Source organism: Pseudomonas sp. 14A, from assembly GCF_018132745.1.
Taxonomy (GTDB): Bacteria; Pseudomonadota; Gammaproteobacteria; order Pseudomonadales; family Pseudomonadaceae; genus Aquipseudomonas; species Aquipseudomonas mercuritolerans.
The window spans coordinates 166720-394995 of sequence record NZ_JAGRQJ010000014.1 but is presented as its reverse complement, the minus strand read 5'-3'; the positions used below and the strand labels follow the sequence as shown (position 1 = coordinate 394995).

General features: G+C 60.3%; 203 protein-coding genes, 4 tRNA genes and 1 pseudogene (2 of these 208 cut by a window edge). 98 read left to right on the top strand and 110 right to left on the bottom strand.

Translation table 11 applies throughout. The features are described 5' to 3' along the window. The 3 genes from PS14A_RS16495 to PS14A_RS16485 all read right to left on the bottom strand — a co-directional run. Window positions 1–1040, bottom strand: partial view of an undecaprenyl-phosphate glucose phosphotransferase gene (locus tag PS14A_RS16495; protein WP_212616765.1) — the 5' portion only. It extends 355 nt beyond the left edge of the window; the window shows 1040 of its 1395 coding nt (coding positions 1–1040); it begins with the start codon at window positions 1038–1040; its stop codon lies off the left edge, out of view. A gap of 391 nt (window positions 1041–1431) precedes the next feature. After that, window positions 1432–2091 (bottom strand): helix-turn-helix domain-containing protein, encoded by a 660-nt coding sequence (locus PS14A_RS16490; protein ID WP_137214683.1) that lies wholly within the window; start codon window positions 2089–2091, stop codon window positions 1432–1434. A 278-nt stretch (window positions 2092–2369) separates the two neighbouring features. Beyond that, window positions 2370–3110 (bottom strand): winged helix-turn-helix domain-containing protein, encoded by a 741-nt coding sequence (locus PS14A_RS16485; RefSeq protein WP_137214684.1) that lies wholly within the window; start codon window positions 3108–3110, stop codon window positions 2370–2372. Between the two features lie 569 nt (window positions 3111–3679). Here PS14A_RS16485 and PS14A_RS16480 point away from each other — a divergent pair. Beyond that, complete coding sequence (locus PS14A_RS16480; protein WP_212616764.1) at window positions 3680–4513, top strand: undecaprenyl-diphosphate phosphatase; 834 nt, start codon at window positions 3680–3682, stop codon at window positions 4511–4513. Here PS14A_RS16480 and PS14A_RS16475 read toward each other — a convergent pair whose 3' ends face one another. Together PS14A_RS16475 and dusA are read right to left on the bottom strand one after the other, a co-directional pair. After that, window positions 4514–4885, bottom strand: a complete 372-nt coding sequence (locus tag PS14A_RS16475; protein WP_024013605.1) for a DUF2388 domain-containing protein — start codon at window positions 4883–4885, stop codon at window positions 4514–4516. It abuts the gene before it with no gap. 75 nt (window positions 4886–4960) lie between these two features. Continuing rightward, window positions 4961–5971 (bottom strand): tRNA dihydrouridine(20/20a) synthase DusA, encoded by a 1011-nt coding sequence (gene dusA / locus PS14A_RS16470; RefSeq protein ID WP_129999660.1) that lies wholly within the window; start codon window positions 5969–5971, stop codon window positions 4961–4963. Window positions 5972–6097: 126 nt separating this feature from the next. Here dusA and PS14A_RS16465 point away from each other — a divergent pair, with 126 nt between their 5' ends. Further along, the gene (locus PS14A_RS16465; protein ID WP_130909764.1) at window positions 6098–6385 is read left to right on the top strand and encodes a hypothetical protein; all 288 of its coding nucleotides are present in this window, start codon (window positions 6098–6100) and stop codon (window positions 6383–6385) included. Between the two features lie 15 nt (window positions 6386–6400). On the opposite strand, the gene PS14A_RS16460 is transcribed toward PS14A_RS16465, so the two are convergent. The 3 genes from PS14A_RS16460 to PS14A_RS16450 form a co-directional block, all read right to left on the bottom strand. Beyond that, entirely contained in the window at window positions 6401–6814 is a 414-nt protein-coding gene (locus tag PS14A_RS16460; protein ID WP_130909763.1) for a hypothetical protein, read from the bottom strand. Between the two features lie 452 nt (window positions 6815–7266). After that, window positions 7267–7980: a peptidoglycan recognition family protein gene (locus PS14A_RS16455; RefSeq protein ID WP_212616763.1), complete on the bottom strand. Its 714-nt coding sequence runs from the start codon at window positions 7978–7980 to the stop codon at window positions 7267–7269. Between the two features lie 5 nt (window positions 7981–7985). Next, complete coding sequence (locus PS14A_RS16450) at window positions 7986–8519, bottom strand: PAAR domain-containing protein (RefSeq protein WP_130909761.1); 534 nt, start codon at window positions 8517–8519, stop codon at window positions 7986–7988. A gap of 441 nt (window positions 8520–8960) precedes the next feature. Between PS14A_RS16450 and PS14A_RS16445 the strand changes: the two are divergent. Continuing rightward, window positions 8961–9322: pseudogene (locus tag PS14A_RS16445) on the top strand (hypothetical protein). 93 nt (window positions 9323–9415) lie between these two features. Here the strand turns inward: PS14A_RS16445 and PS14A_RS16440 are convergent. From PS14A_RS16440 to PS14A_RS16415, 6 genes are all read right to left on the bottom strand, one after another. Continuing rightward, window positions 9416–10204 carry a transporter substrate-binding domain-containing protein gene (locus PS14A_RS16440; RefSeq protein ID WP_212616762.1) on the bottom strand — a complete coding sequence of 263 codons (789 nt, stop codon included), beginning with the start codon at window positions 10202–10204 and terminating at the stop codon, window positions 9416–9418. A gap of 58 nt (window positions 10205–10262) precedes the next feature. Next, on the bottom strand, window positions 10263–11132 hold the full coding sequence (gene copD, locus PS14A_RS16435) for a copper homeostasis membrane protein CopD (protein ID WP_212616761.1): 870 nt from the start codon (window positions 11130–11132) through the stop codon (window positions 10263–10265). Between the two features lie 3 nt (window positions 11133–11135). Further along, window positions 11136–11510, bottom strand: a complete 375-nt coding sequence (gene copC / locus PS14A_RS16430) for a copper homeostasis periplasmic binding protein CopC (RefSeq protein ID WP_212616760.1) — start codon at window positions 11508–11510, stop codon at window positions 11136–11138. Window positions 11511–11542: 32 nt separating this feature from the next. Beyond that, window positions 11543–12412, bottom strand: a complete 870-nt coding sequence (locus tag PS14A_RS16425; RefSeq protein ID WP_212616759.1) for a copper resistance protein B — start codon at window positions 12410–12412, stop codon at window positions 11543–11545. Window positions 12413–12423: 11 nt separating this feature from the next. After that, on the bottom strand, window positions 12424–14121 hold the full coding sequence (locus tag PS14A_RS16420; protein WP_212616758.1) for a copper resistance system multicopper oxidase: 1698 nt from the start codon (window positions 14119–14121) through the stop codon (window positions 12424–12426). Between the two features lie 102 nt (window positions 14122–14223). Continuing rightward, the gene (locus tag PS14A_RS16415; RefSeq protein ID WP_137214694.1) at window positions 14224–14694 is read right to left on the bottom strand and encodes a hypothetical protein; all 471 of its coding nucleotides are present in this window, start codon (window positions 14692–14694) and stop codon (window positions 14224–14226) included. A 164-nt stretch (window positions 14695–14858) separates the two neighbouring features. Here PS14A_RS16415 and PS14A_RS16410 point away from each other — a divergent pair, with 164 nt between their 5' ends. The 4 genes from PS14A_RS16410 to PS14A_RS16395 all read left to right on the top strand — a co-directional run bounded on the left by PS14A_RS16410 (window position 14859) and on the right by PS14A_RS16395 (window position 17417). Continuing rightward, complete coding sequence (locus PS14A_RS16410; protein WP_122508339.1) at window positions 14859–15527, top strand: ribonuclease T2; 669 nt, start codon at window positions 14859–14861, stop codon at window positions 15525–15527. A gap of 108 nt (window positions 15528–15635) precedes the next feature. Further along, window positions 15636–16163, top strand: coding sequence for a PAAR domain-containing protein (locus tag PS14A_RS16405; RefSeq protein ID WP_349251722.1), 528 nt, complete (start codon window positions 15636–15638; stop codon window positions 16161–16163). A 4-nt stretch (window positions 16164–16167) separates the two neighbouring features. After that, a complete protein-coding gene (locus PS14A_RS16400) occupies window positions 16168–16896 on the top strand; it encodes an alpha/beta hydrolase (RefSeq protein ID WP_130909818.1) in 729 nt (242 codons plus the stop codon). Beyond that, the gene (locus PS14A_RS16395; protein WP_178083624.1) at window positions 16896–17417 is read left to right on the top strand and encodes a hypothetical protein; all 522 of its coding nucleotides are present in this window, start codon (window positions 16896–16898) and stop codon (window positions 17415–17417) included. Before PS14A_RS16400 ends, PS14A_RS16395 begins: the two co-directional genes overlap by 1 nt. 15 nt (window positions 17418–17432) lie before the next feature. On the opposite strand, the gene PS14A_RS16390 is transcribed toward PS14A_RS16395, so the two are convergent. Continuing rightward, window positions 17433–18290 carry a LysR substrate-binding domain-containing protein gene (locus tag PS14A_RS16390; protein ID WP_212616757.1) on the bottom strand — a complete coding sequence of 286 codons (858 nt, stop codon included), beginning with the start codon at window positions 18288–18290 and terminating at the stop codon, window positions 17433–17435. Window positions 18291–18399: 109 nt separating this feature from the next. On the opposite strand from PS14A_RS16390, the gene PS14A_RS16385 reads away from it, so the two are divergent. The 3 genes from PS14A_RS16385 (at window position 18400) to PS14A_RS16375 (ending at window position 21635) form a co-directional block, all read left to right on the top strand. After that, window positions 18400–19107, top strand: a complete 708-nt coding sequence (locus PS14A_RS16385; RefSeq protein ID WP_212616756.1) for a haloacid dehalogenase type II — start codon at window positions 18400–18402, stop codon at window positions 19105–19107. 11 nt (window positions 19108–19118) lie between these two features. Continuing rightward, entirely contained in the window at window positions 19119–19892 is a 774-nt protein-coding gene (locus PS14A_RS16380; RefSeq protein ID WP_212616755.1) for an aldolase, read from the top strand. A gap of 174 nt (window positions 19893–20066) precedes the next feature. Further along, window positions 20067–21635, top strand: coding sequence for a sensor domain-containing diguanylate cyclase (locus tag PS14A_RS16375; protein ID WP_212616754.1), 1569 nt, complete (start codon window positions 20067–20069; stop codon window positions 21633–21635). Window positions 21636–21794: 159 nt separating this feature from the next. On the opposite strand, the gene PS14A_RS16370 is transcribed toward PS14A_RS16375, so the two are convergent. Beyond that, window positions 21795–22130, bottom strand: a complete 336-nt coding sequence (locus tag PS14A_RS16370; RefSeq protein WP_212616753.1) for a hypothetical protein — start codon at window positions 22128–22130, stop codon at window positions 21795–21797. Window positions 22131–22319: 189 nt separating this feature from the next. Here PS14A_RS16370 and PS14A_RS16365 point away from each other — a divergent pair, with 189 nt between their 5' ends. The 4 genes from PS14A_RS16365 to PS14A_RS16350 all read left to right on the top strand — a co-directional run bounded on the left by PS14A_RS16365 (window position 22320) and on the right by PS14A_RS16350 (window position 27053). Beyond that, window positions 22320–22760, top strand: coding sequence for a carboxymuconolactone decarboxylase family protein (locus tag PS14A_RS16365; RefSeq protein ID WP_212616752.1), 441 nt, complete (start codon window positions 22320–22322; stop codon window positions 22758–22760). A gap of 252 nt (window positions 22761–23012) precedes the next feature. Beyond that, window positions 23013–23504 carry a sigma-70 family RNA polymerase sigma factor gene (locus PS14A_RS16360; RefSeq protein WP_212616751.1) on the top strand — a complete coding sequence of 164 codons (492 nt, stop codon included), beginning with the start codon at window positions 23013–23015 and terminating at the stop codon, window positions 23502–23504. A gap of 40 nt (window positions 23505–23544) precedes the next feature. Further along, complete coding sequence (locus PS14A_RS16355) at window positions 23545–24528, top strand: FecR family protein (protein WP_212616750.1); 984 nt, start codon at window positions 23545–23547, stop codon at window positions 24526–24528. A 149-nt stretch (window positions 24529–24677) separates the two neighbouring features. After that, a complete protein-coding gene (locus PS14A_RS16350; RefSeq protein ID WP_212616796.1) occupies window positions 24678–27053 on the top strand; it encodes a TonB-dependent receptor in 2376 nt (791 codons plus the stop codon). 90 nt (window positions 27054–27143) lie between these two features. Here the strand turns inward: PS14A_RS16350 and PS14A_RS16345 are convergent, their stop codons facing one another. After that, window positions 27144–28295, bottom strand: a complete 1152-nt coding sequence (locus PS14A_RS16345) for an MFS transporter (RefSeq protein ID WP_042609095.1) — start codon at window positions 28293–28295, stop codon at window positions 27144–27146. A 244-nt stretch (window positions 28296–28539) separates the two neighbouring features. On the opposite strand from PS14A_RS16345, the gene PS14A_RS16340 reads away from it, so the two are divergent. Beyond that, a complete protein-coding gene (locus PS14A_RS16340; RefSeq protein ID WP_212616749.1) occupies window positions 28540–29520 on the top strand; it encodes a diaminopimelate epimerase in 981 nt (326 codons plus the stop codon). A gap of 153 nt (window positions 29521–29673) precedes the next feature. Here the strand turns inward: PS14A_RS16340 and codA are convergent, their stop codons facing one another. The 4 genes from codA to PS14A_RS16320 form a co-directional block, all read right to left on the bottom strand. Continuing rightward, window positions 29674–30909 carry a cytosine deaminase gene (gene codA, locus PS14A_RS16335; RefSeq protein ID WP_071172997.1) on the bottom strand — a complete coding sequence of 412 codons (1236 nt, stop codon included), beginning with the start codon at window positions 30907–30909 and terminating at the stop codon, window positions 29674–29676. A gap of 14 nt (window positions 30910–30923) precedes the next feature. Further along, window positions 30924–32195, bottom strand: coding sequence for a cytosine permease (codB, locus tag PS14A_RS16330; RefSeq protein WP_212616748.1), 1272 nt, complete (start codon window positions 32193–32195; stop codon window positions 30924–30926). A 303-nt stretch (window positions 32196–32498) separates the two neighbouring features. Beyond that, a complete protein-coding gene (gene queD / locus PS14A_RS16325; protein WP_007915588.1) occupies window positions 32499–32855 on the bottom strand; it encodes a 6-carboxytetrahydropterin synthase QueD in 357 nt (118 codons plus the stop codon). An 85-nt stretch (window positions 32856–32940) separates the two neighbouring features. Then, on the bottom strand, window positions 32941–34020 hold the full coding sequence (locus PS14A_RS16320) for a patatin-like phospholipase family protein (RefSeq protein ID WP_212616747.1): 1080 nt from the start codon (window positions 34018–34020) through the stop codon (window positions 32941–32943). A 291-nt stretch (window positions 34021–34311) separates the two neighbouring features. Between PS14A_RS16320 and PS14A_RS16315 the strand changes: the two genes are divergently transcribed. From PS14A_RS16315 to PS14A_RS16300, 4 genes are read left to right on the top strand one after another with little or no spacing between them, the layout of a single operon-like run. Beyond that, the gene (locus tag PS14A_RS16315; protein ID WP_016775414.1) at window positions 34312–34620 is read left to right on the top strand and encodes a PepSY domain-containing protein; all 309 of its coding nucleotides are present in this window, start codon (window positions 34312–34314) and stop codon (window positions 34618–34620) included. Next, complete coding sequence (locus PS14A_RS16310) at window positions 34620–34931, top strand: PepSY domain-containing protein (protein WP_016775413.1); 312 nt, start codon at window positions 34620–34622, stop codon at window positions 34929–34931. Before PS14A_RS16315 ends, PS14A_RS16310 begins: the two co-directional genes overlap by 1 nt. A gap of 3 nt (window positions 34932–34934) precedes the next feature. Further along, window positions 34935–35603, top strand: coding sequence for a response regulator transcription factor (locus PS14A_RS16305; protein ID WP_016775412.1), 669 nt, complete (start codon window positions 34935–34937; stop codon window positions 35601–35603). Then, the gene (locus PS14A_RS16300) at window positions 35600–36913 is read left to right on the top strand and encodes a sensor histidine kinase (protein ID WP_212616746.1); all 1314 of its coding nucleotides are present in this window, start codon (window positions 35600–35602) and stop codon (window positions 36911–36913) included. The genes PS14A_RS16305 and PS14A_RS16300 overlap by 4 nt, the downstream gene beginning before the upstream one ends. Before the next feature lie 204 nt (window positions 36914–37117). Here PS14A_RS16300 and PS14A_RS16295 read toward each other — a convergent pair whose 3' ends face one another. After that, the gene (locus PS14A_RS16295) at window positions 37118–39265 is read right to left on the bottom strand and encodes a methyl-accepting chemotaxis protein (RefSeq protein WP_212616745.1); all 2148 of its coding nucleotides are present in this window, start codon (window positions 39263–39265) and stop codon (window positions 37118–37120) included. A 414-nt stretch (window positions 39266–39679) separates the two neighbouring features. Between PS14A_RS16295 and PS14A_RS16290 the strand changes: the two genes are divergently transcribed. Then, the gene (locus PS14A_RS16290; protein ID WP_024013513.1) at window positions 39680–40996 is read left to right on the top strand and encodes a Na+/H+ antiporter NhaC family protein; all 1317 of its coding nucleotides are present in this window, start codon (window positions 39680–39682) and stop codon (window positions 40994–40996) included. A gap of 201 nt (window positions 40997–41197) precedes the next feature. Next, window positions 41198–42880, top strand: coding sequence for a methyl-accepting chemotaxis protein (locus PS14A_RS16285; RefSeq protein ID WP_016775408.1), 1683 nt, complete (start codon window positions 41198–41200; stop codon window positions 42878–42880). 134 nt (window positions 42881–43014) lie between these two features. On the opposite strand, the gene PS14A_RS16280 is transcribed toward PS14A_RS16285, so the two are convergent. Beyond that, on the bottom strand, window positions 43015–43950 hold the full coding sequence (locus PS14A_RS16280) for a LysR family transcriptional regulator (protein WP_212616744.1): 936 nt from the start codon (window positions 43948–43950) through the stop codon (window positions 43015–43017). Window positions 43951–44063: 113 nt separating this feature from the next. On the opposite strand from PS14A_RS16280, the gene PS14A_RS16275 reads away from it, so the two are divergent. The 3 genes from PS14A_RS16275 to PS14A_RS16265 all read left to right on the top strand — a co-directional run bounded on the left by PS14A_RS16275 (window position 44064) and on the right by PS14A_RS16265 (window position 45739). Continuing rightward, a complete protein-coding gene (locus PS14A_RS16275) occupies window positions 44064–44549 on the top strand; it encodes a DMT family transporter (RefSeq protein ID WP_212616743.1) in 486 nt (161 codons plus the stop codon). 3 nt (window positions 44550–44552) lie between these two features. Beyond that, window positions 44553–45005, top strand: coding sequence for a DMT family transporter (locus PS14A_RS16270; protein ID WP_212616742.1), 453 nt, complete (start codon window positions 44553–44555; stop codon window positions 45003–45005). 566 nt (window positions 45006–45571) lie between these two features. Next, on the top strand, window positions 45572–45739 hold the full coding sequence (locus PS14A_RS16265) for a metallothionein (RefSeq protein WP_016775405.1): 168 nt from the start codon (window positions 45572–45574) through the stop codon (window positions 45737–45739). A gap of 21 nt (window positions 45740–45760) precedes the next feature. Here the strand turns inward: PS14A_RS16265 and PS14A_RS16260 are convergent, their stop codons facing one another. Next, window positions 45761–46033: a hypothetical protein gene (locus tag PS14A_RS16260; protein ID WP_212616741.1), complete on the bottom strand. Its 273-nt coding sequence runs from the start codon at window positions 46031–46033 to the stop codon at window positions 45761–45763. Between the two features lie 49 nt (window positions 46034–46082). Then, window positions 46083–46310, bottom strand: coding sequence for a DUF6555 family protein (locus PS14A_RS16255; protein WP_016775403.1), 228 nt, complete (start codon window positions 46308–46310; stop codon window positions 46083–46085). Window positions 46311–46456: 146 nt separating this feature from the next. On the opposite strand from PS14A_RS16255, the gene PS14A_RS16250 reads away from it, so the two are divergent. The 10 genes from PS14A_RS16250 to mnmH all read left to right on the top strand — a co-directional run bounded on the left by PS14A_RS16250 (window position 46457) and on the right by mnmH (window position 60072). Continuing rightward, a complete protein-coding gene (locus PS14A_RS16250; RefSeq protein WP_212616740.1) occupies window positions 46457–47224 on the top strand; it encodes a helix-turn-helix transcriptional regulator in 768 nt (255 codons plus the stop codon). 211 nt (window positions 47225–47435) lie between these two features. Then, on the top strand, window positions 47436–47609 hold the full coding sequence (locus PS14A_RS16245) for a DUF1427 family protein (RefSeq protein ID WP_073471384.1): 174 nt from the start codon (window positions 47436–47438) through the stop codon (window positions 47607–47609). Window positions 47610–47640: 31 nt separating this feature from the next. Further along, window positions 47641–48597, top strand: a complete 957-nt coding sequence (locus PS14A_RS16240) for a zinc-binding alcohol dehydrogenase family protein (protein WP_212616739.1) — start codon at window positions 47641–47643, stop codon at window positions 48595–48597. A gap of 270 nt (window positions 48598–48867) precedes the next feature. Then, window positions 48868–50871, top strand: a complete 2004-nt coding sequence (gene tssI / locus PS14A_RS16235; RefSeq protein ID WP_212616738.1) for a type VI secretion system tip protein TssI/VgrG — start codon at window positions 48868–48870, stop codon at window positions 50869–50871. Further along, on the top strand, window positions 50868–51734 hold the full coding sequence (locus PS14A_RS16230) for a DUF4123 domain-containing protein (protein ID WP_212616737.1): 867 nt from the start codon (window positions 50868–50870) through the stop codon (window positions 51732–51734). The genes tssI (PS14A_RS16235) and PS14A_RS16230 overlap by 4 nt, the downstream gene beginning before the upstream one ends. Beyond that, on the top strand, window positions 51731–55315 hold the full coding sequence (locus tag PS14A_RS16225; protein ID WP_212616736.1) for a toxin VasX: 3585 nt from the start codon (window positions 51731–51733) through the stop codon (window positions 55313–55315). Before PS14A_RS16230 ends, PS14A_RS16225 begins: the two co-directional genes overlap by 4 nt. Next, window positions 55305–56420, top strand: coding sequence for a hypothetical protein (locus PS14A_RS16220; protein WP_212616735.1), 1116 nt, complete (start codon window positions 55305–55307; stop codon window positions 56418–56420). Before PS14A_RS16225 ends, PS14A_RS16220 begins: the two co-directional genes overlap by 11 nt. A gap of 231 nt (window positions 56421–56651) precedes the next feature. Next, window positions 56652–57761, top strand: a complete 1110-nt coding sequence (locus tag PS14A_RS16215; protein WP_212616734.1) for a hypothetical protein — start codon at window positions 56652–56654, stop codon at window positions 57759–57761. A gap of 173 nt (window positions 57762–57934) precedes the next feature. Next, on the top strand, window positions 57935–58969 hold the full coding sequence (gene selD, locus PS14A_RS16210) for a selenide, water dikinase SelD (protein ID WP_024013506.1): 1035 nt from the start codon (window positions 57935–57937) through the stop codon (window positions 58967–58969). After that, on the top strand, window positions 58969–60072 hold the full coding sequence (gene mnmH, locus PS14A_RS16205; protein WP_212616733.1) for a tRNA 2-selenouridine(34) synthase MnmH: 1104 nt from the start codon (window positions 58969–58971) through the stop codon (window positions 60070–60072). The genes selD and mnmH overlap by 1 nt, the downstream gene beginning before the upstream one ends. Before the next feature lie 109 nt (window positions 60073–60181). Here the strand turns inward: mnmH and PS14A_RS16200 are convergent, their stop codons facing one another. Next, window positions 60182–60856: a hypothetical protein gene (locus PS14A_RS16200; RefSeq protein ID WP_041477219.1), complete on the bottom strand. Its 675-nt coding sequence runs from the start codon at window positions 60854–60856 to the stop codon at window positions 60182–60184. A gap of 282 nt (window positions 60857–61138) precedes the next feature. Here PS14A_RS16200 and PS14A_RS16195 point away from each other — a divergent pair, with 282 nt between their 5' ends. Continuing rightward, on the top strand, window positions 61139–61837 hold the full coding sequence (locus PS14A_RS16195) for a glutathione binding-like protein (protein WP_073471373.1): 699 nt from the start codon (window positions 61139–61141) through the stop codon (window positions 61835–61837). Window positions 61838–62089: 252 nt separating this feature from the next. Next, window positions 62090–63064 carry a porphobilinogen synthase gene (hemB, locus tag PS14A_RS16190; RefSeq protein WP_212616732.1) on the top strand — a complete coding sequence of 325 codons (975 nt, stop codon included), beginning with the start codon at window positions 62090–62092 and terminating at the stop codon, window positions 63062–63064. A 124-nt stretch (window positions 63065–63188) separates the two neighbouring features. Here the strand turns inward: hemB and PS14A_RS16185 are convergent, their stop codons facing one another. Both PS14A_RS16185 and PS14A_RS16180 read right to left on the bottom strand, forming a co-directional pair. Further along, window positions 63189–64718 carry an FAD-dependent oxidoreductase gene (locus PS14A_RS16185; RefSeq protein ID WP_212616731.1) on the bottom strand — a complete coding sequence of 510 codons (1530 nt, stop codon included), beginning with the start codon at window positions 64716–64718 and terminating at the stop codon, window positions 63189–63191. A 332-nt stretch (window positions 64719–65050) separates the two neighbouring features. Continuing rightward, window positions 65051–67255: a TonB-dependent siderophore receptor gene (locus PS14A_RS16180; RefSeq protein WP_130909703.1), complete on the bottom strand. Its 2205-nt coding sequence runs from the start codon at window positions 67253–67255 to the stop codon at window positions 65051–65053. Window positions 67256–67521: 266 nt separating this feature from the next. On the opposite strand from PS14A_RS16180, the gene PS14A_RS16175 reads away from it, so the two are divergent. Beyond that, entirely contained in the window at window positions 67522–68604 is a 1083-nt protein-coding gene (locus tag PS14A_RS16175) for a DUF1615 domain-containing protein (protein ID WP_130909704.1), read from the top strand. A 70-nt stretch (window positions 68605–68674) separates the two neighbouring features. Here the strand turns inward: PS14A_RS16175 and PS14A_RS16170 are convergent, their stop codons facing one another. The 12 genes from PS14A_RS16170 to PS14A_RS16115 form a co-directional block, all read right to left on the bottom strand. After that, the gene (locus tag PS14A_RS16170; protein ID WP_137214722.1) at window positions 68675–69076 is read right to left on the bottom strand and encodes a hypothetical protein; all 402 of its coding nucleotides are present in this window, start codon (window positions 69074–69076) and stop codon (window positions 68675–68677) included. A 132-nt stretch (window positions 69077–69208) separates the two neighbouring features. Then, window positions 69209–69901, bottom strand: a complete 693-nt coding sequence (locus PS14A_RS16165) for an anti-sigma factor (RefSeq protein ID WP_016775384.1) — start codon at window positions 69899–69901, stop codon at window positions 69209–69211. After that, window positions 69898–70425 (bottom strand): sigma-70 family RNA polymerase sigma factor, encoded by a 528-nt coding sequence (locus PS14A_RS16160; RefSeq protein ID WP_212616730.1) that lies wholly within the window; start codon window positions 70423–70425, stop codon window positions 69898–69900. Before PS14A_RS16160 ends, PS14A_RS16165 begins: the two co-directional genes overlap by 4 nt. A gap of 161 nt (window positions 70426–70586) precedes the next feature. Next, a complete protein-coding gene (locus tag PS14A_RS16155) occupies window positions 70587–71108 on the bottom strand; it encodes a DUF3455 domain-containing protein (protein ID WP_016775383.1) in 522 nt (173 codons plus the stop codon). Window positions 71109–71292: 184 nt separating this feature from the next. Then, the gene (locus tag PS14A_RS16150; RefSeq protein WP_241662868.1) at window positions 71293–72927 is read right to left on the bottom strand and encodes an ABC transporter ATP-binding protein; all 1635 of its coding nucleotides are present in this window, start codon (window positions 72925–72927) and stop codon (window positions 71293–71295) included. Window position 72928: 1 nt separating this feature from the next. Continuing rightward, complete coding sequence (locus tag PS14A_RS16145; protein ID WP_212616729.1) at window positions 72929–73951, bottom strand: ABC transporter permease; 1023 nt, start codon at window positions 73949–73951, stop codon at window positions 72929–72931. After that, window positions 73951–75015 carry a microcin C ABC transporter permease YejB gene (gene yejB / locus PS14A_RS16140; RefSeq protein WP_212616728.1) on the bottom strand — a complete coding sequence of 355 codons (1065 nt, stop codon included), beginning with the start codon at window positions 75013–75015 and terminating at the stop codon, window positions 73951–73953. Before yejB ends, PS14A_RS16145 begins: the two co-directional genes overlap by 1 nt. 1 nt (window position 75016) lies before the next feature. After that, complete coding sequence (locus PS14A_RS16135; protein WP_212616727.1) at window positions 75017–76882, bottom strand: extracellular solute-binding protein; 1866 nt, start codon at window positions 76880–76882, stop codon at window positions 75017–75019. A 226-nt stretch (window positions 76883–77108) separates the two neighbouring features. Beyond that, window positions 77109–79820, bottom strand: coding sequence for a TonB-dependent receptor (locus PS14A_RS16130; protein ID WP_212616726.1), 2712 nt, complete (start codon window positions 79818–79820; stop codon window positions 77109–77111). Window positions 79821–80030: 210 nt separating this feature from the next. Next, a complete protein-coding gene (locus PS14A_RS16125; RefSeq protein ID WP_016775377.1) occupies window positions 80031–80432 on the bottom strand; it encodes a biopolymer transporter ExbD in 402 nt (133 codons plus the stop codon). Further along, the gene (locus PS14A_RS16120) at window positions 80432–81139 is read right to left on the bottom strand and encodes a MotA/TolQ/ExbB proton channel family protein (protein ID WP_212616725.1); all 708 of its coding nucleotides are present in this window, start codon (window positions 81137–81139) and stop codon (window positions 80432–80434) included. The genes PS14A_RS16125 and PS14A_RS16120 overlap by 1 nt, the downstream gene beginning before the upstream one ends. Before the next feature lie 45 nt (window positions 81140–81184). Next, window positions 81185–82009, bottom strand: a complete 825-nt coding sequence (locus tag PS14A_RS16115) for a TonB family protein (RefSeq protein ID WP_212616724.1) — start codon at window positions 82007–82009, stop codon at window positions 81185–81187. A 1072-nt stretch (window positions 82010–83081) separates the two neighbouring features. Between PS14A_RS16115 and PS14A_RS16110 the strand changes: the two genes are divergently transcribed. After that, a complete protein-coding gene (locus PS14A_RS16110; protein WP_212616723.1) occupies window positions 83082–83711 on the top strand; it encodes a glutathione S-transferase N-terminal domain-containing protein in 630 nt (209 codons plus the stop codon). Window positions 83712–83832: 121 nt separating this feature from the next. Here the strand turns inward: PS14A_RS16110 and PS14A_RS16105 are convergent, their stop codons facing one another. Then, window positions 83833–84273 (bottom strand): CBS domain-containing protein, encoded by a 441-nt coding sequence (locus PS14A_RS16105; protein ID WP_016775372.1) that lies wholly within the window; start codon window positions 84271–84273, stop codon window positions 83833–83835. A gap of 364 nt (window positions 84274–84637) precedes the next feature. On the opposite strand from PS14A_RS16105, the gene PS14A_RS16100 reads away from it, so the two are divergent. After that, window positions 84638–86998, top strand: a complete 2361-nt coding sequence (locus PS14A_RS16100) for a DNA polymerase II (protein WP_212616722.1) — start codon at window positions 84638–84640, stop codon at window positions 86996–86998. Here the strand turns inward: PS14A_RS16100 and PS14A_RS16095 are convergent. The 3 genes from PS14A_RS16095 to PS14A_RS16085 all read right to left on the bottom strand — a co-directional run bounded on the left by PS14A_RS16095 (window position 86963) and on the right by PS14A_RS16085 (window position 89709). Continuing rightward, window positions 86963–87433 carry a DUF1810 domain-containing protein gene (locus tag PS14A_RS16095; protein WP_212616721.1) on the bottom strand — a complete coding sequence of 157 codons (471 nt, stop codon included), beginning with the start codon at window positions 87431–87433 and terminating at the stop codon, window positions 86963–86965. The two genes, PS14A_RS16100 and PS14A_RS16095, sit on opposite strands and share 36 nt — an antisense overlap. A 24-nt stretch (window positions 87434–87457) precedes the next feature. Beyond that, window positions 87458–88279 carry an aldo/keto reductase gene (locus PS14A_RS16090; protein WP_212616720.1) on the bottom strand — a complete coding sequence of 274 codons (822 nt, stop codon included), beginning with the start codon at window positions 88277–88279 and terminating at the stop codon, window positions 87458–87460. Between the two features lie 281 nt (window positions 88280–88560). Then, window positions 88561–89709 carry an aldose epimerase family protein gene (locus PS14A_RS16085; protein ID WP_212616719.1) on the bottom strand — a complete coding sequence of 383 codons (1149 nt, stop codon included), beginning with the start codon at window positions 89707–89709 and terminating at the stop codon, window positions 88561–88563. A 339-nt stretch (window positions 89710–90048) separates the two neighbouring features. Here PS14A_RS16085 and PS14A_RS16080 point away from each other — a divergent pair, with 339 nt between their 5' ends. The 3 genes from PS14A_RS16080 (at window position 90049) to PS14A_RS16070 (ending at window position 92129) form a co-directional block, all read left to right on the top strand. Beyond that, a complete protein-coding gene (locus PS14A_RS16080) occupies window positions 90049–90798 on the top strand; it encodes a hypothetical protein (protein WP_212616718.1) in 750 nt (249 codons plus the stop codon). A 214-nt stretch (window positions 90799–91012) separates the two neighbouring features. Beyond that, window positions 91013–91798 carry a sulfite exporter TauE/SafE family protein gene (locus PS14A_RS16075; RefSeq protein WP_039763409.1) on the top strand — a complete coding sequence of 262 codons (786 nt, stop codon included), beginning with the start codon at window positions 91013–91015 and terminating at the stop codon, window positions 91796–91798. Between the two features lie 7 nt (window positions 91799–91805). Beyond that, entirely contained in the window at window positions 91806–92129 is a 324-nt protein-coding gene (locus PS14A_RS16070) for a hypothetical protein (RefSeq protein WP_212616717.1), read from the top strand. Between the two features lie 37 nt (window positions 92130–92166). Here the strand turns inward: PS14A_RS16070 and PS14A_RS16065 are convergent, their stop codons facing one another. Beyond that, window positions 92167–92631 (bottom strand): GNAT family N-acetyltransferase, encoded by a 465-nt coding sequence (locus PS14A_RS16065; RefSeq protein WP_212616716.1) that lies wholly within the window; start codon window positions 92629–92631, stop codon window positions 92167–92169. Between the two features lie 209 nt (window positions 92632–92840). Here PS14A_RS16065 and PS14A_RS16060 point away from each other — a divergent pair, with 209 nt between their 5' ends. Further along, entirely contained in the window at window positions 92841–93404 is a 564-nt protein-coding gene (locus PS14A_RS16060) for a DUF4174 domain-containing protein (protein WP_016775365.1), read from the top strand. Window positions 93405–93694: 290 nt separating this feature from the next. Here PS14A_RS16060 and ampC read toward each other — a convergent pair whose 3' ends face one another. Continuing rightward, window positions 93695–94861 carry a class C beta-lactamase gene (gene ampC, locus PS14A_RS16055; protein WP_212616715.1) on the bottom strand — a complete coding sequence of 389 codons (1167 nt, stop codon included), beginning with the start codon at window positions 94859–94861 and terminating at the stop codon, window positions 93695–93697. A 159-nt stretch (window positions 94862–95020) separates the two neighbouring features. On the opposite strand from ampC, the gene PS14A_RS16050 reads away from it, so the two are divergent. Continuing rightward, complete coding sequence (locus PS14A_RS16050; protein WP_137214734.1) at window positions 95021–95893, top strand: LysR family transcriptional regulator; 873 nt, start codon at window positions 95021–95023, stop codon at window positions 95891–95893. Window positions 95894–96011: 118 nt separating this feature from the next. Here PS14A_RS16050 and gudD read toward each other — a convergent pair whose 3' ends face one another. Together gudD and PS14A_RS16040 are read right to left on the bottom strand one after the other, a co-directional pair. Further along, the gene (gene gudD, locus PS14A_RS16045; protein ID WP_212616714.1) at window positions 96012–97355 is read right to left on the bottom strand and encodes a glucarate dehydratase; all 1344 of its coding nucleotides are present in this window, start codon (window positions 97353–97355) and stop codon (window positions 96012–96014) included. Window positions 97356–97380: 25 nt separating this feature from the next. Further along, on the bottom strand, window positions 97381–98727 hold the full coding sequence (locus tag PS14A_RS16040) for an MFS transporter (RefSeq protein WP_024013478.1): 1347 nt from the start codon (window positions 98725–98727) through the stop codon (window positions 97381–97383). A 354-nt stretch (window positions 98728–99081) separates the two neighbouring features. On the opposite strand from PS14A_RS16040, the gene PS14A_RS16035 reads away from it, so the two are divergent. After that, window positions 99082–99795, top strand: a complete 714-nt coding sequence (locus PS14A_RS16035; protein WP_016775357.1) for a FadR/GntR family transcriptional regulator — start codon at window positions 99082–99084, stop codon at window positions 99793–99795. A 91-nt stretch (window positions 99796–99886) separates the two neighbouring features. Then, window positions 99887–100117 (top strand): hypothetical protein, encoded by a 231-nt coding sequence (locus PS14A_RS16030; protein ID WP_071172961.1) that lies wholly within the window; start codon window positions 99887–99889, stop codon window positions 100115–100117. Window positions 100118–100285: 168 nt separating this feature from the next. Here the strand turns inward: PS14A_RS16030 and yegQ are convergent, their stop codons facing one another. Further along, a complete protein-coding gene (gene yegQ / locus PS14A_RS16025) occupies window positions 100286–101614 on the bottom strand; it encodes a tRNA 5-hydroxyuridine modification protein YegQ (RefSeq protein ID WP_212616713.1) in 1329 nt (442 codons plus the stop codon). 156 nt (window positions 101615–101770) lie between these two features. Between yegQ and PS14A_RS16020 the strand changes: the two genes are divergently transcribed. Further along, window positions 101771–102832, top strand: a complete 1062-nt coding sequence (locus PS14A_RS16020) for an AI-2E family transporter (protein WP_137214738.1) — start codon at window positions 101771–101773, stop codon at window positions 102830–102832. On the opposite strand, the gene PS14A_RS16015 is transcribed toward PS14A_RS16020, so the two are convergent. The 3 genes from PS14A_RS16015 to PS14A_RS16005 form a co-directional block, all read right to left on the bottom strand. Further along, window positions 102829–103011: a hypothetical protein gene (locus PS14A_RS16015; RefSeq protein WP_212616712.1), complete on the bottom strand. Its 183-nt coding sequence runs from the start codon at window positions 103009–103011 to the stop codon at window positions 102829–102831. The two genes, PS14A_RS16020 and PS14A_RS16015, sit on opposite strands and share 4 nt — an antisense overlap. A 103-nt stretch (window positions 103012–103114) precedes the next feature. Then, window positions 103115–103309, bottom strand: a complete 195-nt coding sequence (locus PS14A_RS16010; RefSeq protein WP_016770691.1) for a hypothetical protein — start codon at window positions 103307–103309, stop codon at window positions 103115–103117. Between the two features lie 229 nt (window positions 103310–103538). Further along, a complete protein-coding gene (locus tag PS14A_RS16005; RefSeq protein ID WP_212616711.1) occupies window positions 103539–103919 on the bottom strand; it encodes a hypothetical protein in 381 nt (126 codons plus the stop codon). A gap of 243 nt (window positions 103920–104162) precedes the next feature. On the opposite strand from PS14A_RS16005, the gene PS14A_RS16000 reads away from it, so the two are divergent. Next, on the top strand, window positions 104163–104981 hold the full coding sequence (locus PS14A_RS16000) for a shikimate 5-dehydrogenase (protein WP_137214739.1): 819 nt from the start codon (window positions 104163–104165) through the stop codon (window positions 104979–104981). A 201-nt stretch (window positions 104982–105182) separates the two neighbouring features. After that, a complete protein-coding gene (locus PS14A_RS15995) occupies window positions 105183–105701 on the top strand; it encodes a cupin domain-containing protein (RefSeq protein ID WP_137214740.1) in 519 nt (172 codons plus the stop codon). 132 nt (window positions 105702–105833) lie between these two features. Here PS14A_RS15995 and PS14A_RS15990 read toward each other — a convergent pair whose 3' ends face one another. Further along, entirely contained in the window at window positions 105834–106478 is a 645-nt protein-coding gene (locus PS14A_RS15990) for a DUF480 domain-containing protein (RefSeq protein WP_212616710.1), read from the bottom strand. Between the two features lie 125 nt (window positions 106479–106603). On the opposite strand from PS14A_RS15990, the gene PS14A_RS15985 reads away from it, so the two are divergent. Then, window positions 106604–107113, top strand: coding sequence for a DUF1993 domain-containing protein (locus PS14A_RS15985; RefSeq protein ID WP_041477165.1), 510 nt, complete (start codon window positions 106604–106606; stop codon window positions 107111–107113). Window positions 107114–107271: 158 nt separating this feature from the next. On the opposite strand, the gene sstT is transcribed toward PS14A_RS15985, so the two are convergent. Further along, window positions 107272–108504, bottom strand: coding sequence for a serine/threonine transporter SstT (gene sstT / locus PS14A_RS15980; protein WP_073471344.1), 1233 nt, complete (start codon window positions 108502–108504; stop codon window positions 107272–107274). A 307-nt stretch (window positions 108505–108811) separates the two neighbouring features. Here sstT and PS14A_RS15975 point away from each other — a divergent pair, with 307 nt between their 5' ends. Further along, window positions 108812–109969, top strand: a complete 1158-nt coding sequence (locus PS14A_RS15975) for an MFS transporter (RefSeq protein WP_076563567.1) — start codon at window positions 108812–108814, stop codon at window positions 109967–109969. Here PS14A_RS15975 and nhaR read toward each other — a convergent pair. Next, the gene (gene nhaR / locus PS14A_RS15970) at window positions 109964–110863 is read right to left on the bottom strand and encodes a transcriptional activator NhaR (protein WP_137214743.1); all 900 of its coding nucleotides are present in this window, start codon (window positions 110861–110863) and stop codon (window positions 109964–109966) included. The two genes, PS14A_RS15975 and nhaR, sit on opposite strands and share 6 nt — an antisense overlap. Window positions 110864–110996: 133 nt before the next feature. Between nhaR and PS14A_RS15965 the strand changes: the two genes are divergently transcribed. Together PS14A_RS15965 and PS14A_RS15960 are read left to right on the top strand one after the other, a co-directional pair. Then, window positions 110997–111239 (top strand): hypothetical protein, encoded by a 243-nt coding sequence (locus PS14A_RS15965; RefSeq protein ID WP_016775344.1) that lies wholly within the window; start codon window positions 110997–110999, stop codon window positions 111237–111239. A gap of 29 nt (window positions 111240–111268) precedes the next feature. Continuing rightward, entirely contained in the window at window positions 111269–112018 is a 750-nt protein-coding gene (locus PS14A_RS15960) for a TerC family protein (RefSeq protein ID WP_071172950.1), read from the top strand. Between the two features lie 258 nt (window positions 112019–112276). Here the strand turns inward: PS14A_RS15960 and PS14A_RS15955 are convergent, their stop codons facing one another. Beyond that, window positions 112277–112441 carry a hypothetical protein gene (locus PS14A_RS15955; RefSeq protein ID WP_212616709.1) on the bottom strand — a complete coding sequence of 55 codons (165 nt, stop codon included), beginning with the start codon at window positions 112439–112441 and terminating at the stop codon, window positions 112277–112279. A gap of 235 nt (window positions 112442–112676) precedes the next feature. On the opposite strand from PS14A_RS15955, the gene PS14A_RS15950 reads away from it, so the two are divergent. The 3 genes from PS14A_RS15950 (at window position 112677) to PS14A_RS15940 (ending at window position 113864) form a co-directional block, all read left to right on the top strand. Beyond that, window positions 112677–113348 (top strand): peptidase C39 family protein, encoded by a 672-nt coding sequence (locus PS14A_RS15950; RefSeq protein WP_212616708.1) that lies wholly within the window; start codon window positions 112677–112679, stop codon window positions 113346–113348. Window positions 113349–113438: 90 nt separating this feature from the next. Continuing rightward, window positions 113439–113645, top strand: coding sequence for a DUF6021 family protein (locus tag PS14A_RS15945; RefSeq protein WP_024013462.1), 207 nt, complete (start codon window positions 113439–113441; stop codon window positions 113643–113645). A gap of 12 nt (window positions 113646–113657) precedes the next feature. After that, window positions 113658–113864, top strand: coding sequence for a hypothetical protein (locus PS14A_RS15940; protein ID WP_123442089.1), 207 nt, complete (start codon window positions 113658–113660; stop codon window positions 113862–113864). Between the two features lie 54 nt (window positions 113865–113918). On the opposite strand, the gene pbpG is transcribed toward PS14A_RS15940, so the two are convergent. Together pbpG and folD are read right to left on the bottom strand one after the other, a co-directional pair. Further along, entirely contained in the window at window positions 113919–114857 is a 939-nt protein-coding gene (gene pbpG, locus PS14A_RS15935; protein ID WP_212616707.1) for a D-alanyl-D-alanine endopeptidase, read from the bottom strand. Between the two features lie 230 nt (window positions 114858–115087). Then, the gene (folD, locus tag PS14A_RS15930; protein ID WP_016775338.1) at window positions 115088–115942 is read right to left on the bottom strand and encodes a bifunctional methylenetetrahydrofolate dehydrogenase/methenyltetrahydrofolate cyclohydrolase FolD; all 855 of its coding nucleotides are present in this window, start codon (window positions 115940–115942) and stop codon (window positions 115088–115090) included. Window positions 115943–116217: 275 nt separating this feature from the next. Between folD and PS14A_RS15925 the strand changes: the two genes are divergently transcribed. The 10 genes from PS14A_RS15925 to PS14A_RS15880 all read left to right on the top strand — a co-directional run bounded on the left by PS14A_RS15925 (window position 116218) and on the right by PS14A_RS15880 (window position 125614). Continuing rightward, a tRNA-Arg gene (locus PS14A_RS15925) sits at window positions 116218–116294 on the top strand. Window positions 116295–116326: 32 nt separating this feature from the next. Further along, window positions 116327–116402: transfer RNA gene (locus tag PS14A_RS15920), tRNA-His, on the top strand. A 57-nt stretch (window positions 116403–116459) separates the two neighbouring features. Then, window positions 116460–116544, top strand: a tRNA-Leu gene (locus tag PS14A_RS15915). A gap of 77 nt (window positions 116545–116621) precedes the next feature. Next, window positions 116622–116697: transfer RNA gene (locus PS14A_RS15910), tRNA-His, on the top strand. Between the two features lie 401 nt (window positions 116698–117098). Next, window positions 117099–118409 carry a trigger factor gene (gene tig / locus PS14A_RS15905; protein WP_212616706.1) on the top strand — a complete coding sequence of 437 codons (1311 nt, stop codon included), beginning with the start codon at window positions 117099–117101 and terminating at the stop codon, window positions 118407–118409. A 92-nt stretch (window positions 118410–118501) separates the two neighbouring features. Beyond that, complete coding sequence (gene clpP / locus PS14A_RS15900) at window positions 118502–119137, top strand: ATP-dependent Clp endopeptidase proteolytic subunit ClpP (RefSeq protein WP_016775336.1); 636 nt, start codon at window positions 118502–118504, stop codon at window positions 119135–119137. A 112-nt stretch (window positions 119138–119249) separates the two neighbouring features. Next, a complete protein-coding gene (gene clpX / locus PS14A_RS15895; protein WP_016775335.1) occupies window positions 119250–120533 on the top strand; it encodes an ATP-dependent Clp protease ATP-binding subunit ClpX in 1284 nt (427 codons plus the stop codon). Window positions 120534–120696: 163 nt separating this feature from the next. Further along, the gene (gene lon / locus PS14A_RS15890) at window positions 120697–123093 is read left to right on the top strand and encodes an endopeptidase La (protein ID WP_016775334.1); all 2397 of its coding nucleotides are present in this window, start codon (window positions 120697–120699) and stop codon (window positions 123091–123093) included. 149 nt (window positions 123094–123242) lie between these two features. Then, window positions 123243–123515, top strand: a complete 273-nt coding sequence (locus PS14A_RS15885; RefSeq protein ID WP_003183171.1) for an HU family DNA-binding protein — start codon at window positions 123243–123245, stop codon at window positions 123513–123515. A 227-nt stretch (window positions 123516–123742) separates the two neighbouring features. Next, window positions 123743–125614, top strand: a complete 1872-nt coding sequence (locus PS14A_RS15880) for a SurA N-terminal domain-containing protein (protein ID WP_137214748.1) — start codon at window positions 123743–123745, stop codon at window positions 125612–125614. A gap of 721 nt (window positions 125615–126335) precedes the next feature. Here PS14A_RS15880 and PS14A_RS15875 read toward each other — a convergent pair. Then, on the bottom strand, window positions 126336–127541 hold the full coding sequence (locus PS14A_RS15875) for an MFS transporter (protein ID WP_212616705.1): 1206 nt from the start codon (window positions 127539–127541) through the stop codon (window positions 126336–126338). A gap of 118 nt (window positions 127542–127659) precedes the next feature. Between PS14A_RS15875 and PS14A_RS15870 the strand changes: the two genes are divergently transcribed. Together PS14A_RS15870 and PS14A_RS15865 are read left to right on the top strand one after the other, a co-directional pair. Next, window positions 127660–128559: a LysR family transcriptional regulator gene (locus PS14A_RS15870; protein WP_212616704.1), complete on the top strand. Its 900-nt coding sequence runs from the start codon at window positions 127660–127662 to the stop codon at window positions 128557–128559. A 92-nt stretch (window positions 128560–128651) separates the two neighbouring features. Then, on the top strand, window positions 128652–129512 hold the full coding sequence (locus PS14A_RS15865) for a DUF2242 domain-containing protein (RefSeq protein WP_212616703.1): 861 nt from the start codon (window positions 128652–128654) through the stop codon (window positions 129510–129512). Between the two features lie 389 nt (window positions 129513–129901). On the opposite strand, the gene PS14A_RS15860 is transcribed toward PS14A_RS15865, so the two are convergent. Continuing rightward, window positions 129902–130942 (bottom strand): AraC family transcriptional regulator, encoded by a 1041-nt coding sequence (locus PS14A_RS15860; RefSeq protein WP_212616702.1) that lies wholly within the window; start codon window positions 130940–130942, stop codon window positions 129902–129904. Between the two features lie 3 nt (window positions 130943–130945). Beyond that, on the bottom strand, window positions 130946–132076 hold the full coding sequence (locus PS14A_RS15855) for a carbon-nitrogen hydrolase family protein (RefSeq protein WP_212616701.1): 1131 nt from the start codon (window positions 132074–132076) through the stop codon (window positions 130946–130948). Window positions 132077–132285: 209 nt separating this feature from the next. Here PS14A_RS15855 and PS14A_RS15850 point away from each other — a divergent pair, with 209 nt between their 5' ends. Next, window positions 132286–134325, top strand: coding sequence for an NADPH-dependent 2,4-dienoyl-CoA reductase (locus PS14A_RS15850; RefSeq protein WP_212616700.1), 2040 nt, complete (start codon window positions 132286–132288; stop codon window positions 134323–134325). Between the two features lie 178 nt (window positions 134326–134503). Then, complete coding sequence (locus PS14A_RS15845) at window positions 134504–135430, top strand: pyridoxal-phosphate dependent enzyme (RefSeq protein WP_212616699.1); 927 nt, start codon at window positions 134504–134506, stop codon at window positions 135428–135430. 3 nt (window positions 135431–135433) lie between these two features. Here PS14A_RS15845 and PS14A_RS15840 read toward each other — a convergent pair whose 3' ends face one another. The 3 genes from PS14A_RS15840 to PS14A_RS15830 all read right to left on the bottom strand — a co-directional run bounded on the left by PS14A_RS15840 (window position 135434) and on the right by PS14A_RS15830 (window position 138257). Then, on the bottom strand, window positions 135434–135982 hold the full coding sequence (locus tag PS14A_RS15840; RefSeq protein ID WP_130911137.1) for a cytochrome b: 549 nt from the start codon (window positions 135980–135982) through the stop codon (window positions 135434–135436). A 196-nt stretch (window positions 135983–136178) separates the two neighbouring features. Then, on the bottom strand, window positions 136179–137006 hold the full coding sequence (phnX, locus tag PS14A_RS15835) for a phosphonoacetaldehyde hydrolase (RefSeq protein WP_212616698.1): 828 nt from the start codon (window positions 137004–137006) through the stop codon (window positions 136179–136181). 141 nt (window positions 137007–137147) lie between these two features. Next, entirely contained in the window at window positions 137148–138257 is a 1110-nt protein-coding gene (locus PS14A_RS15830; RefSeq protein ID WP_024013452.1) for a 2-aminoethylphosphonate--pyruvate transaminase, read from the bottom strand. 113 nt (window positions 138258–138370) lie between these two features. Between PS14A_RS15830 and PS14A_RS15825 the strand changes: the two genes are divergently transcribed. Then, window positions 138371–139231 carry a LysR substrate-binding domain-containing protein gene (locus tag PS14A_RS15825; RefSeq protein ID WP_212616697.1) on the top strand — a complete coding sequence of 287 codons (861 nt, stop codon included), beginning with the start codon at window positions 138371–138373 and terminating at the stop codon, window positions 139229–139231. A gap of 96 nt (window positions 139232–139327) precedes the next feature. Here the strand turns inward: PS14A_RS15825 and PS14A_RS15820 are convergent, their stop codons facing one another. Then, complete coding sequence (locus tag PS14A_RS15820; RefSeq protein WP_212616696.1) at window positions 139328–140200, bottom strand: LysR family transcriptional regulator; 873 nt, start codon at window positions 140198–140200, stop codon at window positions 139328–139330. A 271-nt stretch (window positions 140201–140471) separates the two neighbouring features. Here PS14A_RS15820 and PS14A_RS15815 point away from each other — a divergent pair, with 271 nt between their 5' ends. Both PS14A_RS15815 and PS14A_RS15810 read left to right on the top strand, forming a co-directional pair. Next, the gene (locus PS14A_RS15815; RefSeq protein ID WP_212616695.1) at window positions 140472–141797 is read left to right on the top strand and encodes an MFS transporter; all 1326 of its coding nucleotides are present in this window, start codon (window positions 140472–140474) and stop codon (window positions 141795–141797) included. A gap of 71 nt (window positions 141798–141868) precedes the next feature. Further along, on the top strand, window positions 141869–143260 hold the full coding sequence (locus PS14A_RS15810; protein ID WP_212616694.1) for an FAD-dependent oxidoreductase: 1392 nt from the start codon (window positions 141869–141871) through the stop codon (window positions 143258–143260). Window positions 143261–143268: 8 nt separating this feature from the next. Here the strand turns inward: PS14A_RS15810 and tssI (PS14A_RS15805) are convergent, their stop codons facing one another. Continuing rightward, the gene (tssI, locus tag PS14A_RS15805; RefSeq protein ID WP_212616693.1) at window positions 143269–144657 is read right to left on the bottom strand and encodes a type VI secretion system tip protein TssI/VgrG; all 1389 of its coding nucleotides are present in this window, start codon (window positions 144655–144657) and stop codon (window positions 143269–143271) included. 221 nt (window positions 144658–144878) lie between these two features. Between tssI (PS14A_RS15805) and PS14A_RS15800 the strand changes: the two genes are divergently transcribed. Beyond that, the gene (locus tag PS14A_RS15800) at window positions 144879–145583 is read left to right on the top strand and encodes a YebC/PmpR family DNA-binding transcriptional regulator (RefSeq protein ID WP_016775324.1); all 705 of its coding nucleotides are present in this window, start codon (window positions 144879–144881) and stop codon (window positions 145581–145583) included. 102 nt (window positions 145584–145685) lie between these two features. On the opposite strand, the gene PS14A_RS15795 is transcribed toward PS14A_RS15800, so the two are convergent. From PS14A_RS15795 to PS14A_RS15780, 4 genes are all read right to left on the bottom strand, one after another. Then, a complete protein-coding gene (locus PS14A_RS15795) occupies window positions 145686–146999 on the bottom strand; it encodes a protein kinase (protein WP_212616692.1) in 1314 nt (437 codons plus the stop codon). Window positions 147000–147206: 207 nt separating this feature from the next. Beyond that, the gene (gene zapE, locus PS14A_RS15790; RefSeq protein WP_212616691.1) at window positions 147207–148337 is read right to left on the bottom strand and encodes a cell division protein ZapE; all 1131 of its coding nucleotides are present in this window, start codon (window positions 148335–148337) and stop codon (window positions 147207–147209) included. A gap of 136 nt (window positions 148338–148473) precedes the next feature. Then, complete coding sequence (locus PS14A_RS15785) at window positions 148474–149229, bottom strand: anti-sigma factor (protein ID WP_212616690.1); 756 nt, start codon at window positions 149227–149229, stop codon at window positions 148474–148476. Beyond that, window positions 149226–149732 carry a sigma-70 family RNA polymerase sigma factor gene (locus tag PS14A_RS15780; RefSeq protein ID WP_212616689.1) on the bottom strand — a complete coding sequence of 169 codons (507 nt, stop codon included), beginning with the start codon at window positions 149730–149732 and terminating at the stop codon, window positions 149226–149228. Before PS14A_RS15780 ends, PS14A_RS15785 begins: the two co-directional genes overlap by 4 nt. A gap of 156 nt (window positions 149733–149888) precedes the next feature. On the opposite strand from PS14A_RS15780, the gene PS14A_RS15775 reads away from it, so the two are divergent. Further along, the gene (locus PS14A_RS15775; RefSeq protein ID WP_212616688.1) at window positions 149889–150995 is read left to right on the top strand and encodes a catalase family peroxidase; all 1107 of its coding nucleotides are present in this window, start codon (window positions 149889–149891) and stop codon (window positions 150993–150995) included. Continuing rightward, window positions 150992–151537, top strand: coding sequence for a cytochrome b (locus PS14A_RS15770; RefSeq protein ID WP_122880191.1), 546 nt, complete (start codon window positions 150992–150994; stop codon window positions 151535–151537). Before PS14A_RS15775 ends, PS14A_RS15770 begins: the two co-directional genes overlap by 4 nt. 59 nt (window positions 151538–151596) lie before the next feature. Here the strand turns inward: PS14A_RS15770 and PS14A_RS15765 are convergent, their stop codons facing one another. Together PS14A_RS15765 and PS14A_RS15760 are read right to left on the bottom strand one after the other, a co-directional pair. Continuing rightward, the gene (locus PS14A_RS15765) at window positions 151597–152748 is read right to left on the bottom strand and encodes a M14-type cytosolic carboxypeptidase (protein ID WP_212616687.1); all 1152 of its coding nucleotides are present in this window, start codon (window positions 152746–152748) and stop codon (window positions 151597–151599) included. A 417-nt stretch (window positions 152749–153165) separates the two neighbouring features. Continuing rightward, window positions 153166–153564: a DUF3077 domain-containing protein gene (locus PS14A_RS15760; protein ID WP_212616795.1), complete on the bottom strand. Its 399-nt coding sequence runs from the start codon at window positions 153562–153564 to the stop codon at window positions 153166–153168. A 130-nt stretch (window positions 153565–153694) separates the two neighbouring features. Between PS14A_RS15760 and PS14A_RS15755 the strand changes: the two genes are divergently transcribed. After that, on the top strand, window positions 153695–154354 hold the full coding sequence (locus PS14A_RS15755; RefSeq protein ID WP_212616686.1) for a S24 family peptidase: 660 nt from the start codon (window positions 153695–153697) through the stop codon (window positions 154352–154354). Between the two features lie 42 nt (window positions 154355–154396). Here the strand turns inward: PS14A_RS15755 and PS14A_RS15750 are convergent, their stop codons facing one another. From PS14A_RS15750 to PS14A_RS15735, 4 genes are all read right to left on the bottom strand, one after another. Further along, window positions 154397–156346, bottom strand: coding sequence for an acetyl/propionyl/methylcrotonyl-CoA carboxylase subunit alpha (locus tag PS14A_RS15750; RefSeq protein ID WP_212616685.1), 1950 nt, complete (start codon window positions 156344–156346; stop codon window positions 154397–154399). Then, on the bottom strand, window positions 156346–157158 hold the full coding sequence (locus PS14A_RS15745) for a gamma-carboxygeranoyl-CoA hydratase (protein WP_212616684.1): 813 nt from the start codon (window positions 157156–157158) through the stop codon (window positions 156346–156348). Before PS14A_RS15745 ends, PS14A_RS15750 begins: the two co-directional genes overlap by 1 nt. Window positions 157159–157278: 120 nt before the next feature. Further along, on the bottom strand, window positions 157279–158883 hold the full coding sequence (locus PS14A_RS15740) for a carboxyl transferase domain-containing protein (RefSeq protein ID WP_186566352.1): 1605 nt from the start codon (window positions 158881–158883) through the stop codon (window positions 157279–157281). Between the two features lie 100 nt (window positions 158884–158983). Further along, window positions 158984–160147 carry an isovaleryl-CoA dehydrogenase gene (locus PS14A_RS15735; protein ID WP_212616683.1) on the bottom strand — a complete coding sequence of 388 codons (1164 nt, stop codon included), beginning with the start codon at window positions 160145–160147 and terminating at the stop codon, window positions 158984–158986. A 300-nt stretch (window positions 160148–160447) separates the two neighbouring features. Between PS14A_RS15735 and PS14A_RS15730 the strand changes: the two genes are divergently transcribed. After that, complete coding sequence (locus PS14A_RS15730; protein ID WP_212616682.1) at window positions 160448–162145, top strand: AMP-binding protein; 1698 nt, start codon at window positions 160448–160450, stop codon at window positions 162143–162145. A gap of 655 nt (window positions 162146–162800) precedes the next feature. On the opposite strand, the gene PS14A_RS15725 is transcribed toward PS14A_RS15730, so the two are convergent. From PS14A_RS15725 to PS14A_RS15715, 3 genes are all read right to left on the bottom strand, one after another. Further along, window positions 162801–163700 carry a hydroxymethylglutaryl-CoA lyase gene (locus tag PS14A_RS15725; RefSeq protein WP_212616681.1) on the bottom strand — a complete coding sequence of 300 codons (900 nt, stop codon included), beginning with the start codon at window positions 163698–163700 and terminating at the stop codon, window positions 162801–162803. Between the two features lie 145 nt (window positions 163701–163845). Beyond that, window positions 163846–164241 carry a MerR family DNA-binding transcriptional regulator gene (locus tag PS14A_RS15720; protein ID WP_137214773.1) on the bottom strand — a complete coding sequence of 132 codons (396 nt, stop codon included), beginning with the start codon at window positions 164239–164241 and terminating at the stop codon, window positions 163846–163848. 198 nt (window positions 164242–164439) lie between these two features. Then, complete coding sequence (locus PS14A_RS15715) at window positions 164440–165369, bottom strand: LysR family transcriptional regulator (protein ID WP_212616680.1); 930 nt, start codon at window positions 165367–165369, stop codon at window positions 164440–164442. Between the two features lie 170 nt (window positions 165370–165539). On the opposite strand from PS14A_RS15715, the gene PS14A_RS15710 reads away from it, so the two are divergent. After that, window positions 165540–166769: an acyl-CoA dehydrogenase gene (locus tag PS14A_RS15710; RefSeq protein WP_024013435.1), complete on the top strand. Its 1230-nt coding sequence runs from the start codon at window positions 165540–165542 to the stop codon at window positions 166767–166769. Window positions 166770–166890: 121 nt separating this feature from the next. On the opposite strand, the gene PS14A_RS15705 is transcribed toward PS14A_RS15710, so the two are convergent. Continuing rightward, window positions 166891–168225: a phosphate ABC transporter substrate-binding/OmpA family protein gene (locus PS14A_RS15705; protein WP_212616679.1), complete on the bottom strand. Its 1335-nt coding sequence runs from the start codon at window positions 168223–168225 to the stop codon at window positions 166891–166893. A 179-nt stretch (window positions 168226–168404) separates the two neighbouring features. Beyond that, entirely contained in the window at window positions 168405–169217 is an 813-nt protein-coding gene (xthA, locus tag PS14A_RS15700; protein WP_073471316.1) for an exodeoxyribonuclease III, read from the bottom strand. 259 nt (window positions 169218–169476) lie between these two features. On the opposite strand from xthA, the gene PS14A_RS15695 reads away from it, so the two are divergent. From PS14A_RS15695 to PS14A_RS15665, 7 genes are all read left to right on the top strand, one after another. Further along, on the top strand, window positions 169477–170127 hold the full coding sequence (locus tag PS14A_RS15695; RefSeq protein WP_212616678.1) for a GNAT family N-acetyltransferase: 651 nt from the start codon (window positions 169477–169479) through the stop codon (window positions 170125–170127). 66 nt (window positions 170128–170193) lie between these two features. Beyond that, the gene (locus PS14A_RS15690) at window positions 170194–171921 is read left to right on the top strand and encodes an autotransporter assembly complex family protein (RefSeq protein WP_212616677.1); all 1728 of its coding nucleotides are present in this window, start codon (window positions 170194–170196) and stop codon (window positions 171919–171921) included. Further along, a complete protein-coding gene (locus PS14A_RS15685; RefSeq protein ID WP_212616676.1) occupies window positions 171918–175592 on the top strand; it encodes a translocation/assembly module TamB domain-containing protein in 3675 nt (1224 codons plus the stop codon). Before PS14A_RS15690 ends, PS14A_RS15685 begins: the two co-directional genes overlap by 4 nt. Window positions 175593–175827: 235 nt before the next feature. Then, entirely contained in the window at window positions 175828–176310 is a 483-nt protein-coding gene (locus PS14A_RS15680; protein WP_212616675.1) for a MarR family transcriptional regulator, read from the top strand. Then, window positions 176300–177769, top strand: coding sequence for an efflux transporter outer membrane subunit (locus tag PS14A_RS15675; RefSeq protein ID WP_212616674.1), 1470 nt, complete (start codon window positions 176300–176302; stop codon window positions 177767–177769). Before PS14A_RS15680 ends, PS14A_RS15675 begins: the two co-directional genes overlap by 11 nt. Window positions 177770–177784: 15 nt before the next feature. Further along, on the top strand, window positions 177785–178987 hold the full coding sequence (locus PS14A_RS15670; protein WP_016775298.1) for an HlyD family efflux transporter periplasmic adaptor subunit: 1203 nt from the start codon (window positions 177785–177787) through the stop codon (window positions 178985–178987). Window positions 178988–179148: 161 nt separating this feature from the next. Beyond that, the gene (locus PS14A_RS15665) at window positions 179149–180678 is read left to right on the top strand and encodes a DHA2 family efflux MFS transporter permease subunit (RefSeq protein WP_024013426.1); all 1530 of its coding nucleotides are present in this window, start codon (window positions 179149–179151) and stop codon (window positions 180676–180678) included. Window positions 180679–180800: 122 nt separating this feature from the next. Here the strand turns inward: PS14A_RS15665 and lpxH are convergent, their stop codons facing one another. Then, a complete protein-coding gene (lpxH, locus tag PS14A_RS15660; RefSeq protein WP_137214780.1) occupies window positions 180801–181553 on the bottom strand; it encodes a UDP-2,3-diacylglucosamine diphosphatase in 753 nt (250 codons plus the stop codon). Then, a complete protein-coding gene (locus PS14A_RS15655) occupies window positions 181550–182056 on the bottom strand; it encodes a peptidylprolyl isomerase (RefSeq protein ID WP_076567676.1) in 507 nt (168 codons plus the stop codon). Before PS14A_RS15655 ends, lpxH begins: the two co-directional genes overlap by 4 nt. 251 nt (window positions 182057–182307) lie before the next feature. Between PS14A_RS15655 and PS14A_RS15650 the strand changes: the two genes are divergently transcribed. Together PS14A_RS15650 and cysS are read left to right on the top strand one after the other, a co-directional pair. Beyond that, on the top strand, window positions 182308–184005 hold the full coding sequence (locus tag PS14A_RS15650; protein WP_212616673.1) for a glutamine--tRNA ligase/YqeY domain fusion protein: 1698 nt from the start codon (window positions 182308–182310) through the stop codon (window positions 184003–184005). Between the two features lie 18 nt (window positions 184006–184023). Next, on the top strand, window positions 184024–185406 hold the full coding sequence (gene cysS, locus PS14A_RS15645) for a cysteine--tRNA ligase (protein ID WP_212616672.1): 1383 nt from the start codon (window positions 184024–184026) through the stop codon (window positions 185404–185406). A 339-nt stretch (window positions 185407–185745) separates the two neighbouring features. Here cysS and PS14A_RS15640 read toward each other — a convergent pair whose 3' ends face one another. Beyond that, window positions 185746–187584: a sigma-54-dependent Fis family transcriptional regulator gene (locus PS14A_RS15640; protein ID WP_212616671.1), complete on the bottom strand. Its 1839-nt coding sequence runs from the start codon at window positions 187582–187584 to the stop codon at window positions 185746–185748. A 382-nt stretch (window positions 187585–187966) separates the two neighbouring features. Here PS14A_RS15640 and PS14A_RS15635 point away from each other — a divergent pair, with 382 nt between their 5' ends. From PS14A_RS15635 to PS14A_RS15610, 6 genes are read left to right on the top strand one after another with little or no spacing between them, the layout of a single operon-like run. Then, a complete protein-coding gene (locus tag PS14A_RS15635; RefSeq protein ID WP_016775291.1) occupies window positions 187967–189061 on the top strand; it encodes an ABC transporter ATP-binding protein in 1095 nt (364 codons plus the stop codon). Further along, window positions 189061–190173, top strand: a complete 1113-nt coding sequence (locus PS14A_RS15630; RefSeq protein ID WP_041477087.1) for an ABC transporter ATP-binding protein — start codon at window positions 189061–189063, stop codon at window positions 190171–190173. Before PS14A_RS15635 ends, PS14A_RS15630 begins: the two co-directional genes overlap by 1 nt. Then, the gene (locus PS14A_RS15625; protein WP_007912484.1) at window positions 190170–191036 is read left to right on the top strand and encodes a sugar ABC transporter permease; all 867 of its coding nucleotides are present in this window, start codon (window positions 190170–190172) and stop codon (window positions 191034–191036) included. Before PS14A_RS15630 ends, PS14A_RS15625 begins: the two co-directional genes overlap by 4 nt. A gap of 9 nt (window positions 191037–191045) precedes the next feature. After that, window positions 191046–191846 (top strand): carbohydrate ABC transporter permease, encoded by an 801-nt coding sequence (locus PS14A_RS15620; protein WP_024013421.1) that lies wholly within the window; start codon window positions 191046–191048, stop codon window positions 191844–191846. Window positions 191847–191856: 10 nt separating this feature from the next. After that, window positions 191857–192129 (top strand): DUF2160 domain-containing protein, encoded by a 273-nt coding sequence (locus PS14A_RS15615; protein ID WP_038861868.1) that lies wholly within the window; start codon window positions 191857–191859, stop codon window positions 192127–192129. Window positions 192130–192176: 47 nt separating this feature from the next. Further along, window positions 192177–193919 carry an ABC transporter substrate-binding protein gene (locus PS14A_RS15610; RefSeq protein ID WP_016775286.1) on the top strand — a complete coding sequence of 581 codons (1743 nt, stop codon included), beginning with the start codon at window positions 192177–192179 and terminating at the stop codon, window positions 193917–193919. 385 nt (window positions 193920–194304) lie between these two features. Here the strand turns inward: PS14A_RS15610 and nuoN are convergent, their stop codons facing one another. From nuoN to PS14A_RS15500, 22 genes are all read right to left on the bottom strand, one after another. Beyond that, entirely contained in the window at window positions 194305–195768 is a 1464-nt protein-coding gene (gene nuoN / locus PS14A_RS15605) for an NADH-quinone oxidoreductase subunit NuoN (protein WP_024013420.1), read from the bottom strand. Window positions 195769–195775: 7 nt separating this feature from the next. After that, window positions 195776–197308 (bottom strand): NADH-quinone oxidoreductase subunit M, encoded by a 1533-nt coding sequence (gene nuoM, locus PS14A_RS15600; protein ID WP_016775285.1) that lies wholly within the window; start codon window positions 197306–197308, stop codon window positions 195776–195778. Window positions 197309–197347: 39 nt separating this feature from the next. Next, entirely contained in the window at window positions 197348–199201 is a 1854-nt protein-coding gene (nuoL, locus tag PS14A_RS15595) for an NADH-quinone oxidoreductase subunit L (RefSeq protein WP_024013419.1), read from the bottom strand. After that, window positions 199198–199506 carry an NADH-quinone oxidoreductase subunit NuoK gene (gene nuoK / locus PS14A_RS15590; protein ID WP_003180046.1) on the bottom strand — a complete coding sequence of 103 codons (309 nt, stop codon included), beginning with the start codon at window positions 199504–199506 and terminating at the stop codon, window positions 199198–199200. The genes nuoL and nuoK overlap by 4 nt, the downstream gene beginning before the upstream one ends. Before the next feature lie 3 nt (window positions 199507–199509). Further along, window positions 199510–200010 carry an NADH-quinone oxidoreductase subunit J gene (gene nuoJ / locus PS14A_RS15585; protein WP_007951462.1) on the bottom strand — a complete coding sequence of 167 codons (501 nt, stop codon included), beginning with the start codon at window positions 200008–200010 and terminating at the stop codon, window positions 199510–199512. 9 nt (window positions 200011–200019) lie between these two features. Next, window positions 200020–200568, bottom strand: coding sequence for an NADH-quinone oxidoreductase subunit NuoI (nuoI, locus tag PS14A_RS15580; RefSeq protein WP_016775283.1), 549 nt, complete (start codon window positions 200566–200568; stop codon window positions 200020–200022). Window positions 200569–200579: 11 nt separating this feature from the next. Further along, on the bottom strand, window positions 200580–201587 hold the full coding sequence (gene nuoH / locus PS14A_RS15575; protein ID WP_016775282.1) for an NADH-quinone oxidoreductase subunit NuoH: 1008 nt from the start codon (window positions 201585–201587) through the stop codon (window positions 200580–200582). After that, entirely contained in the window at window positions 201584–204298 is a 2715-nt protein-coding gene (nuoG, locus tag PS14A_RS15570; RefSeq protein ID WP_212616670.1) for an NADH-quinone oxidoreductase subunit NuoG, read from the bottom strand. Before nuoG ends, nuoH begins: the two co-directional genes overlap by 4 nt. 136 nt (window positions 204299–204434) lie before the next feature. After that, the gene (gene nuoF, locus PS14A_RS15565) at window positions 204435–205790 is read right to left on the bottom strand and encodes an NADH-quinone oxidoreductase subunit NuoF (RefSeq protein ID WP_024013417.1); all 1356 of its coding nucleotides are present in this window, start codon (window positions 205788–205790) and stop codon (window positions 204435–204437) included. Beyond that, window positions 205787–206284, bottom strand: coding sequence for an NADH-quinone oxidoreductase subunit NuoE (gene nuoE, locus PS14A_RS15560; RefSeq protein WP_003223804.1), 498 nt, complete (start codon window positions 206282–206284; stop codon window positions 205787–205789). The genes nuoF and nuoE overlap by 4 nt, the downstream gene beginning before the upstream one ends. 2 nt (window positions 206285–206286) lie before the next feature. After that, on the bottom strand, window positions 206287–208071 hold the full coding sequence (gene nuoC / locus PS14A_RS15555; RefSeq protein ID WP_041477079.1) for an NADH-quinone oxidoreductase subunit C/D: 1785 nt from the start codon (window positions 208069–208071) through the stop codon (window positions 206287–206289). 69 nt (window positions 208072–208140) lie between these two features. Next, window positions 208141–208815, bottom strand: coding sequence for an NADH-quinone oxidoreductase subunit B (locus PS14A_RS15550; RefSeq protein ID WP_016775278.1), 675 nt, complete (start codon window positions 208813–208815; stop codon window positions 208141–208143). Between the two features lie 10 nt (window positions 208816–208825). Then, window positions 208826–209239 carry an NADH-quinone oxidoreductase subunit A gene (locus PS14A_RS15545; RefSeq protein ID WP_003223812.1) on the bottom strand — a complete coding sequence of 138 codons (414 nt, stop codon included), beginning with the start codon at window positions 209237–209239 and terminating at the stop codon, window positions 208826–208828. 645 nt (window positions 209240–209884) lie between these two features. Next, complete coding sequence (aceA, locus tag PS14A_RS15540) at window positions 209885–211210, bottom strand: isocitrate lyase (RefSeq protein ID WP_093434273.1); 1326 nt, start codon at window positions 211208–211210, stop codon at window positions 209885–209887. Between the two features lie 474 nt (window positions 211211–211684). Then, on the bottom strand, window positions 211685–212446 hold the full coding sequence (locus PS14A_RS15535) for a secretin N-terminal domain-containing protein (protein WP_212616669.1): 762 nt from the start codon (window positions 212444–212446) through the stop codon (window positions 211685–211687). Window positions 212447–212689: 243 nt separating this feature from the next. After that, window positions 212690–213115 (bottom strand): GNAT family N-acetyltransferase, encoded by a 426-nt coding sequence (locus PS14A_RS15530; protein WP_025108996.1) that lies wholly within the window; start codon window positions 213113–213115, stop codon window positions 212690–212692. After that, window positions 213108–214277: a cupin domain-containing protein gene (locus tag PS14A_RS15525; protein ID WP_016775274.1), complete on the bottom strand. Its 1170-nt coding sequence runs from the start codon at window positions 214275–214277 to the stop codon at window positions 213108–213110. Before PS14A_RS15525 ends, PS14A_RS15530 begins: the two co-directional genes overlap by 8 nt. An 86-nt stretch (window positions 214278–214363) precedes the next feature. Continuing rightward, on the bottom strand, window positions 214364–215734 hold the full coding sequence (gene purB, locus PS14A_RS15520) for an adenylosuccinate lyase (RefSeq protein ID WP_212616668.1): 1371 nt from the start codon (window positions 215732–215734) through the stop codon (window positions 214364–214366). A 126-nt stretch (window positions 215735–215860) separates the two neighbouring features. Continuing rightward, window positions 215861–216484: a high frequency lysogenization protein HflD gene (gene hflD / locus PS14A_RS15515; RefSeq protein ID WP_130912656.1), complete on the bottom strand. Its 624-nt coding sequence runs from the start codon at window positions 216482–216484 to the stop codon at window positions 215861–215863. Then, window positions 216481–217605: a tRNA 2-thiouridine(34) synthase MnmA gene (gene mnmA / locus PS14A_RS15510; RefSeq protein ID WP_212616667.1), complete on the bottom strand. Its 1125-nt coding sequence runs from the start codon at window positions 217603–217605 to the stop codon at window positions 216481–216483. The genes hflD and mnmA overlap by 4 nt, the downstream gene beginning before the upstream one ends. A gap of 59 nt (window positions 217606–217664) precedes the next feature. Beyond that, the gene (locus PS14A_RS15505; RefSeq protein WP_137214787.1) at window positions 217665–218111 is read right to left on the bottom strand and encodes an NUDIX hydrolase; all 447 of its coding nucleotides are present in this window, start codon (window positions 218109–218111) and stop codon (window positions 217665–217667) included. Between the two features lie 198 nt (window positions 218112–218309). Beyond that, window positions 218310–220535 (bottom strand): NADP-dependent isocitrate dehydrogenase, encoded by a 2226-nt coding sequence (locus PS14A_RS15500; RefSeq protein ID WP_137214788.1) that lies wholly within the window; start codon window positions 220533–220535, stop codon window positions 218310–218312. A gap of 481 nt (window positions 220536–221016) precedes the next feature. On the opposite strand from PS14A_RS15500, the gene icd reads away from it, so the two are divergent. Further along, on the top strand, window positions 221017–222273 hold the full coding sequence (gene icd, locus PS14A_RS15495) for an NADP-dependent isocitrate dehydrogenase (protein WP_024013414.1): 1257 nt from the start codon (window positions 221017–221019) through the stop codon (window positions 222271–222273). A gap of 77 nt (window positions 222274–222350) precedes the next feature. On the opposite strand, the gene PS14A_RS15490 is transcribed toward icd, so the two are convergent. Next, window positions 222351–222632 carry a cold shock domain-containing protein gene (locus tag PS14A_RS15490; protein WP_130912652.1) on the bottom strand — a complete coding sequence of 94 codons (282 nt, stop codon included), beginning with the start codon at window positions 222630–222632 and terminating at the stop codon, window positions 222351–222353. Window positions 222633–222856: 224 nt separating this feature from the next. Here PS14A_RS15490 and clpS point away from each other — a divergent pair, with 224 nt between their 5' ends. Both clpS and clpA read left to right on the top strand, forming a co-directional pair. Then, a complete protein-coding gene (gene clpS, locus PS14A_RS15485) occupies window positions 222857–223240 on the top strand; it encodes an ATP-dependent Clp protease adapter ClpS (RefSeq protein WP_212616666.1) in 384 nt (127 codons plus the stop codon). 30 nt (window positions 223241–223270) lie between these two features. Continuing rightward, the gene (clpA, locus tag PS14A_RS15480; RefSeq protein ID WP_016775266.1) at window positions 223271–225541 is read left to right on the top strand and encodes an ATP-dependent Clp protease ATP-binding subunit ClpA; all 2271 of its coding nucleotides are present in this window, start codon (window positions 223271–223273) and stop codon (window positions 225539–225541) included. Window positions 225542–226369: 828 nt separating this feature from the next. Here clpA and infA read toward each other — a convergent pair. The 3 genes from infA to aat all read right to left on the bottom strand — a co-directional run bounded on the left by infA (window position 226370) and on the right by aat (window position 228147). Then, a complete protein-coding gene (infA, locus tag PS14A_RS15475; protein ID WP_002553999.1) occupies window positions 226370–226588 on the bottom strand; it encodes a translation initiation factor IF-1 in 219 nt (72 codons plus the stop codon). A gap of 112 nt (window positions 226589–226700) precedes the next feature. Then, window positions 226701–227408, bottom strand: coding sequence for an arginyltransferase (locus PS14A_RS15470; protein ID WP_212616665.1), 708 nt, complete (start codon window positions 227406–227408; stop codon window positions 226701–226703). Between the two features lie 58 nt (window positions 227409–227466). Continuing rightward, window positions 227467–228147, bottom strand: coding sequence for a leucyl/phenylalanyl-tRNA--protein transferase (gene aat / locus PS14A_RS15465; RefSeq protein WP_130912871.1), 681 nt, complete (start codon window positions 228145–228147; stop codon window positions 227467–227469). A 91-nt stretch (window positions 228148–228238) separates the two neighbouring features. Between aat and PS14A_RS15460 the strand changes: the two genes are divergently transcribed. After that, window positions 228239–228276 carry the 5' end (the start) of a hypothetical protein gene (locus PS14A_RS15460; protein WP_212616664.1) on the top strand. The gene runs 100 nt beyond the window's last position, so only the first 38 of its 138 coding nucleotides appear in the window; it begins with the start codon at window positions 228239–228241; its stop codon lies off the right edge, out of view.

The following is a 228276-nucleotide window of genomic DNA, read 5'->3' as shown; positions in this document are numbered from 1 at the left end:
TCATTGCGGCTGGCCTGTTTAACTTCGCGGTCATCGTGGACACGCATCGAGCGGAATTTCCAGACCTTGATCACCTTGCCGTTCCAGCCATGGCGGTCCTGCTTGAAAAATACCGGGCCGGGAGAGTTGAGTTTTACCGCCAGAGCGATGATCAACAGCAGCGGACTGAGGGCGATGATTGCCAGGAATGCCACGGTTTTCTCAACCAGACTCTTGCTCAGGGCAGCGGTCGGGCGGCTGGTCAGTGGGCTTTCGTTCAGGTAAATCGCCGGCAGGCCGTCCACGACTTTCACCGAATGGTTGAGCAGGGTCAGGCTGTTCAAGTCCGGCACCCACACCACATCGACGTTGGCGCCGAGCAAATCGACATACATCGCTTCGATTTTCGCGGCTTCGCACAGCGGCAGGGTGATGTACAAACGACGGATGTCGTGGGCTTCGATCAGCTCGAGCAACTCGTCCTGAGCGCCAACGACACGCGGTGCGTCGGAAGCGAGGAGCGGTTTGTCACCGTTGCTGACCAGGCCGATCAGCGGCAGGTTTTCCAGTTGGCTGAGTTTTTTCGCCAGGCCCAACGCCAGTTCGCCGGTGCCGACAATCAGCGTGCGGTGTTCGCTTTTACGCGAACGCTGGTAGTACTTGGAAAACGCATGCAGCGGCGCGTAGAGGAACGCCTGACCGAGGAAGCCATACACCGCCCAGCTGAGAATCACCTGACGGGAAAACAGCTCATCGGCCTGGCAGACAAACGCGATGCACGCCAGCGCGGCCATGGTCATCGACCAGCCCATGAACAAACGGCCGAGGCCGGTCAGGTAGTTGTCGCGTTTGCGATAAACGCCAGTGAAGGTGTAAGCCGGCACCGAGGCCAGGACGGCGAGGGTGGCACACATTCGGTAATAGAACGCGACGGTGCCGGTGTGCTGTTCAGCGAGGATGAACAGCAGCGTCACAACGAAAGCCTGTGCCAGCGCCCATTGGCCCCAAAAGGTCAGTCCCTTGAGGCCCGTGCTTCGATTAATACTGAGAGAAAGATCCATACGATATCCCCAAAAGACGTCCATTCAGGTTTCAACAGTTGAAAGCCGAGTTGTTATGCAGACTTATTGTTTTTGTTTTGGCGAATGTCTTGAGGTAACAACATCGAGAGCCGAACTGTCGTCAGCCAATAGACTAAGTTATTGTCGGGAATGGTGTCTGACGAGTTCTAACAAGATGGCACAGTGCCAACTTTTTAATAATTAAATAAATGGCTGTTAGAAAAAGTCGTAGAGAGGGGGATGAAAAAATTAGGGCGTATTTGTTACTGTTGAAAGATGAAGGCAGGGAGGCGTTTATCAATTCAGGGAGGGGGGAATCAAACAGAGTGCTCTTCTTGTTGTTGTGGTCGCACTTTATATCTGTTTGTCTGGGTTTGAAGGTCGGCTTCGGTTACGCAACGACTTCCTGGATCAGGCAGTATCCGCGATTTCTAACGGCTCGGAACAATCGCTCGCCATTGCTTGCGCTCTTGAACTTGTCCTGCAACCGGCTCAGGCACATTTCCAGGCCACGGTATTGCTCGGGTTCCCGACCAATGCTGATGATCAAGTCATCACGACTGACCACGCGCTCTTCATGGCTCAGCATTTTCCGCACCAGGGCGGTTTCCAGGCCAGTCAGGCTGATCGCAACATTGTCCTTGAGCAACACGCCTTGTTCATCGTCGAGATGCCAAGTATCGCTGCAAGGCTCAGTGCTCTCGCTGACATTTGAGATATGAGCGCCTTCTGCACTGCGGGTCGGGAAGCTTTGAAACGGATTGTCTGTTTGCGCGGCTCGCCATTCATTTTCAAGAGTGGCCAGTATGCGTTGAGTATCATGTTCGATACTGCGCGCAACATTCTTTCGGCTGAGGCTTGGGTAACTGAACTCCATGACCATCGGGGCGGAAGAGGGCGAAGCAACACCTTCAACAAACATTTGTGCCTGCGACGTGCCAAACGAATTGAAACGTTTACTGGACAAGATGGTTTCCAGTTCACGTTGCGACGTTGTGCTGTGCGTCACAACAACAAAATATTTTCTGGGGAGGGTTGTACTCGTTTCCATGTCTCTCTCCTAAATACACACCAAAATTGGCTAAAAGATAAATCGGCAGGCGAGCAATGACTTCCTCGGAAGTAATCGTAGGCAGGGTTCGGGCCGAAAATGGCCCTCGATAAATTCCACTCGATCTGCTGCTATGTTATGGAGTTTTATTGTTATTAGGCGTGATGCCGTGCTCATTCAAGTGCTTGAGTTTTAATAAGTATGAAGCGCGATTGAAACGATATGGCTGCATCAGACGATCCTTCGTACGTATGCAAAAGGGGAAGACTGCCCGAGACTCAGGCAGTCGATATCAGGCCCCGCATCAGGCGATAGCCGTAGCCGCGGATGCTCTGAATCGCGTTTGTACCATACATGTCCTTGATTTTTCCACGCAAGCGACTGATTGATTTTTCCAGTGCCCGAGGGTCGTAGAAATTGCTGTTGAGGCCCATGATGCTGGCGATTTCATCATGGCTCAGAATGTGATTGCCGGTGTTCGCAAAGGCTTCGAGGATCTTCATCTCGGCGAAGGAGATATCGAGTTTGCGCCGACTGTCCATCAGGCAGATCCGTGTCGGATCAAGCGTTAGATTGATATCTCGCTGCCAGTCTTCGCTGTTGAAGAATTCAGTCAGCAACTCGTCGCTGTCATCGCCCAGTGTGTTGAGCTTGATACAGGCATCCGCCCCAGCAAGAAAATACTTGAGTTTGTTAACGGCGCCGCGGCCGGTGACGACTGCGCAAATAAGCGGTTTCAAGTTGTCATTGCGCAGGTTCTGCACCAGTGCCAGATTATCTTCGAGCGCCTGTGGGCTATCGATGATGAGGAAAATGGCGCGATATGAACCGATGTAACCTTGTTCTTTATACGAACTAGTGAAGGCACCTGTTTCCAGGATCATATCGGACTGCACGTGCTTTGCGATCAGCGATCTGAAATGATCAGCCACACCCAGTGTACGACCCAGCGCAAGAACACCGGATTCATCATTTGTCGGGCGCGGACTTCTCGTCGCCAAGTTCCCTGAGAGCATCATGCGTTGACTCGAATTAGGTGCTGACATCGGGATGTTAAAGCACCGGTTCTCATCTGTGACTGACAATTGGTAACATTTACGCGGATTTTAGACACGTCTCCCGAGTTTTCTAACAATAAGTAAGCTTTTCAAGCTTTTAGTTGATTTTCTCGAGGTTGTGAACTAACGCGTAGATGATGGCTATATGCAATGGTGCCACTATTTTGAGCTTGTGGCGATGGCTTTGTCTATGTCCTTTTGCCACTGATTGGCCATGTCAACAATGTGTGAAGTTGATCACACTTCATATCTGAACTGAAATATTTGTAGTAATAGATGTAAATTTTTTCAGTTTAGTTCGTCGGCCGACGATTACTAACATGACTTGAGTGTGGCTATTCGTTAGACCTATTCTTCGAAATCAAACGATCGCAGCCTTCGGCAGCTCCTACAGGGAAATGCATTCCCAATGCAGGAGCTGCCGAAGGCTGCGATCTTTGATCTTCATATGCGCCAATTATGTAACTCAGATTCTCAACCCTGAGTGTTATTGACTGGTCGCTCACCCTGAGTGCTCTGACGGAGGATTAATGGATTTCTGGACCCTTTTCCAGGTATTGATATTAGGCGCGGTAGAAGGCCTGACTGAGTTCCTGCCCATCTCGAGTACCGGCCACCAGATTATTGTCGCCGACCTGCTTGAATTCGGCGGTGAACGCGCGATGGCGTTCAACATCATAATTCAACTGGGGGCCATTCTTGCTGTGGTCTGGGAGTTTCGTCCGAAGATCTTCGAAATCGTCAAAGGCCTGCCCACCGAGCGCAACGCGCAACGTTTCACCCTTAATCTGCTGATCGCGTTTTTCCCGGCCGTTATCCTCGGCGTGTTATTCGCCGACGCGATTCATGAATACCTGTTCAACCCGATCACCGTTGCGGTGGCGCTAGTAGTCGGTGGCATCGTCATGCTGTGGGCCGAACAGCGCAGCCATGTAGTCAGCGTCGAACATGTCGACGACATGCGCTGGTCTCACGCGTTGAAAGTCGGTTTCGTACAATGCCTGGCGATGATTCCCGGCACCTCGCGTTCCGGCTCGACGATCATCGGCGGCCTGCTCTTCGGCCTCTCGCGCAAAGCCGCCACCGAGTTCTCGTTCTTCCTCGCCATGCCGACCATGGTTGGCGCCGCCGTTTATTCCGGCTACAAATACCGCGACCTGTTCCAACCCAACGACCTGCCAATCTTCGCCCTCGGCTTCGTCACCGCATTCATCTTCGCGATGATCGCCGTGCGTGGCCTGCTGAAATTCATCGCCAACCACAGCTATGCCGCGTTCGCGTGGTACCGGATCGGTTTTGGTTTGTTGATTCTGGCAACCTGGCTATTTGGCTGGGTCAACTGGACCGCCGCAGCGGCAGCCTGATCACTGCGCGCTGATCAACGCCGCCACGGCGAGATCGTTTAACGTCGAATCCGACGACTCCTGACGAAAGCGCTGCAAGGCCGATGTGAAATACGCGGCTTGCAGCATGCCGTCGCTGGCCAGATAGAGCCGCGCGTCTTCTTGCTCCTCAGCAGAGTAAACACGTTTGTGACTGTCGGTCGTTTCCTGGCTAGACGAAATAGGTGCGAGGATTAAAGACACCAAAGTGAAGCCGGAAAGCTGCGTCACCTCCCACGGCGTATCGGTACGGCCCATGCAAAAGCCATCGCAGTGCGCATAAACGTTGGAAGTGAAGCTGAACAAAGCGAGGAGGGTGAAACGCTTGAAACGTGAAAAAGTAAACGCGGGCATAAACGAAAGACATCCTGTCAGTACATCAAAACACCGGGCAACGCTCATGCGCCGCCCGCACACTCAAACCATCAATCAACGCCCTTCAAGCAACTCAGCCGCCTGATCCAGCAACGCCAACGGATCCTTGGCCTTGTGAATATCCACCGACAACAACTGACGAAACTTGCGCGCCCCGGGGAACCCTGTGCCCAGGCCCAGCACATGCCGAGTGATGTGATGCATCGCACCACCGGCCAGCAAATGCTCGGCGATATAAGGCCGCAACTGCGCCAACGCCTCAGCCCGACTGATCACCGGAGCGGTACTGCCGAACAGTTGCTGATCGACCTCCGCTAGCAGATAAGGATTGTGATAAGCCTCACGCCCCAACATCACGCCATCGAACGTCTGCAGATGCTCATGGCAGGCCTCCATGGTCTTGATCCCGCCGTTCAGCACAATCTCCAGCTCCGGAAAATCCGCCTTCAACTGCGCCGCCACGTCATAGCGCAACGGCGGAATGTCGCGATTCTCCTTCGGCGACAACCCCTCGAGGATCGCAATCCGCGCATGCACGGTAAAACTCGTGCATCCGGCATCCCGAACAGTGCCGACGAAATCGCACAGCTCGGCATAACTGTCGCGCCCGTTAATGCCGATCCGGTGCTTCACCGTCACCGGAATCGACACCGCATCACGCATCGCCTTCACACAATCGGCCACCAACTGCGGATGCCCCATCAGGCACGCGCCGATCATGTTGTTTTGCACACGATCACTCGGGCAGCCGACGTTCAGGTTCACCTCGTCGTAGCCATGTTCCTGCGCCATGCGCGCGCAGGCGGCGAGATCGAGCGGAACACTACCCCCGAGCTGCAACGCGAGCGGGTGCTCGGCTTCGTTGTGACGCAGGAAACGTTCGTGATCGCCGTTGAGCAGAGCGCCGGTGGTGACCATTTCGGTGTAGAGCAGGGCGTTCTTCGATAGGAGACGTAGGAAGAAACGGCAATGGCGGTCCGTCCAATCCATCATGGGTGCCACACTGAAGCGCCGAGACGGCTCAGGCGTTGGTTTTACTGGGCTAAAGCTCTGATTCTGGACCATTTTACTCAACGTGTTTTCGACGTGATTTCGGGCGTTTTCAAGGGTTTTCAGCATCTGTTGGTACGATGTACCCATTCGAAGCCAATACGTACCACTTTCGTTTGTGGCAGCTGTAGGACATGAAAAATGGCTGATGGAAGCACTGCGCTTCACCGCGCAGCACCGCATCTGCCGGAATGGGTTGCAAGTCTACCAAGAGAGCGAGATTTGCGCCCCGGAAACGAACTACACGAGCGCGAATCAGAGCTGGATGAGCGGGCGATCAAGTGGGCGATAACGCAGGTTCGAGTGCATCAATGGCTGCACTTACGTTCAGTCTTGGTTGCGCTGGAAAGAGTGAATGGCATTCTCGGCGTAGAGTGGGGCGCTGCCGCCCCATCTATGACGATCGATGTGGTCGACCTAATTTCATGAGGGCTCACGACTAACTCATGGTCGGAAAGGGTCAGTTTCGCCAGTGCATTGTTTCAATCGAGCAATAACGTCCGGGCCGGTTTTAGCAATATCGACCCTGCCTGTTGCATCCAAATAGATGTCAATAGTTCGGCCCCATTTGGGGCTGATGTCCACGCACCTCTGAAAACCTTTATCAGTCCACCAATCAAACATCATGAAAAAGTCGTCATCAGGGAATAGGTAGCCGAACTCAACGGCTGAGCCACCGTGCTTGATATCGCCTCTATGAATCCTGTCCTGAGTATTCCAAACGTAGTGAAATTCTTCCTCACTGTTCAGGGAAAAATTCACCGCTACAACTGGGGAGCAGAAGTACCAGAAAAAAAGGACGATGAGCGGCAGAAGGATCCACCGTACATACCGGCGTCCGACTTTATTTGCATCCATGTGGCTTGATACCTTTTTCCATCGCTAGGTTGTATTGTCAGTATCAATTCCAAGATCATTTTAATGTTAACCCCGGCGGGGGGGCAGTAAAAAGCTGGGCAGGGGCATGGAGTATTCGTTCAGAAGATCGTTCTGCCTATGATGTATATGCTGAGATGAAGGTGGAAACTATCTCTTCTTGCATAGTTCGAGCTCCTCTTGGTTATGCAGGTCAGTAGTCACCCCGAGCCGATATTTGCAGTACTGAATTACCAACTGTCGTTCCGTACCGCTTAACTCACCTACAGTTTTGTCATCTGATTCGTACGCGAAAATATTTTCAAATTTCATTTGAAATGTCGGACTTTTCTTGATGAAGAACACTTTTTCTGGATAAGCGTCCTCCATCTTTTCATAGAAGCCGACGTATAGGACAACGACACAGATAATTGTGGAGATGATAAGAAGCGATTTCATGACGAAGGCGGTCGCAAGAATTTGGTTTTGATTCGAAGGTTTTTTACCAGTTCCATGCCAATATTGCCTGGACAAATCTTCCCTTCGCCGGCCTGCATTGGGAATTCACGATGTCCTCCTAACGTTGTCACCCTGAAAACACTGGTCAGGGCCTGAATCAACTTCAGAAGAGTGTCAATCTGAATGGCAGGAATTTTCTGATCCATATTGCCATTGAAGGTTTCAAGAGCCTGACGGGCAAAAGCCACCATGTCTCCACCTTCTTCGGCAGTCGTCAGGTTCTCCAGCAAAACGATCCCAATTACACCAGTGTTGTAGTTATGTACGCTTGAGCCTTTGAATCGTATGTCACGTCCTTCAAAGACTTTCCCCGTGCAGTCGATACCATAGTGATAACCGATGTCATCAAACTTGGCTTGATGCTCACTTTGGATTGCCCGCATTTGTCCTGCCCCAGCACCGCAACCCATACTCCGGCCGGCATGGTGAAGGGCGATCATTGAGTAGTCCCAATCATCGACCATTTCGCCTTTTGCTTTATGTGCTCCCCAAGAGGATCTTTCCACAAATTCGCATTTGTTTTTGTGGAGAAGCCTGATAATCGCTTCCCTTGTTGCAGCTCTATCATTGACCGTGATAGTCGTGGGGACAATCGGCGCGCCTGGTTTGATTTCCGCTGCTTTTGCTTCAGTAGTAAATTGTTCGGCCATAGTGTTCAATCCGTGAGTTCGCTGAGCGTCCGAGCTGGTGAGGTGAAGTCGATGGTAACTGAAATAGCAGCATCTTTTGTTGGGGTCTTAACGGTCGCTGCTCCTGTACTATCGGTAACACCGGTAATCTTTTGACCATTAACGATTGCGCTGAAATTCCTTCCTGCCAAGGGCTGGCCTGTTTCGCTGTCAACGATGCTGAAGGTGTGCCCATAAGTTTTCTGCAGCAATAGGGGAAGCGGGGCAATAAATGGTGCCGGACTATGCGAGTCACCAATAATCACGGTGCCCGAGCCGCCGATGACGATGTCTCCATGGGTGCCTACCGTACCTACCAAGGCAGCATTCTTACCGTTGATAAATACAGTCGAGGACACTGCTGACGCCAAAGCGCTGCCGCAGGTGCAAGTATCGCCTTTGGTCGCGGCTGCAAGACCGTCGAAGAAAACATCGGGAGATCCGGACGCGATAGCTTTCGGACCGTGTCCAGGGATAGGGCAATTGGTGGGATCGGTAATACGAGCTGCTGGCTTTGCCATGTCTGACTTCCTGTCTACGATTTTGCCAAGTGGAACTGTATCAGACTCGATTTGAACTTTGGCTCGGGATTTTTAAACGGTTACGCTGGCGCTTGTTTAAATCTGACTAGTGAAAGTCATCCGAAGCCTACGTTGTCTTGCGCCTCCCCCTACACCTAAGACAGAATCCGCCGGCTTGTGCGTCTAGCCTGCGGGTTCTATCGTCCCTGGGTCACTGAAAGCAGTGATCGGGTTTGGTAGCCCGCCTCGTGTCTAGATGCATTGCGTCACCTGATTCAGGTCGCTTCTCAGCGCTCGAATATCATGGTGGTCATGCGTGGGGTCCATTCGTGGGCGCCGGGTTCTAGTGCGACCGGTCTACCAACCCGCGTATGGCCGCCACCCTTCGTTTGGTAGCGAGGGTGATGGCTCCTTTTGGTAATCGCGCTAGAGGATTCATCCATGTTCAAACCCACACCAAATCCCCCCGAAACCAATCCCGCATCCCCCTACAAATCCCCAGACTCAAAAAAACTCCACGACGCCGCCGAGCGTGCGCTGGATTATTACCTGCCTCCCGCCAGTCACATCAAAGCCTCCACCAACCAGCCCGAACGCATGTTCCTCGCCAACCCGGCTTACGACAGTGAGTCCCTGTTGGCCAACGCCAGCGAATCACTGGGTTCGGCCAGCACCATGCTCAACGACTTCGCCGCGTTACTGGAAAACTCGCAGCGCAAGACGTTATTGGGCATTTCCAGGTAGTGATGCTGGGAGAGATCGCAGTGAATCAGGCGTTGGACAAAGTTGAAGTGAAGGCTTGAAGCGAACCTCGCGGTGACGGAGCGGTTATCCGTCACCGCGAGGCTATATGGTTAGCTGAACAGTCGCCGTCACCCCTGCACGACGCTTAACCGTTATTGCCCCGGCACCGCAATCCACTCACTCAACCTCTGCTGATACTTGCCAGTGACCTTGCTCAAATGCAGCCACTGATCGACATACAGTTTCCAGCTGATGTCGTCGCGTGGCAGCAGGTAAGCCTTCTCGCCGTATTGCATGTATTGATGCGGGTTCACTGCGCACAAACCGGGTTTGAGTTTCTGCTGATACAGCGCTTCCGAGGCGTCGGTGATCATCACGTCGGCTTTGTTGTCGAGCAGTTGCTGGAAGATCGTCACGTTGTCGTGCAGGGCCAGTTGCGCTTTGGGCAGGAAGGCGTGGACGAAGGCTTCGTTGGTGCCGCCGGCAGGTTCCACCAGGCGCACGTTGGGCTGGTTGATCTGGTCGATGGTCTGGTATTTGGACTGGTCGGCGCAGCGCACCAGCGGGATCTTGCCGTCGGTGTCGAGGGTGTTGCTGAAGAAAGCTTTTTTCTGCCGTTCGAGGGTGACCGAGATGCCGCCCATGCCGATGTCGCATTTGTCGGCCTGCATGTCGGGCATCAGGGTTTTCCAGGTGGTCTGCACCCATTGCACCTTGACGCCGAGGCTGTCGGCCAGGGAGCGGGCCATGCTGATGTCGATGCCTTCGAAGTCGCCATCGCTGCGCTTGAAGGTGTAGGGCTTGTAGTCGCCGGTGGTGCAGACACGCAACTGGCCTTGTTGCTGGATGCTGTCGAGGTGGGACGTGGCGGGGTCGGCGTGAGCGCCAGTCGCCAGGGTCAGCAGGCCGCCGAGGATCATCGTGCTTTTTAGTGTTGTCATTGAGATCGGGCTTCTGAAAGGGAAGGTGGCCCAGTGTAGTGAAAGCCTTCCACGGGTGTCATCCCGGGTCCGGACTCAATGTGCCGAGCCACGCCACCAGCGCCACGATCAGCAGGGCAAGGGCCAGCTCCATCACCACACTGCGCCGCAGCGCTTTCGCGGCGATGAGGTACTGGCCGTCGCGCAGCGATTGTTGCAGTGACGGTCCAAGATGAAAGCGGTTCAACGCAGCCAGCACCAGCATCACGGCAAACGCTAGCACCTTGATCGTCAGCAGCTGCCCGTAGGTCCCGAACAGCACTCCGTCGAGCCTTGGGCCGACGATGAAAAGATAATTCATCACGCCGGTGACCGACACCGTCAGCACGATCAACGCGCCCACCCATTCGAAGCGTTTCACTGCATCGGCGATCAAGCGAAGGCGTGTGTCACCGATTCGCCCGCTCACCATCAACACCAGCGCCAGCAAGGCACCCAACCACGCTCCCGCCGCAAGCAAGTGCAAGATGTCGCTGAGAAAGTGCCAGAACCGCAGCCATCCTTCGTCCATCGCGCCATGCCCGCTCCACGCCAGCGAAGCGAGGGCAATGGCGCCTGCCAACGACGCTGGCCACAGACTCGGCCGGATCACCACGATGGCCAACGCTGTCATCCGCAGCGCCCACGCCAGGCCGACGTCTGTTTCCAGCAGCATCATCTGCAGGTGCGGCCACAATGCCGCGAGCTGTGTTTCGCCACTCATGGCGCGGGTCATCAGCACCAGCCCGGCCACTGACAGTAACGCGCCTGTCACTGCCATGCCCCGCAACAACGGACGGAACCGCAGCAGCGCGTTGAAGCTGTACAAGCCAAACAACGCCAGCCCGAACAACAGCAGCAAATCCACATACAAGGCGAACCGCAGGATGATGTTGAGCAGGTCCGCCATTGTTCACTTCACTTTGAACGTGACGTTACCGGTGATCGGGTGCGTGTCGGCGGACACCGCGCGCCACTGCACCTGATAGGTGCCGGCAGGCAGCGGGGCGAGCGGGGTGATCAGCATGGTTTTCGGATCGCTGCTCGCGCTGACCTTGGCTTTCATCGGCATCGGCGAGTGAGCCATGCCACCCATTTCGGTCATTACCAGTTTGGCCCCGGAGAATTGCGTGACCAGGTTCTCGGAAAAGTGCAGCTCGATCCTGCCCGGCGCGGCGCCTTCCGCGCCTTCGGCCGGTGTCGACGAGAGCAGTTTCGGATGGGCCTGGGCGAGGGTGCTCAGGAGCAATCCGCTGGCGAATATCAGGGGCAGGGTCAATGTGTGCATGCAAGGTCTCCGGTTTGTTTTTGTAGAAGAATTCAGAACCACAGCCTGACGCCGAGGACGAGGCGCGCCTCACTGCGATCCTCGTCTTCTTCGCGGGCATAGTCGGCGGTGTTGCCGTAAGTGCGATTCCACGTCACGCCGATGTAAGGCGCGAATTCGCGGCGGATTTCATAGCGCAACCGCAGGCCCGCCTCGGTATTGGACAACCCTGAGCCGATGCCTCGCTGCGGATCGTTTTTGCCATATATGTTGAGTTCTGCGGTCGGCTGCAGGATCAGTCGATTGGTCAGCAGGATGTCGTAGTCGCCCTCCAGGCGTACCGCACTCTGGCCGCCCTCGCCGAGGAAAGCCGTGGCTTCGGCCTCGAAGTTGTACAGCGCCATGCCTTGCACGCCCAACGCGGCCCAGGTTTGCGGTGCGCCGGGTTTGAAGTCCTGACGCACGCCGCCGACCACGTCCCACCATGGTGAAATCGCGTGGCCCCACAGCGCTTGAATTTCCGCGTCTTCAGTCTTGCCGTTGTTGCGCTCGCCTTCAGAGCGCAGCCACAGCCGATCGGTATCCCCGCCGATCCAGCCGGACAGGTCCCAGGCCAAAGCGCTGCCGTCATCGGCGTTCTGCCATTCGAGTTTGTCGGCAAGAAAGTAGCTGTTTATAACGCTGTCGTGCACCTGATGACCGCCGGGGCTGGTGAACACCGCAGCGCGGTCGGCGTCGGTCACGGGCGGAACCGGCGTGCGGCTTTCGCTGGGCGCGGCGGGCTGCATCATACCGTCGTCCATGCTTTGCATTGCCGAATGATCCATCCCGGGCATCTGGCTGTGGTCCATGCCGTGCATGGCGTCGGCGGCCATGGCGGAGGTGCCGGCGAGCAGCAGCGAGAACACGCTGAGTCGAGTCATGATCGGTCTCTTCATTCTTCCACCCGCACTTCGCGGAACATGCCCGTTTCCATGTGATAAAGCAGATGACAGTGATAAGCCCAGCGGCCGAGGGCGTCGGCGGTGACGCGATAGCTGCGGCGGCTGCCGGGCGGCATGTCGATGGTGTGTTTGCGCACCTGAAAGTCGCCGTTTTCGTCTTCCAGATCGCTCCACATCCCGTGCAGGTGGATCGGGTGGGTCATCATGGTGTCGTTGACCAGCACCAGGCGGATGCGCTCGCCGTATTTCAGCCGTAAAGGCTCGGCATCGGAGAATTTGATGCCGTTGAACGACCAGGCGAATTTCTCCATGTGGCCAGTCAGGTGCAGCTCTATCGTGCGGCCCGGATCGCGGCCGTCCGGGTCCTCGAAGGTGCTGCGCAGGTCGGCGTAGGTCAGCACACGGCGGCCGTTGTTGCGCAGGCCAAGGCCCGGATCGTCAAGCTTTGGCGCGGTGATCATGGCCTGCATGTCCACCAGCGGATTGTTGTTTTCACTGTCGGGATGGGCTTGCATCGGGCCCATGCTGGAGTGATCCATGGTGCTCATGTCCATGCTGCCGTGATCCATGCCGCCCATGCCCATGTCGTCCATGCTCACCAACGGACGCGGATCCAGCGCCGGCACTGCTGCCGACATGCCGGCGCGTGTGGCGAGAGTGCCACGGGCGTAACCGCTGCGATCCATCGCCTGAGCGAACAGGGTGTACGCCTCGGTTTCAGGTTCGACGATCACGTCATAAGTCTCGGCCACGGCAATGCGCAGTTCATCGACGCTGACCGGTTTGACGTGCAGGCCATCGGCAGCCACCACCGTCATTTTCAATCCCGGAATGCGCACATCGAAATAGGTCATGGCCGAGCCGTTGATCAGGCGCAGGCGCAGTTTTTCGCCGGGACGGAACAGCCAGGTGAAGTTGCTATCGGGGGCTTGGCCGTTGATCAAAAAGGTATACGTGGCGCCACTGACGTCGGCAATGTCGGTGGGGTTCATGTTCATTTGCGCCCACATCGTGCGATCGGCAACCGTGGCGCCCCAGCCTTTTTGACTGACATCGTCGATAAAATCGCCGACGGTGCGTTTGTGGAAGTTGTAGTAGTCGGACTGTTTTTTCAGCGTCTTCATCAGGCTGGCCGGGTCTTCGTCGGTCCAGTCGCTGAGCATCACCACGTAGTCGCGATCGTACTGGAACGGCTCCGGCTCTTGGGCCTCAATGACCAGCGGCCCGTAGACGCCGGCCTGCTCCTGTAAGCCGGAATGGCTGTGATACCAGTAGGTGCCATGTTGCCGAACCTTGAACTGGTAAACGTACACGCCGCCCGGTTCGATGCCGTGGAAACTCAGACCCGGCACGCCGTCCATGTTCGCCGGCAGCAGAATGCCGTGCCAGTGAATCGAGGTGTCGGCGGTGAGCCGGTTACGCACGCGCAGCGTCACGGTATCGCCTTCGCGCCAGCGCAACAGCGGGCCGGGCAGGCTGCCATTGATGGTCATCGCCGTGCGTGCAGAACCCGTGAAATTGACCGGAGTTTCGCCGATGAACAACTCGAATTCGTTACCGCTCAGTTCGTTGACGGGCGCGGCGCCGTTCAGTGCCCAGACCGGTGTACGCCAGAGCCCGAGGCCACCGAGCAAGCTACCGGCGGCCAGGCCTTTGACAAAAGTACGTCTTGTGAGAATGGATGGCATGCGCTGGAAATCCCCGTCTGACTCATGACAGAGAGACTAGCCAGCCCCGGCTTTCAGTTGGCTGAGGCAAACATTACAGTTTTGTCAGTTAACCCGGGCGGCTTACAGGCTTAACCCTTGCTGCACCACCTGCAGCAGATTGTTTTCCGTCAGCGCGATCGCATCCAGCTCCTGGCCGGTCTCGATAGTCTGCAACCACCAATGGCTTTCGCCATGCTCGTCAACCGTGCGCAGCAACGACTGATCACGCCCCGGCACCTTGATCTCGACACGTCCGCAACCGTCCTCGGTAAACCGCGCAATCGGATCGAAAATCAGACTGTGATTGTTCGCTTCGATCACCAACTGGTCGATGGCGTAGTCATGGCTTTCACCATCCGGCGAAGTTTCGCAAACGTGCGTAGGATTTCGCCGAATCTTCAGTCCTACTTCGGTGACTGGCTGTAGCCAGGCTTCGATGCGGTGGTACAAGTCGTACACCTGAGCAGGCCAGCAATCGATTTCCAGCGCCGCATCAGCCTGGGTATGCCGTGTCTGCTTGAGTCTGGCGGCGAGTTCGTCTGCTTTACTCATGTCGGTTCCCTTGTTGGATGTCTGCCTGTTCAGCGTAGACCTTCGCACGGCGCAGGGCCTTGCCTTGCGTCATGCGCTTGCAATACAAGCGTGTCGAAATCAGCACTGGCCAGGTCTGGCCAACAACGAAAACCACGGACGCAGGCGTCCCAAGGAACGGGTTAATGAAAAAGCTGTTTACAATTCTGGCGCTGATCGCGCTGACGGCCGGTAGCATCGGCATGAGTTCGGCGCGTCAGCCGGCGTCGAACAAAGCGCAGGCGGAATCGGTGGCGGGGGTGTTCGACTACTACCTGCTGGCGCTTTCCTGGTCGCCGACTTTTTGTCTGACGCACAAGGACGACGCGCAGTGCACCGGCAACGGTTACGGTTTTGTCCTGCACGGTTTGTGGCCGCAATACGCCAAGGGCGGCTGGCCAGAATCCTGCCCGCCGCTGACCAGGCTATCGGCGGCAGAAACCAGCAAGGGCCTGACGATGTACCCGACGAAAAAACTTCTTGATCACGAATGGTCCAAGCACGGTACCTGCAGCGGTCTTGGCGCGGAGGGCTATCTGGACAAGTCCGATCAGGCCCTCGGCGCGGTGAAGATTCCGCAGGCGTTACAGCCGTTCGGCTCGACGTCGTACTACTTCGAAGCGCAGGAGATTGTCGATCTGTTTCGCAAGGCCAATCCGGGTATTCCCGAAGACGGAATTGCGGTGGTTTGCAGCGGCCCGCAGCTGTCGGAAGTGCGGGTGTGCATGGACAAGGATTTGCAGTTCGGCGCGTGTGGCAAAGGGGTGAAGACGCAGTGCCGGGCGGGGGATATTCGGGTGCCGCCGGTACGGTGAACCATCCGTAATGAGCCAGGGAAAACAGGCGCTCCCGTGAGCGCCTGTTTTTTTGGCCTGAGGATTTGAAGGGGAGGGCAAATTCGCGCATGCTGCGCGCCTCAAAGGATCTGCACGACACATTGCAAGGAGCTGTTCATAAGCGGAAAACCCGCTGCCCGCGTCACCGACCCCACCGCCTGCCCGTTGCCGGGACACGGCACCAACCCGATCGTCAGCGGCTCGCCGAATGTCAATTTTGATGGACTGGCGGCTGCGCGCATGACCGACAAGTCCGCTTGCGGCAGTGCGATCAGCGGCGCTGTATCTGGCACCGTGTTCATCAATGGCTTGAACGCGGCGATGCTGGACAGCACCGGTGGCCACGGCAATGTCGTCATCGGCGGTTCAGGCACGGTGATCATTGGCGACACCGTAGTCGCGGCGCCTTTCAGTGGTCTGCTGCCGATGCCGGTGCACTTCACCGACAAGCTGAAACTGGTCAACGATGTGACCGGTGAACCGATGCCCAACCATCCCTACATGATCCAGCGCGCCGACGGACGCATGGAACATGGCGTGTCTGATGCCTCCGGATTTACCCATGAAGTCAGTTCGCACCTGCCTGAAACCATCAAGCTGTTTCTGGAGGAGTGAGGCAATGACGGCTGAGACGGTAACGTGCGCGAAGGGCAATACTTACAAGCTGCACAAGGAGCATACGCTGACCGACAAGAAGGATGTCAGCGCCAAGCCTGTGCCGGTGGAAAGTACCAAGGCGATCGTGCTTTTTATTGGAGGGGCTGGGGATAAGGAGAGTTATTACTTTTCTGGGCCTTATGGAAACATTTTGGCCGCCCGGGCTGCATTTGATAAACGCAATGAGTCGCTGAGCGCCGAAGGTAGATATCGCTCAGAGTGGCTGGGTTATAACGAAGTCAGAGGGAAGCAAGACATCCAGCGATATGTTCTTAGCCTGATTCCGTACAAGAGTTGCCCTATATACATCGTCGGACATAGCCTCGGTGGATGGAACGGTGCGCATCTGACGAAACTCATGTCGGATTGGGGATACAGAATGCAGATGCTGATTACTTTGGATCCGGTTGGCGAAGGTGCTCTTGTCTGGATCGGCTCAGACATATATCGCCAGCGACCTGACCCAGTCGCTGTCGAATGGATCAACATCAAAGCGACACCTACCAATAGAAATTCATCAGATGGCGTAGCTGACTTTGGTGAGAAGTGGATTGTTTCTTGTGGGCCTTCTTTGAACGTAAACGTCGATACCAGTCATGCAAACGCGCTAGAGCTGTTTGTTGCGCCTATTTCCGGTGGCAATTCGGCGAGCGATTTGTTGATGGCCGCGATCATGAAGGAGTTTTCTTGATGTCCAGATTGATCATCTGCGTATTGCTCATTGTTTGCTCCGGATGTGCAAAAGACCATTCAAAGCCTGCTGCAAACTTGAGTTTCGTGTCCGTGAAACGAGAGAGGACGCTTTTATATGACATCCGATACCAATCGGATGTGGATGTCCTGAACCTGTTTGATAAAGGACAGGGAGAAGGGATGATTGCAGGTTTTCTGACGTGTGCGTTGGGGGACGATCATGATTTCTCCATTGAGAAAGCGATGCAGTTTTCCGCGGTAGGTTTGATTGAGTCTGACGGGGAACCGCTAAACGGAGGGAAATTTTCTTATCTCACCAGCGCGTTTCTCGTTGAAACCTCCAGCAGCCGTAGTTCAGAACGTCACCTGTCTACAACGGAGCTAAACAACCTTCTCTCCAACAAAAGCCAGATTCCCTGCAAACTATTTGTCACTGCCTTTGGCTACAAAACCTACTACTCAAACACCATGAACATCCCCACCGCCGACCTGCTCCGGGAAATCAACAAACCCGAATAACCCCCCGCGGGGGATTCAGGCAAATCCCCCCGCATCCACCCCCAATTCCCCACGCAAAAACTCCACCAGCCCCCGCTGCAACCCGCTCAACACTCCCTCGCGGCTGACCAGCGCAAGTTCCGTCGGCGCCAACTCCGGCAGATCCGTACACACCTCATGCTCTGGCAATACCGCCGAAACCGGCAGCACCGAAACCCCCAACCCAGACGCTACCGCCGCTTGAATCCCGGTCAGGCTGTGGCTGCCGAACGCCACTCGCCACGGTCGCTGCGCTACATCGAGCAGGCGAATCGCCCGTTGTCGATACAGGCAGCCCTGCGGAAACAGCGCCAGCGGCAGCACACCGCTGGAGGTGTCCAATTCGGTGCCTTTGACCCACACCAGTCGTTCCGGCCAGGTGGCCCATGCCGGGCCGCTGTCGGGTTCGCGTTTGATCAGGGCAATGTCGATGTCGCCGGCGTCGAGGCGTTGGCGCAGGTCGAGGCTCATGCCGCTGATGGTTTCCAGGCGCGCTTGCGGATGGTTGCGGGTAAAACCGGCGAGGATCAGCGCCATGCGCCGGGCGTCGAAGTCTTCCGGCATGCCGATGCGCAGCACTTCCAGATCGACGTCGCTGGCCAGCGCTTGCGTGGCTTCGGCGGACAGCGCCAGTAACCGGCGCGCATAGTGGATCAGCAGTTCGCCGTGTTCGGTGACCGCGACGTTCACTCCGCTGCGGTCGCGCAGGAGTAGCGGGTGGCCGACCAGATCTTCGAGTTTGCGCACCTGCTGGCTGACCGTCGATTGCGTGCGATGCACACGTTCGGCAGCGCGGGTAAAGCTGCCTTCGTCGACCACGCAGACAAAGGTTTTCAGCAATTCGAGATCCAGCATGGCAGCATTCCTGATAGTTGATTTGCGAATGACTATCGAGTGTTTATTTAATTTCACACTATCACCGCGCGCTCATAAGCTGAAGTCCTCACTCTGGAGGAATCGACCGATGACCTTGAACAACACGCCACGCCCGCACTGGCTGACCTTCGATTGCTACGGCACGCTGATCCACTGGGATGAAGGCCTGAAAGCCGTGGTCGAGAAAATACTCAGCGACAAGGGCCAGCACGCAGTTGACGCCACTAAGTTGATCGAAGTCTACGACCGTCACGAGCATCGTCTCGAACAAACACCGCCGCACCGTTCCTTTCGCGAACTCGGCACCCTCGGCCTGCAACTGGCGTTGGAAGAATTGAGCTTGCCGAGCCAGCCCGAGGACATTCAACGCCTGGCGACAGCCATCCCGAACATGCCGCCATTTGCCGAAGTGGTCGACACCCTCGCGCAGCTCAAAGCCATGGGCTTCAAGCTGTGCATCGTCTCCAACACCGACGACGACATCATTGCCGGCAACGTCGCGCAACTCGGCGGCCATATCGACCGGGTGATCACCGCGCAACAGGCTGGTGCCTACAAACCGGCGCCACGGCTGTTCGACTACGCTCATGAGCAATTGGGCGTGACCCGCGATGAGGTGGTGCACATCTGCGCCAGCCCCATGCTCGATCACACGGCGGCGCGGGACATGGGCTTTCGTTGCGTGTGGATCGATCGCGGCACCGGGCGTCAGTTGTTGCCGGACTATCGGCCCGACGCGATTCTGCCCAGCCTCGACCGAGTGCTGCCGCTGTTCAAATCTCTCGGCTGGACCTAAGGAGAATTGCCATGGCTCATATCTTGAGCGGCACTGGCAAAGCCAGACCCAGCGCAACGTTGAACCTGGAAACCGAGGCGATCATCACTGCTCGCAACGAACTCGCTGCGTGCTTTCAACTGGCCGCGCTGCAGGGTCTGGAGGAGGGCATCTGCAATCATTTTTCGGCGATGCTACCGGGGCATGATGATCTGTTTCTGGTCAATCCATACGGCTACGCTTTTTCGGAAGTGACCGCGCAGAATCTGTTGGTCTGTGACTTTGCCGGCAACGTGGTCGCTGGCGAAGGCGAGCCCGAGGCGACCGCGTTCTACATCCACGCGCGCCTGCACAAACAACTGCCACGGGTAAAAGTCGCGTTCCACACGCACATGCCGCACGCCACCGCGTTGTGCCTGCTGCAAGGCCCGCCGCTGCTGTGGCTGGGGCAGACTGCGCTGAAGTTTTACGGGCGCACAGCGGTGGACGAGGATTACAACGGCCTCGCACTGGACGCATCCGAAGGCGACCGCATCGCCAGCGTCATGGGCGACGCCGACATTCTCTTTCTGAAAAACCACGGGGTGATTGTCGCTGCGCCGACCATCGCCGAAGCCTGGGACGATCTGTATTACCTGGAGCGCGCCGCGCAGGTGCAGCTGCTGGCGATGGCAACCCAACGTGAATTGAAACCGGTGCCTCATGCGATTGCGCAGCGCGCCTATGCACAAATGCGTGAAGGCGATGCGCAAAGTGCTCGCGCGCACCTGACCAGCGCGATGCGGCGGCTGGCCCTGCACAACTGATTAACCGTAAAGAAGCAGTCGTAAATAAATCGACGAAAAGCGATCATCCAAACTCGCGACGCGCCGATAACTGGGCGGGAGGCGGGCGTTTGCCCGGTACATCCCGGTGGGCTACGCTCACACATACAAGGGTTTCGGGCTCGCGCCCCTGTCGTACCTGCCCAGGACATGCTTTTGCCAATCCCCATTCACGATCCGCATCAGGCCCCCGGCACGCTCAAACGGTTGCCGCTTCGCAAAGCGGCGGTGCTGTTTATCGTTGCGGTGAGCCTGTGCCTGTGCGGTCTGCTGTACCTGCAACTGGAACAGTCGCGGCGTCAGGATCTGGCGGTGGCGAAAATGGCCTCCGGCAACCTGACCCGAGCCATGGCGCAGCAGGCCGAGGACACCGTGCGGGCGGCGGATCTGGTGATGACCAGCCTGGTCGACTGGATTCAGGACGATGGTTACGGGGCGGCGCAGCGGCCCCGGTTACAGCGGATTTTCGCCCGCCGCGCGCAGCAACTTGACCAGTTGCACGGCATCTTTCTGTTCGATCGCGAGGGACAGTGGGTCATCACCTCGTTCGCCGATCTGCCCCGTGGCAACGGCGTGGCCGATCGCGAATATTTCAGGTTCCATCAGCAGAATGCTTCCACCGTTGCGCACATCGGCCCGGCGATTCGCAGCCGCGAAAACGGCGAGTGGATTATTCCGATTTCCAGACGCGTGAACGATCAACTCGGCAACTTTCAGGGCGTGCTGATGGCCGGTATCCGCATGTCCTACTTCGATCAGTTCTTCAAAAGCTTCAGCCTCGATGACAGCGGCATCATGTTTCTGGCGCTGACCGACGGCACCTTGCTGGCGCGACGGCCCTTTGATGAGTCGCTGATCAACACCTCGGTGGCCCACGGCGAGATCTACCAAACCCTGCTGCCGAACGCTAACGCTGGCACCGCGATGCTCAATTCCGTGGTCGACGGCGTGACCCGCTTGTATGGCTATCGACAGCTCGCCTCGTATCCGCTGGTGGTCTCTGCTGCGACGTCGCAAGACACGATTCTGCAGGGCTGGTATGACCGCGCCTTTCAGTCCAGCGTGATTGTCGCGCTGGTGATCCTCGGGATTGGCCTGTTCGGCTGGGTGTTCATTCATCAGGTGCGCGACGGCGAGCGTATCGAGAAAAACCTGCGCAAGGCGCAACTGGCGCTGGAACAGATTGCCACCCACGACAGCCTTACCGGGTTGGCCAACCGGCGCTTGTTCGAGCGCTCGCTGGATATTGAGTTTGCCCGGGGCGCGCGGCAGGTCAGCCCGGTGAGCCTGATCATGCTCGATATCGATTTCTTCAAGCGCTACAACGACGCTTATGGTCATGTCGCCGGCGATCAATGCCTGGCGCAGGTGGCGCAAGTGGTGAAGACCTGCTGCCAGCGCAAGTCGGATCTGGCAGTGCGTTACGGTGGGGAAGAGTTTGCCGTGCTGCTGCCGGACACCGATATCAATGGGGCGCTGGCGATTGCCGGACAGATACGCCGCAGCGTGATCGACAAGCACATCATTCACAGCGGCTCGCCGACCGGTTATCTCACGGTGAGCCTGGGCTGTTATTCATTTATTCCCAACGGCAACGACAGCCCGCAGGTGTTTATCCAGCGCGCGGACGCGGCGTTGTATCAGGCGAAAAATGCCGGACGCAATCGCGCGGCGGTGTATGCGTCGGAAGAAGGTTTTGCCGAACTGATGCGGTCGGATCGCTGATTCTTTCAATCAACAGAAATCAGAAGTGGGAGCGAGCCTGCTCGCGAATCGGTGTGTCAGCTTGCATCAAGCTTGGCTGACAGACCGCTTTCGCGAGCAGGCTCGCTCCCACATTGGGTCCTGATGTAAGCAGGACTATCTGGGATGGCTCTTGTTCGTTCAGCCGCCGGTGCCACCGCCCGCACCACCCGTGCCGCCGCCGGCCGAGCCGGTGCCGCCACCCGCGCCGGAACCCGAGCCACTGGCGCCGCCATTGGTGCCCGTGCCGGTGCCCATCCCCGAGCCAGTACCGGTGCCGGTGCCGTTATTGGTTCCGCCAGAACCAGTGCCGCCCGATGGCGAGCCCGGGGTGTTGTCTGGCGGCATGGTCGAGCTGCTGGCGCCGCCGGACTTGGTGCCCGTCGCATCGGTGCTGTCATTGGCCGCGAAGCTGGCGGCGGATGCCGTGGCGAGCAGGCCGGCCAACAATAACGAAGTGAGTTTGCGCGTCATCATGGTACGTCTCCTGATAAAGGGGATTACCTGATATTGGTCTTGCGCACTGAAACCTTGGTGCCCGTCGAGTGACGAGCGGTCAGTCGCTGCGCCAAGTGGCCTACCGTTCTTCTGCAATATTGGCTATTTGCCGAACCACCCCCGGGGACTAACGTAGCCACACATTCAATCGCTACCCCGGAGCCCACCATGCAACCTCGTGCCGATTTCTACACCGCTTCCCCTGATGCCCTGAAAGCGATGATGGCGCTGGAAAATGCTGTCTCGAAACTGCCGCTGGAAAAGAGCCTGATCGAACTGGTCAAGCTGCGCGCATCGCAGATCAACGGCTGCGCATTCTGCATCGACATGCACACCGCCGACGCGATCAAGGACGGCGAAACGCCGCGTCGCCTGTTCGCCGTGACGGCCTGGCGCGAAGCGCCGTTCTTCAGCGAGCGTGAACGTGCAGCGCTGCTGTGGACCGAGTCGCTGACACAACTGAGCCTGACCCACGCGCCGGACGAAGACTATGAAGTCGTCGCTGCGCAATTCTCGCCAAAGGAGCTGGTTGACCTGACCGTTGCGATCAACACCATCAACGGCTGGAATCGCCTGGCGGTGGGCTTCCGTAAGCTGCCGCAGGCCTGAAACACTCACGCTATTCCCTTGTGGGAGCGAGCCTGCTCGCGAAGGCGACGTGTCAGTCACCATCATCGTTGCTGACATACCGCATTCGCGAGCAGGCTCGCTCCCACAGGGACCTGTTCAATGCCCATCGGAGCTCGGCGTCGTCGGTGGTTGCACCTTGCGCATCAAGAACACCATCACAGCGTGCATTTGCTTTGTATTAATACGAAGCATTACTATTCACGCCCCTTTCTCACACGCCGCCCATCCCCCATGCGCTCCCGCAGATCCGGCTTTTTCGAGCATTACGAAGAGTTGATCGGCACCTGGACTCGGCGCCTGCGCAATCGCGCGCACGCCGAGGATCTGGCGCACGACACCTTTGTGCGGGTGCTCGAGGCGGATTCGGCGGCGGTGCAGCAGCCGCGTGCGTATTTGCACCAGACCGCGCGCAACATCGCGGTTGATGGGTATCGGCGTGAGGATCGGCGCGGCGCCATGGAGTCGGAGGCGGTCGAGGACACTGCGTCGTCAGCGGGCGACCCGGAGCATTACATGCGCGCGATCCAGTTGGCCGACTCCATCGAACGCGCGCTTGCCGAATTGCCGCTCAACTGCCGCAAGATTTTTGTCTGGCAGAAGATCGAAGGCCTGACTCAGGCAGAAATTGCCGAACGCCTGGGGCTGTCCAGGAACATGGTCGAAAAGTATATGATCCGCACCCTGCGGCATTTGCGTGAGCGGCTGGATGGGTTGCAATCATGAGCGCTCGCGTCTTTTCATTCTCAGCCGGACAGGACATTCCATGATGGAAACGGGTGATTGCGCCTGTGGGCAAACGGCGGTGCGTGACGAAGCGGCGGCCTGGTTCGTGCGTCTGCAGGAGCCGGATGTCAGCGTCGAGCAACGCCAAGGCTTCGAGGCCTGGCTGAACGAGCATCCGCAGCACCGCGAAGAATTCCAGTTGCTGCAAGGCTTGTGGACCGCGGCTGATCTGCTGCCGACTTCTCGCCTCAAGGCGCTTGCCGAAACTCCGCCACCTCGCCGCGAACGCCGGCCGTTGCTGCGTTACGCCGTGGCCGCGAGTGTTCTGGCCGTGGCGCTGGGACTTGGCCTGTTCAGCGGGCTGAATCATCCGGGCGGTTACCGCGCCGAGTTCGCCACGGCGTTGGGCGAGCGCAAGCATGTAGCGTTGCCGGATGGTTCGGTGATCGATCTGAACAGTCGCAGCCGCTTGCAGGTGCGTTATGAGAAGGATCGACGGCTGATCGAATTGAGCGCGGGCGAGGCGATGTTCAGCGTTGAACACGACGCCTCGCGTCCGTTCGTGGTCGAGGCCGGCAGCGGCAAGGTCACAGTCACCGGTACGCGTTTCGATGTGCGCCGCGATGCCACGCAGACCCGCGTTGCGGTGGAGCAGGGCACGGTGAAGGTGCAGGGAAGTGCTGCCCCGGACAACGAATTCATCAACCTCACCGCAGGCCTCGGCACTGCGGTCGATGCCAAGGGCAAAGTCCTGCCGGCCTACGCGGTCAACCCGGCGCAGCTGACCGCATGGCGCAACGGCAAACTGGTGTTCAACAACGCCAGCCTCGGCGAAGTAGCGGCGGAAGTATCGCGCTATCGCGACAAACCGCTGACCGTATCCCAGCCGAACGTGGCCAGCCTGCGCCTGACCAGCGTGTTCAAGTCCGACGACACCGACGCCTTGCTCAAAGCCTTGCCGGGCATCCTGCCAGTGTCCATTCGCACCTTGGCCGATGGCAGTCAGGAAATAATTTCCAGATAGCATTCAGGTTTTTTTCCAGTTCATCGTCTTCCTGTTCAACTGCAACTGGTTTGCATTAACAGCTGCACACTCTTGCGATCCACAGGACTGCGTACGACGTGAACATCACCACAATCCACAATAAAAAATCCCCTTGGTTGCCACTGGCCATGGCGCTGGCGGTCAGTGCCGCGATGCCGTTGGCGTTTGCCGCTGAAGCCATTCATATCCGCGCGCAACCGCTGGGCCAGGCCTTGAGCGAGCTGGGCCAGCAAACCTCGCTGCAGGTGTTTTTCAGCCCCGAACTGGTGGCCGGCAAACAGGCGCCAGCGGTCGACGGCGACCTTTCGCCAGAGCAGGCTTTGCGGCAGCTGTTGCAGGGCAGCGGTCTCGATTATCAGATCAATGAAGGCTCGGTGACGCTCGCTCCAGCCGCCACCTCCGCAGCCAGCAACGGCCCGCTGGAGCTCGGCGTGACCGACATCAAAGTGGTCGGCGACTGGCTCGGTGACGCCGACGCGGCGGTGGTGCAGAACCACCCCGGCGCGCGCACGGTGATTCGCCGCGAAGCGATGGTCGAGCAGGGCGCGATGAACGTCAGCGACGTGCTCAAACGCGTGCCTGGCGTGCAGGTGCAGGACTCCAATGGCACCGGCGGCAGTGATATTTCCCTCAACGTCGGCGTACGCGGTCTGACTTCGCGCCTGTCGCCACGCTCGACCGTACTGATCGATGGCGTGCCAGCGGCGTTCGCGCCATACGGCCAGCCGCAGTTGTCGATGGCGCCGATCTCCTCGGGCAACCTCGACAGCATCGACGTCGTGCGCGGCGCCGGTTCCGTGCGTTACGGGCCACAGAACGTCGGCGGAGTGATCAACTTCGTGACCCGCGCGATCCCGGAGAAAACCACCGGCGAAATCGGCACCACCCTGGAAACGACGCAGTACGGCGGCTGGAAACACATCGACACCGCATTCCTCGGTGGCACCGCCGACAACGGCATGGGCGTCGCGCTGCTGTACTCCGGCGTCAACGGCCACGGCTATCGCGAGCGCAACAACGGCAACGACATCGACGACGTGCTGCTCAAGACGCACTGGGCGCCGACCGATCAGGACGACTTCAGCCTCAACTTCCACTATTACGACGCCAGTGCCGACATGCCCGGCGGCCTGACCCAGCGTCAGTACGACGACAAGCCTTACGAATCGGTGCGTGACTACGATCAGTTCACAGGCCGGCGCAAGGACGTTTCGTTCAAGTGGATTCGCCAGATCGACGAGCGCACTCAGGCGGAAATCCTCACCTACTACACCGACAGCTTTCGCGGCAGTACCATCGCTGCGCGCGATCAGCGCACCCTCAGCTCGTACCCGCGTTCCTATTACACCCTCGGCATCGAGCCACGGGTTTCGCGGGTGTTCGATGTCGGCCCGACCACGCAGGAAGTCAGCGTCGGTTATCGCTATCTGAAAGAGGCGATGCACGAAGAGTCGAGTCGTCTGGCGCTGGTCAACAACCAGCCAGTAGTCACGCCGACCTCTGACGGCCACGTATTCCAGGATCGCACCGGTGGCACCGAGGCCAATTCGGTGTATGTCGACAACAAGATCGACGTCGGCAACTGGACCATCACCCCAGGCATTCGCTTCGAACACATCAGCACCGATTGGCACGACCGCGCCGTGCTCGACACCGCTGGCCGGCCGGTACCGGAGAAAAACCGCAGCATCGAAAGCAACGAACCGCTGCCGGCGCTGAGCGTGATGTATCACCTCTCCGATGCCTGGAAACTGTTCGCCAACTACGAAACTTCGTTCGGCAGCCTGCAATATTTCCAGCTCGGCCAGGGCGGTTCGGGTGACAGCACCGCCAACGGTCTGGAGCCGGAAAAGGCCAAGACCTACGAGATCGGCACGCGTTACAACGATGATGTCTGGGGCGGCGAGGTGACGCTGTTCTACATCGACTTCGATGACGAACTGCAATACATCAGCAACGACGTCGGCTGGACCAACCTCGGCGCGACCAAACACCAGGGCATTGAAGCCTCGGCGCACTACGACATGGCGGCCCTAGATCCGCGCCTCGATGGTTTGACCGCCAATGCCGGGTTCACCTACACCCGCGCCACCTATGAAGGCGAGATCCCCGGCTTCAAGGGCCGCGATCTGCCGTTCTATTCGCGGCAGGTTGCGACGGTCGGTTTGCGTTACGAGATCAACCGCTGGACGTACAACATCGATGGCTTCGCCCAATCGAAACAGCGTTCGCCGGGCACCGGTGTGAATGCGGATGGCAGCTTCAATGGCAACTACATCACTGAAGGCACCGCGGACGGGCAGTACGGCGACATCCCGGGTTACGTGACCTGGAACGTGCGCGGCGGTTATGACTTTGGTCCGCAGGTGTCGAACCTCAAGCTCGGTGCCGGGGTGAAGAACGTCTTCGACAAGCAATACTTCACCCGCTCCAGCGACAACAACTCGGGGATGTATGTCGGCGCACCGCGCACGTTCTTCGTGCAGGCCAGCGTCGGTTTCTAAAACACAAGATCAAAAGATCGCAGCCTTCGGCAGCTCCTACAGGGGAACGCAAATCCATGTAGGAGCTGCCGAAGGCTGCGATCTTTTGCTTTAGACCTTGAGGACTTTGCCGCCAATCGCCACCGCCACCAGCAACACCGCCATCAGGCCAAAGGCAAAACTCAAGCTGCTGGCATGGGCGACAAAACCGATCACCGCCGGCCCGGCGAGAATCCCGGCATAACCCAGCGTGGTAATCGCCGGCACCGCGATGCTTTCCGGCATCACCGTCTGCTTGCCCACCGCCGTGTACAGCACCGGCACGATGTTCGAACAACCGGCGCCGACCAGCGCATACCCGACCAGCGCCGCTTGCCAGCTCGGCGCGAAGGTGGCGAGAAACAACCCCGCCGCCGCCAACAGCCCGCCGAACAGAATGATCCGTGTCGCACCGAGCTTACGCACGATGCGGTCACCGAGCAGACGGCCGACGGTCATGGTCAGGGCAAACGCTGCGTAACCCATTCCCGCGTAAGCCGTGTCGATCCCCCGTTCCTGAGCGAGGAACACAGCGCTCCAGTCCAGCGCGGCGCCTTCGGTGAGGAACACGATAAAGCACATGCCGCCGATAAACAGCACGATGCCATGGGGAATGGCGAACGCCGGGCCGGAGCTTTCGCTGCCGTACGGCAACATGTGCGGCACGCACTTGAGCAAGGCGCCGATCAGCAACACGACGACGACCAGCATCGCTGCCAGCGGTGTCAGCCCGAGGCCGAGCAGGGCACTGACGCCCGCCGCACCGACAATGCCGCCGAGGCTGAACAGGCCGTGGAAACCCGACATCATGTGCTTGCCGCTGGCGCGCTCGACGATCACTGCTTGCAGGTTCACCGTCGAATCCACCGTGCCGAGACCGGCGCCGAACATGAACAGCGTGGCGATCAGCGCCGGGATCGACGACACCGTCGCCAGCAGGGGCAATGCCGCGCAGATCAGCAAGGTGCCGCCGGTGGCCACACGTCGGCAACCAAAACGCGTGGCGAGAATCCCCGCCAGCGGCATCGCCAGAATCGAGCCGACACCCAGGCACAGCAGCAGTAATCCCAGCGTGCCCTCATCCAGCCCGGCCCGCGCCTTGGCATACGGCACCAGCGGCGCCCAGGCGGCGATGCCGAGGCCGGCAATGAAAAAGGCAACGCGCGTGGACATCTGTTCCAGGCGTCCGGGGACGAAGGTGTCTTGGGGGTTGAGGCTGGTCATATCGATCCTTGGCAAAAAAACAACTGCATCCCGAGTGACATTCTGACGGCGTTGAGGTTCGATCTCAGGCCTTTCGGGGCATAACGGTGAACATCCTACCCTGTGGGAGCGAGCCTGCTCGCGAAAGCGGTGGGTCAAATATGGAAATGTCGACTGACCCACCGCCTTCGCGAGCAGGCTCGCTCCCACACTGGTTTGCGGTTTACAGTCGGATTTTCGCCAGCATGGAATACGGGAACAAGGCATGACGAAGTTCTACGACGCACGCGGCAATATCTACGGAGTGGTTTCGCCCCAAGCCTTGCGCGAGGCCGGAATCGCTTTGCCAGCGAGGGCCGCAGAGTGCGCCGTATCCAGGCAGCAATGGAGCGAGGCAGCCATCGCTTTGTGCTGTCACTGGCCCGAAGGCCAACACCCGGCCAACAGCAAACCCCACCGCAGTGACGGCCTGCTGATCGGCCCGTTCCAGGCATCTGCGCCGTTCGATGTGCTGATCGTCAACACCGACGGCAGCCTCGCCGAGCGCAGCGGTAACGGCCTGACGATTTTTTCTCAGGCATTGACCGAGCAAGGCTTGATGGCGGAGCAGGGCGCAGTGTTGCGCGTTCATTATGACAAGGGCGAAGCGCTGGAAACCGCGGTGACACCGGTCGAAGTCGAAGGCGTGCGCGGCTTCTGGCTCGACCTCGGCCAGCCCGGATTCGGCCCGGAGGCTGTGGGTGCGCAGACGGTTGAAAACGTTCAGTTCAACAATCGCGACGTCAGCCATGTCCAGCCCCTGGCGGAACTCGATCCTGACTGGGCACACAGCCAATTCGTCCGCATCGGCAATCCGCATTGCGTGACGCTGCTCAGTGATGCGGCCGCTCTGCCGAGCAATGAACAGATGCGTGAACCCACCCTGAACCAACGGCTTACAGCGATCGCCTATGCCATGCCCAACGGTGCCGGCAATCCCTGCCCGACCGGCGTCAATCTGCAATGGGCCGCGCTGGTGTCGCCGCAGCAAGTCCTCGCCCGGGTATTCGAGCGCGGCGAAGGACCGACCGCATCTTCGGGCACCAGCGCCAGTGCGGTCGCGTGTGCTGCGTGGCGGGTGGGTTGGGTCGAGGCAGGGGAGGTGCGGGTGGTCATGCCGGGTGGCACCGCACCGGTTTTGCTTGAGGTTTCGGAAGGGGAGTTGCTGCGCGTCAGATTGTTTGGCACGGCGCGGTTGATCGCTTGATTCGGCCGACGCCATCGCTGGGATCTTCTGTGAGAGCGAGCCTGCTCGCGAAGAGGTCGGCACATCCAACATCGAGGCGCCTGGCATGGCGCTTTCGCGAGCAGGCTCGCTCCCACAGGTTTTGCTCTCGGCCCATCACGTTCAGCGTACTTCTCAACTGAACTCCACCACCGGCATCTGCCGCTTCATCAACACCTTGCCGCCGCGAATCGAATACAGCGGCAGGCCCTGGCTGCGGATCACTTCGTAGTCGCTGTCCGCCGATAGAATCAGCAGGTTCGCCGGGCGGCCCTGTTCCAGTCCGTAACGCTCGCCCAGGTGCATGGCTTTAGCGCTGTTGTCGGTGACCAGATCCAGCGCACTTTGCAGGTTGCGATAACCGAGCATGTGGCAGATGTGCAGGCCGGCTTCGAGCACGCGCAGGATGTTGCCATTGCCCAGCGGATACCACGGATCGACGATCGAGTCCTGACCGAAACACACGTTCATGCCAGCTTCGAGCAGTTCATTGACGCGGGTCACGCCCCGGCGTTTCGGGAAGTTGTCGAAGCGCCCTTGCAGGTGAATGCTTTCGGTCGGGCAGGAAACAAAGCTGATCCCGGAATGGCCGAGCAGGCGGAACAGTTTGGCGCAGTAGGCGTTGTCATAAGAGCCCATCGCCGTGGTGTGGCTGGCGGTGACGCGGGCGCCCATGTCGCGGCTGCGCGCTTCTTCGGCAAGCACTTCGAGGAAACGTGAATGCGGATCGTCAGTCTCGTCGCAGTGCACGTCGACCAGGCAGCCGGTGCGCTCGGCCAGGTCCATCAGAAACTTCACCGAGCTGACGCCCTGATCGCGGGTGTACTCGAAATGCGGAATGCCGCCGACCACGTCGGCGCCCATGCGGATCGCCTCTTCCATCAGCTCGCGCCCGTTGCGGAACGACTCGATGCCTTCCTGCGGGAACGCGACGATTTGCAGGTCAATCAGGTGACGGCTTTCCTCGCGCACTTCGAGCATGGCCTTGAGCGCGGTGAGTTGCGGGTCGGTGACGTCGACGTGGGTGCGCACGTGCTGAATGCCGTGGGCGGCCAAGGCCTGAATGGTCTTCTTGGCACGGGTCTTGGTGTCTTCTTCGGTGATGGTGACTTTGCGCTCGCCCCAGCATTCGATGCCCTCGAACAACGTACCGCTCATGTTCCAGCGCGGCTCGCCGGCGGTGAGGGTGGCGTCGAGGTGGATGTGCGGCTCGACGAAGGGCGGCACCACCAGATTGCCGCCGGCATCGAGGTCATCCGGGCCGAGGGTCGGCGCTTCGGTCTGACGGGCGATGCTGTGGATCAGGCCGTCTTCAAGGTGCAATTCGTGCAGGCCTTCCTGGTTGCGCAGGCGGGCGTTGATGATGTGCATCAGGCGAATCCTTTTTATAGGTCTTGTAGTGGTGCGCTGACGCGACGGGCGCCGAGCACACCGGTGACGATGACATACGTTAGCGCGGCAGCGGCGATCCCTACCAGCGGCGCGACCCAGGGCGAACTGAACGCAGCGACGGTGCCCACCCCGTAGGCCCCGAGTCCCGGCCAGTTGAACGCCGGCAACCGTGCGTCGGCCAGACGCGGATAGTGCCCGCGCCAGCGATAGAAGAAGTCAGCCATGATCACCCCGCCAATCGGCGGAATCACCGTGCCGAGCAGAATCAGATACGGCACCAGCATGTCGTACATGCCCAGCAGGGCGAGCAGGGTGCCGATTACCGCGCCACCGAGGGTCACGGTCTTGCGCCGACCGGTGCGCAGCAGGTTGCAGCCGGCCACGGCGAAGTTGTAGATGGTGTTGTCCTGCGTACTCCAGATGTTCAGCAACAGCATGGCCATCGCGGCCATGGCGAAGCCCTGCAACAGCAGCACTTCAACCACATCCGGCTGTTGATAGACGATCGCGCCATATGCGCCGATCAGCACCATCAGGCCGTTGCCGATGAAAAAACCGATCAGGCTGGCCAGCACTGCCACTTTTGCCGAGCGCGAAAATCGCGTCCAGTTGGTGGCTTGGGTCGCGCCGCTGACGAAGGTGCCGAACACCAGGGTGATCGCTGTCGACCAGTCCAGCGAACCGCTCGGCACCACGCTGAGCAAGCCTTCGAAGCCGCCAACCTTCACGGTCGCTGCCCACATCGACAGCATCAGCAGCAACATCATCGCCGGCACCGCGATGTACGAGAGAATTTCCAGTCCGCGATAGCCGATGTACGCCGTAGCGCAGAAGCCCAGACCGAACAGCACCATCAGGACCAGCACGGTGCTTTCATCGAGATTGAAATACTTGCCGATCACCACCGCTGCCGTCGCCGTGCCCCAGGCGTACCAGCCGATCTGGGTGAAGCCGAGGATCAGGTCGCTGAGCTTGCTGCCGACTTCGCCAAAACAGAAGCGGCCCATCAGCACTGAATTGAGGCCGCTCTTGAAGGCGATGTAACCCAAGCCTGCCGCGTACAGACCGAGCAGCAGGTTGCCGACAATGATCACCGCCATCATCTCGGCGAAACCGAACGCGACCCCCAGCTTGCCGCCGGCAAACATGGTCGCGGTGAAAAACGTGAAGCCCAGTAACACCATCGCCGTCGAGGCCTGGCCTTTGCGCGCGTGCATGGGGACTTCACTGAGCGGGTAATCGTTGCCGGAGGCGTTCTGCGTCATGGGGCAGTCCTTGCTGGAAGGGGAAGACGCAGAAGGGTTGCAGCGGTCGTGCCAAACGGCGCAAGTGAACGAATGTGTAGACGCGACTGAGGTTTTCAGCGCGAAAGCAGTGCACTGAATGCACCAGGAGCCCAATGTGGGAGCGAGCCTGTATGTGCATGGCAGATGATTCAAACCTGGCGCCGGACTCTTGTGGGAGCGAGCCTGCTCGCGAATACGGAGTGTCAGTCACCGAATAAATTGACTGGAACGACGCTTTCGCGAGCAGGCTCGCTCCCACAGTGGCGGGGAGATGTGTGTTGCTTATTCCCCGCGATAAATGCAGCCGCTGGTGCACGTCTCATGAATGCGGATCGCGCTGAGTTCCGGCAGCAATGGCTTCATCTCGTTCCAGATGAATTTGGCCAGCACTTCGCTGGTCGGGTTTTCCAGGCCGGGAATGTCGTTCAGGTAGTTGTGGTCGAGACGCTCATACAGCGGCTTGAAAATCGCTTTGATCTCGGAGAAATCGCGAATCCAGCCAGTGTGCGGATCGAGGTCGCCGCTCAGGTGCAGCGCGACCTTGAACGAGTGACCGTGCAGGCGTCCGCACTTGTGGCCGTCCGGGACGTGCGGCAGGCGGTGGGCGGATTCGAAAGTAAACTCTTTGAAGATTTCCACGGTATTTTCGGCTCTGTTCAGATGGCGTTCGCCGCAGCGATTCGGGCAGGCGGCGAGTTTATCAGCTTGTCTTTGGCCGTGCTGACTAAAGGGTCAGCAAGCGCTCGGCGAGGCGACCGTTGGCCGTCAGTTCGAGGAATTCGTCGCCCAGTCGGCGGCTCTCGTCCATCGCCGTGTGCCAGTATTTCTGCCGGCTCGGCGCATCGCCCATGAAGCGTTTGAAGTCGTTGCGATCGGGCAGTTTGCCGTAGGGCAGGCGCGCCAGATATTCCTTCGACGGCGCGACCAGCAGCACATCCTGCAGACGCTGCACCGAAGCGCGGCGCCAGGGCAGGGTCTTGTCGAACCAGCCGGGAATCACCCGATCGGTGAAATGCGGATAGAGCACGATACCGTCGCCGCTGTAGGGCAGGTCGAGATGGTAGTCGAGCAAACCGCCGTCGCGGAACGTACCCGCGCCGGCGCCGGGCAGGTCGCGTACGCCTTCCATGACCATCGGGATCGATCCGGAAGCGAGCAGCGCCTGGCGCAGGTTGCCGGTGTTGAGGGCAACGAAGCGTGAAGGGAAATCGCTCAAGGCATCAAGCGGCGGGGCCAGGCGCGGATCGTGGATGATCAGCCGTTCGAAGTGCCGCGACAGCCGCGCACGACCGCGCAGGTTGTCGGCGATCACCGAACCCAGCGCCAGACCGAGGCGCCCGCGATGGTCTTCAGCGAGGCGGCCCTGGCTTTTCACCACCATGATGTTCAGTCGGTAATCGGGATTTTCGAGGATGCTCGCGTCGCGGCCGTCGAGCAGGTCGTTGAGCATGCGCTGCGAGCTCTGGCTGATCTCGGCCATGGTCACGCCTTTGTTGAAATTCTGCTCGGCGTAGAGCTGGCCGAGGCGGCGAATGCCTTCGGCGGCGTCCGGCAGGCAGGTGCTGGCGAAGCGCCAGGAACCCACCGAGGCGCCGATCAGCGAACGCTCACGCGGCGCACTCGGCAGCCACTCGCCGAACAACGCCAGATCAAGCCCCTGAATCCCCAACGCCTTCGGCCCACCGGCCGCACCGGGCAGGGTGCCGACGTCAGCGGCGTGCAATCCCTGCGCACGAATGCGCGCCATGGCCCGCGGGCCGGCCTTGAGAGTGAGGGCGGGAAACTTGATGTGGATGGCGGTCATACCGGTCTCGATCGTTAGCAAGCTGGCGATTATAAGCACATGTTGCAGGCCCATGTAGGAGTGAGCCTGCCCCACAAGGGGGGCAGACGCAAACCAGTGTGGGAGCGAGCCTGCTCGCGAAAGCGGTGGGTCAGAAACATCGTTGCGGCTGACACTGCGCCTTCGCGAGCAGGCTCGCTCCCACAGGGGACCTTGCCAGCAATGGGGCACAATGATGGCCATTCAGTTTCAGTTAAGTTGACCCCGCTATGGTGCCCACCGTAAGCAACATATAAGAATTCGGAGACACCCATGAAAACCCTGACTGCCCTGACCACTGCCTCGATCCTCGGCCTTGGCGCCAACACTGCGCTGGCGCGCGATCTCGGTCCTGACGAAGCGCTTCGTTTGCGCGACGCTGGTACTATCGTCTCCTTCGAGAAGCTCAACGCCATCGCGCTGGAAAAACACCCCGGTTCGGAAATCACCGAAACCGAGCTGGAGGAAGAGTACGGCAAGTTCATTTACCAGATCGAACTGCGCGACCCGAAAGGGCTGAAGTGGGATCTGGAGTTGAACGCGGTCGATGGTGAAGTGCTCAGGGATCATCAGGATACGTAATGAAGCTGAATAGTCGCGCCACCCGCCTGACGGCGCTGGCGCTGGTGTTGTTGTGCAGCACGGCCATGGCTCGCGATCTCGATCAGGACGAGGCGCTGGCCCTGCGTCGCGATGGCGTGATCCTGCCGCTGGAGCAAGTGCTGCAGCAGGCCATGGATCGCTACCCCGGCGCCAAACTGCTGGAAGTCGAGCTGGAAGAAAAACACGACGTGTACATTTACGAAGTCGAATTGCTGACGGTCGAAGGCGTGGCGCGCGAGCTGCACTTGAAGGCCGATACCGGCGAGTTAGTCAAAGACAAGGAAGATTGATCGATGCGTTTGCTTCTGGTGGAAGACCACGTACCGCTGGCCGACGAACTGCTCGCCGGCCTGCAACGCCAAGGCTACGCAGTGGATTGGCTGGCCGATGGCCGTGACGCGGTGTATCAGGGCAGCAGCGAGCCCTATGACCTGATCATCCTCGACCTCGGCCTGCCCGGCGTACCGGGGCTGGACGTGCTGGCGCAGTGGCGCGCCGCCGGTCTGGCGATTCCGGTGCTGATCCTTACCGCGCGCGATTCCTGGGCCGAGCGCATCGAAGGGCTGAAGGCCGGCGCTGACGATTACCTGACCAAACCGTTCCACCCGGAAGAGCTGTACCTGCGCATTCAGTCTCTGTTGCGCCGCTCCAAGGGCCAGGCCAACCAGCCGACCCTGCAAGCCGCCGGCCTGCATCTGGACGAAGGTCGCCAGTGCGTGGTTCGCGACGGCGCCGACATTCAGCTGACCGCCGCTGAATTCCGTCTGCTGCGCTATTTCATGCTGCACCCGGAACAGATCCTCTCGAAAAGCCACCTCGCCGAACACCTCTACGACGGTGAGACCGAGCGTGACTCCAATGTCCTCGAAGTCCACGTCAATCACCTGCGGCGCAAGCTCGGCAAAAGCGTCATCGAAACCCGTCGCGGTCAGGGTTACCTGTTCGGCGGGCAAGCTTCATGAGATCAATCCAGCGCCGTTTGAGCCTGGGTTTGATCAGTGTGATGGTGATCGTCGGTCTGGTGCTGGCGCAAACCAGCCTGTGGTTGTTCGAAGTCGGTTTGCAGCGCTACCTCGAAGCGGGCCTGCGCAACGACAGCGAAAGCCTGCTGGTGGCGCTGGTGCGCGGCCCGCAAGGTTTGCAACTGGATGAGCGGCATCTGTCGCCGGCCTATCAGCGGCCATTTTCCGGGCATTACTTTCGCATCGATTTCTCCGACAGCCACTGGCGTTCGCGCTCGCTGTGGGATCAGGAACTGCCGCTGCTGCAACACCCGGGGCTGCACAGCAACCTGCAACTCGGCCCGGGCGGGCAACGCTTGCTGATACTGCGCTCGGACTATCGGCGCCTGGGTCAGTCGATCTCGATCAGCGTCGCCCAGGATTACACGCCGGTCAGCGACAGCTTCCAGCGCATGCGCCAGATCGGCCTCGGCCTGGGGCTGGCGGCGTTGCTGCTGATTCTGTTCCTGCAACGCCTGACCGTGCGCCGCGCGCTGAAACCGCTGGAACGCGCGCGCGAACAGATCGCTCAGTTGCAGCAGGGCCAGCGCTCGCAACTCGACGATCAGGTGCCGGTGGAACTGGAGCCGCTGGTGGCGCAGATCAACCACTTGCTCGCCCACACCGAAGACAGCCTCAAGCGCTCGCGCAATGCCTTGGGCAACCTCGGCCACGCGCTGAAAACCCCGTTGGCGGTGCTGCTTAGCCTGGCCTCCAGCGTCAAGCTCGATGACCATCCCGAGCTGCGCAGGATTCTCAAGGAGCAACTGGAGCAGGTGCAGCAGCGCCTCAATCGCGAACTCAATCGCGCGCGGTTGTCGGGGGATGCGCTGCCCGGCGCGTTGTTCGATTGCGATGCCGAGTTGCCGGGGTTGCTGGCGACGCTGAACATGATTCACGGCGAGCATCTGGCCTTGAGCTACGTCGCACCGCCGGGTTTGCAACTGCCGTGGGACCGCGAGGACTTGCTCGAACTGCTCGGCAACCTGCTCGACAACGCCTGCAAATGGGCCGACGCCGAGGTGCGCTTGAGTGTGATCGAAAGGTCTGACGGCTTTGCCCTGAGCGTGGAAGATGACGGCCCGGGGATTCCCGAAGAGCAGCGCACTCAGGTGTTCAGCCGTGGCACGCGGCTGGATGAGCAGACCCACGGGCATGGGCTCGGTCTTGGGATCGTGCGGGATATTGTCGAAACGTGGGGTGGCTTGCTGGTGCTGGGCGAAAGCGAGTGGGGCGGGTTGAAAGTGGTGATTGAACTGCCTAAGCGGTGAGCCCTTGAAAAGCCCCTCACCCTAACCCTCTCCCAGAGGGAGAGGGGACTGATTGTGTTGTTCTTGAGAGATGCACCCACTTGAAATCCGAGTCGAACTCAGGACTTGAATGGCATGAAGATCGGCTCCCTTTCCCCCTCGCCCCCCTTGGGGGGAGAGGGCTGGGGTGAGGGGGGATTGCAACTGACACCCCGCTCTCGTGCATCAAACGCGAAACTGATCCATCAACCGCTGCTGCTGATTCGCCAGGCTGTTGAGCGACTGGCTGACCCGCGCCGATTCATTCGCTTGGCCCGACAGCGACTCGGTCACATCGCGAATCGTCGCCACGTTGTTGTTGATCTCCTCAGCCACTGCGCTCTGCTCTTCGGCAGCGCTGGCGATTTGCAGGTTCATGTCGCTGATCACCGTCACCGCATCGCCGATCTGCCGCAGCGCCGTCACCGCCTGGCCAACCTGCTCGACACTGCCCTGGGCCTGACGATGGCTGTTGCCCATCGAGCCGACCACTTCCTGCGTGCCGTTCTGCAATTGCTCGATGACCTGGCGGGTTTCCTCCACCGACTCCTGAGTGCGGCGCGCAAGGTTGCGCACTTCGTCGGCGACCACGGCAAAACCGCGTCCGGCTTCACCGGCGCGGGCGGCTTCGATGGCGGCGTTGAGCGCCAGGAGGTTGGTCTGCTCGGCAATGGCGCGGATGGTTTCCAGCACCGTGCCGATTTTCTCGCTGTTGGCGGCCAGCCCTTCGACCTGGACCATCGCTGCGCTCATGTCAGCGGCGAGGGTGTCGATGCTTGCGGTGGTGCGGTCGATCACCGTCAGGCCCTGGCGGGTGGCGCGGTCGGCGTCCTTGGCAGCTTCGGCGGCCTGCGCGGCGCTGCGTGCAACGTCCTGGGCAGTGGCACTCATTTCGTGGGACGCGGTGGCGACCTGATCGACCTGGCGATATTGCTGCTCCATGCCGGCGCTGGTCTGGGTGGCGATGGCCGAGGACTGGTCGGCAGTGTTGCGCGCGTCCTGCACCGAGCGTTTTACCTCGGCGATGATCGGCTGCAACTTGTCGAGGAACTTGTTGAACCAACCGGCCAACTGGCCAAGCTCGTCCTGCTTGTCGTAGGCCAGACGCCGGGTCAGGTCGCCTTCGCCGCTGGCGATGTCTTCAAGCATGTGCGCCACACCGAGGATCGGCTTGGTCACGCTGCGCGCCATCAGCCACACCAGCAGCAGACCGATCAGCGCGGCGAGCAGGCCCAGGCTCAGTTCGATCAGCGTGCCCGAGGTATTGCTCGCATCCAGTTGCTGCTTGAGCGCTTCGGCGCGGCTGACCAGGACTTTTTCCGGCACATCGAGCAACACGCCCCACGCCGGTCCGTCGGGAATCGGCTGGAACGGCGACAGCACTTTCAACTGGCCGTTGCTGTGCAAGCTGCTCACGCCAGTGCTCGCGGCGAGCAGGCGCAGCAACTCGCTGCCGCTGGCCTGATCCACCGCATCCAGGCGCTGGCTGAGTTTTCCGGCATCCGGGCTGTAACCGGCGAGCAGGCCGGCGGGGCTGACAATACTGACGGCGGTCTGGCCGTCATACAGCTTGCGGCTGGCGTTCTGGCTGATCGCTTGCAGGCTGTTGAGATTGATGTCGACCGACAGCGAGGCGATGACTTTGCCATTGACCAGCAGCGGGAAGACGATGCTGGTCATCAGCACTTTGTGGCCGTCGATGACATAGAAGTACGGCTCGATCACACACGGTTTGAGCGTGGTGCGCGGGCAGGTGAACCAGGCGTTGGCGGCCTGACCACTAGGGCCGGTGCTGGTGTCGCTCATGTCGCTTTCCGGCAGCGCCATCGAGGTGACTTTGCCCGGGGTCGGCTGCGACCAGTACAGGGCGAAACGGCCCTTGTCGTTGCTGCCCAGTTCAGCCTGATCGGCGAACAGTTCGTCCTTGCCGTCCAGTGCATTGGCTTCGAACACCAGCGACAGGCCGAGCAGGTCCGGGTTGGCTTGCAGCGCGGATTTGACCTGACGGGTCATGTCCTCGCGCAGGTCGAAGGCATCGAGAAAGCGCTTCTCGGCCTGCTCACGCAAAAACAGCACCTGGCGCGAGAAACCGTGGCCGTACTGATAGGCGTCCATGAATTGCTGACGAATGCCGGCGGCCTGCACTTCACCTTGCGACTCGATCCGCGCCTGCGCCGACTCGGTGAGCATCTCCATGCTCGAGGCCTTGACCAGCGCCGAGCTGTGTTCCATGCGATACAGCGAAAGACCGACCAACAGGGTCACGATACCGGCCAGGCAGAGGCCGGCGAGCAGGGTGATTTTCCATTGGATGGAAAGTTGTCTGAGCGACATGGAAAACATCCTTATCCGATAAATATCTGAGACTTTGCACTGTAGCGGCCGCGTTTCCGCTTTCTTTATGCCGTGAGCGCAATATGACCGATTGCCGCATGCGGGGCCGGTGGTCCTGTCCTGTAGTCCTGTAGTCCTGTAGTCCTGTAGTCCTGTGGCGAGGGGATTTATCCCCGTTCGGCTGCGAAGCAGTCGTGACACCTGCGTATAGGGTTGATTTGAAGTTTGCCGGGGGCGGCTTCGCCACCCAACGGGGATAAATCCCCTCGCCACAGGGCTTTGACACCGCCGCCACTCTGCGGCACAGTGCGCGCCCTCTAACAAGACCCTCTGTACACATCCGCCGGCCAACCCGGGCGGACTCATCCTGTCTGGCGGTGTGTTTTCACCCGCAGTGTTTTTTGAGGTAGTGAAATGAATGCAGTCATAGCAGCCGTCGGCGTCATGCTGATCCTCAGCCTGTCGCGCGTGCATGTGGTGATCGCGCTGATCGTCGGGGCGCTGGTCGGTGGCCTGACCGGCGGTCTGGGCATCGACGCAACACTCAAGGCGTTCAACAGCGGTCTGGGCGGCGGCGCGACGGTGGCGTTGTCCTACGCCTTGCTCGGCGCTTTCGCCGTGGCGATTGCCAAATCCGGCCTGGCCCATGCGCTGGCCGACAAGGCCCTGGCCATGGTGGATCGGCAGCATGCAACCGGCGGCGGTAACGTCAAATGGCTGCTGATCGGCCTGCTCTGGGTGGTGGCGATTGCCTCGCAGAACATCCTGCCGATCCATATCGCGTTCATTCCGCTGCTGGTGCCGCCACTTCTATATGTACTGACCAAGCTGCAACTCGATCGCCGTCTGATCGCCTGCGTCATGACCTTCGGCCTGATCACCCCGTACATGTTCCTGCCGGTGGGCTTCGGCAACATTTTCCTCAACGAAATCCTGCTCGCCAACGTTGCGCGCAGCGGCGTCGACATCAGCGGCATCAATGTCACCCACGCCATGGGCATTCCGGCGCTGGGCATGGTCTTCGGTCTGGCGATGGCGTTCATCAGCTATCGCAAGAAGCGCGTGTATGACCTGGCGAAGATCGAACAGGTCGAACAGACGGCGGTGCACTACAACCCGCTGAGCCTGATGATTGCCGGTGTGGCCATCGCTTCGGCATTCGTGGTGCAGTTGCTGCTGGACTCGATGATTATCGGCGCTCTGGTCGGGTTTCTGATTTTCTCGGTGTCGGGCATCGTCAAGTGGCGCGAGACCGATGACCTGTTCACCGAGGGCATGAAAATGATGGCGATGATCGGCTTCATCATGATCGCCGCCTCAGGTTTTGCCGAGGTGATGAAGGCCACCGGGCAGGTGCAGACGCTGGTCGAATCGTCGGCGGCCTGGATCAATCACAGCAAAGGTGTCGGGGCTTTGTTGATGCTGCTGGTGGGCTTGCTGGTGACCATGGGCATCGGTTCGTCGTTCTCTACCGTGCCGATTCTCGCAGCGATCTTCGTGCCGTTGTGCGTGCAACTGGGCTTCAGCCCGATCGCCATTGTCTGCATCGTCGGCACTGCCGGTGCGCTGGGCGATGCCGGTTCACCGGCCTCGGACTCGACCCTCGGCCCGACCTCGGGTCTGAACATCGACGGCCAGCATCACCACATCTGGGACACCGTCGTACCGACCTTCCTGCACTACAACCTGCCGCTGCTGGTGTTTGGCTGGGTTGCGGCGATGGTTCTGTAAGAATCCATAATTGCCCCATGTGGGAGCGAGCCTGCTCGCGAAGGCGTCGTGTCAGTCGACACACAGGTTGCTGAGCCAACGCTTTCGCGAGCAGGCTCGCTCCCACAGGGGGGGCGGCGATGTTTCAAGACTCAACTTTTGCTCCGGCGTGCCGTTAAAGCCTTTAACCACGCCAACAAAATCAAAAGAGTGAGTCCCCCGATGCGCCTGAGTCTCAAGGCTAAAGTCCTGTCCCTTGCCGTTCTGCCGGTGCTGCTCTTTGCGCTGGTCATCAGTGTGACCACGCTGTTCATCCTCCAGGAACAGGCGCGCAAGGAGGTCGAACAGACCCGCGAGCGGCTGCTCAGCGACGCCAAGGCCACCCTGCAAAGTTACGTCGCCGTGGCCATGACCACGATCAAACCGCTGTACGACGCCGCCGCACCGGGCGACGACGCGGCGCGGGCGCAGGCGATCAAATTGCTCTCGGGCATCCGCTACGGCAAGGACGGCTACTTCTTCGGCTACGACTCCGAGACCGTGCGCCTGTTCAAGGCCAACGACCCCGACGGCGTGGGCAAAAGCTTCAAGGACAACCGTGATCCGAACGGCGTCTACGTCAACCTCGGCCTGGTCAAGGTGGCCAAGGACGGCACTCACTATCTGCAATACAGCTCGCCGCTGCCGGGTAACGCCAAGGTGCTGGTGCCGAAGCTCGGCTACACCGAATACCTGCCGAAGTGGGACATGGCGGTCGGTACTTCGGTCAACCTCGACGGCATCGAAGCGCAAGTGGCGCAGGTCGAGGCGCAAGTGCAGGAGCGCGTGCAAGGCGTGGTGCTGAGCATTGTCGGCGTTGCGGTGCTGGTGCTGCTGGTTATTGCGGCGGCGGGCATGCTGCTGGCCAACACCATTCTGCGTCCGCTGACCCTGATGAAAGCCAACCTCGACGACATCGCGGCGGGCGAGGGCGACCTGACCCGGCGCCTGAACATCACCAGCCAGGACGAACTTGGCGAACTGGCCGGCTCGTTCAACCGCTTCGTCGACAAGATCCACGGCCTGGTGCGGCAGATCACCGAGATGACCACGCAACTGACCGGGCTGGTTACTCAGGTCTCGGAACAGGCGCAGCGTTCCGATCAGGCGATGGAGCGTCAACGCCACGAAACCGATCAGGTCGCCACGGCGATCAACGAAATGTCCGCCGCCGCCCAGGAAGTGGCGAAGAGCGCGCAAAACGCCGCCGTCGCCGCGCAGCAGACCGACGAAGAAGGCCAGAGCGCCAAGCGCGTGGTGGCGGGCAGCATCAAGCAGATTCATGCGCTGGTCGACGATATCCGCAACAGCGGCGTGTCGCTGGACAGCCTGCAGCAGGACGTCAGTTCGATCGTCGGCGTGCTTGGGGTGATCCGTTCGATTGCCGAGCAGACCAACCTGCTGGCGCTTAACGCCGCGATCGAAGCGGCGCGCGCCGGTGAGGCCGGTCGTGGCTTTGCGGTGGTTGCGGACGAGGTACGCGCACTGGCCAGCCGCACGCAGATCAGCACCCAGGAAATCCAGGGCATGATCGACCGCTTGCAGGCCGGCACGCAGCAGGCGGTCGAAGCGATGCGCCGTTCCAGCGAGGCCGGCGATGGCACGTCCCAGCAAGCCAATCAGGCCGGTGCATCGCTGGACGCGATGGCGCAGTTGATCGCCACGATCAACTCGATGAACGCGCAGATCGCCAGCGCAGCGGAAGAGCAGACGGCCGTGGCCGAAGAGATCAACCGCAGCGTGCATCAGATTGCCGTGGCGGTGGACAGCGTCGCCGATGAAACGCAACTGGGCGCGCAAACGTCGCGCAGTCTGGCGGAGCTCGGGCAGCGGTTGGGCAAGCTGGTCGGGCAGTTCCGTATCTGACGCAATTCTGGAGCCCTGCATAAACCCTGTGGGAGCGAGCCTGCTCGCGAAAGCTGTGTATCAGACGCTGCTCTGATATCAGACGGACCGTATTCGCGAGCAGGCTCGCTCCCACATTTGGATTTGTGTAGGGCTTAAGATCTGTCCCAATAGGGAATCTCGCCAAAGCATTCGACAAAAAAATCAATCACCGTCCTCACCTTCACCGACAACCGCCGGCTCCCCGGCCACAGCACGGCGATCTGCTGCGGTTCCAGACTGTTCGACACCTGATATTCCCCCAGCACCGGCACCAGTGTGCCCTCGCGCACCGCTTCGCCAATCAGCCACGACGGAAACATCACCAGCCCTAAGCCTTGCTGGGCGGCCTGGGTCAGGGTGTCGGCGTGGTTGCCGGTGATCGGGCCTTTGACGGTGTACGGCGTCCAGTCCTCGCCATCACGGCGGAAAAACCAGCGCTGCTGACCGGCCGCGCCTTTGTAGGCCAGGCACTGATGTTGCGCGAGTTGGTCGGGATGCTGCGGCGTGCCGTGGCGTTTGAGATAGGCCGGGCTGGCCGCGACCTGAAAGCGGTGCGGCGCCAGAATGCGTGCCTGCATGCTCGAGTCATGCAGCGCGCCGATGCGAAACAGCAGGTCGGCGCCTTCCTGTAACGGGTCGACGTAATGGTCGGTTTGCTGGATATCCAGTTGCAGCTTCGGATAGCGCGCGCAGAGCTCACCCAGCCAGGGCGTCAGATGGCGTTGGCCGAACACCACCGGGGCGTTGATGCGCACCAGTCCGGTGGGTTCGCTTTGCTGTTCCTGCAACGCCTGTTCGGCTTCTTCCAGTTGCACCAACAGCAACCGCGCATGGTGGCCGAGCGTGCGCCCGGCTTCGGTCGGGGTGACGGCGCGGGTGTGGCGGTAGAGCAATTGCTGGTTGAGCGCCTGCTCCATCATTTGGATCTGCCGTGAAATGGAGGAGGGCGCGACCCCTTCGCGGCGAGCGACTTCGGAAAAACTGCCGTGGTCGAGGACCGCTACAAACAGCCTTAACGCTTTGAATCCGAGTTCGTTGAGCCCGTGCATGCCATGTCTCGCTGTGCGTGTTGCGCAAAAGTGTTGTCTGGATGCTCCCATTTATCGCACAGCGGCGCCAGCCGATAATCCGCGCCATTGTTTCTGAGCGTGGAAGGTTACGTATGCAGACGTTGGATGAAGGGGTGGTCGCGGCGCCGGCGAAAAGATCGGTGTTGCGTCTGTTGTTGCTGCCGCTGGTGATTCTTGCCGGCATGGGCCTGTCGGTCGAGGCTGGTTTGCTCGGGCCGCTGGGTGAGCAGGTCGGGCATTTGTGGGCGACGTTGAGCATCTTCGGGGTGGGTTCGGCGATCCTGTTTTTGCTCCTGCTGTTTGCCGGTCCGCAAAAAGGTCCGGCGCTGACCGAACTGCCGCGCTGGCAGTTGATCGGCGGTTTTCTCGGGCCGATCTACGTGGTGGTGCTGACGCTGGCGACGCCGCATATCGGCATTGCCATGACGATGATTGCGATTCTGTCCGGTCAGGTCGGCAAGAGTGTGCTGATCGACCATTTCGGCTGGTTCGGCGCGACGCGCAAGAAGGTCAACGGCGAGCGCTGGCTGGCGTTGGGCTTGATTGTGGTGGCTTTGGTTCTGATTGCGTGGGGGTGAGTGATGGGGCTGGTGATTTTGTTGGCGGTGGTGGTGTTGGCCGGTGCGGTGTTGAGTGTACAGGCTGCGATCAATGGTCGTCTGGGGGAGACGGTGGGTGTGCTGCGTTCCAGTCTGCTGACCTTTGCGGTGGGCGCGGTGGTGACCGGGTTGTTGATTCTGTTTTTCGAGCCGGCGCAGGCGGTGAGTCTGCTTCAGGTGCCGAAGTGGCAGTTGACCGGGGCGCTGTTTGGCGTGGTGTACATGTTGGTGATGGTTGGCGCGGTGCCGGTGGTCGGGACGGCTGTGGCGACGGTGGCGGTGATTGTCGGGCAGTTGGGGATGGGGATGTTGATCGATAATTTTGGCTGGTTGGGGAATCCGGCGATCGGCTTGTCTCCGAGCCGGATGCTGGCGATGGTGTGTCTGGCGGTGGCTTTGGTGTTTATGTATCGGAGTTCGAGGCAGGCGCAGTGATTTTATTTGTTTGACTGTGTACATATCCGTTGCTGCGGGTGTTGCTTCTGGCGGTTCCGCTGTGTACGACTGCGTCGTTCGGTCGCTGCGCTCGCACGTCCGGATCAATCCCTCCACTCAGCCTGCCGACGGGCTCTGAGATCAAGATCAAAAGCGGTACTCGAGCTTGCGCTCATTGTTTTGAGTGGGTTAGGAGCGGGTGGTGTCTGGCTTTGGTTTTGTGCTGGGATTCGCCCCTCACCCCAGCCCTCTCCCGGGGGAGAGGGGGCCGATTTCCGGGCTTTTCAAAATTTGCGTTCGACTCGGTATTCCACGTCGGCGGGTTTCTCGCAATCATCTCGGTCAGTTCCCTCTCCCTCCGGGAGAGGGCTAGGGTGAGGGGCTTTTGATGTCTGCGCAGGTCTGTGCTGCGCGCAGTTGTTCTGTGGGAGCGAGCCTGCTCGCGAAAGCCACTTCTGCGTCGCCCAATCTCTCAACAGTTGGCCAGCCTGCAACACCACCTTCTACACTGTCCCTTATGGCTTGCTCGCAAGCCTCAGACAACCACCACGCAAGGAGTCTGTCCCATGTCCGATAAAAAATGCGACTGCCCGGGCTGCAACTGCACGATCAAAGAAGGCGAACATTCCTACGCTGTGCACGGCAAACATTATTGCTGCGAGGCTTGCGCTCATCACCACAAACACGGCGAAGAGTGTGCGATGAAGGGCTGCGGTTGCGCTCATCCGAAATAAGCGGGGCAAAAAAAGTGGAGCCTAATCAGGCTCCACTTCCATTTTCAGACTGTCGTCTTCCTGTCGCTCAAAGTGCCTCACTGTGCCTTGCAGTGTTCGCCCTTCGACCTTGACCACCACAACCTTGGCTTGGTGGAGGTCTTCCGGTACCGGTGCCTGGACGCACAAGGTGAAGCGGTAGGGGTCATCCGCGACCGTTTCCAGTGCGACTGCGCAATCCACCGTTTTGGTGATCTGGCCGAAGAAGGTGGTCAGGCCGTAGTCCAGTCGGGCCGGGTGATAAGTGTCGGTCATCGGTCGATTCCCCCTGTCGATTGCCAAGCCTGCGATGAAGGCGGTGGGGTCAGTTGGTCTGGCGCCAGGTGACGTTTTCCAGACCGAATTTTTCTGCCATCGGTTTGCTGGTCTTTTGCACTTTCTCGCGGCCGAAGCGCGGGATGCGACCCACGCCCGCGTCGCAGCTTGCCCAATGCCAGGCTTCGGCGTTGTCCATTTTGTCCGAGCGGATAATGAACGACTTGGGGGTGCCATGCAGTGTGTAGTCGATGACGTAAAGTTTTGCGTTGTTCATAAAGCCCGAATTCCTCCCTGTGGTATTAAACGGATCGCGCTGTGCCGGGAAAATTCATTCGGATTGTCCGACGGTATCTATCGTTGGCGAGGGCGGGGCGTGCTGGTTACCATGGCGGCTTCGCCAACCCCCTGTGAACGCTCACCATGGCCCTCGCCGCGCCCCCTGATCTGACCGACACCGATGTGCCCGTGCAACCGCTGGCGCGAACCTACCCGCGTGGTTTGTTCATTGAGCCGCACGAGCATGTCTGGGGGCAGTTGCTGTATGCGATGAGCGGGGTGATGTGGGTGGAAACCCCGCACGAAGCGCTGGTGGTGCCGCCGCAGCGGGCGGTGTGGTTGCCGCCGGGAGTGCCGCACGGGATTCGTGTGGTGTCGGATTTGCAGATGCGCAATATCTACCTGCGCCCGGCGCTGGCGGCGACCCTGGATTCGACGGTGCAGGTGATCGAAGTCGGCGGGTTGCTGCGCGAGTTGATCGTCGGGCTGGTGGCGCAGGGCGATGCCGGCGAGGCCGAGTATTACGAGGCGCTGGTCGGGCTGGCGTTGCTGGAATTGCGCCGGGCCAGGCGTTCGCAACTGAAGATTCCGCTGCCGGATGAGTCCGACCGGCGTCTGATGAATCTGTGTCAGGCCGTGATGGCCGCGCCGTCGCTGGAGATCCCGTTCGAGCAGCATGCGCAGAACGCCGGGGCCAGCGTGCGTACGCTGGCGCGGTTGTTCAAGGACAGCCTCGGCATGGGCTTCGCCGAATGGCGGCGCCAGGTGCAGTTGGCGACGGCGGCGGCAGCGTTGATTCAGGGCGTGGCAGTGAGCGTCATTGCTCGCGAACTGGGTTATTCACCGAGCAGCTTCAGCGACATGTTTCGCCGGGAGCTGGGGGTGGCGCCTTCGCAATTCTCGGCAACTTGAACAGATCCATGTGGGAGCGAGCCTGCTCGCGAAAGCTTTGCACCAGGCAATGAAGTGCTGACTGGAAGACCGCATTCGCGAGCAGGCTCGCTCCCACACGGTTCTGTGGCGGCTGCAGAAGGTTTGTCCGAAATTCAGAAGTCCTTGGCCGATACCGCTCCGCCCGTTTCCCTAGACTCTGCCCATCACTTATCGCGGCGGAGTTCCTTTCATGAACTACCTCATTTCTCTGGCCATTGGCCTGGGCGTCGGCCTGCTCTATGGCGCGCTCGACTTCCGTTCTCCCGCACCACCGGCCATCGCGCTGGTCGGTCTGCTCGGCATGTTGGCCGGTGAGCAGTTGTGGCCGCTGGGCCGGCAACTGGTCGCTGGCTGGTTGTCCTGAATTTCCCTTTTTCCTTTCGGTGGATGTGCCCATGAAAGCGTTGCAATTCGATCAGACCGGCGACCTGTCTTCCCTGCGTTTCGTCGACGTTCCGACCCCGGTGCCCGGCGCCGATGAAGTGCTGGTGCAGATCAAGGCTGCCGGCCTCAATCCCAGCGATGTGAAAAACGTCCTCGGGCGTTTTCCTTACACCACGCTGCCACGGGTTCCCGGGCGGGATTTTGCCGGGGTGGTGGTCGAGGGGCCGCAAGCACTGATCGGTCAGGAAGTCTGGGGTACCGGGCGCGAGCTGGGCTTCTTCGCCGACGGCGCCCATGCGCAATTCGTCAAATTGCCGGCCAGCGGCGTGGCGCACAAACCGGCGCATTTGAGTTTTGCTCAGGCGGCCAGCCTTGGCGTGCCGTACACCACGGCGTGGGATGCGCTGGAACGCAGCCTGGTCAGCGCCGATACGCGTTTGCTGGTGATCGGCGGCGGGGCGGTGGCCACGGCGGCTTTGGCCCTGGCAAGAGTGCGCGGCGCGCAATTGCTGGCGGCGGCGCGCCGGCCCGAGCAGGTAGCCGATTTGCAGAAGCAGGGCTATCAGACGATTCAACTGGATAAGCCAGAAGACCTCGGTGCGCAGGTCAACGCGGTGTATCGCGGTGGCGCCGATGTGATCTTCGACACCACCGGTTTCTGGCTGCCGGCCTCGGTCGCCGCACTGGCGACCTTCGGCCGCATCGCCATCATCGCCGCGCCGGTCGACGGCCACGTGCAATTGCCGGCGCTGGCGCTCTATCGAAAAGGCGGCTCGGTGGTCGGGATCAACTCCTTGTTGTACGGCGTTGAGGCGTGCGCGGCGATGCTCGCGGAGTTCGGGCGGTTCTTCGATGAGGATCGCTTGCCGCTGCCGCAGGGCCTGGTGCAAGTGCCGCTGGCTGAAGGGCTGGCGCGCTATGACGAGGTCAATCAGGGCGGTGGCGACAAGATCATCTTGCTGCCCTGACTCACGCAAAACCCTATGGGAGCGAGCCTGCTCGCGATGGCGGTGGATCAGTTAAACATTCGCCGACTGACACACCGCTTTCGCGAGCAGGCTCGCTCCCACAGGGGAAAGGCATAGGATTCGGGATCATTTCCGTAGGATCCTGGCCGTTTCTCTGTGGGCCACGTCCTTTTCGCTCGCAGACCGGCAAAACAGGGAAAGGTCTGACTTCACCCATTTGAGTGCACCGTTGCACAGTCCCGTCTTTCAATCAGACACAGGGACAGGTGGATGCGCATCGCTGGCAGGCCCGTTGTTTTCACTCTCGAGATAGAAGGCGTTTCCCACGATCTTCAAGTGTTCGGTTTTCGCACCCGGGAAGTGCTCAACCAGACCTACGAACTGGATCTCGAGCTGGTCAGCGAGCGGCCCGATGTGGATCTGGAAGGCTTGCTGCATCGGCCGGCCTTTCTCTGTTTCGGTGTCGACGGTAGCGGCATGCACGGGCTGGTCTATCGGGTCGGCCAGGGTGATTGCGGTGTTCGGCTGAGCCGTTACCAGATCACCCTGGCGCCACACCTTGCCTACCTCGCGCATCGGCGCAATCAGCGGATTTTCCAGAACCTGAGCGTGCCGCAGATCATCGCCAATGTGTTGAGCGATCACGGCATGCAGGCCGATGCCTGGCATTTTCAGCTCAGCGCCGAGTACCCGGCGCGGGTGTATTGCGTGCAATACCAGGAATCCGATCTGCACTTCATCCAGAGGCTGTGCGAGGAGGAGGGCCTGCACTTTCACTTTCGCCACCGCCGTGAGGCGCACCTGTTGGTGTTCGGCGACGATCAAACGGCGTTCCTCAAACACGACGTGACGACGCGCTATTTACAGGGCAACGGCCTGGTTGCCGATGCGCCGGTTATCGACCAGTTCACTGTGCGCCTGGAGCCACGCTCCAACCTCGTCGAGCGCCGCGACTATCACTTCGAAAAGCCCGCAGTGCAGTTGGACGCCAAGGCCGGTGCAGCGCGGGTTCCGCTGCTGGAAGACTATGAGTTTCCCGGGCAGTTCACCCATCGCGAGCGCGGCAAGCACCTCAGCCAGCGTGCGCTGGAGCGCCATGGTGCCGACTATCGTCTGGCTAACGGGCGCAGCAATCAGGCGCTGATGCGCGGCGGCAGTTTCATGACCATGGCGGATTACTCGCGCGCCGACTGCAACGATTTATGGTTGCTGACCGAGGTCGAGCACATCGGTAAACAGCCGCAAGTGCTCGAGGAAGCGTTCACCGAGCAGGCTGACGCTGATGGTTTCAGCCAAGGCTACCGCAACCATTTCGTCGCCACACCGTGGGACGTGGTGTTTCGCCCGCAGCTCAAGCATGTCAAACCGCGCGTCAGCGGCAGTCAGTTGGCGGTGGTGACCGGCCCGCCCGGCGAAGAAATCTACAGCGATGCCTACGGCCGCGTGAAAGTGCAAATGCTCTGGGATCGCGACGGCCAGCGTGATGAGCAGTCAAGTTGCTGGCTGCGCGTGGCCACTGCCTGGGCACATGACCGCTACGGCAGCGTGCAGATTCCTCGCGTCGGCATGGAAGTGCTGGTGGGCTTCACCGATGGCGATCCGGACAAACCGCATGTGCTCGCCTGCCTGCCCAACGCCGAAACCCCGGTGCCACTGGACCTGCCGGCGCAACAGACGCGCAGTATCTGGCGCAGCCAGAGCAGCCCCGGCGGCGGTGGTTACAACGAACTGCGCATCGAGGACCGGCAAGGCGCGGAAGAAATCTCCATCAGGGCGCAGCGCGACTTGGTGCAGCACGTGCTCAACGACTTGCGTGTGCAGATCGACAACCTGCACAGCCAAGTGATTGGCGGCGTCTCCAGCCTTGAGTTGCGTGACGAGGAACATCACCTGACCCATGGCAATCGCCTGACTGAACTCAAGCAGGACGATCATTTGTGGGTGCAGGGCGAGCAGCATGTGCGGGTCGCCAGCCAGCGCGTCAGTGCGGCGCAGCAGCTGCATTTCGGCGCGGGCGAGCAGGTGGTTTTCAACAGCGGCCTGCAGATCACTCTGGCTGCTGGCGGGCATTGGCTGACGGTCGGCGCCGCCGGCATTTTCAGCAGTGTGCCGGTGGTGCAGGGCGGGGCGCCGACGGTGTGTCTGCCAGCGGAACCCTTGCTACCGGGCGCCGCGCCGTTGCTCCAGGCGACGTTCGATGCCGTGCAGCAACGGCATGCGCTGCTGACCACGCGGACCTCGCGTTGCCTGATCTGCGAGGCGGCCCAGGCATGAGCCTTTTGACGGATTGGCCTGAAGGTTTGCCGTGGGCTGAGCAGCAGGCGTTTGTGCTGCTCGACGGCGCGACGATCGCCGATTTACCGGCGCAACTGCGAAGGCTCGATCCCGCCGCCAACGCTTTCGCGCTGTACGACCAGCCACCGTTTTCGGCCCTGCGTGACGTCTCGCCGCTGCTGGTGGCGCTCGCTGACGCTGACGATCCGGTGGCGCGGTTTTATCGCCAGCATGCCCAACAGGAATGGGGCGTGCTGCTGTTCAGCGCCGCGCCGGCGCATGAAATCGTCGCGCACTTGCGTCAGTTGCTGATCGTCGAGTTGCCGGTCGGCTCGCCGGTGTTGTTGCGGCTGGCGGATGCCGCGGTGGCGCAGGCGCTGTTTGCCAGCGGCGATGCGAGTCTGTTCGGGCCGCTGGGTTGTGTGGTCACGGCGGATGGTGCGCGGCAAGTCTGGAACTGTCAGCGACCTCGGCACGGGCAGGGTGGGGCGCTGGTGGCGCCGTATCGGTTGAGCGCCAAGCAGGATGCCGCGCTGGATCGGGTGGATCGGCGGCGGGTGTTGCTCGACATCGATACGCACCTGCTCAAGCACTTTCCTGACTTTCATGTCGGGGACACGGCAGTTGAACGCTGGCAATTGCTGGAGCGCATCCACGCCCATGCCAGCGAGCTTGCCTTGAGCAGCCCGTCCGAGATTCTGCTGTACGCCAACGTGGTGGCATGGCTGGACGATGCAGCGTGCGGTCGGCATCCGCAGATCCATCAGCTGATGCACACACCTTCGCTGCAATCCCCCGGCGAGCGCGTTGCGATTGCCGCTGCAATGGCCTTTCGATGGGCCTCTGAGAGACATCAATCATGAATCACCCCGCCAACCTCGATGCGTTAGCCGCCTCGAAAGCGCCCATTGGTGCGCCAGCCGCCTGCCCCTTGCGCAACACCCACGTGCAACTGCTACCCCTCGCTTACGGCGTGGTGGAAAAACCCTTCGACCCCAGCAGCGAACTCACGCTGCCGTACACCCTGACCACGCGCCCCATGGGCATCCGCCGTTTGCGCGATGGTTGGCTGTACATCGTCGACAGCCTCAGCGGTGAGCTCTATGAATACCGCGTGCTTGAAGGCGTCATCAGCGCAATGCTGCATCGCGGCAAAAGCGTCAGCGAGGAGCAGCGCAGCGCCATCGAAGAACGTCCGGCGTTGATCTTTTCGCGCAAAAGCACCCTCTACGTGACCTTCGCCGACGTGCAGTTGAGCGCGGCGAAATGCCGACAGGTGCTGGACAGCGCGGAGGAGCGCGAGCACTTCATGCAGGCGGTCGATCTCGGCCCGGTGCATTGTCTGATCGGCGGCGAGCATTTGCTCACCGTGGCTCAGGCCAAACAGTGGCTGGCGGAAGTGGCCTGCACAGCGAAACCGCTGGCCGAGGCAGACGCCACGCGGATGCCGACGGTGCAGGTCAGCGATGCGCCGGAGCATGAGCGTGAACCCTATCTGTGGGAAAACCCGCGACGTTTTCGCGAGGCGCATATCGGCGAATTTCTTGGTCGGGTGCGCGGGCCTTATCAGGACGACACGCTGTTTCTGCTGGTCAACGACGACCTCGGGGTGATGCGCGATCTGGCGGATTATCAGGACCTGGTGGTCGGCTGGATCGAGCAGTGGAGCAACACCGACAACAACGAGCGCGACTATCTGCTGGCCAGTTACATCGAGTCGCTGAGCCAGCTCGGATCTCAGGACTTCGACGCTTTGGCCAAGGCCAGCGATGATCCGCGCGCCCAGGCATTGTTCGCTGAACTGGAGCAATTGCCCGAGCCGGATCGGGAAAATACCCGGCAGGCATTGCTTGAGTATTTAAACAAAGGTGGTGAGGTTGTCCCGACCGATACTCAGGCTCGACCTGAACTGCAACAACAGCGCGAAAAGGCTTTGGACGAGTCATTGGCGCTGAACCGCTTTGATGGCGTCGCCCCGGATTTCACCGCGCACGCTCGCGTCACCGGCGAGGCGGATCGGCGCTTTTATACTCGCGAATATTTTGCTGAAGTCGCCCCGGCCGATTTCGTCGAGCGCCACCTGAGCACACTGGTCGACCTCGGCAAGGATCAGAGCCGGCGCATGAAAGACGTGCTCGACGGCCCGCTGCTCAGCGGCAAACGCGGCATCAACGACCTGATCGACCGCCCGGCCATGGACGAGGTGCTCAACAGTCATCGCGACAACCTCGGACGCTGGAATCGCCTGCTCGAACGCATCACCGCCGACCGCGCGCAACTGCTGTGCGCCGGGCGTTTCCATCGCTCGGCGTGGTATTTCGACGGCCAAGTGCAGATCGATCAGGCGCTCGCCAGCGAATACGCCTGCCTCAAGGACATCGGTCGCAGCGACGCGGCCAATGAGCAAATGCTCGGCTACCTCGAACAACACCCGCAACTGACCCGCCCGCTGTTCTACACCTTGCCGCTGCGCTTGCAGACCGAACAGGCCGGGCAATATTCAACGCTGTTCAACGCCGGCATGGCGATGTTCAACAACCTGCCGGACTGGCTGGCCAAATTGCAGAGCATCGAGCAGCCGCAGCTGCCAGCACTGGACGACCTGCCCGCACACAGTCGAGTCTTGGCGGACGCGGTGCAAGACACCTACAGCCCGGCGCTGAACCTGGGCCTGAGCCGGGCGCTGGAAGGCTTTGATCTTGCCGGCGAGAAAATCCCCGACCTCGACGAACTGTTCCAGCGCTTGCCCAAGGCCCTGCGCCTGCGCGTCTTCGACGCCGCGCGAACCAGCGGCGTGACCTTCACCGTGTCCACCCCGGCGGAGCAAGCGGCGCTGCAAGCCACAATCAAGGAAGTGCTGCGCGAACGCGACTACCTGAAAACCCTCAACCGCGAACGCAACCAACTCACCCACAACAAAAACCGCCAGGGCCACAAAACCGCCCGGGCGGTGGAATTGCAGCAGGAAATCGTCCGCGTGCGCACGCAATTGGCGCTGTTCGAAGGCCGCCTTGCGGCAGCGTTAAGCCCGATTGACGAACTGCCAGATCGCTCGGCCCGACTGTATGGCGCCACCCCGGCGAAAGCGGGATTGACGGTGGTGTTTCCGCCGGCGCAGCAAGGGGAATTGCGCGGGTTGCTGGAGAATATTCGCGCGGGGGTGGCGGGGGTTTCGAAGGCGAGTCTGGTGCGGACGGAGGGGATGGGATTGTTGGTGGTGTTGGTGCAGGTGGTGAATTTGGTGGGGGCTTATCGAGAGGTGATGAAGCAGACGAGGGACAGGAAGAAACGGGCGGATTTTTTTGCGGCTCTTGCCGCGACAGGCGCTGCGGGATTTACCGCTGCGCAGGGGCTTGCTGATACAGCTTTGAAGGCTCGCAGCACGAGTCTAGTTGGGAGTTTGCAGCTTGAAGCGTTGCAACAGGTTCGTGTGCAAATGGGTAAGTTGCATGTGGGGTTGGGGATATTCACTTACACCTTCGGCCTAGTGTCATCCGTAAATAGTTTTAAAAATCACAGACGCAATTGGCAGGAAGCTGTTCGTAGCGGAGATCACTCGGCGCAAAGCGGGGCTGCACTTGCCACGATGGGCGCCGGCGGCATGGCGTCCGCCAACTCATACGGTTTAGGTGAAACCCTGTTTGCTGGCTACAAAGTAATTACTGCCCAAAACAATGCGGCGCGGACAGTCGCTTGGGCTGCCGCTGGTACACGTCTTTCTTTAATATTCTTTCGCTTCAATTTAGCCGGCGCGTTGTTCACCGTGCTGGAGTTCGTCGGGACTTGGCTGTTCAATCGGTACAACCTCTCCGCCCACGACAAGTGGTTGAAAATCACGCCCTGGAGCCGTGATGAAGAGATGCGCGGTGACCACTCCCTCGATGACTATCAAAGTTATCTCGCGTTTTTAATACACGCTCCTTATGCACAATCAGGACCTGAGTCAAGCGACACTTGGCTGAAGGCTTTGCTTTTTGGCGCGAAGCCTAGCGATATTCATTTGGTTCTGCCGAGGCTGGCGCTAAATGATCTTCTGCCGTCGTTAAACGGTAAACCGAGTCAACGGCTGGGAATCGGTGCCCATCGCCTTGTTGTACCGCTGCATGGTCGCGGTGTGCCGCAATTGCGCAAGGAAGTCATCAGTGAGGAAATATTGAGCAGTCTGCGAATCGTGAAGTCATCGCCTGATGGTTTGGTGCTTTGTCTTCAGTACCCCATCCGTCCTGAATCTGACTACACGCCTGCAAAGGAAACGCTCGAACTTGCCATATGTATCCAGACCGTCAATGGCAAAGGTGGGTCGGAGTCAAGAACGCGCGTGATTCATATTGACCCTCGGGATAGCGGTCATTTTGCTGTAGTAACTCCCGGCTCGGTTAAAGATAACCCTCCGGTTTTGCTGGTAGAAACTCAATACCTCGAATGGGCCGACCATGCCGAATAATCACAATGAGCCTGTAGTTGATGCGCAATGTGAGGTGGTCAGAAAAGCGGGCAATGTAGAGCCCTTTCCAAGCGGAAAGATCACCTATCTCGCACCGTTGCCATTGCCCACACCAATGCCACCTTATGGCCCGCATATCGGTGAGCTCAATGATGTTTACATGGACTTCGGATTAGGCCAGCCGCAAATTTTTATGTGGCAAATGACGTTGGGGGGGCCGGTTAGTTTAGCGGTTATGGTCATTTTCATATTCCCCTTGATTACGGGAATGCTGGGTGTCGTATTCGGCTATGGTCCAACACTCATTTGGGAATCAATAGTGGGTATATTCCAAGCAGGATATGAAAGCGCTTTACTGACCGAGCCTTTGATTCTACTGATCGGCCTGGGCGTCTGGCACCACGTCCACAAAAAACGTCTCTCCCTCATCCCAACCCGCTTCAACCGTCAACGCCGCGAAGTCTGCTTCATGCCCGAGGGCGCCACCGAACCAGTCTTCATCCCATGGGAATCGCTCTCCGCGTGGATCATCGAAGCCAAGGGCGCCACCCAGTTTGGCATCCACCGCCAATACGGCATGGGCATCGGTTTTCACCACGGCGAAACCCTCACCAGCCTCGAATTCCAATGCGCCGACCTGGAGCTCGCGATCAGCCATTGGGAAGCGATTCGCGGTTACATGGAGTACGAAGTCAACGACCTCAAATCGATTCAGGACCTGCAAGACCTGCAAGGCCCGGACGACCCGCCTCACGAAGGCCTGCACACTTTCCGTAACGCCCGCGCGCGGATGCACCAGCAGATTCGTGAAGGCCGCCGCTCGCGGTTGTCGGGGTTCTTTTGGTACCTGTATCACGTCATGACTTTATGGACGCTTCCCAATCGCCTGGTCGAATGGGAAGTGCGCCGTCTGGAAAGAATCGGCAAGCAGGCGCTGCCGGAAGTCATGCGTGCATGGTCCGAGCCGCTGCCCGAAGAGCAATGGGCCAAGCCCAGTGAAGAGCTGTTGCGACTGAGTGAACAAGTGCGGCGGATGCACAAGCGCCAGCCGCATCGGCCGATTACGCAGATTTTCGCTGAGGTTTGCAGGCGGGCTGAGTGCTGATGTTGAGCAGTTTTGTGGCCAGAGGGTGGGAGGTTTTTTGCCTGTCTGAGCGCCTTCGCGAGCAGGCTCGCTCCCACAGGGGATCGCATTGGATGCGGATGTTTCGGTTGATCTTGGCCGAGGTGGGAGACCCTCGGGGTGGCGGCCATTTCTCAGTTGTTGCTACCGGGTCGGTCAAGCAAAACCCGATGGTACTGCTGGTAGAAACTCAATACCTCGAATGGGCTGACCATGCTGAATAATCACAATGAGCCTCTTGTTGATGCGCAATGTGAGGTGATTAGAAGAGCGGGTGATGTAGAGCCGTTCCCAAGCGGAAAAACTACCTATCTCGCACCGTTGCCACTGCCCACACCGATGCCCCCTTATGGCCCACATATCGGTGAGCTCAATGATGTTTACATGGACTTCGGATTAGGCCAGCCGCAAGTTTTCATGTGGCAAATGACGTTGGGAGGGCCATTTGCTACGTCGTTCTCGGTGCTTTTTTTATTCCCAGTTATTACTGGGTTTTTGGGGATTATTTTCGGCTTTGGTCAAGAAGCTATTTGGGCGTCAATGCTTGCCATCTTCGAAGAGGCTTGCGAGAACACTGTATTTACCGGGCCTTTTACGCTGTTCATCGGCCTCGGCGTCTGGCACCACGTCCACAAAAAACGCCTCTCCCTCATTCCAACCCGCTTCAACCGCCAACGCCGCGAAGTCTGCTTCATGCCCGAAGGGGCCTCCGAACCAGTCTTCGTTCCATGGGAATCGCTCAGCGCGTGGATCATCGAAGCCAAGGGCGCCACCCAGTTCGGCATCCACCGCCAATACGGCATGGGCATCGGGTTTCACCAAGGCGAAACCCTCACCAGCCTCGAATTCCAATGCGCCGGCCTGGAGCTCGCGATCAGTCATTGGGAAGCGATTCGCGGTTACATGGAGTACGAAGTCAACGACCTCAAATCGATTCAAGACCTGCAAGACCTGCAAGGCCCGGACGACCCGCCTCACGAAGGCCTGCACACTTTCCGTAACGCCCGCGCGCGGATGCACCAGCAGATTCGTGAAGGCCGCCGCTCGCGGTTGTCGGGGTTCTTTTGGTACCTGTATCACGTCATGACTTTATGGACGCTTCCCAATCGCCTGGTCGAATGGGAAGTGCGACGTCTGGAAAGAATCGGCAAGCAGGCGCTGCCGGAAGTCATGCGCGAATGGTCCGAGCCGCTGCCCGAAGAGCAATGGGCCAAGCCCAGCGAAGAGTTGTTGCGACTGAGTGAACAAGTGCGGCGGATGCACAAGCGCCAGCCGCATCGGCCGATTACGCAGATTTTCGCTGAGGTTTGCAGGCGGGGCTGACTGGACGGTGCAGGCAGGTTCGATTGCTTTCGCGAGCGGGCTCGCTCCCACAGGAGACCACGCTACAAATGCGGGAGCGAGCCTGCTCGCGAAGGGGGCCGCTCGGTCAGGACAAAATTCTGCGCGCTCGCGCTCTGCTAGAATCCGCCCCATTCATTGCCAGAGACTCTCCCATGAGCGAGCCGATTCGTCTGACCCAATACAGCCATGGCGCCGGTTGTGGCTGCAAGATTTCCCCACAGGTGCTGGAAGTGATCCTCGCCGGTAGCGGCGCACAGAACCTCGATCCAAAACTCTGGGTCGGCAACGCATCGCGTGATGACGCGGCGGTGTATGCGATCGATGCCGAGCGCGGGGTGGTGTCGACCACCGATTTTTTCATGCCGATTGTCGATGACCCGTTCGACTTCGGCCGCATCGCCGCAACCAACGCGATCAGCGACATCTACGCGATGGGCGGCGATCCGTTGATGGCGATCGCGATTCTCGGCTGGCCGGTGAATGTGCTGGCGCCGGAAGTGGCGCGGGAAGTGATTCGTGGTGGTCGCTCGGTGTGTGACGCGGCGGGCATCCCGTTGGCGGGGGGGCATTCGATCGATGCGCCGGAGCCGATCTTCGGCCTCGCCGTCACCGGGCTTGTGGAAAAGCGCCACATGAAACGCAACGACACCGCTACCGCCGGTTGCCTGTTGTACCTGACCAAACCGTTGGGCATCGGCATCCTCACCACTGCGGAAAAGAAGGGCAAGTTGCGCGCCGCCGACGTCGGTGTCGCCCGCGACTGGATGTGCACCCTGAACAAGCCCGGCAGCCGTTTCGGCAAACTCGCCGGCGTCACCGCGATGACCGATGTCACCGGTTTCGGCCTGCTCGGGCATCTGGTGGAAATGGCCGACGGCAGCCAGTTGACCGCGCGCATCGCCTACGACCGCGTGCCGCGTCTGGACAGCGTCGAGTACTACCTCGATCAGGGCTGCGTGCCGGGCGGTACGCTGCGCAACTTCGACAGCTATTCGAGCAAGGTTGGCCGCGTGCAGGAGTTGCACAAACGCGTGCTGTGCGATCCGCAGACCAGCGGCGGTCTGCTGATTGCGGTCACGCCTGAAGGCAATGACGAGTTCCTCGGCGTTGCCGCCGAACTGGGCCTGAACCTTGCGCCGATCGGCGAACTGGTTGAGCGACAGACGAACGCGGTCGAGGTGATTTGATGCTCCGCGACTGCACCGACTACCGCGACATTTTCCTCAACGACCGGCCGATGATGGATGCCCGCGCGCCGGTCGAGTTTCACAAAGGCGCGTTCCCCGGCGTGGTTAATCTGCCGCTGATGAATGATCTGGAACGGCAGAAGATCGGTACCTGCTACAAGCAGCATGGCCAACAGGCGGCGATCGAGCTGGGCCACCAACTGGTGTCCGGCTCGGTCAAGGCCGAGCGCATCCAGGCCTGGGCCGACTTCGCCCGGGCTCATCCCGATGGTTATTTGTATTGTTTCCGTGGTGGCTTGCGCTCGCAGATCACCCAGCAGTGGTTGCGCGACGAGGCGGGCATCGACTATCCGCGCGTCGGCGGCGGCTACAAGGCGATGCGCAGTTTTTTGATCGACACCCTTGAGCAGGCCATCGCGCAGTGTGATTTTGTTTTGCTCGGCGGCATGACCGGCACCGGCAAGACCGAAGTGCTGGTGCAGTTGCGCAACGGTGTGGATCTAGAAGGCCACGCCAACCATCGCGGCTCCAGTTTCGGCAAACGTGCCACCGGGCAGCCGTCGAACATCGATTTCGAGAATCGCCTGGCCATCGACTTCCTGAAGAAGCGCGATGCCGGGATCGAGCAGTTTGTGCTCGAAGACGAGAGCCGTGTGGTCGGCAGTTGTGCCTTGCCGCTGCCGCTGTATCAGGGCATGCAGCAGTACCCGATGGTCTGGCTGGAAGATCGTTTCGAGGATCGCGTCGAACGGATCCTGCGTGATTACGTCATCGATCTGTCGGCGGAGTTTGCTTCGCTGCACGGCGAAAACGGTTTTGCCTTGTTTTCCGAACGTCTGCTGGAAAGCCTCAACAACGTACAGAAACGCCTCGGCGGTGAGCGCCATTCGCGGATGCTGGTGTTGATGGAGCAGGCGCTGGCCGAGCAGGGCCGCAGCGGCGCGGTGGATCTGCATCGCGGCTGGATCGAGGGTTTGCTGCGTGAGTATTACGACCCGATGTATGTGTTCCAGCGCGAGAAGAAGGGCGGGCGGATCGAGTTTGCCGGAGAGCGTCAGGCGGTGATCGAGTATTTGCGTGGGCGGGTGAGCCAGAAGGCTTGAGGCGCAAGCGACTGGCCTCTTCGCGAGCAGGCTCGCTCCCACAGTTGAAATGCGTTCCCCTGTGGGAGCGAGCCTGCTCGCGAAGACGCAATATCAGGCGCTACAAAACTCAGGTCGGGCAGGTGTCCTTGCCGTTATCCAGCCCCTGTTTGTAGATATGGCTCTGCAAACTGGCCTTGCCGTTGTGCCACTTCAGGGTCAGCACATACAGCGAATCGAAGTCATCGCCGGCCCAGTCATCGGTGATCTTCTGTCGCTCGCCCACTGCGTTGCCGGCGACCTTGTTGATCAGATCCGGTAGGTAGCCGTGAGACCAGGCGGTGTAGATCGTCGAGTTGTGGTACTTCTCGTCCAGCAGTTCGCGGGCCAGATCGCTGGTGTCGTTGGCGGAGAACTCGATGTTCACCGGCAGGCCGAGCTTGATCGCGGCCGGGCTGATGGTCATCAGCGGACGAATGTAGCTGTAGGAATTGTCCAGCTCGCCTTCCTCGACGTTGCGCGTCGGGTTGGCAGCGAACACGTAGTCGGCCTTGCCGAATTTTTCCGGCAGCAGGGTCGACAGGTCGATGGCGCGGTTCAGGCCCTGGCAGTTGAGCTGGCCGAGGCCGCCTTCGGGCTTTTCCGCGTGGCGCAGGAACACCAGCGTCTGCGTGCCATCCGCCGGTTGTGCGCGGCTTTCGCTGGATTCGAGGGACAGAAACAGCGCGCTGACTGCCAGCAGGGAGGGCAGGGCCACGTACGCGCGATGTTTGAAGCGTTTGGCGAAACTCATCAGGTTCGTCATCAATTCGAGGGTTCTTCAGCAAAATCGGTTAAGGCTGACAAACCTTGGCACCGCGGGCTCCCAGCACCGGGTGTTTCCCTGTCGTGAACAGCTTCCTCTGCGAGAAAGGCATAACTCTGAGTCCTGTAACGCCGTTTGGTTCGTTCCAGGCCAGTGCGCAGCACTCTAGCGGCAACCTTTGCGGGCATGCGGGCAGGATAGCGACAGGATGTTACGGTTCGTGTAGGCGCGGCGGCAGGCCTACTTTATGATCGGTTTTCAATTTGTGACTGGATGCTTCCAATGACCGATCTGTCTGCATTCCCGATTACTCAGAAATGGCCGGCGCAGTACCCGGACTGGATTCAGCTCTACTCCCTGCCGACCCCCAACGGCGTCAAAGTGTCGATCATGCTCGAAGAGATCGGCCTGCCGTACGAGCCGCACCGCGTCGGTTTCGACACCAACGACCAGACTTCGGCAGAGTTTCTCTCGCTGAACCCGAACAACAAGATCCCGGCGATCCTCGACCCGCATGGCCCTGAAGACAAGCCGCTGCCGTTGTTCGAATCCGGCGCGATCCTGATTTATCTGGCCGACAAAAGCGGCCAGTTGCTCGCTCAGGAAGGCGCGCTGCGCTACGAGACCATTCAGTGGCTGATGTGGCAGATGGGCGGCGTCGGCCCGATGTTCGGCCAGCTCGGTTTCTTCAATAAATTCGCCGGCAAGGATTACGAGGACAAGCGTCCGCGTGATCGTTATGTCGAAGAGAGCAAACGCCTGCTGAACGTGCTCAACACTCGCCTCGAAGGCCGCGACTGGATCATGGGTGAGCGCTACACCATCGCCGACATCGCTACGTTCCCGTGGGTGCGCAATCTGCTTGGTTTCTATGAGGCCGGGGATCTGGTCGGGATTCAGAGTTTCCCCAATGTCACACGGGTACTGGAGCGGTTTCTCGCGCGCCCGGCGGTTATTCGTGGGCTGACCATCCCGTCCTGACCCAATACAGTCGCCACTGTGGGAGCGAGCCTGCTCGCGAAAGCGTCGTATCAGACACCATTTTCGTTTCTGACCCAGCGCATTCGCGAGCAGGCTCGCTCCCACAGGGGGGAAATGCGCGATCAGCAGCAGGATTATTACAAGCCCGGTAACGCTCTCTTGATTGATCCAGGTTTGTCCCGCACCCGCCGCAAGGCATAAGCTTCGCCCCCTACGACTTTCGTCTCATCCGCTGTTTTCAGGAAAGGCCCCATGTCCAGTCAGTTCCCCGAAGCACGTCCCCGCCGTCTGCGCCGCAATGCGAGCCTGCGCAGTCTGTTCCAGGAAACCGAGTTCAGCCTGAACGATCTGGTCCTGCCGATCTTCGTCGAGGAAGAGATCGACGACTTCGTGCCGATCACCAGCATGCCCGGCGTGCAGCGCATTCCCGAGCGCAAACTGGCCAGCGAAATCGAGCGCTATGCCCGTGCCGGCATCAAGTCGGTGATGACTTTTGGCGTGTCCCATCATCTCGATGCCAACGGCAGCGACACCTGGCGCGAAGACGGGCTGGTGTCGCGCATGTCGCGCATTGCCAAGGACGCCGTGCCGGAAATGATCGTGATGTCCGACACCTGTTTTTGCGAATACACCGATCACGGCCATTGCGGTGTCATGCACAACCACGAAGTCGACAACGACCAGACCCTGATCAACCTCGGCAAACAAGCCGTGGCCGCCGCCCGCGCTGGGGCTGACGTGATTGCACCGTCGGCAGCAATGGATGGACAGGTACGCGCGATTCGTCAGGCGCTCGACGCCGCCGGCTTCACCCAGATTCCGATCATGGCCTACTCGACCAAATTCGCCTCGGCGCTGTACGGTCCGTTCCGCGAGGCTGGCGGCAGCGCGCTCAAGGGCGATCGCAAAAGCTATCAGATGAACCCGATGAACCGCCGCGAAGCCCTGCGCGAATCGCTGCTCGATGAACAGGAAGGTGCCGATGCGCTGATGGTCAAACCGGCCGGCGCCTACCTCGACATCATCCGCGACATCCGCCAGGCCTCGACCCTGCCACTAGCGGCGTATCAGGTCAGCGGCGAGTACGCGATGATCAAGTTCGGCGCCCAGGCCGGCGCGATCGACGAAGAGCGCGTGGTGCGCGAAAGTCTTGGCGCAATCAAGCGTGCCGGGGCGGATCTGATCTTCACTTACTTTGCGATGGATCTGGCGCTCGCCGGGATCTAAGCAACACCTTGTCCTCCTGTGGGAGCGAGCCTGCTCGCGAAAGCGATATGTCAGCCGACATCCATGTTGGCCGAGATACCGCCTTCGCGAGCAGGCTCGCTCCCACATTTTAATTTTTGGTGTGTCAGTTGAAGAACGGCCGAATGCCGTGATCGCGGAAGTAGCGTTCGATCACCTTCGGATCGGCGCTGCTATCGGCAATCGCCACATAGGTATCCGGCCGCAACAGATAAAATCCGTTGCGCCCCAAACCCGCCGTCTCAAACGCCGGGCGCCAGTCGAAGAGGTGCAGCGGCAAGTGATGTTCAGCGCACCAGGCGATCATCTCGTCGCTGGTGTCGCCGTAGACATGCACCTGCCAGCATGGCTGCCGTAGCGGTTCGAAATTATCCCCTTCGCCATCATGCGCCCACGGCAAGCGGTCGCCGCCGTGCACGTGGCCGGCTTCACCCTGGCTCAGTGGCATGCCGCGATAGTTGAGGGTGACTTGCGAGACCGTGCGAAACAGGAATTCGCGGCTCGCTTCGAACCCGGCCACTTTCGGAAGCAGAAACGGCGCCACGCGCATCCGTAGCAGATCGGCCATGCGACCCTGCGCGGTGACGAAACTGAAGACCTTGTCGGTGGTGGAGACCAGTCGGCGAGCGAAGGCGATGCGCTCGGATTCGTAGGTGTCGAGCAGCCTCGGCTCGGCGCCACCACTGAGCACGGCAGCGAGTTTCCACGCCAGATTGATTGCATCGCCAATGCCCGTGTTCATGCCCTGGCCACCGGCCGGACTGTGTACATGGGCGGCATCGCCGAGCAGAAACGCCCGGCCGTTGCGAAAGTGCTCGGCCACGCGGTGATGCACGCGGTAGGTGGAGAACCAGTGTACGTCTTCGATGTGCACTTTCAGCTGCTCGATGGCGCGGCTGCTGACGTCGACAAATTGCAGGGTTTCGGCACGCTCGGCGCGTTCGTCACGCACCGTGCCGATCAGCCGCGCACGGCCTTCGCCGGCCAGTGGGAACACCGCGAGAAAGTCCGCTTCATCCAGATCCAGATGCAGCTCGCCATTCAGTGCCGGGCCGCTGGCCGTGACATCGGCGACGTAGAAAATCTGCTGATAGGTGCCGCCGGGGAAGTCGGTGTCGAGGGCTTTGCGCACCACCGAACGGGCGCCGTCGCAACCGGCCAGATAGCAGGCCTGACAGACTTCCTGCTGGCCATCGGGCAAGCGCAGATGGGCGGTGATGGTGTCGCCGGTGTCCGTGAAGCTGTCCAGCGCGGTATTGCGCTCGACGCTGACGCCGTAGTCTTCGAGGCGCTCGAGTAGCAACCGTTCGTGCTCGTCCTGCGGGAAGATCTCGACGAAGGCATAGGGTGTCAGGCCTTCGCCGATGCGCTTGAGCGGCAGTTGCGCGACCGGTTTGCCGTGAACCCAGAAATTTGCCGCCGCGACCTGATGGCCGCGACGCACGATGGTGTCGGCCAGGTCGAGTTGGCGATACAGCTCGAGGGTGCGTGCCTGCACCGCCAGAGCACGGGAAGTGGTACCGGGGGCCGAGGTCCTGTCGATGATGCGCACGCGCACGCCGAGTTTGCTCAGCCACAGCGCCAGGACCAGACCGGTCGGGCCGGCGCCGATGATCAGCACGTCGCTGCGATTCATGGGGCTGTCCTCTTGTGGCTGTGCAGCAAGTATGGATCAGCGGGAGAGGGTGGCCAGTGTGGTCGGCCAGACGGAGTAAGGCTGCGTGGTAGTCAGGCGAGTGGGGCTGTTCGGTGTTCGGCTGAAGATGTTCGGTGTTGCCCGAATCGATCCCCCTCACCCCAGCCCTCTCCCCCAAGGGGGCGAGGGGGAAAGGGAGCCGATCTTCAAGCTTTTCAAGATTTGAGTTCGACTCGGAATATCAGGTCGGCTTCAATTGTCGAAGCAACCCGATCAGTCCCCTCTCCCTCTGGGAGAGGGTTAGGGTGAGGGGCTTTTGATCTTTCCGGCGCTTAGAAGTCGATCGTCCCCGACAACTTCGCCACTCGCGGTTCGCCCTGGGTCAGGTAGCCGCCCTGAGCCGATTCCCAGTACTTCTTGTTCGCCACGTTCTCGACGCCGAACCGCAGCGTCACGTCCTTCTCTGACACCTTGAACGCATAGCGCGCGCCCGCGTCGAAGCGGTTCCACGTCGGCAGGCTGAGGTTGTTCGCTGCGTCGGCGTATTGCCCGCCGGTGCGCAGCATCCGCGCATTCAGCGCAACACCTTGCAGGCCCGGCACGTCCCAATCCACGCCAGCGTTGAACTGGAAGGTCGGCACGCCGATGGCATGGTTACCGTCGTTGGCGCCGTTGAGGGTGTTTTTCAGTTCGGTATCCATCAGGGTCAGGCCGCTGATCAGGCGCAGGCCGTCGATCGGCTCGCCGAACACGTTCATCTCCACGCCTTTGTTGATCTGCTCGCCTTCGCGCACGTAGGTGCAGGTGGTGGCGCTGTTGATTTCGCAGTAGCCGTCGCTTGGCTGTTCGATGCGGTAAACACCGAGGCTCGCACCGTAAGTGCCCATGTCGACTTTCACGCCCAGTTCGGTCTGCTTGGAGCGTTTCGGCGCGTAGACTTCGTTGCCGTTGGTGACGCGGAAACCGCCAGAGCTGGTCGGCGAAGTCGGCCCCTGGGCCAGGCCTTCGATGTGGTTGGCGTAGAACGACACATGCTCCCACGGCTTGAACACGATGCCGTACACCGGCGTGGTGATCGACTCGTCGTAGCTCGACGAGCGCGGGCCGCTGCCGTAGCTGGCGTAGCTGTAACCCTGCACCACCAGTTGCTGGCGACGCAGACCGGCGGTGACCAGCAGGCGATCATCGAAGAAACCGAGGGTGTCGGAAATTGCCACGCTGCGGTTGAAGGTCTTGCCGACGATGCCCGGATCGTTGAGATCGCCGCCAGAGAAATTGCCGACCGGTGCCGGAGGAGTGATCGGATGGTAAATATTGTTCGAGTAGCGGGTCAGGTCGAAGTCATAAGCACTGCGCTGCTCGGCCCAGATCCCGGTCAGGCCGAAATTCAGCTTGTGGCTGACCGGGCCGGTGTTGAACTTGCCGTTGAGACCGGCCATGACGCTGGTGTTGTCCTCATCATGCGGGACGAACGAGCCAGTGGTGAACGACGCGCCGCTGTTGCCGACCAGCGTGGTCGAGTTGTACCGGCCGACTTCACGGGTGTGCTTGGCGCCACCGGCGGCGTAGGCGGTCCAGTTGTCGTTGAGGTCGTATTCGGCGCGGAGCATGCCGAAGGTGTCTTCGATGTCGGTGTAACCCCATTTCGGCGCGTAGTTGGTGTCCGCCGATGGCGCGTCCGGGATGTGCGTGGCGGTGCCGAGGTTGACCGAGCTGCGGCCACCGTTGACGCGTTCCTTCTGATAGGCAAAGTCACCGGAAACCCGCAGCGCATCGCCGCGATAATCCAGGCCGATGGCGAACAGTTTCGAGCGCTGGTTCTCGTGATCGATGCCGGTGTCGCCTTCGCGCTGCGACAGGTTGACCCGCGCGCCGAAGCGGTTGTCTTCACCGAAACGCTGGCCGATGTCGAAGTGGTGACCGATGCGACCTTCGCTGTTGATGTCGGTGGTGTAACGGCGCAGCGGCACGTCGCCGGCGCGCTTGGGTTGCAGGTTGACGCCGCCGCCGATGCCGGAACCGGTCGGGGTCACGCCGTTGATGAAAGCGTTGGGGCCTTTGAACACTTCCACGCGCTCCAGCGCATCGGTGGAAATGATCTGCCGGGGCAATACGCCGTACAGGCCGTTATAGGAAATATCATCGCCATTGAGCGGCAGGCCGCGAATCATGAAGACCTGCGCCTGGTTGGAGAAGCCCGAGGCCTGGCGCACGGAAGAATCGTTGAGCAGCACGTCGGCGACGTTTTCCGCCTGCTGATCCTGGATCAATTGCTCGGTGTAGGACGCTGCGCTGAACGGCACGTCCATCATGTCCTGATTGCCGAGCACGCCCAACTGGCCGCCGCGCGCGACCTGACCGCCAGAGTAGACCGGGGGCAGGGCGTTGGGTGTCGGGGCCTGGGCATTGACGTTGACGTCGTCGAGCACCAGCGCTTTGCTGTTGTCTTCAGCGGCGTGGGCGGTGACGGTCAGGGAGCACAGCAGAGCAAGCAAAGTCGGGCGGAACGGAGCGCCGAGTCGAGCAGAAGCGGGCATGTCGGATACCTGGAGGCGAACGGCCAAAGAAAAAATAAGGGCGGCGCGGAACTCCTTGCGCTAATGCGACTCCAGGCGCGAATGATAGGGTTTCGCAGTAACGTTTTGCAATCAGTTTGTCATCCGTAGGAGCTGCCGAAGGCTGCGATCTTTTGATCTTGATCTTGATCTGATCTGCAATAAGCAAGATCAAAAGATCGCAGCCTGCGGCAGCTCCTACGGGGGTTGTGTATGGTGTTGTGGCTAATTTGATTGGATGGAGCAACATGCGATTACTCATTACTCTCGGCGCTTTGCTGCTGCTCGCCGGTTGCGCCAGCCAGCGCAGCAACGAACCGGCGCCGCGTCCGCCGGCTGAAGTGAAGGCGGAAATCGTTCGGCTGTTGCCGGCGAAAACTGCCGACCGTCAGGGCTGGGCCACGGACATCTACGCCGCGTTCGCCGCACAGGGCATCAACACCACCACGCAGAATCTGTGTTCGGTACTGGCCGTGGCCGAGCAGGAATCGACTTTCCAGGCCGACCCTACAGTGCCCGGCCTGGGCAAGATCGCCCGCGACGAAATCGACCGCCGCGCCGCCAAGGTGCACATCCCCAGCCTGCTGGTCAGCGGCGCTCTGCAAGTGCGCTCGCCCAACGGCAAGAGCTACAGCGAACGCCTGAACGCTGCGCGTAGTGAAAAAGAGCTGAGCGCGATTTTCGACGATTTCATTGGCATGGTGCCGATGGGTCGCACGTTGTTCGGCGGGTTCAACCCGGTGCACACCGGCGGGCCGATGCAGGTCAGCATCGAATTCGCCGAGGAGCACGCCAAGGATTACCCGTACCCGGTGGACGGCACGATTCGTCGTGAAGTGTTCAGCAGGCGCGGCGGCATGTATTTCGGCATCGCCCATTTGCTCGGTTATCCGGTGAGTTACCGTGAGCCGTTGTATCGTTTCGCCGATTTCAACGCCGGCTGGTACGCCAGCCGCAATGCCGCGTTTCAGAATGCGGTCAGCCGCGCTTCCGGCATCCCGCTGACCCTGGACGGCGACCTGATTCGCTACGACTCGATCATGCCCGGCAGTACCGAACTGGCGGTGCGCACCCTCGGCAAGTCGCTGGGCATGCGCAACCCGACGATTCGCGATCAATTGGAGAAAGGCAAAACCCTGGAATTCGAAGAGACCAAACTCTATCAGCGCGTGTTCGAACTGGCGGAGCGGGCCGAAGGCAAGGCGTTACCGCGTGCGGTATTGCCGGGAATTGTGCTGCAAAGTCCGAAGATCACCCGCAAACTCACCACAGCCTGGTTCGCCAAGCGCGTGGACGAGCGCTACAAGCGCTGCATGGCCAAGGCCGGATAAAACACGCAGACATAAAAAACCCGGCTGCGGGAGCCGGGTTTCTCTGCGGTGTTGCGCTTGCAGTCATGCATCAGGCAACACGGCGTTCGATCAGACGATCAGAACCACCTTCGGCAACACGGCGCTCGATCAGACGATCCGAACCACCTTCAGCAACGCGGCGTTCGATCAGACGATCCGAGCCACCTTCGGCAACACGGCGTTCGATCAGACGATCAGAACCACCTTCGGCAACACGGCGTTCGATCAGACGATCCGAACCACCTTCAGCAACACGGCGTTCGATCAGACGATCCGAACCACCTTCAGCAACACGGCGTTCGATCAGACGATCCGAGCCGCCTTCAGCCAGACGGCTTTCGATCAGCTTGTCCGAACCGCCTTCGGCGATCAGGGTGTGCGCCGGGGTGGCGGCGAAAGCGTTAACTGCGAAAACCGAGAAAGCGATGCTGAGAAGAGTCTGGCGTTTCATGATGGTGTGCTCCGGGGTGTTGTTGGTTGGTATGGAGCTGATGTTACGCCCGGAATTTTTTATGAGAACTTCATTACCGTGATGGTGAACATCGACGTCGATGATGGTTGCGGACAACCGCGTAGCAGAGCCTCAGAGCACCTTCACCGCACGCCCGATCGCCTGAATCGGCCCGGTCGGCTTGCCAATCGGCGAGCCATTGGCGCCTTCCAGCGTCAGCTCAAACAGCTGGTTCGGTTGCAACGGCGGCAGTTTGTCCAGCGGCACCGACAACGCCTGCCCCGGCTTGACCAAGCCCAACGACACCGGCCCCGACCAGCCGTCAGCCTTGGTCCAGAACTCCAGCGCCTTGTCCGCCGGCACCTCGACCACCCCTAGCGGAATCAACTGGATCTCCCGCGCATTGCTCGCCTGAATCACCCATCCCGGCGCCTTGTCCTGCGGCGCCACCAGCACCACCAGATAACTCGGTTTCGGCGCAGTCTGCGTCAGCAGCATCGTGCCGAGGATCAATGTCGCCGCCAGCCCGGCCGCGCTCAAGCCGCGCCACAGCGGCAGCAGATTCCACCACGAGGTTAGCGGTTTCTTCACCGTCAGCCGTTCGAGACTGCGTTCGATACGAGGCCATAACTGCGCCGAGGGTTGCTGAGGTTCGGCCAGATCGGTCAGCTCCAGCAGACGTCGCTCCCATGCGTCGACTGCCGCCCGCAACTCAGGATCGTTCGGCAGGCGCCGTTGCACCTCGATGCGCTGCTCGAACGACAAGGTGCCAAGCACGTATTCGCCGGCCAGTTCATCCCGTTCCTGCGCTGATTCGCCGGTCATCCCATGCACTCCCGCAAAGCATTGAGGCTGCGCTTGATCCACGCTTTGACCGTGCCCAGCGGCGTGTCGAGGCGTGCGGAAATCTGCGCGTGGCTGTAACCGTCGACGTAGGCGTGGAGGATGCAGCTGCGGCGCTGCGGTTCCAGTTGCTCGAGGCAGCGATGAATGCGCGCCGAGTGAACATCGACCGCCTCATCAGGCGCCGCTGCCTCATGTTCTTCACTGAACGGCGTTTCCCGACTTTGCTTGCGCAACTGATTCAAGGCAAGGTGCCGGGTCACGCTGAACATCCAGCCCCGCGCCGAACCGCGCGCCGGATCGAACCCGGCCGCGCCGTGCCAGATCTTGATGAACGCCTCATGCACAATGTCCTCTGCCAGCGCCGTATCGCGCACCAGCCGCTTGGCCACGCCGAGCAGGCGCGGGCCTTCCTGCACATACAAATCGCGCAAAGCCAAACGCTCGCCCCGGGCACAGGCAGCGAGGCGGGCTTCGTAATCGAAAACGGATTCGGCTAAAGGCATGGGGTGCAATCTAGCTCACATTTCCCAAACATCCAGACGCATTGTTCCCTGTGGGAGCGAGCCTGCTCGCGAATGCGGTGGGTCAGAAAGTAATAAGGCGACTGACACTCCGTCTTCGCGAGCAGGCTCGCTCCCACAGGATTGTGCACTGCTTCCGAATATCAGTTCGCCGCCCAGAAAATATAATCCGCCTGATACTTCACCACTTCCTGCTTGCCCTTGTTCGCCATGGTGCACTCACTGCCCGGCGCGACGCCGCCCTTGAGCGCGACACGCTGGATATAGCTGACCCCGGTCATCGCGCCTTTGCCCTCGGCCGGGTTGGCCTTGACCAGTTGATAGGGCAGGTTGCCCGGGCTCGACGGTGCCACGGCCAATTGCGTGCCGGTGACTTTCGAACCGTCCTTGGCTTGCCACGTCGCTGGCGGGCCGAAATAGGTGCCGACCTGTTTGCCGCTGCGATCATTGAGCACCGCTTTCGGGCCGACAAAGGTCCACTCGGTCTGCCCGGCCATATTGGGTTTGTCGCGGCATTCGTAGGTGATCTCGCCAACCCCGGTGGTCTCCAGGGCAATCTTGTGCCCGTCCGGCACCTTGATCGCGTCGGGATAACTGCTCTGGGCGAAGGTGGTCGCGGTGAAAGCGAGCAAACCGGTGAAGCCAATCAGCTGGGTGATGTTCATCCGATGATTCTCCGAAAAGGGTAGGGCGCTGACAGCACCAGAGTGGGCTGTTACAGGGACTACCCGTGGCGGAGGCGATTGGATGCAGTGCCGGAAAAATAAATTTCAAACACCACCGATCAAACCTGTGGGAGCGAGCCTACTCCGGGCGGCGTTCCGACGAAAGCGTCGGTTCAGTCAGCTCTTATGTGACTGACGCACCGCATTCGCGAGCAGGCTCGCTCCCACAAGGCTCTCTATAAGGCTTGAGGCCCGAGGCTTTCAGTAACTCTTGGGTATACGGATGTTTCGGCGCAGCGAAAATCTCCCGCGACGAGCCTTGTTCAATCACCTTGCCATCCTTGATCACCATCAAGTCATGCGCCAGCGCATGCACCACCGCCAGGTCATGGCTGATGAACAGATAGGTCAGCCCATGCCTGATCTGCAACTGGCGCAACAATTCCACCACTTGCTTCTGCACCGTGCGATCCAGCGCCGACGTCGGTTCGTCGAGCAGGATCAGCGCCGGTTCCAGCACCAGTGCGCGGGCGATGGAGATGCGCTGGCGCTGGCCGCCGGAAAACTCGTGGGGGTAACGATGGCGGCTCTGCGGATCGAGGCCGACCTCCTCGAGCACGCGAATCACCGCTGCCTCGCGCTCGGCCTCGCTGCCGATGCCGTGGGTCAGCAAGCCTTCGGCGATGATCTGCTGCACCGACATGCGCGGGCTGAGGCTGCCGAACGGGTCCTGAAACACCACCTGAATCTGCCGGCGCAACGGGCGCATCAGGCGCTGATTGAGCAGGCTCAACTGCTTGTTGCCGAAACGGATATTGCCCTCTGATTCGACCAGTCGCAGGATCGCCTGACCCAGCGTCGACTTGCCCGAACCCGACTCGCCGACGATGCCCAACGTCTTGCCGCGTTGCAGGGTGAAACTGACCCCGTCCACCGCTTTGATGTAATCCTGCTGGCGGCTGAAGAGTTTTTTCGGCAGGGGAAACCACACCTTCAAATCATCCACTTCCAGCAGGTTGTGCTCGTACTCACTGGGCACTGGCGCGCCGCTCGGTTCAGCCTCGATCAACAAGCGGCTGTAAGGATGTTGCGGCGCTTGGAACAGCGTCTCGCAATCGGCCTGTTCAACGATCTCGCCTTGACGCATAACGCACACGCGCTGAGCGATCCGGCGCACCAGATTGAGGTCGTGGCTGATCAGCAACAGCGACATGCCGAGGCGTTGCTGCAACTCGATCAGCAGCTCAAGAATCTTCTGCTGTACGGTTACGTCCAGCGCCGTGGTCGGCTCATCGGCAATCAACAGTTCCGGCTCGTTGGCCAGCGCCATGGCGATCATCACCCGTTGCCGCTGACCGCCGGAAAGCTGATGCGGATAGGCTTTGAGTCGCTGCAACGGCTGGCGAATACCCACCAGCTCGAGCAGCTCCAGGGTCCGCGCGCGGGCGGCGCGGCCCTTGAGGCCCTTGTGGATTTCCAGCACTTCGCTGATCTGTTTTTCCACCGTGTGCAGCGGGTTCAGCGAGGTCATCGGCTCCTGGAAAATCATCGCAATGCGATTGCCGCGCAGACCACGCATCTGCTGTTCGCTGGCGTGCAGCAAATCCACGCCGTTGTAGCGAATCGCGCCGCTGCTGCTGACGTTCTTGCCCGGCAACAGACGCAGAATCGAATGCGCCGTCACCGACTTGCCCGAGCCGGATTCACCGACCAGCGCCAGACACTCGCCACGGCGGATATCCAGGTTCACACCGTGCACCACTTCCTGCCCGGCGAAGGCGACGCGCAGGTCGCGGATCTCGATTAAATGGTCTTGCATGTCAGCTCCTCGGATCAAAGGCATCTCGGCACGCTTCACCGATGAAAACCAACAAAGACAGGATCAGCGCCAGGGCAAAAAACGCCGTCAGCCCCAGCCACGGTGCCTGCAGATTGCGTTTGGCCTGGCCGATCAGTTCACCCAGCGATGCGGTGCCGGCGGGCATGCCGAAGCCGAGGAAATCCAGCGCGGTCAGGGTGGCAATGGCGCCGGTGAGAATGAACGGCAGGTAGGTGAGGGTGGAAGTCATGGCGTTGGGCAGAATGTGCCGGCGCATCAGTTCGCTGTCGGTCAGGCCCAGCGCTCGCGCGGCTTTGACGTATTCGAGATTGCGTCCACGGAGGAACTCGGCGCGCACCAAGTCGACCAGCGCCAGCCAGGAAAACAGCGCCATGATCCCCAGCAACCACCAGAAACTCGGCGAGACGAAGCCGGACAGAATGATCAGCAGATACAGCACCGGCAGCCCCGACCAGATTTCCAGGACGCGCTGCCCGAGCAAGTCGACCCAGCCGCCGTAGTAGCCCTGCAAGGCCCCGGCGAGAATGCCGATCAACGCGCTGATGGCGGTGAGGATCAGCGCGAACAGAATCGAGATCCGCGTGCCGAAAATCACCCGCGCCAGAACATCGCGGGCCTGATCATCGGTGCCCAGCCAATTGCTCGATGACGGCGGGCTGGGCGCCGGTTCGGTGAGGTCGTAGTTGACCGTGTCGTAGCTGAACGGGATCGGCGGAAACAGCATCCAGCCGCCCTGATCCTCGATCAGCTTGTGTACGTAGTTACTGGCGTAATCCGGCTGAAACGGCAGCTCGCCGCCGAAATCGGTCTCCAGATAATCGCTGAGGATCGGAAAGTAAAAGGCGTCGTGGTAGCGGATCACCAGCGGCTTGTCGTTGGCGATCAACTCGCCACCGAGGCAGATCAGGCACAGGCCGATAAACAGCCACAGTGACCAGCGCCCACGGCGGTTGGCCTTGAATTGCGCGACGCGGCGCTGGCCCAGAGGCGACAGTGTGAACATCAGGCAGTCCTCGCCGAGAAATCGATGCGCGGGTCGAGTAGGGTGTAGCAGAGGTCGCCGATCAGCTTGATCAGCAAACCGAACAGGGTGAACAGAAACAGCGCGCCGAACACCACCGGATAGTCGCGCGATACCGCCGCTTCGTAGCTCATGCGCCCGAGGCCGTCGAGGTTGAAGATGGTTTCAATCAGCAGGGAGCCAGCGAAAAACACTTCGATCAGCGCCGACGGCACGCCGGCGACCACCAACAGCATGGCGTTGCGAAACACGTGGCCGTACAGCACGCGGCGCTCGGTCAGGCCCTTGGCTCGTGCGGTGATCACGTACTGCCGGCTGATTTCGTTGAGAAAGCTGTTCTTGGTCAGGATCGTCAGCGTGGCAAAGCCGCCGATCACCAGCGACGTGACCGGCAGTACGAGGTGCCAGAGGTAGTCGCCGACCTTGCCCAATGTGCTGAGGCTGTCGAAGTTGTCCGACACCAGTCCTTGCACCGGAAACCAGTTGACGTAGCTGCCCCCGGCGAACACCACGATCAACAGAATGGCGAAGAGAAACGCCGGCATCGCATAGCCGACGATGATCGCGGTGCTGCTCCAGACATCGAAGGCGCTACCGTTCCTGATCGCCTTGCGAATGCCCAGCGGGATTGAAATCAGGTAGGTGATCAGCGTCGCCCACAAGCCCAGCGACAGCGACACTGGCAGCTTCTGCACGATCAGGTCGGTGACCTTGGCGCCGCGAAAGAAGCTGTTGCCCAGATCCAGTTGCGCGTAGTTTTTCAGCAGCAGCCACAGGCGTTCGTGCAGCGGTTTGTCGAAGCCGTAATGGTGTTTGATTTCCTCGATCAGCGCCGGGTCCAGCCCACGGCTGCTGCGCCCGGCACCGCCGACCGCCGCGACTTCGCCGCCACCGCCCATGCTGTGCCCGCCAAAGCCTTGCAGGCGGGCGATGGCTTGTTCCACCGGCCCGCCGGGCGCGGCTTGCACGATAAGAAAATTCACCACCAGAATGCACAACAGCGTGGGGATGATCAGCAGCAATCGGCGACTCAGATAACGCAGCATGTCACTGGCCTCCCGCAAGCTGAGCGCTCATCTGCTGAGTCGTCAGCGGCCTGGCCGAGACTTCCCACCAGGTGTTGAGACCTTCGTCATACGAAGGTTGCACGGCGGGCATGCCGAAGCGGTTCTGATACACCGTCGGCGTGCCTTTGGAGTAGTAGTTGGGAATCATGTAGTAACCCCATTGCAGCACCCGGTCGAGGGCGCGGGCGTAATGCACCATGGCTTCGCGGCTGTTGGCCTGGACCAGCCCGTCAATCAATTGATCGACCGCCGGATCGGCCAGCACCATCGCGTTCGAGCTGCCGACTTGCGTGGCACTTTGCGAGCCATACAGGCTGTACAACTCGCGGCCCGGGGAGACGATCGGATCGCCACTGCGCGGGAAAGCGCAGACGATCATGTCGTAATCGCGGGCGTTGAGACGGTTGATGTATTGCGCTGAATCGATGCGGCGCAGATTGAGTGTGATGCCGATCTGCGCGAGGGTGCGTTTGAACGGCAGCAGCATGCGATCGAAGCCGCCCTGACCATCGAGAAAGGTGAATTCCAGCGGCTCGCCGGCGGCGTTGACCAGACGATTGTTTTTCGCCGTCCAACCGGCTTCGCCGAGCAGCTTCAGCGCTTGCAATTGCTTGTCGCGGATGTAGCCGCTGCCATCGGTTTTCGGCGCTTCATAGACCGTGGTGAACACCTCGTCAGGAACCTTGCCGCGCAACGGTTCGAGGATTTTCAATTCCTCGGCATCGGGCAGGGTGCTGGCGGCCATTTCACTTTTGGGCCAGAAGCTGTTCTGACGCACGTAGAAGCCGCGCATCATCTGTTTGTTGGTCCACTCGAAATCCCAGAGCAGGCTGATCGCCTGACGCACGCGGCGATCCTTGAAGAACGGGTTTTGCAGGTTGAACACAAAACCTTGGGCGGCGGTGGGTTTGTGCGGCGCCAGAATGGCTTTTTGCAAGCGCCCGTCGCGCAGGGCCGGGCTGTCGTAGCCAACCACGTAACCCGAGGAAGAAAACTCGCGGTTGTAGTCGAACGCACCGGCCTGCAGCAGTTGGCGAGCGACGTCGGTGTCGCCGTAGAAATTCACCGTCAGGCTGTCGAAGTTGTACATGCCGCGACTGACCGGCAGGTCCTTGCCCCACCAGTCCGGGTCACGCTGGAAACTGATGCTGCGCCCGGCGTCGACCTTGCTCACCCGGTACGGCCCGCTGCCCAGCGGTGGCTCGAAGCCGCCGCCGTTGGCGAAGTCACGGGTTTTCCACCAGTGCTCGGGCAGCACGCGCAGCGTCGCCAGATCCAGTGCAAGGGTGCGATTGAGGTTGTTCTTGAAGGTGAAACGCACCTGCCGTGGACCTTCGACCAGCACGTCTTGCACGTCGGCATATTGCTGGCGATAACTCAGGCTGCCCTTGGTCATCAGCAGGTTGAAGGTGTAGCGCACGTCTTCGGCGGTGATGGGCGTGCCGTCGGCGAAGCGTGCCTTGGGGTTGAGGGTGAAGCGCACCCACAAACCCTCCGGATCGCGCTCGATCTGCTGCGCGACCAGAGCGTAAACCGTGTAGGGCTCATCCAGCGAACGAAACGCCAATGGCGAATACACCCAGTCATTGACCTGCACCACGGAAATGCCCTGATCGGCATACGGCGTGATGTAGTTGTACTGACCGATCTCCATCGACGCACGGCTGAGCGAACCGCCCTTGGGCGCGTCGGGGTTAACAAAATCGAAATGCTTGAAGCCGGCCGGATACTTCGGCGCCTCGCCGTACACCGTCAACGCGTGACTGCCGGCGGCCAGTGCCGAAGTGCCAGTGCACAGCAGCGCACTGCCCAGCAGCAGGCCAGCCATGTTGCGCAAAAAACTCATGAAGTCACCCTTGAAATCCCTGAAGGAACCCGGACCCCCGGTGGGAGCGAGCCCTTGTGGCGAGGGGATTTATCCCCGATCGGCTGCGCAGCAGTCGCAAGATCAATGCATGCGGTACTTCCGATGCTCCGCGTCGGCAGGTCTTGGGGGCGCTTCGCACCCCATCGGGGATAAATCCCCTCACCACAAAGGCTCGCTCCCACAGAGGGATGCGTTTTATCTCGGGTCAGAAGTGATACGTCATGCGCGCAAACAATGTCCGGCCCAGCGGGTCGGTGTAGCGCGGGTCATAGCCGCTCTGGAAGTTGTAGGCCTGGTTGGAGAACGGCGGGTTGCGGTCGAACACGTTCTTCATCCCGGCATCAACGTCGAGCACTTTGTTGAAGGTGTAACCGGCCGACAGGTCCCACACCGAATACGACGCCACCCTTGCGTGGGTCTCGCGGTCGTAATCGTTGTAACCGGTGGTGAAGCGGTTGGTCAGCGCTGCCCGCGCCGCACCCAGGCTCCAACTGCCGGTGAGGTTGTGCTTCCAGCGCGCGATCACGCCGTCTCCCTGGAAGTCGCCGACCTTGTCGGTGAACGGGCCTTTGATGGTGCTCTGGAAGTCGTACTCGTCGACATAGGTGCCTTGCAGGCCGAGACCAAACTGACCGTACGGCGTGTTCGGAAAGCGATAGTCGAGCGACACATCGACACCATTGGTTTCGACGATGCCGAGGTTGGCGTTGCCGGTAACGATGTAGTTGAGCGTGCCGTCGGCGTTGCGCACGAAGCGGTCCGGGTAGGAGCCGGCCTGATCGAACACGGTGGATTCCGGGAACGGCTGGATCTGGTTGGAGATGTGAATCCACCAGAAATCCAGACCCACCGACAGATCGCTGATCGGTTGGTAGACGAAGCCCAAGGTGACGTTGCGCGCCTTCTCCGGGGCCAGATCCTCGTTGCCGCCAATCTGGTTGAGGAATTGCTGACCGCAATCGCGCCCGCCGTTACCGCCCGGTTGCACCACACCGCCGGTACACAGCACCGGATCGTTGTAGAAACCCTGGGTGAAGGTGATGCTGCGCGGCGAATACAGTTCATACAGCGAAGGCGCGCGGAAACCTTCGCTGTAGGCGCCACGCACCACCAGCTCTTTGAGCGGCTGATAACGGAACGAATATTTCGGGTTGGTGGTGCTGCCGAAGTCGCTGTATTTGTCGTGGCGCACAGCGGCGGACAATTCAAGGCTGTCGAGCACCGGCACGTTGAGTTCGGCATAGGCGGCCTTGACGCTGCGATCACCTTCGACGCTACCGGCCGGATCGATGCCGAGGCTCTGGATGTCGCCGGCGAACGACTCGAAGTCCTGATGGAATTTCTCCTTGCGGTACTCGCCGCCCAGCGCCAGACCGGACGGACCTGCGCCGAACCAGTCGCCGATTTCACGGCTGACCCGGCCATCGAAACCGGCAACGCGGCCCACGGCGGTGGAGTAAGCGCCGTGGTACGCGGCGGCATCGATGTACTGCTGGCCGGCAGCGGTCTGCGGGCCGAACGGGTTGAGCAGACCGCTGGCCAGCCCGTCAATCATCGCCTGATCGCTGACATAGCCACTGGTGACGCTGGAGACGATTTTGTTCTGGTTGTACGAGGCGCCGACGTTGTAATCCCAACCACCCACCAGGCCGTCGAAGCTCAGCAGAAAGCGTTGGCTGGTGTTCTGGTCTTTCGATTCACGCGGGCCGGCAGCGGTTTCACGCCAGTTCACATCGACCGGCTGCGTCGGGTCTAGGGCGAAATCGGTCGGCGCCGGGGTGATGCCGTTGCCGGGGTAGTACGGCGAGGAAGAATCCAGACTCAGGCCGGTCAGTGGCGCCGGGCCGACGGCGACGGCGTTGTTGTTGCGCGACCAGAAATATTCAAGGTTGGCGTTGTGATCATCGCCGAGCTTGGCAGTGGTCTTGCCGAAGAACGAGGTCTTCTCGGTTTGCGGCACCAGGTCGATGAATTCACGGGTGCTGAAGCGGCACAAGCCGTCGCGGGCGATCAGGTTGGGGCCGTTGCAATTGCTGTTGGCCAACGGGTTGGTGGCGTTGCCGTTCTGGCTGTAGTTGCCGGGGAACGCGGTGCCGGAGGTCTGATCGAGACCGCGACCGGGCGCGTAGTCGGTGGCGAAGGAGCGGTCGTTGGCGTCGAGGTTCTGCTGCTTGTTGTAGTTGAACACGCCGAGGACGTTGAAGCGGTCTTCTTCCAGATCGCCGTAGCCCCAACTGGCGCTCATGTCCTTGGTCGCGCCGCCACCGCTGTGGGTCGGCGTTTCGCCACCGAGGGTCAACGCGCCGTCGGTAAGGGATTTCTTGGTGATGAAGTTGATCACACCGCCGATGGCGTCGGTGCCGTACAGGGCCGAGGCGCCGTCGCGCAGCACTTCCACGCGTTCGATGGCGGCAAACGGGATCATGTTCAGGTCCACCGCGCCGCCGGCCGAGTTGGTCCCCGACAGGGCATTGTTGGCCAGGCGTCGACCGTTGAGCAGCACCAGCGTCTTGTTCGCGCCGATGCCGCGCATGTCGGCAAACGACGCACCACCCGTTGCCGCGCCGACGGAGCCGGCGCTGTTGTTGATCGACTGGCTGCCGGTGATGCGCTGCACCAGTTCGGCGGTGGTGGTCACGCCCTGTTTGCGCAGCTCCTCAGCCTTGAGAATGGTGATCGGCACCGCCGTTTCTGCATCGACCCGGCGAATCGCCGAACCGGTCACTTCGACCCGTTGCAGTTGCGTGGTCGGCGCCGCCACGACAGCGGCTGCCGGCGTGGCGCTGCTGTCGTCCTCGGCCGCTTGCACGGTCCCGGCGCCCATCCCCATGGCCACCAGATACAGCGGAACGAAACGGTGGCGAGACATGGTTGCCACCAAAGGTTTGAGCGTGAAGCGTGGAGTGTTCATCAGCATGGTTGTTTCCGATTTTCAGACGTTATCGAATTGGCCTTGTGAGCCGCTCATTGCTCCGCTTCCGGTGATACCGCGCGCGGAAAACCACTTTCTTCAAGCAAGCCGATCCCCTCCGAAGACGCGTAGCGTTTTTTCGGTCGGCCGGGTGCGACGGGATTTCTTTTTCAGCGGTGCCGGGCGGATGCTTTCAACAGCCGCCCGGCACCGTCATCAGTGGGTGGTCATCACCGAAATCTTGCTGATGCCGGAGCGTTCGATCGATGCCATGGCCTTGGCCACCTGGCCGTAATTGACGGCGGCATCGGCCTGCAATTGCACACGGACTTCGGCGTCTTTGGCCTTGACCTCCTTGAGGCTGGCCTCGAGGGATTCCGGGGCCAGTTCGGTCTTGGCCAGATAGAACTTGCCGTCCTGATCGACGCTGACCACCACCGGGTCTTTCTTTTCGGCAGGGGCGACGGCGTCGGTTTTCGGCAGGTTGACCTTGATCGCGTTGGTCATCAGCGGCGCGGTGACAATGAACACCACCAGCAGCACGAGCATCACGTCGACCAGCGGCGTGACGTTCATTTCGCTGAGCACTTCATCGCTGTCTTGAGTGGAGAAGGACATCAGCTGGCCTCCCGCACGGCGTTGGTGCTTCTGCTGGCAATGGCCTGGCGGCTGATGGAAAACGCACTGCGCGAGGCGAGGGCGTCGAAGTCGTGGGCGAAGTCGTCCATGTCCGCCGAGGCGAGTTTCAGCCGACGCAGGAAGAAGTTGTAGATCAGCACCGCCGGCACCGCGACGGCGATGCCCACGCCCGTAGCGATCAGCGCGTGGCCGATAGGCCCGGCGACCGCTTCAAGGCTGGCCGAGCCGGTTTCGCCAATGCTTTGCAGGGCTTCCATGATTCCCCACACGGTGCCGAACAGGCCAATGAACGGCGCGGTGCTGCCGATACTGGCGAGGATCGCCTGGCCGTTTTCCAGCGAGCGACGTTCTTTCTGGATCTGCTGGCGCAGGTTGCGTTCCAGGCGATCGGAGCGGTTGATGGTGTGCGCCAGTTGTTGCGTGGTGCGCGGCGACTCTTCGACCAGCAGGGCTTCGAAACCGCTGCTGGCGATGCGCGCCAGCGAGCCTGGATACTGGCTGGCGTGTTCGGCGGCGGTGAGCAGGTCCGGCGCGCTCCAGAAGGCTTTGGTGAACTGTTTGTTCTGCGCTTTCTGGCGCAGGTACTGGGCCGACTTGACCAGCAGGATCGCCCAACTGACCACGGAAAACAGCACCAGGCCCCAGAGCACACCGGGGACAATCATCGAAGACAGTGAATCGTTCATGGCTACACCTCGCTTGCGTTAATCAGTAATGAGTCGGTTGCGCCGTCATTGCGGCAATTTGAAATCGATGGTCTGGGTGGCGAAGCCGTCGATCGGCGTGTCGCCGCGCTTGGCCGGAATGAACTTCCAGTTCTTCACCGCCGCGACGGCCGCCTCGTCCAGTTGCGGCTTGCCGCTGGACTTGGTCACCGTCACGCTGCCAGCACGGCCGTTGGCCAGCACCTGAATGCGCAGCACCACGCTGCCTTCCCAATTGCGGCGCAGCGCCAGCGACGGGTATTCCGGCGGCGGGTTGCCGAGGCTGGCCAGGCCGGAAATCGCTGCCGATTCCTTGACCGGAGCGGGCGCAGCAGGTGGTGCCGGTGGTGCGCTCGGTGTCGTCGGCGCCGCAGGTGCGGACGGTTGCGCCGGGGCGGGCGGCGCTTTCGGTGGCTCGACTTTTTTCGCCGGTTTTGGCTTTTCCACCGGTTTCGGTTTTTCGATTGGCTTGGGCTTCTCCACCGGTTTGGGCGGCGGCTTGACCGCGTCCTCGTCTTCCACCGGCTGCTCGGGTTCCGGCGGCGGAGGAGGCGGGGGCGGTGGAGGTGGTTCCGGTGTGGGTGGGGCCGGAGGCGTCGGGCTGGTCAGCTCGACGGTCATTTCCGGGATTTCCGGCGGCGTCGGCAGTGGCTCAGGACGCGCCTGATGGAAGAACCACCACGCGCCGCCGTGTATCAGCGCCGACACGGCGATCAGCAAGAGCATCTGTGGTTTGTTCAACCCGCCGGGTCGTGACGTATTGGCTGTAAACGCCGGCCTGCCCATTGCCGGCGAGACCGGCGCTTGCTGCAACGGCCCCGGCAGGGTTTTGTGCTTTACCGCATCGTTCATTAAAGCTCCCTCGGGTCAGATGAAGGGCAATAAGGTGCCGTCCGAACATATGGCTGATGTTCGAGTGAGTGGGGGCAACTTTCTTCAAGGTGTACGCGGGCCGATAGTTGGACTATCTGTTTAAACGGCCTCGAACAAACTTAATGGCTTAGTAGCATCTATATCGATTGTTCATTATCCATTCCGTGGCTTGTTGTTGTGTGGAGACGCGAGCTGTCTCAGGTTTGTTACAGTTTGCAACAGGTGTGCCAGATGTTGCTGAAACCGGTTGAATGCATATCTTCGGTGTTGCTGACGTCGCATTTATATAAGTTTCAAATTCGCCCACTGTTTATTCGGCGCGAAGCGGTCCTCAAGTCCTCGCAGAAGGGCTTTTTCAGGTGCGAGTCAGAGGGAGCGCTGTACCACGCCAATCGGCGGGATAGAGCGGCTGCTCGGTGATCAGGCTTAGCACCTATCGGTGCGTAGCGAATCGATTTGGTGCAGGTCAGTCATTCAGCGGTTCACAGGACATGTTCCTTATTTTGATTCTGGAGTATTGGTTAACTGCATCACATTCGGGCGTGCGCTTTTGGTGCAATTTCAATGACGGAAAGTCATTGTTCGACAATCTTGTTGTTGTGCCTTTTATTAATTGCCGTATTTAAAAAATAAATAACACTTGGCGCCCGGCGATCGCTCTATCGCCAGGCACGCAAAGTGTGCATTGGGTTTCAGGTAATAAAGGAGAAACGCGCCAGGCTGAATAGGCTCGGCTGAACTTGGGGCTGGATTTGCGAGTGAGTGGGGTATGTCGTACGGCGGAGCATTTGAAGATTCACAGGTGAACTCCTTATTGCCAGCTCGGACAGGCGAACTTTTGGTTCGCTGTCGCACCTTACAAGAACGCGGATAGCGTTCGATGAATGCTCTTGGTGCGGGATGGGCACCGCCAGCGCTGATTGGCGAAGGTTGATTTCGCAAGTCGGCAGTGCATGGGAAAAACGTGCCAATCACGACACATATGCAGAATTTTCTACGTCAGGCCGGCCAGCCATCTACCCTGTGCAAAGGCCTTATCGGGGGAACGGACATGTACCAGCTCTACGGGCACAAGAATTCCGGCGCGGCTGCCATCGAGGCGGCACTGGAGTTGTGCCAGATCGCCTATCGCTTCATTGATACCGAAGCCAGCGCCGAGGCCGACGAGGCGCTGGGCAAACTCAATCCGCTGAAACAGATACCGACCCTGCAACTGCCGGACGGCAGCGCCATGACCGAAAGTGCAGCGATCCTTATTCACTTGGGCCTGACGTTTCCCAAGTCCGGCCTGCTGCCGAGCAAGGCAGCCGATCGTGATCAGGCGATTCGCGGCCTCGCCTATATCGTCAGCAATTGCTACGCGGCGGTCGGCATCATCGATTACCCCGAGCGCTGGTTGATCACGCCTGACGAGAGCGCACGGCAAAACCTGATCGCGGGCACGCGCCAGCGCCTGCACTTCAGTTGGGAGGTGTTTGCCGATCAGTTTTCCGCGGAGCTGTATCTGGATGATGAAACGCCCGGCGCACTGGATGTGCTGGCGGCCGTGGTGAGCCGCTGGGCCGGCAGCCGCGAACACCTGCGCCAGACCCGCCCGGGCTTTTATGCTTGGCTGCAAAGGATCGACCGACACCCGGTGCTGGCACCGGTGTTTGAGCGGCATTGGCCGTCTCAAGGCTGACCGATTCATGAATGTGGGAGCGAGCCTGCTCGCGAAAGCGGTCTGTCAGTCAAAGATGTGTCGACTGACCTGGCGCATTCGCGAGCAGGCTCGCTCCCACAAGGGGATCACGGCCGTGGGCTCACTCCCCGCGAATGTACTGCTCCAGCTGTTTGATCAGCTCGGCCTGTTCGGCAATCGCTTCCTTCACCAGGTCGCCGATCGACAGCAGGCCGATCAACTGGCCGTCCTCGACCACCGGTAAGTGGCGCAGGCGTTTGTCCGACATGATGCCTAGGCAGGTGTCGACGGTTTGTCGGGTATCCACGGTGATCACGTCCTTGACCATGATGTCGCGCACTGGCGTACCGACCGAAGAGCGCCCGTGCAGCACCAGCTTGCGCGCATAGTCACGCTCGCTGATGATGCCGACCACTTTGTCGTCTTCGACCACCAGCAAGGCGCCGACGTTTTTCTCGGCCATCTTCATCAGCGCTTCGAGCACCATGTGATCGGGTTTGATCTGGTGCACTTCCTGATTTTTCTGATCTTTGAGCTTGAGCAGTTGGGCGACGGTCTTCATGGCGGTTACTCAGGTGTTGTCGTTGTTCATCAAGCATCGTAGACGCAGCCGCGCAGAGCAAGGTGGCAAAGCGGCAGTTAGCGTGCAAAAAACGCCATTTGCCGGAAAAAACATCTTTGTATCGGTGAATGAAGCATCTTTGTATCGGTAAATGAAGCATCTGTGGCGAGGGGATTTATCCCCGCTGGCCGCGAAGCGGCCCCGCTTTTAATGAAAGGGCCTGCTGCGCAGGCCAACGGGGATAAATCCCCTCGCCACAGATAAATCCCTCTTGCCACAGATAAATCCCTGTTGCCGCAGATAAATCCCTTGCCACAAATGCTGCGTAGAATGGCGTTCTGATTGAAACGTTGAGGTCGCAGTGGTGGATTTACAGCAGGGCTTCGTCCTGACCCGGCATTGGCGCGATACGCCGGCCGGCACCGAAGTCGAGTTCTGGCTGGCAACGGACGCCGGGCCGCGCCGCGTGCGTCTGGCGCATCAGCCGTCGGTCGCGTTTATTCCCGCCGCACAGCGAGAAGCGGCCGAGCGTCTGCTGCACGATGAAAAAAATGTAGAGCTGCGACCGTTGGCCTTGCTCGATTTCCAGCATCGTCCGGTGCTCGGTGTGTATTGCCAGCAGCACGGCCAGTTGATGCGCCTCGAAACCGCGCTCAACCGGGCCGGCGTCGACGTCTTTGAAGCCGACGTCCGACCGCCGGAACGCTATCTGATGGAGCGCTTCATCACCGCGCCGGTGCTGTTTGGCGGCACGCCTGATGCTGACGGCGTGCTGATCAACGCCCAACTGAAACCCGACCCCGATTACCGGCCGAAGCTGCGTCTGGTCTCACTCGACATCGAAACCACCGAAAACGGCGAGCTGTATTCCATCGCGCTGGAAGGCTGTGGCGAGCGCCAGGTGTACATGCTCGGCGCGCCGAACGGCGACGCCAGCATTGTCGATTTCGACCTCGAGTACTGCGATTCGCGCACGCTCATTCTCAAGAAGCTCAACGACTGGTTCGCCCGCCACGACCCCGACGCGATCATTGGCTGGAACGTTGTGCAGTTCGACCTGCGCATCCTTCACGAACACGCCCGGCGTCTCGGCGTGCCGCTGAAGATCGGTCGTGGCGGCGAAGAAATGCAGTGGCGCGAGCACGGTAGCCGCAATCACTACTTCGCCTCTGCAGCGGGGCGGCTGATCATCGATGGCATCGAGTCGTTGCGTTCGGCGACCTGGAGTTTTCCCTCGTTCAGCCTGGAAAACGTCGCGCAGACCCTGCTCGGCGAAGGCAAGGCGATCAACAATCCGTACCAGCGCATGGACGAGATCAACCGCATGTTCGCCGAGGACAAACCGGCGCTGGCCAAATACAACCTCAAGGACTGCGAGCTGGTCACGCGGATCTTCGCCAAGACCGAACTGCTGACGTTTTTGCTTGAACGCGCCAGCGTCACCGGTTTGCCGGCCGACCGCAGCGGCGGTTCGGTCGCCGCGTTCACCCATTTGTACATGCCGTTGATGCACCGCCAGGGCTTCGTTGCACCCAATCTGGGCACCAATCCACCCCAGGCCAGCCCCGGCGGTTTCGTTATGGATTCACGCCCGGGGCTTTACGAATCAGTGTTGGTGCTCGATTACAAAAGCCTCTACCCGTCGATCATTCGCACCTTTCTGATCGACCCGGTGGGCTTGATCGAGGGCCTGCAACACCCGGACGACGCTGACTCGGTAGCGGGTTTTCGTGGCGCACGCTTCTCGCGCACCCGCCATTGTCTGCCGTCCATCGTGGCGCGGGTGGCCGAAGGGCGCGAAACCGCCAAGCGCGAGCACAATGCGCCGCTGTCCCAGGCGTTGAAGATCATCATGAACGCCTTCTACGGCGTGCTCGGCTCCAGCGGTTGCCGTTTTTTCGATACCCGGCTGGCCTCGTCGATCACCTTGCGCGGCCACGAAATCATGTTGCGCACTCGCCAGTTGATCGAAGAGCAGGGCCACGCCGTCATTTACGGCGACACCGATTCAACCTTCGTCTGGCTGCGCAGTCTGCATGGTCAGGATGAAGCAGCGCAGATCGGCCATGCGCTGGTCAAACACGTCAACGACTGGTGGCGCACGCATGTGCGCGAGGAATATGGGCTGGAAAGCGCGCTGGAATTGCAGTTCGAGATTCACTACAAGCGCTTCCTGATGCCGACGATTCGCGGCGCCGAGGAGGGCAGCAAGAAGCGCTACGCCGGCCTCGTCACCCGCGCCGATGGCAGCGAGGAAATGGTCTACAAAGGCCTGGAAACGGTGCGCACCGACTGGTCGCTGCTGGCGCGGCAATTTCAGCAAGAACTGTATGAGCGGATCTTCCAGCGCAAGCCGTATCAGGATTATGTGCGCGACTACGTACGCAAGACCCTCGCCGGCGAGTTCGACGATCGGCTGATCTACCGCAAACGTCTGCGCCGCACCCTCGACGATTACGAACGCAACGTACCGCCGCATGTACGCGCGGCGCGGCTGGCCGACGAATACAACGCCGAGCAGGGGCGGCCCCGGCAGTATCAGAACGGCGGCTGGATCAGCTACGTCATCACCCTGGCCGGCCCGGAGCCGCTGGAAGTACGCCGCGCCGCCATCGACTACGACCATTACATCACGCGACAGCTGCAACCGGTGGCGGACGCGATTCTGCCGTTTGTCGACGACGACTTCTCAACTCTGATCGGTGGGCAACTGGGCCTGTTTTGAGTCGAGCAGTTGCAGCGTCCACTCATCGAGGATGCCGTGGAAGTACCGCTCCAGCGCCTGATGGAACAGACTGTCCTCGGCGCTGAACTGGGCGAACAGGGTCATCGAAGAATGAAATTTCAGGTCATCGGGATGGCCGAAAATGTCTGCAATCGAGCGCTGCGGCACATTCAGCACCAGTTGCGTGCAGGTGCGCACTCTCGCCCCGAGCAGTTCATTGGCCAGATAGGCCTGGGCTTCCTCGGCTGAACCAATCGCAAAGCGCCGGGCCATTTCGCTGCCGCCCAATCCGGCGAACTGCGGGAAGACGAACCACATCCAGTGGCTGCGCTTGCGGCCCGTCTCGAGTTCACGCTGGACCCGTTCGAACACCGGGTCCTGTGCCTGGACAAAACGTTGCAGGTTGAACGGGTCGTGCAGATCTGTGCTTCTCATGGCGAAGCCCTCGCGGTCGGCAGCTCAGACCATCGCCAGCCGCTGCTTGCGTTGAGGCGCCGGGAACACCTTGTCCAGCGCCGCCAGATCCCCGGCGTCCAATTGCAACTGGGCCGCCTCGGCATTGAGTTGCACATGCTCCGGGCGCACAGCCTTGGGAATCGCAATCACGCCGTCCTGACGCAGGAGCCACGCCAGTGAAATCTGCGCCGGAGTGGCGTTGTAGCGACTGGCAATGTCTTGCAGAACCGGCTCGGCGAGCATCGCGCCGCCCTGGCCGATCGGACAGTACGCCATCAACGGCAGGCGCTGGTGTTGGCACCATGGCAGCAGATCGAATTCGATGCCGCGCTCTTCGAGGTTGTAAAGCACCTGATTGGTAGCGCAGGCCGAGCTGGACAGTTCTTCGAGGTCGTCGACATCGAAATTCGACACACCCCAACGGCCGATTTTGCCGTCCTCGCGCAGGCGTTCGAAGGCTTCGACGGTTTCCTCCAGCGGATACTGACCGCGCCAGTGCAACAGATACAGATCGATGTAGTCGGTGCCGAGCCGACGCAAACTGCGCTCGCAGGCTTGCGGGATGCCCTGGCGGCTGGCGTTGTGCGGGTAGACCTTGCTGACCAGAAAGACTTGATCGCGCAGACCGGCGATGGCTTCGCCGACCACCGTTTCGGCACCGCCCTCGGCGTACATCTCAGCGGTATCGATCAGGCTCATGCCTAGCTCGATGCCGGTGCGCAGCGCCGCGACTTCACGGCTGTGCGCCGAACGATCCTCGCCCATGCGCCAGGTGCCCTGGCCAATCACCGGAACCTGCACGCCGGCCAACTCAAGGGTACGCATTCAAACCTCCTGCCTTAAAGAGTCGATATCTTTAGTGGGCAGCAGGATAGAGCAAGGGTTCCCGGAAGGAAGGGGGAGTCAAGGATGAAACCGGATCAATTGTGGCGAGGGGAATGTGTGGTGAGGGAATTTGTGGCGAGGGGATTTATCCCCGCTGGGCTGCGAAGCAGCCCCGATCCTGCAACACGCGTTGTATCAGACAGCGTTCTATTGCAGGTTTTTGGGGCTGCTTCGCATCCCAACGGGGATGAATCCCCTCGCCACAGGGGGTGCATGGCAGGTTACTTGGCGGAGAACTTGAGGATCACGCTGTGGGCATAAGTCTGCCCCGGATCAAGCCGCGTGCTCGGGAAATCCGGCTGGTTCGGCGAATCCGGGTAGTGCTGGGTCTCGAGGGTGAACGCGCCCCAGTGCGGATAGACCTTGCCACCCTTGCCCTTGACCGTGCCGTCGAGGAAGTTGCTGGTGTAGAACTGCACGCCCGGCTCGCTGGTGAACAGTTGCAGGACGCGTCCGGATTGCGGGTCGCTGACTTCGGTGGCGAGCTTGCTGACATCGCCCTTGGTGTCCAGCGCCCAGTTGAAATCGAAGCCGCCCTGTTTCGGCTCGGCAAATTTCAGCTGCGGATGATCAGCCTTGATGTGCGTGCCGATCGCCGTCGGTTTGCTGAAGTCCATCGGCGTACCGGCCACAGGCGCCAGCTCCCCGGTCGGGATCAGTTTGGCGGTGACCGGCGTGTAATGGCTGGAGTTGATCATGGCGACTTGCTTGAGAATATCGCCATTGCCGGCACCGGCCAGGTTGAAGTAACTGTGGTTGGTCAGGTTGAGCACGGTCGGCTTGTCGGTGCTGGCCTTGTAGTCGATGCGCAGTTCGTTGCTGTCGGTCAGGCGATAGGTGACCTCTGTGGTCAGATTACCCGGGAAACCCATCTCGCCGTCGGCCGACAGGTAGGTCAGGGTCACGCCTACCGAATCCTTGTCCTTGGTTTCCCTGGCCTTCCAGACTTTCTTGTCGAAACCTTCGGGGCCGCCGTGCAGGGCGTTGGATTTGTCGTTCTGCGGCACTTGATAGCGTTTGCCATCGAGTTCGAAAGCACCTTCGGCCAAACGGTTGCCGAAGCGGCCGATGGTCGCGCCGAAGTACGCGGTGCCTTTCTGATAGCCCTGCACATCGTCAAAACCCAAGACGACGTCGTCGAACTTGCCGTGTTTGTCAGCGACTTTCAGCGCTTGCAGGGTCGCGCCGTAGGTAATCACGGTGGCTTGCATGCCGTGGCTGTTGCGCAGGATGTACTGTTCGACAGGCGTGCCGTCATTGGTTTTGCCGAAAGCTTTGTGTTCAGCGGTCAGGCCCGCCGCGTTGGCGGAAAGGGTAGCGATCATCAGGGACAGTCCGAGGCCGGAGAGCAGGTGACGGGATTGAGGCATGGTTGACCTTCCTTTTTGTTGTTGTTTTAAACACTGCGGTCCCCTGTAGGAGCTGCCGCAGGCTGCGATCTTTTGATTGTGATTTTTGAAAGCAAGATCAAAAGATCGCAGCCTTCGGCAGCTCCTACACATAACTAGTCATTCTATTTGTGGGGCTGAACAGGATTTATAGCGGATTTACATGTATTGGCAAATATAAAGTCCGACTAATTGACGGATCGCCTATCGCCGAAGGTCGGCTAACTGCTCAGGCACTGCACTTTTTCGCAATCGGCGGCTCTATGCATGGCCAGGATGCGGTGACTCCCGCCGCACAGGAATGTGCCTGTCCGAGACTTCATGCCGAGTGTTTTTGCCCTGATCACCGCCACTCACCGCCGCCCGTGCCTGCTGCTGGCCTGCCTGTTGTCGCTGTTGCTAAGCGGCTGCAGCCACCAGAACGGCAACGGGTTTTTCAATCAGATACGAGAAGGGCAGCCGCAGGAGTTTTTGCAGACCAGCGTCGACCGCATGGCCACCCTGGCGATGCGCGACAACCTCGACAGTCTATATCGATTGATGGGCAAGCTTTACTTGCGCAACCCGGAAGAACTGCGCAAATCCGGTTTCCTCACCGTCAACGCCGCCGTGAAACAGGTGCGTCTCGCTGTCGAGCAACAGCAGCCGTTGCCCGTGCTGGGCGGGCGCAAGGACCTGGCGGCGCTGAGCTATGCGATGAGTCCGGAATTCCTCGGCGACCGCGTCGGCGCCTTCATCTATGCGATCGGCAGCATGCTGGTCACCGCCCACGGCAATCGCACCGAGTTCTACATGACCGACGCGATCAACCCGACGTTCGTGCACAACGCCGCGCGCAACATCGAAAAAGCCATGTGGATTTTGTCGCAACGGCAGAACAAGGAAGGCCAGCCGTTGCTGTTCTCCAACGAAATCTCGGAGGAGGGCAGCAACCTCAGCTTTGCCACCGAATTCAGCAAAATCGTCGCGCGCCTGGATCTGCTCACGCAGATGCTCGATGAGCGTTATCGCAGGATCGGCCTGAATTACGCGCAGAGTCTGCTGTTCTTGAATTTCCTGCCGGTGCAGTGAGCCTTGCAGACCACTGTGGGAGCGAGCCTGCTCGCGAAAGCGCCGGATCATTCAAATCATCGGATGCTGACCCACCGCCTTTCCGAGGCTCGCTCCCACAGGGATCTGCAGTGAGTTCGATATGGCATAACGATAGACCGCATCGATATATGTGGTTATAAGAAAAATCGCTATGCTGCGGGCCAGATTTTCCTGTCGTTTTCTGGACGTTTGAATGGAATTGGCAAATTTCGGCCTGGTAATTGCCGGGCTGGTGGTGGGGTTTATCGTAGGCATGACCGGTGTCGGCGGCGGTTCGTTAATGACGCCGATCCTGCTGTGGTTCGGCATCAACCCGGCGACGGCGGTAGGTACCGACCTGCTGTACGCCGCGATCACCAAATCCAGCGGCGTCCTCGTTCACAGGAAGAACAAGAACATCGACTGGGCGATCACCGGCTGGCTGACCCTCGGCAGTGTGCCAGCGGTGGCCATGACCCTGTGGTTCCTCAGCACCCTGCACACCGCGCCGGACGCGATGAACGCCATCATCAAACAGGCGCTCGGCTTCGTCCTCTTCGCCACTGCCCTGGCAATCTTCTTCAAGAAACGCTTGCTCGAATTCGCCCACAAACGCGCGGGTGGCAACTACAACCCGAGCGGTTCGCGCCTGAATATCATGACGGTGATCACCGGTCTGATCCTCGGCACCATGGTCGCCCTGACCTCGATCGGCGCCGGCGCACTGGGCACCGTCGCCTTGTTTATCCTTTACCCACTGCTGCCAACCCGCCGCCTGGTCGGCACCGAAATCGCCCACGCCGTACCCCTGACCCTCGTCGCCGGCCTCGGCCACGCAAGCATGGGCAACATGGATTGGGGCGTGCTGGGTTTCCTGCTGATGGGCTCGCTGCCCGGCATCTGGCTCGGCAGCCACCTGACCGGACGCATCTCCGACGAAGTCCTGCGCCCGTGCCTGGCGACGATGCTGGTGTTGATTGGTTATAAGTTGGCGTTCTGATCCATCGATGAATGAAACCACTTTCCACTGCGAGGGTCGTCTCGCCATCACCGTCGAGCCGCGTGAGATGCGCATGAGTCATTGGCTGTATGCGCCGCAGTTAGTCGATCTGCAGCAGCAAAAAGTGCTGCTGGATCTGAGCGAGAGTCTGTGGGATTTGCTTGGTACTGCCGACGAGACCGCCAATGGCATCGAGCTGGTGCTGCGCAAGTACCCAGGCGATCGGGCGTCGGTGAGGTTGAGGGTTGATCTCGATAGCGGTGAGCTCAAGCTCGGTGGACGAACCGTCGACCCCTCGCAATTGCTCTCGGCACTCGGTTCAGCGCTGTAGTGAGGCGGTAGCTTGCGGCGAGCCGTATCACCACGGGTTAGCGCTGAATGACGTACTTCATCACTACCACCGGCAGCTCTTCGTAAACCAGCTCCTCGACGACTTGCCAGCCCAGTCGCGCATACAGCGACTGCGAAGTGTCGGTGTAAAGATAGAGCTCAGGCACACCGAGCGCCGCCGCTTCCTCGACTACTCGATTGACCAATTGCGAGGCTATACCTCGACCACGTTCTTCGGCCTTCACGTAAACACCTGCCAACCACGGCGTCAGATTGCGGCGCAGTTTCAAATCGTGCTCGATCAGCAGCGCGCCGCCCAGCAGTCGGGACTCCTCAAGCGCAACTACCACGCTGGGCACCGCACCTTTGCCACAGGATTCGCGCATGTGCTCGATGCGATCTTCGACAGTTTGCCCGGGGCGAAACTCACCCCATTCCTTGAAATTGAGTGTGGCCAGTTCCTCGATAAATTCGGGGCGGTCGCACAGGTAGTCGATATGCATGCGGGGTGAACTCCATTTCGTTGGCAGAACGGCCACCCTAATGCGCTCATGATCGGTAATCAAATCTGCTTAGCGATCACACCTATTGTGTTGCGCAAAGTTCTCCCTGACCTAAGCTTCTGACAGGGCAATGCCTTTTTGCCAGACGCCGCCGGAACAATCGCCACGATGCGCAATCAGTAGTGCGTGGATATCAAAAGGAGATGCGCATGCTCATCAGGTCCCTGACCCTGACCCTCTTGCTGGCAATCGCTGGCCCCCTGTTCGCCGCCGACAGCGATTCACCCCTGGCCGGGGACGTGGGCCGCGCCCGCCCGCTGATCGTGATTGCGCAAAGCACTGTCGACCCGGTGTGGCTGAGCCTGAAAAAGTCACTGGAAGACCCGGCCAACAAAAAAGGCGTCACCGACCGCAACATCAAGGTCTACACCATCCTCAGCATGTCCGGCCAGCTCGACGGCAAGGACATGGGTCAGCAGGACACCATGGCCCTGCTGCGTTCGCTGAAGCTCGGTGCCGGCGCTTATCCAAAAGTGTTCCTGGTGGGCAAGGACGGCGAAACCAAGCTCTCCGCCTCGGGTGATGAAGCCAAGGCATTGAGCCTGGCAAAAATCTTCGAAACCATCGACGCCATGCCCATGGCCGAAAAAGAAGCCGCCGCTGCGGCCGCCGCCGCACAAACGCCTGCCGCCACCGAGCCGGAACCGGCCAAAGGCGCTAAGGGCAGCAAACCGGCGAAACCGAGCAAACCGCCGCAGATGCCGGATGATTGATTGCGCGTTGACTGAATGAAGCAAAATCCCTGTGGGAGCTGGCAAACCAGCTCCCACTTTTTTTTGTGAAGTGCACAGTTCAAATGTGGGAGCGAGCCTGCTCGCGATGGCGGTTTTTCAGGCGCTGAAAGGTGACTGATCGAGCGCATTCGCGAGCAGGCTCGCTCCCACAAGTCATCTTCTGATCGAAAGTTGTTGCAGTCTGCGACACCTCCAACGTTAACCGAGTGAAAACCCGATCCTGTAGAAGCTGCCGCAGGCTCGGGCCGCGATCGGACGATCTCTCACTCCTAATCCGCCAACGCCGCGAAAACCGTATGCGCAATCTTCACCCGTTCGACGTTCGGGTAGTTCTTGTTGGCCAGAATCACAATGCCCATGTCTCGCGACGGCACGAACGCCACATACGCGCCAAAGCCCCGCGTGGATCCGCTTTTGTTGAACAGCACGTTGGCCGGTTCAGCTTGCGGTGGGGTCAGCCACTCGACTTTGTGCGGCTCCATGGCCATCGGGGTCGAGTTGCCGTTTTGCAATTTTTCCAGGCTGATCGGGTAGGCGTAGCGTTCCCAGCCCAGGCCTTGGGTCATGTCGCCGACGCGGTAATAACCGATGTGGGTGTTGGCGATGGCTTGGTGCAGATCAGGCGCAAGGCTGGCCGGTTGCAGCTGTGCCTGGACGTAACGCAGCAGGTCGGCGGCGCTGGTTTTGATGCCGTAGGCTTCGGCGTCGAGGGCGCCGGGGCTGACGCGTACCGGTTGGTCGGCGCTGTCGTAGCCTTGGGCGTAAAGCTTCGACTGCGCTGGCGGCACGCTGAGGAAGGTGTGCTGCAAACCGAGTTTTGGCAGCAGGGTTTGCGTCATTGCCTGGTCGAAGGGCTGGCCGAGGCTTTTCGCCGTCAGGTAGCCGAACAGGCCCAGGCTCGGGTTGGAATACAGGCGATGGCTGCCGGCGGGAAACTGCGGTTTCCATTGTTGGTAATAGCCGAGCATCCTGTCGGAAGAATCCGCCTCAGCGGGAAATTGCAGCGGCAGTCCGCCAGCACTGTAGGTGCCCAGTTGCAGCACGCTGATGTTGTCGAAGGCGCTGCCCTTGAGCTCCGGCCAGAGTTGGCTGGCCTTGCTCGACAGGTCGAGTTTGCCTGTGGCCTGGGCGTAACCGGCGAGGGTGGCGGTGAAGGTTTTACTCACCGAGCCGACTTCGAAGAGGGTGTTTTCGCTGACCTTTTGCGCGGTGTCTTTAGCGGCGACCCCGTAGTTAAAGTAATGTGCCTGGCCATTCAGCGTGATCGCTACGGTCAGCCCCGGGATGTTGTTTTGCTGCATCACCGGGGTGACGGCTTGGCTGACCAGTGCCTGTAATTGCGCATCCGTCGGCGTTGCGGCATGACAGGCAACGCTGGCGAAGAACAGTGCGAAAGCGGTGTAGGAAAAGACCTTTCTCGGTTCTAAGGAACACATGATTGAATCACTCTCCATGAGTGTCGATTGTTGTATCCCGCTACACTGCGGGTGATTTTTCATCGGGCGGCCGATCAGCGCGGCCAATTTAGGCACTTCGCCGGCCATCGACAAACGATGAAAACTCGCATGAGCCATTAGAAAAATTTGGGGCAACGCATGATTCGACCGCAACTGCCGCTCAACGCTCTGCGCGCATTTGAAGCCTCGGCACGTCACTTGAGTTTTACCCGTGCTGCCGTCGAGTTGTGCGTGACACAAGCGGCGGTGAGCCATCAGGTCAAAAGCCTGGAAGCGCAACTCAACCTGACCCTGTTCAAACGCCTGCCCCGTGGGCTGATGCTGACCAGTGAAGGCGAAACCTTGCTGCCGGTACTCAGCACATCATTCGATCATATTGCGCAGATGCTCGAGCGTCTGGCCGGTGGGCAGTATCGCGACATGTTGACGGTCGGCGCGGTGGGTACATTTGCAGTGGGCTGGCTGTTGCCGAGGCTGGCAGACTTTCGGGGGAAACATCCGCTTATAGATTTACGTCTGTCGACCAATAACAACCGCGTGGATGTGGCGGCGGAAGGACTGGATTTCGCGATTCGTTTCGGTGCTGGCGCCTGGCATGGCATTGAGGCGACGCGCTTGCTCGATGCGCCGTTGTCGGTGTTGTGCGTGCCGGAGATTGCCCGGCAGCTGCACTCGCCGGCGGACCTGTTGCAGCAGACCTTGCTGCGTTCCTATCGTACCGATGAATGGCCGGAGTGGTTTCACGCGGCGGGCCTGGCGACGCAGGCCGCGCCACCGCAAAGCATCGTGTTCGATTCGTCGCTGGCAATGATGGAAGCCGCATTGCAGGGCGGCGGCGTGGCGTTGGCGCCGCCGCTGATGTTCGCCCGGCAACTGGCGGCTGATGCGATTTGCCAGCCGTTTGCGATCGAGATCACCACGGGTAGTTACTGGCTGACGCGGTTGCAGTCGCGAGCGGAAACGGTGGCGATGAAAGCGTTCAAAACCTGGCTGCTGCAGATCTCAAGCTGAAAACCGATTTGTAGGAGCTGCCGAAGGCTGCGATCTTTTGATCTTAAAAACAGAATCAAAAGATCGCAGCCTTCGGCAGCTCCTACTCCCACAATTGAAATCAGCGGCGCCTGCTGGATTACCGCACCAGACACGGCCGCTTGTTATCGAATTTCCACCCCGGAATCAGGAACTGCATCGCCACGCTGTCATCCCGCGCGCCGAGGCCCATGCCTTTGTACAGTTCGTGGGCCTTGGCCACTTGATCCATGTCGAGTTCCACGCCCAGCCCCGGTTTTTTCGGCACCTGCACCAGACCATCGACAATCTGCAGCGGTGCCTTGGTCAGGCGCTGGCCGTCCTGCCAGATCCAGTGGGTGTCGATGGCGGTGATCTCGCCGGGTGCGGCGGCGGCGACGTGGGTGAACATGGCCAGGGAAATATCGAAGTGGTTGTTGGAATGCGAGCCCCAGGTCAGGCCCCACTCGTGGCACATCTGCGCGACGCGTACCGAACCCTGCATGGTCCAGAAGTGCGGGTCGGCCAGCGGGATGTCCACTGACTGCAACTGAATCGCGTGGCCCATTTCGCGCCAGTCGGTGGCGATCATGTTGGTCGCGGTTTTCAGGCCGGTGGCGCGGCGGAATTCAGCCATGACTTCGCGGCCGGAATAACCGTTTTCGGCACCGCACGGATCTTCGGCGTAGGCGAGTACGTGGTGCTGATCGCGGCATAGACGAATGGCCTCTTTCAATGACCATGCACCGTTCGGGTCGAGGGTAATCCGCGCGTCGGGGAAGCGCTCGGCCAGTGCCGTGACCGCTTCGATTTCAGCATCGCCGCTGAGCACGCCGCCCTTGAGTTTGAAATCCTTGAAACCGTACTTGGCGTGCGCCGCCTCGGCCAGGCGCACGACTGCTTCGGCGGTCATGGCTTTCTCGTGGCGCACACGGAACCAGTCGTTGTCGGCGTCCGGTTCGTTGCGATAGGCCAGATCGGTTTCGTGTTGATCGCCGACGTAGAACAGATAACCGAGCATCTTCACTTCGTCGCGTTGCTGACCTTCACCGAGCAGCGCCGCCACCGGCACGTCCAGATGTTGGCCGAGCAGGTCGAGGAGGGCGGCTTCCAGACCGGTGACCGCGTGAATGGTGATGCGCAGGTCGAATGTCTGCAGACCACGGCCGCCGGCATCGCGGTCGGCGAAGGTCTGGCGCACCTGGTTGAGAATTTTCTGGTACGTGCCGATGGGGCTGCCGACCACCAGATTGCGCGCGTCTTCCAAGGTCTGGCGAATGCGCTCGCCACCGGGCACTTCGCCGACGCCGGTGTGGCCGGCGTTGTCCTTGAGGATGACGATGTTGCGGGTGAAAAACGGCCCGTGGGCGCCGCTCAGGTTGAGCAGCATGCCGTCGTGACCGGCCACCGGAATGACCTGCATGTCGGTGATGATCGGAGCTTTGGCGGTGTCATGAACAGTCATTGTTGTTTTCCTTGTCGAGACGTAGTCAGGCGTGTTTCGGCGCGGCGTCGGCCACAGCCTTTTCAGCAGCGGGTTTCGGCGTGGTGCGCGCGGCGAAGACGATGATTGCGGCGATGATCGAGGTCGCGGCCAGACCATACAGGCCGCCCTGGATCGAGCCGGTGTGTTGCTCCAGCAGACCAAACGTGGTCGGCGCGACGAAGCCGCCGAGGTTGCCTACCGAGTTGATCAGCGCGATCACTGCCGCCGCGATGCGTGCATCCAGATAGGCCTGTGGGATCGGCCAGAACAGCGACGAGGCGGATTTGAAACCCAGTGCCGCAAAGCAGATCGCGACGAAGGCGAAGATCGGCCCGCCAGTGGTGGACATGAACATCCCCGCTGCGGCGATCAACAATGCCGTGGCGACCCACGCTTGCTGGTGTTTCCACTTCGCCGACAGCGAGGCGAAGGCGTACATGCCGACGATCGACAGCAACCATGGAATCGAGTTGAACAGGCCGACCTGCACGTCGCTGAGTTCGCCCATCTTCTTGATGATGCTCGGCAGCCAGAAAGTCGCCGCATAAATGGTCAACTGAATGAAGAAGTAGATCAGGCAGAACAGAATGATCTGCCGGTCCTTGAGCAGTTTGCCCAGCGACGGCCGGATCGGCGTCGCGGCTTCGCGGGCCTTTTGCTCGTCGTCGATGGCGCTGACCAACGCATCCTGTTCGGCGCGGCTCAGCCATTTGGCGTCGTGGGGTTTGGCATCCAGCCAGAACCAGACGAAAACGCACAGGCACACCGAAAACATCCCCTCGATGAAATACATCCACTGCCAGCCGTGCATGCCCAATCCGTTGATCTGCAGGAGCAGGCCGGACAGCGGGCCGGAGATCAGCGAGGCCACGGCCGAGCCGCTAAGGAAGATCGCGATCGCCTTGCCCCGCTCGACACCGGGCAGCCAACGGGTGAAGTAATAAATCACCCCGGGAAAGAACCCGGCCTCGGCGACACCGAGCAGGAAGCGCAGGATATAGAAGTGGGTTTCGTTCTGGATGAACGCCATGCAGGCGGCGACTATGCCCCAGGTGAACATGATGCGGGTCAGCCAGATACGTGCGCCGACTTTCTGCAAAAGCATGTTGGACGGCACTTCGAACAGCGCGTAACCGATGAAGAACAGCCCGGCGCCGAAGCCATAAGCGGCAGCACCAATGCCCAGATCGGTTTCCATGTGGGTGCGGACGAAGCCGATGTTCACCCGGTCAATGTAATTGACGATGAACATGATCACGAAGAGCGGCAGGACGTGGCGTTTGACTTTGGAGATGGCTGAGGCGAGCGTCGGATCGACGCTGTCCTGCATCCCGGAGATGGAGGTTTTCACTGATGTTTCTCCCACTGATTATTTTTATGCGGGTAGGACTGGGTGCTGCGTTGTTGCTAGACATCATACAACTGTAATTTTTTGTCCTACAAGTGGGGAGGGCGATCAAATTCTTCTGATTGTTCGGTTTTTTATGCGAAAACCGGATTATATCTCGTATTCATTGAGCATTTCGCCAGTCGAGCGCAGCGCCTCTTTGAGCTGTGAATGGTGATGCGTGGTGGCTGGCTATCAAAAACATTCGACGTAATTGAGTGTTGTCATACAAGTTGATGGCCCATCGACCGCTAAAATCCATCTCAACCGTCATCCTGCAGTGCTACGATCGGCAAGCCCCGATCACCGGAACCGATCATGCAAGAAGACCTCGACGCGCCTGCGCGCAAACGCACGCACAATCTCGCTCATGACTTGGTGGAAAAGCTCACCCAGAGCATCCTGCTCGGACAACTGTCGCCCGGTGACAAACTGCCGTCGGAGAATTCCATCGTTCAGGAACATGGGGTCAGCCGCACGGTGGTGCGCGAGGCCATTTCCAAGTTGCAGGCCTCGGGGCTGGTCGAGACGCGCCATGGCATCGGCACTTTCGTGATCGAGCGCGCAGCGGAGCAGGGCCTGCGTCTGAATGTCGACACGGCGCTCGGTGTGCGCAGCATTCTCGAATTGCGCATGGGCCTGGAGACGCAAGCGGCGGCGCTGGCGGCGCAGCGGCGCAGTGAGCAGCAGGTGCAGCAGATGCGTCAGGCGCTGGATGACTATCAACGGCTGCTGGCGAACAACGACAGTTGCGTGGAAGCCGATCGGCGTTTTCATCTGCTGATCGCCGAGGCCACCGGCAACGCTTGTTTCAGCGAGATCATGCAGCACCTGGGCAGTGCGATGATCCCGCGCAATCGCCTGAATGCCGCCGAGCGCGGCGCGGCGGATCTGAGCAAGCTCGGGCACTTGGCCAATCTGGAACACGAGGCGATTCTGAATGCGATCAAGCGTCAGGACGCCGATGCCGCCCGCGCCGCGATGTGGCTGCACCTGACCAACAGTCGTGATCGCTTTATCGCCCAAGGCTGATGCCGCTGGTCTGACGTATCGCACACCGCCGACGGCCGCGCTTCCAAACAATACGCCCCGGATAATCCGGGCCAGTATTGTGAGGTGCAGCATGGCTGATGACTCGCTTGTTCCCGGTGGCATGGCGCCCACCGACCAGACCCGCCCCGTATCCGGCACCGACGAGCCGACCCTGAGCGATCACGATGCACCGCCGGGCATGGACCCGGGGCGCGATCCGCTGAGCGATGCCGACCGCCCGGATGACTGGAAGGATCCGCCGGATGACGAGGATGTACCGCCGGCGGATGAGCCGACACCATTGTCGGATGATATGCGCTGAGGTCTGGATTTTTCATTGAGTGGGCCGGCCTCTTCGCGAGCAGGCTCGCTCCCACAATGGATATATGTACGACACAGATCCACTGTGGGAGCGAGCCTGCTCGCGAAGACGGCATCGGCTTCACCAGCAAATCACGGCCATGCTGCGAGTGCCAGACAAAATCGCCAGTCAACCAACACGCAAATCCCGCATCAACAACCCAAAGCGCAAATCCACTGCGTCCGGTATCGGCACGTACACCGTATGCCCATCCCCCGGCGCCACTTCGATCGCTTGGCCGCTGACACTCTGCAATTCATGCAGATCAAAATGGAAATTGCCCTTGGGCGTCATCAGTTCCAGATGATCGCCCACGGTAAAACGATTCTTCACTTTCACCTCGGCCAGGCGATCCCGGCGCTCGCCGGTCAGTTCGCCAACGAACTGCTGCCGCTCCGACACCGAACTGCCGTGCTGATAGTTCTGATATTCGTCATGCACATGCCGGCGCAGAAAACCTTCGGTGTAGCCGCGCTGGGCCAGCGACTCGAGATCCAGCATCAGGCTGCGATCAAACTCGCGCCCGGCCACGGCATCATCGATCGCCCGGCGATATACCTGGGTGGTGCGCGCGCAGTAGAAATGCGATTTGGTCCGGCCTTCGATTTTCAATGAATGCACGCCCATACGCGTCAGCCGCTCGACATGCTGCACCGCGCGCAGATCCTTGGCGTTCATGATGTAGGTGCCGTGTTCGTCTTCGAAAGCCGGCATCAATTCATCGGGACGATTGGCTTCCTGCAACAGGAAGACCTGATCGGTCGGTGCGCCGAGGCCTAGGGTGGGCTCGGGTTGAAAGGTCTGGACGATCTCGCCGAGCTGGTTTTCCGTGGCTTGTTGCGCCGTGTACTTCCAGCGGCAGGCGTTGGTGCAGGTGCCCTGATTGGCATCGCGTTTGTTCATGTAGCCGGAAAGCAGGCAGCGCCCTGAATAGGCCATGCACAGTGCTCCGTGCACGAACACTTCCAACTCCATGCCCGGCACCTGCTCGCGGATTTCGCCGATCTCTTCCAGCGACAGTTCGCGCGACAGAATGATCCGGCTCAGCCCCTGTTGCTGCCAGAACTCGACGCTCGCCCAGTTCACCGTGTTGGCCTGCACCGACAGGTGAATCGGCATCTGCGGAAAATGTCGGCGCACCAGCATGATCAGGCCCGGATCGGACATGATCAGCGCATCCGGGGCCATCTCGATCACCGGCGCCAGATCCTTGAGAAACGTCTTCAGCTTGGCGTTGTGCGGGGCGATGTTGACCACCACGTAGAAGCGCTTGCCCTGCGCCTGCGCCTCTCGAATGCCCAGCGCCAGGTTGGCGTGGTCGAATTCGTTGTTGCGTACGCGCAGGCTGTAGCGCGGCTGCCCGGCGTAGACGGCATCGGCGCCGTAGGCGAAGGCGTAACGCATGTTTTTCAGGGTGCCGGCGGGGGCGAGAAGCTCGGGGGCGGTGAGATTAGGCATCTTGGTGTCAGTCGCAAAAGCCACGCAGGGTAGGGCAGCTGTTGCGAGGGTTTATTGATCTGGATCTATGCTGCATGAATAAACATGGCACTCGCGCGCGTGGCGGCTGACTAAGTGGGGCGGGCGTGCGTGACGCCTGACTGACATGGACCGGATATGAACGAAAAGAGTCTGCAATTCAAATCCCTGACGGTGCTGCTGGTGCTGGTCACGGTGGCCTTCATCTGGATCCTGCTGCCCTTCTACGGCGCGGTGTTCTGGGCTGTCATCCTCGGCATTCTGTTTGCGCCGGTGCAGCGCAGGGTGCAACAGAAATTCGGCTGGCCACGCAACGTAACGTCGCTGTGCACCCTGAGCCTGTGTCTGGTGATCGCGATTCTGCCGGTGATCATCGTCAGCATCCTGCTGGTGCAGGAAGGGGCGACGGTCTACAAGAACATCGAAAGCGGTGAACTGGATATCGCCGCGTATCTGGCGCAGTTCAAACACAGCCTGCCGCCGTATTTCCAGAACCTGCTCGATCGTTTCGGTGTGGGCGAACTTGACAGCCTGCGCGAGAAGATCGTCAAAGCGGCGATGCAGGGCAGCCAGGTGCTGGCGACTCAGGCGTTCAGCTTCGGCCAGGGCACGTTCGAATTCGTGGTGAGCTTTTTCATCATGCTTTACCTGCTGTTTTTCTTCCTGCGTGACGGCCCCGAGCTGGCGCGCAAGATGCGCACTGCCGTACCGCTGGAAGAAAACCACAAGCGTCGCCTGCAACTGAAGTTCAACCGCGTGGTGCGCGCCACGGTCAAGGGCAACGTGGTCGTGGCCGTGACCCAAGGCGCGCTGGGCGGGCTGATTTTCTGGTTTCTCGACATTCCCAGCGCGCTGCTCTGGGCGGTACTGATGGCGTTTCTGTCGCTGTTGCCAGCGGTGGGCGCGGGGATTGTCTGGGCGCCGGTGGCGGCGTACTTCCTGCTTAGCGGCATGATCTGGCAGGGCGTGGTGCTGGGCTTGTTCGGCGTATTCGTGATCGGCCTGGTCGACAACGTGCTGCGCCCGATACTGGTGGGCAAGGACACGAAAATGCCCGATTACCTGATCCTGGTCTCGACCCTTGGCGGCCTCGCAGTCTTCGGCCTCAACGGCTTTGTGATCGGGCCGCTGATTGCCGCGTTGTTCCTGTCGAGCTGGGCGCTGTTCGTCGAGACCAAGCCCAAGGTGCAACTGCCTTAAGCACGGAACGAGGCGCTGGCGACCTGTTGCGACAAAGCCTGCGCTGCCGGCAACGAAATGAGCGGGCCGCTGATCGGCTCGCCATCGCGCACCAGATACCAGCAGGCGAGCAAGCCCGAGGCGCGGAGTGAAGCGGGAACTGCGCTGCCGATCACCGACATGATTTGAACCTGTGCCATGGGGAAACCTCCATCAAACTGATGGGGCTACCTTAGGGGCTCGTTGGCGCTGCGGAAAATCAACGCTTTCGATAGTGGTCATTGATGCCAGTGAGGTCTGCCGTCATTCGACCACTTGATCGAGCATGTGCATGACTTCGCGTTCATTGAGCAGGCCCTTGTGCACGAGGTTTTCGGCGAGCAGGGAAAGCAGCTTGGCGCAGCGATGGCCTTCCAGATGCTTGAGTTCGGTGAGCGCGCTGTACACCTTGCTCGAGGTGCACAGACCGACGATGCGGTGCGGGTTTTGTGTGGGCATACAGTCGTCCTTGTTGTTATCGATCTGTTGTTTACGGACGGATTCAGATTGCGGTTCCGTCATGACAAAGCGGTGACCGTTTGATGAAAAAAGCCCGACGGTCGATTCCATCATGCCGACTTTAGCTGCTCGAACTGTCCTCACAGCGACCTTGGCGAGATTTTTTCAGACGTTGGCCGACCGGCGGTCATAAAAAAGCCCCGCTCGAAAGCAGGGCTCTGTATTGCGCTTACCAGCGTGGACCACCGTAGTAGCCATGCGGGCCGCCGTAGTAGCCGTGGGGACGACCGTAATAACCACGAGGCGGGCCATAGTAGACGGGGGCCGGCTGCACGTAGACCGGTTGTTGCACATACACCGGCGCCGGTTGGTAGTAGACCGGTGGCGGCGGTTGCTGCACGTAGACCGGTTGCGGCTGAACATAAACCGGTTGTTGCTGCACATACACCGGTCGATCCTGGTTGATCAGTGCCGAGCCGATGATGGCCGAGCCGACGATCGCGCCAAACACTGCAGGGCCCTGCCAGCCATGGCCACCACCCGCTTCAGCCTGGCCGGTGACGGCAAATGCGCCAATCAACAAAGCCATGATGGGAAGTTTACGAATCATGATAAGTCCTCGGTTCTTCGACCCGGCGCCGCGGCCTGAATCAGGCCCACAGTTGTCGCGGGGATACAGCTAAGACAGCAAATTTGCGAAATTCAGCACAGCCGCTGGGTAAATTTTGTGTAAGGTCTGTACCGGCTTCTTTACCCGGCTGCGCGGCGCCACAAACAAGCCTAAATGATGATTCAGAACCCGGTGGGCTGGCCAATCCCGTCCATCCGAAAGTGCGTTTGAAGGAGAAGTTTCATGCAGATGAACCCGAACAAAGACACCCAACTGTGCATGTCCCTGTCGGGGCGGCCGGGGAATTTCGGTCTGCGTTTTCACAACCATTTGTATGAACAGCTGGGCCTGAATTTCTACTACAAGGCGTTCAGCAGCCAGGACCTGACCGGCGCGGTCGGCGGCATTCGGGCACTGGGCATTCGCGGCTGCGGCGTGTCGATGCCGTTCAAGGAAGCCTGCATTGCGCTGGTCGATGAACTGGATGCCTCGGCAGCGGCGATCCAGTCGATCAACACCATCGTCAACACTGGCGGCCATCTCAAGGCCTACAACACCGACTACATCGCTGTCGCGCAGTTGCTGGAGAGCCACGCGGTGCCGAAACATTCAACCTTCGCCCTGCGCGGCAGCGGCGGCATGGCCAAAGCGGTGGCCAGCGCCCTGCGCGATGGTGGCTACAAGAACGGTTTGATTGTCGCCCGTAACGAGCGCGCCGGCCGCGCCCTGGCGGATTCGCTGGGTTATCGCTGGCAGGCCGAGCTTGGCAGCGAGCGCCCGCAGATGCTGATCAATGTCACCCCGGTAGGCATGGACGGCGGGCCGGAGGCGGGGCAACTCGCGTTTGAGCCTGAAGTGATCAAAGCGGCTGAGACTGTATTCGACGTGGTGGCAATCCCTTCGGAAACCCCACTGATTGTGCGTGCACGAGCCGAGGGCAAGCGGGTAATCACCGGGCTTGAGGTGATTGCGATTCAGGCGCTGGAGCAGTTCGTGCTGTACACCGGGGTGCGGCCGAATGAGGCGCAATTTGCGGCGGCGGTGGATTTTGCGCGTAGCTGATTGAGTTTTGTGGTGGCGGGTCTGGCCGCTTCGCGAGCAGGCTCGCTCCCACAGGTTGAGCGTGTTCCTCCAGTTGGAATGCGATTGAATGTGGGAGCGAGCCTGCTCGCGAAGGCGGCGCTGCGGTTCTTGATCACTATCTATAATCCTCGCCAGCACGCACAGACGTGCCCATCACAAAAACCATAACCGAGGCCGCCCATGCATCCGCCCATCCTCAACCTCAACGAGGTCGAACTCGAAGCCCTTCCCGAAGCCCTCGCCCCTGAAGGCGACACTGCCGGGCGTTATCATCAGCGTTTCGCGCGGATCGGCCAGCAACTCGGTGCGCAGAAGCTCGGTTATCGCCTGTATGCGCTGCCAGCGGGCATGCGCGGCAGTCCGTTCCACAGCCATCGGGTCAATGAGGAGATGTTCTACGTGGTGGCCGGGGAGGGCGAGGTGCGCTTGGGAGGCGAGCGTTTTCCGATCCGCGCCGGTGATGTGATCGCCTGCCCACCGGGCGGACCGGAAAAGGCTCACCAGATCATCAATACCAGCGCGGATGAGCTGCGTTATCTGGCGATCAGCACTCAGCAGCAGCCGGAGATCTGCGAGTATCCGGATTCGAACAAGTATGCGGTGATGGATAACTTCGCGGTGGATGCCGAGGGCAACGCCTCGGGCTTTGTCGCTGTCGCGCGGCAGGTGGATGGGGTGGATTATTGGGATGGGGAATGAAGCGGGCAGCTGAATATCGCGCAGACCCTGTGGCAGCGAGCCTGCTCGCAAAGGCGATGGGTCATTCGAGATCGTGGTGACTGACACTACGCTTTCGCGAGCAGGCTCGCTCCAACAATGGCTTTGCGGTGGTTATTCGAGGCGGGCCAGGCGTTCTTCCAGCGCTGCGATCCGCGCTTCCAGTTCTTCGATACGCTCCAGGGAAACGCCACTGCTCGAGCGCTCCCCGGGATTCTGCCGCGCCGCCAGGATCGCTTCGATATCCGCCGGATCGCCCAAGGCATGGGTATAACGATCCTCACGCTGCCCGGCCTGACGCGGAATCAATACCGCCAGACCGCGTGCAATCAGGCGTTCAAGCTGATGCACGACCTGCTCGGCGTCTTCGAACTCGTGCATGCGCCCGCTGCGGGTGAGCAGTTCATTGACGGTTTGCGGGCCGCGCAGAAACATCAGACCCGTCAGAATCACCTGTGCCGGCACCAGTTCCAGCGCCTTGTCGACCTTGTGCTCCCAGCGGTCGGCACGGCTGCCCATCACCAGCCGGGTGAAACCATGCCCCTCCAGCGCCCGCAGGCTTTGCCCGACCTGACCCTGATTGAGGTTCATCACCGGTTCGCGACTGGTTTTCTGATTGCAGGCCAGCACCAGCGCGTTGAGGGTCAGCGGATAGGTTTCCGGGCTGGTGGCCTGTTTTTCGATCAGCGCACCGAGAATGCGGATTTCCGTGGCATTTAGCCGTGGCTGGTCGGAGGTGGATTCTTGTTCGTTGCTCATCGCGCGTTCCCTCTGCAGTCGAAGCCGCCTAGCCTAATCCTTGCCAAACAAAAGGCAAGCCGTGTGCTCATCAAGCATGGCTATAATCGCCACCATGTATTACCCAGCCATCACATGAGATTGCCATGACCATTTCACTGTACGCCGCATCCGTCCCGGTTTTTCAACAAATGCTCAACGCCCTGAGCGATGTGCTGAAAAAGGCCGAAGCCCACGCCAGCGCGAAAAACATCGACCAGAGCGTCTTCCTGCAAGCGCGTCTGTACCCGGACATGTTCCCGCTGGTGCGTCAGGTGCAGATCGCCGTTGATTTCGCCAAAGGCGTGTCGGCGCGTCTGGCTGAAGTCGAACTGCCGAAGTACGACGACACTGAAACCACCTTCGCCGAACTGCAAGCGCTGATCACCAAGGTCCTGGCGTTCATTGGCGAGATCAAGCCAGAGCAGATCGATGGCAAGGAAGGCATCGAAATCGTCACCCGTCCGGGCACGCCGAAGGAGAAGCGCTTCAGTGGTCAGGCGTATCTGCTGACTTACGGCTTGCCGCAGTTCTTCTTCCACGTCACCACCACCTATGCGTTGCTGCGTCATAACGGCGTTGAAGTGGGCAAGCGCGATTACATGGGCGCGTTCTAAACCCCCGGATACGAAAAAGCCCGCCAAGGTTCGCGCCTTGGCGGGCTTTTGTTTTCCTGTGGGAGCGAGCCTGCTCGCGAATGCGGCGTATCAGGCGCTATTAATGCTGAATGTCTCGCCCCTTTCGCGAGCAGGCTCGCTCCCACAAGGTAAGGCGGTTACGCCGTACGCTGAGCCTTCTCTTCTTCGCCCAGGCAAGCCGCCGCGGTAAACAGTACGTCAGTCGACGAGTTCAGCGCGGTCTCCGCCGAATCCTGCAGCACGCCAATAATGAAGCCCACTGCCACGACCTGCATGGCGATCTCGCTCGGGATGCCGAACAGGCTGCACGCCAGCGGAATCAGCAGCAGCGAACCACCGGCCACACCCGAAGCACCACAGGCGCAAATCGCGGCGACGACGCTGAGCAGGATCGCGGTCGGAATGTCCACAGCGATGCCCAACGTGTGCACCGCCGCCAAGGCCAGTACGGTAATGGTGATCGCCGCACCGGCCATGTTGATGGTCGCGCCGAGCGGGATCGATACCGAATAGGTGTCTTCGTGCAGGCCCAGGCGCTTGCTCAATTCCAGGTTGACCGGAATGTTCGCCGCCGAGCTGCGGGTGAAGAACGCGGTGATGCCGCTTTCGCGCAGGCACATCAGGGTCAACGGGTACGGATTGCGGCGCAGCTTCCAGAACACGATCAGCGGGTTCATCACCAGCGCGACGAACAGCATGCAGCCCAGCAGCACCGCCAGCAGGTGCGCGTAGCCAAGCAGTGCGCCGAAACCGGAGGTGGCCAGTGTCGACGCGACGAGGCCGAAGATGCCCAGCGGCGCGAAGCGAATGACCACGCGGACGATCACGGTGACGCCGTTGGACAAGTCACCGAGCACTTCGCGAGTGGTGTCGCCAGCGTGGCGGATGGCAATGCCCATGCCGATCGCCCAGGCCAGAATACCGATGAAGTTGGCATTCATCAGCGCGCTGACCGGGTTATCGACGACGCTCAGCAACAGGCTTTGCAGCACTTCGCCGATGCCGCCGGGCGCCGTCACGGCAACGTTTTCGGTGGATAACACCAGATTCGACGGGAACGCCATGCTGGCGACCACGGCCACCACCGCAGCGCTGAATGTACCCAGCAGGTAGAGGAACAGAATCGGCCGGATGTGGGTTTCCTGGCCGTGTTTGTGGTTGGCGATCGAGGCCATCACCAGCACGAACACCAGAATCGGCGCCACGGCTTTCAACGCCGAGACAAACACCTTGCCGATGAACGCGGTGGACTTCGCCAGCTCCGGTGCAATCAGGGCCAGGGCAATACCGGCGATCAGACCAATGACGATCTGGCTGACCAGACTCAGGCGTTTCAGGCGTTGCAGTAACGAAGGGGATGAAGCGGTCATAGCGGCATCTCTGTTTTTTATTGGGTGCGAAGCGTCGTGGGCAGTCACGAAACGCCTGTCGAAGTGACATCAACGCCGCCAAACGGCACGTTGAACAGCTGTACGATTTTCAGGGCGCGGACTTTATCACAGCGTAGGCGTGAACCTTCAGGCCTGTGACGATCTGCCACCGGATCGACCCGGCAGATCAGCAGTTTTGGGCAACTCACTGCGGGCGCAGTCTGTTAAGCTTCGCCATCCTCATTTTCAAGTTCTGCCAGCGGGCCTCCGGGTCATCGCTGGTGTCGTCGTTTTGCTGGAGTTGCGCATGCTGTTGCCTATTCTTCTGTTGTCCGCCGCCGGGTTCACGGTGCTGACCACGGAATTCGTCATTGTCGGCCTGTTGCCGGCGATTGCTCGAGACCTCGAAGTCAGCATCCCGCAAGCCGGGCTGCTGGTGACCTTGTTCGCCTTTACCGTGGCGCTGTTCGGCCCATTCCTGACCGCTTATTTCGCCCGTTTTGAACGGCGCAAACTGTTCATCAGCATTCTGATCATGTTCGGTCTGGCCAATACCGTTGCAGCGTTGGCGCCGAATATCTGGGTGATGGCCATCGCGCGTCTGATTCCGGCGTTGGGTTTGCCGGTGTTCTGGGCATTGGCCAGTGAAACCGCCGTCGACATCGTCGGCCCGGATTTCGCCGGCCGCGCCATCGCCAAGATCGGCTTCGGTATCGTCTGCGCCACGGTGTTTGGCATTCCGGTCGGCACGCTGATTTCCGACGCGTTCGGCTGGCGCAGCGCCTTCGGCATTCTGGCGTTGATCGCGTTTGCCAAAGCCTTGCTGCTGTTTGTCTACCTGCCGAAAACCAGTCTGCACCAGCATCAGGTCAGCTTCCGTTCGCAGTTCAAGATCCTGCGCAGCCCGCTGATGCTCGGCCATATCCTGTTGTCGATCCTGGTGTTCAGCGGCATGTTCACCGCTTACACCTACCTTGCTGACATCCTCGAACGACTTGCCGGTTTCAACGGCACTGTGGTCGGCTGGTGCCTGATGGCGTTTGGCGCCGTCGGGCTGGTCGGCAACTCGCTCGGTGGGCGTGCGGTGGATCGGCATCCGCTGGGGGCGTCGGTGTTGTTCTGTGCGTTCATGATCGCCGGCATGGTTTCGCTGGTGCCGAACATTCATTCGCCAGTCGGCCTGGCGGTGGCGATGGGTATTTGGGGCGTGACCCAGGCGGCGCTGTTCCTGGTCAGCCATGTGCGCCTGATGAAAGCCGCACCGGAAGCGCCGGCCTTCGCCGCGTCGCTGAACATCGCCGGGGCCAATCTCGGTATCGGCCTGGGCGCGATGGTCGGCGGCCGGGTGATCGACAGTGCCGGCCTGGGCTTTCTGGGCTTTGCCGCTGCCGGCTTCATTCTGCTTTCGGTGTTCCTCGCCATGGTGCTGATGACGCTGAAACCGCGGGAAGTTTGCGCTTCATAACCCGGTAAACAACTCGCGTCGGGCACCTTCGGTAATCGCTACGATGCCAGGGTGCTTGACCTTGCGTTCCACCGAAATGGCATAGAACGACTCGCTCACGGCGTCGGTCTGGCCGATCACCTCGACGCCGTACTGGCGCTTCACTTCCTCGGCAATCACGCTCGGGCCGATAAAGATCCCGCTGCCGGATTGGCCGAAGGCCTGCATCAAAGCGCTGTCATCGAACTCGCCGACAATCTGCGGCTGGATCTGCTGTTCGGCGAACCAGCGTTGCAAACGGCTGCGCACCACGGTTTCCGCGCCGGGAATCAGCAACGGTGCGCCGTGCAGGCTGCGCGGGAAATCCTGGCCATACTGCGCGGCAAGTTCGGCGGTGGCGAAGAAACTGATTCCGCACTCACCGAGCTTCTGGCTGTAGCCTTTGATGTCCAGATGCGAGGGCATCGGGCTGTCGGAAATCACCAGATCCAGACGCTGAATGGCCAGATCGGCGAGCAGGCGTTCGAGTTTGTCCTCGCGGCAGGTGATGCGCAGCGGCTCGCTCAATTCCATGGTCGGCGCGATCAGGCGATAAACAATCGATTTGGGCACCACGTCGGCCACGCCGACGCGAAAGAGGATCTGCTGCTCGTTGGGCTGCGCTCGCAGCATCAGCTCCAGCTCGCCGCCCAACTGAAACATCTGCTCAGCGTAGGGCAGGGCCTGGCGCCCGGCTTCGGTGAGCTCCAACTGGCGGCCAACCCGGCGAAACAGTTCCACGCCATAAGTTTGCTCAAGCAGTGAAATCTGTCCGCTGATGGTCTGTGGCGTCAGGTTCAGTTGCTCGCAGGCGCGGACGATGCTGCCGGTTTTGGCTACAACCCAGAAGTAATGCAGTTGTCGGTAATTGAGCATAGTGATGGCCACTTCGTGAAAACCGAAGTATAGCCGCTAAAAATACGAATTTTCCTGAAGTGTTCATCTCCCTAGAATGCCCAGCCATCGACGGCCGGTGTGTGCGCCTGTCTGTTCATTCGAAGGAAACCTTATGAAATACACATTTCCCGCAGTGATGTTTGCGTCTTTACTGGTTCTGGCCGGTTGTGATCAGGCGGAAAAAAGCGCCCAGCAACTGATGGGCGCGGCGGCTGAAACTGCCAAGCAAGCGATTGACGACACCCATAAAGCCGCTGAGCAAGCGCTCAGTGATGCCACCGGTGGTTTGATCGAGAAAAAAGAAACACCGGAAAAACAAACGGAAGAATCCGAATCTTCCTCCAAGACCATCTAAACCGTCTTACACAGAGTCAGGACTGACCCATGGAATATCTGTTAGAACTCGCCGCCAGCCCCACCGCTTGGGTTGCTTTGGCCACACTGGTGGTAATGGAAATCGTGCTCGGCATCGATAACCTGATCTTTATCTCGATCCTGACCAACAAGTTGCCCGAACAGCATCGGCAGAAGGCGCGCCGTATCGGTATCGGCATGGCCCTGATTCTGCGTCTGGCACTGCTGAGCACCATCGCGTTCATCGTGCAGTTGACCGAGCCTGTGATCGAAATCCTCGGCCAGGCGTTCTCCTGGAAGGACATGATCCTGATCGCCGGTGGCTTGTTCCTGGTGTGGAAAGCCACGACCGAGATCCATCACAGCATGGACCCGTCGCCGGAAGACCCGAAGACCGCGACTTCCACCGTAACCCTGGGTTTTGCCGCGGCTATCGGTCAGATCCTGATGCTCGACATGGTGTTCTCGATCGACAGCATCATTACCGCTGTCGGCATGACCGAACACTTGCCGATCATGATCATCGCGGTGGTGGTGTCGGTGCTGGTGATGCTGCTCGCGGCTGACCCGCTGGCCAAGTTCATCAACGATAACCCGACGGTGGTCATGCTGGCGCTGGGCTTCCTGATCATGATCGGCATGACGCTGATCGCCGAAGGCTTCGGCGCCCACGTACCGAAAGGCTATGTGTACGCGGCCATGGCTTTCTCGGCCGGTATCGAGGTGTTGAACATGATGTCGCGCCGGGCGAAGCAGAAGAAGGTTGCTCAGCAGGCGTAATTGCTGAGAACACAAAAACCGCCTGGGCTGGTTGAGCTCAGGCGGTTTTTTTTCGCTTTGATATTGGCGGTGTGTTTGAGAACCAGCCCCTCATCGGAACGCCGCCCGCCCAGCCCTCTCCCGAGGGAGAGGGAGACGATTGGGGGCTTTTCAAATTCTGAGTTCGGCTCGATGATTCAGGTCGGCGTCATTCAAAAGAACAACCCGGTAGGTTCCCTCTCCCTCCGGAAGAGGGCTAGGGTGAGGGGCTCTTGATCTTCAATGCGCAGCAACGTGCCGCACTGGGTGCTTCTCTGTCTTCTCAACCGGCGTCGTCTGCACCGGATGATGGCGTCGCGAAATCCGCAGCACGCCCCACAACATGGCAGTCGCCACGGCCAGCCAGCCGGCTACCAACATCACAATGGTCATGGTCAGGCTCATTGGTGCCTCCTCTTCGCCCTGCATCGGGCGCCCGCTTTTCGCAATTCGCTCTATTTCAGTGACAGTCTAGTCAATGGGGTGTTTCAAGCTATTGACCAAAGGTCGTTAGTCACCAATCAGTTTGCTCTATGCAATCGCAGAGTCTGCGGTTTAAGGCTATACCGCGGGCGGGTGCGGCTCTATGATCGCTGGCGTTGCCGGAACACGATGACCGGCGTCTGGAAGAGAGTGATTGATGGTGCAGGTATTTTCTCGAGTGCGCGGAGCGTTGCTTGCCGGCGCTTGCGCGGTGGTGCTGAGCGGATGTGCAGGCAATGTAGCGCCTGAAATCAAACGCTTGCCGGAGCGGGTTGAGCTCAGCGGCACCTTCTATCGTGGCGAAGCCAACCAGAGTGGGCCACAGGTGCTGGCCAGTCTGCTGTCGCAACAAGGCATCGTCATCACCCCGGGCCTTCTGGAAAAGCCGCTGCGCTTGCCGGGTGCTGAGGACAAATTGCAGCAGAACATGCAGAACCTCGCCCGCGAATACGGTCTGGTGGTTTATCCGCTCGACAGCAAGCTGCCAGCCTTGCTGACCCAGGTCGCAGCGGGCTACCCGGTCATGGTGCGTTTCAGCGAAGGTTCGGCATTCTGGGCCGAGCCGCGTTACGCGATCCTGTCCGGCTACGATCGCAATAAACAGAAGGTCCTGCTGCGCGCCGGCATGAACCGTCGGCAGTTGATGGATTTCGGCAGCTTTCAAGCAGCGCTCGAAAAGGCCGGTGGCTGGGCAATCCTGATTCAGAAACCGGCGCAGATCCCGGCAGCCGTCGACCGCTCCCGTTGGCTGAAAGCCGCCGATGAACTGGCGCAGGCCGGTGAGGAAAACGCTGCGGCGCAGGCTAGAAAGGCTTTGGCGGCGCAATAAGCCTCCGTTCGTCATCTGCCGGGCACGACTGCGCCCGGCCAGCCTCTGAAGATTAATGCCCGTGCTTCGCGGGTGAATCAAGGAGGCAACATGGCAGATTCCCCAAACCCGAAAGGCCCGCACTCGTCCGAACATTCCTCGGGTGATGATCTGGGATTCGATCCGGATTCGCCGGACCTTGATGATCCGCAAGTCGATCCGGTCGGGCCGGCGAAGGCGCCGCTGGATGTCGAGCCCGGTGAAGATCCGAAGAAACCGGCCAAGCCCTACGACCCGTTAGCCGATCTGAAACCTTGATGTGAGGTGCGTATGAGTACCGATTCAAGCTTCGATGACCACAAACCTGACAGCGTGCCGACCACGCCGGAGCCTGAGGTTGATCCGGTGCTGGACCCGGACAGCCCGATGCGCGATCCGCTGGCGCGGCCCAATGTACTGACGCCGGACGTTTCGCCAGAGCCGAGCTCGGGCGATGGCATACCTGATGACGACAAGATGCCGCTGCCCAACGACTGATGCGCAGACGAAAAAAAGCCCCGAAGATTCGGGGCTTTTTCATGCTCGCTGGACCTACTTGGCCGCTTCGACCACGCCGCTCTGGCGGCTCTTGAGGTTCTTGTCGGCTTTGTATTGCTGTGCCACCGCAGGCACACTGGCGCTGCGGCCGGTTTCCACCCAGCTGCGGATGCGACTGGCATCGGCAAAATGTGTGTACTTGCCAAACGCATCGAGAATCACCAGAGCGACGGGGCGGTTGCCCATCTTCGTCACCAGCACCAGGCAATGGCCGGCAGGGTTGGTGAAGCCGGTCTTGGTGATCTTGATGTCCCAATCGGCCTTGTTGACCAAATGATCGGTGTTGCGAAAGCCCAGGGTGTAGTTGGGCTTGCGGAACGCCACGGTCTTTTCCTTGGTGGTCGTCAGTTGCACGAGTAACGGCTGCTTGTGCGCAGCCACCAGCAATTTGCTCAGGTCGCGAGCGGTGGAAACGTTGCGCTCCGACAGGCCGGTCGGCTCAACGAAGTGCGTGCTGGTCATGCCCAGCGCCTTGGCCTTGGCGTTCATCGCCGCGATAAAAGCGGCATAGCCGCCCGGATAATGGTGGGCAAGACTCGCGGCGGCGCGGTTTTCCGAAGACATCAAGGCGATCAACAGCATCTCGCGGCGCGGCAGCTCACTCTTGAGTTTGACCCGGGAGAACACACCCTTCATTTCCGGGGTGTTCCTGATATCGACATCGATCCATTCGTCCATGTTCTGTCGAGCTTCTACCACTACCAGGCCAGTCATCAGCTTGCTGACGGAGGCGATCGGCACGATCACGTCAGGGTTGCTGGAATAAATGACTTTATTGGTCTGCATATCCATGAGCAGGGCGCTGCCGGACGCGATCTTCAAGCTCGAAGCGTCCCGTGGGGCCGCAGTGGTTTCCGCAGCGTTGATCGTTGGCGTGATGAATGTGCCTGTAACAGCAAAAAACAGGCTCAGAATCGAGAGACGAATTTTCACGCGGGCGAACTCTAAAAGGTTGGATATACCGTTAGTTTGTAACGGGTTATTTCTTTAAACCGGCGCATTTTAGGAGTATGGCTGAAGAACTGTCGATGGTTGTTTGAAAGACCTGAAAATCTCGTGAAAAGGCCTGTAAAAAGAGCGGTTTCCGGCGAACGGTTGAAGTTTTTTCTCAGACATGAAAAACCCCGCACGGGGCGGGGTTCTTCTCTTGCCGAAAAAACCGCTCAGACGTGCAGGGTTTCTGCGGCGTAGAGGGTATTTTCCAGCAGGCAGGCGCGGGTCATCGGGCCAACGCCGCCTGGTACCGGGGTGATCCAGCCAGCGCGGGGCAGGGCGGTTTCGTAGACGACGTCACCGACCAGTTTGCCGTCGTCCTGACGGTTGATGCCGACATCGATCACGATTGCGCCTTCCTTGATCCACTCGCCTTTGACCAGGCCCGGTTTACCGGCGGCAACGACTACCAGATCGGCACGACCGACGTGACCGGCCAGGTCCTTGGTGAAGCGGTGAGTCACGGTGACGGTGCAGCCGGCCAGCAACAATTCCATGGCCATCGGGCGACCGACGATATTGGAGGCGCCCACGACTACCGCGTCCATCCCGTAAAGATCAGCGCCAGTGCTTTCCAGCAAAGTCATGATGCCTTTCGGAGTGCAGGGGCGCAGCAGCGGGATGCGCTGGGCCAGGCGGCCGACGTTGTACGGATGGAAACCGTCGACGTCTTTGTCCGGGCGAATGCGTTCCAGCAGCTTGGACGCGTCGAGGTGTTCGGGCAGAGGCAGCTGCAGGAGAACGCCGTCGATGGCCGGATCGTCGTTGAGGCGATCGATCAGATCGGTCAGAGCGTCCTGAGTGGTGTCGGAGGGCAGGTCGTAGGCTTGAGAGAGGAAGCCAACCTCTTCACAGTCTTTACGCTTGTGCGAGACATAAACCTGAGAGGCAGGATCGCTGCCGACCAGGATCACCGCGAGGCCGGGGGTGCGCAGGCCTTGCTGGCGACGCTCGGCAACTCGTTGGGCGATCTGCTGGCGCAGGCTGGCGGCGATCGATTTGCCGTCGATTAGTTGTGCAGTCATTGCGCGTGATTAACCATCGAGAGGGGAAAAAATGAGAACGCATTCTCGCATGTCGAGCGGTGAGGGCAAAGGCGCTTGGTCAGCAAATTCCTCTAACTCCTTTAATTAAATGAATTTTTTTCAAAAAGGATTTGACGACCTTTGGAGCCCTCTATACTATTCGTCGCACTTGTCGGGCACAGCCTAGCACTGGTTAAGAAGGTGAAGCGGAATCGAGGTTCTGCGACGCTGGAAAGCACTTAGTTTGTAGTCCTTTAAGAGTACAGATTAACAAGGCGCCCGTAGCTCAGCTGGATAGAGCATCCGCCTTCTAAGCGGATGGTCGCAGGTTCGAGTCCTGCCGGGTGCGCCATTAGGCAGCTTTGGCACAAGTAACGCGATATGGTGGGCGTAGCTCAGTTGGTAGAGCACGGGATTGTGACTCCCGTTGTCGTGGGTTCGATCCCCATCGTCCACCCCATATTTCGAAAGGCGCCAGATTTAACGGTCTGGCGCCTTTGCTTTAAAAGCTTCATCCGCGGATGTGGTGGAATTGGTAGACACACTGGATTTAGGTTCCAGCGCCGCGAGGCGTAAGAGTTCGAGTCTCTTCATCCGCACCAAATAAAGCTTCATCAATGCCTCGGGCCTGATGAAGTTTCGACAAAGAAGTTGTTTGGCTTTTTTGTTACGCAATATGGTGGGCGTAGCTCAGTTGGTAGAGCACGGGATTGTGACTCCCGTTGTCGTGGGTTCGATCCCCATCGTCCACCCCATATTTCGAAAGGCGCCAGATTTAACAGTCTGGCGCCTTTTTTGTTTTAGCGGTTTCGAAGTCCGGCCATGGTCGATTTCGAAGCGCAGGGCAGGGCACTTCATCGCTTTTAAAGGATCGGATGACGCTGAACTGCTCGTCGTTCCGGTTTTGCTGGAATGGCTGTCAGGGCTGATCTGATTGTTTCTTCTATATATAGAAGCGTTGATGCAGGGCCCTGACCTGAGCACTTGTATTCGCCAGTGGAGTGCACGGCATTCGTGCGGCGCTCCCTATAAATTGCCTGCTGTTTTTTTACCCGTTTCCAGTAGGGTGACTTCTTGAGTTTGACCCACTAGAATGCATGCCCTTGATTCTGGGGTCGGAAACGGCCGGCTAACGTCTGTGCAACGAGGAATATCCATGCAAGTTTCTGTTGAAAATACTACTGCTCTCGAGCGCCGCATGAGCGTCACCGTGCCGGCAGAGCGCATCGAGACTCAGGTCAACAAGCGTCTGCAGCAGACTGCCCAAAAGGCCAAAATTGCTGGCTTCCGTCCAGGCAAAGTGCCAATGAGCGAAATCAAGCGCCGTTTCGGTGCTGATGCGCGTCAGGAAGCTGTAGGCGATGTGATCCAGTCTTCGTTCTACGAAGCTGTGGTTGAGCAGAAGCTCAGCCCTGCCGGTTCGCCTTCGATCGAGCCAAAGTCGCTCGAAGCGGGCAAGGATCTGGAATACGTTGCTGTATTCGAAGTCTTCCCTGAGTTCACCGTTGCTGGCTTCGAAGGCATCACCGTTGAGCGTCTGAGCGCTGAAGTGGCTGACGCTGACCTGGACAAGATGCTCGACATCCTGCGCAAGCAGAACACCCGTTTCGAAGTGGCCGACCGTGCTGCGCAGAACGAAGATCAGCTGAACATCGATTTCGTTGGCAAGGTTGACGGCGAAGTGTTCGCTGGCGGCTCCGCCAAGGGTACTCAGCTGGTACTGGGTTCCGGCCGCATGATCCTGGGCTTCGAAGAAGGCCTGGTTGGCGCTAAGGCTGGCGAAGAGCGCGTTCTGAACCTGACCTTCCCTGAGGACTATCAGAACCTGGACCTGGCTGGCAAAACCGCCGAGTTCACCGTGACCGTCAACACTGTGTCCGAGCCTAAGCTGCCTGAGCTGAACGAAGAGTTCTTCGCTCAATTCGGCATCAAGGAAAGCGGCATCGACGGTTTCCGCACCGAAGTTCGCAAGAACATGGAGCGTGAACTGCGTCAGGCGATCAAATCCAAGGTCAAGAATCAGGTAATGGACGGTCTGCTGGCCACCAACCCGATCGAAGTGCCAAAGGCTCTGCTGTCCAACGAAGTTGACCGTCTGCGCGTGCAGGCTGTTCAGCAGTTCGGCGGCAACATCAAGCCAGACCAACTGCCGGCCGAGCTGTTCGAAGAGCAAGCCAAGCGCCGCGTCGTGCTGGGCCTGATCGTTGCTGAAGTGGTCAAGCAGTTCGACCTCAAGCCTGACGAAGCTCGCGTTCGCGAAATGATTCAGGAAATGGCTTCCGCTTACCAGGAGCCAGAGCAGGTCGTGTCGTGGTACTACAAAAACGAGCAGCAACTGAACGAAGTGCGTTCGGTTGTGCTGGAAGAACAAGTTGTGGATACTGTTCTGCAGAAAGCTAGTGTGACCGACAAATCGGTCTCCTACGAAGAAGCAGTCAAGCCGGTAGAAGCTCCAGCAGCCGACTGATTGATTTTGCGTTAGAAGTGCACACCATAAGCCAGCTCTCGAGCTGGCTTATGCGTATTCAAGACATAACTATTTGGGAGCGACTGCAGAGCATGTTCCGTAATTCTTATATTCAGCAGAACTCTGATATCCAGGCCGCTGGCGGCCTGGTCCCGATGGTTGTCGAGCAGTCCGCTCGTGGCGAACGCGCCTACGACATCTACTCGCGCCTGCTCAAGGAGCGAGTGATCTTTCTGGTGGGCCCGGTAGAGGACTACATGGCCAACCTGATCTGTGCGCAACTGCTGTTCCTTGAAGCGGAAAACCCGGACAAGGACATCCATCTGTACATCAACTCGCCGGGCGGTTCGGTGACTGCCGGCATGTCGATCTACGACACCATGCAGTTCATCAAGCCGAACGTATCGACCACCTGCATCGGTCAGGCCTGCAGCATGGGCGCATTCCTGCTCACCGCAGGTGCACCGGGCAAGCGTTTCTGCCTGCCGAACTCGCGCGTGATGATTCACCAGCCACTGGGCGGTTTCCAGGGCCAGGCGTCGGACATCGAAATCCACGCCAAGGAAATCCTCTTCATCCGCGAGCGTCTGAACATGCTGATGGCCAAGCACAGCGGCCGTACTCTGGAAGAAATCGAGCGCGATACCAATCGCGACAACTTCATGAGTGCCGAAGCTGCGAAGGAATACGGCCTGATCGACGAAGTGATCAACCAGCGTCCAGCTTAATATAAGCAGCGCAAAACAGGCCTGATCGGCATGTCCGATCAGCGGCGGGCTTGAAAAAGCCCGCAATAGCCTTCATCTTGTGTTGCAAGCCTATCGGATTTGGATCGAACGAATGACTGACACCCGCAACGGCGAGGACAACGGCAAGCTGCTCTATTGCTCCTTCTGTGGCAAAAGCCAGCATGAAGTGCGCAAATTGATTGCCGGCCCCTCGGTCTTTATCTGCGACGAGTGCGTCGACCTGTGCAATGACATCATCCGCGAGGAGGTGCAGGAAGCACAGGCCGAAAGCAGCGCGCATAAATTGCCTTCGCCTAAAGAAATCAGCGGCATCCTTGACCAGTACGTCATTGGTCAGGAGCGTGCGAAAAAGGTTTTGGCCGTAGCGGTGTACAACCACTACAAGCGCCTGAACCAGCGTGACAAAAAGGCTGACGACGTCGAACTCGGCAAGAGCAACATCCTGCTGATCGGCCCGACAGGCTCCGGTAAAACCCTGCTGGCCGAAACACTGGCCCGCTTGCTGAACGTTCCGTTCACCATCGCTGACGCAACTACCCTCACCGAGGCAGGTTACGTGGGTGAAGATGTCGAGAACATCATTCAGAAGCTGCTGCAGAAGTGCGATTACGACGTAGAGAAAGCCCAGATGGGCATTGTCTACATCGACGAAATCGACAAGATTTCCCGCAAGTCCGACAACCCGTCGATCACCCGCGATGTTTCCGGTGAGGGCGTGCAGCAGGCCTTGCTCAAGTTGATCGAAGGCACGGTCGCTTCGGTGCCGCCGCAAGGTGGCCGCAAGCATCCGCAGCAGGAATTCCTGCAGGTCGACACCCGTAACATCCTGTTCATCTGCGGCGGCGCGTTCTCTGGCCTGGAAAAGGTCATTCAGAATCGTTCCACCAAGGGCGGCATCGGCTTCAACGCCGAAGTGCGCAGCAAGGAAGAGGGCAAGAAAGTCGGCGAATCCCTACGTGAAGTCGAGCCTGACGATCTGGTCAAGTTCGGTCTGATCCCGGAATTCGTCGGTCGTCTGCCGGTCCTGGCGACACTGGATGAGCTCGACGAGGCTGCGCTGATGCAAATCCTCACCGAGCCGAAAAATGCTCTGACCAAACAGTATGCCAAGCTGTTCGAGATGGAAGGCGTGGATCTGGAATTCCGTTCTGACGCGCTGAAATCGGTCGCCAAGCGTGCCCTGGAACGTAAAACCGGTGCCCGTGGCCTGCGTTCGATTCTCGAAGGTGTATTGCTCGACACGATGTATGAAATCCCCTCGCAGTCCGAGGTGAGCAAAGTCGTGATCGATGAAAGCGTCATCGAAGGCAAGTCCAAGCCACTGTATATCTACGAAAACAGTGAGCCGACGGCCAAGGCAGCGCCGGACGCGTAAGCGTCTACCGCGCCGCAACAAGGAAGGGGCCTTCGGGCCTCTTTTTTTTTATGTCATTTTTTACCTCCGCTTTACGCTTGTTTTTTTTCGAGGCAGCCCCCATCTTGGTTTCAAGCTTAATTCCATCTGATTACGGCCATACGGCCGCCGTAGAGGCGAAATCATGAAGACAACCATCGAATTGCCTCTCCTGCCATTGCGTGATGTCGTGGTTTATCCGCACATGGTTATCCCGCTGTTCGTGGGGCGCGAGAAATCCATCGAAGCCCTCGAGGCCGCGATGACGGGTGACAAGCAGATTCTGTTGCTGGCTCAGAGAAACCCGGCTGACGATGATCCCGGTGAAGACGCTCTCTATCGCGTGGGTACGATTGCCACGGTTCTGCAGCTGCTGAAGCTGCCTGATGGCACCGTCAAGGTTCTGGTCGAAGGTGAGCAGCGTGGCACCGTCGAACGCTTCAGCGAAGTCGATGGCCACTGCCGCGCCGAAGTCTCGCTGATCGAAGAAGTCGACGCCGCCGAGCGCGAGTCGGAAGTCTTCGTGCGCACGCTGCTGTCGCAGTTCGAACAATATGTGCAGCTGGGCAAGAAGGTTCCGGCTGAAGTCCTGTCGTCGCTCAACAGCATCGATGAGCCGGGGCGTCTGGTCGACACCATGGCCGCGCACATGGCGCTGAAAATCGAGCAGAAGCAGGAAATCCTCGAGATCATTGATCTGTCGGCCCGTGTCGAGCACGTGCTGGCGCTGCTGGATGCTGAAATCGATCTGTTGCAGGTTGAAAAACGCATCCGCGGTCGCGTCAAGAAGCAGATGGAGCGCAGTCAGCGCGAGTACTACCTGAACGAGCAGATGAAGGCCATTCAGAAAGAACTCGGCGACGGCGACGAAGGCCACAACGAAATCGAAGAGCTGAAAAAGCGCATCGATGCGGCCGGCCTGCCAAAAGATGCCCTGGCCAAGGCGACTGCCGAGCTGAACAAGCTCAAGCAGATGTCGCCGATGTCGGCTGAAGCCACCGTGGTGCGCTCGTACATCGACTGGCTGGTGCAGGTGCCGTGGAAGGCGCAGAGCAAGGTTCGCCTCGACCTGGCCCGTGCAGAAGACATTCTCGACGCCGATCACTACGGCCTCGAAGAGGTCAAGGAGCGCATCCTTGAATACCTCGCCGTGCAGAAGCGTGTAAAGAAAATCCGTGGCCCGGTGTTGTGCCTGGTCGGTCCTCCAGGCGTGGGTAAAACCTCGCTGGCGGAGTCGATTGCTCATGCCACCAACCGCAAATTCGTGCGCATGGCCCTGGGTGGCGTGCGTGATGAAGCGGAAATCCGTGGTCACCGCCGGACCTACATCGGTTCGATGCCGGGAAGATTGATTCAAAAGATGACAAAAGTGGGCGTACGCAACCCGCTGTTCCTGCTCGATGAAATCGACAAGATGGGCAGCGACATGCGTGGCGATCCAGCTTCGGCGTTGCTGGAGGTGCTTGATCCCGAGCAGAACCACAACTTCAACGATCACTATCTGGAAGTCGATTACGACCTGTCCGATGTGATGTTCCTGTGCACCTCGAACTCGATGAACATCCCCCCAGCGCTGCTGGACCGGATGGAAGTCATCCGTCTGCCGGGTTACACCGAAGACGAGAAGATCAACATCGCCGTTAAATACCTCTCGCCGAAACAGATCGCCGCCAATGGTCTGAAGAAGGGCGAGCTGGAATTCGATGAGGAAGCGATCCGCGACATCATCCGTTATTACACCCGTGAAGCGGGCGTGCGGGGCCTCGAGCGACAGATCGCCAAGGTCTGCCGCAAGGCAGTCAAAGAGCATGCGCTGGAAAAACGCTTCTCGGTAAAAGTGACAGCTGATCTGCTCGAGCATTTCCTTGGCGTGCGCAAGTTCCGCTACGGCCTGGCCGAGCAGCAGGATCAGGTGGGGCAGGTGACTGGCCTGGCGTGGACTCAGGTAGGCGGCGAATTGCTGACCATTGAAGCCGCCGTGATTCCAGGTAAAGGCCAACTGATCAAGACCGGCTCGCTCGGTGATGTGATGGTCGAATCGATCACTGCCGCACAGACCGTGGTGCGCAGCCGCGCCAAGAGCCTGGGCATTCCGCTGGACTTCCACGAGAAGCGCGATACCCACATTCACATGCCGGAAGGTGCCACACCGAAAGACGGCCCTAGCGCTGGCGTGGGCATGTGCACGGCGTTGGTCTCGGCATTGACCGGCATTCCGGTGCGCGCCGATGTCGCCATGACCGGTGAAATCACCCTGCGTGGGCAAGTGCTGGCAATTGGCGGTTTGAAAGAAAAACTGCTGGCGGCACATCGCGGCGGAATCAAGATTGTGATTATTCCGGAAGAAAACGTCCGCGATCTGAAGGAGATTCCTGACAATATCAAGCAGGATCTGCAGATCAAACCGGTTAAATGGATTGACGAGGTCCTGCAAATTGCGCTGCAATACGCGCCGGAGCCCTTGCCGGATGTGGCTCCGGAGATAGTTGCCAAGGACGAAAAACGCGAGTCTGATGCCAAGGAAAGAATTAGCACGCATTAATACGTTTTAGCCTGGGGGGCTTTCCTTGACAGCATTTTAGAGCCCTTGTTATAAAGCGGCTCTTAAGTGTCTGTAGGCCATTCAGCACTCGTTTTTGCTTTCACCAAAAAACTTAGAAACATCTCAAAATAGATATAAGGGGACTTAGAGTGAACAAGTCGGAACTGATTGATGCTATCGCTGCATCCGCTGATATCCCGAAAGCTGCTGCTGGCCGTGCGCTGGACGCTGTAATCGAATCCGTCACTGGCGCTCTGAAGGCTGGCGACTCCGTTGTTCTGGTTGGTTTCGGTACTTTCTCCGTGACTGACCGTCCGGCTCGTACCGGTCGCAACCCGCAAACCGGCAAGACTCTGGAAATCCCGGCTGCCAAGAAGCCAGGTTTCAAAGCCGGTAAAGCACTGAAAGAAGCTGTTAACTGAGTTTTCAGGTTTTTACCCATCCGGGTCGGGGTCAAGCCTGACTTGGCAGCGGAGCGGTAGAGCAGGTGGCTGGAACAGACGCCTGTAACGCCGGGATCGAGGGTTCGAGCCCTGTCCGCTCCGCCAGTTACGAGAAGGCGCATCCTCGGATGCGCCTTTCTTCTATCCGGATTCTACCCACGCTCCACGGTTGCCTAAATTGAAGTTCAACCGTTTCTGGGGGACGCATGCTGCAGAATATCAGGGACAATTCACAAGGCTGGATTGCCAAGACCATTATCGGGGTCATCGTTGCACTGATGGCCCTGACCGGTTTCGATGCCATTTTCCAGGCCACGACTCACAAGAACGAGGCGGCCAAGGTCAACGGTGACGAAATCAGCCAGAACGAGCTGAGCCAGGCCGTTGATATGCAACGCCGGCAGCTGATGCAACAGCTGGGCAAGGACTTCGATGCTTCCTTGCTCGACGAAAAGATGCTGCGCGAATCGGCGCTCAAAGGCCTGATCGACCGCAAGTTGCTGCTGCAAGGCGCCGAACAGGCGAAGTTCTCGTTCTCCGAAGCCGCGCTGGATCAAGTGATCCTGCAGACGCCTGAATTCCAGGTTGACGGCAAGTTCAGCTCCGAGCGTTTCGACCAGGTGATTCGTCAGCTGGGTTACAGCCGCATGCAATTCCGCCAGATGCTGGCTCAGGAAATGCTGATCGGCCAGTTGCGCGCTGGTGTTGCCGGCAGCGGTTTCGTCACCGACGCCGAGGTGCTGGCATTCGCCCGTCTGGAAAAACAGACCCGTGATTTCGCCACTCTTAACGTCAAGGCTGACCCGGCTGCGGTCAAGCTGACCGATGACGAGGTCAAGGCTTACTACGACGAGCACGCCAAGGAATTCATGACGCCGGATCAGGTGATCATCGATTACGTCGAGCTGAAGAAGTCGTCGTTCTTCGATCAGGTCGCGGTCAAGGATGAAGACTTGCAGGCGGCGTATCAGAAAGAGATCGCCAACCTGTCGGAACAGCGTCGTGCCGCGCACATCCTTATCGAAGTGAACGACAAGACAACCGAAGCGCAGGCCAAGGCGAAGATCGAGGAAGTCCAGGCGCGTCTGGCCAAGGGCGAGAAGTTCGAAGCGCTGGCCAAGGAGTTTTCGCAGGATCCGGGCTCGGCCAACAATGGCGGTGACCTCGGTTATGCCGGTCCTGGCGTTTACGACCCGGCTTTTGAAAAAGCCCTGTACTCACTGTCGAAAGACCAGGTGTCCGAGCCGATTCGTACCGACTTCGGTTACCACCTGATCAAGCTGTTGGGCGTGGAAGCGCCTGAAGTGCCGACCCTGGCCAGCCTGAAAGACAAGCTGACCCGCGAACTGAAAGCTGCTCAGGTCGAGCAGCGCTTCGTTGAGGCGACCAAGCAACTGGAAGACTCGGCGTTCGAAGCCTCCGACCTGGCGCAGCCGGCAGCGGATCTGAAACTGACCGTCCACACTTCCAAGCCGTTCGGCCGTGAAGGTGGCGAAGGTGTTGCGGCCAACCGTGCCGTAGTCACTGCTGCGTTCAGCCCCGAAGTGATTGATGAAGGTGCCAACAGCACCGCCATCGAACTGGACCCGGAAACGGTGATCGTGCTGCGTTCCAAGGAGCATCTGAAGCCTGCGCAACTGCCGCTGGAAAGCGTGAGCGCGGCGATTCGCACTCAGTTGACCAAAGAGCACGCCAGTGCCGAGGCCAAGACCCGTGCCGAGAAGCTGATTGCTGATCTGCGCGACGGCAAGGCGCCGCTGGACAAGGCCATCGACGGTCAGAACTGGAAGACCACCGAAGCGGCCACCCGTGGTCAGGAAGGGGTTGATCCGGCTGTGCTGCAGGCGCTGTTCCGTATGCCGAAGCCGGCTGCCAAGGACAAGCCGACGTTCTCCAGCGTTACCTTGCCGGATGGCAGTCTGATGGTTGTGCGACTCAACGGTGTTAACGAAGCTGCTGCGCCTACTGATGAAGAGAAGGCGCAATATCGTCGCTTCCTCGCTTCGCGTGAGGGGCAGCAGGACTTTGCGGCGTATCGCAAGCAGTTGGAAGCTGAGGCGAAGATCGAGCGGTTCTGATCTTTTGACTGACGTTTGAAGGAGCCCCGGCCTGATGGTCGGGGCTTTTTTTTGTGCCTTGGCGGCCTTTGGGCCGGCCATGCTCTGGGTGGTTTGGGTGAATATCCGTTTTTTGCGGTGTAGCGGCTGGCGGTTTCGCCCTTACGGCGAGTCACCTTTTCCAAACGCCGGAGTGCCGGCCCAGCGAAAAGGTAACCGAAAAGGCTTGCTCCTACGTTCGGCCCTCGCAGGCTCGGGTTCCTTCGCTACGGGACTGATCCGGGCGCAGCGGCTCCGGTTTGCTTCGCTGCACCTCCTTCCGCTGTGTCTGGCTGTGCCAGACGGTCGCTGCGCTCCCATACCCGGATCAATCCCTCCGCTCAGCCTTCCGACGTCGCCGGTGGATCAAGATCAAAAGCACTCGAGCTTGCGCTCATTGTTGAGTGGGGCGGCTTTGCCGCGGGCAGCTGCGCTGCTTTGGTTTTCTGTGCGAGCCCTGCTCGCGATGGCGCCCTGCTGGTCAACCAGTTTCCATCAGATACCTACGATCCAACTGTAGGAGCTGCCGAAGGCTGCGATCTTTTGATCTTGCTTTTGCTTTTCCGTGGGAGCTAGCCTGCTCGCGATGGCGGCGTGTCAGCCGCCCGATCTGCAGCTGACTGACTCGGTTCAAATGTGGGAGCTGGCTTGCCAGCGATAGCCCTTTTCTCACGACTGATCTCTTGCAGGACACCCCGCAATCTCACCGCCCCGACGCAAACCCATGCCCCCTGGCCATCACCGCCGCATACAGCGTCAACACCAGCAACCCCGCAACAATCCAGGGAAATGTCCCGACCCCGACATTCCCCATCAACAACCCGCCCGCCAATCCTCCGCCGGCAATACCGACATTCCAGAGTGTTACCAGCATCGATTGCGCGGTGTCGGCTGCTTGAGAAGCAGTTTTCGCTGACGCGGTTTGCAGGAGCGAGGGCATTGCGCCGAATGCCAGTCCCCAGACGCTAACGGCCGCGTAAACCACGCCGGGCGATGCGCGCCACAGAGCCAAGGCTATCGCCGCGAGCAGGAACAGTGCCGCACTCCCGAGTACCAGTTCACGCAACCAGCGATCGATCAGGCTGCCGACGATCCACAGGCTCAGCACCGAGGCCAGGCCAAACGCCAGTAGTACACGGTCAATTTCCGAAGCCAGGCCAGAAGGGTGCAAAAACGGTGCGATGTAGGTGTACAGCAGGTTATGCGCCACGACGTAGGACAAGGTCACAAACAGCACCGACCTTATGCCGGGGAGGGTAAATACCTGACGCAAGGGCAGGCGCTTTCCTTCAGGTTCGCCGGCGAAGTCCGGGACTCGCAGGCGCACCCAGATCACCAGCACCAGGGTCAGCGCCGTCATGATCGCAAAGCTCAGTTGCCAGCCCACCATCGTTCCCAATAGCGTCCCGGCTGGTATGCCAAGGGATAACGCCAGTGGCGCGCCGAGCATGGCGACGGTGATGGCACGGCCTTGCAGATGGGAAGCGACCATGCGGCTGGCGTATCCGGCCAGGAGCGCCCAGAGCAGGCCGGCGAAGATGCCAGCGATGAAACGTGCGCCAAGGGTCAGCCAGTACAGCTCGGACACGGCAGTGATGCTGTTGGCCACGGCGAAGCCGGCGATTGCGGTCAACAGCAATGGTTTGCGGCGCCAACTGCGGGTGGCGAGGGTCAGGGGGATCGCTGCGAGCATTGAACCGACGGCGTACAGCGTGACCAATTGCCCGATCAGCGCTTGAGATACGTTCAGGCCGGCGCTCATTTGTGGCAGCAGTCCCGCTGGCATCGCTTCGGTCATGACAGTGATGAAACCTGCCGTGGCCAGCGCCAGCAGTGCGCCGTAGGGCAGGCGTTCGCGGTTTTCGGTCGGTTGCGCAAGCGCAGAGGAGGCGAGGTGTGCGTCGGTCATTTTGCTGCGTCTCTGTTGTGGTCAATGTCGAGACACAGGGTAGGGCGCTGCGCATTGCGGAAAAACAGGTTAGGGTTCCGAACATATCGGACACGGATGTCGCTAATCGGAGGTATTAATGGACAGCCTGGGTAGCATCTCGGTATTTGTGCAGGTCGCCGAGACTCGCAGTTTCACTGAAGCCGGCCGCTTGCAAGGGGTGTCATCGTCGGCGATCGGCAAAAGCATCGCGCGGCTGGAAGCGCGGCTTGGCGTGCGCTTGTTCAATCGCAGCACTCGCAGCATCACCCTGACCTCGGAAGGCGCGTTGTTTCTCGAGCGTTGCCGCAGGATTCTGGCGGAGGTGGAGGCGGCGGAGTTCGAGCTGTGCAATGCCACCTCGGCGCCCCACGGTCGGCTGCGGATCAGCCTGCCTCAGGTGCACGAACTGGTCATGCCGGTGATGACCGAATTCATGGCGCTGTACCCGCACATCGAGCTGGATCTGGACCTCACCGACCGTATGGTCGATGTCATTGATGAGGGTTTCGATGCGGTGATTCGTACCGGCAAGCCCAAGGATTCACGGCTGATGGCGCGGCCGCTGGGCGAGTTTCATCTGGTGCTGGTGGCGAGCCCGGAGTATCTGCAACAGCGGGGCGAGCCGCGCACCCCGGGCGATCTGGCCGATCACGACTGTCTGCGCCACACCTTTCATGCTACCGGCAAACTGGAAGCCTGGCCGTTGCGCCGCGCGGAGGGGGCGCCGGAACCGATATTGCCGCTGCGCCTGCTCAGTACCTCGATCGAGGCGGTGCAGCATGCGGTGCTCGCAGGGATGGGCATCGCCTGTCTGCCGGATTTCATGGTGCGCGAAGCGGTGCGCGAGGGTCGCTTGCGCCGGGTACTTGATGAGCATGTCGAGCACGCGGGACAGTTCTGGGTATTGTGGCCGTCGAGCCGACAAGCCACGGCGAAATTGCGCGCGTTGATCGATCATTTGTGCGCGCGGCTTTTTCCCGGCGCTCATGACCGGTAAAGTTGTAACCGATTCTTGACACTATTCCATGCGCCATGGGGCGGCGATCTGTTGCACAATACGCCCCGGACTGTTTTCCCTCAGGATGTTCAATGTTGATTTCCACTCCCATGCGTGTTGTCGGGCTGGCGCTTTTGTTGACTGCGGTGGCCGGTTGTTCGAAGGACAAGCCGATCTATGAGCATGAGAACTTCGATGACTCCGGCACCTTTTCGCGCAATTATCCGGTAACCGACACCGCCAGTTGCGAAGCGGCCCGGCGTGCGTTGCTCAGTCAGGGCTACATCATTACCAGCAGTGATCCGAAACTGGTCAGCGGTCACAAGAGTTTCCAGCAGACCGGCGAGACGCACCTCGAGATCAGCTTCAACGTGGTCTGTGCCGAAGATGGCAGCGCCGGGCATCACGCGACGGTGTTCGCCAACGCCTTGCAGGACCGTTACGCGCTGAAGAAGACCAACAACTCGGCCAGCCTCGGGGTTGGTGTATTGGGCTCGGTGTCGATGCCGATCGGCTCTTCGGACGACTCGATGGTCAAGGTCGCCAGTGAGACCGTCACCGCGCAGAAGTTCTACGAACGTTTCTTCACCCTGGTCGAGCAATTCCTGCCGGCCGATGCGAAGAAAGCGGCGCATATCGAAGAAAAACCGAAAACCGACCTCGGTGTGCCGGAGCCAAAGGCCGCGCCTGCACCGGCTGCTGCACCACTGGTGCCGACCCCTGCGGCGGAGCCGTCACCCGCGCCGGCTGCGGAACCAGCACCGGCCCCGGTTGAAGCCGCGCCAGTGAGTTCCGAGCCGGTGGTGCCGCCAGCGGAGTCGACGCCGATTACGCCTGCGCCAGCGCCCGTGGAAGAGCCAGCGCCGGCCAGCGAAGCCATCACGCCACCGACCAACCCGGATATTCCGCCACCGTCCGAGCCGATTCCGGCGATGCCCGCGTCGGGCCAATAAGAAACCAAGCGAAACCCTGTGGGAGCGAGCCTGCTCGCGAAGGCGGTGTATCAGTCGACAGATGATCAGACTCACACACCGCCTTTGCGAGCAGGCTCGCTCCCACAGTGGTTTTCGGGTTGGTTTAAGATCTGGTTACATACCTGCGACATCATCGCCGCGATAAATCCCTAACCACCTGCTACGTTTTATTGATGAAGGTCGCGTTTCACTTTTCCTTCACACGGGCACTTTATGCTCGGGGCACTGGTCGATTGATCAGGCCATTTTCACAGCGAGCAGTTGGGGGGATTTATACGATGGATGAGTATCAGGAAGAACTGCTCGAATATCAGGCCTTTGAACTGGATCAACCAGAGCCGGCAGACGACGCGACGGAGCTCTGAGCTTCAGGCTCCCGAGCGGTAATTTCGTCGGGATTCGCCGGGCGTCTGCCCGCTCCAGCGTTTGAATGCGCGTTGGAAAGCTTCGGCTGAGGCGAAGCCCAGCAGGTAGGCGATTTCGCCGAACGCCAGTTCGGTGTCGCGGATATAGGTCATCGCCAGGTCCCGGCGTGTGTCATTGAGGATCGCGCGGAACTGCGTGCCTTCCTCGGCGAGCTTGCGCCGCAAGGTCCAGGTCGGCAGTTTCAGGCGTGCCGCGACTTCTTCAAGGTCCGGCTCGCGGCCACCATTGAGCAATGGCCCGAGCAGCTGAGTGATGCGCTCGCGCAGGCTGCGGGTGCGGGTCAGCTGTTCCAGCTCGCGCTCACACAGGTGCAGCAAATGTCGCCAGGTGCTCGGGCAGTGTTCTGGATTGCGCAGGGCGAGGCTGCTCAGGCTGAGCCGCAGTTGATTGCGCTCGGCGCTGAACTGGATCGGGCAATCGCCGAGTACCGCGTAAGCCTCGCGGTAGTCCGGCGCTTCGAACTCGATTTCGATCCGCTCGGCGCGCAACGTTTCGCCGCACAGGCTCGACAACTGATGCAGCCAGCCAGCGAGGATCGAGTCGACCACGAAGCGGTTATAGGCGTTGTACGGGCTGATCGAATAGAAGCGCAACCACGCACCGTTGGCGTCTTCGTGGAAACTGGACTGCCCGCGATAGTTGGAGCCGTATAGCGGTTCGAAGCGCGTCAGGCAGCGGGCCGCTTCGCGCACGGTGGGCGCTTGCGCGGCGGTGATGCCGGCCAGGCCTGCCTGATTCAAGCGGATCATCCGCCCCATGCGCAGGCCCAGGGCCGGATCGCCGGTGAGTTGAATCGCCGCATGGCCCAGGCGCATGTACCGCGGGATCGACAAGCGTGCCCCGGCCTCGGCCAGCCGCGCGGCATCGAGGCCGTATTGCTCAAGCAGAGGCAACGGGTCGGCGCCATGGCTACGCACGGCGTCGGCCAGACTATGGACGAAGCCCACCGAGAGATCCCCGAGGCGCATCGGCTGTGGTTTCATGGTTTACAGCCAGACGTTCAGCAAACGCGCACCACGGGCCTCGCCATCGGCGAACTGCTGGCCGTTGCTGCTGAGGAAGCTTCTACCGGTACTCGGCTTGTCCCAGAACTGCCCGCGCATGAACACACTGACGCCGGCAATCGCGCGGCTGCTCGGCGGTTGCGCGGTCAGGGTCAGTCGATGCCAGGCCTGACCTTCGCTGAGGTCGCCGGGCTTGAGGCTGACCGACCCCGGCGTGCTCGAACCCTTGTAGCCGCGCCATGGTTTATCCCAGGCGCCATGGCCGATGACTTGCGCCGGCACGGCCACCAGTTGCGCGCCTTGTTCATCGAGGGTGCGGTAGTTGCCGGGGTACCAGCTGTCGCTGCCGATCAGGATGCCGAGACGTCCGGCCGGGGTGTCGACAACCTGGATGGCGTGCTTGTCTTCGGCCTGAAGCACTCCCTGCTGGTCGAAAATCGGGTGCATCTGCCGTTGCGGCTGGCCCAGCGGTATGCCGTCGCGACCAAACACCACGCTGCTGTTGAACAGGGCGCCGCTGCCGGGCTTGAGCTGGCCGTCGCGGATGCTTGGCTCCGGCAGCACGATGGAGCCGGCTACAAGAGTGACCTGGAACTCCTTGGCCAGACCGCCGAACAGCGCCTGGTAATCCTTGGCCATGGCTTTGGATTTCATCCGCAGATAAGCATCGTCCAGACGTTGCTCGCCCTTGGCCCGCAACCACGCGCGGGCGAACAGCAGCGGATTGCTTGCCGCCAGCCAGTTCATCGCCTCCGAAAGGGTTGGCGCCTGATACAACTCGTCTTTCTCGCCGCTGATCATCAGCCAGGTGCCGACGTGCTCGGGCAATACCACCACGGTTTTTTCATTGAGCAAGCCTTGCTCGCGGGCCTGCTGAAGATACGCCGCAAGCTTGCGGTGCAGGCGTGCGGAGCTTTGGTAATCGGTGGGGAACAATTCGGGCTGGATGCCGAGCAGATTGCCACGGTCGCCGGGCGTGCCCTGATCGACGGCGAGCTTGATGCGCAGATCCGACAGGTAATGCCCCGCCGGCCGGTCTGCCGCCCACATGGCGTAGGTGGTCAGGACGGCAACGAGGGCCATGGAGAAAAACAGATACAGAAGTTTGCGCATGAAGAACCAACAACAGCCGGGTACAGGATGTGCCGACTAGGGTAGGGCCCATGGCTCGGGTTGCCAAGGGGCGCTGTGCATTTGGATCAATAACTTGTCAGTTACGGTCATTGAGTGACAGCGGTGCGACTCTTAGTCTGTCGAGCATGACTGACGGGGGACGCAGAGCTCCCGCAATTTTTCCGTGATCGCTCGTTGTGGAGTTACCGATGACCGCCGCTCATTACCCGCATCTGCTGGCCCCGCTGGACCTGGGATTCACCACGCTGCGTAACCGCACCCTGATGGGCTCGATGCACACTGGCCTGGAAGAAAAGCCGGGTGGCTTCGAACGCATGGCGGCGTACTTCGCCGAGCGTGCCCGTGGCGGTGTCGGCCTGATGGTCACTGGCGGTATCGGCCCGAATGATGAGGGCGGCGTGTATTCCGGCGCGGCCAAGCTCACCACCGAGGAAGAAGCGCTCAAGCACCGCATCGTCACCCGTGCAGTGCATGAGGCGGGCGGCAAGATCTGCATGCAGATTCTCCACGCCGGCCGCTATGCCTACAGCCCGAAACAGGTAGCGCCGAGCGCGATTCAGGCGCCAATCAACCCGTTCAAGCCCAAGGAGCTGGACGAAGAGGGCATCGAAAAGCAGATCAGCGATTTCGTCACCTGCTCGGTATTGGCGCAAACCGCCGAATACGACGGCGTCGAAATCATGGGTTCGGAAGGTTATTTCATTAACCAGTTCCTCGCCGCCCACACCAACCACCGCACCGACCGCTGGGGCGGCAGTTACGAAAACCGCATGCGCCTGCCGGTGGAAATCGTCCGCCGCGTACGCGAAGCCGTTGGACCGAATTTCATCATCATCTTCCGCCTGTCGATGCTCGATCTGGTCGAAGGTGGCAGCACCTGGGATGAAATCGTCATGCTGGCCAAAGCCATCGAGCAGGCTGGCGCGACCATCATCAACACCGGTATCGGCTGGCACGAAGCGCGGATTCCGACCATCGCCACCAAGGTTCCGCGTGCGGCGTTCAGCAAGGTCACGGCCAAGTTGCGCGGCTCGGTGAGCATTCCGCTGATCACCACCAACCGCATCAATACCCCGGAAATCGCTGAGCAGATCCTTGCCGAGGGCGATGCCGACATGGTCTCGATGGCCCGGCCGTTCCTCGCCGACCCGGATTTCGTCAACAAGGCTGCCGAAGGCCGCGCCGATGAAATCAACACCTGTATTGGCTGCAACCAGGCGTGCCTCGACCACACCTTTGGCGGCAAGCTCACCAGTTGCCTGGTCAACCCGCGCGCCTGTCATGAGACTGAGCTCAACTACCTGCCGGTGCAGCAGATCAAGAAAATCGCCGTGGTCGGTGCCGGCCCTGCCGGTTTGTCCGCTGCCACCGTGGCCGCCGAGCGCGGTCATCAGGTGACGCTGTTCGATTCGTCCAGCGAGATCGGTGGCCAGTTCAATATCGCCAAACGCGTGCCGGGCAAGGAAGAGTTTTTCGAAACCCTGCGCTACTTCAAGCGCAAGTTGCAGACCACCCATGTCGAGGTGTGCCTCAATACTCGCGTCGACGTGGCGAAGCTGGTTGAAGGCGGCTACGACGAAATCATTCTCGCCACCGGTATCGCCCCGCGCGTGCCGGCGATTCCGGGTGTCGAGAATGCCAAGGTGTTGAGTTATCTGGACGTGATCCTCGAGCGCAAGCCGGTTGGCAAGCGTGTCGCGGTGATCGGGGCGGGTGGTATCGGTTTTGACGTTTCGGAATTCCTCGTCCATCAAGGCATAGCCACCAGTCTGGATCGCGCGGCGTTCTGGAAAGAGTGGGGCATCGATACGCAACTGGAGGCCCGTGGTGGTGTGGCGGGAATCAAAGCGGCGCCGCATGCGCCGGCCCGTGAGGTGTTCCTGTTGCAGCGCAAGAAGACCAAGGTCGGCGACGGTCTGGGCAAAACCACCGGCTGGATTCACCGCACCGGTCTGAAGAACAAGCAGGTGCAGATGCTCAACAGCGTTGAATACCTGAGCATCGATGATCAGGGCTTGCACATCCGCATCGGCGAAACCGGCGAGCCGCAATTGCTGGCGGTGGACAACATCGTGATCTGCGCCGGACAGGATCCGTTGCGTGAGTTGCATGACGGTCTGGTCGAGGCTGGACAGAACGTGCACTTGATCGGCGGCGCGGATGTTGCGGCGGAGCTGGATGCCAAGCGCGCGATCAACCAGGGTTCGCGCCTGGCGGCTGAGCTCTAGAAATACCGCGTAACCTGTGGGAGCGAGCCTGCTCGCGAAAGCGGAGTGTCAGCTATAAAGACTTCGACTGACACGACGTCTTCGCGAGCAGGCTCGCTCCCACATTGGTGTACGGCGAATGGCAGGATTTTTGCGGCTCGCTGTTAAAATGCCGGCTCTTCAAACAGAATCGGCATTTATGCTTTCGCGTCCCCCCGACTGGCTACCCCTGGCCCCTCTCGAACCCCTGCATCTGGACTGGCTGACAACCGCCGGCGTCGAAGTCGCGATCCTGCGTCTCGACCAGATTGATCGGCTGATCAGCGGCAACAAGTGGTTCAAACTCGTCGAACACCTCAAAGCCGCAGAGCGAGCCGGCGCCGAGGGCATCATCAGCCTTGGCGGTGCGCATTCCAACCACCTGCATGCGCTGGCGGCGGCGGGCAAACGGCTGGGCTTCAAAACCGTGGGACTGCTGCGCGGGCACCCGCAGGACACGCCGACGGTGCAGGATCTGCGAGCTTTCGGCATGCAGTTGCATTGGCTGGGTTACGCCGGCTATCGCGCGCGGCACGAAACTGGGTTCTGGACACCATGGCAGGCGCAATATCCGACGTTGCACGCGGTGCCCGAGGGCGGTGGTGGACTGGCCGGCGCGCTGGGTTGCGCAGCGATCAGCAAGCAGGTCGATGAACAGTTGGCCAAGTTGGGCTGGGATGATTTCGACACCTGGTGGCTGGCCTGTGGCACAGGCACAACCCTGGCCGGACTGGCGCTCGCCGAGAAAGGCAGGCGCTCACTGTATGGCGCGCTGGCCGTGCCGGACGATCACGGGGTAGCGCCGAACATCGAGTCGATCCTTGCGCAAGCCGAAGATACCGCGTCGGGCTATCAGTTGATTGATGCCAGCCGTGGCGGTTTCGCCAAGGTAGACGAGGCGTTGCTGACCTTCATCGAACAGACCGAGCAGGCCAGTGGTATCCCTCTGGAACCGCTATACACCGGCAAGGCTTTGCTGGCGCTCCGGCAACGTATCGAATCCGGTGGATTCGCCGCCGGCACGCGTCTGATCTTCATCCACACGGGTGGCCTGCAAGGGCGACGCGGGTTTGCCGCAACGCCCTGACGCTCAGCCGCGCTTGGGCATCATCCGCAGAAGGGTGTTATCGCGCACCACGTAATGGTGATAAATACCCGCCAGCGCATGCAGGCCGATCAGCCAATAGCCGAGCGTGGCGACCAGCACATGCCAGCCTTCGACTTGCTTGGCGAACGCCTTGTCTTCACCCACCAGCAGCGGCAGATCGAAACCGTAGAACATCACTTGATGGCCCTCGGCGCTGGTGATCAGCCAGCCCAATATCGGCATGCTGAGCATGAACAAGTACAACGCCCAGTGCATCAACCGCGCCACGATGGTTTGCCAGGCGGGTGACGCGGGGAAGATTTTCGGCGCAGGGCCGAGGCTGCGCGCGAGCAGGCGAAACCAAACCAGCACGAATACGGTGAGGCCGAGCAAATAGTGCATTTCGCGAATCAGCGTGCGGCCGCCGCTGCCCTTGGGGAAGAAACCACGCAATTCCATGCTGGCGTAAACCAGCACCAACAACACCAGCATCAGCCAATGCAGCAACACCGAAACGGTGCTGTAACGCGATTCCGAGCTTGTCCACGGCATACGTTGCTTCCTCACGGGTCAGGGATGAAACCGACCGTTCTTGAGTGACGGCATGGGTTAACTGTAATCCGCTTTGGCTGTTTTGCCCGAGGCTGACTGGACTTTCCCTGCGCTGGATCAGCGGTTTGTGCATTCTTCATGAAAAAACGCCAGTGTCGCGAGGGACACTGGCGTTTTTCGGTGATGCGCGGCGCGATCAGCTCGATTGCGGCATCTCGCCGTTGCCCAGACGCTTGTTGATGTCGGCGATCACTTGCGGCAGGTCGCTGATGGTGTCGATCATGTAGTGCGGGCGCGAACTTTCAAACAGCGCGTGGATGCGCTGGCGTTCGCTGGCCAGTTCGTCGCTACCCAACGCGCGGAAACCTTCATAGTCCAGGCCCAGCGCATTGCCCGAGCAAATCAGCGCAACCGTCCACATGCCGGCCCGGCGACCTTCGAGAATGCCCGGCACGGTGTCGTCGATCTTCACGCATGCCGCAACATCGTCGATGCCCAGAGCGATCACGTTGGCCAAGGCTTGCGCCGGCCATGGCCGACCATTTGGCACTTCGTCGGTGGCGACAACGTGGTCGGCGACGTAGCCGTTACTGGCGGCGAGTTCGACGACTTTGTCCATCACCGCTTTCGGGTAGCCGGAGCAGGAACCGATCTTGATCCCTTGCTCGCGCAGTTGGGCGATGGCGTCCAGCGCGCCGGGAATCAGTGCCGAGTGCTCGGCGATTTTCTCGATCTGCAACGGCATGAAGCGGTTGTAGATAGCGGTGACGTCATCGTCGGTCGGCGTGCGGCCGAACACCTTGCGATAACGCTCGGCCACTTGCGGCTGATCACAGAGGGTGCGGATGTGATCCCACTTGCCCATGCCCATCGGCCCACGGGCTTCTTCGATCGATACCTGCACGTCGAATTCGGCGAAGGCCTCGACGAAAATCTGCGTTGGCGCGAACGAGCCGAAATCGACCACGGTACCGGCCCAGTCGAGGATCGCGGCTTGCAGCTTGCTTGGATTGGTGTAGTTCATGGCAATCAATTCCTGAGTTGTAATGCAGTTCAAATGTGGGAGCGAGCCTGCTCGCGAAAGCGGTCTGACATCAGCCTATGTGTCGCCTGGGACGACGCTTTCGCGAGCAGGCTCGCTCCCACAAGGGATTTTTGGTGGGGCTCAGATGTCGAGCACTTCCATTTCGCGCAGTACTTCACCCACCGCTGCCACGGCCTGGCGCATTTCGTCCGGGGTGACGTGGCCGATGCAGCCGACGCGGAAGGTTTCGACCTGGGTCAGTTTGCCCGGATAGAGGATGTAACCCTTGGCCTTGACCCGCTCGTAGAAGTCCTTGAACTGGTAACGCGGATCCTGCGGCGCATGGAAAGTCGCGATGATCGGCGCCTGAATCGCCGCCGGCAGGAAACTGCGCAAGCCGAGCTTGTTCATCTCTTCCATCAGCGCCTGACAGTTCGCCGCATATCGCGCATGCCGCGCCGGCAGGCCGCCTTCTTCGCTGTATTGCAGCAGTGCTTCGTGCAGCGCCGCGACCACATGGGTGGGCGGGGTGAAGCGCCATTGCCCGGTTTTCATCATGTAGGCGTGCTGGTCGTACAGGTCCATCGCCAGCGAGTGCGAGTTGCCAGCCGCGGCGGCCAGGGATTCCTTGCGGGCGAAGACAAAACCCATCCCCGGTACGCCTTCCAGGCATTTGCCGGAAGCGGCAATGAGCGCGTCGAATGGCACTTTTTGCGCATCCACCGGCAACGCGCCAAAGGAGCTCATGGCGTCGATGATCAGGCGTTTGCCGTGTTGCGCGACGACCTCGGCGATTTCCGCCAGCGGATTGAGAATGCCGGTGCTGGTTTCGCAGTGGATCAGCGCCACGTGAGTAATGTCAGCGTCGGCGCGCAGCAAGCGGTCGACGTCAGCGGCGGTGGTCGGTTCGTCTTCGGCGGTTTCGAAGGTGCTGAACGAGCGGCCGAGCACTTCGCAGATCTTCGCCAGGCGCTTGCCGTACGCGCCGTTGATCAGCACGAGGATTTTGCCGTCGCGCGGCACCAGGGTGCCGATCGCCGCTTCGACGGCAAAGGTGCCGCTGCCCTGTAACGGTACGCAATGGTGGCTGGCGGCGCCGTTGAGGATGGCCAGCAATTGCTCGCAAAGGCTGGCGGTCAACTGGTTGAAGCGGTCATCCCACGAACCCCAGTCGACCATCATGGCCTGGCGGGTGCGGGCCGAAGTGGTCAACGGGCCGGGAGTAAGCAGAATCGGTGCGGCGGTACTCATTCGTGTGTCCTCGCGAAAACGCTGTGGGATGAAGCTACGGGGCCTACGTTGCAATTCGCCGTTGCATCAATCAAATTGTTTGTTGTTATGCCAGCCATCAGTGAGGGTTATTCATGAACCTGTTTCAGCTCCGTGCCTTCGATGCCGTGGCCCGCGAAGGCAGCTTCACCCGCGCGGCTGCGCGGTTGTTCATCAGCCAGCCAGCGGTCACCGGACACATCAAGGCACTGGAAGAGCACTACCAGATCACCTTGCTGCGGCGCACCGCGCGACGGGTGGAACTGACCGAGGAGGGCACCAAACTGGCAGCGATCACCCGCGCCATGTTCGGCCTGGCGGAAGAAGCGCAGACGCTGCTCGAGGCCAATCGGCAATTGTTGACCGGGCGTCTGGAGGTGGCGGCGGATGGGCCGCACATGGTCATGCCGATGCTGGCGAGCCTGCGCGCACGCTATCCGGGCATCACCGTGAACCTGCGTCTGGGCAACGCCCAGGAAACCCTGGCGGCGCTGTTGTCGGAACACGCCGATGTCGCGGTGCTGACCGAGGTCGAGCCGCGCAAGGGCCTGCATCTGCAAGCGCTGAGCGAATCGCGGATCTGCGCGCTGGTGCCGGCGGGGCATCGCTGGGCGAATCGCTCCGGTGAAGTGAAACTCAAAGAGCTGGACCAAGTGATCATGGTTCTGCGTGAGCCGACTTCGATTACCCGGCGCACGTTTGACCAGGCGTGTGCACAGGCCTCGATTCAGCCGCGGGTGTTGCTGGAGCTGGACAGTCGCGAGGCGGTGACCGAAGCGGTCGCGGCCGAGTTGGGGGTCGGTGTGGTGTCATCGGTGGAGGTCAGTCATGACCCGCGCGTGGTGGCGATCCCGATTGCCGGGGCAGGGCTGGTGAACCGGCACATGATTGGCTGCATGGAGCGCCGGCGCGAGTTGCGCTTGATTCAGGCTTTTTTTGATCTGGCTCCTGTCTGAAAACCGTGTCGACTCCTTCGCGAGCAGGCTCGCTCCCACATTGCAGAGCGCGGTCCCATGTGGGAGCGAGCCTGCTCGCGAAGGGGCCGATACTGTTTACACAAGACTCTCGCGAACCATATCAAGAAATGTCGCCACTACTCGCCGCGAACTCTGTTCGCGCAAGCACACCAGGGTTTCGGTCAGGCGCCTCGTGCAGTCGGTGATCGGCAACGCGCAGACCCGTGAGTCGGCGCCGAACTCCGCCGCTGAAACCACGCCAACGCCAATCCCCACCACCACCGCCTCACGCGCCGCTTCTCGACCTTCAACCTGAATCGCCGGGCGGATGCGCAAACCTGCGCGGGCCATTTCCTCTTCCAGCGTCTGGCGGGTCACCGAACCGATTTCGCGCAGCACCAGTGGCGTGTCGTCCAGATCGGCCAGACAGATCGATTCGCGCTCGGCCCAAGGATGATTACGCGAAACAAACGCCACCATCGGATCGTTGCGCAGCGGTACACACAGCAAGCGTTCATCGGTTACGTCGCGGCCGAGCAGCGCCAGATCGGCCTGATAGTTGAACAGGCGAAACAGCGATTCGTCGGTATTGCCGGTCTCGATTTTCACGCTGATGCCCGGGTAGCGCTCGCAGAACCGTGCGATCTGCGGCAACACGTGGATCGGCGCATCCACCGCGAGAATCAGGCTGCCGGTCCGCAGGGCCTGGGATTCCTGCAGCAATTCCTGCGCTTCGGCTTCGATCACGAACAGGCGCTGGGTGATCGCCAGCAGACGCTCGCCAAGATCGGTCAGGCGTACGGAACGTTTATTGCGGTGAAACAGCAGCACGCCGAAGCGTTCTTCGAGTTTGCGCACTTGGTCGGAAATCGCCGGTTGCGTCAGATAAAGCCGCTCGGCGGCTCGGGTGAAGCTGCCATGGACGGCCACCGCGTGGAACGCTTTGAGTTGGGCGTGAGAGACGGACATGGTGACTCCAGTAACAAGCTCGGCTTATGTGTGAAATACGATAAATCGATTTTATTTATTAAACAGTAATTGCTTTGATCGGCTCACGCCATCGCTGACTGTTCGGTCGAACAGCAGCGCCGGCCCATGAGCCTGTGCGTGCAACAGCAGACTCATCTGACCGTTATCGCCGAAGGGAAGAGGCGGTAACGCAGTGCTCAACAATAAAAAACACAGGCGTTTTTCTTAATCGATTCTGCCGGCACACTCACACCCTGAGGTCAGAACCACCATGAACAAGCACATCGGCACCCTGGCGCGTTGGCGCGTGCAGATCTTCGCTATTACCTGGCTCGCGTACGCCGCGTTCTACTTCACCCGCAAAGCCTTTTCGGTGGCCAAACTGGGCATCGCCGAAGACCCTGATTTCACCCTCGACAAAATGGCCATGGCCAACCTCGACGCGATCTATCTGGCGGCGTATGCCCTCGGACAGTTCACTTGGGGCATGCTCGCCGATCGCTTTGGCCCCCGGGTCGTGGTGCTTGGCGGCTTGCTGATATCCGCCGCTGCGGCGCTGGTGATGGGCAGTTTCGCTACATTGCCGATCTTCGCCACGTGCATGTTGATTCAAGGTTTGGCGCAGTCCACTGGCTGGTCCGGGCTGTGTAAAAATCTTGGCAGCTTCTTCCCGTCTGAGAAGCGCGGGCGGGTGCTCGGCTTGTGGAGTTCCTGTTACGCGTTTGGTGGTCTGGTCGCCTCGCCGTTCGCCGGCTGGTGGGCCTACACGCTGGTCGGCACCTGGCACGCGGCATTCATTTCCAGCGCGGCGGTGGTCGCGGTGGTCGCCGTGCTGTTCTTTATCTTCCAGCGCAACAAACCGGAAGACGTCGGCTTGCCGGCGGTGGAGCCCGAGCCGGAACTGACCGCCGAAGAAACCGCAGCCAACAGCAAACTCAGCGTCTGGGATCCACTGAAGGAAATCCTGCGCAACCGCACGGTGCTGGTGCTGGGCCTGGCGTATTTCCTGTTGAAACCGGCGCGCTACGCGATTCTGTTGTGGGGCCCTGTGATTGTTTTCGAACAGATGCCCAGTGTCGGCAAGGTCGGCGCGGCGATCATTCCCACCGCGTTTGAACTGGCCGGATTGCTCGGGCCGATCATGATCGGCCTGGCCTCTGACAAACTCTTCGGCGCCCGACGCATGCCGGCCTGCGTGCTGAGTCTGCTGGCGTTGACAGTGACGCTGGCGTTGTTCATGGCCGCGCTGAACACCGGCAGCGTGTTGTTGGTCGTCGCGTTGCTGTTCGTCATGGGCCTGACGTTGTATGGCCCGGACTCGATGATCAGCGGTGCGGCCGCCATCGATTTCGGCAAGGCCAAGGCCGGCGCCACCGCCGCCGGTTTCGTCAACGGCTGCGGCTCCGTTGGCGCGGTGCTCGGCGGTTTGCTGCCGGGCTACTTCGACTCGGTGACGGTGTTTATCGTCTTCGCCGGATGCGCGCTGTTCTCGGCGCTGGTGCTGATTCCGCACTGGAACAGTCGGCCGGTCGGCGTGATGGAGCCGCGCGCGGCGATCCCCAACTGCCCGCTGACCATCAAAGCGCTGCGTTCCTGAACCCCTTCGCCCCGTGGCCTGCTGCGCGGTGCGCGGCAGTTGCGGCGTGGCTTTCTGACTGGAGATTTTCCATGCGACCGTTCTGGCTCGAGCAGGCCTTGCAGGCCGACCCATCCGAGCAGTGTCCACCGCTGCAAGGCGAGGTGCGCACGGATGTGTGCATCGTTGGCGGTGGTTACACCGGATTGTGGACGGCGATCATGCTCAAACAGCAAAACCCGGAGCTGGAGGTGCTGCTGATCGAAGCAGACATCTGCGGTGCCGGCGCCAGTGGCCGTAACGGTGGTTGCGCACTGTCATGGTCGGCCAAGTATTTCACCCTGGAGCGCTTGTTCGGCGTCGAAGAAGCGGTGCGTCTGGTCAGGGAATCGGAGCGCAGCATCCATGCGATCGGCGAGTTCTGCGAGCAGTACGGCGTCGATGCCGACTACCGCCTCGACGGTACGTTGTACACCGCCACCAATGCCGCTCAGGTCGGCGCGACTGATGCGGTGATCGCAGCGCTGGAGCGTAACGGCATCAACTCGTTCAGCCAGCGCCCGCTCGCCGATGTGCAGCGCATGGCTGGTTCAGCAAAACACCTGGAGGGCTGGTTTTCCCCGGCGGCTGCCAGCGTGCAACCGGGCAAACTGGTGCGCGGTCTGCGCCGGGTGGCACTGCAACTGGGCGTGAAAATCCATGAAGGCACGGCGATGACCGGACTGGAAGAGGGCCGCCCGGCACGCATCCATACGCCCGGCGGCAAGGTCATCGCCGACCGGGTGGTACTGGCGATGAACGCGTGGATGGCCCGCGCGTTTCCCCAGTTCGAGCGCAGTGTGGCGATCGTTTCCAGTGACATGCTGATCACCGAACCGCGCCCGGACCTTCTGCAGCAAATCGGTTTGACCAGCGGCGTCAGCGTCCTTGATTCGCGGATTTTCGTGCACTACTACCACAACACCCCGGACGGCCGGATCATGCTCGGCAAGGGCGGCAACACCTTTGCCTATGGCGGACGGATGCTGCCGGTGTTCGATCAGCCGTCTCCCTATGCAGAATTGCTCAAGCGCAGCCTCGCCGATTTCTTCCCGGCGTTCGCCGAGGTCAAAATCGACGCGACGTGGAACGGCCCGTCGGATCGTTCGGTGACCGGTTTGCCGTTCTTCGGCCAGATGAGCGGGGCGGGCAACGTGTTTTACGGCTTCGGTTATTCCGGCAGCGGCGTCGGCCCGTGTCACATGGGCGGGCAGATCCTCGCCGCGCTGGTGCAGGGCCTGGACAATCCTTGGACCCGCTCGCCGCTGGTCAACGGGCCGCTGGGTTATTTCCCGCCGGAACCGATTCGCTACCTCGGCTCGCTGATGGTGCGCAACGCCATCCGCCGCAAAGAGCGCGCCGAAGATCACGGACGCCGACCCAGACATCTGGACGTGCGCCTGGCCAGATTCGCGGCGGCGGCGGGCAAGGCTGACAAAGGCTGAGCCGGCGACTAGTGCTCGGCGCGGTTGATCAGCCAGTCGAGCAACAGGCTGTCGCGCACGGGCTCTGATTCGCGCTCCGGTGGCTGGTGCGCGTGGCCGAGGCACAGAATCGGTCGGTCCGGATCGCTGTCGAGGAAACTCACCCACACTTCGCTGCCGGCCCGTGGCAATTGGTCGACGGCGACGGCGCCGTTGATTCGACTCATGGCAATCGGCAGCCACAAGGCGCCGCTGTCGGATTTACCCTCAGCAGGCCACAAGCTCACAGCGAGGCAGCCGTTTTCGTCCAGTTGCGCGGGTTGCCCGGGCGCACCCGCCACTTGCGCAAGGTGGTAGCCGGCGATATTCGGACGTGATTGTTTGAGTGGCGGACGGAAGTCGGTCGACCACGGTAGCGCGGTGAAGTCGTTGTGATAACGGTGTACGGTTGGCGTCGGATCAAGGATCGAAGGGTGCTGACCGTGGTGGCGCACGGCGCTGATCAACCATTGTTCGTTGAAATGATGGATCGGATGCTCTGCCACAAGCAGCAATCGGCCGCTGAGCAAATCGCTGCAATCACTGCGCCCGTGGATGGTGCGCAGTTGGCAGCGTTGGCGTTGCAAATGCCGCCGGCTGCGTTGCTCGGCGTACAGGCGCTCCGGTGATCGCGCTGGCATCGCCGGCTCTGTCGAAACTTCGTTGGCTGCGTCGATACTGGCGGTCGGCTGACCGCGATTGCGCACTACATGCAGCACCGGCACCGGCGCCGCGCGATGCTGTTGATACAGAGTGCTGACGCAGGGCGATAGCGGTTGCGCATCGGCGTTGAAAGGTATTTCGACCGGTTCCTGCGGCAGGCTCAGGCTGTCGTCGGCAAACACTGCGACATGTCCGTCCGGCCCGTGTTCGAAGTGATAGTGAATGCCTTCTTCTTCGCAAAGCCGCTGCAGCAGGGCCAGATCGCTTTCTTCGTACTGAACGCAAAACGCCCTTGCCGGGTAGTGACCGACGCTCATTTCGATGCGATAGCTGTGTGCTGGAAGGGCATGTTCTTCGAGCAGTTGTTGAATGATCTGCGGCGTACTCAGATGGGTAAACACGCGTCGGTTATGCGTTTGCGCCAGTTGTTGCAGATGCGGCACCAGAATCAGTCGATAGCCGACCCGATGGGTGCCGCGGTGTTCGCAGCTGGCGCTGGAAATGACCCCATGGAAACCGTGCTGCTCACTCAGCCGCAAAAACGCCGGCCGTTGCAAAAAGGCGCCCGGGACGATGGCCGGGGCGAGGCCGAGTACTTCGATGTCGAAACGGTAGGGCTGGTTGAGCGCTTCCTCGCCGCGAAAACGCACCACCGGCAGGCGCAATCCACTGTCGGTCAGAGTAAGGGTGAATGGACTTTCCTTGTCATTGAGCATTCGAGCAGGCCCTGTCAGGCGATACGGGGTTTCAAGGGTACGAAACCGTCGGGCTGAATGGTCATGTCAAAGGTGCTTTTCAGAATTCCCCTACATGCTTTGGTGAAGATGTCGATTCCGCCGGCGATTTTTTTGGTCGATTGCCGACTTTAGGCCGTATAAACTTGCCGCCACGCGTCGGCCAATAGATGTCTCGGCGCCACAGATCAAGAGAGTGAGTAATGGGCGCACAGTGGAAGGTTAAACACAAAGAAGCGGCAGCCAACGCCAAAGGGAAGATCTTCGGCAAACTGGTGAAGGAAATCACCATTGCTGCGCGCAACGGTGCCGATACCGCCACCAACGCACACCTGCGTCTGGTGGTCGAACAGGCGAAGAAAGCCTCGATGCCAAAAGAAACCCTCGATCGCGCGATCAAGAAAGGCGCTGGTCTGCTGGGTGAAACCGTGCAATACCATCGCGTGACCTACGAAGGCTTCGCGCCGCATCAGGTGCCGCTGATCGTCGAGTGCGTCACCGACAATATCAACCGCACTGTCGCGGAAATTCGCGTGGCGTTCCGCAAGGGCCAGTTGGGCGCTTCCGGTTCGGTGGCGTGGATGTTCAACCACGTCGGCATGATCGAAGCCGCGCCGGACAGCCCGGATGCCGATCCGGAAATGGCTGCGATCGAAGCCGGTGCCCAGGATTTCGAGCCGGGTGAAGAGGGCGCGACGCTGTTCCTCACCGACCCGACCGACCTCGACGCTGTGCAGAAAGCCCTGCCTGAACAAGGTTTCACCGTGTTGTCGGCGAAACTCGGCTACCAGCCGAAGAACCCGGTCAGCGGCTTGAGCGACGAGCAGATGGCTGAAGTCGAAGCGTTCCTTGAAGGCCTCGACAACCATGATGACGTGCAGGACATGTTTGTTGGTCTGGCTGGCTGATCTGTCGCGCCAGTAATGACCTCTTCGCGAGCAGGCTCGCTCCCACATTTGAAATACATTCCATTGTGGGAGCGAGCCTGCTCGCGAATGACTGCGCAGCGGTCAAAGATTCTCCAGCACCTCGATCACTTCACTGAACCCCGGCCGCCCCAGCACATCGGCCTGACAGCAACGTCGCTCCAGCGCCTGCAGTTGCGCGCGCCGCTCCGTACTCAATCCTGAGTCGACACGCTCCAGCAATTCCCCCAACAACACACCGAACGCACGGACCTCCAGGCGCTGCAATGCGCACGTCTGCACATCATCGCCGGTGGCATGAAACGACGCCGCGCCGAAATCCCCGAGCAGACAATCGCCACGATCGTTTAACAGAATGTTGTGGCCATACAGATCGCCGTGGGTGATGCCTTGGCGGTGCAGGTGCTCGGCCGCTGAGGCGATGCCTTTGGCGACGCGCAGGGCAACCTCGGCGGAGAACCGGCAACCTTCGGCATAAACATCCCGCGAGCACGAGGCCAGGCTGGGCAAACCGGCGAGATTGCCGAAGCTCGGATCAATCAGTTGCATCACCAGCCCCTGCTGTTGATCGGGATGGCCGCTGATGCGCCCTTCGACGCGGATCAGGTTCGGGTGCAGGCCTGCGGTGATGCAGGCGTTCATCTCATGCAACGGCGAGCCGTCGCTGGTCATCTCGCCTTTGTACAGCTTCACCGCAACCGCCTGCGCCGTGCCGTCGTCGCGCTGCCAGACTGCCCGGGAAATCACCCCGGAAGCGCCTTCGCCCAGTTGCTGTTCAAGGCGTAGCGCCGACCAGTCGATCAGCGGCGTGGCCTCAAGTGCAGCGGCATCGGCTTCGGTCTCCAGCGGATTGCCGGCGTAGGCCAGCCAGGTCAGGCTCGGCAAGGTCAGCAACCACTGCGGCAGTTCGCTGAGTTGGTTGGCAGCGATGCGGAGCAATTCCAGCCGATGGCAGTGGCGCAGGGAGTCTGGCAGCGATTGCAGGCGATTGCCGGCGAGCATGAGCTTCTGCAGAGCGGGGCGTTCACCGAGTTCGCTGGGCAGGCTTTCGATGCGGTTATCGGTGAGGATCAGCCAGCGCAGCTGCGGCGGCAGGGCGGCACCGGGCACAGTGACGATGCGGTTGGCCTTGAAGCCGACCATGGTCAGCGCGGTGCACTGGCCGAGGCACGCCGGCAGTTCGCTGAACTGGTTGTCGGAGCAGAACAGCACGCGCAGGCGGGTCAGGCGGTGCAGGTCAGCGGGCAGGCTGGATAACGCGTTGCCGCTGAGGTTGAGCACTTCCAGCGTGTCGGCCAGTTGGAAAACTTCGCGGGGGAATTCAGTCAGCCCGCAAGACAGGTCGAGGCGGGTAATGCCTGACAGCTCGCCGGCGCGCAGTTGAGCAAGGGTGTGCATGTCTGGTTTCGCTATTGATCGGTGGAGCGACGCGGGGGCGCTGGGAATGGGCGACATGATAGCGGTAAAGCGGATGCTGAACGGATTTTGAGTTGTCCCGGGACCTTGTGGGAGCGAGCCTGCTCGCGAAAGCGGTGTATCAGTTAAATGAATTCTGACTGACATACCGCTTTCGCGAGCAGGCTCGCTCCCACAGGGTTCAGGGTGTCAGTTGGGTTCGTGGATTTCCTGCAATTGCCCCAACCGGCTGCGCGTGCGCGCCAGGTCAATGGCGTGACCTTCCAGACTCTGACCCAGCGGCAACTGGCCGAGCAGGGTCAGGTGTTTGTCCTGATCGTAGAGCACGTCGATCAGATTGATGAAGCGCTGCTGCACGGCGATCGGACACTCGCCGAGCTGCGGCAGGTCATCGATGATCCACTGGTCGAAACGCTGGCACAGTTGCAGATAATCCATCACTGCTGTTGGCTGTTCACACAGATCGTTGAAGGTGAACGCGACTCGCCGGCCTTGGCAAAAACGGGCCTGAAGCTGGCGCTTGCCAACTTCGAGGGCCAGGGCAGGCGCGTCGGCTGGTGGCAGGTCCAGAGTCTGACGTTGAGCTGCCGTCGCCGGCCAAACGTAATGTCCTTGGGTAAACACTTGATGCGTGTGCTGGCGGTTGAGTGTGCGGTAGTCGTGGGCGCCGCCGACTTCCATCACTTGCATGCGCGTGTTGATCAGCTCGATCACCGGTTTGAAGCGCGCGTGATACAGCGGATTGGGCAGCAGGCCCTCGGGTGCATAGTTGGAGGTCACCAGCAGCATGATCTGCCGTTTGAACAGGGCCTTGAACAGTCGCGTGATCAGCATCGCGTCGCCGATGTCATGCACGTGAAATTCGTCGAAACATAGCACCTGGCAATCTTCCAGCAGTTCGTCCAAGGTGATTTCCAGCGCGTCTTCCTCCTGGCGATGACGGAACATGCCGTCGTGCAACCGAGCGAAGAACTGATGGAAATGCAGGCGGCGTTTGCGCGTGATCGGCAGCGCCTGGAAGAAGCCATCGAGCAACCAGCTCTTGCCGCGTCCGACGGCGCCGTAAAGATACAGGCTCGGCGGCGTGTGTCCGCTGTCGCCCCACAGCACGCTGGCCTGCTGCGCCATGCAGTCGATGACTTGCTGCTGGCTGCGGCTGAGGGTGTAGCCCTGACTGTGGGCCTTGTCGCGAAAGTAATCGCGGATGCTCGCGGCATGAGCGTCGTGCCCGGCGCTGGCGGGCAGGCCTTTGCCGAACAGGCGGCGCAGCAACGGCCAGCGTTGGCTCAGTCGTGATCGTTTCGGCGGTCGGGCGGGCACGCGGGAGAGGCTCCTGGTTGATTGGACCGACTCCACCGGGAGCGCGGTGGCCCAAGTGTAACCAGAGCTCAGGGGCTGGCTCCATGAAATATGTGCACGGTCCCCTGTAGGAGCTGACGAGTGCAAGGGGCGGATTTCAGAACGGTGGCGATTGCTTGAGCAACTCTGCTGCCGGCGAGTCGGTCGGGCTGACCACCGCATAGTTGTAGCCCGGCCCTGACCAGTAATCGGCCTGCAGATCGCCATCGCTGCGCGAGCCACGCGGCAGCAGGGTGTTTTTCGGCCCTGGCGGACGCAGGTAGAAACTGACCTTGTGACCGCTGCCATCCTCATACATCACCATCGCCGCCGCGCCTTCATCGGTGCTGAGCAAGCGCCCGCTGACCGGCTCGAATCCGGCTGCTTTCAAGTCCGGCAAGCGCCCGGCACCGCTGAAGTAGCGGTCGAGCCAACGCTGCATGTCGCCATCGCTGTCGACCTTGTAATCGGCGGGCAGCACGCCTTGCTGGGCGATCAGGCGATAGGCTTGCAACGCGTCAGTCATCGGCAATTGCGCAGGGCGCACCAGGGTCATTTCCCGCGCCTGCCAACCACTGAAACCGCCAATGCTCACGGCAATCAGTAACACCGCCGCGCTGGCCAGGTGCCGACGGGACTGCTGGCGGCGGCGCTGGCGAATCATCAGCGGGTCGAGCGCCGGATTGGCCGGTTGCTGCAAGGCGCCACTCAGCGCTGCGCGCAACTGTTGGGCATCGCGTTGCCAGGCGCGCACCTGCGCCGCTTCTTCGGGGTGGCTGGCCAGCCAGGTCTCGAGCACGCGCCGGTCGGCGTCGCTGAGCTGGTGGTCGACGTAGGCGTGCAAATCACGTTCGCTGGGAGGCAGGCTGATCATTTGAGTATCCGCAAGGAAGGGCTGCTGATTTCGCCGTCGCTGAGTTGGCGCAAGGCCTGGCGGGCGCGGGACAGGCGCGACATCACGGTGCCGATCGGGGCGCCGAGGATCTCGGCGACCTCTTTATAGGACAGGCCTTCCACCGACACCATCAGCAGCAAAGCGCGCTGTTCGGTGGGCAGGCGTTCGAAGGCTTGCAGGGTCGACCGGGCGATCACCGTGCGTTCCACCGAGGGTTCGGCATCGTCGCGACCGGTGAAAAATTCCAGCATCCGCGCATAGCGCCGCGAACGACGGTGCGCGTCGAGAAATTGCCGATAGAGGATCGCAAACAGCCAGGCGCGCAGGTCGCCCTCGGCGCGTTTCTCGCCCCAGGCCGACAGCGCCCGCTCGAGGCTGGCCTGGACCAGATCGTCGGCGCTGCTGCTGTTGCGCGTCAACGACACGGCGAAGCGGCGCAATCTGGGAATGATTTCTCTCAACTGTTCGTCGAATTCGCTCATGAATTTCTGCTGGTCGCTACGCTGTGGACTAGGAAGACGTCCGTCAGCGCAGGTTATTCCCCGTGCGCAAAAATAAATACCGCGCCGTGGAATAAACCCGGACGGGGTGCGTCTTGCTGACTCTTTCCACTTGTGGCCGATGGCCTGGAGATATTCATGGTTGATCGCTCGTCCCCCAACGCTGCACCGCCCGGCAGGCCGCCGCGCCAGCCACTGAGCGCCGCGAGCCTGATTTTTCGCCTGGGCGGCATTGCCGTGATTGTCGCCGCCGTGGCCGGGGCGTTTGCCTACGTGCATGGCAACCTTGACCCCCAACGACTGACGCCAAAAGCGCTGGTCGATGTGCTGGAGAAAAACAACGGCGTGCATCCCGGCTTTCGTCGCAATCACGCCAAGGGCGTGTGCGTGATCGGCCATTTCGAAAGCAGCGGCGAGGCGCGCGCGTTCTCCACCGCGCAAGTGTTCAACCTGCCGCAGACGCCGGTGGTGGGGCGTTTCGCCTTGCCGGCCGGCAATCCCTATGCGCCGGACAGCGCCGTGCCAATCCGCAGCCTGGCGCTGCGCTTCACCCAGGCGAACGGTCAGCAATGGCGCACCGGCATGAACAGCATGCCGGTGTTTCCGGTGGGCACGCCTGAAGCGTTCTACCAATTGCAGCAGGCGCAGTCGCCGGATCCAGCCACTGGCAAGCCCGACCCGACGAAGGTGCCGGCGTTCTTTGCTGCACACCCGGAAGCCGTGCCGTTCTTGACGTGGGTGAAGACCGCCAAGCCTTCGGCCAGCTACGCGACCGAAACCTATAACAGCATCAATGCGTTCTATCTGGTCGATGGCAACGGTAAAAAGCAGGCCGTGCGCTGGAGCATGACCCCGTTGGCGCAGGACGCAACAGGTGCCACGGCCCCTGAAGGCGCGGACTTTCTCGAGAAGGATCTGGTGCAACGCCTGGCCGCCGCACCCTTGCGCTTCCAGTTGAACATCACCCTGGCCAACGCCGACGACCCGGTCAACGATGCCAGCAAGACCTGGCCCGCAAATCGCAAAGTGCTGAACGCCGGGACTTTGGTGCTGGAGAAAACCCAGCCGCAGCTCAGCGGTGAATGCCGCGACATCAACTACGACCCGCTGGTGCTGCCGGCCGGGATTCAAGGCTCGGAAGATCCACTGCTGGCCGCGCGTTCTGCCGGCTATGCCGATTCCTACCTGCGTCGCACCAGCGAAGTCAGCCAGTTGCCCGCCGCCAAACAGGAGGCTCGTCCATGAACAAGCAACCGACGCATTTCGTTTTGCTGGCGCGCCTGCTGCACTGGTTGATGGCGCTGATGATCATCGCCATGTTGTTCATCGGTGCGGGAATGGTCACTTCGGTGTCGTCTCGCCATGAATGGCTGATTCATCTGCACAAGCCGCTGGGCATCGCGATTCTGGCGCTGGTGATCGTGCGCCTGCTGGTGCGCTTCACCACGCGTCAGCCGCCGTTGCCGGATGATCTGCCGGGCTGGCAGGTGCTGGCGGCCAAGGCTTCCCACGTCTTGTTGTATGCGTTGATGCTGGTGTTGCCGCTGCTTGGCTGGGCGATGATCAGTGCCTCGGGCGAACCGGTGATGCTCACGGCGTCGCTGCATCTGCCGTCGATTGTGCCGGCCGATGCGCAACTGTTTGCGGTGCTGCGCAAGTCCCATGGCTATCTGGCGTATCTGCTGTTTCTGACGGTGCTGCTGCACCTGGCGGCGGCGCTGTTTCATGGCTGGGTGCGTCGTGACGAAGTGCTCGACAGCATGTTGCGCGGGCGTGATCGCGGCTGAGCCGTTAAAGCAAAAGATCGCAGACAGGCTGCGATCTTTTGTCGTTACAGAGGAGGGGATCAGCGCAGGGTGTCGACCATGTCGGCGAGGGTGGTCAGCACGTCCTTGCCCAATTGCTTCGAACGTTTGCCCGACCAGCCGGTGATCTTGTCCGGGTGGTCGTCGTGGTCCTTGAACGGCATCTCCAGGGTCAGCGACAGGCAATCGTATTTTTGCCCGACGCTGTTGCAGGCCAGTGTCATATTGGCCTGACCCGGTTCGTCGCGGGTGTAGCCGTAGGTGGTCTGGAAGTCTTTGGTGGTGTGCTTGAGATGACTGCGGAAATGCTCTTCAAGCTTTTCGATGCGCGGTGTAAAGCCAGGATTGCCTTCACAGCCGGCGGTGAAAACGTGAGGTATGGTTTCGTCGCCGTGTACGTCGATAAACGCATCGACGCCATACTTTTGCATCTGCTGCTGAACGAACAGCACTTCCGGGCTGATGTCCTGGCTCGCGTTCTGCCAGGCCCGGTTCAAGTCCTGACCCATGGCATTGGTGCGCAGGTGGCCGTGGAAGGCGCCATCCGGGTTCATGTTCGGCACCAGATACAGATCGGCGCTCGCCAGCAGTTTATTCAGAATCGGGTCGTCATGGCGCTCCAGACGCTCGATCACACCTTCCATGAACCATTCAGCCATGTGCTCGCCCGGATGCTGCTGGGCGATGATCCAGATCTTGCGCTGGCCTTCGGCGCCACTGCCTTTGCGCAGTAGCTGAATGTCGCGGCCCTCGACACTTTTGCCGGTCGCCAGCAATTCGGTGCCAGCCTTGCTCAGCGCCTGCTCGATCAACCAGTCGTGGCGGCCGCGGCTGTAGGGTTCGAAATAGGCGAACCAGGCGTGGGTCTGTTCGGCTTCGAGGCAGAAGCGCAGGCTGTCGCCTTCGAAGCTGGTGGGGATGCGGAACCAGTTGACGTGATCATACGATGCCACCGCCTGATAGCCCGGCCAGCCTTTGCTGTAGGTCGATTGGCTGGCGTTGACCAGACGAAACCAGTGTTCCTGATGCACATGCAGGCCGCTGGCCTTGAAGTGGAACCACTGAAAATGAGCGCTGCGGGTGTCCGGGCGGATGGCCAGAACCGGATTGAGCGGGTTGCTGATGTCGATGACTTGGATATTGCCGCTGTCGAAATTGGCGCTGATGTCGAACGAAGATTTGGCCACGGTCATAATCGCTTCCAGAGCAGGATTTTTATGACCGGTACTTTACACGCAGGCTGGGGTGAAACCGAGGGGAATTGCGGGTGTAGCGGGGGGCGTCTTCCGTGACGCGCCAGCAGCTTAGAGGCTATGCGATTGATTCTCAAGTGCTGATTGCCATTGTTTGGCCCAATGTGGCCGGGCTCGGCTTGCCAATCAATATTCTTTTGATATTATCCGCGCCATCGAATTTGCAGCACTCAAAGACTTCATTAGCCTGAAGACACAAGCCCGAAAAACGGGCAAAAAAAGACCCGGCAAAAAGCCGGGTCAAAAACCGTGATTAGCCTGACGAGGAGATAGTCCAGAAGACCGACCTAAGGTCTCTGGTCCATCGACTGATCTCGCGACCAGCTGCTTGCAATAATAATCATTATCATTTGCAAGTCAAATGTTTTTATCTGCGCGATGGGAAAATTCTTTCCTGTCCGCCCGTACCTTGTCCGCCGTGACTTCGTCGTTGTCGATCGAATGGTCGACCATTGCCCGCGCCATATCCACCATGTGCACCACCGAGAAAGCCAGGTCGCGATTCGTGCCTTGCAGGTTTTCTGCGGCCTTGAACGCGGTGGCGGCCGCACATCGCAACAAGTCCGAGGCGTGCACCAGTGCTTCCTCGCCACTGAGATGGTTTTTGACATCGAAGAAACGTTCGTCCGTCTCGGATTTCGAAACAGTCGGTTTCAAGTAGTAGTCGAGAGCGCGCTGTGCGGCGGCATTGCCCTGAGGCGAGGTGAAGCTGGTGTCGATATGCAGATCGGGCAGGTCTTTGCTGCTGATGTTCATCATGAAACGTCACTCCATGTTCGATTGAAAGTCCGTTTCCCTAGGATAGTACCACCTGTATTTGTGACGAGAATTTAAATACTACAATATGTGTTTTGCTGGTCGAAGACGTCCGCGTAAGGTGCGGCACATGGATAAATGGATTGAGTTGGTCAAGGCCAAGATGAGTGAACTCAAAGTCACTCAAACAGAGCTCGGAGAGCGCGTCGGCATGTCCCAGGGCGGGATCGGTCATTGGCTGAACAAGCGTCGCGAACCCGGTGTTACCGAAATGAACCGCGTGCTCAAGGCGCTGGGAATGGACTTCCTCGAAGTCGTCCTGGTGATCCGCGAACCGCAGGCGACGCCGGAAGACGAGATGCCGCTGGCGCAGAAGTACAACCCGTACTTCCGTTATCCGGTCTGCGATTGGCGTGCACCGTGCGAAGTGCGTGACACTGCGGCGAGCTATCCCGGAGCATCAGCGAAGCAGCGCTTCGAACTGACGGATTACCACGCTCGTGGCGGTGCCGCGTTCTGGCTGACGGTGACGGGGGATTCGATGACCGCGCCGAGCGGCCAGAGCATTGCCGAGGGCATGCTGATTCTGGTTGACCCGGAGTTGGAGGCAGTGCCTGGCAAATTGGTGATCGCCCAGTGGCCGGACAGCGAAGAAGCGATTTTCCGCAAACTCGACGAGCAGGCCGGCCAGCGCTACCTGGTTCCGCTCAATCCAACCTGGCCGAAAACCCTGCTCACCGATGAATGCCGGATTATCGGCGTGGTGGTTCAGGCAACGGCGCGTTACTGAACGGATCGATCCTCGCTCAAGGCCAGGATCGACCCTTTTATTTCATCCCTCTTCCAGTTCAACCAAAGCACTGCCTTCACTGACCATATCGCCTTCCTGGCAATACAGCGCTTTGATCACACCGGCGTGCGGCGCGCGGATGCTGTGTTCCATCTTCATGGCTTCCAGCACCACCAGTTGCGCCCCGGCCTCAACCGACTGTCCCGTTTCGACCAGCACGCGCACGATGCTGCCGTTCATTGGCGCGGTCAGACCGCCCTGATGGCTGTGGCTGGCTTCGACGGCACTGATCGGATCGAACGCTTCGATGCGCCGCAACTCGCCGTCCCATTGCAGATACAACGCGCCACCCTGACGAATCGCCCGCAATGTGCGGCGCACGCCGTCATGCTCGATGGTCAGCGCCTCGCCCAACAGTTTTGCATGGGCCGCAGTTCTCAAGGTCAACGCGCGATCCTGCCCCTCGCAACTCAGATGCAAGGTGATTTCCGCCAGCAAGCCTGCGCGCAAACCACTGCTGCAAGACCAGGGGGAGGCGGGATCATCCGCCCGCGCACGCTTCGGCAAACTCTGCACAAACGCCTGCGCCGCCGCTTGCCAGAACTCGTCGCTCAGCGTGCCTGACGCTGGCAGCAACTGCTCCTGATAGCGCGGAATAAACCCGGTATCCAGCTCTGCCGCCGCAAACGCCGGATGCGCGATGATCCGGCGCAGGAAATTGATGTTGGTCTTCAGCCCGCCAATCGCAAACTCGTCGAGCATGCTCAACAGACGCAAGCGCGCCTGTTCGCGATCTTCACCCCAGGCAATCAGTTTGCCGAGCATCGGATCGTAGAACGGCGATATCTCGTCACCTTCCTCAACGCCGCTGTCTACCCGCCGCCCCGGCCCCTGCGCCGATTCGCGGTACAGATCCAGACGCCCGGTGGCCGGCAGGAAATCATGCGCCGGATCTTCGGCATACAAGCGCACTTCAATCGCATGACCGTTGAGCGGCACCTGCGCCTGGGTGATCGGCAGCGCTTCCCCACGGGCGACGCGAATCTGCCAGGCGACCAGATCGAGCCCGGTGATTGCTTCGGTCACCGGGTGCTCGACTTGCAGCCGCGTGTTCATCTCCATGAAGAAAAACTCGCCGCGCGCATCCAGCAAAAACTCCACGGTGCCGGCGCCGACATAACCGATCGCCTGCGCCGAACGCACAGCCGCTTCGCCCATTGCCCGGCGCAACTCGGGCGTCAGACCCGGCGCCGGGGCTTCTTCGACGACTTTCTGGTGCCGACGCTGGATCGAGCAGTCGCGTTCGTTGAGGTACAGGCAGTTGCCGTGCTGATCGGCGAACACCTGAATTTCCACGTGACGTGGCTTGAGCAAATACTTTTCCACCAGCATCCGCGAGTCGCCAAACGACGATTGCGCTTCGCGCTGCGCCGAGGCGAGGGCTTCAGCCAGTTGGCTGACATCCTCGACGACTTTCATGCCTTTGCCGCCACCACCCGCAGTGGCCTTGAGCAGCACCGGATAACCGATGCGTTCGCAGGCTTCACGGAAGGTGTCGAGGTCCTGCGCTTCGCCGTGATAGCCCGGCACCAGTGGCACGCCAGCCTTTTCCATCAGCGCCTTGGCGGCGGATTTGCTGCCCATCGCATCGATGGCCGCGGCGGGCGGGCCGAGGAAGATCAGCCCGGCGGCTTCGATGGCGCGGGCGAATCCAGCGTTCTCCGAGAGGAAACCGTAGCCGGGATGAATCGCCTGGGCACCGCTGGCCTTGGCGGCGGCGATCAATTTATCGATTTGCAGATAACTCTCGGCAGCCTTGCTGCCGCCCAGATCCACGCGGATATCGGCTTCACGGCTGTGCCGCGCATCGCGGTCGGTGGCGCTGTGCACGGCGACGGTAGTCAGGCCCAGTGCCTTGGCGGTGCGCATCACGCGGCAGGCGATTTCGCCGCGGTTGGCCACCAACAGGGTGGTAATCACAGGTGCGCTCATCAACGCGACTCCTTGGTGGATGCGGCTTGCCAGTTCGGCGGGCGTTTTTGCAGAAAGGCGCGCAAGCCTTCCTGACCTTCGGCGCTGACGCGAATTCGCGCGATGGCATTTTCCGTGTAACGACGCAGGGCCGGGGTCAGCGCGCCGTTGCCGACTTCACGCAGCAAGTCCTTGCTGGCGCGCATCGCGGCGGGGCTGTTGAGCAGCAGATTGTCGACCCACTGTTCGACCTGTTGCTCCAGTTCAGCGGCCGGGTAGCTTTCGGCGAGCAAGCCGATTTCCCGCGCCCGCTGCCCGCTGAAGCGCTCGGCCGTCAGCGCATAGCGGCGCGCCGCACGCTCACCGATCGCCTGCACCACGAACGGGCTGATCACGGCCGGTGCCAGGCCGATGCGTACTTCCGACAGGCAGAACTGCGCGTCATCGGCGCCGATCGCCATGTCACAGCAACTGATCAAGCCCAGCGCGCCACCAAACGCCGCGCCCTGAACCACAGCCAGAGTGGGGATTTTCAGCTTGGCGAGGTTGTACATCAGCTCGGCCAGTTCGCGGGCATCGTCAAGATTGGTGTGGTAATCGAGTTCCGCCGATTGCTGCATCCACGCCAGGTCGGCACCGGCACTGAAATGCTTGCCACGCCCGCGCAGCAGCAGGAAACGCAGGCTCGAATCGCTGGCGACCTTGTCGAGGGAGAGGATCAGTTCGCGGATCATTTCGGCATTGAAGGCGTTGTTTTTCTCGGCACGGTTGAGCCACAAGGTCGCAAAACCGCGTGGGTCGTTTTGCAGTTCGAGGGTATTGAAGTCGCTCATATTCATCCGTCTCCACGGTTCTTGTGGGAGCGAGCCTGCTCGCGAAAGCGGGGTATCAGTCGATCTATCCGCTGCCTGACAGAGCGCATTCGCGAGCAGGCTCGCTCCCACAAAAAAACATCACATCCGGAACACGCCGAAGCGGCTCGGTTCGATTGGCGCGTTCAGCGACGCGGACAAGGCCAGGGCCAGTACATCGCGGGTCTGCGCCGGGTCGATGACGCCGTCGTCCCACAGCCGCGCGCTGGAGTAGTAGGGGTGACCCTGTTCTTCGTACTGATCGAGAATCGGCTGCTTGATCTCGGTCTCCTGCTCGGCGCTGAACGCCTGACCGCTGCGTTCGGCCTGTTCGCGCTTGACCTGCACCAGCACACCGGCTGCCTGTTCGGCGCCCATCACGCCGATCCGCGCGTTCGGCCACATCCACAAGAAACGCGGATCGTAAGCGCGCCCGCACATGCCGTAGTTGCCGGCACCGAAGCTGCCGCCGATGATCACGGTGAATTTCGGCACCTTGGCGCAGGCCACCGCGGTCACCAGTTTCGCGCCGTGTTTGGCGATGCCGCCGGCTTCGTATTTCTGGCCGACCATGAAACCGGTGATGTTCTGCAGAAACAGCAGCGGGATGCCGCGCTGGCAGGCCAGTTCGATGAAGTGCGCGCCTTTCTGCGCGGCTTCGGCGAAGAGGATGCCGTTGTTCGCCAGAATCGCGATCGGGTAGCCGTGCAAGTGCGCGAAACCGCAGACCAGCGTGGTGCCGAACAGCGCTTTGAATTCATCGAACACCGAGCCGTCGACCAGCCGCGCGATCACTTCGCGCACATCGAATGGCTGCTTGGCGTCAGCCGGAACCACGCCGTACAACTCGTCGCTGGCGTACAGCGGCGCAATCGGCGTGCGTTGCTGCACCTCGCCGAGCTTGCGCCAGTTGAGGTTGGCGACGCTGCGGCGGGCCAAGGCGAGGGCGTGTTCGTCGTTCTCGGCGTAATGGTCGGCCACGCCAGATGTCTTGCAGTGCACATCAGCGCCGCCCAGATCTTCGGCGCTGACCACTTCACCGGTCGCGGCTTTCACCAGCGGCGGGCCGGCGAGGAAAATCGTCGCCTGGTTGCGCACCATGATCGCCTCGTCCGCCATTGCCGGCACATACGCGCCGCCAGCGGTGCACGAACCCATGACCACGGCGATCTGCGGGATGCCCATGGCGCTCATGTTGGCTTGGTTGAAAAAGATCCGCCCGAAGTGCTCGCGATCCGGAAACACTTCGTCCTGACGCGGCAGGTTGGCGCCGCCCGAGTCCACCAGATAAATGCACGGCAGGCGATTCTGCTGGGCGATGGTCTGCGCACGCAGGTGCTTCTTCACGGTGAGCGGGTAATACGAGCCACCTTTCACCGTCGCATCGTTGGCGACGATCATGCACTCGACGCCTTCAACGCGACCAATCCCGGCGATCACCCCGGCAGCCGGGACGTCTTCGCCATACACGGCGTGAGCCGCCAGTTGGCTGATTTCGAGAAACGGCGAGCCCGGATCAAGCAAGCGATTGATGCGCTCGCGCGGCAGCAATTTCCCCCGCGAGGTGTGGCGTTCCTGAGCTTTGACACCGCCACCCTGCGCCACTTGAGCGAGCAGGGTGTGCAGCGCGTCGACCTGTTTGAGCATCGCCGCGCAGTTGGCGGCGAACTCCGCTGAACGCGGGTTGAGCTGAGTGTGCAGAATCATGGGGCTTACTCCGTAAGCAGCTTCTAGCTACAAGCGGCAAGCTGCAAGTTGGGGCAAGAGCGCGGTTCTCTTGCAGCTTGTAGCTTGCCGCTGACGAAATTCATTTCGTCTCGTTGAACAGTTCGCGGCCGATCAGCATGCGGCGGATCTCGCTGGTGCCGGCGCCGATTTCGTAGAGCTTGGCGTCGCGCAGCAGGCGGCCGGCGGGGAATTCGTTGATGTAGCCGTTGCCGCCGAGAATCTGGATCGCGTCGAGGGCCATTTGCGTGGCGCGTTCGGCGGTGTAGAGGATCACCCCGGCCGCGTCCTTGCGCGTGGTTTCGCCGCGCTCGCAGGCCTGGGCCACCGCGTACAGATAAGCGCGGCTGGCGTTGAGCTGGGTGTACATGTCGGCGACTTTGCCCTGGATCAGTTGGAATTCGCCGATGCTCTGGCCGAACTGCTTGCGGTCGTGGATGTACGGCACGATCAGGTCCATGCACGACTGCATGATTCCGGTCGGGCCGCCCGAGAGCACCACGCGCTCGTAATCGAGGCCGCTCATCAACACTTTCACGCCACCGTTGAGCACGCCGAGAATGTTCTCCTCGGGTACTTCGACATCGTCGAAAAACAGCTCGCAGGTGTTGGAGCCACGCATGCCGAGCTTGTCGAACTTGTTGCTGCGGCTGAAGCCTTTCCAGTCCCGCTCGACGATGAACGCGGTGATGCCGTGCGGGCCTTTTTCCAGGTCGGTCTTGGCGTAGATCACGTAGGTATTGGCGTCCGGACCGTTGGTGATCCAGGTTTTGCTGCCGTTGAGGACGAAGCGATCGCCGCGTTTGTCGGCGCGCAGTTTCATCGAGACCACATCGGAACCGGCGTTGGGCTCGCTCATCGCCAGGGCGCCGACGTGCTCGCCGCTGATCAGCTTCGGCAAGTATTTGATTTTCTGTTGGTGATTGCCGTTGCGGTTGATCTGGTTGACGCAAAGGTTGGAGTGCGCGCCATAGGACAACGCCACTGACGCCGAGCCACGGCTGATTTCTTCCATCGCCACTACGTGCGCCAGATAACCCAGGCCAGCGCCGCCGTACTCTTCCGGCACGGTGATGCCGAGCAGGCCCATGTCACCGAATTTGCGCCACATGTCGGCGGGGAACAGGTTGTCGTGGTCGATCTGCGCGGCACGCGGGGCGATCTGATCGGCGACGAAGGACTGCACCTGATCGCGCAGCATGTCGATGGTTTCACCGAGGGCGAAATTCAGGGATGGATAGCTCATGGGTCACCTTTTGGCTTTTTTATCGGGTGGAGCGCACGACGAATCGGCGTTCAGCTTTACGTTAACGTAAAGCTTCCAGAGATCGACTGTCAATCGGCTTTACGTAAGCGTCAACTTGGGTGAGAGTAAGGGCAGTTCAGGATCAGATATCGGTTTGTTTCTGGTGGGAGCGAGCCTGCTCGCGAAAGAGCTGTATCAGTCGCCCCCAAGGCTGAATGACGCAGCGTATTCGCGAGCAGGCTCGCTCCCACAGGGATTCAAAACCGGGAAAACCCACTAATAAAGACAATAGGGGTCGTCATGGATCAACCCAGTGCAAGCCCGCAGCGCAGCTACACCCGTGGCTCTCAGGACCAAGCTCTGCTGGCGATGACCATCGGTCAGCGCTTCGATCAGACTGTCGCGCAGTACCCGGACGGTGAAGCTTTGGTGGTGCGCCATCAACAGTTGCGTTACTCCTGGCGGCAACTGGCCGATGCGGTGGATGAGCAGGCCAGAGCCCTGCTCGCGCTGGGTTTGCAGACGGGCGATCGCCTCGGCATCTGGGCGCCGAACTGCGCGCAGTGGTGCATCACCCAGTTCGCCACGGCGAAGATCGGCGTGATTCTGGTCAACATCAATCCCGCCTACCGCAGCTCCGAACTCGAGTACGTGCTCAAGCAGTCCGGCTGCCAGTGGCTGGTCTGTGCCGGAGCGTTCAAGACCTCGAATTACCACGAAATGCTCCAGACCCTGGCGCCAGAATTGGCCGAGCACGCCATCGGTCAGCTGCGCAGCGAACGCCTGCCGGAGCTGCGCGGCGTGATCAGCCTCGATGCCTATCAGCCGCCCGGTTTTCTGCCGTGGTCGCAGCTCAGCGATCTGGCCACCAGCGTCTCGTCCGAACAGCTGCGCGAACGCAGCGCCAGCCTGCATTTCGATCAACCGGTGAACATCCAGTACACCTCCGGCACCACCGGTTTCCCCAAGGGCGCGACCCTCAGTCACTACAACATCCTCAACAACGGTTACATGGTCGGCGAAAGCCTCGGCCTGACGGCTGCCGATCGTCTGGTGATTCCGGTGCCGCTGTATCACTGCTTCGGCATGGTCATGGGCAACCTCGGTTGCGTCACCCATGGCAGTACGATGATTTACCCCAATGACGCGTTCGATCCGGCGCTGACCCTGCAAGCGGTGGCCGAAGAGCAGGCCACGGCGCTGTATGGTGTGCCGACCATGTTCATCGCCATGCTGGATCAGCCGCAGCGGCAGACTTTCGACCTGTCGAGCCTGCGCACCGGGATCATGGCCGGCGCCACCTGTCCGATCGAGGTCATGCGGCGGGTCATCAACGAAATGCACATGAGTGAAGTGCAGATCGCGTACGGCATGACCGAAACCAGCCCGGTGTCGTTGCAGACCGGGCCGGCGGACGAGCTGGAGTTGCGCGTCACCACGGTCGGGCGCACCCAGCCACAACTGGAAAGCAAGATCATCGACACCGCTGGCAACCTTGTGCCGCGCGGCACCATCGGCGAATTGTGCACGCGCGGTTACAGCGTGATGCTCGGTTACTGGAACAACCCGCAGGCCACCGCCGAAGCCATCGATGAGGCGGGGTGGATGCACACCGGCGACCTGGCGAGCATGAACGAGGAGGGTTACGTCAACATCGCCGGGCGTAACAAGGACATGATCATTCGTGGCGGCGAGAATGTTTATCCCCGTGAGCTGGAGGAATTCTTCTTCACCCATCCGGCGGTGGCCGACGTGCAGGTGATCGGTATTCCGTGCTCACGCTACGGTGAGGAAATCGTTGCCTGGATCAAATTCCACCCCGGCCACAGCGCCTCGGAGCTGGAGCTGCAAACGTGGTGCAAGGAACGCATCGCCCATTTCAAGACACCGCGTTACTTCAAATTCGTCGACGCGTTTCCGATGACGGTGACGGGCAAGATTCAGAAATTCAGGATGCGCGAGATCAGTATCGAGGAGCTGAAAACAATCGACCGATAACCACGTCTTCTGTGGGAGCGAGCCTGCTCGCGAATGCAGTGTGTTATTCAGCGCAAATGTGTCTGATACACCGTTTTCGCGAGCAGGCTCGCTCCCACAGGGATGCAGTGATAGAGAGACGAATCACAGAAAGCACAAAGGGGAGCCGAAGCTCCCCTTTAATTTGTCGTTGCGTGCTCTTTTTATTATTGAGGGTCGGTCTGTTGTTGTTTTTGGCAACCGTGGCCCTGTACAGCTTTTTGGCGACCCCCATCCGGGGTCAAGAGCAAACGTATTTTTTTGAGCGCTGATCTGCTTTCTCGTTTAACGATCCAACCGATTCGGGAGCTACCTGAAGGTAGTTTTATTGTTCTCTGCCCGGTTGCGGGTCACTCCTGAGAGCACCCTGAAAAGCACACCTTCTCCAAAAAAATCTGTTAGCTGCGTCTCTGCCGTGTTGTTCTTGTTATGTCAGAGTCGTTTCGTCTTGTTTTTATTGGTTTGCGGCTTTTTATTCTTGTTATGCGATAGAGATAGCAGGTGTCGTGCCAACTTTTAAAAATCCTTTTGAATCAACCACTTAGGATTTCGAGGCTTTTTCAGCTTGGGGCAAAGCCAGACAATTTGTTTCCGTGTTACTCGCTTTTGCCCACATCACTGACGCAGCGGTAACACCTCACTGCGCGCTGCGCGCCTTGGCCACTCGCGAACCGCTCGGGCGGCCGAGCACTGCGCTGATCTGCTGGCCTGCGGCAATCAAGGCGTCCAGGTCGATACCGGTCTCGATGCCCAAGCCGTTGAGCAGGTACACCACGTCCTCGGTGGCAACGTTACCGCTCGCGCCTTTGGCGTACGGGCAGCCGCCGAGGCCGGCGATAGAGCTGTCGAACACCGCAATGCCTTCGAGCAGGCTGGCGTAGATGTTGGCCATGGCCTGGCCATAGGTGTCGTGGAAATGCCCGGCGAGCTTGTCCCGTGGCACCTGCGCCGAAACCACCTCGAACAGGCGCCGGGTCGCGCCGGCCGTGCCGGTGCCGATGGTGTCGCCCAGCGACACTTCATAGCAGCCCATCGCGTACAGTTCACGCGCGACCATCGCCACTTGCTCCGGCGCGACCGTGCCTTCATACGGACAGCCCAGCACACAGGAAACGTAACCGCGCACGGTAACGCCGTGTTGTTTGGCGGCCTCCATGATCGGCGCAAACCGCGCCAGGCTTTCGCTGATCGAGCAATTGATGTTGCGCTGCGAGAACGCCTCGGAGGCGGCGGCGAACACCGCGACTTCCTTGACCCCGGCGGCAAGCGCGTCTTCAAAACCGCGCAGGTTCGGCGCCAGCGCGCCGTAGGTCACGCCAGGTTTGCGCTGGATCTGCGCGAACACTTCGGCGGATCCGGCCATCTGCGGCACCCATTTCGGCGAGACGAAACTGCCGACTTCGACGTAGCCAAGCCCGGCGGCGCTCAGCGCATCGACCAGTTGCACCTTGTCAGCGACGCTGATCGGTTGGGCTTCGTTCTGCAGGCCATCGCGCGGGCCGACTTCGATCAGGCGTACTTGGGAGGGGAGGGACATGGGTGGGACCTGCCTGTTTTTTCAGTTCACGAAGATCCCTGTGGGAGCGAGCCTGCTCGCGAAAGCGGTGGATCAGTCACCGTTATTGGTGGATGACAGAATGCATTCGCGAGCAGGCTCGCTCCCACAGGGGCACCAATATTCGCTAGACCGCCTGGCTTTTAAGCGTCTGCTCCAGCGCCTGCACGCAGCGCTCTTCGGCAGTGTCCAGCTCAAGCTTCATCTGTTCGATATCCAGCAACTGCTGTTCGAGCTGTTCGCGGCGTTCGCTGATTTTCGCCAGCATGCTGTTGAGCTGTTTGGTGTTACCGCCGGACGGGTCGTAGAGTTCGATCAGCTCGCGGCATTCGGCCAGGGAAAAACCGATGCGCTTGCCGCGCAGGATCAGCTTCAGGGTGACCTTGTCGCGCGGCGAATAGATACGTTCCTGGCCACGACGCTCGGGGCTGAGCAGGCCTTGCTCTTCATAAAAGCGGATCGCCCGGGTGGTGATGTCCAGCTCGCGGGCGAGGTCGGAAATGCTGTAGGTCTGACTGCTCATGAAAGCGCTCGGAAAAGGGGCATGGCGCTAAGCTAATCGGTGGTTTACGTTTACGTCAAGAAGGATGGTTGTGGTTGTCTGTACAGGCCCCTTCGCGAGCAAGCTCGCTCCCACATTCGACCGCGTTCCTTCAGATGAAATGCAATTCATTGTGGGAGCGAGCCTGCTCGCGAAGAACGATAACGCGGTAAAAAAGCCCTACACCTTCTCCAGCTTCTTCTCCTGCGCCGTCACCTGCTGGCACAACTCGATCATCTGCTCGCGCATCCAGCGGTTGGCCGGGTCCTGGTCGGTGCTTTCATGCCAATAAAGGTGCGTTTCCACCGACGGCACATCATTCACCGGCAAATTGAACGACTGCAAGTCATGGCGGCGGGCGAAGCGTTCCGGCACGGTCATGACCATGTCGGTCTGCTGCATCACTTGCGAAGCCATCAGATAGTGCTGCGAGCGCAGGGCGATCTTGCGCTGGATGCCCATTTTGCCCAGCGCCAGATCGACGTAACCCAGACCACTGCGGCGGCTGGAAATGTGGATGTGAGTCATAGACAGGTAATCATCAAGGCTGAGTTTTTCCTTGCCCGCCATTGGGTGGCCCTTGCGCATGGCGCAGACGTAACGGTCGTCCATCAGCTTGACGTGGCGCACCTGCGGGTCGGTGTTGAGCGGCGCATCCACGGCGAAATCCAGCCGCCCGGCCGCGAGTTCCTTGGTGGTTTCCCGGCGCTTGGACAGAAAGCTTTCGATGATCACCGTTGGCGCCAGGCGGCGCAGGCGCTGGAACAGTGGCGGCAGAATGATCGCTTCCGTCAGGTCGGTCATGCTGATGCGGTAGGTCTTGACCGCCTGCGCCGGGTTGAAGATGCGACTTTCCTGCACCGACACGCGCAGCAGCGACAGGGCGTTGCGCACCGGGCCGATGATGTTCTGCGCCATCGGCGTGGGCACCATGCCCTGAGCGGTGCGCACAAAGAGCGGGTCGTTGAAGGTTTCGCGCAACCGCGCCAGGGCGTTGGACACCGCCGGCTGGGTGATGCCGACAATCTGCCCGGCGCGGGTCAGGTTGGCTTCGGTGTAGATCGCGTCGAAGACGATGAAAAGGTTGAGGTCGACCTTGCTCAGATTCATAACGCGGCTTCTCTTGTTATTAAGTGCAAGTGTTTTGGGGCTGACGATCAGCGGATCATATATTGGTGATGAATGTTTATACACGCCGAGAATAGGCTAGGTAAATGATCAGCGCTGTTCTAGCATCGATACATGACTTGAACAACCTCTGCCCGAGAAGGTAACTACCCATGGATTTCGCTTATTCGCCCAAGGTTCAGGAACTGCGTGAGCGCGTGACTGCGTTCATGGACACTTACGTTTACCCGGCCGAAGCGGTGTTCGAACGCCAGGTCGCCGAGGGCGATCGCTGGCAGCCGACCGCGATCATGGAAGAGCTCAAGGCCAAGGCCAAGGCTGAAGGGCTGTGGAATTTGTTTCTGCCTGAGTCCGAGCTGGGCGCCGGCCTGAGCAACCTCGAATATGCGCCATTGGCGGAAATCATGGGCCGTTCCCTGCTGGGGCCGGAGCCGTTCAACTGCTCGGCGCCGGACACCGGCAACATGGAAGTATTGGTGCGCTACGCCAACGAAGAACAGAAACAGCGCTGGCTCGAGCCGCTGCTGCGCGGCGAAATCCGTTCGGCGTTCGCCATGACCGAGCCTGATGTGGCGTCTTCCGACGCAACCAACATGGCCGCCCGTGCTGTGCGCGATGGCGATCAGTGGGTAATCAACGGCAAGAAATGGTGGACTTCCGGCGCTTGCGATCCGCGCTGCAAGATCCTGATCTTCATGGGCCTGAGCAACCCCGACGCGCCGCGTCATGCCCAGCACTCGATGATTCTCGTGCCGGTCGACACCCCCGGGGTGAAGATCGTCCGGCCGCTGCCGGTGTTCGGTTACGACGACGCACCGCACGGTCACGCCGAAGTGCTGTTCGATAACGTTCGGGTGCCGTACGAAAACGTCCTGCTCGGTGAAGGACGCGGCTTTGAAATTGCCCAGGGTCGCCTTGGCCCAGGCCGCATTCACCACTGCATGCGTTCGATCGGCATGGCCGAGCGTGCACTGGAACTGATGTGCAAACGCTCGGTGAGCCGCACCGCATTCGGCAAACCACTGGCGCGTCTGGGTGGCAACATCGACAAGATCGCCGACTCGCGAATGGAAATCGACATGGCGCGTCTGCTGACGTTGAAAGCGGCGTACATGATGGATACCGTCGGCAACAAAGTGGCGAAGAGCGAGATTGCGCAGATCAAAGTCGTCGCACCGAACGTGGCCCTGCGGGTGATCGACCGGGCGATCCAGATGCACGGTGGGGCAGGGGTGTCGAACGATTTCCCGCTGGCCTATATGTATGCCATGCAGCGCACCCTGCGTCTGGCCGACGGCCCGGATGAAGTGCACCGCGCGGCGATTGGCAAGTTCGAGATCGGCAAGTATGTGCCGAAGGAGATGATGCGTAGCGGTCAGTAATACCGCGTCGCCTCATTCGCGAGCAGGCTCGCTCCCACAAGATTTGTGCACGCCACAGATCCAATGTGGGAGCGAGCCTGCTCGCGAAAGGGCCTGTACATTCAGCACATCGACATCAGGATCAATACACCCAAACCTCAACCCGCCGATTCTTGATCCGCCCTTCATCTGCACTGTTGGTCGCCACCGGCATCAGCGCACCAAAGCCGCGGACTTCGCGCATGACCACACCGTTTTTGACCAGCTCGCGCCGCACCGCCATCGCTCTCAGCTTCGACAGCAGATCGGCCCGCGCCGGGTCATCCTTCAAATCACCAAACCCCACCAGCGTCACCGCCCGTTCGGTCTTGCCATTGCGCTTTATATAGTCGAGCACCCGCGCCAGATCCTGCCGCGCCTTGTTGTCCAGACTGGCGCTGCCCTCGGCAAAACGGAAATTCACTGTCAGACGCTGGGCATGCCGGCTGAGGGATTGGTAACCCTCGGGCATCAGCGCATTCGGCGCCACGCTCATGGCTTGTACGGTCTGGCTGACAAAACCGCTAGTCGCGACGATCGCCTGTCCCTGTGGACTTTGCGCGAACGTTGCCAACGCCTGCGCCCACGGATTGCGGCTGTCCGGCGGCAGATAAAAGAACAAGCGCCGCGACAGCGGATAATCTTCGGTGGCGATCAGACTGTTCAGCGGCAGCATCGCTTGCGACGCGCCATCGGCAATCGCCACGGCTTTGGCCTGACGCACGTAAGGCAAGCCAATGAAGCCGATGCCTTGCGCATCAGCGCTGACCGCGTCGGATAACTGCTCGCTGGACTCGAAACGCTTCGCCGCGCTGCTGAGACTTTTCCCACGCCGGCTCAGGACCAGCTCCTTGAACGTGTCGAACGTCCCCGATTGATCATCCCGCGCATATAAATGTATAGCGCCGCCACGCCCACCGAGCTCTTCCCAGGTTTTCACTTCACCGGCAAAAATCCGCGCCAGTTGCTCGGTGTTCAACTGCTCAAGCGGGTTGGCCGGGTTGAGGATGATCGCCAGGCCGTCGATGGCAATGACTTGCTCGGCCGCCGGGCTTTTCAGATCGCCGAGGGCTTGCAGGGCAAGCAGTTCGCTGTCCTTGATCTCGCGGGAAGAGGCGGCCAGATCGGCGCTGGCGTTTTTCAACGCGGCGAAACCGGTGCTGGAACCGTGGGCGGCGACTTCGATGATTACGCGTTGCCCTTGTGCGGTCTGGCCGACGATGCGTTGTTCGTTGGCGGTGTCCGGGGTTTCGCGGTGGATTTTCAGCAGGCCTTGTTCCTGCAACAGGCCTTCGACCAGCGCCGGGCCAAGTTCGGCGCCGATGGTGTTGGAGCCCTGAATGCGTAATGCCGGGCCGTTTTCGGGGATCGGCAGGGCGGCGGCGGACACCGACAGCCAGCCACTCAACAGGAAAACGCAGAGAACACGCAGGGTCATGCCGGCACCGAATCAAGCCAAGGGGATTGCCGGGGAGATTAAGTCAGGCGCGTGACCGAAATATGACAGGGGATTACCTGTGGGAGCGAGCCTGCTCGCGAAGGCGGCGTGTCAGGCGAAAAATTTGTCGCTGATCCACCGCTTTCGCGAGCAGGCTCGCTCCCACAATGAAAATTCCCTCAGGCCAGCTCAAGCCAGATCGGCGCATGGTCCGATGGTTTTTCCATGCCGCGCAGTTCGTAGTCCACGCCGGCATCCTTGACCCGTGGCAGCAGGCCATGGGACGCCAGAATCACATCGATGCGCAGCCCACGCTTCGGCTCATCTTCGAAACCACGGCTGCGGTAGTCGAACCAACTGAACATGTCGCTCACGTCGGGGTTGAGGTGCCGATAGCTGTCGGTCAGGCCCCAGTTTTTCAGGCGCGCCATCCACTCGCGTTCTTCCGGCAGGAAGCTGCATTTGCCGGTTTTCAGCCAGCGCTTCATGTTGTCCGGGCCGATGCCGATGTCGCAGTCTTCCGGGGAAATATTCACATCGCCCATCACCACCAGTGGCTGTTCATTGTGGAACTGGCTTTCCAGCAGCGCTTGCAGGTCGCTGTAGAAACGCTCCTTGGCAGGGAACTTGGTCGGGTGATCGCGGCTTTCACCTTGTGGGAAATAGCCGTTCATGATCGTCACCGGCACGCCATTGGCATCAGCGAAAGTGCCCCAGATGAAGCGCCGCTGCGCGTCTTCTTCATCGGTGGCGAAGCCTTTATGGATGGCGATCGGTTCGTTGCGCGAGAGCAAGGCGACACCGTAATGGCCCTTCTGGCCATGAAAGTGCACGTGATAGCCAAGGGCGCGGATGTCTTCGTGGGGGAACTGGTCGTCGTGAACCTTGGTTTCCTGCAGGCCGATCACGTCGGGCTGATGTTTTTCGATCAGCGCTGCCAGCTGATGCGGACGGGCACGCAGTCCGTTGATGTTGAAGGAAACAATCTTCATGGTCGGCAGTCCTGGCAAAAGGGCGATGCTAGCTGACATGGGGGAGATGGGCCAGTGTGGGACAAATCATTTTGGCCTGTGGGATTTGTGATGCCCTATGCAGCGCCTCTGTGGGAGCGAGCCCGCTCGCGAAGAGGCCGGCAAGATCGATGAAGATCCCGACTTGGTCTATACCTTTCAGGGGAACCACCACATCCGCCCAAGGTTCGTACCAACAAGCGCGCCAGCCTCCGAGCGCGCCTCCGGGGAGAATCATGCAATGCCTGAAACCCAGTTCGCCGTTGCCGACATCCACATGCTCGACCGCGGCTATTCCCGCGAAGCCCGCTCGTTGCTGTATCAGGCCTATCGCCACGAGCCGACCTTCGGCTATCTGTTCGAAGCCGAACGTCCCGGCTACGAACAGCGCGTGCGCGCGACGGTGCGCGAGTTGGTCAAACAGCATTTCCTCCAGGACCTGCCGGCAATCGGCCTGTTGGTCAACGATCGCCTGATCGGCATCGCCCTGATCGCACCGCCGCAACGGCGCCTGGGCGTTACCGAGAGCTGGGCGTGGCGCTTGCGCATGGTGCTCAGCACCGGTTTTCGCTGCACACGGCGTTATCTGGAATACCACGATGCCGTCGCCGCGTGCGTGCCCGGTGACTCGGTGCACATGCTGCCGCTGCTTGGTGTGCATCCGCAGTTTCAGGGCAAGCATTACGGCGAACAATTGCTCACCGCCGTGCACAACTGGTGCGCGGTCGATGAAACCTCGCAAGGGGTGGTGCTCGACACCGGCAACCCGCGCTACCTGGAATTCTATAAAAGGCAGGGTTATCAGGAGATCGGCGAGGTTGCCGTCGGACCGGTGCGCGAACACGTATTTTTCCATGCCAATCCGCAGGTGTTACAAACAGCAACGGGATAATCATCGAACTTCTTCACAAATTACCTGTTCTATCAGGCTCCCGAGCCCGTGATAGCATCCGCGCCTATGAAGTTTCCACGAAGATTTACCAGCGGCGTGCTGATGCTGTTATCCAGCTGCGCGGCGCTGGCGCAAAGTGAATTGGATGTACGGATCAAGCCGTCCAACGATGAACTCAAGGCCAATATAGAAGGCTATATCGGCAGCCTCGGCGATCGCGACGAAGAAGCCTTGCTGCGTTTCAATCGCGGCGCCGAAGAGCAGGCGCGCAAAGCGGCTCAGGCGCTGGGCTACTATCAGCCGCAGATCGACAGTGACGTCAAGGGCGGGGAAAAACCGCGTCTGGTGCTGAACATCGATCCCGGCGAGCCGATTCGCCTGCGCAACGTCACCGTGCGTGTCGACGGCCCGGCGGCGTCGCTGAAATCCTTTCGCGTACCGAAAAGCGACCTGCTCAAGTCCGGCGCCGTGCTCAACCATGGCCGTTACGAAGATGCCAAACGGGTGATCCAGAATCAGGCCTCGCGCTTCGGTTACTTCAGCGGCCATTTCACCAGCCAGAAGCTCATGGTCGATCCGCGCGCGGGCGTGGCCGACATCGAATTGATCTACGACAGCGGCCCGCGCTATGCGCTGGGCAAAGTCAGTTTCGAGGGCGACACGCCGTTCGACGAAGACCTGCTGCAACGCATGGTGCCGTTCAAGGAAGGCGAGCCTTACGATTCGGAACTGATCGCCGAACTCAACCGCGACCTGCAATCGAGCGGCTATTTCGAGGGCGTGCGCGTCGACGCCGCGCCGACCGCTGCGAAAAACGATGTGATTCCGGTCGAGGTCAAACTCGACACGCGCAAGCCGCGCACCATGGGCCTTGGTCTCGGTTACTCGACCGACGTCGGCCCACGGATCAAGGCCAACTGGACGCGCCACTGGGTCAACCCGCAAGGCGACAGCTATGGCTGGGAAGCCGAGCTTTCCGCGCCCCGGCAGAACGTCGGGCTGTTTTACGACATCCCGCTCGACCCGCCGCTGACCGACAAACTGCGCTGGGCCGGCGGCTATCAGTTCGAAGACATCGAAAGCTCCGACACCCTCAGCAAGCTGCTGACCTTCGGCCCGGAATGGCACAGCAAGTTGCCCAGCGGCTGGCAGCGGGTGATCTCGCTGAAATGGCAACGTGAAGAATACGAACTCGGCGACGACTCGGGCCTGAGCACGTTGCTGATGCCTGGCATCAGTTATTCGTACCTCAAAAGCGACAACCGCATCGACCCGCGCAACGGCTATCGCCTGAGCTTCGAAAGCAAAGTGGCCAAGGAAGGGCTCGGTTCGGACAACAACCTTTTATACGGCACCGCGCTGGTCAAAGGCCTGACTACGGTGTTCGACAAACACCGCTTGCTCGGCCGCGTGCAGGTTGGCGGCAGCGCCACCAACGGCTACAACTCGATTCCGCCGTCGCTGCGCTTCTTTGCCGGCGGCGATCAGAGCGTGCGCGGTTACGACTACCAGAGCCTGTCGCCGAAAAACTCTGACGGCGACCGCATCGGTGGCCGCTACATGATCGCCGGCAGTGTCGAATATCAATACTCGATCGCCGAGAAATGGCGGGTCGCGACCTTCGTCGACCAGGGTAACTCTTTCAACAAACTCGAACTGCCCGACCTCAAGACCGGCGTCGGTGTGGGTGTGCGCTGGGTCTCGCCGGTCGGGCCGATCCGCCTCGACCTCGCACGGGGGCTGGATGACGGCGGCGGCTTCCGACTGCACTTTTCCATGGGGCCTGAGCTGTGAAGCGTGGTTTGAAAATAACGGCGCTGACGGTGTTGGCGCTGGTCTTGCTGATCGTCCTGAGCCTGGCCGCACTACTTGGTACGCAGGCGGGCAGTCGTTGGGCGTTGGGCCTGGTGCCGGGCCTGAACGTGGAGAATTTCCACGGTCGCCTCGCTGGGCAGTGGAGCGCCGATCACTTGATGTGGCAGCAGGACACCAGCCGTGTCGAGCTGAACAAGGCGATCTTCGCCTGGTCACCGCTGTGCCTGACGCGCATGACCTTGTGCATCGATCAGCTCAAGGCCGATCAGCTGATCCTGCAGTTCCCGCCCAGCGAAGAAACCACCGAGAGCGGCCCGATCAAACTGCCCGATCTGCAATTGCCGTTGGCCATTGAACTGGGTGATGTCGAGGTCGGCAGCCTGTTGTTTAACGGCAGCGAACAGCTCAAGGGCTTGCAACTGGCGGCGCACTGGACCGCTCAGGGCCTGCAGATCGACAGCGTGAAATTGCAGCGTGACGAGCTCAGCCTGAACCTGTCCGGCCTGCTGCAACCGAGCGGTAACTGGCCACTGAATATTCAGGGCGATCTGACCTTGCCCGCTACCGGCAGCGAGCCGTGGACCCTGGCGCTGAAAGTTGAAGGCGACCTGCTGAAAACCCTCAACCTGCATGCCGACAGCCGTGGTTACCTCGACGGCCAGTTGAGCGGCGAGCTGCAAGCACTGGCGGAAAACCTCCCGGCCAAGCTGCGCATCACCAGCGACGCGTTCAAACCCAGCGCCGATCTGCCGGACACCCTGCAATTCAATCAGCTTGTGCTCACGGGCGAAGGTGACCTGAAAAACGGTTATCAACTGCTCGGCAACGCCACGCTGCCCGCCGAGAAATCACCGGTGGCGCTGCTGCTCAAAGGCAAGGTCGACGCCAACGGCGCGCAGATCGCCGGGCTCGATCTCAACGCCAACGACCAGCAAAGCCTCAAACTCAGCGGCAGTGTCGACTGGAGCAAGGGCCTCAGCGCTCAGGCCAATATCAACTGGCAAGACTTCCCGTGGCACCGGCTCTATCCCGAGATCGACGAGCCGCAAGTCGCGTTGCGTACTTTCACTGGCGAAGTGTCCTACACCGACGGCCAGTACCTCGGTAATTTCGACGCCGCGCTGGATGGCCCGGCCGGGGCGTTCACCTTGAGCAGTCCGTTCAGCGGCAGCCTCGAACAGATCGCCTTGCCGCAACTGGTCATGCAGGCCGGGCAGGGCAAGGCCGAAGGGCACGTCAATGTGCGCTTCGCCGACGGCATCGCCTGGGATACCGCGCTGGATCTGTCGGCGCTCAACCCGGCATATTGGGTCGCCGAACTGCCGGGCACGCTGGCCGGGCCGTTGAAAAGCAAAGGCGAGATGAAGAATGATCAGCTCAGCCTCAGCGCCGACCTCGACCTCAAAGGCAAATTGCGCGGTCAGCCGGCGGTCCTGCAAGCGAAGGCTGACGGTGCGGGCGAGCGGTGGAACCTCAACGCCCTGCAAATCCGCCTCGGCGATAACAGCATCAACGGCAAGGGCAGCCTGCAGGACAAACTCGGCGGGCAGATCGATATCAAGTTGCCGCGTCTGGCCCAGCTCTGGCCGCAATTGCGCGGGCAGGTCAACGGTCAGGTCAATGTTGCCGGCACGTTGAAGGCGCCGCAGGGCAAGCTTGATCTGCAAGGTTCGCAACTGGCCTGTCAGGACAATCGCCTGCAAAGCCTCAACCTCGACGCCACGCTCGACAGTGCGCAGCGGGCGAAGATCAATCTCAAAGGCAGCGGCATTCAGACTGGCGATACCTCCCTGGGCACCCTGACCGCCAGTGCTCAGGGCGATATCAAAAGCCAGAAAGTCAACCTCGACCTGATCGGACCGAAGCTGAAACTGGCGCTGGGTCTGGACGGCAATCTCGACAAGGGCAACTGGCGCGGACGCTTGGCCAGTGGCGACATTCAGGCCGGTGGCCAGGACTGGAAGCTGCAAAGCCCGGCCAAGCTGGAACGCCTGGCGGACGGCCAGATCAATTTCGGCGCGCATTGCTGGCTGTCCGGCAACGCCAGCCTGTGTGGCGAAGACCAGCGCCTGATGCCCGAGCCGAAGCTGCGTTATCACCTCAAGCAATTCCCGATCGAAAGCCTTGCGCAATGGCTGCCCAAAGACTTCGCCTGGCAGGGCCGGCTCAACGCCGATCTGCAACTGGACTTGCCGGCGAGCGGCCCGAACGGCGTGGTCAGTGTCGATGCCAGCGGCGGCACCCTGCGCGTGCGCGACAAGGATCGCTGGCTGGATTTCCCCTATCAGACCCTCAAACTCAGCAGCAAGCTCACGCCCAAGCGCGTCGACACCGAGCTCAATTTTGTCGGCGGCAAACTCGGCGAATTGCTGGTCCAGGCGCAGCTCAATCCGCTGCCAAAAAACAAACCGCTGAGCGGCTCGTTCCGCCTTTCCGGCCTCGATCTTTCGGTTGCGCGACCGTTCGTGCCGATGGTGGAAAAACTCACCGGCCGGCTCAACGGCAGCGGCACTATTTCCGGTGGCCTGCTCGCGCCATTGGTCAACGGCACTGTGCAGCTCAGCGATGGCGAAGTGTCCGGCGCCGAACTGCCGATGGAGTTGCAGAATCTGCAACTGACTGCGGCGATCGCCGGCGAATCGGTGCGCCTGGACGGTGGCTGGGACAGCGGCAAGACTGGCAAAGGCAGTCTCAACGGCAACGTCGCCTGGGGTCAGGCACTGGTGGTCGATCTGGCGCTCAAGGGCACGCAATTGCCGGTCAGCGTAGAACCCTACGCCAAATTGGAAATGGCTCCGGATCTGAAAATTTCCATGGCCGGCGATGAGCTGAAAGTTGCCGGTAAGGTGTTGGTGCCGAAGGGCGAAATCACCGTGCGCGAACTGCCGCCATCGACGGTAAAAGTCTCCGACGACACGATCATCGTCGGCGCGCAGACCGAAGAGGGCAAACCGCCGATCGCGATGAAAATGGACATCGACGTGATCGTCGGCCAGGACAAGCTGAGCTTCGCCGGTTTCGGCCTGACCGCGAATCTGCAAGGTCAGGTGCACATCGGCGACAACATGGACACCCGTGGCGAACTCTGGCTCAACGACGGCCGCTATCGCGCCTACGGCCAACGCCTGACGGTACGTCGCGCGCGTCTGTTGTTCGCCGGCCCCATCGACCAGCCGTATCTGGATATCGAAGCGATCCGCCAGACCGACGACGTCATCGCCGGTATTCGCCTGAGCGGCAGCGCCGAACAACCGACCACGCAGATCTTCTCCGAACCGGCGATGAGTCAGGAACAGGCGCTGTCGTACCTGGTGCTGGGCCGTCCGCTGAGCACCAGCGGCGAAGACAACAACATGCTCGCGCAAGCCGCGCTGGGCCTGGGCCTGATGGGCAGCGCCGGGGTCACCAGTGGTCTGGCCAAGGATCTGGGCATCGAGGATTTCCAGCTCGACACCCAGGGCAGCGGCAACGACACCAGCGTCGTCGCCAGCGGTAACATCTCCGAGAAACTCAGCCTGCGCTACGGCGTCGGCGTCTTCGAACCGGCCAGCACCATCGCCTTGCGCTACAAGCTGAGCAAGAAGGTCTACGTCGAAGCGGCGAGCGGCGTGGCGAGTTCGCTGGATATTTTCTACAAGCGGGATTTCTAGAGCGCACCTGCTCATTTGAACCGAGTCGCACCCTTCGCGAGCAGGCTCGCTCCCACATTGGAACGTGTTTTCCCTGTGGGAGCGAGCCTGCTCGCGAATGCGGTCGCTCACGCGATAAAACCCAGCCCACAGGTCAACTAATTACCAAGCCCCCTAACTATTGCGTTGACATTCGCTGCCTAAGCAGTAACATCTCGACATACATTCACTGCCTAGGCAGTTATCAGGTCGACCCATGAAGCATTTCACCCCGGAAGAATTCAAACATTGCCACCTTGGCCTGTTGCTCGGCCGTGCCGCGCTGCTCAAGGACCGGATCATCGACACCCACATGGAACCCCACGGCATCACCGCCGCGCAGTTCAAAGTGTTGATCATCATGGCCCAGTTCGGCGTCGACACCCCGGCCGAGCTGTGCCGGCATCTGTCGCTGGACAGCGGGTCGATGACGCGCATGCTCGATCGTCTCGAGCAGAAAGCGTTCCTGGTTCGCCAGCGCAGCGAAGGCGACCGGCGTCAGGTGCAGTTGAAACTGACCGAGCAGGGCCAGCAACTGGCTGATCGTCTGCCGCACATCGGTGCCGATGCGATGAATGAGCTGGCCGGCGCGATCTCCCGCGAAGAGCTGAAAACCCTGGAATACATCCTCAAGAAAATCCTGCTGGCCGCCGGTGATCCGATCACCATCCAGCGTCTAGGTGATCACAATGAGCGCTAACACTTTGCGCAGCAGCCTGACGCTGCTGTTGTCGGCGATGATCCTCGCCGGTTGCGCCAATTACAGCGGCCTCGACACCGAAGGCCAGCGCCTCGACGCGGCGCAGTTGAAGACAGCGCAGTCTCTCGACGGCGTCACTCTATCGCCAGCGGCGTGGCCGAAAAGCGATTGGTGGAGCAGCCTCGGCGATCCGCAGCTCGACGGCCTGATCCGCGAAGCCCTGCGCGACAGCCCGGACATGCAGATCGCCGAAGCCCGCGCGCACCAGGCCAGCGCCGCCGCGTATGCCGCCGATGCCGAACGGTATCCGACCCTCGACGCCAGCGCCGGCATCAGCCGTTCGCGGCTGGCTCGTGATCAGGATCCGCTGGGGCAGGGCGGTGCCTATGCGACGGTGCGCAATGTCAGCGCCGGCTTCAATTACAACTTCGACTTGTGGGGCGGTCAGCGCGATGCCTGGGAAGCCGCACTCGGCGAGGCCCGTGCTGCTGAAGTCGATCGTCAGGCCGCGCAGTTGACCCTCGCCGCTGACGTCGCCCGTGCTTACAGCGATCTCGGTCAGGCGCACATCGTTTACGACCTCGCCAGCGAGGACCTCAAGCGCACCCGGCAAATGCTTGACCTCAGCCAGCGCCGCTTGAGTTCCGGGATCGACAGCCAGTACCAGTTTCAGCAAACCCAGAGCCTGGAAGCCAGTTCTCAGGCCAGCCTGATCGATGCGGAAAAACGCCTGAACAGCGCGAAAATCGCCTTGGCCGTATTACTCGGCAAAGGCCCGGATCGCGGCAACGAGATCGCCCGGCCGAAAGTCCTGCAAGCCAGCGCCGTGGCGGTGCCCTCGGTGTTGCCAGCGGAACTGCTCGGACGCCGCCCGGATCTGGTCGCGGCGCGCTGGCGTGTCGAGGCGGCGAGCAAAGACATCGATGCGGCGAAAACCCGCTTTTATCCCAACCTCAACCTGTCGGCCTCGGCCGGCGCCGAGTCGTTGTTGGGTGATGCGATGTTCGGTTCGGCCAGTCGTTTCTTCAACATCGCGCCGACCGTGTCGCTGCCGATCTTCGATGGCGGACGCCTGCGCGCCAACCTCGATGCCCGCGACGCCGATTACGATCTGGCGGTGGCGCAGTACAACAAGAGCCTGGTCAAAGCCCTGGGTGATGTCGGCGACACCATCAATCAGCTGCGCGATATCGGCCGGCAGATCGGCGCGCAGCAACATGCCACCGACGTCGCTCAGGATTCTTACAACACCGTCGTCCAGCGTTACGGTTCCGGCATCGGCAACTACCTGGACGTGCTCAGCATCGAGCAGCAATTGCTCCAGGCCCAGCGTCAGCTGGCGACCCTCAATGCCGAGCAGATCGACCTGTCGATTCAACTGATGCAAGCGCTGGGCGGCGGCTTTCAGGGTGAAAACCTGAACGCAGCCAACGCCAGCCCCGCCTCGTCGCACCCATAATTCAAGGTATTTGTCATGGCCACTGCCGAAAACACCCAAGCTCAAGACAACACCCCGGACACCGGCAACCCGCGCAAACGCAAGGTGATGCTGCTGGCCCTCGCTGTGGTGGTCCTGCTCGCCATTGCCGGCGTCTGGGCCTATCACGAGTTCATCGGGCGCTTTAACGAAAGCACCGACGATGCCTACGTCAACGGCAACGTGGTAGAGATCACACCGCTGGTCACCGGCACCGTGGTCAGCATCGGCGCCGACGACGGGGATCTGGTCCAGGAAGGCCAGGTGCTGGTCAACTTCGACCCCAACGATGCCGAAGTCGGCCTGCAAAGTGCCAAGGCCAAACTGGCGCGCACCGTGCGTCAGGTGCGCGGCCTGTATAGCAACGTCGACGGCATGAAAGCTCAGGTCAATGCGCAGCAGGCCGAAGTGCAGAAGGCCCAGGACAACTACAACCGGCGGAAAAATCTCGCCCAGGGCGGGGCGATTTCCCAGGAAGAGCTGTCCCACGCCCGCGACGACCTGACCTCGGCGCAGAACGCCTTGGCTAACGCCAAACAGCAACTGAAAACCACCAGCGCGCTGGTCGACGACACCGTGGTCTCGTCCCATCCGGACGTAATGTCGGCGGCTGCCGATCTGCGTCAGGCCTACCTGACCAATGCCCGCAGCACGTTGATCGCGCCGGTCACCGGTTACGTCGCCAAGCGCACCGTGCAACTCGGTCAGCGTGTGCAGCCGGGCACTGCGTTGATGGCGGTGATTCCGCTGGATCAGCTGTGGATCGACGCCAACTTCAAGGAAACCCAACTGCGTGACATGCGCATCGGTCAGCCTGTCGATATCGAGGCCGATATTTACGGCAGCGATGTGAAATACAGCGGCACCGTCGACAGCCTCGGTGCCGGTACCGGCAGCGCATTTGCCTTGCTGCCGGCACAGAACGCCACCGGTAACTGGATCAAGATCGTCCAGCGCGTGCCAGTGCGTATCCACATCAATGCCGAAGAGCTGGCCAAGCATCCGCTGCGTGTCGGTCTGTCGACCAATGTCGAGGTCAATCTGCACGACCAGAGCGGCCCGGTACTGGCCCAGCAACCGCCGCAAAAAGCCTCGTTCAGCACCAACGTCTACGAGCGCCAACTGGCTGAAGCGGACGCGATGATTGCCCAGTTGATTCACGACAACAGCGCAGCAGCGGGCAAGACCGCACAGCGCTGAATGCTGACTCCAACCCCTGTGGGAGCGAGCCTGCTCGCGAATGCTGACTGACATTCAACATAAATGTCGACTGATCCACCGCCTTCGCGAGCAGGCTCGCTCCCACAGGGTCAGCTGTGCCTGCCATGGCGCAGCGCTCCTCAGGTTTCATAGGATTCACAATGAGCAATAACGCTTCTTTCACGCCGCCCAGCCTGTTGCTCAGCACCATCGGCCTGTCGCTGGCGACGTTCATGCAAGTGCTCGACACGACCATCGCCAACGTGGCGTTGCCGACGATTTCCGGCAACCTCGGGGTGAGTTCGGAGCAGGGCACCTGGGTCATCACTTCGTTCGCCGTGAGCAACGCGATTGCGCTGCCGCTGACCGGTTGGCTCAGCCGCCGCTTCGGCGAGGTGAAGCTGTTTCTGTGGGCGACGATGCTGTTTGTGCTGGCGTCGTTTCTCTGCGGTATCTCCACTTCGATGCCTGAGCTGATCGGCTTTCGCGTGCTGCAAGGCCTGGTCGCCGGGCCGCTGTACCCGATGACGCAGACGCTGTTGATCGCGGTCTATCCGCCGGCGAAACGCGGGATGGCCCTGGCGCTGCTGGCGATGGTCACGGTGGTCGCGCCCATTGCAGGGCCGATTCTCGGCGGCTGGATCACCGACAGTTACAGCTGGCCGTGGATCTTCTTCATCAACGTGCCGATCGGCATCTTTGCGGTGATGGTGGTGCGTTCGCAACTGGCGAAACGGCCGGTGGTGACCAGTCGCCAGCCGATGGATTACGTCGGCCTGATCACGCTGATCATTGGCGTTGGCGCGTTGCAGGTGATCCTCGACAAGGGCAATGACCTGGACTGGTTCGAGTCGAATTTCATCATTGTCGGCGCGGCGATTTCCGTGGTCGCCCTGGCGGTGTTCGTGATCTGGGAAATGACCGACCGCCATCCGGTGGTCAACCTGCGCCTGTTCGCCCATCGCAACTTCCGCATCGGCACGCTGGTGCTGGTGTTGGGGTACGCAGGCTTCTTCGGCATCAACCTGATCCTGCCGCAGTGGCTGCAAACGCAAATGGGCTACACCGCGACCTGGGCGGGACTTGCCGTGGCGCCGATCGGGATTCTGCCGGTGTTGCTGTCGCCATTTGTCGGCAAGTACGCGCACAAGTTCGACCTGCGCCTGCTCGCCGGCATTGCGTTTCTGGCGATCGGCCTGAGCTGCTTCATGCGTGCCGAGTTCACCAACGAAGTCGACTTCCAGCACATTGCGCTGGTGCAGTTGTTCATGGGCATCGGTGTGGCGCTGTTCTTCATGCCGACCCTGAGCATTCTGATGTCGGACTTGCCGCCGAGCCAGATCGCTGACGGCGCAGGCCTGGCGACGTTCCTGCGGACACTGGGCGGCAGCTTCGCGGCCTCGCTGACCACCTGGATCTGGATTCGCCGGGCCGATCAGCATCATGCGTATATGAGCGAAAGCATCAGCACGTTTGAGCCAGCCACCCGCGAGACCTTGAATCAGTTGGGCGGCGCGAGCCAGTCGGCGTATGCGCAGATGGATCAGATCCTCACGAGCCAGGCGTACATGCTCTCCACCGTGGATTACTTCACGTTGCTGGGCTGGGGATTCATGGGGTTGATTCTGATTGTGTGGCTGGCTAAGCCGCCGTTCGCCGCCAAGGCCGGGCCTGCCGCCAGCGGGCATTAACCTGAAACGCAGCACCTGTGGGAGCGAGCCTGCTCGCGAAAGCGGTGTGTCAGACACTCGACTGCTGAGTGACACACTGCATTCGCGAGCAGGCTCGCTCCCACAGGGTTTTGTGTTTGGCTTTAAATCGTAGGGGCGGGCAGGGCGGGTGGCGGGGCGAAATCGAATGGCGCCAAGGCATACCCACTCTCATCCACCTGCAACGCCCATCCCTGACGATCCCAATCCCCCAGCACAATCCGCTTCGCCGCTTGTTCACCAAGCTGCAACTTGTGAATTGCCGGGCGGTGGGTGTGGCCGTGGATCAGGGTTTTCACGCCGAATTCCTGCATCACTCGCGGAATCTCTTCCGGGGTGACATCAACGATGTCATTGGCCTTCATCCGCGTCTGTGCACGGCTTTCGCTGCGTAGCTTGCGCGCCAGTTGGTGGCGGCTGCTCAGCGGCAGATGACGGAGGATGAAGAGGGTGATCGGGTTGCGCAGGTAGCGGCGCAGCTTCATGTAGCCAACGTCGCGGGTGCACAGGCTGTCGCCGTGCATCAGCAGCACTGGCTCGCCGTAGAACTGCACGACACTCGGATCCTTCAGCAAGGTGCAGCCGGCCTGTTTGCAGAAGGCCTTGCCGAGCATGAAATCGCGATTGCCGTGCATCAGAAAGATGGCCGTGCCGCTGTCGCTCAAATCGCGCAGGGCCTGGCAGATGGAACGCTGAAAGGGCGTCATGGCGTCGTCGCCAATCCACGCCTCGAAGAAGTCGCCGAGGATGTACAACGCACTCGCCGAGCGGGCGCGTCCGGCGAGCAAATCCAGAAACGCCCGGGTAATGTCCGGGCGCTCCTCTTCCAGATGCAAGTCTGAAATCAGCAATATCACGCTGCGATGATCTCGGCTTTCTCGATGATCACGTCGTCTGCTGGTACGTCCTGGTGGCCGGCTTTGGAAGTGGTCGACACGCCTTTGATCTTGTCGACAACGTCGGTGCCGGCGGTCACTTTACCGAATACCGCGTAGCCCCAGCCCTGGACGTTCTTGCCGCTGTGGTTGAGGAAGGTGTTGTCGGCGACGTTGATGAAGAACTGCGCCGATGCCGAATGCGGCTCCATGGTGCGGGCCATGGCGACGGTGTATTTGTCGTTGGAGAGACCATTGTCCGCTTCGTTCTGGATGCTTGGACGCTTGTCTTTCTTTTCTTTCATGCCAGGCTCGAAACCGCCGCCCTGGATCATGAAGTTGCCGATGACGCGGTGGAATACGGTGTTGGTGTAGTGACCGGCGTTGACGTACTCGATGAAGTTGGCAACGGTGATCGGCGCCTTTTCAGCGTTCAGTTCGATGACGATGTCGCCATGGTTGGTGGTCAGTTTGACTTGAGTCATGGTCATTACTCTTCATAGGGAATTCGTGGTTCTGGGACATTGAGCCCCACAACCGGTTCAGCCTGCTTCGGCCAAGGTGCGCAGTTTAGCGTGACAGGCGCGAATTTCGAGGCGGTTTTTCATTTCCCGGCGATTAAATGCGTGCCTTTATAAGAGCTGCTCTGTCAGGCCCTTGACAGCATCGGCTATGATAGCGGCTTTGTTTTGTCTGGCCCCTCTTTGCGGCCGCGCACCTGTACGTCAAGGATCCTATGAGCAAGCCCACTGTCGACCCTACCTCGAATGCCAAGTCCGGCCCTGCCGTGCCGGTCAACTTCCTGCGGCCGATCATCCAGGCAGACCTGGACTCGGGCAAGCACACCCAGATCGTGACTCGCTTTCCGCCGGAGCCCAACGGCTACCTGCACATCGGCCACGCCAAGTCGATCTGCGTCAACTTCGGCCTGGCCCAGGAGTTCGGTGGCGTCACGCACCTGCGTTTCGACGACACCAACCCGGCCAAGGAAGATCAGGAATACATCGACGCCATCGAAAGCGACGTCAAATGGCTGGGCTTCGAATGGTCCGGTGAAGTGCGCTACGCCTCGCAGTATTTCGACCAGTTGCACGACTGGGCCGTCGAGCTGATCAAGGCCGGCAAGGCCTACGTCGACGACCTGACCCCCGAGCAGGCCAAGGAATACCGTGGCAGCCTGACCGAGCCGGGCAAGAACAGCCCGTTCCGTGACCGCACCGTGGAAGAGAACCTCGACCTGTTCGCGCGCATGAAGGCCGGTGAATTCCCGGACGGCGCGCGCGTGCTGCGGGCGAAGATCGACATGGCCTCGCCGAACATGAACCTGCGCGACCCGATCATGTATCGCATCCGCCACGCGCATCACCACCAGACCGGCGACAAGTGGTGCATCTACCCGAACTACGACTTCACCCACGGTCAGTCGGACGCCATCGAAGGCATCACGCATTCGATCTGCACCCTCGAGTTCGAAAGCCATCGTCCGCTGTACGAGTGGTTCCTGGAGAACCTGCCGGTGCCGGCGAACCCGCGCCAGTACGAGTTCAGCCGCCTGAACCTGAACTACACGATCACCAGCAAGCGCAAGCTCAAGCAACTGGTTGACGAGAAGCACGTCAATGGCTGGGACGATCCGCGGATGTCCACGCTGTCGGGCTTCCGCCGCCGTGGCTACACGCCGAAATCGATCCGCAACTTCTGCGAAATGATCGGCACCAACCGTTCCGACGGCGTGGTCGATTTCGGCATGCTCGAATTCAGCATCCGCGACGACCTCGACCACAGCGCACCGCGCGCCATGTGCGTGCTGCGTCCGCTGAAAGTGGTCATCACCAACTACCCGGAAGGCCAGGTCGAAAACCTCGAACTGCCACGCCACCCGAAAGAAGACATGGGCGTGCGCGCGCTGCCGTTCGCCCGGGAAATCTACATCGACCGTGAAGACTTCATGGAAGAGCCGCCGAAGGGCTACAAGCGCCTGGAACCGGCCGGTGAAGTGCGTCTGCGCGGCAGCTACGTGATCCGTGCCGACGAAGCGATCAAGGACGCCGACGGCAACATCGTCGAACTGCGTTGCTCGTACGACCCGGACACCCTCGGCAAGAACCCGGAAGGGCGCAAGGTCAAAGGCGTGATCCACTGGGTGCCGGCCGCCGCCAGCGTCGAGTGCGAAGTGCGTCTGTACGATCGCCTGTTCCGTTCGCCGAACCCGGAAAAGGCCGAAGACAGCGCCAGCTTCCTCGACAACATCAACCCTGACTCGCTGCAAGTGCTGACCGGTTGTCGTGCCGAGCCATCGCTCGGCAGTGCACAGCCGGAAGACCGTTTCCAGTTCGAGCGCGAAGGCTACTTCGTCGCGGACCTGAAGGACTCGAAACCCGGTCAGCCGGTATTCAACCGTACCGTGACCCTGCGTGATTCGTGGGGCCAGTGAGTGAGTCAAGGAACTAACGTGCTAACGATCTACAACACGCTCACCAAGAGCAAAGAAGTCTTCAAGCCGCTGGATGGCAACAAGGTGCGCATGTACGTCTGCGGGATGACCGTGTACGACTACTGCCACCTCGGCCACGGCCGCAGCATGGTCGCGTTCGACCTGGTGACGCGCTGGCTGCGCTTCAGCGGTTATGACCTGACCTACGTGCGCAACATCACCGACATCGACGACAAGATCATCAATCGTGCCCGCGAGAACGGTGAATCGTTCGAAGCGCTGACCGAGCGCATGATCGCCGCGATGCACGAAGACGAAGCGCGCCTGAACATCCAGAAGCCGGACATGGAACCGCGCGCCACCGATCATATCGCCGGCATGCACGCGATGATCCAGACCCTGATCGACAAGGGCTACGCCTACGCCCCGGGCAATGGCGACGTGTACTACCGCGTCGCCAAGTTCATGGGCTACGGCAAGCTGTCGCGCAAGAAGATCGAAGACCTGCGCATCGGCGCGCGCATCGAAGTCGACGAGTCGAAGGAAGACCCGCTCGACTTCGTCCTGTGGAAAGCTGCCAAGCCGGGCGAGCCGAGCTGGGAATCGCCATGGGGCGCCGGGCGTCCGGGCTGGCACATCGAATGCTCGGTGATGTCGACCTGCTGCCTCGGCGAGACTTTCGACATTCACGGCGGCGGCAGCGACCTGGAGTTCCCGCACCACGAGAACGAAATCGCCCAGAGCGAAGCGGCCACCGGCAAGACCTACGCCAATGCGTGGATGCATTGCGGGATGATTCGCATCAATGGCGAGAAGATGTCCAAGTCCTTGAACAACTTCTTCACCATCCGCGACGTGCTCGACAAGTACCACCCGGAAGTCGTGCGTTACCTGCTGGTATCGAGCCACTACCGCAGCGCGATCAACTACTCGGAAGACAACCTCAAGGACGCCAAGGGCGCACTGGAGCGTTTCTACCACGCGTTGAAAGGCCTGCCGAGCGTGGCGCCGGCGGGCGGCGAAGCGTTTGTCGAGCGTTTCACCGCGGTGATGAACGACGACTTCGGCACCCCTGAAGCCTGCGCCGTGCTGTTCGAGATGGTGCGTGAGATCAACCGTCTGCGTGAGAGCGATCTCGATGCAGCGGCGGGGCTGGCGGCACGTCTGAAAGAACTGGCGAGCGTGTTGGGTGTGTTGCAGTTGGAGGCGGATGACTTCCTGCAGGCCGGTGCTGAAGGGCGGGTCGACGCGGCTGAAGTCGATGCACTGATTGCGGCGCGCCTGGCAGCTCGGGCGGCGAAAGACTGGGCCGAGTCGGACCGGATTCGTGATCAGCTGACGGCGATGGGCGTGGTGCTGGAAGATGGCAAGGGTGGGACTACCTGGCGTCTGGCTGACTGATTCAAAAGCCAAAAGCCCCTCACCCTAACCCTCTCCCAGAGGGAGAGGGAACTGACCGAGGTGTCTTTTGCTATACGCCGACCTGAATGACCGAGTCGATTATGGATTCGGTGAAGCCAGATCAGGTCGGCGCATCTCTCGAATATCCCCCAATCGGCTCCCTCTCCTCGGGGAGAGGGCTGGGGTGAGGGGCAAGGGGTTGATGCAGTAGCCGAACAGGACGATGTTCGCCTAATCCATAATCGACGCGTGTTTTTCAGGTCGATGTATAACGCAAGACACCTCGGTCGGCTCCCTCTCCTCGGGGAGAGGGCTGGGGTGAGGGGCAAAGGGGTGTACTCAGTTGCCAATTTGCCGCAACCGCTTATACAGCGTATTCCGACTCACCCCCAACCGCCGCGCCAGGTGCGAAATATTCCCTCCGGCCGCCTTCAACTCGCGATTCAGCGCTTCAACATCATTCAAATCCAGCCCCAACGGCGCCGCCGTCTCCACCGGCTCCATCTCCAGGTCGACAAAAAAATCATCCGGCAGATGCTCAGGCCGCACCGGTTGTTCTTCGGCCATGGCCAGCGCCACTTGCATCACGCTGCTGACCTGACGCAAATTCCCCGGCCACGGGTGCTTTTCAAACAGCTCCAATACCTCCGGGCTCAGCCCCGCCCATTGCTTCGGCTCGCGATGTTGCTCCCACAGCCGTTTGAACAGCGCCTGCTTGTCGCTGCGTTCGCGTAACGGCGGCAGTTCCAGGGTCAGGCCACCAATGCGGTAATACAAATCCTCACGAAATCTGCCCAGTTGCACCTGCTCGCGCAACGATCGGTTGGTCGCCGAGATAATCCGCAAATCCACCGGAAACAACTCGCTGCTACCCACCGGCTGCACGCAGCGCTCCTGCAACACGCGCAACAAACGCGCCTGGGTCGGCAGCGGCATGTCACCGATCTCATCGAGAAACAGCGTGCCTTTGTCGGCCTTGCGGATCAGGCCGATGCTGCCTTTCTGGTTGGCCCCAGTGAACGCGCCTTTCTCGTAACCGAACAACTCGGACTCGACCAGTTCAGCGGGGATCGCCGCGCAGTTCACCGCGATGAATGCCTGTTTGCTTCGCGAGCTGGCCTGGTGCAAGGCTTTGACGAAGACTTCCTTGCCGACCCCGGTTTCGCCGTGGATCAACAACGGAATGTCTTTCTCCAGCAAGCGCTCGGCCTGGCGCACGGCTTTTTCCACGCGACTGTCGCCGAAATGCAGCGTATTGAGGCTGATCGCGCTGGCTGGCGCAGGCTTGTCCTCGGCGACAAATACCCGCGCCTGCACCGGCGTCTGTTTCGGCCGTTTCAGCAAGCACTGGAAGCGGTTGCGCCCCGAAGTCTGCAAGGCAAACGGCAAGCCCTCGGGTTGATTGATCAACTCCAGCAATGACACTTTGAACAGGCTTTCGACACTCACGCGCGACAGACGCACACCGAGCAGATTGTCGGCCCGGCGATTGGCCGAGAGCACTTGGCCGCTCTCATCGAAGATCAACAACCCGGCCCATTGGCTGTCGAGGTTGTTCAATCCGGTGTTGAAGGTCAGTTGAAAATGCTGGCCGTGGAACAGGTTGAGGATCAGCCGGTTCTCCACGGTCTGGCTCATCATCTTGACCATGCCCAGGGTGTGCGAGGGCGGCAGGTAGCTGTCGCTGGACACATCCAGCACGGCGATGACCTTGCGCTCGGCGTCGAAAATCGGCGCGGCGGAGCCGGTCATGAAGCGGTTGGCCTTGAGAAAGTGTTCGTCGTGTTCGATGTGCACCGCCTGCTCACAGGCCAGTGCGGTGCCGATCGCGTTGGTGCCGCTGCTGCGCTCCATCCAGCTCGCCCCGGCCTGAAAGCCCCGGGCCAGACTCGGTTCGATAAAGCGCTGCGTGCCCCACGAGGTCAGCACTTGGCCTTGATTGTCGGCGAGCATGATCAGGCAGTTGGAATTGCTGAGGATGTTTTCGTAATAGGGCAGGACTTCCTGATGCGTGGTCTGCACCAGCGAACGATGGCTGTCGAGCAACCGCGCAATGCCGGCGGCGGGCAATTGATCGAAGGCCGGGGCGCTTTGGTGGTCGAGGCCGAACGCGCGGCAACGTTGCCAGGAGGTCTGGACGATCGCGTCGTGGGACAGCGGCGAAGCAGGTGCGGCCATGGGGCGAGCCTCTGAGTGCAGCGATTTTATTATTGTTATGAACCCGATCTTCAAAACTACACAAATCCCCCTGTGGGAGCGAGCCTGCTCGCGAAAGCTTCGGTTCAGTCAATGGATTCATTGAATGACACACCGCTTTCGCGAGCAGGCTCGCTCCCACAGGGGATCTCTATCGCATTCAAGGTCGGCAAAAGCGTGCATAGAGTGTTGTTCACTATTGTTCATTGTCAATCACCCCGACTGTTCAAAAGTGTTCAGCTGTGAACGCCGCTTGCCCCCGTAAACACTGCTTCTCAAGGCAAATCAAGCACTTGCCATTTCTGGCACGAATGTCGCTCTGTTGCTCCGGTCGCTTGACTCCAAAAATAACAAAGGCCGAGCCATGTCACTCACCCTGGAGCACGTCAGCCGTACCGTCGAGGGCCAGATCTGGATCGACGATGCGTGCCTGAAATTCGAACCCGGATCCTTCAACGTTCTGCTCGGGCGCACCCTGTCCGGCAAGACCAGTCTCATGCGCCTGATGGCCGGCCTCGACAAGCCCGACAGCGGCCGCGTGCTGATGAACGGCGTCGACGTCACCCAGCGCCCGGTGCGGCTGCGCAACGTGTCGATGGTCTATCAGCAGTTCATCAATTACCCGACCATGACGGTGTTCGAGAACATCGCCTCGCCACTGCGTCAGGCCGGCATCTCGAAAGAGATCATCCACAGCAAGGTGCAGGAAACCGCACGCATGCTGCGCATCGAGAAGTTCTTGCAGCGCTATCCGCTGGAGCTCTCCGGTGGGCAGCAACAGCGCACGGCCATGGCCCGCGCGCTGGTCAAGGATGCTGAACTGATCCTCTTCGACGAGCCATTGGTCAACCTCGACTACAAGCTGCGCGAAGAGCTGCGTCAGGAAATGCGCGAGCTGTTCAAGGCCCGTCACACCATCGCCATCTACGCCACCACCGAGCCCAACGAAGCGCTGGCCCTCGGCGGCACCACGACCATTCTTCACGAAGGCCGGGTGATCCAGAGCGGGCCGTCGACCGAGGTGTATCACCAGCCGCAATCGGTGCTCGCCGCTGAACTGTTCTCCGAACCACCGATCAACCTGATGCCGGGACGCATCGCCGGCAACGAAGTCAGCTTCGCCAATTTTGTGCACTTCCCGTTGAACGTCGATCTGCGCCCGGTAGGCGAGGGCGAGTTCCGCTTCGGCGTGCGCCCCAGCCATATCTCGCTGGTGCCGAGCAACGATGACGACCTCGAACTGGCGGTGACCGTCGAGGTCGCCGAAATCAGCGGTTCGGAAACCTTCCTGCATGTGCGCAACGAGCATTTCCTGCTGGTGCTGCACTTGCCGGGGGTTCACGAATACGACGTCGATGCACCGATCCGCATCTATATCCCGACCCACAAACTGTTCGTTTTCGATGCGCAGGGCCGTCTGGTGCAAGCACCGGGCCGGCGTGTCGCGAGGGTTGCCTGATGGCCGAAATCCGTTTGCAGCACCTCGCCCACAGCTACAGCAAAACCCCCAGTGGCGCGGAGGATTACGCGATCCGCGAGATGGATCACGTCTGGGAGCAGGGCGGCGCCTACGCCTTGCTCGGCCCGTCCGGTTGCGGCAAGTCGACCTTGCTCAACATCATTTCCGGCCTGCTCAGCCCGTCCCAGGGCCACGTGTTGTTTGACGGCAAAGCGGTCAACGACCTGACCCCGGAGAAGCGCAACATCGCCCAGGTTTTCCAGTTTCCGGTGGTCTACGACACCATGACCGTGTTCGACAACCTCGCCTTCCCGCTGCGAAACCAGGGCATGGCCGAGGCGAAAGTGCACAGCAAGGTGCAGGAAATTGCCGAAGTGCTCGATCTGCAGAATCTGCTGAGCAAGAAGGCGCGCAACCTCACTGCCGACGAAAAGCAGAAAGTCTCCATGGGCCGTGGCCTGGTGCGCGACGACGTCTCGGCAATCCTCTTCGACGAGCCGCTGACGGTGATCGACCCGCACCTGAAGTGGAAACTGCGGCGCAAGCTCAAGCAGATCCACGAGCAGTTCAACATCACCATGGTCTACGTCACCCACGACCAACTTGAAGCCTCGACGTTCGCCGACAAGATCGCGGTGATGTACGGCGGCCAGATCGTCCAGTTCGGTACGCCACGGGAATTGTTCGAGCGGCCGAGCCACACCTTTGTCGGCTATTTCATCGGCAGTCCGGGGATGAATCTGATCGAGGTGCAGCCGCAGCCCGGGGGCGTCGGTTTCGCCTCGACGCACCTGCCGTTGTCCGACGCTTTGCAGCGCCATATCGAGCACGGCCAGTGGAAAAATCTCAAGGTCGGCATCCGCCCGGAGTTCATTCATGTGTGGGACGAGCCGTTTGACGACGCCATGCAGGCCAAAGTCGTACACGTCGAAGACCTCGGCACCTACAAGATCATGACTCTCAACCTCGACGGCGCGCCGTTGAAGGTGCGTCTGGCCGAAGACAAACCGGTGCCGCAGGGCACGGCTTACATCAGTTTCCCGGCGCAATGGCTGATGGTCTATGCCGACGAATTTCTCCTGGAAGTCAGCGACGAGGAGGTGCAGCCATGAACAAGGTGCAGAACAACAAGGCCTGGTGGCTGGTGTTGCCGGTGTTCCTGCTGGTGGCGTTCAGTGCGGTGATCCCGATGATGACCGTGGTCAACTATTCGGTGCAGGACATCTTCGACCAGTCCAGCCGCTACTTCGTCGGTGCCGATTGGTACAAACAAGTGTTGCTTGATCCGCGCCTGCATGACTCGCTGCTGCGCCAGTTCATCTACTCGGCGTGCGTGCTGCTGATCGAAATCCCGCTGGGCATCGCCGTCGCGCTGACCATGCCGACCAAGGGCCGCTGGTCCTCGGTGGTGCTGATCATTCTGGCGATTCCGCTGCTGATTCCGTGGAACGTGGTCGGCACCATCTGGCAGATCTTCGGCCGCGCCGACATCGGCCTGCTCGGTTCCAGCCTCAACGCGATGGGCATCAGCTACAACTACGCGGCCAACACCATGGACGCCTGGGTGACGGTGCTGGTGATGGACGTCTGGCATTGGACTTCTCTGGTCGCGCTGTTGTGTTTCTCCGGCCTGCGGGCGATTCCCGACGTCTATTACCAGGCCGCGCGCATCGATCGCGCCTCGGCGTGGGCGGTGTTCCGCCACATTCAGTTGCCCAAGCTGAAAAGCGTGCTGCTGATCGCGGTGATGCTGCGCTTCATGGACAGTTTCATGATCTACACCGAGCCGTTCGTGCTCACCGGTGGCGGGCCGGGCAATGCCACGACCTTCTTGAGTCAGACGTTGACGCAGATGGCCGTAGGGCAATTCGACCTCGGTCCGGCAGCGGCGTTTTCGCTGGTGTACTTCCTGATCATCCTGTTGGTGTCCTGGCTGTTCTATACCGCCATGACGCACTCCGACGCCAACCGCTGAGGCCCGGCCATGAGCAAGAAAAAGCTTATTCCGTTGCTGGTGTACATCCTGTTCCTGCTGGTGCCGATCTACTGGCTGCTGAACATGTCGTTCAAGAGCAACACCGAAATCCTCGGCGGCCTGACGCTTTTCCCACAGGACTTCACGCTGGCGAACTACAAGGTGATCTTCACCGATCCGAGCTGGTACACCGGCTATCTGAACTCGCTGTATTACGTCAGCCTCAACACGGTGATTTCCCTGAGCGTGGCGTTACCGGCGGCTTACGCGTTTTCACGCTATCGTTTCCTCGGCGACAAGCATCTGTTCTTCTGGCTGCTGACCAATCGCATGGCGCCGCCGGCGGTGTTCTTGCTGCCGTTCTTTCAGTTGTATTCGTCGATCGGCCTGTTCGACACGCACATCGCCGTGGCTTTGGCGCACTGCCTGTTCAACGTGCCGCTGGCGGTGTGGATTCTCGAAGGTTTCATGTCTGGCGTGCCCAAGGAGATCGACGAAACGGCCTACATCGACGGCTACAGTTTCCCCAAGTTCTTCGTGAAGATTTTCATCCCGTTGATCGGTTCCGGTATCGGTGTCACGGCGTTTTTCTGCTTCATGTTTTCCTGGGTCGAGCTGCTGCTGGCGCGCACGCTGACTTCGGTCAACGCCAAGCCGATTGCGGCAGTGATGACGCGCACGGTGTCGGCGTCGGGGATCGATTGGGGCGTGCTGGCAGCGGCGGGGGTGTTGACCATCCTGCCGGGCATGCTGGTGATCTGGTTTGTACGCAACCACGTGGCCAAGGGCTTTGCCCTCGGTCGAGTCTGAGGAGCTGATGATGGAATGGATGAGCTGGACGACACCGACCGCCGCGTTCTTCATCGGCATCGGTCTGATTCTGGTGGGCATGACCACCTGGGAATTGCGCTCGCCGAGCATTCTGCGGCGCGGGTTTCTGCCGATTGCCACTACCCGTGGCGATCGCTTGTTTATCGGTCTTCTCGGCAGCGCCTACCTGCATTTGCTGGTAATCGGCGTCACCGACTGGAGCATCTGGGTGGCGTCCGCGTTGTCCCTGGTGTGGCTGTTGGCTGTGATGCGTTGGGGCTAGTCGAATCGTTCGGCAACGCGGCTCCACAACTTAAACAGGAGGTCTCTATGTTCGATAAAAACAATAAGCTGCGACATAGCATTTCATTGGCAGCCATGCTGGCACTCAGCGGTCTGAGCGCATCTGCCTGGGCCGACGCCTACGAAGATGCTGCAAAAAAATGGATCGGCAGCGAGTTCAAGCCCTCGACCCTGACGGCCGAACAGCAGCTCGAAGAACTGAAGTGGTTCATCAAGGCCGCCGAGCCGTTTCGCGGCATGGACATCAAGGTCGTTTCCGAAACCCTGACCACCCACGAATACGAGTCCAAGGTGCTGGCCAAGGCCTTCAGCGAAATCACCGGGATCAAACTCACCCACGACCTGCTGCAGGAAGGCGACGTGGTCGAGAAAATGCAGACGGTGATGCAGTCGGACAAGAACATCTATGACGGCTGGGTCAACGACTCCGACCTGATCGGCACGCACTTTCGCTACGGCAAGACCGAATCGATCACCGACCTGATGGCCAATGAGGGCAAGAATTTCACTTCGCCAACCCTCGACATCAAGGACTTCATCGGCATCTCTTTCACCACCGCGCCGGACGGCAAAATCTATCAACTGCCCGACCAGCAGTTCGCCAACCTGTACTGGTTCCGCGCTGACTGGTTCGAGCGCGCCGATCTGAAAGCCAAGTTCAAGGAAAAATACGGCTACGAATTAGGCGTGCCAGTGAACTGGTCGGCCTATGAAGACATTGCCAAATTCTTCAGCGAAGACGTCAAGGAAATCGACGGCAAACGCGTCTACGGCCACATGGATTACGGCAAGAAAGACCCGTCGCTGGGCTGGCGCTTCACCGATGCCTGGTTCTCCATGGCCGGTGGCGGCGACAAGGGACTGCCCAACGGCTTGCCGGTGGACGAGTGGGGCATCCGCGTCGAGGACTGTCATCCGGTTGGTTCAAGCGTGACCCGTGGCGGCGACACCAACGGCCCGGCGGCCGTGTTTGCCACCACCAAATATGTCGACTGGCTGAAGAAATACGCGCCACCGGAAGCGGCCGGCATGACCTTCTCCGAGTCCGGCCCGGTGCCATCGCAGGGCAACATCGCCCAGCAGATCTTCTGGTACACCGCGTTCACCGCCGACATGACCAAACCCGGCCTGCCGGTGGTCAACGCCGACGGCACGCCGAAATGGCGCATGGCGCCGTCGCCTAAAGGTCCGTATTGGGAAGAGGGCATGAAGCTCGGCTATCAGGATGTGGGGTCGTGGACGTTCATGAAATCCACGCCTGAGAAACAGAAACTCGCGGCGTGGCTGTACGCGCAGTTCGTCACGTCGAAAACTGTTTCGCTGAAGAAAACCATCGTCGGTCTGACCCCTATTCGCGAGTCGGACATCAACTCGCAGGCCATGACCGATCTGGCGCCGAAACTCGGTGGTCTGGTCGAGTTCTATCGCAGCCCGGCCCGCGTGCAATGGTCGCCGACCGGCACCAACGTGCCCGACTATCCACGTCTCGCTCAACTGTGGTGGAGCCATATCGCCGAAGCCGCCAGCGGCGAGAAAACACCGCAACAAGCGCTCGATGGCCTGGCCAAGGATCAGGACCGCATCATGGAACGCCTCGAACGCTCCAAGGCCCAGGCCACTTGCGCGCCGAAGATGAACCCTGAGCGCGATGCGCAATACTGGTTCGATCAGCCGGGCGCACCGAAGCCGAAACTGGCCAATGAGAAGCCGAAGGGCGAAACCGTTAGCTATAGCGAACTGCTGAAATCGTGGGCGGATGCGCGTAAATGATATTGGAAATGTGAGAAGCGAACGGCACCGGAAGGTGCCGTTTTTTTTGCTGCCTGATCTGCCGCTTTCGCGAGCAGGCTCGCTCGCACATTGGATCGGGTATACCCGAAAATAGATGACACCCAAGATCCCCGTGGGAGCGAGCCTGCTCGCGAAAGCGGTGGGTCGGTTAGCATATCAATCGACTTGTAGGACGCCATCGCGAGTAGGCTCACTCCTGCAGGGTGTGCGATGCACCCGGATGCTATGAGCGACACACACACCTGTGGGAGCGGGCTTGCCCGCGATGACGCTTGCACAAACTCCGGCGATATCGACTTCTGCTACAAACAAAAAACGGCACCCGAAGGTGCCGTTTTCATTTCCAGCCAGATCAGCCGAGCAATCAGCCCGCCAGACCCGCCTGCTGTACCAGCACCAGCAATGGCTGCGGGTACACGCCCAGGAAGAATGCGACCAGGGCGATGGCCAGCAGCATCACGCCGCCTGCCTTCTGTTCCCAGTGCAGCTGGGCGTCGTGGCGACGCAGGTTTGGCTCGATCAGGTACAGGGTGACCATCACGCGCAGGTAGTAGAACACGCCGATGGCGCTGCCCAGTACCAGTGCGCCAACCAGCCACCACTGACGCGTTTCGACGCCGCTGGCGATGATGTAGAACTTGCCGATGAAGCCGGCGGTCAGCGGGATGCCGGCCAGGGACAGCATCATTACGGTCAGCACGGCAGTCAGGTACGGACGGCGCCAGAACAGGCCGCGGTACTCGTACAGCGCGTCAGCGTCGCGGCCGTTGTACGGCGAGGACATCAGGGTGATTACGCCGAACGCGCCCAGGCTGGTGATGACATAAGTCACCAGATAGACGCCGATGGCTTCCACCGCCAGACCCTTGCTCGCCACCAGCGCGATCAGCAGATAGCCGAAGTGCGCAATCGACGAGTAACCGAGCAGACGTTTGAGGTTGCTCTGGGTCAGGGCCAGCAGGTTACCGAACAGGATCGAGGCGACCGCGATCACGCTCAGCACATCGCTCAGCACGCCACTGCTGGCGGCAGGGGAGAGCTGGAACAGACGCACCATCACCGCAAACACTGCGACCTTCGAAGCGGTAGCGAGGAACGCCGCCACCGGTGCCGGTGCACCTTCGTAGACGTCCGGCGTCCACAGGTGAAACGGTACCAGCGACAGCTTGAACGCCAGACCGATCAGCATCATGCCCAGGCCCAGTTGCGCCAGCGGGCTTGGCAGGCCGGTCGCGGCCAGGGCCTGACCGATGCCAACGAAACTCAGCGAACCGGCGTCGGCGTAGAGCAGCGCCATACCGAACAGCAGGAACGCGGAACCGGCAGCCGACAGCACCATGTACTTGATGCCGGCTTCCAGCGAGCGCTTGTTGAAGAAGGCGTAAGCCACCAGACCGTAGACCGGTACCGACAGCAGTTCCAGACCGATGAACAACCCGGCCAGGTGCTGCGCGCTGACCAGGACCAGACCACCGGCGGCGGCCATCAGGATCAGCAGATACAGTTCTTCGCGGTTGCCCGGGTAACCCGAACCGCCATCACCGAGATAGGCGTGGGCGAGGGTGACGCAGGCGAGGGTGGCGACCAGGATCATCGCCATGTACAGGCAGGCGAAGGCGTCGATTTGCAGCAACGGGGTCACGGCCAGAGGCGCGACTTTCAACGCAGGCAGGATCGACAGCAGGGCCAGGTTCAGACCCGCCACCGAAATCAGGAAGGTCTGCGAGTGGTTGCGGCGCCAGGCGATTGCCAGCATCACCACGATAATGGTGAGGCTGGTGATCAACAGTGGCGCAAGCGCAATAAAGTGTTGAATCGTGAATTCCATAGCGCTCTTACCGGGCCGAAGCGAGTTGAGAGAAGGCGGTGCCGAGCCACTGCTGCACGCCATGCATGGTGGCGGCAGAGGTGTCGAGGAACGGTTGCGGGTAGACGCCGAGGTAAATCAGCAATACCGCCAGACCAAGCACCATGATCAGTTCGCGCGCGTCCATGCCGTGCAGCACCGCGTCGGATTTCGACGGGCCGAAGTAGGCACGGTGGATCATGATCAGCGAGTAGACCGAACCGAACACCAGACCGGAAGTGGCAATCGCCGTGACCCATGGAGCGCTGGCGAAGGAGCCGATCAGGATCAGGAATTCGCCGACAAAGTTACCGGTGCCCGGCAAGCCCAGCGACGCCGCAGCGAAGAACAGGCTGATGGCCGGCAGGTAAGCGATACGCGACCACAGACCGCCCATCTCACGCATGTCACGCGTATGCAGACGCTCGTACAACTGACCGCTGAGGATAAACAGCGCCGCTGCCGACAGACCGTGCGCCAGCATCTGGATCACTGCACCTTGCAGCGCCAGTTGGCTGCCGGAGTAGATGCCGATCAACACGAAGCCCATGTGGGAAACGGAAGAGAAGGCAATCAGACGCTTGATGTCGGTTTGTGCGAACGCCAGGAACGCGCCGTAGAAGATCCCGATCAGACCGAGGGTCATGGCGATCGGCGCGAACTCCGCCGAAGCGTTCGGGAACAGCGGCAGGGCGAAACGCAGCAGGCCGTAGGCCGCGGTTTTCAGCAGGATACCGGCGAGGTCGACGGAACCGGCAGTCGGCGCCTGGGCGTGAGCATCAGGCAGCCAGGAGTGGAACGGTACGACGGGCAGCTTGACCGCGAAAGCGATGAAGAAGCCGAGCATCAGAATGTACTCGGTGGTCATCGACATCTTGGTTTTCAACAGGTCGGCGTAGTTGAAGGTAATCACGCCGGTGTTGTTGAAGTTGACCAGCACCAGACCGAGGATCGCCACCAGCATGATCAGGCCGGACGCCTGAGTGAAGATGAAGAACTTGGTCGCCGCGTAGATCCGGGTTTTCTTGCCGTCCGAAGAACTGTGACCCCAGAGCGCGATGAGGAAGTACATCGGCACCAGCATCATTTCCCAGAAGAAGAAGAACATGAACAGGTCGAGGGCGAGGAACACGCCGACGACGCCGCCCAGGATCCACATCAGGTTGAGGTGGAAGAAGCCAACGTGACGTTGAATCTCTTTCCACGAGCAGAGTACCGAGAGGATACCCAGCAGGCCGGTCAGCAGGATCATCAACAGCGACAGGCCGTCGAGGGCCAGGTGCACGTTGATGCCGAAACGCTGGATCCAGACATGCTTGAACTCAAGCGCCCAGGTCGGATCGGCGCCGGGCGCCGGTGCGAATGAATAGTCACCGTGGGCCCACAGCCAGAGGCCGAGCGCGAGTTCCAGGGTCATGGTCAACAGCGCAATCCAGCGCGGAAGGGTAGCGCCGAAGCGCTCACCCATCCAGCACAGCAGGCCGCCGATGAAGGGGATCAGGATTAGCCAAGGCAGAATCATGACGGGCTCGTTTCCTTTCGCAAATTCGCAAGGTTCATATCAGACCGCTACCAGCACGATGGCGCCGATCACCAGCACGGCACCAGCAGCCATCGAGGCGGCGTACCAACGCAGTTGACCGGTCTCGGTGCGGCTCAGGGCAGTGTGACCACCCTTGGCCATACGCGGGATCAGACCGATGGTCTGGTCGAGCGGGTCTTTGCGCAGTACATGGCTGATCGCAAGGTACGGCTTGACGAACAGTTTGTCGTAGATCCAGTCGAAGCCCCAGGCAGCGAACCACCAGGCCGAAAGGAAACGGCCGATGCCGCTGTTGGCGATCGCCGTGACGAAGCGACGCTTGCCGAGGAACAGCAGCGCTGCCAGCAGGATACCGGCCAGGGCGATGGCGCCCGAGGCGATTTCCAGACTGTGCTTGGCCTCGCCACCGGCATGCCCGACGCTTTGCGGCAGCACGCCGTGCAGCGGCGGCACGATCATCGCGCCGACGAAAGTCGACAGCACGATCAGTACCGACAGAGGCAGCCAATGGGCAATGCCGTGGCCGGCGTGGGCTTCGGTCTTGGCTTCACCGTGGAACGCGATGAAGATCAGGCGGAAGGTATACAGCGACGTCATGAACGCACCCACCAGACCTGCGTAAAGCAGACCCTGGTTGCCGCTGGCGAACGCTTCCCAGAGGATTTCGTCCTTGGAGTAGAAGCCTGCGGTAACCAGTGGCAGAGCGGCCAGTGCAGCACCGCCGACGATGAAGCTGGCGTAGGCCAGTGGCAATTTCTTCCACAGACCGCCCATCTTGAAGATGTTTTGCTCGTGGTGGCAGGCAACGATCACCGCACCGGAAGCAAGGAACAGCAGGGCCTTGAAGAAGGCGTGGGTCATCAGGTGGAAGATCGCGCCTTCCCAGGCGCCAACGCCCAGCGCCAGGAACATGTAGCCGATCTGGCTCATGGTCGAGTAGGCGAGGATACGTTTGATGTCGGTCTGCACCAGCGCGGCAAAACCGGCCAGTACCAGGGTCACGCCACCGACGATGCCGACGAGGTGCAGGATGTCCGGCGCCAAGGCGAACAGACCATGGGTACGGGCGATCAGGTAGACACCGGCGGTCACCATGGTCGCGGCGTGGATCAGTGCCGAAACCGGGGTAGGACCGGCCATCGCATCCGCGAGCCAGGTTTGCAGCGGAAGTTGCGCCGATTTACCGACAGCACCACCGAGCAGCATCAGGGTTGCCAGAACGATCCAGAAGTCACCGACCTTGAAGTGCTCCGGCGCACGTACCAGCAGTTCCTGGACGTTCAGCGTGCCCAGTTGCTGGAACAGGATGAACAGGCCGATGGCCATGAACACGTCGCCGATGCGGGTGACGATGAACGCTTTGAGTGCGGCGTTACCGTTGTTGCGGTTGCTGTAGTAGAAACCGATCAACAGGTACGAGCACAGGCCCACGCCTTCCCAGCCGAAGTAGATGAACAGCAGGTTATCGCCGAGGATCAGGAACAGCATGCTGGCGATGAACAGGTTGGTGTACGAGAAGAAGCGCGAGTATCCGTCTTCACCACGCATGTACCAGGACGCGAACAGGTGGATCAGGAAGCCGACGCCGACGACCACACCGAGCATGGTCACCGAGAGGCCATCCAGATACAGCGCGAAGTTCGGCTGGAAACCTTCCACCGACATCCAGCGCCACAGCACCTGGGTGTACACGCCACCCTCCGGCGGTGCGACGTTGAATTGCCAGATCACGTAAGCGGTGACGATAGCCGACAGGCCGATCGAACCGACACCGATCAGCGCCGAGAGGTTTTCCGAGAAGCGGCCGCGCGAGAACGACAGCAACAGGAACCCGATCAGAGGGAATACGAAAGTCAGAAAGAGTAGGTTCATCCGCGCATCTCACTGGCAGCGTCGATATCGAGCGTGTGGAAGCGGCGATACAGTTGCAGCAGGATCGCCAGGCCAATACTGGCCTCGGCCGCTGCAAGGCTGATCACCAGGATGAACATGATCTGTCCATCCGGCTGCGCCCAGCGGGCGCCCGCGACGATGAAGGCCAGGGCAGAGGCGTTCATCATCACTTCCAGACTCATCAACACGAACAAAATGTTGCGGCGGACCATCAGGCCGACCAGACCAAGGCAGAACAGGATGCCGGCGACGGCCAATCCATGTTCGAGAGGGATAGCAGGCATGTCTTACTCCTTCGCCTCGTTACGGCCCAAATGGAACGCCGTGACGGCTGCGGCGAGCAGCAGCATCGAGGCGAGTTCGACCACCAGCAGGTACGGGCCGAACAGGCTGATGCCCACGGCTTTCGCGTCTACGGTGGTGTGGCCGATGGCCTGGCCGCTCTGGTGAGCGAACAGCACATACAGCAGTTCGGCCAGCAGCAGCGCGGCAAGAATCACCGGTCCGGCCCAGATGCCGGGCTTGAGCCAGGTGCGTTCCTGCTGCACCGAGGCGGGACCGAGGTTGAGCATCATCACCACGAATACGAACAGCACCATGATGGCGCCGGCGTAGGCGATCACTTCAAGGACGCCGGCGAACGGCGCGCCGAGGGCGAAGAAGGTCATGGCCACGGCGATCAACGAGATGATCAGGTAGAGCAGGGCGTGCACGGGGTTGGTGTTGGTGACCACACGCAGCGTGGACACCACAGCAATACCCGATGCGAAATAGAAAGCGAATTCCATCGTTCTTCCTTAAGGCAGCAAGCTCTTCACGTTGATCGGTTCGGCTTCGTTCTGCGCAGCGCCTTTCGGCTTGCCAGCGATTGCCATACCTGCAACACGATAGAAGTTGTAATCAGGGTTTTTGCCGGGGCCGGAGATCAAAAGATCTTCTTTCTCGTACACCAGGTCCTGACGTTTGAACTCGGCCATCTCGAAATCCGGGGTCAGCTGGATCGCGGTGGTCGGGCAGGCTTCCTCGCAGAGACCGCAGAAAATGCAGCGCGAGAAGTTGATCCGGAAGAAGTCCGGGTACCAGCGACCGTCTTCGGTTTCAGCTTTCTGCAGCGAGATGCAACCCACCGGGCAGGCCACGGCGCACAGGTTGCAGGCTACGCAGCGTTCTTCGCCATCGGGGTCGCGGGTCAGGACGATGCGGCCACGATAGCGCGGCGGCAGGTAGACCTGCTCCTCGGGGTATTGCAGGGTGTCGCGCTTGCGAAAGCCATGGCCGAAAACCATGACCAGGCTGCGCAACTGGGTACCGGTACCCTTAACGATGTCGCCAATATATTTGAACATGGGTCAAATCCTCACTGAACCGCAACCGCAGGCGTGTTCATCAACACAACCGCAGCGGTCACCAGCAAATTGATCAGGGTCAGTGGCAGGCAGAATTTCCAGCTGAAATCCATCACCTGGTCATAACGCGGACGCGGGATCGAAGCGCGCAGCAGGATGAACAGCATGATGAAGAACGCGGTCTTCAGTGCGAACCAGACGAAGGACAGTTGCGGCAGGATGCCGAACGGACCGTGCCAGCCACCGAAGAACAGGGTGACCAGCAGCGCCGAGATCAGGATGATGCCGATGTATTCACCGACGAAGAACATGCCCCATTTCATACCGGCGTATTCAATGTGGTAACCGTCGGCCAGTTCCTGTTCCGCTTCCGGCTGGTCGAACGGGTGACGGTGAGTCACGGCGACGCCAGCGATGAAGAAGGTACAGAAGCCGAAGAACTGCGGAATGATGAACCACAGGTTCTGCGCCTGGTACTCGACGATGTCGCGCATGTTGAACGAGCCGACCTGGACCACGATGCCCATCAGGGCCAGGCCCATGAACACTTCGTAGGACACGGTCTGCGCCGAGGCACGCAAGCTGCCGAGCAGGGCGAACTTGTTGTTGCTCGACCAGCCGGCGAACAGCACCGCATACACCGACAGACCGGCCATGGCGAAGAAGAACAGCAGGCCGATGTTCAGATCCGCCACGCCCCAGGTTGGGGTGATCGGGATGATCGCGAAGGCGATCAGCAGGGCGGACATGGCCACCACCGGCGCCAGGGTGAAGATCACCTTGTCGGCGAACGGCGGGGTCCAGTCTTCCTTGAAGAACATCTTCAGCATGTCGGCGGCGATCTGGAACATGCCGAACGGGCCAACGCGGTTCGGACCGTAACGGTCCTGCCACCAGCCCAGCAGGCGACGTTCGACAAAGCTGAGCAAGGCGCCTGCAACCACTACGGCCAGCAGGATCACGATGGCTTTGATGACCGTCAGGATCACATCGATCACTTCAGGGGTGAACCAGGTCATTGCGCTGCCTCCTGCAGACCGTCGACGGACACACCGGCGAATGCCGGTGGAATGCCGGCGATGCCCGCAGGCAATGCCACCAGACCGGCGCCCAGTTCTTCATTGATGCGCAGCGGCAGACGCAATGTCTGCCCGGCAACGTTCAGGCTCAGCAGGGCACCGTCGTTGACGCCGAGGCGATCCGCTTCGGATTTCGCCAGCGCTACGTAAGGTGCCGGAATGCGTTCCTGTACCGGGGCGGCTTTCGAAGAGTTTTCTTCGCTGCCGAACAGGTGGAAGAACGGCACGGCTTGCCAGGTACCCGGCGCCGGGTTGAACGCACGCGGGGCAGCAGCGAACCAGTTCAGCGAATCACCGGTGCTTTCGATCAGGCGTGCGCCCGGGTCGCCAGCGCGCAGATGACCACCGACTTCGTCCTGGAACTTGTTCCACGCTTGTGGCGAGTTCCAGCCCGGCGACCATGCGAATGGCACCTGCTGACGCGGTTCGGCGGAGCCCGAGTAACCTTCCATGGAGAAGGCGAACGCGGTGTCCTGGTCTTGCGGGGTGCGTGGTTCGTGAACGCTGATGTCGGCGCGCATGGCGGTGCGACCGGAATAACGCAGCGGCTCACGGGCCAGTTTCAGACCCTTGATGCGGAAAGCAGCCGACGGTGCAGCATCGACGATACGTGCCAGTTGCGCGGTGCTCGAGGCAACGGCAGCGGTGACATGGTCGAGTTGCGTCCAGTCGATCGGCTGGTTCAGCAGGGTCGCGCGCAAGGCGTGCAGCCAGCGCCAGCCTTCGTGCACCAGAATGCTCGCATCCATGTATTGCGGATCGAAAACCTGGAAGAAACGCTGGGCGCGGCCTTCCTGGCTGACCAGCGTACCGTCGCCCTCGGCGAAGCTCGCCGCTGGCAGAACCAGGTGCGCGCGATCGGTGGTGGCGGTTTTCTGATGGTCAGCGACGATCACTACTTTCGCGGCATTCAGCGCAGCATCGACCTTGGTTTTGGCGGTGCGGGTGTACAGATCGTTTTCCAGCACGACGATAGCGTCGGCCTTGCCATCGATGACCGCTTGCAGCGCGGCGTCGACCGATTCGCCACCGAGCATGGCCAGACCGAGGCTGTTGGCTTCCGGCACGATCAGGCTGATCGAACCGTTCTTCTCGCGCAGCTTCAGGGCTTTGGCGATGTTCGCGGCAGCTTCGATCAGGGCTTTGGAGCCCAGCGAAGTACCGGCGATGATCAGCGGACGCTTGGCGGCGAGCAGGGCATCGGCGATGCGCTGCGCCAGTTCCAGGGCTTCGGTGTCCAGACCTTCAACGGCCGGGGCACTGGCATCCAGAGCATGCGCAACGGCGAAACCGATGCGCGCCAGATCGTCGGGAGCGGCGTGTACGCACTCTTCGGCAACGTCGTCGAGCTTGGTTTCGGCGAGGCTGGCGATGAACAGTGGGTTCAGCGCGTGCTGGCCGATGTTCTTCACCGCCGCGTCGAGCCAAGGCTGGACGCGCATGGCTTCGGCCATGTCTTCAGCCTTGCCCTTGACCGACTGACGCAGAGCCAGCGCCATACGCGCAGCGGTCTGGGTCAGGTCTTCGCCGAGAACGAAGATCGCGTCGTGGTCTTCGATGTCGCGCATGTTCGGCACTGGCAGCGGGCTGTCGTTCAGCACCTGCAGGACCAGACGGATGCGCTCCAGCTCGGAGGCTTCGATACCCGAATAGAAGTGCTCGGCACCAACCAGTTCGCGCAACGCGTAGTTGCTTTCGAGGCTGGCTCGCGGCGAACCGATGCCGACGATGTTGCGCCCGCGCAGCAGGTCGGCGGCTTTGTCCAGCGCAGCGTCGAGGCCGAGCTTGGTGCCATCGGCCAGCAGCGGCTGACGTGGACGGTCAGTGCGGTTGACGTAGCCGTAGCCGAAACGGCCACGGTCGCAGAGGAAGTACTGGTTCACCGAACCGTTGAAACGGTTTTCGATACGACGCAGTTCACCGTAACGCTCGCCCGGGGAGATGTTGCAACCGCTCGAGCAGCCATGGCAGATGCTTGGCGCGAACTGCATGTCCCACTTGCGGTTGTAGCGCTCGGAGTGAGTCTTGTCGGTGAACACACCGGTCGGGCAGACCTCGGTGAGGTTGCCGGAGAACTCGCTTTCGAGGGTGCCGTCTTCAACGCGACCGAAGTACACGTTGTCGTGGGCGCCGAACACACCGAGGTCGGTGCCGCCGGCGTAGTCCTTGTAGAAACGCACGCAGCGGTAGCAAGCGATGCAGCGGTTCATTTCGTGGGAAATGAACGGGCCCAGTTGCTGGTTCTGGTGAGTGCGTTTGCTGAAGCGATAACGGCGCTCGTTGTGGCCGGTCATCACTGTCATGTCTTGCAGGTGGCAGTGACCGCCTTCCTCGCACACCGGGCAGTCGTGCGGGTGGTTGGTCATCAGCCATTCGACAACGCTGGCGCGGAACGCCTTGGATTCTTCATCGTCGATGGAGATCCAGGTGTTGTCGGTGGCCGGGGTCATGCAGGACATGACGATGCGACCACGGGTGTCGTTCTCGTCGGTGTACTGCTTGACCGCGCACTGGCGGCAGGCCCCGACGCTACCAAGCGCGGGGTGCCAGCAGAAATATGGAATGTCGAGGCCCAGCGACAGACATGCCTGTAACAGGTTGTCTGCCCCGTCGACTTCGAGCGCTTTGCCGTCTACGTGGATAGTGGCCATGGTTCAAAGGTCTTCGTTGGCCCGGTGTCAGCGGGCGTGGCTAATGGAATCTTGTTATGCGTCCGAATCCAAACAGCCCCGAAGGGCGTCATCGGACGAAAGGCGAAGGGCACGGACCCTTCGCCTTTTTAAGCGTTTACGCGCCGACTACGATCGGCCTTGCCAGAGGCGGGACGGCGGCGCTGACAGGCGCGATACCGGCTTCGAACTCTGGACGGAAGTATTTGATGGCGCTGCCCAGCGGCTCCACGGCACCCGGTGCGTGAGCACAGAAGGTCTTGCCCGGGCCGAGGAAACCGACCAGACCCAGCAGGGTCTCGATGTCGCCCGGCTGGCCCTTGCCCTGTTCGATGGCCATCAGGAGCTTGACGCTCCATGGCAGACCATCGCGGCACGGGGTGCAGAAACCGCAGGATTCGCGCGCGAAGAACTGCTCCATGTTGCGCAGCAGCGAGACCATGTTGACGCTGTCATCCACCGCCATCGCCAGACCGGTACCCATCCGGGTGCCGACCTTGGCGATGCCGCCGGCATACATTTGTGCGTCGAGGTGCTCAGGCAGGAGGAAACCGGTACCGGCGCCCCCTGGTTGCCAGGCCTTGAGCTTGAAGCCGTCGCGCATGCCGCCGGCGTAGTCTTCGAACAGCTCGCGACCGGTGACGCCGAACGGCAGCTCCCACAGGCCCGGGTTCTTGACCTTGCCGGAGAAGCCCATGAGCTTGGTGCCCATGTCTTCGGAACCTTCGCGGGCCAACGATTTGTACCAGTCAACGCCGTCGGCAATGATCGCCGGCACGTTGCACAGAGTTTCGACGTTGTTCACGCAGGTCGGCTTGCCCCACACGCCGACGGCGGCAGGGAAGGGCGGCTTGGAGCGCGGGTTGGCGCGGCGGCCTTCAAGGGAGTTGATCAGTGCGGTTTCTTCACCGCAGATGTAACGCCCGGCGCCGGTGTGGACGAACAGCTCGAAATCAAAACCCGAACCGAGAATGTTCTTGCCCAGCAGGCCGGCCGCCTTGGCTTCTTCCACGGCACGGTTGAGGTGCTTGGCGGCGGTGGTATATTCGCCGCGCAGGAAGATGTAGCCACGGTAGGTTTTCAGCGCGCGGGCACTGATCAGCATGCCTTCGATCAGCAGATGGGGCAGTTGCTCCATCAGCATGCGGTCTTTCCAGGTGTTCGGCTCCATTTCATCCGCGTTGCACAGCAGGTAGCGGATGTTGATGGATTCGTCCTTGGGCATCAGGCCCCACTTCACGCCAGTGGGGAAGCCGGCACCGCCGCGACCCTTAAGGCCAGCGTCTTTGACGGTCTGGACGATCGCGTCCTGATCCATCTCGGCGAAGGCTTTGCGTGCAGCGGCGTAACCGTTCTTGGCCTGGTACTCGTCGAGCCACACGGCTTCGCCGTCATCGCGCAGACGCCAGGTCAGCGGGTGTGTCTCGGCCGAACGCTGGATGCGGTTGGCTGGACCAAAAGATGTCAGGGTCATACGTAGCCCTCGAGCAGTTTGGCCACGCCAGCAGGCTGCACGTCGCCAAAGGTGTCGTCGTCGATCATCAGCGCCGGTGCCTTGTCGCAGTTGCCGAGGCAGCAGACGGGCAGCAGGGTGAAACGACCGTCGGCGGTGGTCTGACCCAGGCCGATGCCCAGATTGTTCTGGATTTCGCTGACCACCGACTCGTGGCCGCCGATGTAGCAGACCATGCTGTCGCAGACGCGAATGATGTGGCGGCCGACCGGTTGACGGAAGATCTGGCTGTAGAACGTCGCCACGCCTTCAACGTCGCTGGCCGGAATGCCGAGGATCTCGCCGATCGCGTACAGGGCGCCATCCGGCACCCAGCCGCGTTCCTTCTGCACAATCTTCAGGGCTTCGATCGACGCCGCGCGCGGGTCTTCGTAGTGATGCAGCTCGTGCTCGATGGCCGAGCGCTCGGTTTCACTCAAGGTGAAACGGTCTGTCTGGATAAGCGTGCTGTTCATGCTTAGCGGTCCACGTCGGCCATAACGAAGTCGATACTACCCAGGTACGCAATCAAGTCCGCGACCATGCTGCCTTTGATCACCGAAGGGATCTGTTGCAGATGCGGGAAGCTCGGAGTACGGATCCGGGTACGGTAGCTCATGGTGCCGCCGTCGCTCGTCAGGTAATAACTGTTGATGCCCTTGGTCGCTTCGATCATCTGGAAGGATTCGTTGGCCGGCATGACCGGGCCCCACGAAACCTGCAGGAAGTGCGTGATCAGGGTTTCGATGTGCTGCAGCGTGCGCTCTTTCGGCGGCGGCGTGGTCAGCGGGTGATCCGCCTTGTACGGGCCTTCCGGCATGTTGCGCATGCACTGGTCGATGATCTTGATGCTCTGGCGCATCTCTTCGACGCGGACCATGCAGCGGTCATAGGCATCGCCGTTGACGGCCAGCGGCACTTCGAATTCGAAGTTCTCGTAGCCCGAATACGGACGCGCTTTACGCAGGTCGAAATCGCAACCGGTAGAACGCAGGCCGGCACCGGTGACGCCCCATTCCAGGGCTTCTTTGGTGTTGTAGGCGGCAACGCCCACGGTACGCCCCTTGAGGATGCTGTTCTGCAGGGCGGCCTTGGTGTATTCGTCGAGACGCTTGGGCATCCACTCGACGAAATCCTTGACCAGTTTTTCCCAGCCGCGCGGCAGGTCGTGGGCGACGCCGCCGATGCGGTACCAGGCCGGGTGCAGACGGAAACCGGTGATGGCTTCGATCACCGTGTACGCCTTCTGGCGGTCGGTGAAGGTGAAGAACACCGGGGTCATGGCGCCGACGTCCTGGATGTAGGTACCCAGGAACAGCAGGTGACTGGTGATCCGGAAGAACTCGGCCATCATGATGCGGATGACGTCGACCTTCTGCGGCACCTTGATGCCGGCGAGCTTCTCGACCGAGAGCACGTACGGCAGGTTGTTCATGACGCCGCCGAGGTAATCGATGCGGTCGGTGTACGGAATGTAGCTGTGCCAGGACTGACGCTCGCCCATCTTCTCGGCGCCACGGTGGTGGTAACCGATGTCCGGGACGCAGTCGACGATCTCTTCGCCGTCCAGCTGCAGGATGATGCGGAACGCACCGTGCGCCGAGGGGTGGTTCGGGCCGAGGTTGAGGAACATATAGTCCTCGTTGGCACCGGACCGCTTCATGCCCCAGTCTTCCGGACGGAAGCGCGCGGCTTCCTCTTCCAACTGCTGCTTGGCGAGGTTGAGGCTGTACGGATCGAATTCGGTGGCGCGCGCCGGGAAGTCCTTGCGCAGCGGGTGACCTTCCCAGGTCGGCGGCATCATGATGCGCGACAGGTGCGGGTGGCCTTTGAAGTCGATGCCGAACATGTCCCAGACTTCACGTTCGTACCAGTTGGCGTTGGGCCAGATGCTGGTGACGGAAGGCATGCTGAGGTCGCCTTCGGACAAGGCCACCTTGATCATCACGTCACTATTACGCTCCAGCGACATGAGGTGATAGAACACGGTGAAATCGGCGCCGGTCGGCAGCCCTTGACGCTTGGTGCGCAGACGCTCGTCCACGCCGTGCAGGTCATAGAGCATGACGTACGGCTTGGGCAGGTTGCGCAGGAAAGTCAGGACTTCAACCAGTTTGGCACGGGCCACCCACAGCACCGGCATGCCGGTGCGGGTTGCCTGCGCGGTGAACGCTTCGGCGCCAAAACGGTTGTTCAGTTCGACGACCACATCCTGGTCGTCTGCCTTGTAAGGCGGGATGTACAGAGCACTGCCTGTAGTCATGGTTATTTTTTCGCTTTCGGTCAACGTAAAGAATGAAGCCAGCTTCTCGTTACTTGGAACAGAACTGGATCAGACTTCGTCAGGGCTGCGCAGATTGGTGACTGCGATTCGCTGTTCGCGGCGCTGTTCCTTCTGCGATGGCATGTCGGCGCGATACACGCCTTGATCACCAACGACCCAGGAAAGCGGACGACGCTCCTGTCCAATCGATTCCTGCAACAGCATCAAGCCTTGCAGAAATGCTTCCGGACGGGGCGGGCAGCCAGGTACGTAGACGTCCACGGGCAGGAACTTGTCCACCCCTTGAACCACGGAGTAGATGTCGTACATGCCGCCGGAGTTGGCGCACGAACCCATGGAGATAACCCATTTCGGCTCGAGCATTTGCTCGTAGAGACGCTGGATGATCGGCGCCATCTTGATGAAGCAGGTACCGGCGATAACCATGAAGTCGGCCTGACGCGGCGAGGCCCGGATGACTTCGGCGCCGAAGCGCGCGATGTCGTGGGGCGCCGTGAAGGCGGTGGTCATTTCCACGTAGCAGCACGACAGGCCGAAGTTGTACGGCCACAGGGAGTTCTTACGTCCCCAGTTGACCGCGCCACTCAGCACGTCTTCCAGCTTGCCCATGAAAATGTTTTTGTGGACTTGATCTTCTAACGGATCGGCAACGGTTTCCCGCTGGCCAATCGGATACTGCTCGTTAGGAGCATCGGGGTCGATCCTGGTGAGATTGTATTGCATTGCCAAAGCCTCATTGTTTCAGCTTCGCCTGCCGCTTGCGACGAGCTTCCGGAGCCCAGTCAAGGGCGCCCACTCGGAACAGGTAGACAAGACCTGCCAACAGAATTGCTATGAAAACGAGAGCTTCGACGAATCCGGTCCAGCCGCTTTCGCGGACGGACACAGACCATGCAAAGAGAAAGAGGGCTTCGATATCGAAGATCACGAAGAGCATCGCGACCAGATAGAATTTGGCTGAGAGCCGCAAGCGGGCGCCACCGGTAGGTAGCATGCCCGACTCGAACGGTTCGTTTTTGCTGCGACCCCAGGCTTTTGACCCGAGGAGGCTGGAGACGCCAAGCATGAAGGCACACAGGCCGACGACACCCAGAAGGAAAATGGCAAAGCCCCAGTTGTGGGCCATGAGTCCTGTCGCTTCGGGCATGCTGGTAATCCTTAACAGAGAGCAAAGGTCTCTGAGCTTGATAAAGAAATAAGGCAGTGACGATATGTCGCAGCAATCAATCGGGCTGATTTTATGGCTAAACACCCGGCAAGTAAAATTCCAAAGGCGAAATTATTTACCGGATTAAGGACATAGCGCCTCCTGAGGTCGCTGCGGCCCATGCGTTGCGGGCATTAGCCGGGTTTCCATCAATTATGTTTTGTAGGGTTTGTAACGAACATAGTTGCAGCTAAATGATAATTGATATCGTTTGGCGTGGTTTTGTAACTGTTTAACGAGTGAGTGGCTGGGAAGTTGTCTTACTTGCGCGTTACTGCAAGTAGCGAAGCCTACCGTTTTAGCGGAAATTTCTGACGCTTGTAGCGCTTCAGATCAATGTTTCGTCTCGCGGCTGACGGTAGCCCTGTGGGAGCGAGCCTGCTCGCGAAAGCGAAGGATCAGCCTCCAGATGTGCAAGCTGACTTATCGCCTTCGCGAGCAGGCTCGCTCCCACAGGGGATTTGTAGTGTCTTTGAGATTCCAACAGGCAAAAAAACGCCCCGATCCAGTCGGGGCGTCAATTTTGCAGCTCTGCGGTTAGCTTTTGTTCGATCCGCAGAGGCCGTTTGCTCAGGTGAAGCCGAATCAGTGGAACTGCTCTTCTTCGGTCGAGCCGGTCAGCGCGGTCACCGAGGACGAGCCGCCCTGGATCACGGTGGTCATGTCGTCGAAGTAGCCAGTGCCCACTTCCTGCTGGTGCGCAACGAAGGTGTAACCCTTGGCGGCGTCAGCGAATTCCTGCTCTTGCAGCTTCACGTAGGCAGTCATGTCGTTGCGGGCGTAGTCGTGCGCCAGGTTGAACATGCTGTGCCACATGTTGTGGATGCCGGCCAGGGTGATGAACTGGTGCTTGTAGCCCATGGCGGACAGTTCGCGCTGGAACTTGGCGATGGTCGCGTCGTCCAGGTTCTTCTTCCAGTTGAAGGAAGGCGAGCAGTTGTACGACAGCAACTGGTCCGGGTATTCCTTCTTGATCGCTTCAGCGAAGCGACGAGCCTCGTCCAGATCCGGCTTGGCGGTTTCGCACCAGATCAGGTCGGCATACGGCGCGTAAGCCAGGCCACGGGCGATCGCTTGATCCAGGCCGGCACGTACCTTGTAGAAACCTTCCTGAGTACGCTCGCCGGTCACGAATGGCTGATCGTACGGGTCGCAGTCGGAAGTCAGCAGGTCAGCCGCGTTGGCGTCGGTGCGGGCCAGAATGATCGTTGGCGTGCCAGCGACGTCAGCGGCCAGACGGGCAGCAGTCAGCTTCTGCACGGCTTCCTGGGTTGGCACCAGAACCTTGCCGCCCATGTGGCCGCATTTCTTCACCGAAGCCAGTTGGTCTTCGAAGTGAACGCCAGCGGCGCCTGCTTCGATCATGCTCTTCATCAGCTCGTAGGCGTTGAGTACGCCGCCGAAGCCGGCTTCAGCATCCGCGACGATTGGCGCGAAGTAGTCGATGTAGCCGTCATCGCCCGGGTTCTTGCCGGCTTTCCACTGGATCTGGTCAGCACGACGGAACGAGTTGTTGATGCGCTTGACCACGGTTGGCACCGAGTCCACCGGGTACAGCGACTGATCCGGGTACATCGATTCTGCGGAGTTGTTGTCCGCAGCCACCTGCCAGCCGGACAGGTAGATCGCCTGGATACCGGCCTTGACCTGCTGAACAGCCTGGCCGCCTGTCAGCGCGCCCATGCAGTTGACAAAATCTTTCTCTGGACGGAAGGACGGCTTGGCACCCTGGGTGACCAGGTTCCACAGCTTCTCGGCGCCCATCTTCGCGAAGGTGTGCTCAGGCTGAACCGAGCCACGCAGGCGGACCACGTCGGCAGCGGAGTAAGTGCGAGTCACGCCTTTCCAGCGCGGGTTCTCGGCCCAGTCTTTTTCGAGGGCTGCAATTTGCTGTTCGCGTGTCAGTGCCATGGAGATAAACCTCGTCGCGTCTTTTATGAAAAGTTGTTCTGCGGTGGAAAATTCCTGCGCTCGCTGACCAGAAGCTTAGGTGGTCAAGTCGGATTCGGCGGGGTAGGCGACGGGATGAACGATGGGCTCGAGGGGAAGTGAGCAGGTAGTGGCGCGGTGCGGGCGCATTCCGGCGTCGTGGGCCTTTATACGGTCTGCAGCGTGAAGCCGGGTTACCTAAATACGCTTCCGTCCCTCGGGACAACTTCGTTCCAGTCGGCAACCTCGTCAAACACACCTTGTGGGCGGTACAGACACGAAACGGCTCGCGGGGTAGGTGCGAGCGGCGCTTCGAAGGCCCTTGCCAGGGCCTCTGATTAGCGGGAGCGAGGCCATCATGCCTTCGCTTTTTTTTCGCGTCAAACGTTTTGTAGTGCTTTTTTTCAAGCACTACATCTTTCGTCTAATACGACTAATCAGTCAGTTTTCGGTGCTTTAGTCCAGCGTGTCGACTTTCACCTGCAAGGTCATGTCATCACGGCCTTGAGTCGAGTAGCTGCGGGTCAGGCCCTGTTTATCGGCCTGAGTCTGGCTGTTGACGCCCGCCAGAGTGATCCACTCACCGAGGCGCCCGGTGACGGTTGTGTCGGTGCTTTGCACGTTCACTACATCGGGACGTTCCTGGCTCATGCGGTCACGGTTGGTACTGATCGCCAGATGAACGGTTTCGCCGGTGACGCTGGCGGTGACGTAGAAACCCTGGGTGACGTTGCGGTATTGGGTCTCACTGCTGTAACCGCCGTAGGAATCGCTCTGGGTGTTGGTGATCGGCACGCTCTGGCCAACCTGAATCAGCGCCGGAGTGCCTTCACTGGTCTGCACTTGCTGAACGCCGCCGTTGCGGCTGGTGGTGCTGCGGCTGATGATCCGGGTCTGGTTCGGCTGAGCGCCGTTGACTGAATAACCTTCGTCGCCACGGCCATTGTTTTCGTTGGTGTCGACGGTGATCAGCAAGCGCTTCGGCGCGGTATCGAGTTGCGCCAGAAGATCCTTCAACTCCTGAATCTTGCCCGGCTCGGCTTTGACGATCAGTTGATTGCCGTAAGCGCTGACCTGACCGTCCTGGCCGATGAAATCCTGCGCGACCGGCAGCATGTCGGCGCTGGTGTGGTATTTGAGGGGGACGATTTCTGTGGCTGCCAGCACCGAAAAACTGCAGCCGAGCAGCAGGGTGGTGAGCAGGGTGCGTAGGGACATGTCCGTTATCTCCGCGTTCGAAAGGCTTGATATTGCCAGTTTGTCGGCCCGGGGTGGGGCAAGTTGAATCGTAGACAGCAAAACGCCCCGGCATCCGAAAATGGCGGGGCGTTTTGTGGTGTGCTGGCGGGCCTCTTCGCGAGCAGGCTCGCTCCCACAGTAGATCTCCAGCGGACACAAATTGTGTGTCAGGCACAGATCCCCTGTGGGAGCGAGCCTGCTCGCGAAGGCCGCGCCGCGGTCTTAAGCCGAATGCCGAACCATATCGACATGCGGTATCCCGGCCTCAAGAAACTCCTCGCTGACCAGGCTGAAACCCAAACGCTCGTAGAACGCCGTGGCTTGCACTTGCGCGCTGAGCATTTGTTGCTTCAGGCCGCGCGCTTCAGCTTCGGCGATGACCGCTTGCATCAGCGCGTCACCGACCTTCATCCCGCGCCAGTCTTTGAGTACCGAAACCCGGCCGATGTGGCCGTCGGGCAACAGCCGCGCCGTGCCGATCGGGAAGTCGCCTTCGAACGCCAGAAAATGCACGGCGGTCGCGTCATCGGCGTCCCACTCAAGCTCGGGTGGCACCGATTGTTCGGCGATGAACACCGTTTCACGAATGCGCCGGATCTCGGCGATATCCTTCTGCCAGTCTGCGACACGAACGCGAATTTTATTCATCGGCGAACCCCAGGCTCCCTTGCTTGACCAGTTCGCAGAGCAGGCTGCGGCCGTCTTCGTCGCTCAGCCACTCGCCGAGGTTGTCGGCGTGCAGGGCGTCAGCGGCGCAGATCAGCTTCAGCAGTTCGCGCAGCTTGCCCGGCAGGTAGCGGCTCTGGCCACTGGCGAACAGCAGCAGATCGTCGTCGACTTCCGACCAGGCCAGGCGCGCGCTCGGGTTGCGGATCAGCACGGCGCCGTCCTGCAGGGCGGCGAGGAAGTCTTCTTCTTCGACGTCTTCCGGGCCGACCACCAGTTCCGGGTAGCGCGGCTCGGTCATGTACTGGCCGAACCAGGTCAGCAGCAGACGCTCATCGCTCATGTGCTCGGCGAGCAGGCTTTTCAGGCGATCCAGCGCATCGTGTTGAATCTGGTGCGGATCGACCGCCGGCTTGGCGTCGGCATCGGTGTAGCGTTCTTCGTCGGTCAGGAACTGGCTGAGGAAGTCGGTGAAGTGGGTCAGCACTTCAGCGGCGCTTGGCGCGCGGAAGCCGACCGAGTAGGTCATGCAGTTGTCGACCGCGACACCGCAATGGGCCAGGCGCGGCGGCAGGTAGAGCATGTCGCCCGGCTCCAGCACCCATTCTTCGGTCTCGTGGAATTCAGCGAGGATGCGCAGGTCGGCGTGTTGCAGCAGCGGGCTCTCGGAGTCGCACATCTGGCCGATTTTCCAGTTGCGCTTGCCGTGGCCCTGCAGCAGGAACACATCGTAATTGTCGAAATGCGGGCCGACGCTGCCACCTGGGGCGGCGAAGCTGATCATCACGTCGTCGACACGCCAGCTCGGCAGGAAGCGGAAGTTTTCCAGCAGTTCGCTGACTTCCGGCACGAACTGGTCAACCGCCTGCACCAGCAGGGTCCACTCTTTCTCTGGCAATTTGCTGAACTCGTCTTCGGCGAACGGGCCGCGACGCAGTTCCCACGGACGCTCGCCGTGCTCGATGACCAGGCGCGATTCGACTTCTTCTTCCAGGGCCAGGCCGGCCAGTTCGTCGGCGTCGATCGGGCTTTCGAAGTCAGGAATCGCCTGACGGATCAGCAGCGGTTTTTTCTGCCAGTAGTCACGCAGGAATTCGCGTGCTGTGAGGCCGCCCAGAAGTTGAAGAGGAATATCGGAATTCATATGTAACCTATTGAAAAAAAGTACTTTTCAGACGGGAATAAAAACGCCCGGCGCGGCCGGGCGTCTCAAACGGGGCAAACGGTCGATCAGATGCGTTTGGCTTGTGCCACTGCGTTGCCGATGTAGTTGGCCGGAGTCAGTTGCTTGAGCTCGGCTTTGGCTTCGGCTGGCATGTCCAGGCCATCGATGAAAATCTGCAACGCTTCAGGGCTGATGCCCTTGCCACGGGTCAGTTCTTTCAGCTTTTCGTACGGGTTTTCGATGTTGTAGCGACGCATCACGGTCTGGATCGGCTCGGCCAGGACTTCCCAGCAGGCGTCGAGGTCAGCGGCAATCTTCTGCTCGTTGAGCTCCAGTTTGCTGATGCCTTTGAGGCTGGCTTCGTATGCGATCACGCTGTGGGCGAAGCCGACACCGAGGTTGCGCAGGACGGTGGAGTCGGTCAGGTCGCGCTGCCAGCGAGAAATTGGCAGCTTGCTCGCCAGGTGCTGGAACAGTGCGTTGGCGATACCCAGGTTGCCTTCGGAGTTTTCGAAGTCGATCGGGTTGACCTTGTGCGGCATGGTCGACGAACCGATTTCGCCAGCGATGGTGCGCTGCTTGAAATAACCCAGGGAAATGTAGCCCCAGATGTCGCGGTCGAAGTCGATCAGGATGGTGTTGAAGCGCGCGATGGCGTCGAACAGCTCGGCGATGTAGTCGTGCGGTTCGATCTGCGTGGTGTACGGGTTGAAGCCCAGGCCCAGCTCGTCTTCGATGAAGGCGCGGGCGTTGGCTTCCCAGTCGATCTGCGGGTAGGCCGAGAGGTGCGCGTTGTAGTTGCCGACGGCGCCGTTGATCTTGCCCAGCAGCGGCACGGCAGCGACCTGAGCGATCTGGCGCTCGAGACGGTAAACCACGTTGGCCAGCTCTTTACCCAGAGTAGTCGGCGAAGCCGGCTGACCGTGGGTGCGCGACAGCATCGGCACGTCGGCGAAACGGATGGCCAGTTCGCGGATGGCGTTGGCGGTCTGGCGCATCAGCGGCAGCATCACGTCGTCACGGCCTTCACGCAGCATCAAGGCGTGGGACAGGTTGTTGATGTCTTCACTGGTGCAGGCAAAGTGGATGAATTCGCTGACCTTGGCCAGCTCCGGCAGCTTGGCCGCCTGCTCTTTGAGCAGGTATTCGATCGCTTTGACGTCGTGGTTGGTGGTGCGCTCGATCTCTTTGACGCGCTCGGCGTGCTCCAGCGAAAAGTTTTCCGCCAGTTCGTTGAGAACGGCGTTGGCCTCGGCGGAGAAGGCTGGCACTTCAGGGATGCCAGCATGGGCGGCCAGGCGCTGGAGCCAGCGCACTTCAACCAGAACGCGGGCACGGATCAGGCCGTACTCGCTGAAAATCGGGCGCAGGGCCTGGGTTTTGCCGGCGTAGCGGCCGTCAACAGGGGAAACCGCAGTGAGCGAAGAGAGCTGCATGGGGTGTTCTCGGACAGTCGGGCAACGAAATGGGGCGCGTATCATACATGAAAAAATCCGCCGGTCCGTCGCCAACTGACCGGCGTATTACGCGTTACAGACTACAAAGCCTTCATGACGCGGCGTTTACTCGCTGCGCATCAACGGATAAAGCTCTTTGAGCAGCTTGCGGCGGCTGATCACCAACTGCCAGCGATGACCACCGAGCTGACGCCACAGGCGCGCCGAGCGGATACCAGCGAGGAGCAGGGCGCGGATTTTCGAGGCATTGCTCGGCTGCTGCAGGTTGCGCATGTCGCCGTGCACCTGAATGCGCTGGCGCAGGGTGCTCAAAGTGTCCTGATACAACGCACCGCAAGCGGCGATGACGTTTTCGTGCGCAGGGCCAAAATGCTCCACCTGCGACTGAATCTGCGGCAGGCGTTTGGCAATCGTCTCAAGCATGTCGTCACGCTTGGCCAATTGCCGCTCCAGACCGAGCATCGACAGCGCGTAGCGCAACGGCTCGCGCTGCAAGGTGCTCGGATCGCGCTCCAGTGCGCCAATCAGCGCGCGATAACCCTCGCGCAGATTGATGTCGTCGCCACCGTACACGTCCAGCGTATCTTTCGGATCCCGTACCAGCAGGCTGCCGAGCATGCAACTCAGGCCGGCCTCGTTGGTCTGGCCGGTCTTGGCGATGCGGTCGACCAGCACGGCGGCGAGAAACACACCGCCCAGCGCCGTCAGTTGCTCCTGAGTCGGGCTCATGCCTGGGCGCTCCACGGCTCGGCCACTTCGATCACGCCGCCGCCGAGGCAGATTTCACCGTCATAGAACACCACCGACTGGCCCGGCGTCACCGCGCGTTGCGGTTCGTCGAACACGGCGCGATAACCGTTGGCGGTTTTTTCCAGGGTGCAGGCCTGATCGCTCTGGCGATAGCGCACTTTCGCCGTCAGGCGTAGCGGCTGGCTCAGGTCGATCGGATTGACCCAGTAGATTTCCGAAGCGAGCAGGGCGCTGGAGAACAGCCATGGATGGTTGTTGCCCTGACCGACGATCAGCTCGTTGGTCTGCAGATCCTTGCGCAGCACGTACCACGGCTCATCGCCGGCATCCTTCAAGCCGCCTATGCCGAGGCCCTGACGCTGGCCGATGGTGTGGTACATCAAGCCGTGGTGACGGCCGATGACTTCGCCTTCGGTGGTCTTGATCTCACCCGGTTGTGCCGGCAGGTACTGCTTGAGGAAGTCGCTGAAACGACGCTCGCCGATGAAGCAGATCCCGGTGGAATCCTTCTTCTTGGCGGTGGCCAGTTCGTATTTCTCGGCAATCGCGCGGACTTCAGGCTTTTCCAGTTCGCCGACCGGGAACAGGGTCTTGGCGATCTGTTCGCCGCCAACGGCGTGCAGGAAGTAGCTCTGATCCTTGTTCGGATCGAGGCCCTTGAGCAGTTCGGTGCGGCCATCGATGTCGCGACGGCGCACGTAGTGACCGGTGGCGATCAGGTCGGCGCCGAGCATCATCGCGTAGTCGAGGAACGCCTTGAACTTGATCTCGCGGTTGCACAGGATGTCCGGGTTCGGCGTGCGACCGGCCTTGTACTCGGCAAGGAAGTGCTCGAACACGTTGTCCCAGTACTCGGCCGCGAAGTTGGCGGTGTGCAGCTTGATGCCGATCTTGTCGCAGACAGCCTGAGCATCCGCCAGGTCGTCCATGGCGGTGCAGTATTCCGTTCCGTCGTCTTCTTCCCAGTTCTTCATGAACAGGCCTTCCACTTCATAACCCTGCTCGATCAGCAGAAGGGCAGAAACGGAAGAGTCCACGCCGCCGGACATGCCGACAATGACGCGCTTCTTGGATGTGTCAGAAGGGGCTGGATCACGCATAGGGGTTCAATGAGTGTCTTGGAAAAGGGCGCGATTCTATCAGGCTCGCGGCCGCAAGGCTAAAGAGAAGGGCGGATCAGTTCGAGGCTGAAGTGATGACCGGCCAGATAATCGTCGATGCAACGGATGATCAGCTCGCTGCGCCAGTTGTCGCGCTGGGCGATTAATTCTTCGCGGGTCAGCCACTTGGCGCCGACGATGCCGTCGTCGAGTTGGTAATCCGGGTGGTGCTGCACGGCTTTGGCGCTGAAGCATATGCGCTGGTAAGTCACGCCGTTGCTCGGTGCGGTGTACAGATAAATGCCGATCACGCCGGTGGGTTCGACGTCCCAACCGGTTTCTTCGAGGGTTTCGCGAATCGCCGCGTTGATCAGGGTTTCATCCGGATCGAGATGCCCGGCGGGCTGGTTGAGCACATTGCGCCCGCCTTTGTGCTCTTCGACCATCAGGAAACGGCCGTTGTCCTCGACGATGGTGGCGACGGTGATGTGGGGGAGCCATTCCATAAAACCTTCCTCAATATCCAGGTTAAAACCCGACCCCCTGTGGGAGCGAGCCTGCTCGCGAAAGCGGTGGGTCAGTCAACGAAGGTGCTGAATGATAAACCGCATTCGCGAGCAGGCTCGCTCCCACAAGGGATTTATGTTGTCAGTAAAAACACAAACCCCGGCACTCGGCCGGGGTTTGTTTACCGCATTACAACCTTAAACCAGCGCAGCAATCGCCGCGTTGAAGGTTGCGCTTGGGCGCATGGCCTTGCTGATCAGCTCGGCGTCGGCGTGGTAGTAACCGCCGATGTCGACTGGCTTGCCCTGAACGGCGTTGAGCTCGGCAACGATAGTTGCTTCGTTCTCGGTCAGGGTTTTGGCCAGAGTCGCGAACTGCGCTTGCAGTGCAGCGTCTTCAGTCTGGGCGGCCAGGGCCTGAGCCCAGTACATCGCCAGGTAGAAGTGGCTGCCGCGGTTGTCGATGTTGCCGACTTTGCGCGATGGCGACTTGTTGTTGTCGAGGAACTGGCCGGTGGCCTGGTCCAGGGTTTTCGACAGCACCAGTGCTTTCGGGTTGTTGTAGTTCACACCCAGATGCTCGAGGGAAGCGGCCAGGGCGAGGAACTCACCCAGCGAATCCCAGCGCAGGAAGTTTTCTTCAACCAGTTGCTGCACGTGCTTCGGAGCCGAACCGCCGGCGCCGGTTTCGAACAGACCACCGCCGTTCATCAGCGGCACGATCGACAGCATCTTGGCGCTGGTGCCCAGTTCCATGATCGGGAACAGGTCGGTCAGGTAGTCGCGCAGTACGTTACCGGTCACCGAAATGGTGTCCTTGCCTTCGCGGGTGCGCTTCAGGGTGTACTTCATCGCGTCGACTGGAGCCATGATCTGGATGTCCAGACCGCTGGTGTCGTGATCCTTCAGGTACGCCTGAACTTTCTCGATCACTACGCCATCGTGAGCGCGCATCGGGTCAAGCCAGAAGATCGCCGGCGTGCTGCTGGCGCGAGCACGGTTGACGGCCAGTTTGACCCAGTCCTGGATCGGCGCGTCTTTGGTCTGGCACATGCGGAAGATGTCGCCGGCTTCGACAGCCTGTTCCATCAGCAGCTTGCCTTTGCTGTCGGTGACGCGAACAACGCCGTCAGCCTTGATCTGGAAGGTCTTGTCGTGGGAGCCGTACTCTTCGGCTTTCTTCGCCATCAAACCGACGTTCGGCACGCTGCCCATGGTGGTCGGGTCGAAAGCGCCGTTGGCTTTGCAATCTTCGATCACGGCCTGGTAGATGGTCGCGTAGCAACGATCCGGGATCACAGCCTTGGTGTCGTGCAACTGACCGTCGGTGCCCCACATCTTGCCGGAGTCACGAATCATCGCTGGCATCGAGGCGTCAACGATGACGTCGCTCGGCACGTGCAGGTTGGTGATGCCTTTGTCGGAGTTGACCATCGCCAGCGACGGACGAACGGCGTAGACCGCTGCGATATCGGCTTCGATCTGCGCTTGCTGGTCGGCCGGCAGGGCCTTGATGCGCGCGTACAGATCGCCGATGCCGTTGTTCAGGTTGAAGCCGATCTGGTTCAGCACGTCAGCGTGCTTGGTCAGAGCGTCTTTATAGAACTCGGCAACGATCTGGCCGAACATGATCGGGTCGGAGACCTTCATCATGGTCGCTTTCAGGTGCACCGAGAGCAGCACGCCCTGGGCCTTGGCGCTTTCGATCTCGGCAGCGATGAACGCACGCAGGGCGTTTTTGCTCATCACGGCGCAGTCGAGGATCTCGCCGGCCTGAACGGTGGTTTTTTCTTTCAGAACGGTGGCAGCACCGTCCTTGGCGATCAGCTCGATCTTCACAGCGTCAGCGGCGTCGATCAGGACAGCTTTTTCGCTGCCGTAGAAATCGCCGGTGCTCATGTGCGCGACGTGGGACTTGGAGTCCTTGGCCCAGGCGCCCATTTTGTGCGGGTGCTTGCGCGCGTAGTTCTTCACCGACAGCGGAGCGCGGCGGTCGGAGTTGCCTTCGCGCAGAACCGGGTTCACGGCGCTGCCCTTGACCTTGTCGTAACGCGCCCGGGCGTCTTTTTCGGCGTCGCTGGTCACGGTTTCCGGATAGTCCGGCAGGTTGTAGCCCTGCGCCTGCAGCTCTTTGATCGCGGCTTGCAGTTGTGGCACCGAAGCACTGATGTTCGGCAGCTTGATGATGTTGGCTTCAGGCGTAACGGCCAGGTCGCCCAGTTCGGCGAGGTGGTCGGCTACGGCTTTGTCGCCCAGTTGCTCGGGGAAGCTTGCCAGGATGCGTGCTGCAAGAGAGATATCGCGGGTTTCCACGGCGATATCGGCCGAGGCGGTGTAAGCCTCGATGATCGGCAGCAGGGAATAGGTGGCGAGGGCAGGAGCTTCGTCGGTGAAGGTATAGATGATCTTCGAGCGGGTGGGCATATTCGGATTAACTCTCTCTTCTTTGCTAAAGCGTGCGCAGAAACTCGAGGGGCGCCGGGTAAGCGCGTTCGTTCAAAGTCATCCATGAACCGAATGTCGAGATTCTTCGCGGTGATGTTGGGTGCATCAGTAGAGCGTCAAGCAGTCAGGCTGCGGTAACAACCCGACCAATCAGGCGGAAAGTCTCGTGCTAGAGAGGCCAGCCGTCGTGACCCTGTGGTCAGCGGGCGGCATTATACATAGGTAGCTGGCAATCTGCCGATGGTTCATATGCAACGATTCTCGTCCATTGGTCTAAAGGTCGCAGGGCGCGACCGGGCAAAGACTCGTTACGAATGCTGGAGTTTGGCGCTTTTCCCTTTGCTTTCAGGCTTGTAGGAAACGAGATGTGCGCGGCGGCGGAACATAGGGTTTGCGTGTTGATTCAACTGGGTTACGCTCGAAGCAAGCCAGGTGTTCAATCCAAACAATGGAGTTCAGCATGGGTTACAAGAAGATTCAGGTTCCAGCCGTCGGTGACAAAATCACTGTCAATGCAGACCATTCTCTCAATGTTCCTGATAACCCGATCATCCCCTTCATCGAAGGTGACGGTATTGGTGTCGACATCAGTCCGGTGATGATCAAGGTTGTCGATGCTGCTGTTGAAAAGGCCTACGGCGGCAAGCGCAAGATTTCCTGGATGGAAGTCTACGCCGGCGAAAAAGCCACTCAGGTTTATGACCAGGACACCTGGCTGCCGCAGGAAACCCTCGACGCGGTCAAGGATTACGTGGTCTCCATCAAAGGCCCGCTGACCACTCCGGTCGGTGGCGGCATCCGCTCGCTGAACGTGGCCCTGCGTCAGCAACTCGACCTGTACGTCTGCCTGCGTCCGGTGCGCTGGTTCGAAGGCGTGCCGAGCCCGGTGAAAAAGCCCGGCGACGTCGACATGACCATCTTCCGCGAGAACTCCGAAGACATCTACGCCGGTATCGAATGGAAGGCCGGTTCGCCGGAAGCCACCAAGGTCATCAAATTCCTTAAAGAAGAAATGGGCGTTACCAAGATCCGTTTCGACGAAAACTGCGGCATCGGTGTCAAGCCGGTCTCCCGCGAGGGCACCAAGCGTCTGGCGCGCAAGGCTCTGCAATATGTAGTCGACAATGACCGCGATTCGCTGACCATCGTGCACAAAGGCAACATCATGAAGTTCACCGAGGGTGCCTTCAAGGAATGGGCCTACGAAGTGGCGGCCGAAGAGTTCGGCGCGACCCTGCTGGACGGCGGTCCGTGGATGCAGTTCAAGAACCCGAAAACCGGCAAGAACGTTGTGGTCAAGGACGCCATTGCCGACGCCATGCTCCAGCAGATCCTGCTGCGCCCGGCGGAATACGATGTGATCGCTACGCTTAACCTCAACGGTGACTACCTGTCCGACGCGCTGGCGGCGGAAGTGGGTGGTATCGGTATTGCGCCGGGTGCCAACCTGTCCGACACCGTAGCGATGTTCGAAGCGACCCACGGTACTGCGCCGAAGTATGCCGGCAAGGACCAGGTCAACCCGGGCTCGCTGATTCTCTCGGCCGAGATGATGCTGCGTCATATGGGCTGGACGGAAGCGGCGGACCTGATCATCAAGGGCACCAACGGTGCGATCGGCGCCAAGACTGTTACTTATGATTTCGAGCGTTTGATGGATGGGGCCAAGCTGGTTTCGTCTTCCGGGTTCGGGGATGCGTTGATTTCGCATATGTAAAAGTCGCAGGCACGCAAAAACCGCCTGACTCGATGGGTTGAGTCAGGCGGTTTTTTATGACCGAATGTTTTGAGGCTTCAACTGGTTGCCGTTTGTTGTTCCGTGGCAATCGAGCTTGGCGTGGGAGCTGCTTCGACCGAAGTTATCTTCACGGCATGCAAGCCTTTAGGGCCATGAACGATCTCGAAGGTCACCGCCTGACCCGCTTTCAGGGTCTTGTACCCTTCCATTTCAATGGCCGAGTAGTGGGCAAAGAAATCAATGTCCTTGCCATCCTCATCGCGACCTTCCCGGGCGTCGGTATTGATAAAGCCGAATCCCTTGGCATTGTTGAACCATTTCACCTTGCCGACAGCCATGCTCAAATCCCTCTGCAACAGACTCCATCGCTGGAGTATCATCCACGACATCCGCAATCGAATTCGATAAAAGAATTGACTCCGCGGATCTTTTTTACCCACTGTGGGCTCTATTGGTTGTAACACCGTTTTCCCGATAGTCAAGGTGACCGGGCAGTCGTAGTTGAAAACGTGTGCAACCGCCCCCACCACTGTATTCGCACAACTGACGAACCTTTTTTTCCATGCATGCAATCAGCCAGATTCGACTAACATTCAATCAGGATCGCCCGCTTCTCCAAAAGGATCTTCCACAGGAGCACGACGACGATTCGGCAGGCGTTGCTGTTCAGGAAGCAAAGCCCGCGTTACAGGCGCCGCCGATGTACAAGGTGGTTTTGTTCAACGATGACTACACACCGATGGATTTCGTCGTCGAAGTGCTCGAGGTGTTTTTTAACCTGAATCGCGAGCTGGCGACCAAGGTCATGCTGGCCGTCCATATAGAAGGCCGGGCAGTATGTGGAGTGTTTACCCGCGACATCGCCGAGACAAAGGCCATGCAGGTCAACCAGTACGCCAGGGAAAGCCAGCATCCGCTACTCTGTGAAATCGAGAAGGACGGTTAATCGCCGACCACTTGGGTATGAGGTGAAGCTATGTTAAACCGCGAGCTCGAAGTCACCCTCAATCTTGCCTTCAAGGAGGCTCGTTCGAAGCGTCATGAGTTCATGACCGTCGAACATCTCCTGCTGGCGCTATTGGATAATGAGGCTGCCGCCACCGTTTTGCGTGCCTGCGGCGCAAACCTCGACAAACTCAAACATGATCTGCAGGAGTTCATCGACTCCACCACGCCATTGATCCCCGTGCATGACGAGGATCGCGAAACCCAGCCAACCCTGGGCTTCCAGCGTGTCCTGCAGCGTGCTGTTTTTCACGTACAGAGCTCGGGCAAACGCGAAGTGACCGGCGCCAACGTGCTGGTCGCCATCTTCAGTGAGCAAGAGAGTCAGGCAGTGTTCCTGCTGAAACAGCAGAGCGTTGCGCGCATCGATGTCGTCAACTACATCGCACACGGCATTTCGAAAGTGCCGGGGCATGGCGATCACTCTGAAGGTGAACAAGATATGCAGGACGACGAGGGCGGTGAGTCTTCTTCTTCAGGCAATCCTCTGGATGCTTATGCCAGCAACCTCAACGAACTCGCGCGCCAGGGTCGCATTGATCCGCTGGTCGGCCGTGAGTCGGAGGTCGAGCGTGTCGCGCAGATTCTCGCGCGCCGGCGCAAGAACAATCCGCTGCTGGTGGGTGAAGCGGGCGTGGGTAAAACCGCGATTGCCGAAGGCCTGGCCAAGCGCATCGTCGACAACCAGGTACCAGATCTGCTGGCCAATGCGGTTGTCTACTCGCTCGATCTTGGCGCTCTGCTCGCGGGCACCAAGTATCGCGGTGATTTCGAGAAGCGCTTCAAGGCGCTGCTCAATGAGCTGAAAAAGCGTCCGCAGGCGATCCTGTTCATCGACGAGATCCACACCATCATTGGTGCTGGCGCTGCGTCCGGTGGCGTGATGGATGCGTCCAACCTGCTCAAGCCGCTGCTGTCGTCTGGCGATATTCGCTGCATCGGTTCGACCACATTCCAGGAATTTCGCGGCATCTTCGAAAAAGATCGCGCCTTGGCGCGTCGCTTCCAGAAGGTCGATGTCGTCGAGCCATCGGTGGAAGACACCATCGGTATCCTGCGCGGTCTGAAAGGGCGTTTCGAGCAGCACCACAATATCGAATACAGCGATGAGTCGTTGCGTGCCGCTGCCGAACTGGCGTCGCGCTACATCAATGACCGGCACATGCCGGACAAGGCCATCGACGTGATCGACGAAGCGGGCGCCTACCAGCGTCTGCAACCGGTAGAGATGCGCGTCAAGCGTATCGAAGTGCCGCAGGTCGAGGACATCGTCGCGAAAATCGCGCGGATTCCGCCAAAGCATGTCACCAGTTCCGACAAAGAGCTGCTGCGTAACCTGGAGCGTGACCTGAAGCTGACGGTGTTTGGTCAGGACGCAGCGATCGATTCGCTGTCGACTGCGATCAAGCTGTCGCGTGCCGGGCTCAAGTCGCCGGACAAGCCAGTCGGTTCGTTCCTGTTTGCCGGGCCTACCGGTGTCGGTAAAACCGAGGCCGCGCGACAACTGGCCAAGGCCCTTGGCATTGAACTGGTGCGTTTCGACATGTCCGAGTACATGGAGCGTCACACCGTGTCGCGTCTGATTGGTGCGCCTCCAGGCTATGTCGGTTTCGATCAGGGCGGTCTGTTGACCGAAGCGATCACCAAGCAGCCGCATTGCGTATTGCTGCTCGATGAAATCGAGAAGGCGCACCCGGAAGTCTTCAACCTGCTGTTGCAGGTTATGGACCACGGCACGCTGACCGATAACAACGGGCGCAAAGCGGACTTCCGCAACGTGATCGTGATCATGACCACCAACGCGGGTGCCGAAACGGCCGCGCGGGCTTCGATCGGTTTCACCCATCAGGACCACTCGTCTGATGCCATGGAAGTGATCAAGAAGAGCTTCACGCCGGAATTCCGTAACCGTCTGGACACCATTATCCAGTTTGGTCGCCTCAGTCATGAGGTCATCAAAAGTGTGGTGGACAAGTTCCTTACCGAGCTTCAGGCGCAGCTGGAAGACAAGCGTGTGTTGCTTGAGGTTACCGATGCGGCGCGTAGTTGGCTGGCGGCGGGTGGTTATGACTCGGCGATGGGCGCACGTCCGATGGCGCGTCTGATCCAGGACAAGATCAAGCGTCCGCTGGCGGAGGAGATTCTGTTTGGCGAACTGGCCGAGCATGGCGGTGTGGTGCACATCGACATCAAGGATGGGGAGTTGACGTTCGACTTCGAAACCACTGCAGAGATGGCCTGACGGCTGTGGTGTAAGAGGGCGCCTTCGGGCGCCTTTCTTTTGTCTCGGGGTTGGGGGTATATCCGTTACTGCGGTAACGGCTGCTTATGGTTTCGCCTGACGGCGACTTACTTTTTTACAAGCGCCAAAAAAAGTAAGCAAAAAACGCTAGCTCCTGCGTTCGGCCCTCGCAGGCTCGGGTTCCTTCGCTGCGGGATCGATCCGGGCGCAGCGGCTACGGTTTGCTTCGCTGCACCTCCTTCCGCTGTGTCTGGCTGCGCCAGACGGTCGCTGCGCTCCCACGCCCGGATCAATCCCTCCGCTCAGCCTTCCGACGTCGCCGGTGGATCAAGATCAAAAGCGGTACTCGAGCTAACGCTCATTGTGTAGGAGCTGCCGGAGGCTGCGATTTTTTGACTTTGCTTTTGCTTTTCTGTGGGAGCGAGCCTGCTCGCGAAGGCGGCCTGACAACCGACCTTTTTCTCGTTGATGTACTCGATCCAATTGTAGGAGTGAGCCTGCTCGCGATGGCGCCCTGCAGGTCAACCAATTTCCCTCGGATACCCGCGATCCAACTGTAGGAGCTGCCGAAGGCTGCGATCTTTTGATCTGGCTTTTGTTTTTGCTTTGGCTTTGCCTTTTGGTCCGGCTCTCGATCTTTTGCCCCTTCGGCAGGCTTCGGTACGGGATCGATCCGGGGGTGGAAGCGTAGCGACCGTACGACGCAGTCGTACACAGCGCGCCAGCGGCAGCATCCGCGGCATCGGATATGCCCACAAAACCCACAAAACCCAAATCCCAGACAAACAAAAACGCCCGGCATAACCCGGGCGTTCTGTATTGACTTGATTAACGAGCGCGGTAAGTGATCCGCCCTTTGCTCAAATCATAGGGCGTCAGCTCGACGCGCACTTTGTCACCGGTAAGAATACGAATGTAGTTCTTGCGCATCTTGCCGGAAATATGCGCGGTTACGACGTGCCCATTTTCCAACTCCACACGAAACATGGTGTTGGGCAGGGTGTCGACGACAGTGCCTTCCATTTCGAAGCTGTCTTCTTTCGACATGCAGTAAAGCCCTCGGTATCCAATGAATGGCCCGGTGCAACTGCGCCAGGCAAAAGCGGCGTGCATTGTGCCCGAAAAATGGGGTTTACGCCAAGGGGTTTAGGCCGCAGGTTTAGTTCAGGACGACCCAGCGCTGATTGATCAGCAATTCAATGGGCCGATATTGCGTCTTGTAGTTCATCTTTTTGCAGTTCTTGATCCAGTAACCCAGGTACACCGCTTCAAGGCCCAGGCGCTGGCTTTCGGCGATTTGCCAGAGGATCGCGTAACGGCCGAGGCTGCGGCGTTCTTCGTTCGGTTCGTAGAAGGTATACACCGCCGACAAGCCGTTGGGCAGCAGATCGGTGACTGCTACCGCGAGCAACCGTCCGTCGAGTCGAAACTCGTAGAATCGCGAGAAGGGCAGGTCGCGCACCAGGAACGTCGAGAACTGATCACGGCTTGGCGGGTACATGTCGCCGTCGGCATGGCGCTGTTCGATGTAGCGCTGGTACAGGTCGAAATATTCTTCGCTGAAGTGCGGCTTGACCGGCTGCACTTGCAGGTCGGCGTTGCGTTTGTAGATACGCTTCTGCTGGCGATTGGCGATGAACTGGGCGGAAGGAATGCGCGCGGGCACGCACGCATTGCAATTCTGGCAATGCGGCCGGTACAGATGATCGCCACTGCGACGAAAGCCCATTTCCGACAGGTCTGCGTAGACATGCACATCCATGGGCTGACTCGGGTCGAGAAACAGCGTCGTGGCCTGCTCCTCGGGCAGATAACTGCAAGAGTGGGGCTGAGTGGCATAAAACTTCAAACGCGCCAACTCGGTCATGAATCAACCCTCGGGATAAGCTGGTGGATTAAGTGTAAGCCACCTGCGCAAAAGTCGCTCAGCAAACCCAGATCGCCGAATTCGGTTGGTCGAGATGGCGCTGCAGATAGTCGGCGAATTCGCCCCGCGGAATGGATCGCGCACCGAGGCTGTGCAGGTGATCGGTCGGCATCTGGCAGTCGATCAGCACAAACCCGGCGGCTTTCAAATGCTTCACCAGCGTGGCAAAGCCATATTTGGACGCGTTGTCGGCACGGCTGAACATCGACTCGCCAAAAAACAGTTGGCCCATCGCCAGCCCGTACAGGCCGCCGACCAGCTGTCCCTCGTCCCAGACCTCAACCGAATGAGCGAAACCGCGCCGATGCAATTCTACGTAAGCATCCTGCATGGCCTCGGTGATCCAGGTGCCGTCGGCGTAGTCACGCGGGGCAGCGCAGGCGCGGATGACGGCGTCGAAATCCTGATCGAAGGTCACTTGATAGCGTTGCTTGCGCAGCAGCTTGCCGAGGCTGCGCGAGACGTGCAGTTCGTCGGGAAACAGCACGGTGCGAGGGTCTGGCGACCACCAGAGAATGGGTTGGCCTTCGGAGAACCAGGGAAAGCAGCCATGGCGATAGGCCTGGATCAGGCGGTCGGCGGACAGGTCGCCACCAGCGGCGAGCAATCCGTTCGGCTCGCGCATGGCTTTTTCCAGTGGCGGAAAGGTCAGGGAATTACGTTGTAACCAAGTCAGCATGGCATCCAGGCTTGCAGAAGGGGAGGGCGGTCATGGGCGTGCAGGCCCTGTTGAAGAGTTTGCCGCGAAACGGCGCAGATGTCCTGTACAGATGTCTGGTGCGGTGAGCATCGAGCTGCAACTTGATGT

Excerpts from the sequence above, each read along its gene's own strand:
- PS14A_RS16490 (WP_137214683.1), bottom strand. The coding sequence starts at position 2,091 with ATGGAAACGAGTACAACCCTCCCCAGAAAATATTTTGTTGTTGTGACG.
- PS14A_RS16485 (WP_137214684.1), bottom strand. The coding sequence starts at position 3,110 with ATGATGCTCTCAGGGAACTTGGCGACGAGAAGTCCGCGCCCGACAAAT.
- PS14A_RS16480 (WP_212616764.1), top strand. The coding sequence starts at position 3,680 with ATGGATTTCTGGACCCTTTTCCAGGTATTGATATTAGGCGCGGTAGAA.
- PS14A_RS16475 (WP_024013605.1), bottom strand. The coding sequence starts at position 4,885 with ATGCCCGCGTTTACTTTTTCACGTTTCAAGCGTTTCACCCTCCTCGCT.
- dusA (WP_129999660.1), bottom strand. The coding sequence starts at position 5,971 with ATGGTCCAGAATCAGAGCTTTAGCCCAGTAAAACCAACGCCTGAGCCG.
- PS14A_RS16465 (WP_130909764.1), top strand. The coding sequence starts at position 6,098 with ATGGCTGATGGAAGCACTGCGCTTCACCGCGCAGCACCGCATCTGCCG.
- PS14A_RS16460 (WP_130909763.1), bottom strand. The coding sequence starts at position 6,814 with ATGGATGCAAATAAAGTCGGACGCCGGTATGTACGGTGGATCCTTCTG.
- PS14A_RS16455 (WP_212616763.1), bottom strand. The coding sequence starts at position 7,980 with ATGGCCGAACAATTTACTACTGAAGCAAAAGCAGCGGAAATCAAACCA.
- PS14A_RS16450 (WP_130909761.1), bottom strand. The coding sequence starts at position 8,519 with ATGGCAAAGCCAGCAGCTCGTATTACCGATCCCACCAATTGCCCTATC.
- PS14A_RS16440 (WP_212616762.1), bottom strand. The coding sequence starts at position 10,204 with ATGACAACACTAAAAAGCACGATGATCCTCGGCGGCCTGCTGACCCTG.
- copD (WP_212616761.1), bottom strand. The coding sequence starts at position 11,132 with ATGGCGGACCTGCTCAACATCATCCTGCGGTTCGCCTTGTATGTGGAT.
- copC (WP_212616760.1), bottom strand. The coding sequence starts at position 11,510 with ATGCACACATTGACCCTGCCCCTGATATTCGCCAGCGGATTGCTCCTG.
- PS14A_RS16425 (WP_212616759.1), bottom strand. The coding sequence starts at position 12,412 with ATGACTCGACTCAGCGTGTTCTCGCTGCTGCTCGCCGGCACCTCCGCC.
- PS14A_RS16420 (WP_212616758.1), bottom strand. The coding sequence starts at position 14,121 with ATGCCATCCATTCTCACAAGACGTACTTTTGTCAAAGGCCTGGCCGCC.
- PS14A_RS16415 (WP_137214694.1), bottom strand. The coding sequence starts at position 14,694 with ATGAGTAAAGCAGACGAACTCGCCGCCAGACTCAAGCAGACACGGCAT.
- PS14A_RS16410 (WP_122508339.1), top strand. The coding sequence starts at position 14,859 with ATGAAAAAGCTGTTTACAATTCTGGCGCTGATCGCGCTGACGGCCGGT.
- PS14A_RS16400 (WP_130909818.1), top strand. The coding sequence starts at position 16,168 with ATGACGGCTGAGACGGTAACGTGCGCGAAGGGCAATACTTACAAGCTG.
- PS14A_RS16395 (WP_178083624.1), top strand. The coding sequence starts at position 16,896 with ATGTCCAGATTGATCATCTGCGTATTGCTCATTGTTTGCTCCGGATGT.
- PS14A_RS16390 (WP_212616757.1), bottom strand. The coding sequence starts at position 18,290 with ATGCTGGATCTCGAATTGCTGAAAACCTTTGTCTGCGTGGTCGACGAA.
- PS14A_RS16385 (WP_212616756.1), top strand. The coding sequence starts at position 18,400 with ATGACCTTGAACAACACGCCACGCCCGCACTGGCTGACCTTCGATTGC.
- PS14A_RS16380 (WP_212616755.1), top strand. The coding sequence starts at position 19,119 with ATGGCTCATATCTTGAGCGGCACTGGCAAAGCCAGACCCAGCGCAACG.
- PS14A_RS16370 (WP_212616753.1), bottom strand. The coding sequence starts at position 22,130 with ATGATGACGCGCAAACTCACTTCGTTATTGTTGGCCGGCCTGCTCGCC.
- PS14A_RS16365 (WP_212616752.1), top strand. The coding sequence starts at position 22,320 with ATGCAACCTCGTGCCGATTTCTACACCGCTTCCCCTGATGCCCTGAAA.
- PS14A_RS16360 (WP_212616751.1), top strand. The coding sequence starts at position 23,013 with ATGCGCTCCCGCAGATCCGGCTTTTTCGAGCATTACGAAGAGTTGATC.
- PS14A_RS16355 (WP_212616750.1), top strand. The coding sequence starts at position 23,545 with ATGATGGAAACGGGTGATTGCGCCTGTGGGCAAACGGCGGTGCGTGAC.
- PS14A_RS16350 (WP_212616796.1), top strand. The coding sequence starts at position 24,678 with ATGGCGCTGGCGGTCAGTGCCGCGATGCCGTTGGCGTTTGCCGCTGAA.
- PS14A_RS16345 (WP_042609095.1), bottom strand. The coding sequence starts at position 28,295 with ATGACCAGCCTCAACCCCCAAGACACCTTCGTCCCCGGACGCCTGGAA.
- PS14A_RS16340 (WP_212616749.1), top strand. The coding sequence starts at position 28,540 with ATGACGAAGTTCTACGACGCACGCGGCAATATCTACGGAGTGGTTTCG.
- codA (WP_071172997.1), bottom strand. The coding sequence starts at position 30,909 with ATGCACATCATCAACGCCCGCCTGCGCAACCAGGAAGGCCTGCACGAA.
- codB (WP_212616748.1), bottom strand. The coding sequence starts at position 32,195 with ATGACGCAGAACGCCTCCGGCAACGATTACCCGCTCAGTGAAGTCCCC.
- PS14A_RS16320 (WP_212616747.1), bottom strand. The coding sequence starts at position 34,020 with ATGACCGCCATCCACATCAAGTTTCCCGCCCTCACTCTCAAGGCCGGC.
- PS14A_RS16315 (WP_016775414.1), top strand. The coding sequence starts at position 34,312 with ATGAAAACCCTGACTGCCCTGACCACTGCCTCGATCCTCGGCCTTGGC.
- PS14A_RS16310 (WP_016775413.1), top strand. The coding sequence starts at position 34,620 with ATGAAGCTGAATAGTCGCGCCACCCGCCTGACGGCGCTGGCGCTGGTG.
- PS14A_RS16305 (WP_016775412.1), top strand. The coding sequence starts at position 34,935 with ATGCGTTTGCTTCTGGTGGAAGACCACGTACCGCTGGCCGACGAACTG.
- PS14A_RS16300 (WP_212616746.1), top strand. The coding sequence starts at position 35,600 with ATGAGATCAATCCAGCGCCGTTTGAGCCTGGGTTTGATCAGTGTGATG.
- PS14A_RS16295 (WP_212616745.1), bottom strand. The coding sequence starts at position 39,265 with ATGTCGCTCAGACAACTTTCCATCCAATGGAAAATCACCCTGCTCGCC.
- PS14A_RS16290 (WP_024013513.1), top strand. The coding sequence starts at position 39,680 with ATGAATGCAGTCATAGCAGCCGTCGGCGTCATGCTGATCCTCAGCCTG.
- PS14A_RS16285 (WP_016775408.1), top strand. The coding sequence starts at position 41,198 with ATGCGCCTGAGTCTCAAGGCTAAAGTCCTGTCCCTTGCCGTTCTGCCG.
- PS14A_RS16280 (WP_212616744.1), bottom strand. The coding sequence starts at position 43,950 with ATGCACGGGCTCAACGAACTCGGATTCAAAGCGTTAAGGCTGTTTGTA.
- PS14A_RS16275 (WP_212616743.1), top strand. The coding sequence starts at position 44,064 with ATGCAGACGTTGGATGAAGGGGTGGTCGCGGCGCCGGCGAAAAGATCG.
- PS14A_RS16270 (WP_212616742.1), top strand. The coding sequence starts at position 44,553 with ATGGGGCTGGTGATTTTGTTGGCGGTGGTGGTGTTGGCCGGTGCGGTG.
- PS14A_RS16265 (WP_016775405.1), top strand. The coding sequence starts at position 45,572 with ATGTCCGATAAAAAATGCGACTGCCCGGGCTGCAACTGCACGATCAAA.
- PS14A_RS16260 (WP_212616741.1), bottom strand. The coding sequence starts at position 46,033 with ATGACCGACACTTATCACCCGGCCCGACTGGACTACGGCCTGACCACC.
- PS14A_RS16255 (WP_016775403.1), bottom strand. The coding sequence starts at position 46,310 with ATGAACAACGCAAAACTTTACGTCATCGACTACACACTGCATGGCACC.
- PS14A_RS16250 (WP_212616740.1), top strand. The coding sequence starts at position 46,457 with ATGGCCCTCGCCGCGCCCCCTGATCTGACCGACACCGATGTGCCCGTG.
- PS14A_RS16245 (WP_073471384.1), top strand. The coding sequence starts at position 47,436 with ATGAACTACCTCATTTCTCTGGCCATTGGCCTGGGCGTCGGCCTGCTC.
- PS14A_RS16240 (WP_212616739.1), top strand. The coding sequence starts at position 47,641 with ATGAAAGCGTTGCAATTCGATCAGACCGGCGACCTGTCTTCCCTGCGT.
- tssI (WP_212616738.1), top strand. The coding sequence starts at position 48,868 with ATGCGCATCGCTGGCAGGCCCGTTGTTTTCACTCTCGAGATAGAAGGC.
- PS14A_RS16230 (WP_212616737.1), top strand. The coding sequence starts at position 50,868 with ATGAGCCTTTTGACGGATTGGCCTGAAGGTTTGCCGTGGGCTGAGCAG.
- PS14A_RS16225 (WP_212616736.1), top strand. The coding sequence starts at position 51,731 with ATGAATCACCCCGCCAACCTCGATGCGTTAGCCGCCTCGAAAGCGCCC.
- PS14A_RS16220 (WP_212616735.1), top strand. The coding sequence starts at position 55,305 with ATGCCGAATAATCACAATGAGCCTGTAGTTGATGCGCAATGTGAGGTG.
- PS14A_RS16215 (WP_212616734.1), top strand. The coding sequence starts at position 56,652 with ATGCTGAATAATCACAATGAGCCTCTTGTTGATGCGCAATGTGAGGTG.
- selD (WP_024013506.1), top strand. The coding sequence starts at position 57,935 with ATGAGCGAGCCGATTCGTCTGACCCAATACAGCCATGGCGCCGGTTGT.
- mnmH (WP_212616733.1), top strand. The coding sequence starts at position 58,969 with ATGCTCCGCGACTGCACCGACTACCGCGACATTTTCCTCAACGACCGG.
- PS14A_RS16200 (WP_041477219.1), bottom strand. The coding sequence starts at position 60,856 with ATGACGAACCTGATGAGTTTCGCCAAACGCTTCAAACATCGCGCGTAC.
- PS14A_RS16195 (WP_073471373.1), top strand. The coding sequence starts at position 61,139 with ATGACCGATCTGTCTGCATTCCCGATTACTCAGAAATGGCCGGCGCAG.
- hemB (WP_212616732.1), top strand. The coding sequence starts at position 62,090 with ATGTCCAGTCAGTTCCCCGAAGCACGTCCCCGCCGTCTGCGCCGCAAT.
- PS14A_RS16185 (WP_212616731.1), bottom strand. The coding sequence starts at position 64,718 with ATGAATCGCAGCGACGTGCTGATCATCGGCGCCGGCCCGACCGGTCTG.
- PS14A_RS16180 (WP_130909703.1), bottom strand. The coding sequence starts at position 67,255 with ATGCCCGCTTCTGCTCGACTCGGCGCTCCGTTCCGCCCGACTTTGCTT.
- PS14A_RS16175 (WP_130909704.1), top strand. The coding sequence starts at position 67,522 with ATGCGATTACTCATTACTCTCGGCGCTTTGCTGCTGCTCGCCGGTTGC.
- PS14A_RS16170 (WP_137214722.1), bottom strand. The coding sequence starts at position 69,076 with ATGAAACGCCAGACTCTTCTCAGCATCGCTTTCTCGGTTTTCGCAGTT.
- PS14A_RS16165 (WP_016775384.1), bottom strand. The coding sequence starts at position 69,901 with ATGACCGGCGAATCAGCGCAGGAACGGGATGAACTGGCCGGCGAATAC.
- PS14A_RS16160 (WP_212616730.1), bottom strand. The coding sequence starts at position 70,425 with ATGCCTTTAGCCGAATCCGTTTTCGATTACGAAGCCCGCCTCGCTGCC.
- PS14A_RS16155 (WP_016775383.1), bottom strand. The coding sequence starts at position 71,108 with ATGAACATCACCCAGCTGATTGGCTTCACCGGTTTGCTCGCTTTCACC.
- PS14A_RS16150 (WP_241662868.1), bottom strand. The coding sequence starts at position 72,927 with ATGCAAGACCATTTAATCGAGATCCGCGACCTGCGCGTCGCCTTCGCC.
- PS14A_RS16145 (WP_212616729.1), bottom strand. The coding sequence starts at position 73,951 with ATGTTCACACTGTCGCCTCTGGGCCAGCGCCGCGTCGCGCAATTCAAG.
- yejB (WP_212616728.1), bottom strand. The coding sequence starts at position 75,015 with ATGCTGCGTTATCTGAGTCGCCGATTGCTGCTGATCATCCCCACGCTG.
- PS14A_RS16135 (WP_212616727.1), bottom strand. The coding sequence starts at position 76,882 with ATGAGTTTTTTGCGCAACATGGCTGGCCTGCTGCTGGGCAGTGCGCTG.
- PS14A_RS16130 (WP_212616726.1), bottom strand. The coding sequence starts at position 79,820 with ATGCTGATGAACACTCCACGCTTCACGCTCAAACCTTTGGTGGCAACC.
- PS14A_RS16125 (WP_016775377.1), bottom strand. The coding sequence starts at position 80,432 with ATGTCCTTCTCCACTCAAGACAGCGATGAAGTGCTCAGCGAAATGAAC.
- PS14A_RS16120 (WP_212616725.1), bottom strand. The coding sequence starts at position 81,139 with ATGAACGATTCACTGTCTTCGATGATTGTCCCCGGTGTGCTCTGGGGC.
- PS14A_RS16115 (WP_212616724.1), bottom strand. The coding sequence starts at position 82,009 with ATGAACGATGCGGTAAAGCACAAAACCCTGCCGGGGCCGTTGCAGCAA.
- PS14A_RS16110 (WP_212616723.1), top strand. The coding sequence starts at position 83,082 with ATGTACCAGCTCTACGGGCACAAGAATTCCGGCGCGGCTGCCATCGAG.
- PS14A_RS16105 (WP_016775372.1), bottom strand. The coding sequence starts at position 84,273 with ATGAAGACCGTCGCCCAACTGCTCAAGCTCAAAGATCAGAAAAATCAG.
- PS14A_RS16095 (WP_212616721.1), bottom strand. The coding sequence starts at position 87,433 with ATGAGAAGCACAGATCTGCACGACCCGTTCAACCTGCAACGTTTTGTC.
- PS14A_RS16090 (WP_212616720.1), bottom strand. The coding sequence starts at position 88,279 with ATGCGTACCCTTGAGTTGGCCGGCGTGCAGGTTCCGGTGATTGGCCAG.
- PS14A_RS16085 (WP_212616719.1), bottom strand. The coding sequence starts at position 89,709 with ATGCCTCAATCCCGTCACCTGCTCTCCGGCCTCGGACTGTCCCTGATG.
- PS14A_RS16080 (WP_212616718.1), top strand. The coding sequence starts at position 90,049 with ATGCCGAGTGTTTTTGCCCTGATCACCGCCACTCACCGCCGCCCGTGC.
- PS14A_RS16075 (WP_039763409.1), top strand. The coding sequence starts at position 91,013 with ATGGAATTGGCAAATTTCGGCCTGGTAATTGCCGGGCTGGTGGTGGGG.
- PS14A_RS16070 (WP_212616717.1), top strand. The coding sequence starts at position 91,806 with ATGAATGAAACCACTTTCCACTGCGAGGGTCGTCTCGCCATCACCGTC.
- PS14A_RS16065 (WP_212616716.1), bottom strand. The coding sequence starts at position 92,631 with ATGCATATCGACTACCTGTGCGACCGCCCCGAATTTATCGAGGAACTG.
- PS14A_RS16060 (WP_016775365.1), top strand. The coding sequence starts at position 92,841 with ATGCTCATCAGGTCCCTGACCCTGACCCTCTTGCTGGCAATCGCTGGC.
- ampC (WP_212616715.1), bottom strand. The coding sequence starts at position 94,861 with ATGTGTTCCTTAGAACCGAGAAAGGTCTTTTCCTACACCGCTTTCGCA.
- PS14A_RS16050 (WP_137214734.1), top strand. The coding sequence starts at position 95,021 with ATGATTCGACCGCAACTGCCGCTCAACGCTCTGCGCGCATTTGAAGCC.
- gudD (WP_212616714.1), bottom strand. The coding sequence starts at position 97,355 with ATGACTGTTCATGACACCGCCAAAGCTCCGATCATCACCGACATGCAG.
- PS14A_RS16035 (WP_016775357.1), top strand. The coding sequence starts at position 99,082 with ATGCAAGAAGACCTCGACGCGCCTGCGCGCAAACGCACGCACAATCTC.
- PS14A_RS16030 (WP_071172961.1), top strand. The coding sequence starts at position 99,887 with ATGGCTGATGACTCGCTTGTTCCCGGTGGCATGGCGCCCACCGACCAG.
- yegQ (WP_212616713.1), bottom strand. The coding sequence starts at position 101,614 with ATGCCTAATCTCACCGCCCCCGAGCTTCTCGCCCCCGCCGGCACCCTG.
- PS14A_RS16020 (WP_137214738.1), top strand. The coding sequence starts at position 101,771 with ATGAACGAAAAGAGTCTGCAATTCAAATCCCTGACGGTGCTGCTGGTG.
- PS14A_RS16015 (WP_212616712.1), bottom strand. The coding sequence starts at position 103,011 with ATGGCACAGGTTCAAATCATGTCGGTGATCGGCAGCGCAGTTCCCGCT.
- PS14A_RS16010 (WP_016770691.1), bottom strand. The coding sequence starts at position 103,309 with ATGCCCACACAAAACCCGCACCGCATCGTCGGTCTGTGCACCTCGAGC.
- PS14A_RS16005 (WP_212616711.1), bottom strand. The coding sequence starts at position 103,919 with ATGATTCGTAAACTTCCCATCATGGCTTTGTTGATTGGCGCATTTGCC.
- PS14A_RS16000 (WP_137214739.1), top strand. The coding sequence starts at position 104,163 with ATGCAGATGAACCCGAACAAAGACACCCAACTGTGCATGTCCCTGTCG.
- PS14A_RS15995 (WP_137214740.1), top strand. The coding sequence starts at position 105,183 with ATGCATCCGCCCATCCTCAACCTCAACGAGGTCGAACTCGAAGCCCTT.
- PS14A_RS15990 (WP_212616710.1), bottom strand. The coding sequence starts at position 106,478 with ATGAGCAACGAACAAGAATCCACCTCCGACCAGCCACGGCTAAATGCC.
- PS14A_RS15985 (WP_041477165.1), top strand. The coding sequence starts at position 106,604 with ATGACCATTTCACTGTACGCCGCATCCGTCCCGGTTTTTCAACAAATG.
- sstT (WP_073471344.1), bottom strand. The coding sequence starts at position 108,504 with ATGACCGCTTCATCCCCTTCGTTACTGCAACGCCTGAAACGCCTGAGT.
- PS14A_RS15975 (WP_076563567.1), top strand. The coding sequence starts at position 108,812 with ATGCTGTTGCCTATTCTTCTGTTGTCCGCCGCCGGGTTCACGGTGCTG.
- nhaR (WP_137214743.1), bottom strand. The coding sequence starts at position 110,863 with ATGCTCAATTACCGACAACTGCATTACTTCTGGGTTGTAGCCAAAACC.
- PS14A_RS15965 (WP_016775344.1), top strand. The coding sequence starts at position 110,997 with ATGAAATACACATTTCCCGCAGTGATGTTTGCGTCTTTACTGGTTCTG.
- PS14A_RS15960 (WP_071172950.1), top strand. The coding sequence starts at position 111,269 with ATGGAATATCTGTTAGAACTCGCCGCCAGCCCCACCGCTTGGGTTGCT.
- PS14A_RS15955 (WP_212616709.1), bottom strand. The coding sequence starts at position 112,441 with ATGAGCCTGACCATGACCATTGTGATGTTGGTAGCCGGCTGGCTGGCC.
- PS14A_RS15950 (WP_212616708.1), top strand. The coding sequence starts at position 112,677 with ATGGTGCAGGTATTTTCTCGAGTGCGCGGAGCGTTGCTTGCCGGCGCT.
- PS14A_RS15945 (WP_024013462.1), top strand. The coding sequence starts at position 113,439 with ATGGCAGATTCCCCAAACCCGAAAGGCCCGCACTCGTCCGAACATTCC.
- PS14A_RS15940 (WP_123442089.1), top strand. The coding sequence starts at position 113,658 with ATGAGTACCGATTCAAGCTTCGATGACCACAAACCTGACAGCGTGCCG.
- folD (WP_016775338.1), bottom strand. The coding sequence starts at position 115,942 with ATGACTGCACAACTAATCGACGGCAAATCGATCGCCGCCAGCCTGCGC.
- tig (WP_212616706.1), top strand. The coding sequence starts at position 117,099 with ATGCAAGTTTCTGTTGAAAATACTACTGCTCTCGAGCGCCGCATGAGC.
- clpP (WP_016775336.1), top strand. The coding sequence starts at position 118,502 with ATGTTCCGTAATTCTTATATTCAGCAGAACTCTGATATCCAGGCCGCT.
- clpX (WP_016775335.1), top strand. The coding sequence starts at position 119,250 with ATGACTGACACCCGCAACGGCGAGGACAACGGCAAGCTGCTCTATTGC.
- lon (WP_016775334.1), top strand. The coding sequence starts at position 120,697 with ATGAAGACAACCATCGAATTGCCTCTCCTGCCATTGCGTGATGTCGTG.
- PS14A_RS15880 (WP_137214748.1), top strand. The coding sequence starts at position 123,743 with ATGCTGCAGAATATCAGGGACAATTCACAAGGCTGGATTGCCAAGACC.
- PS14A_RS15875 (WP_212616705.1), bottom strand. The coding sequence starts at position 127,541 with ATGACCGACGCACACCTCGCCTCCTCTGCGCTTGCGCAACCGACCGAA.
- PS14A_RS15870 (WP_212616704.1), top strand. The coding sequence starts at position 127,660 with ATGGACAGCCTGGGTAGCATCTCGGTATTTGTGCAGGTCGCCGAGACT.
- PS14A_RS15865 (WP_212616703.1), top strand. The coding sequence starts at position 128,652 with ATGTTGATTTCCACTCCCATGCGTGTTGTCGGGCTGGCGCTTTTGTTG.
- PS14A_RS15860 (WP_212616702.1), bottom strand. The coding sequence starts at position 130,942 with ATGAAACCACAGCCGATGCGCCTCGGGGATCTCTCGGTGGGCTTCGTC.
- PS14A_RS15855 (WP_212616701.1), bottom strand. The coding sequence starts at position 132,076 with ATGCGCAAACTTCTGTATCTGTTTTTCTCCATGGCCCTCGTTGCCGTC.
- PS14A_RS15850 (WP_212616700.1), top strand. The coding sequence starts at position 132,286 with ATGACCGCCGCTCATTACCCGCATCTGCTGGCCCCGCTGGACCTGGGA.
- PS14A_RS15845 (WP_212616699.1), top strand. The coding sequence starts at position 134,504 with ATGCTTTCGCGTCCCCCCGACTGGCTACCCCTGGCCCCTCTCGAACCC.
- PS14A_RS15840 (WP_130911137.1), bottom strand. The coding sequence starts at position 135,982 with ATGCCGTGGACAAGCTCGGAATCGCGTTACAGCACCGTTTCGGTGTTG.
- phnX (WP_212616698.1), bottom strand. The coding sequence starts at position 137,006 with ATGAACTACACCAATCCAAGCAAGCTGCAAGCCGCGATCCTCGACTGG.
- PS14A_RS15830 (WP_024013452.1), bottom strand. The coding sequence starts at position 138,257 with ATGAGTACCGCCGCACCGATTCTGCTTACTCCCGGCCCGTTGACCACT.
- PS14A_RS15825 (WP_212616697.1), top strand. The coding sequence starts at position 138,371 with ATGAACCTGTTTCAGCTCCGTGCCTTCGATGCCGTGGCCCGCGAAGGC.
- PS14A_RS15820 (WP_212616696.1), bottom strand. The coding sequence starts at position 140,200 with ATGTCCGTCTCTCACGCCCAACTCAAAGCGTTCCACGCGGTGGCCGTC.
- PS14A_RS15815 (WP_212616695.1), top strand. The coding sequence starts at position 140,472 with ATGAACAAGCACATCGGCACCCTGGCGCGTTGGCGCGTGCAGATCTTC.
- PS14A_RS15810 (WP_212616694.1), top strand. The coding sequence starts at position 141,869 with ATGCGACCGTTCTGGCTCGAGCAGGCCTTGCAGGCCGACCCATCCGAG.
- tssI (WP_212616693.1), bottom strand. The coding sequence starts at position 144,657 with ATGCTCAATGACAAGGAAAGTCCATTCACCCTTACTCTGACCGACAGT.
- PS14A_RS15800 (WP_016775324.1), top strand. The coding sequence starts at position 144,879 with ATGGGCGCACAGTGGAAGGTTAAACACAAAGAAGCGGCAGCCAACGCC.
- PS14A_RS15795 (WP_212616692.1), bottom strand. The coding sequence starts at position 146,999 with ATGCACACCCTTGCTCAACTGCGCGCCGGCGAGCTGTCAGGCATTACC.
- PS14A_RS15785 (WP_212616690.1), bottom strand. The coding sequence starts at position 149,229 with ATGATCAGCCTGCCTCCCAGCGAACGTGATTTGCACGCCTACGTCGAC.
- PS14A_RS15780 (WP_212616689.1), bottom strand. The coding sequence starts at position 149,732 with ATGAGCGAATTCGACGAACAGTTGAGAGAAATCATTCCCAGATTGCGC.
- PS14A_RS15775 (WP_212616688.1), top strand. The coding sequence starts at position 149,889 with ATGGTTGATCGCTCGTCCCCCAACGCTGCACCGCCCGGCAGGCCGCCG.
- PS14A_RS15770 (WP_122880191.1), top strand. The coding sequence starts at position 150,992 with ATGAACAAGCAACCGACGCATTTCGTTTTGCTGGCGCGCCTGCTGCAC.
- PS14A_RS15765 (WP_212616687.1), bottom strand. The coding sequence starts at position 152,748 with ATGACCGTGGCCAAATCTTCGTTCGACATCAGCGCCAATTTCGACAGC.
- PS14A_RS15760 (WP_212616795.1), bottom strand. The coding sequence starts at position 153,564 with ATGAACATCAGCAGCAAAGACCTGCCCGATCTGCATATCGACACCAGC.
- PS14A_RS15755 (WP_212616686.1), top strand. The coding sequence starts at position 153,695 with ATGGATAAATGGATTGAGTTGGTCAAGGCCAAGATGAGTGAACTCAAA.
- PS14A_RS15750 (WP_212616685.1), bottom strand. The coding sequence starts at position 156,346 with ATGAGCGCACCTGTGATTACCACCCTGTTGGTGGCCAACCGCGGCGAA.
- PS14A_RS15745 (WP_212616684.1), bottom strand. The coding sequence starts at position 157,158 with ATGAGCGACTTCAATACCCTCGAACTGCAAAACGACCCACGCGGTTTT.
- PS14A_RS15740 (WP_186566352.1), bottom strand. The coding sequence starts at position 158,883 with ATGATTCTGCACACTCAGCTCAACCCGCGTTCAGCGGAGTTCGCCGCC.
- PS14A_RS15735 (WP_212616683.1), bottom strand. The coding sequence starts at position 160,147 with ATGAGCTATCCATCCCTGAATTTCGCCCTCGGTGAAACCATCGACATG.
- PS14A_RS15730 (WP_212616682.1), top strand. The coding sequence starts at position 160,448 with ATGGATCAACCCAGTGCAAGCCCGCAGCGCAGCTACACCCGTGGCTCT.
- PS14A_RS15725 (WP_212616681.1), bottom strand. The coding sequence starts at position 163,700 with ATGTCCCTCCCCTCCCAAGTACGCCTGATCGAAGTCGGCCCGCGCGAT.
- PS14A_RS15720 (WP_137214773.1), bottom strand. The coding sequence starts at position 164,241 with ATGAGCAGTCAGACCTACAGCATTTCCGACCTCGCCCGCGAGCTGGAC.
- PS14A_RS15715 (WP_212616680.1), bottom strand. The coding sequence starts at position 165,369 with ATGAATCTGAGCAAGGTCGACCTCAACCTTTTCATCGTCTTCGACGCG.
- PS14A_RS15710 (WP_024013435.1), top strand. The coding sequence starts at position 165,540 with ATGGATTTCGCTTATTCGCCCAAGGTTCAGGAACTGCGTGAGCGCGTG.
- PS14A_RS15705 (WP_212616679.1), bottom strand. The coding sequence starts at position 168,225 with ATGACCCTGCGTGTTCTCTGCGTTTTCCTGTTGAGTGGCTGGCTGTCG.
- xthA (WP_073471316.1), bottom strand. The coding sequence starts at position 169,217 with ATGAAGATTGTTTCCTTCAACATCAACGGACTGCGTGCCCGTCCGCAT.
- PS14A_RS15695 (WP_212616678.1), top strand. The coding sequence starts at position 169,477 with ATGCCTGAAACCCAGTTCGCCGTTGCCGACATCCACATGCTCGACCGC.
- PS14A_RS15690 (WP_212616677.1), top strand. The coding sequence starts at position 170,194 with ATGAAGTTTCCACGAAGATTTACCAGCGGCGTGCTGATGCTGTTATCC.
- PS14A_RS15680 (WP_212616675.1), top strand. The coding sequence starts at position 175,828 with ATGAAGCATTTCACCCCGGAAGAATTCAAACATTGCCACCTTGGCCTG.
- PS14A_RS15675 (WP_212616674.1), top strand. The coding sequence starts at position 176,300 with ATGAGCGCTAACACTTTGCGCAGCAGCCTGACGCTGCTGTTGTCGGCG.
- PS14A_RS15670 (WP_016775298.1), top strand. The coding sequence starts at position 177,785 with ATGGCCACTGCCGAAAACACCCAAGCTCAAGACAACACCCCGGACACC.
- PS14A_RS15665 (WP_024013426.1), top strand. The coding sequence starts at position 179,149 with ATGAGCAATAACGCTTCTTTCACGCCGCCCAGCCTGTTGCTCAGCACC.
- PS14A_RS15655 (WP_076567676.1), bottom strand. The coding sequence starts at position 182,056 with ATGACTCAAGTCAAACTGACCACCAACCATGGCGACATCGTCATCGAA.
- PS14A_RS15650 (WP_212616673.1), top strand. The coding sequence starts at position 182,308 with ATGAGCAAGCCCACTGTCGACCCTACCTCGAATGCCAAGTCCGGCCCT.
- PS14A_RS15640 (WP_212616671.1), bottom strand. The coding sequence starts at position 187,584 with ATGGCCGCACCTGCTTCGCCGCTGTCCCACGACGCGATCGTCCAGACC.
- PS14A_RS15635 (WP_016775291.1), top strand. The coding sequence starts at position 187,967 with ATGTCACTCACCCTGGAGCACGTCAGCCGTACCGTCGAGGGCCAGATC.
- PS14A_RS15630 (WP_041477087.1), top strand. The coding sequence starts at position 189,061 with ATGGCCGAAATCCGTTTGCAGCACCTCGCCCACAGCTACAGCAAAACC.
- PS14A_RS15625 (WP_007912484.1), top strand. The coding sequence starts at position 190,170 with ATGAACAAGGTGCAGAACAACAAGGCCTGGTGGCTGGTGTTGCCGGTG.
- PS14A_RS15620 (WP_024013421.1), top strand. The coding sequence starts at position 191,046 with ATGAGCAAGAAAAAGCTTATTCCGTTGCTGGTGTACATCCTGTTCCTG.
- PS14A_RS15615 (WP_038861868.1), top strand. The coding sequence starts at position 191,857 with ATGGAATGGATGAGCTGGACGACACCGACCGCCGCGTTCTTCATCGGC.
- PS14A_RS15610 (WP_016775286.1), top strand. The coding sequence starts at position 192,177 with ATGTTCGATAAAAACAATAAGCTGCGACATAGCATTTCATTGGCAGCC.
- nuoN (WP_024013420.1), bottom strand. The coding sequence starts at position 195,768 with ATGGAATTCACGATTCAACACTTTATTGCGCTTGCGCCACTGTTGATC.
- nuoM (WP_016775285.1), bottom strand. The coding sequence starts at position 197,308 with ATGATTCTGCCTTGGCTAATCCTGATCCCCTTCATCGGCGGCCTGCTG.
- nuoL (WP_024013419.1), bottom strand. The coding sequence starts at position 199,201 with ATGAACCTACTCTTTCTGACTTTCGTATTCCCTCTGATCGGGTTCCTG.
- nuoK (WP_003180046.1), bottom strand. The coding sequence starts at position 199,506 with ATGCCTGCTATCCCTCTCGAACATGGATTGGCCGTCGCCGGCATCCTG.
- nuoJ (WP_007951462.1), bottom strand. The coding sequence starts at position 200,010 with ATGGAATTCGCTTTCTATTTCGCATCGGGTATTGCTGTGGTGTCCACG.
- nuoI (WP_016775283.1), bottom strand. The coding sequence starts at position 200,568 with ATGTTCAAATATATTGGCGACATCGTTAAGGGTACCGGTACCCAGTTG.
- nuoH (WP_016775282.1), bottom strand. The coding sequence starts at position 201,587 with ATGACCTGGTTCACCCCTGAAGTGATCGATGTGATCCTGACGGTCATC.
- nuoG (WP_212616670.1), bottom strand. The coding sequence starts at position 204,298 with ATGGCCACTATCCACGTAGACGGCAAAGCGCTCGAAGTCGACGGGGCA.
- nuoF (WP_024013417.1), bottom strand. The coding sequence starts at position 205,790 with ATGACCCTGACATCTTTTGGTCCAGCCAACCGCATCCAGCGTTCGGCC.
- nuoE (WP_003223804.1), bottom strand. The coding sequence starts at position 206,284 with ATGAACAGCACGCTTATCCAGACAGACCGTTTCACCTTGAGTGAAACC.
- nuoC (WP_041477079.1), bottom strand. The coding sequence starts at position 208,071 with ATGACTACAGGCAGTGCTCTGTACATCCCGCCTTACAAGGCAGACGAC.
- PS14A_RS15550 (WP_016775278.1), bottom strand. The coding sequence starts at position 208,815 with ATGCAATACAATCTCACCAGGATCGACCCCGATGCTCCTAACGAGCAG.
- PS14A_RS15545 (WP_003223812.1), bottom strand. The coding sequence starts at position 209,239 with ATGCCCGAAGCGACAGGACTCATGGCCCACAACTGGGGCTTTGCCATT.
- aceA (WP_093434273.1), bottom strand. The coding sequence starts at position 211,210 with ATGGCACTGACACGCGAACAGCAAATTGCAGCCCTCGAAAAAGACTGG.
- PS14A_RS15535 (WP_212616669.1), bottom strand. The coding sequence starts at position 212,446 with ATGTCCCTACGCACCCTGCTCACCACCCTGCTGCTCGGCTGCAGTTTT.
- PS14A_RS15530 (WP_025108996.1), bottom strand. The coding sequence starts at position 213,115 with ATGAATAAAATTCGCGTTCGTGTCGCAGACTGGCAGAAGGATATCGCC.
- PS14A_RS15525 (WP_016775274.1), bottom strand. The coding sequence starts at position 214,277 with ATGAATTCCGATATTCCTCTTCAACTTCTGGGCGGCCTCACAGCACGC.
- purB (WP_212616668.1), bottom strand. The coding sequence starts at position 215,734 with ATGCAGCTCTCTTCGCTCACTGCGGTTTCCCCTGTTGACGGCCGCTAC.
- hflD (WP_130912656.1), bottom strand. The coding sequence starts at position 216,484 with ATGAGCCCGACTCAGGAGCAACTGACGGCGCTGGGCGGTGTGTTTCTC.
- mnmA (WP_212616667.1), bottom strand. The coding sequence starts at position 217,605 with ATGCGTGATCCAGCCCCTTCTGACACATCCAAGAAGCGCGTCATTGTC.
- PS14A_RS15505 (WP_137214787.1), bottom strand. The coding sequence starts at position 218,111 with ATGGAATGGCTCCCCCACATCACCGTCGCCACCATCGTCGAGGACAAC.
- PS14A_RS15500 (WP_137214788.1), bottom strand. The coding sequence starts at position 220,535 with ATGCCCACCCGCTCGAAGATCATCTATACCTTCACCGACGAAGCTCCT.
- icd (WP_024013414.1), top strand. The coding sequence starts at position 221,017 with ATGGGTTACAAGAAGATTCAGGTTCCAGCCGTCGGTGACAAAATCACT.
- PS14A_RS15490 (WP_130912652.1), bottom strand. The coding sequence starts at position 222,632 with ATGGCTGTCGGCAAGGTGAAATGGTTCAACAATGCCAAGGGATTCGGC.
- clpS (WP_212616666.1), top strand. The coding sequence starts at position 222,857 with ATGCATGCAATCAGCCAGATTCGACTAACATTCAATCAGGATCGCCCG.
- clpA (WP_016775266.1), top strand. The coding sequence starts at position 223,271 with ATGTTAAACCGCGAGCTCGAAGTCACCCTCAATCTTGCCTTCAAGGAG.
- infA (WP_002553999.1), bottom strand. The coding sequence starts at position 226,588 with ATGTCGAAAGAAGACAGCTTCGAAATGGAAGGCACTGTCGTCGACACC.
- PS14A_RS15470 (WP_212616665.1), bottom strand. The coding sequence starts at position 227,408 with ATGACCGAGTTGGCGCGTTTGAAGTTTTATGCCACTCAGCCCCACTCT.
- aat (WP_130912871.1), bottom strand. The coding sequence starts at position 228,147 with ATGCTGACTTGGTTACAACGTAATTCCCTGACCTTTCCGCCACTGGAA.